This window comes from Pedobacter sp. PF22-3 (assembly GCF_026239555.1).
Classification (GTDB): Bacteria; Bacteroidota; Bacteroidia; order Sphingobacteriales; family Sphingobacteriaceae; genus Pedobacter.
Genome location: NZ_JAPIVP010000008.1, coordinates 1 through 230,686 on the forward strand (window position 1 = coordinate 1; position 230,686 = coordinate 230,686).

Genomic DNA, 230,686 nt, shown 5'->3' on the forward strand with positions numbered 1-230,686 from the left:
GCCTGTGATCCTCACGGACGGCCTTTATATATCTTCAAACTTCAGTTCATCCAGGTCTTCTTCGTCCCGGACATGTTTCCGTCTGTTTCAATCTTGTTTGTTAATCGCTGTAACATCCGTTACTTGATTTTTTTGTTTTCCCTTCGTTTCCGTTGGGGTTGCAAAGGTAAGGAACTTTTTCTAACTTCCAAATAAAATAAATTTTATTTTTCAAGCCTTATTTTTCTCTTTAACCTTATTTCAATATGCTAATGTTATTTAGCTTTCCGCTCTTCCGAGCCGGGCTGCAAAGGTAGCAATCTTTTTCTCTTTGGCAAGAATTATTTTAAAATAAATCTCACTTTCCGTATCCCTGCGCCATCTTTTCAGTTTATTGCCCTCTCCTCCGGAGCGGGATGCAAAAGTAGAAAAAAATATCTTTCCCAGCAAAGGGAATTTATTAAATACTGTACGGTTAAACGTAAGTCAATGGTTTTCAACAGGAAATATTTTTACCGTGCTTAAAACTTTTTGGAAGAAGGGTTGTTTAGGGCAGTTTTGCAAATCCTGCAGGGTTTAAAAACTAGGTAAATTTACGCAGTGAAAAAATCCTGAAACAAGTTCAGGATGACGGCTGCACCCGGGATTTTGCGGCAATTCTTAATTTTGCCCAGCCTTTCTCCGGCAACCAGCACATTGAAACTTCGGAAGACCGGCCCACCTAAACCCGATAACAGCGGAAAACCCGGAGGCGAGGAACGAGCCGAGGATTTGGAGCGAATAGCGGGAACATACTTATATAGTTGCACTGAACCTGCTTTGCTAGAAAAAAGTAAAGTTCAATATTCACCGGAACTTAATTAAATAATAATACGCCTTATAATCTAACAGAAACCCTGATAACAATAAACAAGACCGATACTTTGGGAACACATCGCAGAACAGCCCTAAATCGGCTATATACTTAACTATATATTATGCAGCCTTAAAACCGTAGTATTTCCTCATAATTTTTTTATAAATTAGTTTATGCTACAGGTTAAACAATGGTGCAATGACTTAATTGGTTTGCTATTTCCAAACCTCTGCAATGCCTGTGGTGTAGCATTATACCAAAGCGAGCACTTAATCTGTACGAAATGCCTTTATGATCTTCCTTTCACCGATTATCATCAATATGCAGAAAATAGGGTGGCCAAACAATTGTGGGGCCGCTTACCACTTCATGCCGCAATGGCCATGTTATACTTTAGAAAAGGAGCAAAGGTTCAAAACTTAATCCACAACTTAAAATATAATGGCAGAACAGATGTTGGGGTATTATTGGGCAATATGCTGGGAGAAAGGCTTAAATCCGCAAACCTTTACCAGGATATTGATTTGGTAATTCCGGTCCCATTACACCGCAAAAAATATAAAACAAGGGGCTATAACCAAAGTACGTTTATTGCAGAAGGGATTGCTGCGCAGCTGGAAATCGGCATTAGCGAAGATCACCTCATCCGAAATACTTCTACCGAGAGCCAGACCAAAAAAAGCCGGTATAACCGCTATGAAAATATGAAAGATGTGTTTCAGGTAAATTATCCGGAAGATATAATCGGCAAACATATTTTACTGGTTGACGATGTGATTACCACTGGCGCAACACTTGAAGCCTGTGCCATTACCCTCTTGGATATTGGGGCAGCAAAAGTGAGCATAGCCGCAATCGCTTTCGCAGAATAATTTTTGCAATGCAGTGCAAATACTATTGTATTAGCCAAACATTTTTTAAGTTTGATTTATGCGTTTAAATATTGGATCAGTGCTTTTCATCTTATTCATCGCTTCGGCTTGCCGCAAGGGGGAAAACATTAGCACAGATCAAAATGCTAAGCTGAGCATTTCCAGTACAGCGATATTATTTGATACCATTTTTACTTCGGCAGGTTCCACAACCAGAAGAATAAAGATCGTTAACCCAAATCATGATGCGGTTAAAGTATCGGAAATCAGATTATCAGGCGGGAATACTTCAGCTTTTACTATAAATATTAATGGAGCGCAAACGCTGCTTAAAAATGATCTTATTGTCAATGGTCATGATTCGATCAATCTTTTTGTCAAGGTTTCGATCAATCCAAATACAAACAACTTACCCTTTCTGGTAGAAGATTCTATCATCTTAAATACAAACGGGAATAAACAGGTGATTCAGCTTTTAGCTTATGGGCAAAATGCTGTATTTGTTAATGAAACTTCAATTAATACAAATACCATCTGGACAAAAACTTTACCCTATATTATTAATGGATCATTGACCGTAAAGCATGGCGCTGCATTAACCATCCAACCCGGCACTAAAATCTATTTCCATAAGGACGCCGGTTTAAACATTGAAGGAAACCTCACGGTTAATGGCAGCCTTACCGAACCGGTACTATTTTGTAGTGACAGGCTTGAAAAGGTATATAGTGATGAGCCTGGCCAATGGAAAGGAATCTTCTTAAAAAGAACGGGATACGGACTGATTAAAAATGCGATCATCAAAAATGCATCTGTTGGCATTACCTCCGATTCTTTATCTGTTAATAGCAATCCTAAATTAATTTTAAGCAATAGCATCATCAAAAATATGCAGGCGGCTGCCTACATTGGTTATCACTCAGAACTATTGGCCTTTAATAATGTAATGTATAATTGCGGCAATTATTTAATCTATGCTGTTGGTGGAGGAAATTATAACCTAAAACAGAATACCTTTGCAGGCTACAACTTAAACTTTCCGCGTAAAACTGCCTCATTGAGCTTTTCAGATTATTTATCCGTAAATGCTTACAATAAACTTCAGATCAATTTAACGAATAATATCATTTGGGGGAGCTTAACTAATGAACTGGATATCCAAAAGAAAACTGCTGCATCAGTGCAATTTAATTTATGGCATAATTTAATCCGGTCTACAAACAACACCCATAATAGTAATGGCAACATTTTGAACATTGATCCATACTTTAACAATCAGGAAATGGAAAATTTTCAGCTCTCGGCGAACAGTTCTGCCAGAAACAAAGGTGCTGATTTAAGTGCCGATCCTTATTTTACTGGTTATCTTGATAAAGATATAATTGGAAATGAAAGAATTTCTCCCTCAACCTTAGGCAGTTACGAGAAATAGTATATTTATTTATATTTTCTCAAAACCAAATAGCATAAAGTTGCGTTTATATATTCGAGAGCGTTAATTTAGATGGTAAGGGTCGATATTTCTTCTAAAGAATATCGGCCCTTTACTTTTTACTAAAATTTTAGGATTAGCATAAGCTGATTTTAATGAATATCTAATTCAAAATAATTATTTCTTCTACTCTTTCTACGTTTAATCGTCATGAAGAATTTATTTCAGCATCTTCTCCTTCCAGACCCTGAAATGAATTACCTTCGGTGAGCTCGCTAAGGCTCGGTTCAGGGTGACGGCTGTAATAAAAAAAAAGAGGCTGTCTCAGAAATGATTTCGGAGATTTTTTGCAGAATAATATTTTGAAAGGGCGTTATTCCCGTAAAAACGGGAATCTTAACGCGATAGAACGGCAACTAAATAAGTCCATACCAAAGCATTAAGATGCCCAGTCAAGCTGAGCATGACGACATCGCCAAATTGCTATTATTGAATCTGTTATTTTCAGTCAGGCTCTTTTTTTCTATTTGTTGTAAGTAAATTATTCTACAGTAACTGATTTAGCCAGGTTTCTTGGCTGATCTACATTACAGCCTCTCATCACCGCAATATGATAAGATAATAACTGAAGTGGAATAGTGGCTAAGAGCGGTAAGAAAGCCTCATTGGCATCAGGAATTTCGATGCAGTAATCGGCCATTTTTTTCACCTCAGTATCTCCTTCAGTCACAATGGCAATTACTTTTCCTTTTCTGGCTTTTACCTCCTGTATATTACTGATTACTTTTTCGTAAGATGAGTTTTGTGTGGCGATGAATACTACAGGCATTTCTTCATCAATTAAAGCGATCGGACCATGTTTCATTTCCGCAGCAGGATAACCTTCTGCATGAATGTAGGAGATTTCCTTCAGTTTTAAGGCACCTTCTAAGGCCACTGGGAAACCACTTCCTCTACCTAAAAACAAACAATTGGTCGAGTCTTTAATCTTTTCTGCAACTTCCTTAATCAGCTCGTTCGATTCTAGCGCCACCTGGATTTTTTCAGGAATATGATCAAGCTCCGTTAAAAGTTCGATTAGTTTTGAAGTAGTAATAGTTCCTTTTTGCTGGGCCATGTAAAAGGCCATTAAAGTTAAAACGGTTACCTGGGCCGTAAATGCTTTTGTAGAAGCCACTCCAATTTCAGGTCCGGCATGGGTATAAACACCCGCATGTGTTAAACGCGGAATGGATGCACCAGCAACGTTACAAATACCAAAGATAGTTGCACCACGTTCTTTAGCCATTTCAATGGCCGCCATAGTATCAGCCGTTTCTCCCGATTGCGAAATAGCAATCACCACATCTTTTTCGGTAATGATCGGATTTCTATACCTGAATTCTGAAGCGTATTCAACTTCAACAGGAATGCGGGCATATTCTTCAATCAGGTATTCGCCAACCAAACCTGCATGCCACGATGTTCCGCAGGCCACAATGATGATACGATCTATATTTTTTAATTTCTCCGCAAATTCTTTAATCCCACCAAGCTGTACCTTACCCTCTTCCGGATAGATGCGACCACGCATACAATCTTTAATAGAACGTGGTTGCTCATAAATTTCTTTTAACATAAAGTGATCGAAACCACCTTTCTCCAGCATTTCTAACTTTAACTGCAGTTCCTGGATTAATGGCGTTTGCACTACATTATCCAATCTTTTAACCAAAAGATCGTTTTTGGTGATCAATGCAATTTCATTATCATTAAGATAGATTACATTTTTAGTGTACTCAATAATCGGCGTGGCATCAGAAGCGATAAAGTATTCTCCCTGGCCCACACCAATTACCATTGGACTTCCCTTTCTAGCCGCAATCAACCGATCAGGATGATCCTGATCCATAATCACGATGGCGTAGGCGCCAATCACTTCCTTCAGCGCCAAACGAACAGCTTCTAAAAGATCTATTTTTTCTATTTCCTGAATTTCTTCGATCAGGTGAATTAACACCTCTGTATCGGTATCGCTTTTAAATTCATGTCCACGGCTAATTAGTTCTTCTTTTAGCGTAGCATAATTTTCGATAATTCCGTTATGGATAATGGAAAGTTTACCACTATTTGAGGTATGTGGGTGTGAATTGCGGTCAGAAGGAACACCATGTGTAGCCCAACGGGTATGGCCCATAGCAATCGTACCAGACTTATCCTGATCTTGAGCAAACTCTTCTAAAACAGCTACTTTACCAGCTTTTTTATAGATATGCTCCCCGCTTTCATTCATTACTGCGATACCAGCACTATCATAACCCCGGTATTCTAATCTTTTAAGGCCTTTTAATACAATTGGCCAGGCTTCTCTGTAGCCAATATAGCCTACTATTCCACACATAATTTTCTGTTATACATTAATTTTCCAAATATATATAAAACAAACGTTTGTTTTAAAGCATTAAGCGCTAAAGATCTTTTTGTTAAACAAAAAAGCAGCTACAAATTAATGTAACTGCCTTTACTATGATTAGTAAATCGAATTAGTTATGCCTACTTATAAAGTGGAAATGCACTCACCAATTTAATCACCTCTGCTTTTACTGTATTTAGGTTCGCTTCATCTTCCGGATTGGTTAAAACCCTATCAATTAATGCAACAATCTGTTCCATTTCAGCTTCTTTTAAGCCGCGGGTAGTAATGGCAGCAGTTCCCACACGGATACCAGAAGTTACAAACGGCGACTTATCATCAAAAGGAACCATGTTTTTATTTACTGTGATTTCTGCTTTTTCCAAAGCATTTTCAGCTACCTTACCCGTGATGTTTTTATTACGTAAGTCGATTAACATTAAGTGGTTATCGGTACCGCCTGAGATAATGCCATATCCTTTTGCTACAAATGCTTTAGCCATGGCCTGTGCATTAGCAGCTACCTGTTTAATGTATGTTCCGTATTCCTCGCTTAACGCTTCGCCAAAAGCAATTGCTTTAGCGGCAATAATATGCTCTAACGGACCACCTTGGGTACCTGGAAAAACCGCCATATCAAGCAAATTACTCATTAAACGGGTTTCGCCTTTAGGTGTTTTTAATCCCCATGGGTTTTCAAAATCCTGGCCCATCATAATCATACCGCCACGTGGTCCGCGTAAAGTCTTGTGGGTGGTAGTGGTTACTATATGGCAATGTGGAAGCGGGTTGGCTAACAATCCCTTTGCGATTAAACCTGCCGGGTGAGAAATATCAGCTAAAACCAAAGCACCAATTTTATCGGCTACCGAACGGATAAAAGCATAATCCCACTCACGAGAATAAGCAGATGCACCGCAAATGATCAATTTTGGTTTTTCAGCTAAAGCTACTTCTTCTAATTTTTTATAATCGATCAGTCCGGTTTCCTTTTCAACACCATAAAAGAATGGTTGATATAATTTACCTGAAAAGTTAACTGGCGAACCATGTGTTAAGTGACCTCCATGAGAAAGATCAAAACCTAATATTTTATCGCCAGGTTGCAAAATAGCAAGCATTACAGCTGCATTGGCCTGTGCACCAGAGTGTGGCTGAACATTTACCCACGCTGCTCCAAATAATTCTTTCGCCCTATCAATCGCAATCTGCTCTACTACATCGACCACCTGGCAACCGCCATAGTAACGTTTTCCCGGTAAGCCTTCAGCATATTTGTTGGTTAATACCGATCCTGCAGCTTCCATTACCTGCTTGCTTACAAAGTTTTCTGATGCAATAAGCTCTAAACCATGCTCCTGGCGGTTTAATTCTTTATCGATAAGTTCAAAAATTTGGTTGTCGCGTGTCATTGTATATTTAGGTTTGTATTTTTTTGGCAAAAGTAAGGATTTCAAATTTAATTTAGGCCGTATTAGGATAATGCTTTCACATTAAAGTTGTTAAAGCCGCTCCCAATGGTGATCTCAACGATTTGTTGTTGCAACATTTCTAAAATAGCCAGGAAATTATAAACGAAATGTACTTTATTCTCCGAGTTTTTAAGCACCAGTGCAAAATCGATCTGTTTGTTGATATCGAGCAGGTTCGCAATAAAATGTTTCTGTTGCTCTATGGTGTAGGGATATTGTACTACAGTATGCTTAACCTCTTCACTGCGCAGTTCATATTTCTGCATTGTGCGGTGGTAAACGGTTAAAAGTTTATAAAGGTCTAATGACAAAAGTTCATCCTGGTGAGAGGAAGACGCGGCAGCGAGGGTTAAATCGAAAGCGATGTTTCCGCGATGGTCCTGTTTTAAACGCTCCTCTTCAAAACCCTTCATCTCTTCTGCAGCAGATTTAAACTGTTTATAGGCAATAAGCCTCGCGATCAGGTCCTGTTCAGCATTGATTTCATTCCCGGCTTCATCAACCTCAATCCTAGGCAAAAGCATTTTAGATTTAATGCGCATCAAAGTTGCCGCGACCAAAATAAATTCGCTCGCCACCTCAACGTTTAGCGCAAGGAGTTGATGAATGTAGGCTAAAAAGTCGTTTGTAATCTTCGCGATCTCCACATCCTGAATACTCAGTTCATCGCGCTCTATAAAGAACAGCAACAAATCGAAGGGTCCTTCGAACACCGGAAGCTTTATTTCAAAATTCTCTGCCTGCATGTGAAAGGACAAACATAATGAAAATTTTCAGGTACTGACAGTAAACCCTAATCGAAAATACTATACGATTATCACTTACCACTATCCACTTAACTCAAACGCTAAACCTTTAACAGGCAACTCTAACCCGCTAAACACTAACCGCTTAACCATCAAGAATAAACCGCTATTTTTCTTTTCTATATTAAAACAAAAATACCTTACTTTGTATCTTGTTTTTTACCACAAATTTCGAATGCAAGTAAAAGCTGGCCCCCTATTATCTAAAATCAACTATCCTGCTGATTTAAAGCAATATAGTGAATCTGACTTAGAACAAATAAGCCAGGAATTACGACAGTATATTATTGATGTAGTAAGTGTTAACGGAGGCCATTTCGCTTCCAGTTTAGGTGTTGTTGAACTAACGGTAGCCTTGCATTACGCATTGAACACCCCCTACGACAAACTGGTGTGGGATGTAGGTCATCAGGCTTACGGCCATAAAATCTTGACCGGTCGCAGGGATTTGTTCCATACTAACCGTGTTTATAAAGGTATTAGTGGTTTCCCGAAAATCTCTGAAAGCGAATATGACACTTTTGGCGTTGGCCACTCTTCTACTTCCATTTCGGCTGCGCTTGGTATGGCTGTGGCTTCGCAGCTAAAAGGCGAAACAGACAGACAGCATGTTGCCATTATTGGTGATGGCGCCATGACTGCGGGTCTGGCCTTTGAAGGATTAAACCATGCCGGAATCGAAAACAGTAACGTGCTGGTTATCCTGAATGATAATTGCATGTCTATCGATCCAAATGTAGGTGCGCTCAAAGAATATTTAACCAGCATCACCATTTCTAAATCGTACAACCGTTTCCGTGATGATATTTCTCATGTACTGGCCGGGCTTTCTAAACTTGGCCCCAATGCGCATAAATACGTTAAGAAAATAGAGAAAAGCATTAAAGGAACATTACTTAAACAAAGTAATTTGTTTGAAGCCTTAAACTTTAGGTATTTCGGCCCTGTTGACGGGCACGATGTAAAGCGTTTGGCCCAAACGATAAAAGATTTATCTGCCATCCCAGGTCCAAAGCTTCTTCACTGCATTACGGTAAAAGGTAAAGGTTTTGCACTGGCAGAAAAAGATCAAACGATATGGCATTCGCCAGGACTTTTTGATAAGATTACCGGAGAGATCAAAAAAAGCATTTCAGATAAACCACAGCCACCAAAATACCAGGATGTTTTTGGGCATACCATGGTAGAACTGGCGGAGGCTAATGATAAAATTGTAGGTATTACGCCTGCGATGCCTTCAGGATCATCATTAAATATTATGATGAAAGCGATGCCAAAACGCGCCTTTGATGTGGGGATAGCCGAACAACATGCGGTAACGTTCTCGGCTGGTTTAGCTACGCAAGGATTAGTTCCTTTCTGCAACATCTACTCAAGCTTTATGCAAAGGGCTTATGATCAGGTGATTCATGATGTGGCCATACAAAAACTGAATGTAGTTTTTTGCTTAGATAGGGCAGGCCTGGCTGGTGCTGATGGCGCGACGCATCATGGTGCTTATGATATTGCTTATATGCGCTGTATTCCAAATTTAATTGTTTCTTCTCCGATGAATGAAGAAGAATTGCGTAACCTGATGTTTACTGCTCAACAAGAAAATGTGGGACCATTTGTAATCCGTTATCCTCGTGGTAATGGTGTAATGCCAGATTGGAAAAGACCTTTCAAAGCGTTAGAGATCGGCAAAGGACGTAAAATTTGTGATGGGGAAGATGTAGCTTTATTAACCATTGGTCACGTAGGTAATTTTGCAGTTGAAGCGCGTGCCGAATTAAATAGTGAAGGATTTTATCCGGCGCACTACGATCTACGTTTTGTTAAACCTCTAGACGAAGCTTTATTGCATGAAGTATTTGCTAAATACAAACATGTGATTACGGTAGAAGATGGTTCACTGCCAGGCGGGGTAGGTTCCGCAGTATTAGAGTTTATGGCCGATCATGGTTACAATGCAAATGTAGTCCGCTTAGGTATACCTGACCATTTTATCGAACATGGCGAACAGGCCGAACTTTGGGCAGAATGTGGTTATGATAAAAATGCAATTATTGAGGCGATAAGAAAGGTTGCTGTAAAAAGGACGACTGATAGTATGGCAGGGTAGAGCTTATAACGGAAAATGTAAGATGGATGATTTACTCAATCCAGCATTGATTTAAAAAATATAATATACGTTAAAAATAAAGCCTCAGTTAATAATGCAGTGCCCCCAAAAAGTTAGACACTTTATGGGGGCATTTTTATGAGTAGAAAAGTTAAGCATAGCTTAGAATTTAAATTGGCTATCGTCAATCAGATCTTAAGAGGAGATAAATCTCTGGCCACAATCTCAAGAGAAAATGGTCTTGAACGTCGCATGGTGCTTCAGTGGATGCAATTCTATAAACGTTTTGGTGAGGCCGGACTCAGACCGCAGTCAACGGTCTATTCTTTAGAAAATAAACTCGAAGTTATCCGTTACTTTACGGCCAATCAAGTATCTTTGAGGGAGACATGTCTCCAGTTTAACATCAGATCCGACAGGGTTCTATTCAACTGGCTGAAGATATATAGGGTTGGCGGAGCCGAGGGGCTGTCCGAGGAAACAAGAGGAAAAAAAACGTCTTATAAAGCCAAAGATTTCGAAAAAAGTACCAGAAAAAACCTTGACGGAGAATGAACAACTTTTGGAAGAAAACAAGCGTTTACGTGCGGAGGTCGCGTTTTTAAAAAAGTTACGAGCCTTAATCCAGAAAGAAGAATCAAAGAAAAACAAAAAGCTCTGATCGTTCATGGGTTAAGGAAGACGTTTGATCTATCAATACTTTTGAAGGTCGCCAATATTGCAAAAAGTTCATTTTATTACTATATTAAGCGTAATAAGGTGGTTGATAAGTACGAAGCGATTAGGACACGCATCATTGCACTTTCCAAGCAGCATAAGGGTAGGTATGGCTATAGGCGAATGCTATTTCAGCTAAAAAAGGAAGGACATAAGATCAATCATAAAACTGTATTGAGGCTAACTGGTGAGATGGATCTGAAAAGTATTATCAGGCTTAAGAAATATAGATCCTACAAAGGAGAAGAGGATAAGACTGCAGCCAACATACTCAAGAGGGAATTTAATGCGGACAGACCGTTTGAAAAATGGGCTACCGATGTAACTGAATTCAGTGTAGCTGGCAAAAAACTGTATCTCTCTCCAATAATCGATTTATTCAATGGAGAGATTATAAGCTATTCACAATCTCTCAGACCGAATTTCGAGCAAATTACTGACATGCTGGATGAGGTATTGAAAAAGGTGCCAAAGAATGCCAAGCCGATACTACACTCGGATCAGGGATGGCAATACAGGATGAAGGATTACTAAGGTATCCTGCGGAAGAATAGAATTATTTAAAGCATTTCAAGAAAGGGCAACTGCCTTGATAATGCTGTAATAGAAAACTTTTTTGGTACGCTGAAATCTGAGATGTTTTATCTCAAAAAATACTTGTCAGTAGAGGAGTTACAGAATGATATTGATGAGTACATCGATTACTATAACAAAAATAGGATTAGGTTGAATCTAAAAGGAATGAGCCCGGTTGAATACCGAGCTCACATCCTAAATAATTAATTATTAAGTTTGTCTAAACTTTTGGGGGCAGTCCATAAGATAACTGAGGCTTTATCATATTATAAGTTTTGCCTAAGGGTCCTGAACATAAATTCGTTAACGAACGACTTAGACCATTCACAAAACTTAAATTCTTCTACGCGATAAATTCAGATAAATACTATCCTGAAACATTATTATCTTTCTGAAACCTTTTAATCAGATTATTCCCATACCTTATCCCAATTTTCTCAAACCTGAATAAAAATGATGAAATTAAAAACGTAACTGAAACGATTAAAATATAAATTATACTATAATAAAAATCACCTGTATTCAGATTTAATGATTTAAAATAGTACACAAAAATATTTATCACGATGAAATGTGACAAATACATACTAAAACTATATTGACCAATTTTTAATAATAATTTGCTAAATATACCTTCAAATTTAAAATTTTTAATCCCTAGAATAAATAAACAAAAGATTATTGAAAAGGCATACTCCTCTTGAAAAAAATAATAAGGATACTCTAGTGAAAATTTGAATTGACTAAGTATGAAAAATAATAAAATTGAGAGAACCAAAAAAAAAGAACTTAATTTATTCCATTCACCAAATCTGGTAAATCCCTTATAAAGAAAAATCCCGAATGCAAATACCGGCAATTGGTTTGGGAGCCAAAAATATAGACTCCATGACCTTAAACTATTATAGTCATGGTTTGTAAACTTTTCGATAAGAAACTTATCAGCAAAATTAATTATGTTAGAAAGTAGTATGGTAATGAGCAAGAAGTAGAATGCTCCTTTGAAAGTTTTTATTAGTTTGAACAAAGTAGGTATCAATAAATAAAATAACATTTCGGTACCAATACTCCAGCCGCCCGGAGGTATATAATTAATTGCGGGAAGAATAATTCCGTTTAAGTAAATAATATTAACTATAACTTTCCAATAAGCAACAGAATGAAATCCATTAATACAAACTTCAACTAGAGTATAGAAAATAGCTGAAATAGTATAAAGAGGCGCAATTCTAAACACCCTTCTGATAAAAAAAAAAATATTCCGGCTTTCTCCATCAGAATCGAAGCGCTTTTCATAAGAATTAAATAAAGTAAACGCACTTAGGATGAAAAATAGCTGAACACCATTGGCACCTTTTACCGTTAAGTTTTTTAAAAAATCTGAATCAGCAAAGTGTTGGCCAGTATGAACCATTATAACTAATAGAATCGCAATGCATCTACCGAAATCAATCCATTGATACTTATGGACATTGTTTTGTTTTATCTCCAAGTTTTCAAATTTTAAAAGAGTATTAATATTTAGTTGCGAAGATAGAAATTACAAACAATTTAAAATAAACTAAAACAACTCTTATCTTTAACATTAATTAAATCAATTGATTTTTTAAATTAGATATCGCTTTTTTACAATACGTTTCTAACCACGTTAGCCTGTAACTACAAATAGCCAGCTTTTTTAGAAATCAGTATACAAATTCCTGAACGAACTGCGTAAACCGAAAGTAATTAAACCGGTATTATTTTTACCAAGGCTGTTGCTTTCGCGCCTCAATATACCGCCCAGTTCTAAGCGTAAATTATATTTTGGATTAATGACGTAAGCTACTCTTCCTTCTACATAAAAAAGATCGGAACGGATACCCTGGGTTGTATAATTTCCAGTTGCTTTTACTGCATCTGTATAAGGTTCAAAAATATTTTTACCGTAGTTCTGGCCAGCTTCATCCAAACCATATTTAGCATACATTAACTCCCCACTAAAATCAAAACGTTTGTAAGAATAATTTAATAGTCCAATTAATTCTCTAAAGTTAGCACCCATTGGGTGAGCTAAAGGCTCATTATAGTTTGCGTAATTGCCGATGCGTGTTCTTGAAGAAAATGTATATGGCTTAGCAGTATTATACTCTAACAAATAATTTAGTCCTTCAACCTTAAAAACATCTGCTCCTCTAAAACCCAACTGCCAGCCATATTTATTTCTAGAGCTTCCAGAGCTAGAAAAGAAATTTTTCGCTTCAAACTCATCTAAAGAAAACTGTCCATAAGCAACCAATTCTTTAGCAAATTTATATTTGGCCGTAAAGCCCAATAAAGCATTATCTGGTGAGCCACTCGAAGCTTCAACAGGTCTTAAAAAGATTATTGGGTTAGCATAGCCCCAATCAAAACCTCGTTTGTTACCAGTATCATCAGTTTGCGCCCATATAATTGAATCAAAGAATCCGACAGATAATCGATTATTTACGTTCCAATCCAAGTAATGAAAAACTCCGCCCTTTTTACGGTTACCGGCATCATAAGATAATTTATTTGCTCCTGGATCTTGCATTGAAGTCCACATGGCCATATATTGTACATTACCTAAATTCGCTGTTAATTTGAGGAGAGGGGCTGGAGACGAAAAATCAGACAATAATAAAGAGCGATAGCCATCACCAATAAAAGTTTTATCATAACCTGCAGTAATATTCAAATATTTTATGGGTGTATAAGATACTGTTGCGGTAACATAAGACCAGTCTAACGAAGTCTTACCAGCATTAAAGCCGTAAGCACGGTTATAAGATTGACCTGGAACAACTTTGCTTGTGTTTACGTAATTATTATAATATTGCGAGAATTGCCCCTGATTTTCGAAACCACTAGTATAAAAGGAGAACTTTTTGCCAACTGTTCCTCCCACCTGGTATCCTCTGGTATTTAACCAAACATTCTGTTTGCCTGAAAAGTCTCTACCAATTTGGAAATCCGGCAAAAAGTCGGCATATACCGTAAAGTCTTCTTTTTTAATATCCAGCAGGTGCTCGTTAAACAACTTTCGCGAAACCCAGGAATGCCTGGTCGAATCTAACCCAACACTTAATAACAAATTGCTTTTATCCCGTAACAAACTATCATCGATAAAAAATGGTTTTAAAGAGCTGTGTATTCTGTTATTGGGATTATAAACCTCACCGCTTAATTTTTGATAGAACTGAAAAGAATAGGGTTGATATACGGCCTGTGCCTTTAAGTCGTAAAAAGAGACTATTAAAAAGAGGAGGGATAAAAGTTTCTTCATTTGGTAAATTTTAATTCAAGGGGCAAAGAAAGTAATTATTTATTAATTTAACGATGCAGTGCCAAAGTTCATAAAAAAGAAAAGCCCTTTCGGGCCCTATATTTATTTATTAAAAGGCATTTTCTTCACCCTTAACCATATTAATCACCGTCATAAAAATAATCTTTACATCTAACATTGCGCTCCAGTTCTCCAAATACCAGATATCGTGTTCTACACGCTTAACCATTTTATAATCTTCCTTTGTTTCGCCACGATATCCATTTACCTGTGCCCAACCAGTAATGCCCGGTTTTAAAAAGTGACGAACCATAAATTGATCAACAATACCTTTATATTGTTCGGTATGGCTTAACATGTGAGGACGGGGCCCTACTACACTCATGTGCCCCATAAATACATTAAAAAATTGCGGGAGCTCATCCAAACTCGATTTTCTTAAAAATTTTCCTATAGAGGTGATTCGATCGTCATTTTTACTTGCCTGCCTTTTATCACTATCAGAATTCATACGCATGCTCCTAAATTTAAAACACCAAAAAGGTTCATCATCGCGTCCGCTTCTTAGTTGTTTAAACAACACAGGACCTCTACTTTGCATTTTGATTAATAATGCAATAATTGGATATAGCCAGCTTAAAATAAATAAAATAACCAGACCACTAAAAACGACATCAATAACCCGCTTTTTGAAACGGTTATGAATTTTCTCTAAAGGCTCGGAACGTAAAGAAATTACCGGAAATTCATTACCTAGATAACTCACTGTATAAGGCGATAATAATGCCCCACTGATATCCGGAATAAATTTTAACCGTACACATTGCCGCTCAGCTTCTTCGGTTAACAAAGCCATATCAGCCATTCGATCAGGAGCTATGGTAACATAAATATCTTTAATCCCCTTATCAACTGCCATCTTAAACTGTCTTCCCACCACATCAGAAATCTGACCGTTACGATCTAAATAATCGTCTGGTACATCGTTGATAAAACCATGAAATTCGATGTAACGTTGTTTTTCAAAATAATTAGCCAGTTGTAAGCCAGTTGCATTATTTCCCATAATGGCAACAGATTTAACTCCCCGCAAATGATTAAAAAGCAAGAACTGGAACGAAGTACCAATGAAACGGTTAACCAGGAACAAAATGGCCAACATGCCGTAGAATATTACTAGAAATGACCTTGAAAAATCATTTTGTTTAGAAAAGAAAAGGTAGATAGAAAACAAAACTGCGTGCAACACCACACTTTTCCAGGTTCCCCGGTAAATCCGTTCTATTCGGCGCGATCCATATTCACTATACAAGCCAAAGCTGGTAGTACTTACAATCCAGATCAGATTGCAAACCACTACATAATGCCATTGCAATTCCGAACTTACCGCCTTACCCATGTAAGCTGTAAATTCGTAGGCAAAAAAGTACACAATGTTGACCATAATAAGGTCAGTTATTGGCAGAATATATTTTAGTATAAATAAGTAACGTGTTTGCATAGGCCTAAAAATGGAAACTTAAACATTTATTCGGTGTTTTTGTTTTAAGTGAATTACAATGAACAAAATTAATGCCTAAATTCAGATCCAAAGTTAATTAATCATTACCAAATTAAAAACCGATTAACAGTTACGCAATGTAAGCTTAAAATAAATTCTAAAAAATGAGAGTATCTATATACTGATAATTAGTAGATTAATCCATTTAATCTGTAGATACCAAAATGTATTACAGCTGGGATAAGCATATCGGCCAATGATTAAGCATATTTTATCCCATGCTCATCAACCATATTTTTTGCAACCTGTTTAATCTCCTGCTCATCTGATTTTGGATAAATCAAGAGTATTTCACCATCATCCACCACGATATAATTATCGAGCCCCTTTATTACAGCAGCTTTTTCTTTTGGTAAATGAATAATACAATTGGTTGTATCCTTTAAATTAACTTTATTTAAATTAACCATGTTGTTTGATGTATCCTTTTCTCCAACGGCATGTAAAGATGCCCAGGTACCTAAATCAGACCAACCTATATCGGCCGGAATAGTGTACACATTATCAGCCTTCTCCAGAATAGCATAATCAATGGATATATTAGGGCTTGAAGGATAATGATCAGCGATAAACTTCGATTCGTCAGAGGTATTATAAAATGGCAGGCCGCTTTCAAACAATGCAGCGATCTCTGGAGCATGACTAACAAATGCTTTTTTTAACGAATTTGCCGACCAGATAAATATACCCGCATTCCAAACGTAATCCCCACTTTTTAGGTATTCTTCTGCTTTGGCTAAAATAGGCTTCTCCATAAATGCACTTACCTTTTTAACCCCATTTAACTCGTCATAACCTGTTACATCCGTTTTTTGATACCTGATGTACCCATAACCGGTATCAGGTCTTGTAGGGCTAATGCCTAAAGTTAATAGCGCATTGTTTTCAAAACTAAACTCCAGGGCCTGCAGCACTTTGGATATAAAAATATCTTCCTTTAAAATCAAATGATCTGAGGGAGCAACTATAATATTAGCATCTGGGTTTAACTTACTAATCTTGTAGGTTGCATAAGCTATACAAGGTGCTGTATTATTTCTGCTTGGCTCTAAAAGGATATTTTCCTTTAAAACTTCAGGTAATTGCTCAGCAACTAAATCTGCGTAAGTTTCGTTGGTTAAAATAAATATTTGCTCATTAGGGCAGATATTTAAAAACCGCTCGTAAGTTAGCTGCAGTAGGGATTTGCCTATTCCTAAGATATCTATAAACTGTTTTGGAAAAAGATTGCGGCTTTTTGGCCAAAAGCGGGAACCTACACCTCCAGCCATAATCAATACATAGTTATTAAATTTTGTCATTATAGCTTTATTATACGTTTTTATTCATCCTAACAATCTTAATAAATTGAAAACTATCGATGAAATACCTTTTAAAAAGTCTTTTAGGTTCCAATAAAAACCTAAAAAACCACTCTAACCCGATTTTTTGAAAAATCACCGGGGCTCTTTTTTTTATTCCTGCTTCAAATTCAAGACTCGCACCAATTAAGGCTAACACAGGAATATTCTTATACCCATTAGTTTTTAGTTTATCAAAAATACCTAAAGCTATTTTATCCTGCTTAGGGAAGCTTACTCCAATAAAAACATATTTTATATTATTATTATTAATAAGATTAACACTTTCATCAATAATTTTTTCAAATTCAATATTTTTTTCCGGATCAATATAAGGTAATGTCAGGATATGACCTGTGGGAAAATCTTGTTGATAGAAATTAGAAACGCTTTGACCAGAGGTTAGAAATAAAGATGCCGTTTGACGCTTTTTTATTAGCCGGTAAAGATGGCTAAAAAGGTCGCTACCTGCTAACCTAGTTATAATTCTACCTTTATAAAATTTGGAAGCCCATATAATTGGCTGCCCATCTGGCAAAATAAAAGCTGATTTTTTAAGTCTTTCTCTTATTTCATGAAACTTACTATTGTTAAGTTTAACGATATAATCAACATTTGGCGTGAAAATAATTGGCAATATATTGGTATTTATGTCATATTGATATTCCAAAATACTTAACGCCACTTGTTCAATACTTTCTGAAACTACAAAATTATAGTCTAAGAACTTTTCTTTATCTATCATTTTAAATAATCACTAAAGTGCGTACCAGTAAGAATAATCAATAGAATATTCCAATGTAGAATTTCTTTTGCGGAGAAATTTGGCAGGATTTCCACCAACTACCTCCATTTCACCAACTGATTTCGTCACAACTGATCCAGGTAAAATAACAGCACCTTCTCCTACTATAACTCCGGGCATTATTAAAACATTTGCAAAAATGCAAGCATTATCTTTAATTATAACTGGCTTACCTTGAGTGCAAAAATCTGAAGAATCTATGGCATGTCCTAAAGTATAAATTTTTGTATCATGAGAAATTGAAACATTATTACCAATGGTTATATTCCTTCTATTATCCAGATAACACCCAAAATTAATGACAGAATTATTTCCCAAAGACAAATTCCCAATATGAAAAAATTTAACTCCTCTATGAATACAGGATTTATGCCCAATCTTAATACCGACACATTGTAACAGAATTTTTTTTAGGGTAAAAAATGGTAAAAGTGAATACACGGTATTCAAAATTTGAACAAGTAAAAATTTTCCTTGAAGAAGAATAGCATTTTTCATTTATTTTTAATTGAAATCAGATTCGCAATCATATTGTTTTTAACATTATTGCTAGAAAATACTTTCGCAGTCTCCAAAGCATTTTTCTTCATATCCAAAACCTCCCCAGTGCTTAAATTAAAAAAATTCTCAAGCACGTTTGAAAGACTAAAGTAATCACCACATTTGAAAGTAAAGCCATTAACACCATCCTTAACATAGTCTGACATTCCACCCTGATTGGATGCAATTACTGGAACACCGCATGCCATAGATTCAAGTCCCACCAGTCCTAAGCTTTCTTTCATTTTAGTTGGAAATACAAAAACATCAAATGTATTAATTATTTCGGGAAGTTGTGTGTGCGACTTAAACCCTAAATACTCTACATGTGCCGATAAGTTTAAAGTATCAATTAATTCTAAAAACCTATTAACATCTGTTCCTCTTCCTACAAAACTTACTTTTAAGGATTTAAACTGATCAATAGTTACAAGTGTACTTAGTGCATGCAATAAAATGTCCCAACCCTTATCTGCATCAATTCTCGATACAAATCCGATTTTCATTCCCGTAATATTTACAGGTTGTTTTTCAAGAACTCTGAATATTGATAAATTAACCCCACCTGAAGGTGAAATAAATATTTTTTTAGAATTTAATTGATACAAACTTGTAATTAAACCAGCATAATATGAACTTGGAGCAATTATCTGATCAGCTCTCTTGATGAATGGAAGAGATAATTTTAGTAAAATACCATCAATCTTATGAGTGATCACCATATCTTCTCCATGTGGATTAATAATAATTTTAATTTTGGTGAATGCTCTTTTTAAAAGGACTGGATAAAGCGGTAAGATACTATGCGACACATTATGAACGTAGACAATATCATAACGAATGAATAGTGATTTGAAGAATATACTGATATAGAAGCCAATATATTTCATTAATTTTGACAAAAAAGATTTTCCACGACCTCTAATAAAAGAAGTAGATACAATTTCGATTTCTGGAGATTCAATCATCGAATTATAAAAATTCTTTACGAATACACCATAATATGCATCATCCTTTGAGGGATACATATTAGAAATAATATAAACTTTAATCAAAATAATTTTATTTAAATTTTATTCATTACTAATTAACGCTAATCATAAAAGAATATAATCTTCTCAAGGTTCAGCATCATAACTTTATGGCTTAGGTTTCTAAATAAAAACTCAATTTGATTACTTTTATTAAAGATCATACCATATAATCGAAAATGAAAACTGATAATTGTGGTGTAGCATACCCACACATCATTGTTTCAGCAAAGTTTAGATAGTTCGTATAGGTAATAATTTGTGCATTATAATACCGTTTAAAAACCATCGATTTATCTATTCCATCCTACAAAAGAATAATATGTAATAAATTATAATTCTCAATCAACGTGCTATTCATTAACAATTTTTAAAAAGGGTTTGCCTTAATGTATTTTTCCCATTCCCATGCCGAGCGCATCATCTCATTGATATCGAGACTGGCTTTCCAGCCCAGTTCATTGTTCGATTTCTGTACATCACCATATACCTTTACAACATCACCAGCCCTTCTTGGACCTATTTTATAATCAAGTTTTTCACCGTTTACCCTTTCAAAGGCAGCAATAATCTCTAAAACTGAAGAACCTTTACCGGTACCGATATTAAAAACATCGTAATTACCGTTAGGGTTTCCACCTTCTAATTTTTTGATTGCGGCAACGTGTGCTTTCGCCAGATCTACCACATGGATATAATCGCGGATGGCAGAACCATCAGGAGTATCGTAATCATCGCCATAAACCGTAATTGGACCGCGTTTACCAATGGCCGATTGGGTAATAAAAGGAACCAGGTTTGCAGGAACACCATTTGGCAATTCGCCGATCAGAGCGGTTTCGTGTGCACCAACCGGGTTAAAATAACGCAAAGCAATTACATTTAAATCAGGGGTTACAGCAGCGGTTTCTGCCAAAATTTCTTCGGCAATCTGTTTGGTGTTACCATAAGGCGATTCTGCTTTCTGCACTGGTGCCGCTTCAGTTACGGGCAAAGTTTCGGGCTGACCATAAATGGTACATGAAGAAGAAAAAACAAAATCAATTTTCCTGTTAAAAGATGTTAAAAGGTTAATTAAACCATAAAAATTGTTCCTGTAATATTTTAAGGGTTCTGCTACCGATTCGCCAACTGCCTTGTAAGCCGCAAAGTGGATAATCCCATCGATATCGGTATGGTTTTCTGCAAATTCCTGTACAGCCTGATCATCCTGCAGGTCGATTTCGTGAAAATCGAACCATTTGCCGGTGACGGCATGTAGCTGCGTTAGAATTTTGATGTTCGAGTTAGAAAGATTGTCGATAATTACAACTTCGTATCCTGCGTTGTATAATTCTACAGCGGTATGCGAACCGATGTAGCCTGTTCCACCAGTAACTAATATTTTTGCCATTTTAACGGTTAAATGTGGTAAAATCTTTATGTTCTATCTTTTCCAAAGCCTCTGCAGGCAACGATTTAAAATATTCGTATGTAATTTTTAATCCTTCCGCACGTCCAATTTTGGGTTCCCAGCTCAATAACGCTCTGGCTTTTGTAATGTCTGGCCGGCGCTGTTTCGGATCATCCTGTGGCAGCTCTTTGTATACAATTTTCTGCGTGGTGCCGGTAAGCTTGATAATTTCTTCGCAGAACTGTCTAATGGTGATCTCATCAGGGTTACCGATGTTTACCGGCTGAGCATAATCGCTCATCAATAAACGGTAAATCCCTTCAATCAGGTCGTCAACATAACAGAAAGAACGGGTTTGACTTCCGTCGCCAAATATAGTTAAATCTTCTCCCCTCAGGGCCTGTCCGATAAAAGCAGGTAAAACACGGCCGTCATTCAGGCGCATTCTCGGGCCATAGGTATTAAAAATCCTCACAATCCTTGTTTCTACCCCATGAAAGGTATGGTAAGCCATAGTGATTGCTTCCTGGAAACGTTTGGCCTCATCATAAACGCCACGCGGCCCAACCGGGTTTACATTACCCCAGTATTCTTCGGGCTGTGGATTTACGTTGGGATCCCCGTATACTTCAGAAGTAGAAGCAATCAGCATCCTGGCATTTTTACTGCGGGCCAAACCTAAAAGGTTGTGCGTGCCTAACGAGCCAACTTTAAGCGTCTGGATCGGGATTTTTAGGTAATCAATGGGACTTGCAGGTGAGGCAAAGTGTAAAATATAATGAAGCTCACCGGGAACATGTACAAATTTGGAAACATCGTGGTTGTAAAACTCAAAATTATCCAGTTTAAACAGGTGTTCGATATTTGCCATATCGCCGGTAATCAGGTTATCCATGCCGATAACATGGTAACCTTCTTTTATAAAGCGGTCGCAAAGATGTGAGCCCAAAAATCCGGCGGCACCTGTAATCAATATTCTTTTCTTCCCCATGTTAATCTATTAACTTTCTTCCAATACTGTTATAATAATAGCCCATATCAATCATTTTTTCCAGATCATAAAGATTACGTCCATCAAAAATAACTTTATTTAGCAGGATTTCATCAATCTTAGCAAAATCAGGGTTACGGAAAACCGACCATTCGGTTGCAATTAAAAGGGCATCGGCTCCTTCTAAAGCTTCGTACTGGTTTTTGGCATAATTTACCTGGTTGCCAATGATATTTTTAACATTTACCATTCCCTCCGGGTCGAATACGGTAACGCTTGCACCGCTTTTAAGCAATGCATCGATAATATATAAAGCCGGGGCTTCGCGGATATCGTCGGTTTCGGGTTTAAAAGCCAATCCCCATAATGCAAAATGCCTACCACTAATATCGCCTTTGTAATATTTAAGTACCTTATCAACCAAAATTGTTTTCTGCCTTTCGTTAACCTCCATTACCGATTTCAGGATCTGGAAATCATAGGCCGTTTCATCAGCAGCTTTAACCAATGCCTGAACATCTTTGGGGAAACATGAACCACCGTAACCTATACCCGGAAAAAGGAAACGTTTGCCAATACGGTCGTCGGAACCTACCCCCCGGCGTACTGCATCAACATCGGCACCTACCAGTTCGCAAAGGTTTGCCACCTCGTTCATAAAGGTAATTTTTGTAGCCAGAAAAGAGTTTGCAGCGTATTTAGTCAGTTCCGAAGAGCGTTCATCCATAAAAAGGATCGGGTTGCCCTGGCGAACGTAAGGAGCATACAGTTCGGCCATCAGTTTTATAGCTTTTTCGCTTTTAGTACCTAAAACCACACGGTCGGGTTTCATAAAATCATCGACAGCTACGCCTTCCCTTAAAAATTCGGGGTTCGAAACCACATCAACTTCTATTGAAGTATTTTCGGCAAAAACAGCTTTTACCTTATCAGCTGTACCTACCGGAACGGTTGATTTGTTTACGATAACCTTATATTCGGTAATCAGTTTTGAAATATCCTTGGCAGCACCTAAAATGTAAGAAAGATCGGCCGCACCATCACCGCCCGGAGGCGTTGGCAAAGCCATAAAAATAATCTGCGCTTCTTTTACGGCATCAGCCAGATTGGTGGTAAAGGTTAACCTAGCCTGCTCGATATTCCTGTGGAACAAAAGATCTAAACCAGGTTCGTAGATCGGCACTTCGCCATTCTGCATCTGCTTTACCTTTGCTTCATTAATATCAACACAAATTACATCATTTCCTGTTTCGGCTAAACAGGTCCCGGTAACCAAACCTACGTATCCGGTACCGATAACGGCTATCTTCATAGTTTAAATTTTAATTATTCATAAAAATTGATCAAAAACACAATTACCTATCGAATAGGGATCTGATTAGTAAGCTAATCTATTGTCTTCGTAAGCATACATAAAAATCATTGCAACATTTAAATATAAGCCATTAATAGCGCTGGCAAAAAAGTGCCCGACTAAAAATGAAAGTAAAAAAAAACTACAGGCAAAGAAAAACCGAAAATTCCTACGTTTAATATTTTTGAAGATGGTTTTGAAATAAAGTCTGAAGAGAAAAATATTCCCTATTATGCCAATAAATAAAAAAGAATCAAAAAAATCCATTTCTATATAAAATTTCAACTGATCGGTTCCTCCAAAAAAATAATTTGGAAGATTCCATAAATCTGTATTCTCCAAAAACCGGGTAATTACAAAAAAACTTCTGCCTGAAGTAATCGTAAAAAGTAAGCCTTCCTTTTCATACTGATAAATAAAAAAGTCATATAAATAGCTATACTTATCACTTAGTAAAAAGGGAATAAGAACAATTATTCCAAAAAAAAGAATACTTGAGAATACAACTTTTTGCCAATAATTTGCCTTGAATAAAATATGATAACCTAACAACAAAAATAAAAACAGGTACATTGCTTTTGCTCCCATCAATAATGAGGCACATATACAAATGCACAGTACAATAAGATCTTTCTTTTGTCGGATATAATTGAAATAAAACAAGGACAGTCCAATCATATAAAAAAGCGTTGCTTCGTTAATGGAGGGGATTAAGCCGTTATATCCATATCTATACTCTTGATTATAGTAAGATTTAAATAAATTTATATTTAAGAGTAGTCCAACAATTATCAAACAAGAATTGACTAAGTAAATCTTTTTAAATACTGCATAGATTTTGTCCAAAACATCGCCGTTATTAACTATATCTTTAATAGCATAAAAGATTATAAAAACAAAAATGTACTTATTAAATAAAGTTAAATGATAGCTTAAACTATAATTCGAATCATAATAGTTTAAAAGAAATAAGAGATTACCAACAATAAAAGAGCAAAAAAGAGCTCCAATCAGTATAAGGCCTTGTTTTCTTTCCTTATCAAAAAATCTTATAATAAGGTAGAGGAAAATCACCTCAAATGCTAACCGAAAAAAAATAGAAACGCTAAAAGAATCCTTAAAAATTTGACCATCAGCATTAATTTCAGACGATCTTACCTGAAAATACTTATTAGCAGCATCAGACAGATAGAATAAAACCAATGCAGACGAAATTATAAATCCTAAACTCTTACCATCCCTAGATATGACCATTAGCAGATTTGTTATTAAGAAATAAAATATTGATTATAGTCTTGCCTGCTTGTTTCAACCACATCTAGTAATTTTATGGAATTATCAACTTCCAATTTTTGTTCCGGAAAAATGGATTTTCCTTGACTCAGGCATTCTTTTATATATTCTTTATTATTATACACAGCATGTTCGGTATGGGTATAAGCCGCAATTTTCTCACTGATGTAGTTTTCATCTCCTAACCATGAATGATGAAAGCCAGCTATTTCAGGAATGCAATACACCTTATCCATAAGTCTAAAATTTTCACCAGCTTTTCTCAAGGTATCATAATCAGATTTCCATTGTTCTCTAAACACTTTTCCTTTTACAATAAAAACCCTGTAACTGTAATCCTTTGGTCCGCCCCACTCTTTACTGAATAAATTAAAATAAAAAGAAGTAAAGTGTAATTTAACAGTAACAATTCCTCTTTTATTTACCTCGCTAATAATCTCTTCGGCGAAACGCGAATCGATAATCTCATCGATATCTGAAAAAATCAGGATGTCATCATCGTTAAACGCCGGAACAAAGTTTTTCCTTTGCATACCTTCGTTATACCACGAAACATTTCTAAACAATTTTGGATGCCAATCGGGTTTATTTGTAAATTTGATATGTGGCACAAATTTTCTGGCCTTCAAGAAAATCTTATCAACATCCAATTTATGATACACCACTTTATTCATATCCTGATGTTCGAAATAAAATGGCTTATGTTGATATTGATGTGTCATATTACATTCCGTAATGTGCAATTCATCGACCCATTTTGCAGATTCTTTTGCATGAATCTCCGCAACTAGATTTTCCTTGAAAAAGGGGCAGCATTCAATTATTCTCATATTTTTTTTATATTTTTTCTTATGATAAGAAATGATTGTAAATAGGTTATTAAGGTTAATATAAAAAAGGCAGCTGCAGAAAGAATTGCAATCCCATTAAGCCCATACTTAAGACTTAAAATATTACCTAAATGAACGTAGGATAACGCAAAAACACCTGTCGCAATTGTTATAGTTAGGACCTTTCCTGTAGCACTTAAAAATGCAACTCCCATTGAATATAGGGCATAAAACATTGCCCACAAGCCAAGAGAAATAAATAGCCAAATATTACTAACATAACTTTTACCCGCAAGCACTTGTAGAAAAAAATTCCCCTTATATGCAAAAATAAAAATTGCAGTTAAAAAGAGTAGAGAGGTAAGCTGTAATGTTCTATTTAAAGTTTTTCGGCACCAAAGCCAGTCTAAACGGTTAATCGCATCTGCATAACCAGCCCATACAGGATTATAAAAACTTAGAAAAACTGTTATAATAAATGTGTAAAGTTTCTGAACAAGATTTAATTCGGCTCCATTAGATAAACTTAAATTCGCAGTTGCTATTAAAGTTGTAGCATTATAGATAAAAGCACCAGATATTTGCAGTATAGCAAATGTTAAACTAAGAAACAGTAGCTTTTTTACCTTTCTAAGAATTTCTAAAAATTTAAAGCTCATCATTCCCCACTTTCTCTTCTTAATAAATACCAAAGTACCGACACAATTAATAAGAAAAGTTATGATGAAAAATGTAAGTGCCGTAATTGTAATATCAGCATCAAAAAAAGCGAGTAAACTTACGATTATTAATGATAATATTCCATTTAGAATATTTTGAATTGCAACCCAAAAGGATTCCTGATAGGCAAAAAACATTGAAGCTCCAATTCCAAATGGAATTCCAAATAAAAATATGGTTTGAACACCTAGTAAAATATTTACTCCTTGATTTTTTAAACTTGTATTTGAAGTATTAAAAACACTGGAGTACCCAATCTGATCCTTAAAAAGAAAAAGTATAATTGATATTAAACAGGCTATAATGATAAAGAAGTATAGAACGGAAAAAAAAAAGGACCGACCTTCTTCATCGCCATAAGCCCCTTTTGGCCTAAGCTCTGCAAGCTTATTTCTCAAAGCATTACCAATCCCGAAATCAGATGTAGCCATTACAGCGGTTGCAGAAGTTATCGCAACCCAAATCCCAAACTCATCCTTTGTATATATTCTAGCTAAAATAGCAATCAACCCAACCCGAGTAAGCGTATTTACGAATGTTGACAGCACCATTAACCCAGATCCATAAATAACAGATTTAGTACGATCTCCAAATTTGTTAATCAAGTTCTTCCCACCACTCACCAGCAACTTTATAGCCATATCCTATTTATTTTGATTTTATTATTTTATCAGATTAAGAATTTGATTCGCAAAATGCTGATCAGTAAATTTTCCATACGACGGACTATTTAAAAATTTGGCAGCATTTTCTTGTAATTCTTTAATTTTTTCCGATGAAATTGACCTAATAAAATTATTTAAATCGCTAAAGTTGGTAAATTGACCGGCATCAATAAAACAATTACTGGGCACATAATTTTCAATATCAGGTGCCCCTAAATATATCGGAATTGTACCGGTAAAAAAGCAATCAAATATCTTCTCGGTAATGTATCCTGGAAATCTAAAATTTTCAAAACAGATTGAGAATTTCATCCTACTTAAAGTTTCAAACTTATCATCTATCTCTAAGGGATTGATTTTTTGTATTTGATTGAAAACTTCAGAATTCAAAGTATTTTTAGTATTCCATCCCCTTCCAAATAAAGCAAAATCATCATATTTAGAAAAATAAATAGCGGCTTCTAATCTGTTTTTATAGAGATCCAAATACTTTTTTTTGTTCAGTTTCTGATAATAACTAAACCATACTGTTTTTTTAAATAAATGCTCAATAAAACCTGGAATGAATTTAAACCGCCTATTAAACATTTGCTTGTTACTGGCAATCATTCCTAAAAATATATCTTTAGTTGGAGAATATTGTTTACTTAGAAAAGTTGAATTGGGCCAGAATAAAGAGATATCATTATTCGAATGGCCAAAAAAACCGAATGCTCCGGGAAACAGGTACGTATACTTAAATTTATATTTTGTTGTGTAGGTGCTATAAAAATATTTTGAAATATTTGGAGATTCTAAACTATATATAAGAAAAGGTATAGCACCTCTTTTTACCAGATCTTCCGTATTTTCAGTATACATCTCACTGATCATATATATTCCACCAACTGCTCTGGATTTGTCAATTTGCCCAGATAGTAATATTTTCACATGATTATTCTCTGCCCATTCATAAAAAATATTAATCCATGATGCTCCTGGCAGTCTCTCTAGATTTTTTTCACTTAGCGGTAGTGATATTATAGATTGATATTGAATATCTAATATTATTTCCATCTTTTTAATTCAGAAATCTTACATTGTTTTTAAGACTTAATAATGTTAATTTTATAAAAGATCGAAAATTATACTTGTATAATATTAAAAAACGCTTGCTAAAAAATGATTTAATAGTTAAATCATTAACAGACTTTAATTCATTGTAAATATTAGTTAATCTAAAAGAGAACAAACCAGAATCCATCCTGCTCATTTTCAACTCCTTAACAAAATACTGAATAAGTTTAATCTTCGCTAAAAAATCATTCTTAAAACTATCCTGTCCGGCATGTATATAATAATTCATTAATGGTGCGGCAATCATAACAACTTTACCTTTATTTGCAACGTCAACTAAAAAAGCTACGTCACAATACTTTCCGCCTTTTGATACGTCAAATTTTATACTTTTTGCTACAGATGCTTTATACATGTAAGAAGGGAAGGGGACAATTAAATTGGGGGATAAATACCTAAGGGCCATCTCCTTACCGTTATGTATAGTTTGATTATTTATTTCGTCTTTTAAAAACCAATGCTTTATTTTTCCACTATGATATATTGTATTTGCATTACAACCAACTGCTACAACATCTTTATCTCGCTTTAATTCAGAAAAAAGATGTTTTAACATACCGGATAACATAATATCATCATCATGAAATATCATGAAGTATTCTGATTTAACATCATTTAAAATCAAATTTAAATGAGATATTACATCTACAGAAGGCGTTCTTTTTATATATCTAACACTATTATTATAATTGCTGTTAATAATTTTTTCAGTTTTATCATCCGTAGAATTATCTGAAACTATAATTTCAAAATTAACTCCTTCTTGATTAAGAATAGAATCTATTGATTTAGTAATTAAATCCGGGCGATTATAACTTGAAATAAAAATTTGCAGCTCTAACATTTGAACTAACTAATATATTTTTTAATAACATCCAAAATATAGTCGTAATGACTTTCGTTTAATCCTGGCCAAACACCTAACCAAAAAGATTGGTTCATAATAGTGTCAGTATTTTTTAAATCTCCAATTTTACGATGCTCAATATTAGCATAAGCAGGTTGCCTTAAAAGGTTTCCAGCAAATAATAATCTGGTACCAATTTTTTTCTCTTCCAAATGTTGTACCAACATATGACGGTCGTTTGAATCCCCTTCTCTCAAAGTCATTAAAAATCCAAACCAAGATGGATCGGAGTTTTGAGTTGGTTCAGGCAGTATAAAGATTTCTTCGAGTTCTTTCATCCTTGAATATAGTGCTGCATAATTCTCTCGACGGCGTTGCACAAAATGATCTAATTTTTTTAATTGAGAAACACCAAATGCTGCTTGCATATCAGTAACCTTTAAATTGAATCCGATATGTGAATAAGTATACTTATGATCGTAACCGTACGGAAGCGTACCTAATTGTTGGCCAAAACGACATCCACATGTATCATCTTTTCCTGGTAAACAGTAACAATCTCTACCCCAATCCCTAAAGCTTTCGGCCAATTTAGCCAATTCTGGATTATTCACAATTACAGCACCACCTTCACCCATAGTAATATGGTGGGCGGGATAAAATGAAAAAGTAGAAATATCACCAAAAGTTCCAGTTTTTTTCCCTTTATATGTTGCTCCCAATGAATCGCAGTCATCCTCAACAACCCAAAGGTTATATTTTTTTGCAACACGCATAACTTCATCCAAATCAAAAGGATTACCCAAAGAGTGTGCTATCATAATAGCTTTAGTTTTAGGAGAAACGGCTTTCTCTAAGTCTTCTGCCAAAACATTGTGCGTAGCTATATCAACATCAACAAATACAGGGATTGCTCCAAACTGGACTATTGGGTTAACAGTAGTTGGAAAACCTGCTGCTACGGTAATTACCTCGTCGCCTGGTTTTATAGCCCGATCGCCTAATTTAGGTGAGGTTAAGGCATAAAATGCTACTAAATTTGCTGAAGAACCTGAATTAACCAATAGTGCTTTTGTTGCCCCAAAATATTGTGCAAATTCATGTTCAAATTGACTCGCAAACCTACCAGCAGTTAACCATCCATCTAACGTAGCATCAACACCTAACATAATATCTTCCTCATCTAAAACCTTCCCAGTTACTGGAATATAGTTTTGGCCAGGAACAATAATCTGTGTTGTTTTCTGCCTGGCAATTTCACGCAAGGCATTTTCTACATTTGAATCAGTAATATTTTTTAACATAATGTTTTGTATTGTGGAATATTATTATCTTTTTTTGAAATCTCATTAAGTACCTTCCATTTCAATTGGCTTTGCAAAGGGCTCCATTTCTGTAATGGGCTTTCCAAAAGCTATTTTTGGATAAGTATTAGTATGCGGATCAACCATTACCTGAACCAATTGCGGTTTATCCTTATTTTCATCCGCCCAAAGCCATGAAACTGCTGATGATATATCTTCCGAACTTTCAATGGTTATTGCATCAATTCCATACGCCATAGCTACCTTTGCAAAATCGGGCGCACTGTAACCCCAATAAGTAGATTGATATCTGGATTCGAAATAACTATCCTGGAATTGCCTGATCATCCCCAAAGTGCGGTTATTTAGGACAACAATTTTAACCTTTAAATTATTTCGGACAATGGTTTGCAATTCTTGGATATTGATTTGCATACAACCATCACCTATGATTACAACTACAGGCTGATTATTAAGTGCTATACATGCACCAATGCCGGCAGGTAATGAAAATCCCATTGCACCCATGCCCCCGGAGGTTAGAAAATGCTGACCTTTACTTAATTCCAGCGATTGTGCTGACCACATTTGATGACTACCTACATCAGCCAGATACACTTTGTTTTCTGCACTGCCCTTTGAAAGTGCATGCATAAATTTATTAGGGTTTATACCATCAGGTGTAAGTTCATTAATATCAGGCCATTCTGCCCTTAGTTCATTCACATGATTTAACCAATCTACTGGTAAATAAAACTCAGCTGATTGTGATGCTTTTTCAAACTGAGGGAAAAAATCGGTAAGATTGGCAACAATTCCTACACAACCGGTTACCCTGTTATTAATCTCGCCACTTTCGCAATCTATATGATAAATTTTTCTATTTTCAATAAATTTAGTGTCAGCTCCTGTTTGACGGATATCTAACCTGCTTCCTAAAACAATCAGTAAGTCACACTCGCCAAATGCAATATTAGCCCAACGGTTGCCATAACTACCTATAAAACCAATCCGCAGGTCGTCATCGTAAGAAATAGTGTCTAGCCCCAATAGGGTGGTTGTTACCGGTATTTGTGTTTTTTGTACAAATTGATCAAAAGCCGATTGGGTATTCGCGGCCTTAATGCCTCGTCCAGCCAAAATTAATGGTCGCTTTGCATTTTTAATATCTTTGATGAGCGCTTTTAAAGTATCCTCAGAGATGACAATAGACTTGTTATCGTGAATAAAATTTTCTCTTACTTCTATTTGTGCCCTTTGCACATTCATCGGGATATCAATTAAAACAGGTCCTGGCCTTCCTTCTATAGCTAAGGCAAATGCCTTTTCAAAAACCTCTTCAAGTTCTTCAGGATCATTAACTAAAAAACAAGCCTTGGTAATTGGCCTTGCCATGGCCACAATGTCTGTTTCCTGAAAGCCCAATTGTCTGATATCACGCTCACCTTTTTGCTCATGCGTATTCACCTGTCCGGTAATAAAAACTGCTGGAGTAGAATCAAAAAAACAGCTGCCTATACCCGTTAATAAATTCGTAGCACCTGGCCCGCTTGTAGCAAGCGCAACGCCTGGTAACCCGGTAATCCTTGCATAACCCTCAGCAGCAAAAGCAGCAGCCTGCTCGTGGTGCATGGTGATAATTTTTATATCTGTTGTTTGATTTAAAGAATCTAAGATATGCGTAATCATCCCCCCAGAAAGTTCGAAAACACTTTCAATTCCCTTTTTGCTTAAAAAGCTAGCTATAAAATCAGACGCTTTCATTATAATACTTATTTAGATAGGTAATAATTTAAGGTTTTTGACAAAGCTACGTTAAAATCAGTAAAATCGACCAAACCAATTTGATTAGTAAGTTTCGTAATATCCCCTTCAATATGCATAGATTGATTTTCACGATAAGGAATGGCACCAAAATTTAATGAAAAAGAAGGATTTATACTATCTCTTAGTTGTATCAATAACGTTTTTAGTTCTTGTGTTTGATTGGCAGAAATATTGTAAACACCTGAATCAATTTTATTCTTCACTATAGATAACAATATCCGAGCAAAATCGCCTGCATATAAATAGGCATACTTTTGTTCTCCTTTGGTAAAATCCATTGCCGATTTTTCTTGCATCGTTTTAATTACTGAAGGAATTAACCAATTATCAGCTTCGCGTTCACCAAATACAGAAAAAACCCTTAACCAGATCCAACTAATTTTATTTAAATCAGCATAGGTTTCCAAAATCTGTAAACAGCTTAATTTCATGCTGGCATAGGCGCTAACAGGATGAACAGCTTGATCTTCAAATACTTTACTGCTTATATTTCCATATTCTGCCTGCGAACCTAAAAAAATAAATTTGTCAATTTTTAGCGTTTGTGTAATTTCTAAAAGAGCAACGAGCAGTTCGATATTTTTAGATTGAAGTGACCAGTTGTTTCGATCTTGTGCCTCTACGCCAATCCATGCACAATGGATAATTACAGTTGGCTCTTTTTCAATTACCTGCTGTTTCCAATCATTTTGGCCATCCAAATCAATCCAATCTATTTTACCTTCAAATGCCTTACACCTCCAGGTATCCGAAGAAGATCTTTTCAAGCCAATAATATTAATATCGCTTTTACTTAAGCGCTCAGCAATGTGCGAACCTAAAAAACCGGTAGCTCCGGTAATTAATACATTATGCATTTAGATAATCTAAAATCTGTGTTGCGGTAATGTCATCAATATCTGATTTATTATACACAAATGATTTATACCAATTTATAGTTGTTTCAACCGCTGTACCAGCATTTAACTTTGGTTGCCATTTTAAGTCGGATATTGCTTTACTAATATCTAATTTTAACAAACCAGCCTCATGAGGCTGATCTGCTACCTGCTCTATTCTAAAACTGCCTGTTCCCCAACACTTGATTGCTAGCGAAAGCATTTCTTTTACAGGCAGAGCATCAGCAGAATATGGACCAAAATTATAAGCTTCTCCGAATTTTACCGGATCTGCATCTAAATTCATTCCTAATACCAGGTAAGCAATAACTGGTTCTAAAACATGTTGCCATGGCCGCACTGAATTTGGATTTCTAATTATAATTTCCTGACTTTTGGAAAGTGCCTTTGCAATGTCAGGTATCAAACGATCTTTTGACCAATCACCTCCTCCAATCACATTTCCAGCTCTACCAATGGCAATACCTTTTTTATGTATACTTAGTTTAGTCTTATTAAAAAAGGATTTTTTGTATGAATCTATTACCAATTCTGTGCAAGCTTTGCTTGCACTGTATGGATCATAGCCACCTAAGCGATCATTTTCACGATAAGGATATTCCCATTCGTTGTTGTGATATACCTTATCAGTTGTTATTAAAACAACTGAACATTTTTTTTCTAACAGTCGTACGCCATCTAACAAATTGGCAGTGCCAATCGCGTTTACCTCAAAAGTTTCAGAAGGAATTTCGTAAGATAGCCTAACGAGGGGCTGTGCCGCAAGGTGAAAGATGAAATCCGGTTGAAAATCCAAAATTGCCGTTTTAAGTATCTCACGATCACGTAGATCACTGATTATAGATTCGCATATTTGATCGCCATGTATCAAATAATATAAATCATTTTCATTTTGAGGCGCCAAAGCATATCCCTTAACTTTTGCTCCCAAAAGTTGAAGCGTTTTTAACATCCATGCCCCTTTAAAACCGGTATGTCCCGTTAAAAATATCTTCTTTCCTTCGTAAGTTTCTTTTAATCTATTCAACATGTTACCAGATTTTCCATTTAGCTTCTCCGCTACTCCAAAGCTGTTCCAATTCAATTCTATCTCTTAAAGCATCCATAGGTTTCCAAAAACCAGAATGTTTGAAAGCAGCCAATTGACCATCACTGGCAATTTCTTTCAGTGGAACATTTTCCCACTGAATGTTATCCATTTCGCCTTCAAGGTATTTAAATATACCAGGCTCTAATACAAAGAATCCACCGTTAATCCACATCCCGTCTCCTTGTGGTTTCTCTACAAAGTGATTAACTTTTCCATTCTCATCCATCTCGATATTACCGAAACGGCCAGGAGTTTGAATACTCGTTAACGTCGCTAATCTGCCATGATTTTTATGAAATTCGACTAATTTAGTAATATCAATGTCAGCTACGCCATCCCCATAAGTTAGCATAAAGGTTTCATCCTTAACATATTTCTGAATTTTCTTAATACGACCAGCTGTATTAGTGGTTAATCCAGTATCAACTAGGGTAACTTTAAATGATTCTGAATTAGAAAAATGTACGTCAACCTTGTTTTTCTCAATATCAATAGAAACATCAGAATTGTAGAGGTAGTAATTTAAGAAATACTCTTTAATACTTTGTGCTTTATAGCCCAGACACAATACAAAGTCGTTATAACCATAGGCCTCATAGATTTTCATGATATGCCATAAAATGGGTTTACCACCAATTTCAACCATCGGCTTTGGGCGAGCTTCAGTCTCTTCCATTAATCGGGTTCCCAAACCACCTGCTAAAATTACTACCTTCATGTTTTTTTAACTTAATATTTCTATGTGTACGTTTTCTGTTAAGGGATGTGAACAGCACAGCAAAAACTCATCACTTGCAAGATCATCTCTTTTTTTATTTAATCCAATCATCTTGGCATTACCACTAATCAATTTTCCTTTACAGGTGCTACAATTACCTGTTTGACAGGAGTATGGTAATTCAATATCAGCATTTAAAGCAGCCTCTAAAATACTTTTTCCTTTCACAACTTCCAGCTGATATGGTTTCCCATCAAAATTTAATTGTACCTTTTGGGTATGCACATCGATAAAATCTTTTGGATCCTTTACCAGTTCAAAATCTTCAGAAAATACATTTTCTAGCGAGCCGAATTTATATAGAATGGCACTTTTTACAGAATCTTTTAAGCCGGTAGGTCCACAAATATAATGCGCACATTTTTTTTCATCCAAACTTTCATCTAAGATCTGTAAAGCTTTAGCCTGATCAATTCTTCCCTGAATTAAATGCGGATTAGTCTCATCAATAAACAATTTGGTATGAAAATGACGTACAGTAAACCGATCCGGATATTTACTTTTCAATTGTTCAATCTGTTCTTTAAAAATTGTGCTTTCATGGTTTTTATTGCCATAATTCAAATGAACATTTACAGTTACTGTAACCGATAGGACATACTTGATTATTGAAATTAATGGAGTAATCCCGCTTCCTACTCCCCAAAAATAAATATCTTCAAAAGGCTGTTCCTTATCATAAACAAAATCTCCCATAGGAGGCATTACCTCAATAACATCACCAACCTTCACCATGTCGTTAATGTGGTTTGATACCAAGCCATTTTCTACACGCTTAATTGTAATTTCTAGAAAAGATTCGATACCAGGACAAGAGGAAAACGAATACGGACGAATATAACGGCGACCATTAATTCTCAAAATTATGGTAAGATATTGACCTGCCTCGTATTTAATTTTTTTCAACCCTGGTTGCCTAAAGCATAAGGTAACCGTATCTTCGGTTTCTTGTCTAATTTCCGCAACCTTTAAAGTATAATTCATTATATTAATGCTTTACTTTTAAAATCAGCATAAGCAATTTTCAATCCATCTTCGAGCTTTACCTTATATTTCCAGCCTAAATTGGATAACTTATTTACATCCATTAGTTTGCGAGGCGTTCCATCAGGTTTCGACAGATCAAATCTGATTTCACCGTCAAAACCAATCACATTTTTAACTGCTTTAGCCAAATTAGCGATGCTCAAATCTTCTCCACAACCTACATTAACCAACCCTTTTTCATTATAATTTTGCATTAAATAATAGCAAGCATCTGCCAGATCATCAGCGAATAAAAATTCGCGCTTTGGGGTACCAGTACCCCAAATAGTTACTGAAGATAAATTTTGATCTTTTGCTTCATGAAACCTTCTGATCAGAGCAGGTAATACATGAGAGTTTTCGGGGTGATAGTTATCATTTAAACCATAAAGATTAGTTGGCATAACCGAAATATAGTTACATCCGTACTGGTCCCTGTAGGCATCACACATTTTAATTCCGGCAATTTTTGCTATAGCATAGGGTTCATTTGTTGGTTCTAACTCGCCCGTTAATAAATATTCTTCTTTTAATGGCTGCGGAGCCAATTTTGGGTAAATACATGATGAGCCTAAAAACATTAACTTTTTAACATCATGTATTCTGGATGCTTCTATGATATTGCCTTGAATCATCAAATTATCATACAAGAATTCACCTCTATAGGTATTGTTGGCTACAATACCTCCCACTTTAGCTGCAGCTAAAAAGACATACTCAGGTTGGTTAGATTCAAACCAATTGAAAACAGATAACTGACTACGCAGATCTAATGTTTTAGAGTCTGCAACTAATATATTTTGAAAACCTTCTGCTTCTAATTTACGCTTGATTGCAGAACCTACCATACCGCGATGTCCAGCAATATAAATTGCAGATGATTTATCCCGAAGATACAAATCTGACATTATTCGTATTGATTTTTGATGGTGTAACCGTGCGATTTTAACAACGTTTCTTTTTTGAAGTGATCCACATCAGCCGCTACCATTTCCTTAACTAACGCCGCTAAATCATATTTTGGTACCCAACCTAATTTAGTTTTTGATTTAGTTGGATCACCAATCAATAAATCAACCTCAGTTGGTCGAAAATAAGCCGGATCTACTCCTACCACTTCGGTTCCGATAGCTACTTGAAATTCAGGTTTTGAACATGCGGTCACAATACCTTTTTCTTCAACACCTTCTCCAACAAAATCAATCGTAATTCCAACTTCGGCAAAAGCCAAACGCACAAATTCGCGCACTCTTGTTGTAACTCCGGTAGCAATTACAAAATCTTCCGCAACGTCCTGCTGTAAAATTCTCCACATGGCTTCAACATAGTCCTTAGCATGTCCCCAGTCGCGCTCCGCATCAAGATTTCCTAAAAACAATTTTGTCTGTAAGCCCTGAGCAATTTTAGCAACTGCTCGTGTAATTTTACGGGTTACGAAAGTCTCTCCCCTCAAAGGGCTTTCGTGATTAAATAAAATACCGTTACAAGCAAATATACCATAAGCTTCGCGATAGTTTACTGTAATCCAATAGGCATACATTTTGGCTACAGCGTACGGTGATCGTGGATAAAATGGAGTAGTTTCTGATTGTGGTACTGCTTGTACCAAACCATACAATTCTGAGGTACTTGCCTGATAAATTTTAGTTTTGTTTTCTAATCCTAAAATCCTCAATGCCTCCAATAAACGTAATGTGCCTATGCCATCAGCATTTGCCGTATATTCAGGAGTATCAAAACTTACTTTAACATGACTCATTGCCCCAAGGTTATAGATTTCGTCAGGCTGAACATCTTTAATGATCCTGATTAAATTGGTTGAATCAGATAGGTCTCCATAATGAAGCTTAAACCTTACATTTTCATCATGAGGATCTTGATACAAATGATCAATACGATCAGTATTAAAAAGAGAACTTCTTCTCTTAATACCATGAACCATATAACCTTTTTCTAGTAATAGTTCTGCAAGATATGTTCCATCTTGGCCAGTTATTCCTGTAATTAGTGCGACCTTCATTTATTTTGTTTAGCGAATTTTAAACTTATTTAATATTTTACCAAAAATGTTAGAATCATTTTCCTGTTGACCGTAAGTTCCATAACCATAACCGTAACCGTAATCCTTATTGATGATATCATTAACAACAATACCTAAGTTTTTCATTTTGTTACTTCTATAGAGCTCCTCAACAATCTTTAACTGATCTTTTTGCGTTACTTTTTGTCTTACCAGATACAATATTGCATCAGCATATACAGATAATAGCTGGGCATCTGTAATAATACCAACAGGAGGTGCATCCATTATGATATAATCAAACTCTTTTTTTAAGTCTTCAATCAACTGTGGTACCCGTTCGTTCATTAAGGTTTCTGCAGGATTAGGTGGTAAAGGACCAGAAGAGATGATAAACATATTCTTATTAATGCTTAAAGGTTGAATAATGTCATAAACCTTTACATCTGAATTTATTGTATAATTACTAAAGCCCATATTATTAGCTACTTCTAGTTTTGCTGATAATCCTGGTTTTCGTAAATCCAATTCCATGAGCAAAACTTTTTTACCGGTTAGGGCCAGAATATTACCTAGATTAATCGCAGTAAACGACTTTCCTTCACCACTCATGCTTGAGGTAAGCAAAATAATTTTTTCTTGTTTTGTTTTTAAATAAAAAGAGAGGTTGGTTCGCAATGCCCTAAACTGCTCTGATATGGCTGATCTTCCCTGATTAGCAACAATCAAATTGTCGGAACTTGAGTTATGGCTAATTTCGCCAATAACCGGTACCTGGGTTAATCCAACAATCTGATCTTTGGTTCTTATCGATGTATTTAACAGATCTTGGCCAAAAATTGCTATCATAGGTAAAAGTATACCAATAATCAATCCAATTAAGTATATGATACTTTTTCTTGGACTGATTGGCTTTACATTTGCTTTTGGAGGATCTATGGTTTTTGCAACCGAGATATTAGATGTTTTAGAAATAGCAGTTTCTTCTGCTTTCTGCATTAAAAAGATATAAAGTTCTTGTTTTATTTGCTGGTTACGCGCTAGTTTTAAATAGTTTTTTTCAATTTGAGGCACACCCGAAATTTGCCCCTCAGCAGAACTTAATTGGCTTTTTAGTTTATTTCTGGTCAGAATATATGAATTTTTTGTACTTTGTATATTCGACAGGATATCATTCCTAAGTCCTTGAATCTGTCTGTCTATATTCTGAATAAATGGACTTTCTTCAGTAACACTTAGTAATTGTCTTTCCCTTTCTACCAATAACGCATTATATTGACTCATGAGATTAGAAAAAACTAAATCTTGCGGCATAAGCGATGATGGGAAAACCCTTTTATTTTTCTCATAATCCTTTAAGTACTTCTCCAAATCATTGAGAACTGTCACTTGAGTTTCTGCCTTAGCTAATTCGGTAGAGAATTCTCCTGTATTTTTTACAAGTAGTCGCCCTTGTTCACTCATATCAGCTAATTGGTTTTGTTGCTTAAAGCTTTCCACTTTATTTTCAACATCACCAAGTTCAGAAGCAATTTTATTTAAGCGTTCCTTTATAAATTTATAAGTACTATCAGCAATCGCATTTTTATCACTTAAATTTGCTTCTGTATATTTATTTATCAAAGTATTTAAAATATCTTCGCCCTTATTAGGCAAAGAATACGACAAAACTAAATCAATGATACTAACTTGTTTGTTACTAACATTAACCGCTAATTGAGACATTAATTCGGCAACACGCGAATCAATTGATTTTACTACAACATAATACTCTGCATTGTCAAGTTTTTCAATCTGGTTTGCCTCAACCTGTATAATGCCGACCCCATTTACGCTTAAACTTTCACCTAAACTAATTTCCTTTTCAAAGTTTGGTGTACTAATTTTGATCTTATTGTTTGAAACTTTTTGAACTTCAAATAAAGTTGTTTTAATCGTATCAACCCCTTTTAAAATATTGAATTTAAACGGGGCATGATATAATTCACGACTAATTAAGTTACTTTTTTTCGTATAAATGATATTAAGTTGCATTTGCCTGACAACCTGCTCCATTAAAAAGCGAGTTTTCAATATTTCAACCTCATTATCTACAGAGTTTTTACTTCCCATTAAGCCACCCAAATCCATCAATGCTCCAGCTTGCTTAGCAATACTGCCACCCTTTTCATCATCATTCACTAATAATTTAGCATTAATTTGAAATGTTGGTGGGGTATATAATATATATGTAAAGGCAACAGCCAAACAAATAAATATACTAATTAGAAACCATGGCCATTTTTCAATAAGTTTGCCAAATATATCTTTTAGGTTTATACTCTCAACTTCCTCTACGTTTTTCACTGTATTTTTATCAGGTATATTATTCATTAAATGGTTAGATTATCTGAAGCTTGAAATAGCTAAAACAATTACAGAAACAACCGAAGCTATTACACCAATAGTTTGTACTTGCGCAGAATTAGAAGCGGATACTTTACGTTTATTTGGTTCAACATAAATTACGTCGTTTTGTCTTAAATAATAGAATGGACTATTAAAGATTTCACTAGAATTTAGATTTAATCGAGCAAATTCTTTCTTGCCATTATTATCCCTAACAATCAGCACATTATCACGTTTTCCATAGATAGTTAAATCACCGGCCAGGCTCAAAGCATCTAAAATACTTACTTTTTCATTTGGTAAAGTATAAGCTGAAGGAGCATTTACCTCTCCTAAAACACTTACTTTAAAATTCGAAAAGCGAAGTTGAACATTTGGTTCCTTATAAAACACGCTTGACTTATCGCGGATGAGTTCTCTTGCCTGAAAGGTTGTAAGCCCAGCTACCTTAATTTTTCCAATTAGAGAAAGTTCAATCTCTCCGTTCTTATCTACCAAAAAACCTGTATTTTGAGTTGTAAGACTATTATTCGTATTGCCCCCTAATGATGGTGTTGAGGCTGCCTGATTTATAATCGCACCACTCTGAGGATTTAAGGTGAATACATTAATACTCAATATATCATCAGATTGAATTATAGGTTCAGTAAACTTAATAGCATTATCAAGCTGCGCTTGGTTAACAGTTTGAATATCTTGAAAATAAGCAATCTTTTTATTACTAATACAAGAGGATGTAAAAATCATAACAAGAACTAAACCTGCTATTTTTATTAGAGAACTATTTTTATTCATAAGTATATATCTGTTGAAAATGAAATTGACCATTTTAAACAGCTTGCAAACTTAATCATTTAATTGTAATATCTAAAAGTCTTATCATTTAGAAATTATAATTAAGAGAAACCAAGTTTAAATAATTGAGTATTTCTATATAATTTCAAAAGTTACATTAAGCATAAACGGATCCAAAAATTTCTTGATTCTTAAAAGGATAATTTCCCAAAAAATCATATAATTTACCAGATTGTACTGCATCGATCAATGTACTTAAATGTTTATCATGATGAAGATCAGTTCCAGCAAAGTCATACATCTTTTCCTTTAGCAAAATCTCCGCCAACTGTTTCACATCTTTCCCATAATAACCCAAAATAGAGAGAAGATTCATTTGAAATAAACAGCCTTTTTCTTTAAACCGCTTTAACCTGCTTTTATCTTTAAAATAAAAAGTGTAGCGCTCCGGATGAGCTAAAATTGGTTTATAGCCTTTAATTTCTAAATCAAATATGGTTTGACTAATCCCTGGACTTTCATTTAAATAAGACATCTCAATCAACAAATGTTTCTGATCTAAAGTACATAACGGGCGATCCATTTTAAAATCCTGATCAACCATATACTCTGCACCGGCGCTTAGTTTCAAAGAAACATTAGCTTTATCCATCTCTTGTTGTAGTGAATCTTTTGCACTAAAGATTATTTCTTTTGTATTTGGATACAACTCTTGGTAGATATGAGGTGTAGCGATTAGCTGATCAAACCCCAGTTCCTGTAAAGATTTAACAAAACGCAAAGATGTAGATAAATCTGGGGAACCGTCATCTATGCCGGGTAGGATATGCGAATGAATATCAACACCTAACCAGGAAATATCAGTAATTTTATTTTTTTTACTAAAAAAGTTAAACATTATTATAAGGAAATATTAAATCAATTACTTGACTATAAGTTAACGAATCACCTCAATTCATTCGAAGACATCCATTAAACGAATTACTCTACAAAAAAGTCTATGAGATGAGGTAAATCTAACCTAATTCATTGGAATTATCAATAAGCAGTAGACTAAAACAGACAAAAAGTAGAAATAATGACGAAAAACAATTTATTATTCAAAGGATGAGTACTTATTATTTATTGTAGCCAACGCTTCCCAATTATCTTGATTCTAACGATCATCCTACAGTGAACCTCACACCTTCCGAACCCTTTGCTACCTTATTCACTAGTTTTTATTCATCTTTTCTTTACTATTCCTTTACCTTTTACGTAATAAAAAGGTAAAGAACAGGTAAGCCAGAGGTAACCATGGGGTTAACTTGGTGCCCAGAAAGGGTAAACAAAGGGTAAAGGATGGGTAAGCAAATATTAATATTAAATAGCCATATTATAACCTTGCATCAGCCAGCTCCCTGTTGATAAAAGATTTAGTATCGAAAATAATAGTACCCTGTTCTCTAAATCTTTGGTAATCAATATCCAGAAACTGATGATGAGCTACGGCTAAAATAACTACGTCATAATGTTTGAAATTGTTATTTTCCAGCATCTGGATATGATATTCAGCGTTCACGTCAATTGGGTTGGCCCAGGGATCGTACACATCTACCTGCATACTGAAAGATTTAAGTTCTTTATAGATATCAATTACCCTCGTATTCCGGGTATCCGGGCAATTTTCTTTAAAAGCGAAGCCCAGAATGAGTGCTCTCGCGCCATTAATCACCTTATCTTTTGCCACCAACATCTTGATTACCTTATTGGCAACAAACATGCCCATATTATCATTCACTCTTCTGCCAGACAGAATTACTTCAGGTTTGTAGCCCAAAGCTTCTGATTTATGGGCCAAATAGTAGGGATCAACTCCAATGCAATGCCCTCCAACCAAACCCGGTTTGTAATTTAAGAAATTCCATTTGGTAGCCGCTGCCGCCAATACATCAGCCGTATCGATTTCCATACGGTCGAAAATTAAAGCCAGTTCATTGACGAAGGAAATATTGACATCCCGTTGTGCATTTTCTATCGCTTTTGAGGCCTCGGCCACTTTAATGCTAGGTGCCAAATGTGTACCAGCAGTTATAATGGAAGCGTAAAGCAGATCGATCTCGGCCGCAATGGCAGGTGTAGAACCTGAAGTCACCTTTTTTATTTTGGTCAGGGTATTGATTTTATCTCCTGGATTGATCCTTTCCGGGGAATAGCCACAGAAGAAATCTATATTAAATTTGAGCCCAGACACTTTCTCCAAAACAGGAACACAATCTTCTTCTGTGCAGCCAGGATAAACGGTAGATTCATAAATCACAGTATCGCCTGGTTTCAAAACCGTGGCTAACATTTTACTAGCCGCAAGTAAAGGTTCCAGATCAGGACGTTTAAGATGATCGATAGGTGTAGGTACCGTAACGATATAAATCGTACACATGGCTAGATCAGACAGGTTAGCACTCAATGCCAATCCATTTTCTTCATCTGTTGGAGAACAGACCAACATCAGATCATCCAGATTTGCTTCGTGGGTACGATCTTCCAGACGTTTAAGTTCTTCTACACGGCTTTCACTGGTATCGAAACCAATAACCTTATACTTTTTTGCAAATTCGATAGCCAGCGGGAGCCCAACATAACCTAAACCTATAATCGCAATTTGCTTATTTGTATTCATTTTTACTTCGGTGATTGGGCAAAGATAAGATAAATCAGTAAAGCTTAATTCTTTTAACCACAGCGGACGCAAAGAGGATGCGCGAAGGACACAGCGTTGGATGGAGCGCAATGCTTAAATGAACTTACATTTCTTGCATGGTAAAAATGGCATATATGCATTTTAAACATCCATCGCTGCGCTAGCATTGACAGACTCTATACGAAAACCCGTCATTTGGAGCGAAGCACCGCGAAGTGGAGAGATCTACCTCGAGACAGATTTAGCTTTGCTGAGCACTACATGGTTCTCGACTACGTTGCACTTCGCTCGAAATGACGATACCTGGAGGAGAATTAAAATTACCCCTAAGTCGACAACCAAATAAAAATAGATCGCCAATAAACACTTTTGCATTTATCGGCGATTAATAAGTGTATATTTTAAACCAATTTATTTAATCTGCTTCAGCAAGTAACTGCCATAACCACTTTTAACCAGTGGAGTAGCAATGGCTTTTAATTGTTCTGCATTGATAAAACCCATACGATAAGCAATTTCTTCAATACAACCGATTTTTAAGCCTTGTCGCTCTTCAATAATCTGTACGAATTGACCTGCCTGCATTAAAGAAGCAAAAGTTCCGGTATCTAACCAGGCTGTTCCACGACTGAGTACACCCACCTTCAGTTTACCACGCTCCAGATACACACGGTTCACATCGGTAATTTCATATTCACCCCTAGGAGATGGCTTCACATTTTTGGCGATTTCCACTACTTCATTATCATAAAAGTATAAACCTGGAACAGCATAATCTGATTTTGGCTGAATCGGCTTTTCTTCAATAGATATAGCATTTTTATTGTTATCAAACTCAACTACACCATAACGTTCCGGATCTGAAACCTGGTAGGCAAATACGACTCCACCCTCCGGATCAGCGCTCTCCTGCAATAATCTGGACATACCATCTCCGTAGAAAATGTTATCGCCTAAAACCAAAGCGACTTTATCTGTTCCAATAAAATCGGCACCAATAACAAAGGCCTGAGCAAGTCCGTTAGGTTCTGCCTGTACCGCATAGCTGAATTTACAGCCCAGCGAAGCACCATCACCTAATAATTTCTCAAAATTAGGCAGATCATGCGGGGTAGAGATAATCAAAATTTCTTTTATCCCGGCTAACATTAAAGTTGATAAAGGATAATAAATCATCGGTTTATCGTAAACCGGCATCATTTGCTTGCTACAGGCAAGGGTTAAGGGATGCAAACGGGTACCGCTGCCACCAGCTAAGATTATACCTTTCATACTAGTATTAGATTTGAGATTTGAGACATTAGATTTGAGACGAAATGGCTCTATCTCAACATCTATATTACTTCTATTTATTAATTTGTTTTATACACTCCACTAAACTATCTCTCCAATAAGGGATTTCAATATTAAATGTATTTTTTATTTTAGACTTATCCATTACCGAAAATGCTGGTCGTGTGGCTTTGGTTGGGTAGGCAGATCCGGGAATTGGATTTACGCTGACATCAGTTTCGCTAATATCACAAATGGCTTTGGCAAAATCGAACCATGAAGTTACGCCTTCATTACTGTAATGATATATCCCATACGATTTCGATGAGGATACAATGATATCAAAAATAGTATTTGCCAAATCTATGGCATAAGTTGGCGTACCCACCTGATCGGCTATGATATTTAACTCATCACGTTCAGCACCGAGCTTTAGCATGGTTTTCACAAAGTTATTGGCATATTCAGAATATAACCAGCTGGTGCGGATAATAAAGTGAGTTGGTAATATTTCAGCCACGGCCTTTTCGCCATCCAGTTTAGTTACCCCATAAATATTAATCGGCTTAGCTTCATCTTCTTCTTTGAGCAATTTCACTTCATTCCCTTCGAAAACAAAATCGGTAGAAACGTGAACCAAAGTAATACTATTTGCCAAACAGGCAGCAGCCAGATTAGCTGCCCCGGTTTCATTAATGGCTTTAGCCAGATCAACCTCATCTTCTGCTTTATCAACAGCCGTATAAGCGGCACAGTTGATTACGTAAACGGGCTGTTCTTTAGCTAAAAGATTCTTTAAACCTTCTACATTTAAAATGTTGGCATCCTGTTCTGCCGGAAAAACGATTTCAGTAATTCCTCTACGTTCTGCCACGACCTTTAAACACTGGCCTAATTGTCCGCCAGCACCAATCACTAATATTTTAGCCATGTTGTAATTCAGCAAATGGTTTTAAAAGCATGTCTTTTTCAGAGATCGACTCCATTCCGGCTGGAATGAGCCAGTCAATATTCAGGTCGGTATCGTTATAGATCACACCCGTTTCTGAAGCTTTGTTATAAAAATTGTCGCACTTGTAAAGAAACTCTACCGTTTCGCTGAGTACCGAAAAGCCATGTACAAATCCACGTGGAATATACAATTGCAATTTATTTTCGGCACTTAAACGTACCGCAACATGTTGACCGTAAGTTGGAGAACCTGGGCGAACATCTACCGCTACATCCAGCACTTCGCCCTTGGTTACGCGCACCAATTTTGCTTGTGCAAAAGCACCGGTTTGCGCATGTAAACCACGGATTACGCCATATGATGAATACGATTGGTTGTCCTGTACAAATGCACCGGAAAGGCCGGTTTTATCTTCGAAAGTTTGCTGGTTGAAACTTTCGAAAAAGTAACCACGTGCATCATCAAAAACCCTTGGTTTTAAAATCAGGCAGTCTTTTATCCCTGTTTCTGTAATTTCCATTATTTAGTGCTGTACTGCTGCTCGTAATAAGATTGGTAATTGCCTGAAGTAACGTTGTTTAACCAGTCTTCATTTTGTAAATACCAATCAACCGTTTTAGCCAAACCTTCTTCAAATTGTAAACTTGGCACCCAGTCCAATTGATTTTGTAATTTACTTGAATCGATAGCATAACGTAAATCGTGTCCGGCCCGATCAGTTACATAGGTAATCAATTTGGCTGATTCACCTGCTTCGCGGCCCAATTTTTGATCCATAATGGTACAAAGCAAATTAATCAGATCGATATTTTTCCACTCGTTATGGCCACCAATGTTGTAAGTATCTCCTGTTTTCGAATTGTGAAAAATTACATCAATTGCTCTCGCGTGGTCTTCTACCCATAACCAATCGCGGACATTTTCACCTTTACCATAAACTGGAACAGGTTTATTATTTTTGATATTATTAATGGCTAAAGGAATCAGTTTCTCTGGAAAATGGTGCGAACCATAATTATTTGAGCAATTAGAGATCACGCAGTCCATACCATACGTATCATGATAAGCACGCACAAAATGATCTGAACTTGCTTTTGATGCCGAATAAGGGCTATGTGGATCATAAGCGGTAGTTTCAGTAAACATACCTTCTTCGCCTAACGCGCCATAAACCTCATCGGTACTTACATGGTAAAAACGTTTTTTGTCGTAATCACCTTTCCAAAATTCGCGGGCGGCATTTAATAAATTTACCGTACCAATTACATTGGTCATTACAAAAGCAGTTGGATCAGCAATAGACCGATCTACATGGCTTTCTGCTGCAAGGTGAATCACAGCGTCGAAATTTTCTGCTTTAAACAGATCATACATTGCTTTAGCATCTGTAATGTCTTGCTTTACAAATCTGTAGTTTGGCTTGTTTTCGATATCGGTTAAGTTGGCCAGATTACCCGCATAAGTCAATTTATCTAAATTGACAATCTCATATTGAGGATAGTTGTTAACAAAGCGACGGACTACATGGGAACCAATAAAGCCTGCTCCACCAGTGATTAAGATTTTTTTCACAAAAGATAGATTTATATAACGCTAAAATAAGTTAGATAAACTAAAAAATCACTCTTTTTGAATTAAAAAACAAAAATGAACAGATCAAATGCTCTTATATGTACTTTTAACAAAAAAAGGTTACATATTAACTTATATTACTTAATTTTTAGAAAAAAAATCAAATGATAACTTATTGGCTTAATCCAATCGCCTAAAAAGTTATTTCACTTACATACAAAGTAGGTTATTAAGGGTTTTAAATAGAAATGAACACAAATAATGAATTGGAATATTGAATTAATTTAAAAATACCCAAAATTACTGATAACTAAAAAGTAGTTAATTAATAAATAGAAATCAAGGTCTATTACATTGCCGCTACTGAACTTTCTAATTCCTTATACCACTCTTCTCCATACTTACGAATCAGTGGTCCCTTTAAAAAGCTATATACCGGAACCTTAAGCTCGCGGCCGAAGGTACAGGCATCATGGCAGATGTGCCAGCGGTCATAGTTCAGCACCTCGAATTCCGGATATTTGGTGATCCGGATAGGGTAAAGGTGGCAGGAAATCGGCTTCTGCCAATCTACAATCCCCTGCTCGTATGCTTTTTCAATAGCGCATTTGGTAATCCCGCCTTCAAACAACACATAAGCGCACTCTTTATTTTTATCGACACAAGGGGTGGTTAAATCGCCATCTTCATCCACTACATAAACCCCTTGCTCCTCAATAGCTTTAATACCCTTTTCGTTTAACAGGTGTTTGATTTTCGGATAAATCTCTTCCAGAACGGCTTTTTCGTCATGATCCAAAGGTGCGCCAGAATCGCCTTCCACACAGCAGATTCCTTTACATTTGCTTAAATTACAAACAAAATTCTCCTTCAATACATCTTCGTGCACCAGCACCTGTTCTACTTCTATCATCATTATTCTTTTGCTAAAGCATATTTCAGCCCACTGGCCGACTTTAATTCCATTGTAACCGCACCAACCAATATTTCAACCTGCGCCTTAACCGGCACCCGGTTACCATCATCAGTTACCCAAAGGTATAAACGGCTATCTTTTTTAAAGATCCGGCCAGGCTTAATCGATGGGCTAAATTTCAAACAGCGAATGTTACCTAATTTATTCTTAACCGTTTCTTTACCTACATATTCTACCTCAAGCGCTGAAATTTCATCGCCCAGGAAATAGTTCAATTTAAACTTATCCCCAACTTTGATTTTACTCATATCCAGGCTCCGCGCAAAATAATAAGCGGAAACCAGATCAAAAGTTTGATTAGTCGGTGTAGTAAAGGTCCCTCTATTGGAAACTACTTTCTTTCCATCCTGGTTAAAACGCGCCTTATCTTGCCTTTTATAACTGGCCTCACGGATATTCTCCTGGTAGAAATATGGTAAAAGATCAGTTTTATCAATGTAGGAATCGTAATGATCCCTTATTTTATAAAAAATATCAAAGGTACCCGAAGTCTGCGCGTCAACCGTAAGTTTGTATGTAGGCTTGTTATCAAACTTTAAATCAGAATTGGTTACTTTAATCGTGGCTTCTGCCGCGGTGATAAACCCATACCTTAATTTATACTGTAAAACTTCACCCTCCTGAAATACAGCTTCTTTCTTGAGAGGAAGTTGCTGAGCCATCGTAAAAAGACTACATAGACCAACCGTAACCGTTATCAATAATTTTTTCATTGCTTTTGTACTCATTTGTGTGTTATGAGGAAAAAACCATTTTTAAAAATGTAATTAAATTTTCCCTTTATGAAGATATACAAAAAGCCAACCAAAATTTAATCTTTCTTATATTCATGCTTAAGTACGAACCGAAGATCGGTTAATAATATTCCCTTTGAACCCTACTTCCGATATTTAAGTTAAAGTGCCACCGTGATCCCGAAGCCTCAGGATCACCGTCTATTTTTCGAAAGATGCTGAAATGAATTCAGCATGACGATCACTTAAGACAAGGAAGCTTAAAAATTTAATCTTTTCTTTTATAAACCGGTACAGTAGAGCAAGGCTCGCCAAACATAATGCTTTTAACAACTGGTGTGAGCAGATTGGTAACTTCTACATACGCAGCAACCGGCACCTCAATATCGCCGCATCCTTTCACCACCACACGCTCGTTCGCATAATCCTCTGGATTAATTTTAGCCAATGCCTTGGTAAATAAAACCGCTTCTAATGTATTTAAGTCGCCAAATACGACTTCATTAGCATAGGGTTTTAGCTTATTGGCCAAAAGCATATAAGCCCAGGTAGGCACAATGGCATCTGCAGAGCAGGTGATCGCTACATTCTTATCCTGATACTGTGCCCAATCGTGATCCTTTATAAATGCCCGAAAATCTTTTTCCCTCAGCATTAAACCGTGAAACAGATTATCTACAATATCATAGACTACCCTTTCTCCTTTATGATAAAAATCTTCAAGGTTCAAAGTAATTAAACCACTATTGGCAACTTTATTGATGATGTTTTCCTGAATTTCCATGACCTTAAATAAAAAAACCGTCCCAACTGAACGTCGGAACGGTTACAAAATTACGTATTTTCTAATTAATAGAATTTCACACGATTGTCTTTTATCTTGGCATTATCTTGCAAAGCCTGGAAAGCTGATCCTAATGAACGCTGACCTAAACTCAATAACATGCTTTCTTTTTGTTTAAACATGTTTGCAATTGGTGCAGGGTTTGTAAATCCATCAACAGTAAATACATATACACCACGCTCGCCTTGAACAGGAGCAGACAATTTGCCCGGCTGTGAACCAAATACACTACCTACTAATGCATTTTCTTGTGCAACACCTGGAATTACAGGATTAGCAAATACGACGTTCTGAACTGGATTAACCGGACGGGCAACTTTAGCCGCCACCTGATCAATACTTCCTTTGCCTGCATTGGCCAATTTCTCTTTCAATTGTTTTGCTTTAACCGCGTTGAGTACCATAGGTTCAATTTCTTTCTTCACATCAGCCAATGATAAAATACCTTTCGGGCTAATGTTGGTTAAGCGTGCTACCACGTAAGCATTGCTCATGGTATAAATTTCAGGTAAAACATCGCCTTTATCTGCTGCGTAAGCATCCTGGATCAGCTTACGTGGATTATCTAATCCAGCAGCAAATCCTTGTGTTGCGGCTACCTTATCAGCAACAGCTACTTTCAGTCCTTTTTGGGCTGCAAATTTATTGAAATCGTTACCTTTTACATCGGTTAAGAAACTGCTCGCCGCTTTATAAGCAGCAGCCTGAGTTTTGCTACTGGCTGCCAATGCTTTTTCTACATAAGCCAGTTTAGCTACTTTAGAAGAACCGATCTGTTTTTCGATTTTAATTACATGATAACCAAACTGAGATTTTACCACTTTAATATCTCCGGTTTTACCATCAAAAGCCGCATTTTCGAATTCAGGAACCATTGCACCACGTGCGAAAGTACCCAACTCGCCACCTTTATCTTTAGAACCATCTACACTATAGTTTTTAGCCAGTTCCGCAAAATTGCCACCTTTTAAAATTAAGCCTTTTAATGAATCAGCTAATTTAACTGCTTTATCTTCGCCACCAACTTTAGCCGGATCAATTAAGATATGACTTGCTTTTACTGAATCTGGAGAGATACGGGTTGAAACTACCTTTACAATTTTGTATGAGTTACCGCTTAATTTCGGACCATAAAAACTACCTGCAGGTAAAGAAAACACTGCCGAATCAACAGCTGGATCCAATTTACCTTTTGTAATATAAGTAAAAGGAACTTTTACGTCTGAATTGATCGCTGCGAAAAGTGAATCATTTTTAGCTACCTGGAAATCAGCAGCAATTTTATCTACCTGAGCTTTAATGGCCAATGAATCTGCCTTATTAGGGCTGATACTGAAAGTAACATACTCAAAAGCACGTGTTTCTTGCGGATTGTTAAAACGTGCTTTGTTCTGATCATAATATTCCGAATAATCAGCATCAGTTAATTTAACTGATTTATCAGGAACTGAAGCATAATCTAAACTTACATATTTAAAGTTGGCCAGTTTGTTACGGTTGTTATACTCATCTGTAGCCTCTAATGAAGTTACATAAACCGAGTTACGGATTAAGTTAGAATATTTGGTTTGTAATGCCTGGTTTTTAATTTCCTCCTGTAACATGTTAGATTGTTGCAAAGCCTGAGGTTCTTTCGATTTTAAAAAGTTCATCAAGGTTGCACGGTCTAACTGTCCGGTTTGTGGATTAGAAAAATATTGTTTGATCAATGGACTAGGGTTCTGACCTTGTAACAAATCCAACAATTCGTCTTCTGATACGCTTAAACCTAAACGATCATATTCTTTGGTTAACAAAACTTTTGCCAACTCTGCATTCCATGCCTGATCAACAGCCATAGCGGTCATCTGTGCATTGGCACTACCACCATATTGCTGTTTCATCTGGTTTACACCCTGATCAACCTTTGGTCCGAACTCATCGATATTGATATCGTTACCATCTATAGATCCTACCACTTTTTGATTTGCCGACCAAAAAGGTTTACCCACGTTAATTGCATCACCTACTAAAAATGCAACAATTGCAAAACCGATTGCAAAGACCAGAATATAGCCTGCACGGTTGCGCAAAAATGTCATTAATCCCATATTGTATTTTATAATTTATTTAGTTCTTTTTTAAGAGGGCGCAAGATACAAATTTGCCTTAAAAAAGAAAACACAAAATTTTATTTATCAAGCACCTAATTATTAAGGGGATGGAAGAGGTAAAAATGGATGAAGTAAGATGAAAAATGTAAGGTGGAGGAAAACAATTTAGCTTTGAATCTATAGATATTTCGATGGTTTTCGACTACCTCACCCATCTTACATCGCACATTTTACATTGCTTTAAGGTGCTACACCTTCTTTCATATTCAATTCACCATTGCCGCTATCCATTTCGTATGTACTAAAATCTTGTGGTGCTTTGAAATTTATTCCTTCACCCACGCTTCCGTCAATTCCTCTTACATAAACACGCTGGTTAGAATAGAAAATCTTTTTCGATTCATCCCAGATCAGTTCCTGAGAAGAAAAGGTATCACCTTTACTACTCTTCACCACTACATTTTTCCTGAATTCGGTTTTGAGTTCATTGTCACGCCTGATGGCATAATCGCAAACCAGGTTTCCATCAATGGTACCATTAGGATTATAAAAATCAATGTTAACCCCTTTAATCATCTCCTGATAAGCGCTTCCATTAGTGGGCGTAACCTTATCGAGTATCGGAGCAACACCTTTTGCTTTGATCCTTGCAGAATCGCTGTAAATAATATCTACACCTAAAGTACGCTCGCGGGAGAGGATGGCCTTATTTATTGAAACAGAATTTGCCTTTTTTAAATCGTCATCTCCACAGGAAGCCATAAATAAAGGCAATACCAGGAACAGACCATATAAAAATACTTTCAGTTTCATTAATCTACGCGGTACTTACGGAACCAGGTATCGTTCAAGGTAAAACCTAAGTGGAAATTAATATACTGCTCTTTAACCAGATTATTGTTTAATGTTCCTCTTTGTCCCAGCTCTGTTGTAAAATTAATTTTATAAAATGCAGTACCACCATTAGCAGTAGGTAACGGAAAACCAAAGCCTAAAGATGCGCCCATTTGTTTAATATCCTGATTACCGATTTTGATATAGGTCTTATCGTAATTAAAACCAATGCGGTAATCTATACGTTTCATGTAACTGTTATATGAAAATGCATCAGGTGTCCATTGACCTCCTAAAGAAGCTCCCCAACTATCCTGCAAGCCTTGATTTACATCATTGATACTGGTTTTAGACCATTTACCCATTCTAAAATCGGCACCGATCAGCCATTTATCATTTTGTTGAATAGCGATCCCAAAATTGTGTGTTAATGGTAAAGTAAGATTAGATTTTCCTTTGTTTACCGTATTTAATGTATCTGCTGCAGTACTTTCATTCCCGTCCTGATCTCTTGTGTATAGCGTAGCGTAAGAAGTTAGTGTGGAGTTCACTTTTCCAGAAGTACTTCCAGAGTAACCTAAGGTAACAATCGTTTTCTTGCCTAATGTAAAATCATACTGGATACCATAAGAATAACTTAAGCCTGCAACACTATTTTTGGTCTGAAGTTTTGCATTATAAGAACCTACACTATTAAACTCTGTAGCACGGCTGGTTTGAAGATTCCCAAAAATATATTCCAGGTTACCACCAATTCTCAAATGATCGCCAAAACGATAACCGTAGCCTAAATAAGCTTTCGATAAACCGCCTTCTCCTTCATAAAGCTGATTCAACGTTGTAGTGTCAACTTTCACCGTATTCCTGTAATTATAACCCAGATCAGAATAAGGTAAAATACCAAAACTCAATGCCGATCTTCTGTTAACCGGTGCTGCAAAAGCCAGGTGACTAAAAGTAGAATTAAAGCTGGATTCGCTTAAATTATTGCGTGTGAGGTTGGTTACACTAGCACTCATGCCAATATCGATCGTTGTTAACGAAATACCAGCGTATGATGCCGGATTCTGCATATTGATGTTATTAAAACCGGTAACTTTGCTCACTGCAGTAGAGATTCCGCCCATTGCCCTAAACTGGGGCAATAAAGATCCTTTTATATTTCCAAGCCCATATCTTGAATATGGTGAGGAAGTGGTAACCTGTGCCTGGGCACTTAAACCACAAACTAGAACGATTATGGCTGCAATATAATTTATTCTTTTGTACATTTTAATCTGCAATAGCTTCATTTAATCCTTTTAATACTAAGTAAGGATCTTTTATAATTTGAGGCGCAAAGATGCTGTTTTGTAATTGTTTATACAAAAAATTAGCATCGCCCCCCGTTATAATTACCTTCAGAGCACTTTCTTTTTTATTATTTAGGGCAATAAAGCCTTCAATTTCATTTATTATCCCCTGTAAAACACCGTTTTTAATTGCCGATTGGGTATCTATACCTTCTACTATATCTTCATTCGCATCCCACTCTACCAAAGGTAAACGGCCGGTAAATTCGTGTACTGCCCTAAACCGCATTTTAATCCCCGGACTTATACTACCGCCAAAATATTCTTTCGAGCTGTTTAAAACATCGTAAGTAATACAGGTACCCGCATCAACCACCAAACTTGCATTTGCCGGATGCAGGCCATTTGCGCCTAAAACTGCAGCCCACCTATCTAAACCCAAAGTAACCGGCGTTTTATATCTGTTTTGTACGCCATTTGTTAACATGGTCGAAAAACGGATATACTCGGTATGCTTTTTTAAAAATACTTCTAATGCCCCTATTTCCTGGTTAACACTGCTGATAATAGATTTTGCCGGCGAAAACTTCTCGATCAATTGAGCCAGGTCTAATATTCCAATCTTGTTGAAACGCTGATGGTGAACAATTTCTTTATTTACAAAGACACCAACCTTAACCGCAGAATTCCCAATATCAATGCTTAAGCTGCGCATTTAATCTCCTGCTGCAAATAATATATTCTTAGAAATTCCAATGACCTCATCTTTTATCCATCTTAATTAAAACTAAAAAGCTTTAACGCTAAAATCATCCACAAAGCTATCAATCTTTGTTAAGTTTCGTTCTAGTTATTTGTTAAAAAAGGTTAAACAAACAGAAAATACTGTATCGAAAGCACAAATAAAACGAACAATGTTTCGTAAAACCAGCGTTTTTTGGCATTGCTAAAATAGTAGGCCAACAGCACCGATCCCGGGGGCACGCAAAGCAAAAAATGCCAGGTCCTGAAATCGGGTTTAAGGTAAAAGCTAGCTGCAGAAATAATAAACATAAAAAATAACAGCTGAAAACTTTTCCTTGTACTGATAAAACTCCTGAAGAAATTTTCGCGGAGCTGCAGCGATGCCAATATGATAATAACCGTTACCGGGATGAGCACCAGATAATCATTATAATTGATTTTAAATACTGAAGGAAACTTATTACTTAATGGTCTCCAAATCTGATAAAATGAGCTTAAATTATCATTCCAGTAATAAAACACCGCTAAAAAAAAGAAAACCGTAATAAAACCAATTAAGCCCGCCACCCATTCGCGCCAATTAAATGATCTAAAAAGCAACAGCGCTAAAAAGATCATCATCAACATGGCCATAAACGGGAAGTAGATCAGTGTTCCAACCCCAATAATCATCCCGATATCAAAAATGGTGGTAATGGAATTCGCACTTTTGCCCAGTTTTAAAAATTTATCAATGATCCAGATCAATAGAAAGTTGCATAACAATGCCGGACTCAAGATCATAAATGGCATAAACAAACTTGTTCCCGTAATAAACATCAATCCTGGCAGGAAACTGGGTTTAGCCAATAAATTATGGTTGTTTACCACCCTGTTGAAAATTAAAGCCTGTATATAAACCAAAAGTGCTGCAATAAAAATATTGGTATACGGGGTAAAAGCATGATCTAAATCGATGTTGATCAGCAATCGGGCAAAGGGTTCCAAGAAATCAAAATTCAGCTGATCATGCGTTTCATGAAAAATAGCAATACGTAAAAAGAACGTGTACGCCAGCAAGAATACGAGGTTAATTGGATTTAGCTTTCTAAACTGATTAATCATGCCTTTTTAAAGAGTAGGCAAAGTAAAGAAAATAATTTAAGAGTAGGGGAAGAAAGATTAAAGCAGAAAGACTAAAGCGGAAAGCTAAAAGACCAAAGCTTAATGCGGAAAGCACTAAAGGGAGAATTTATAGTCAGGTAATTATAGATTTGTCAGTCTGAGCGGAGTCGAAGGCTGATTGATAGATAAAAAGCAAAAATGCTAAAAAAGCCGTCCTCTCGACCGGAGCAACGCGAAGTGGAGAGATCTATCCAGGCAGATTTTGTTTCGCTGAGCGCTACGTGGTTCTCAACTGGGTTACGCTCCGCTTGAGATGACAGTTTAATTTGGCTATTCAGATAATCAACTCCAGACCAAAACCCTAGATCCTTCGACTACGCTCAGGATGACAATGGAGGGTAAATTGACTTTAGACTCTGGACTACCGACTTAAGACTCCAAACTAAACCCTGGCGTATTTCTTCACCATATCATCAATAATCTGGGCGGTTTCATCCGGAAAATCGAACTCATGTTTTTGAGGATTTTCTACCCAGTTTTTAATAATTGGCAACCAGTTACGGGTACTTCCCCAAATTACCGGCAGGCCAAACTGTTTTAAAGCATAAGCATTACACTGCTGTTCGAACTGGAAACGCATTGGTGCAACCAGCAGCTTCTTCTTCAAATAAAGTGCTTCTGCCGGACCTTCGAAGCCTCCACCGGTAAATAAACCTTCGCAGGTAGCCAAGCTTTTATTAAATTTTTCGTTGTTAACGGGTTCTACAAAAACATTCTCATCCTGATAGGCCACTTTGCTGTGTTTGGAGAAAACCTGCCAGGTAACTTCAGGGAGTTGTTTAAAAAGCTTTACCAGGCGTTTATCATCAATGGCCGGGAGATAGACTGTATAATGTCCTAAATTTTCGCTTTTCAGGTTTCGGATTTCTGCCCTGATTACAGGAGTATGGATAAAGCTATCGTAACGGTCGAAATGGAAACCAATGTGGTATTTGGTGGGCGCATAACGGCTTAAAATAAGCTTGCCCCAATCTAAAGTTCTGGGACGGGGTACTTTTTTTGATTTAAATGCAGCCTGGTGACTTAATGACACACATTCTATGCCCTGCAATTTACAGGCCCATGCACTCACAGGTTCAAAATCGTTAACGATTAAATTATATTCTTTAAGCGGCAGTTGCTTCATATCTTTCCTAAAGCGGAAAAGATTCATGTTCAACCATGTTTTATAATGGTCTACCCCGCCTTTTTTACCAAAGATAAAACTGAAACCATGTAATTGGTATTTTACGGGCTGACTCAATTTTACATCGGCCTGGGTACCACTCACCAAAATATCCAGTTCGCCATATTTTTGAAGCAAAGGAATGATTTCCCTCGCTCTGCTGATATGACCGTTACCTGTTCCCTGTATTGCGTAAAGTATCTTCATTTTATGCCCGAATATCTAAAATTATTGGGCAATTTCATATTTTATATTCTGCAAAAGTATATTTATGTCCAGTTTGCTTTTTAAATCTTCTGCATCAGAAAGCATTCCTTCATCCAGCTGGTCCTTTGTAAAATGCTGGTGTTCATACTTAAACACGGTCCAGGTTTTATCCTGATATTCTAATGCGGTTAAACTTTCTACCCAATCGCCGCTATTCAGATAAATTACTTTTCCAGCTTCTGTGACAATTTCGCGTTGCTCGGCCTGGTGAATATGACCACACACGACATACTCATAGCCCTTTTCAATCGCCAGTTCTGCTGCAGTTTGTTCAAAACTGTTGATGAACTTAACGGCATCCTTAAACTTGGCCTTTATTTTTTTTGAGAAGCTCATTTTTTCCCTTCCAAATGCCGTAAGTACCCAATTTACGAAGCTGTTAATCAAGATCAGCGTATCATAACCAACCGCCCCCAATTTAGCCAGCCACTTGGAATGCTGCATGGTCACATCAAAAACGTCACCGTGAAAAAACCAGGCCTTTTTTCCGTCCAGTTCTAAAATCAGTTTATTCTGCAAATGAAAACTTCCCATTTCCATACCGTCGAATTTGCGGAGCATCTCATCATGGTTTCCTGTGAGATAATGTACCTGCACACCTTCTGAAACGAATTTCATCAGTTTACGGATCACTTTCATATGCGCTTCAGGCCAGTAACTTTTGCTGAACTGCCAGATATCGATGATATCACCATTTAAGATCAGTATCTTAGGTTTTATGCTCTTAAGATATTTCAGCAATTCTTTTGCATGGCAACCATAGGTACCTAAATGTACGTCGGAGATTACGACTACATCCACATTTCTTTTATCCATAAAAGGAAAATTTAGGGGGGAAGCATCTTGTTACCGCCCGGTTAAAGCAGTTCAGAGATAAATTAGTTGATTTACCACTCTTCTTCCTCATCGAGTTTTACCTCAAAGGGGCTAAAGAAATAAAGTACAACAATTAATAAACATACGGCAAAGAATGATTCTAACATATCATCTGATTTACATTACAAAGATAAGACGCTGTATATCAAACAAATGTTACGACATTGTTAAATTATTATTCCATTTGATAAAGATTGTTAAAATGACTTGCTGAAGGTTAATTGTAAAAACTGAGCTTAGAATTAAATTCAATTGGATTAATTAGTAAACGGGTAAAGATCCTTCGACTACGCTACCATTGACAGACTCCCAAAAAAGTCGTCATTGCGAGGAGGGACGACGAAGCAATCTTTCACGCTAATGATCCTTGCTATAAAGATTGCTTCGTCGGCTGAAAAAGCCTCCTCGCAATGACGGGGCCTTACAGCTTAAATACGATAAAAGCCCTTATGTCATTTATATTGACTTTTATACTATGAATTATCCCTCAGCATAACACTGGCATGAGGTAGGCTTTGGTTTGATTTCGATTTATAGATCCTGCAACAAGTTCAGGAGGACGAATCGCAGGGAAGACAAGCTAAATGATATTTCCGTGCCTTCCGTATTTCCGTGGCAAGAAATCACTACAAAAATCTGGTAACAAAAAAGCCCGCAAGATTGAATCCTGCGGGCTGTAAATCTATTTAAAGAAATATTAAGCTTTAACCGCTTTCTTTTTCTTCTTTTCTTCTGAGTAAAAGCCAAAACCTAATCCGGCCAACAACAAGATCGATCCTGCCAAAGAGATTTTCTCTCCCGTGTAATACGATGTTGGATGGAAAATAAACTCAAGTTTATGGTTACCTGCCTCTAACTGCGCTGCACGTAAAACATAATCGGCCCTGAAGTATGGCTTCTCAACTCCATCGATATACATTTTCCAGCCTTTATCATAATAGATCTCAGAAAACACGGCAATCACGTCTTTAGCGGTTGAATATTCGTAAGTTAAATGATCAGGATTGTAGTTCGTTAATTTAATAAAGCCTTCCTGACCGGTTCCTAAACGCTTTGTATCAATCAAATTTTTGAAGCTTTCATCAACAATAGCCTCTTTTTTTGCATCAAAACTGCTGATTGCCTTCATTTCTTCATCAGCATTTTTAGCAAACTGTACACTTTGTACAAACCAGGCATTACCCGCTGCTGTTGGGTTACGCTGCATTTTATACGATCCGTTTTGCTGATCTTGTGTAATGATGTACTTGGTATTTAACATATCAAGAACGTCCTGGTTTACACTTTTAGTAAACTGATGCTGAATGAGCTCATCAAAACGTTTCAGTTTAGCGGCATGATAACCACCAACTGTTTTATGAAAGTTCGAGGTGCTCGCATCGCTAAAAGTATTTATAGAAGCATCATATACCCTAAAATCAGGGTCTTTATCCGCCATAATAAAATTATCAACGTCTCTTGGCTTAAAGAAATCTGAAGCCGTTTTTTTGTATTCGAAGTTTTGGTTATTCAAATACCTACGGTCTACCTGCCACATATCTACCAAAACAGCCAATGCTAATAACCCTAAAGCCAGTTGCGTGTTCAGTTTTTTGGTAATAAATGCCCAAACTATTCCGAAACCGATCACTACAAAAAAGAATGAACGAAGCGCATCTGCACGACCTATCGCGATTCTATCTTCTACCAATCCATTTGCTATTTTTTGCGCAACGCTTGCATTATTCTGCAAAGTCTGCGTTAAAGCCTGCACAATTTGCATATGGTTTGAGGCTTTAAAACTGAAAAACAGTGTAGGTACAATGGCTACAAGTAAAGCAAAGCCACCGGTAATGGCCGCAGACCAGGTTAATTTTTTGATTAATATTTTTTGATCAATATTTCCATCCTGGATTTCCTTAATGGCTAAAATGGCCAATATCGGAACCATTAAGCCAACTACTGCCAAAATTGATTCAACCGCTCTAAACTTATTGTAAAGTGGAAAATAATCAAAGAACAAATCGCTCACAAATGGGAAGTGGCGGCCAAAAGAAAGCAGTATAAATAACACTGTCGTTGCTAATATCCACCATTTTAACCGGCTGCGGACAACAAATAATCCAAAAACAAATAAAAAGCAGATAATTGCACCAAAGTAATAACCACCTTGTGTAAATGGTTTCTCCCCCCAATACTGTTGCATATTTAATTGCCCCCCCAACTGCTGAATAGCTTGTGTTGTTTGAGTAGGATCACCTCCGGTAATTTCTGCCACAGCCTTATACATATTACCTTCAGGATTCACCAATTTATCAATACCAGAGGCACCTCCATATAAATCGGGGATTAAAAAAGTAAAGCTCTCACCAACGCCCTGGCTCCACTGATAAGCATATTCTTTCGACATGCCTGCACCTTTTTCTGTAGCCCCTGTTTCTGTAGCAGTTAAATTAGATTTGCCACGGTTTGTTTCTTTTGCATATTCTGCTGTAGACCATAATAAACTTGCATTAATCATTATAGCAATAGCTACCGAAAAAGCAAGAAAAGCGAACGATTTTAACAGGGCAGGTATGGTTTTATTTTTAAATGCCTGGTAAAATTCTACAATTACAAATATAAAAATAGCCAACATCAGATAATACGTCATCTGAACGTGGTTAGTCCTGATTTCGAGGGCCAAAAATAATGCGGTCAAACTCGCTCCATACCAATATCTGCCCCTCAGGGTTAACAATATACTCGCTATTATTGGCGCGAAAAAACCAATTGCCAATGCCTTACTACTATGTCCGCTTGCAATTAAAACAAAATTGTACATCGTAAATGTAAAGGCAATTGCACCTGCCGCAGCCAACCAGGGATTTACTTTTAATACAATAAACAGGAAATAAGCACCTAACAGCAATAACAGAACTGTACCTGTTGGATTAGGAAGGGCCTTTGTGATTAGCGCAATTCCATAAGTAGCTCCGTTATAGGCATAAGGCACCCAGATTTGATAAGCGGGCATACCGCCAAACATCTGGTTGGTCCAAAGTGGCGCCTTACCATCTTTTTCTTTAAAGTCCATAATTTCCTTTTGCATCGCTTGCGATTGGATCACATCGCTTTGCGCAGGAGCTTTGCCTACCAAAACAGGACTGAAGTAGGCAAAAGTGATGACTACAAAAAACGCAATAATGGCCAAGTGAATGCCATTTTTATTAAACCAGTTATTCATTAAGGTTTGTTTAAGTTTAAACGAATGTCAAAAATAAAAAATTGGGCGGTATAAAAAAGCAATAAATGAAATGCATGCTGAATAAAAAATTAAATTTGCGACAGAGCATAAAAATTCAACCTATTTATTATGAGAAAGTTTCTTGTTACAATTGCGCTTACTACCTTATCTTTTTCTTCGTTTGCGCAGCTAGTAAGTTTAAATAATGATGAAATTGAGAAGCTGAAAACGCAGATCAAAAATGATGGGCAAACCAAAAAACTATACCAGGGCTTTGAAAAATCCGCATTAAATTATCTAAATGAAGAACCCAACCCAATTGATACGATCCGAACGGAAGGTTTATTAAAAGGAAATCCTAAAAAAGAGAAAACCAGATTAGCCCTGGCAGATATGAATAAAATGTTTGCACTGGCCTTACAATACCGGATTACGGATGATCGAAAATATTTAAACAAATGTGCAGAATTTCTTGGTGCATGGGCTAAAATCAATAAGCCAAATGGGGATCCTATTGACGATACCAATCTGGATAAAGCCATTGAAGCTTACGACCTGATCAAAAAAGACATTTCAGCTACATATAAAAAAAAGGTTGACCAATGGCTAACTGAAACAGCATGGGCGGAGATTAACAGTAAGCGAATGAAAGCCGGAAGAGCTACCGCAATTAACAACTGGAACGCGCACCGTTTAAAAGAAGTTGGTGAAATTGGCTACACTTTAAATAATCAGGATTTTATTAAATGGACCATCGATAATTTAAAAAGCCACATCAATATCAATTTATATCCCGACGGCCCAAGTTTGGATTTTAAAGAGCGTGATGCTATGCACTACCATGTTTATGATCTGGAACCGATGTTAAAGCTGGCTATTATAATTGATAGGGCAAAGGGACCTAACTTCTACACTTTCGAATCGCCAAAAGGATCTTCAATCAAAAAATCTGTAGAATGGCTGATTCCATATATTAATGGCGAAAAAAAACATGAAGAATATGTAAATACGACCGTTAAATTCGATCGCGACCGGGCGAAGAACAACGAACCTGGTTTTGCACCGGGAAGCATGTTTAAACCGGAGTTGGCTTTGCCTGTTTTAAGGTTATCGGTTTATTTCGATCCTTCACAGAACAACCTGTTGCAAAAAGTAAGCGGAGGCCAAAATAACTGGCAAAGCGTATTGGAAGAATTAAAGCGCAAGCCATAAGTTTTTTCAAATTAAATAAAGTTTCAATAATTTTTGAAAGTTTAAAAATATAGCTATATTTGTGTATGGAATTAGCAGCAGCAAAGTTAAAATTTATCGAAGCCTGGGGCAAATTAGGCTCTGAATGGGGAATTAACCGCACCATGGCACAGGTACATGCATTATTGTTAGTTTCTCCTGAAGCCCTTACTACAGAAGAAATTATGGAGCAGCTCAGTATCTCCAGGGGAAATGCAAACATGACGCTCCGCGATTTAATTGGATGGGGCTTAATTGAAAAGCAACATAAAGCGGGAGAGCGCAAAGAATACTTTTTTGCGGATAAAGATGTTTGGAATATTGCACGCCAGGTAGCTAAAGAGCGCAAAAAAAGAGAACTGGAACCCGTTTTAAAAATTTTAAACGAACTATCTACCGTTAATGGCGATGAGAAAGATCCAGAGTTCGTTACTTTTAAAAAATCGATAAAAGACATTAATAAATTAGCCGGAAATGTAGATAAAACTTTAGAAACGATGCTTAAGGCAGAAGAAAGCTGGTTCTGGGGTTCGGTGTTGAAGGTGTTTAAGTAGATTTGAGAGGGGAGATTTGAGATACTAGACATGAGATTTGAGACAGGAGTATCAAATAGCAAGACAGATTTTCCTTATACCTTAAGCCTTAAACCCTCCACCATAAAAAAAGCCTTACCTATTGTTCGGCTTTATTTTTTAATCTAAACTTTCATATTTTACTGAAAATATTAAAATTTAAATAAAATGAAAACGCTTAAAAACCATGTGCTTTTATTTGACAATGAATGTCCGATGTGTTATGCCTATACTCAAGCCTTTGTAAAAACAGGTATGTTGGCTCAGGATGGCCGTGAGGCTTACCAGGAAATGCCCCGAAACATCTGCCCACTGGTAGACCAGCAAAGGGCTGCCAATGAAATTGCACTCGTTAATACCGAAACCGGCGAGGTTACTTACGGCATCCAAAGTTTATTCAAAATTATTGCACACGCCATGCCCATCTTTAGGCCTTTATTTGTGTTTAGTCCTTTTGTTTATCTGATGCGAAAGCTTTATGCATTTATTTCTTACAACCGCAAAGTAATTATACCAGTTGCAGTAAAAGGAAATAGCTTACAGCCAACTTTTAAACTTCATTACCGTATTGCCTTCCTGCTTTTAACCTGGCTTATTACTGCTTATATATTAACTGATTATGCGCATCTGCTCACCGGTTTTGTTCCGTTGGGCAGCAAATACCGCGAATATCTAATCTGTGGTGGACAGCTATTTTTTCAAGGTGTTATCATAAGCTTTTATAGAAAAGAAAAACTTTGGGATTATTTAGGAAACATGATGACCATTTCTTTCACAGGTTCACTTTTACTCTTGCCCATTATAATTATGGCAAAATACGTCAGCTTTCTGTCTTTATTTTTTCTGTTATATTTTTTAATGGTTGCAGGATTGATGTTTTTAGAACATATCCGTAGAAGTAAATTATTAAAGCTAGGTTGGTTAATGAGCATTACCTGGGCACTTTACCGCTTAATGGTTTTGGGTTTAATCTTAATTTTATAATTATCATGAAATACGGAAAAATTGTACTGGCAGGGGGAAATGGTTATTTAGGTGGCATATTAGCCAAATATTTTAGCAGCCTTGCTGACGAAGTGATTATTCTGGCCAGAAAGCCACAAGCCGGAACAGGCCATATTAAGACATTGTTGTGGGATGGCAAAACCATAGGAGATTGGGCCTACAGTTTGCAAGAGGCAGACCTCTTGGTAAACATTTGCGGTAAAAATGTAAACTGCAGGTATACGGAGAAAAACAAAAAAGAAATTTTTGATTCAAGATTAATTCCCACCCGTTTACTGGGCCAAGCGATTGAGGAAATGGAAAATCCACCAAAACTTTGGATCAATATTACTTCTGCCACCATTTACCGCCATGCCGAAGACCATCCACAAGATGAATTTACAGGCGAAATCGGTGAAGGTTTCTCTATTGAAGTTTGCAAAGCCTGGGAAAATAGCTTTTTTGAAACCAATACGCCCAATACCCGAAAAGTAGCCCTTAGAATGGGTATTGTTTTAGGCCTGAAAGACGGGGCATTTCCACGTTTACTTAACCTGGTTAAACTGGGTATGGGCGGAAAACAGGGCACCGGCGAACAGTATATGAGCTGGATCCATGAAGCAGATGCAGCAGCGAGTATAGAATGGTTGCTAAATCATCCGGAAATTAAAGGAACTGTAAACTGCACGGCACCAGAAGCAATTAAAAACCATGTTTTTATGCGTAGTATCAGAAAAGCTTTTGGTCGCAATTTTGGCTTGCCTGCCCCAGCCTGGTTATTAGCCATTGGCGCAAAAATTATTGGTACAGAAACGGAACTGATTTTAAAAAGCAGGTGGGTTAAACCAGCAGTGCTGCTAAATAGTGGATTTGATTTTAAATATGGAAAGATTGATGAAGCAATGACAGCACTGAGCCAAGCGCGATAAAAGTCATTGTAACTAAAACGGATTATATGCCTACAATTATCTTAAAAACATTAATTAATGCGCCGATTGGACACTGTTTTGACCTATCCAGAAATATTGATCTCCATCTACAATCCATGAAGTCTTCTAATGAAAAAGCGATAGCTGGAAAAATTAGTGGCCTGATTGGTCTGGGTGAATCTGTTACCTGGAGCGCCAGGCACTTTGGCATTTATTTCGAAATGACCAATAAGATTAGCGCGATGGAATATCCAAATTTCTTTATAGATGAGATGATTATAGGTCCATTCAAAAAACTCCATCACCAACACTTGTTTAAAATAATAGGTTCTCAAACAGAAATGACTGATGTTTTTGAATTTGAGGCTCCATTTGGCCTGTTTGGCAAGCTAGCGGAAAAAATATTCCTTAAAAATTATCTGCTGAAACTCATTGAGAAAAGAAATAAGGTGATCAAACTGCAGGCTGAATCGTAGCGTATGCTGTAAACGAATTGCATCTCGAATTTTAACAAAAAACCCCGAAACATTTCGGGGTTTAGTTTTATTTCACTTCCTCGTAGTCTACGAAATCGCCGAGTTTATCTGTTTTACTTTGATCGGGTTTTGGGGGCATGTAATCTATAGAAATAGAGCCTTCAGGTTTCGATCGCCGCTGTTGTTGCTGCCCTGTAGCCTGACTCTGCATTTTGCTAGCCAGGTTATTAAACAGCATGGGTAGAATTAACCTAATCAACATTCTGATCAGCCAAAGTACCAATATTGTAATAAAAATGAATTTTACTAATGCCATGCTTTAAATTACTGTTGTTACAAATATAGACGACGTAACATTTATTTTGTTACTTTTTAGGCCTTTAATTGCAATCCGATTACAAATATGATACGCAAATAAGGCTAGAAAGGTTTTAATATTGCCATTAATCTTCAACAATTTCAGCTACCCGGCCAACTTGGCCATCTTCAAGTCTAACCTTTATTCCTCTGGAATGAAAGGCGGATGAAGTAAGTAGATCTTTCACCACGCCGTAAGTAATATTTCCCGATCGCTGATCTTTTTTTAATATAATGCCGACTTCCAAGCCTGGATAAATGTCTTTTCTATTTTGCCCGTCCATGTGTGCTGTAATAAAATGATGATGAAAATTTCAAAATTCCGTAATTATTTTGAATTTAAGGCCATCTGTTACCATTTTGCGGTATAATTATTAAAAGGGCTAATATTCTTAATAGAAAATATCCCTACCAATTTCTCCCAAAAACTTATGTGATAGACTTTTCCGCTTTCAAATTATTACTTACCAAACTTTTCGTTAAACATTTTCTCTAGTGCAAACATTTCATCACGCAGCTTTGCAGCTTGTAAAAAGTCCATATCTTTTGCTGCTTTTTGCATATCCTTACGGGTGGTATCAATTGCCCTTTGGAGTTCGGCTTTGCCCATATACTGTACAATCGGATCTGCTGCAATACTGATTTCGGCATTTTCAACGTAAGCCCTGGCTTTATTATCGCTTGCTTTTTGCGAGAAATCGAGCACTGAGGTCTGTTCTAAAATTGCTTCTCTTGATTTGCCAACAGTTTTTGGTGTAATGCCATTTTCGAGATTGTAGGCTATCTGTATATCCCTACGTCTGTTCGTTTCTGAAATGGTTTTTTCCATACTTTCTGTAATGCCATCTGCATACATGATCACCCGGCCACGATCATTACGGGCGGCACGGCCTATGGTTTGAATGAGCGATTTTTCAGATCGTAAGAAACCTTCTTTATCTGCATCCAAAATTGCTACCAAAGTAACTTCTGGTAAATCCAAACCTTCTCTTAAAAGGTTAATGCCGACTAAAACATCAAATTCGCCCAAACGTAAACCACGCAGGATTTCTACCCGTTCTAAAGTTTTAATTTCGGAATGTATGTACCTGGTTTTGATATTTAAGCGATCAAGATATTTGGTTAACTCCTCAGCCATGCGTTTGGTTAAAGTCGTTACTAAAATACGTCCACCATCTTTTATCGTAATGTCTATTTCATCTAAAAGATCATCAACCTGGTTAATGGCAGGCCTGATTTCTATAACAGGATCCAATAATCCGGTTGGCCTGATTACCTGTTCTACTACCACACCTTCTGATTTTTCCAGTTCATACTCTGCAGGTGTTGCACTCACATAAATGGTTTGTGGTGCAAGGGCTTCGAATTCGTTAAAATTTAAAGGGCGGTTATCCAATGCGGCCGGTAAACGAAAGCCATATTCTACCAAAGATAATTTCCTCGATCGATCACCACCATACATGGCCCTGATCTGCGGAACAGTAACGTGGCTTTCGTCAATCACCATTAAATAATCATCAGGGAAATAATCCAGCAAACAGAAAGGACGCATACCGGGTTGCCTTCCATCAAAGAAACGGGAATAATTTTCGATTCCTGAACAATAGCCCAATTCCTTCATCATTTCGAGATCGAAATTGGTCCGCTCTTCTAGTCTTTTGGCTTCTAATAAATGTCGATCTGCAATCAACTGGTTTTTACGGATTTCCAATTCTTCCTGTATCCCCCAAATGGATTGATTGAAGCGGTCTTTTGGTGTAACAAAAAGGTTGGCCGGGTAAATGGCCATGTCTTCCAGTTTTTCGAGGGTTTTACCAGAAACTGGATCAATTGCTGAAAGTTCTTCAATATCATCGCCAAAAAAAGAAATGCGGTAGGCATGATCCAGGTAAGCTGGATAAACATCAACGGTATCGCCTTTAACCCTAAAAGTTCCCCTTTTAAATTCGGTTGTGGTACGCGAGTATAAAATCTCGACCAAACTATGCAAAAATGCATTTCTCGAAATCCGTAGCCCTACACCAAAGCGAAAAACCATTCTGGAAAAATCTTCTGGGTTACCCATACCATAAATGCATGATATGGAAGATACTACGATTATGTCTCGCCTGCCACTCATTAGCGATGAAGTAGTACGCAAACGCAATTTCTCGATCTCCTCGTTAATGCTCAGGTCTTTTTCGATATAGGTATTGCTAGAAGCAATAAAGGCTTCTGGCTGATAATAATCATAATAAGAAACAAAGTAATTTACCGAATTTTCGGGAAAGAAATTTTTAAACTCGCCGTAAAGCTGTGCAGCCAGGGTTTTATTGTGACTTAAAATCAAGGTTGGCTTTTGGGTCTGTTCAATTACATTGGCCACAGTGAACGTTTTTCCTGACCCGGTTACACCCAATAAGGTTTGATAATGTTCGTTAGCATTTACACCATCTACCAGCTGTTTTATTGCATTAGGCTGATCTCCGGTAGGCTGATATTCTGAAGTGATTTTAAATTTCATGAGTAAATCAAATATACGATTTAGGGACTAAACAGTAAAACAGGCGAAAGTCAGGAAAGTTGGAGATTGACTGGTTAATAATAGTTTTAAGATGATATAAACAATTTATGGTGAAAATTGAATATTATGTTTAGCGGGTTTAAAATAACATCAACCTAGTAAATCGAAAGTTTAACTTTTGACTTACTAGGTTAAAAATAAAACTCCCCGTTGAATGTTCAACGGGGAGTTTCAAAAAAGTTTTTTCACCCTAAAGATTTAAGATTCCCAATCAAGTTGGGAATGACGATCGGAGAAATAAGGATACATTATTTCCCAGCAGCGGCCTGCATAGGATTTTTACCAACCGATTGGCCCCTTACAGCTCCTCCAGCTTTTGCTTTATATACTTTAAACTTACTTTCTTTTGCTTTACCACCCCAACTATTGTTTGAGGTATCAATATCAGCGGTTTCGCGCAACGGGTCGACTAAAATTGAAGCCACTTCTTTATTTTTCACATAGAATTTAGAAGTTTTCAGCTCATTATGTCTCCAGATCTGTGCCGGGATACGGTCTATTTCTTTTGTTCCATCTTTATAGGTAAACTCCACAATGATAGGCATTACTAAACCGCCCTTATTGCTAAAACTCAGTTCGTATAAAAACTGGTTCGCATATTTACTTTGATCAGCTTCTGCAACCGCTTCTATAGGTGGTGTAACATCCATTTTCGTGACTACAGTGGTATCAACAGTTACCAAGCCTCTATCGTATTTATAATAAAAATCCTGAGCCCCTGTGTTTTTGTCTACGTAGAAGCTGATTTTTTTGTCTTCACGGTTTCTGATTTTAGAAATATCCTCAAAAGCATTTACGGCAGGCTTATCAATTTTAACCATTCTCGATCTGGCAGCAGGAACTTCTTTAGGAAAATCGGCTTTTGCAAATTTCACGCTATCTAAAGAGATATCACATGGATCGGTTCCGTAAAACCATCCTCTCCAAAACCAATCTAAATCTTCGCCACTGGCATCTTCCAGCGTACGGAAAAGATCAGCAGGTTGTGGATGTTTAAAGGCCCAACGTCTAGAATATTCCTTAAACGCATAATCGAAAAGTTCTCTGCCCATAATGGTTTCGCGGAGAATATTTAATCCTGTAGCGGGTTTTGAATAAGCATTTGGGCCGAAACGTGCGATATTTTCGGAGTTGGTCATGATTGGCTCCAGCTCATCTTTAGGCAGTTTCATGTAATCAACAATGGTATAGGCCGGTCCTTTTTTACTTGGAAATTTATTATCCCAAAGTTCTTCTGTTAAATACTCAACAAAAGAATTTAGCCCTTCATCCATCCAGGTCCACTGGCGCTCGTCACTATTTACAATCATTGGGAAAAAGTTATGCCCAACTTCATGAATAATAACCCCTAGCATGCCGTTTTTAGTGCTTTCGCTATAAGTCCCGTCTGCATCGGTACGGCCATAGTTGAAACAAATCATCGGATATTCCATTCCATTTGCTGCTTCGATACTTTGCGCAACCGGATAAGGATATGGAATGGTAAAATCTGAATAGGTTTTAATGGTATGGGCCACCGCGCGGGTAGAAAACTTGCTGTACAGATTGTAAGCTTCTTTTCCGTAAAAACTCATACACATTACGGTATTGTTATTGGCCTGAATTTTTTGAGGCATGGCATCCCAGATAAATTTGCGGGAAGAGGTCCAGGCAAAATCACGCACATTATTGGCATTAAAAACCCAGGTTTTTTTAGCGGCCGATTTTTTGGTTTCCGCCAGTTTAGCTTCAGCCAGGGTTTGGATTTCTACAGGTGCAGCAGCAGTTTTAGCAGCATTGTATCTGCTTAACTGTGTCGGACTCAAAACAGCGCTGTAATTAATACACTCTCCTGTTGAACCCACCAAATGATCTGCCGGAACAGTCATTTGCACTTTAAAATCGCCAAAGGTTAAGGCAAACTCACCTCTACCGGTGAACTGATGGTTCTGCCATCCCTGAAAATCGCTGTATACACATAAACGTGGGTACCACTGGGTCATGGTAAACAGGTAGTTTCCATCGCCTGGAAAAAACTCGTAGCCACCACGCCCGCCAACACTCATCCGGTCTGAAATTTTATAGTTCCAATTGATATTAAAGATGAATTTTTGTCCGGTTCTTAACGCTACCGGTAAATCAATCCTCATCATGGTTTTGTTAACCGTATAAGGTAAGCTTTTACCAGCAGCATCTGTTAACTTGGTAATATTGATGCCATAGCCATTGTTGCCTGTTGCACTTAACTGATCTAAATTTTTAGTGGTACCTACTGCGGGCATTTTAGTCGCATCCTGGTAATTGGCATTTCTATCTGTACTATGCTCGTTTTCATCAAGCTGCAGCCAGATATAAGTTAAAGGATCAGGAGAATTGTTGGTGTAGGTGATTGTTTCAGCTCCTGTTAACAATAGATTTTTTTCATCCAACTCACATTTGATATTGTAATCGGCCCGTTGCTGCCAATATTTAACACCAGGTGCCCCACTGGCTGTACGCTGTTCGTTTGGCGTGGGTAAAATGGTACCTAACTGCTCAAATTTATTCCCATGGTTACTGCCTGGGTTATTTTGAATATTTTGGGCCATAGCCAAACTTCCGGAGAAGAATAGCAGGCCGGTTAAAGTAAATAATTTATTCATTGTATATTTCATTAAAAAGGAATTCGTTCTAAAGCCATTTTTAAAGCCAGGCTAAATACGGCTGCTGATATAAATAAAACCCAACTCATTCGTTTTATGCGGGTATAATTGAAAATGAAAAAGGTAATCAATAAAATGATGATCACCAGAAAAATCTGCCCTGCCTCAAGCCCTACATTAAAGCCAAATAAGCCCCAGCCAATATTCTGGTCTTTGGCCAGCATGATTCTAATGGAGTTTGCAAAACCCATTCCGTGGATCAATCCAAAACCAAGCGCCAAAAAGTAATTGATCCTGATTGATTTTAAAGAGAAATTTTTTCTGAACAAATTGCTGATTGCCGTGATGACGATGGTACAGGGAATTAAAAATTCTACCCACTTGCTATCAAACCTGATAATATCCAGCACGCTTAAAAGTAAGGTAAATGAATGGCCAATGGTAAAGGCCGTAACCAATATGAGCACCTGCTTTAGATTAGCATAACTGTAAATAGCCACCAGCGCTAAAACAAATAGCTGGTGATCTAAAGCATCGGCACTGATAATGTGCTCCCAACCCAATTTAAAATAAAAGATAAAATCTTGTAAGGGCATGAATAATAATAAGCTAACTATTGGAAATAAAATAGTTTACAACAGTTAAAATTATATTTTTTAATTATAAAAACCCTAAATATCCAGCAAACAAAAGCATAAATCCTAAATTTGTTACTATTTTGTTATTTAAACCCATAATTTGGTTTAGTTTTAAGTCATAACTTTGTTCTTTTTCAATAAAAAACTGATGCATAAATTAAAATATATCCTACTGTTTTTTTGCTTTGCCTTTTTTTCCGTTAAAGCAGGAGTAAAACATCCGCTGCATGTAAGTACAGCCGAAATAAACTTTAATGCCAAGGATAAAATTTTAGAAATAAGCTGTAAAATCTTTTCAGACGATTTCGAGGCAATTTTGGCTAAATTATATAAACAAAAAACCGATCTGAGCAATCCGAATATGAAAAGTGCTATGGATGAACTGGTCAAAAAGTACTTGCTTACTCATTTACAGCTAAAAACCAATGGAAAAGCTGTTGCCATGAATTACATTGGATTTGAGATCGATCATGAAGCCACCAATATCTACCTGGAAGTTGAAAAAGTGGTAGCCTTAAAATCTATTGAAGTTAATGATAGTATTTTATACGATATGTTTGATGATCAGATGAGTATAATACATGTTGTGAAGGACGGCAAACGTAAAAGCACCAAAATCCTTTATCCCGAAAAGAAATTCACAGCAAACTTTTAACTGTATTTTTTGTATTAGATAATGATTCGGTGTTAAATTACCGTTAATTATGGTCAATATTTTTAGGTTAATATTAGGCTAAGATATATTTCTTGTAATCTTTTTTTAAATACCGCGTTGTTAAAATAAGTTATGCAGCTAATCATCTTCTCCAACATATTAACGCCACGGATTAAATATATCTTCAATTTCATTTTTAAAGATATTCTTAAAGCGGAAGTAGAATTTACGGGCAACAGCCAATATTTTTTGCAGAGCGAACACATTAAAATCAGTTACGGCGATGAGGCTTTGGGCGAAGAAATTTTCTTTAAAAGCACACCTTTGCTTTTCTCCAATAAATTAGAAGAGATCAAACCCAAAACGATTTCGTTTGGAGAATATCAGGTGCCTTTTCCGGTCGATCGGTCTGCTTTACCGTTTGATATTTTCGCAGCTTCCTTTTTTATGATCAGCAGATACGAAGAATACCTTCATCAGCGCAATATGGAAGGAGCGTTTAAAGCATCAAAAAGCTATCAGCATAAATGGCGGTTGCTACATAAGCCGATTATTGATGAGTGGGCATTGATCCTTAAAAGCATCATCAAGAAAAAACATCCTAACTTTAAATTTCAGGAAAAAAAATTTCAGCACCAGCCTACTATCCATTTCAGTATGTTAACCCATTTTCCTGAAGGTTTCTTAAACAGGGCCAAATTTATTTTCAGTGCTGCTTTTAAAAAGGAGAATAATTACATGAAAGCTAAATTTGACAGGGCAACGGGAGTTGGGATTAATAATGAAGAAGTACTCGAGCAGGTAGAAGAAATTTTTGCTTCCAAAAAAAGCAATCCCCTTTATTTTATCGATTTTCCCGATGTTCCTATGGATTACATCAGAACAGATCGTATTTCGAAAACCTTGAATAATCAATCAGTTGGTTTGTTGAGACCCTGCGCCAGTAACAAACAAAAGATGACTGAAATTAAAGAAGAATTAGTAAAGCTTAAAAAAATACATCCAAATCTGATCAAGTTAACCAGCCAACAGTTGGATACGCTAAAATTCCCAATATGCTATTTAAATATCCTTAACTCGGGCATTACTTCCGATTATTCTATGGGTTATGAAAATGTAATGGGGTTTCGTGCAGGAACATGTACGCCGTTTAACTGGTATGATCTCCAGCTGGAGAAAGTTACACCTCTGGTGGTTAATTCTTACTGCTTAACCGACCATATCCTGCAATTTTTAACGAGGGAAGAAGCAACAAAAGAAATACATCAATATATTGATGCCGTTAAAGTAGTAAATGGGACTTTTTACAGTAGCTGGAACCTAAAAAGCTTGTCAGATTACCCTAAATACAAAAAGTTAAAATCACTTTTCGAAGAAATGCTTCGGTATTCAGGGAATTAACTTAGTTAGCACTATTCAGTTGAGAATTGCTACATTTAAGACTTAAACAACATTTGCAGTAAATCTAATATCCCCAAAAACACCATGACGATTTTTGATATCAGCAAGACAAAATCTATTGCCAATACCTTTATTGCAGAACTTCGGGATGAGACCATCCAAAAAGATTCGATGCGTTTTCGTAAAAACATGGAGCGGCTTGGTGAGTTTTTCGCTTATGAGATCAGCAAATCATTAAAATACGTTAATAAGGAAATTGCAACCCCTTTAGGTGTATCAACCTGTGAGGTTTTAACCGAACAGCCTGTTCTGGCCACTATACTCCGGGCGGGGCTCCCACTTCAACAGGGCCTGCTTAACATCTTCGATAAAGCTGAATGCTGTTTTATTTCTGCTTATCGCAAAACAAATAAAGGAGGTGATTTTATTATTCAAATGGATTACATTTCTACTCCGGATTTAGCAGGAAAAGTTTTGATTATGGCTGATCCGATGTTGGCTACGGGACAAAGCATGGTGATGTGCTGTAAAGAGCTGATTAACCGCTACAAAATTGCGGAGCTTCATATTGTTGCTGCAATAGCGAGCGCCGAAGGTGTTGCCCACGTACGTGCCAACCTGCCTAAGGCAAAAATTTGGCTCGGGGCAATAGACCAGGAAATGACCAGTAAATCTTACATTGTGCCGGGTCTTGGCGATGCCGGGGATTTAGCTTATGGAGAAAAGGTTTAGCCTTAGTCTGAAGTCCTAAGTCTAGAGTCTTTAGTCCAGCGTCTTTAACGTTCAATATAAATGAATATCCTCTTTGTGTGCAGTAGAAATAAATGGCGAAGCGCAACTGCCGAAACCATGTATAAGAACCATTCCGATCATCAGGTAAGATCAGCCGGAACCGAGCCTTCTGCAAGGATTAAAATCAGTGCAAAACTGATTATCTGGGCAGATCTGATTTTTGCAATGGAGAAAAAACATAAACAAAGAATTACGGAACGTTTCCCTCAGGAAGTTTATGAAAAAGAAATAATTACTTTGGATATTCCAGATGATTATCAGTATATGGACGAGGAGCTTATCGAAGAAATTGATTCAAAAGTTACCCATTATCTATCCGAACGTGGGTGATTATCCTATCAGTTGGTGTCGCACCAACCGAAATAGAATTTGGAAATGAGCATGCAGTGGTCATTGGCAGCTTAAGCCCCGCTTTCGTTTATAGTCCTCGCTGCGCTCCGGGCTATTCCGCTTAATCGGGTTTAGGGACAAGGGCCCCTGCACCCAGTACCCCCGAAAATGAAATACAGGCGTAGCCAACTAGCCCTGGTTGCAGCGATACCCTGCAGTAACGAGGTACGAGGAAGCGAAGCGTATAAGCGGAAAACAGAAAGACGTTTAGTGTCTTGTACTGGCTCTGCGCTCCTTTTAATAAGAATATTTATACTATCTACTGGTGGCTAACCGACCGAAATAGAATTTGGAAATGAGCATGCAGTGGTCATTGGCCGCTTAAGCCCTGCTTTCGCTTATAGTCCTCGCTGCGCTCCGGGCTATTCCGCTTAATCGGGTTTAGGAACAAGGGCCCCTGCACCCAGTACCCCCGAAAATGAAATACAGGTATAGCCAACTAGCCCTGGTTGCAGCGATCCCCTGCAGCAACGAGGTACGAGGAAGCGAAGCGTATAAGCGGAAAACAGGAAGACGTTTAGTGTCTTGTACTGGCTCTGCGCTCCTTTTAATAAGAATATTTATACTATCTGCCAGTGTTTAACCGACCGAAATAGAATTAGCAAATGAGCATGCAATGGTCCTTGGCGGCTTAAGCCCCGCTTTCGCTTATAGTCCTCCCTGCGCTCCGGGCTATTCCGCTTAATCGGGTTTAGGAACAAGGGCTTCTGCACTTAGTATACCGAATACAAAACGGCAATAAATAATCGAACTCAGGTTATTTATAAATCAAAAATCATTAAGTTAACTTTGTGAAAATTTCTTACATGAAAAAACACATCTTCTTCGACCTTGACCACACGATTTGGGATTTTGACCGCAACGCTGAGGAAACACTAAACGAACTTTATCATACTTATAAGTTAGATACACTTGGCCTTAAATCTTGTGCCGATTTTATCAGTACTTACACCGAAAATAACCATCAGTTGTGGGCCGATTATCACCTGGGTAAAATCACCAAAGATTTTTTAAGATCGGAACGCTTTAGTAAAACTTTTATTCAAATGGGTATCCATCCTGATGTAGTGCCGCATCAGTTTGAAGAGGATTACGTCAATATTTCGCCTACCAAAACCAATTTATTCGAAGGCGCAGAAAATGTTTTGAGCTATCTACAGCAAAAATACACCCTGCATATCATCTCAAATGGTTTTAAGGAGACCACCTTAACCAAAATGAACCTTTCGAATCTAAACCCATATTTTGAGAACGTGATTATTTCGGAAGATGTTGGCGTAAACAAGCCCAATCCCATCATTTTTGAATATGCATTGGATAAAGCAAAGGCCGTTAAGGAAGAAAGCATCATGATTGGAGATAGTCTTGAAGCTGATATTTATGGTGCCTTAAATTTTGGTATGGAGGCGATCTTTTTTAATCCTTTACAAAAAGAAAAGCCTCAAGATGTTAAAAAGGAAATCTTTCATTTAGAAGAATTATTGAAACTTTTTTGATCATACTCCTTTTTGTTGGGTTTTGGCATTTGTTTGGCTTAACCTAAACACACACAAATGAAACCTTAATTAAAATGAAAACAACCATCTTTTTAGGACTGGCAATGTCATTTGCTACCCTAAGTTTCGCTCAAAACAACCGCAGATCTGCCGAAGTTTTCTTAGAAATCGTTAATCCAGGAAAGTACAACGTATATTTAGACGAAGAACTTGTTTCGTCTGCCCATGGTAGGTTCCGTTTTTACGATGTCTACAATTCTACACCAGTACTATCTATTATTCAGGGCAATACGGAAATCTTTAAACAACAGGTAAAGGTGATTCCGGAACAAAGGCTTGTTTTAAGCCTGGAAGGTAAAGAATTAATCACGTTGAAACAAATGAATATCTTTCGGAACAGGCAATATGCACTTGACGATTTTGATGGGTATACCGGAGACTATAATACGGGTATTGTTCCGCCAGTACTGCCAGATCCGAATTACCGTTTATTATCACCAGAGGCTTTTCAGGAATTTTATTCGAGTTATAAAAAATCCGTTTTCGATAGCGAAAGGGTAAGACTGATCAATGCAGTGAGTAAAAATGCTTCATTTTCCAGCAGTCAGAGTAAACTTATCCTTAAAACATTCACATTTGATGGTGAACGGTTGAAGATTGCCAAAAGCCTCTATCAAACCGTTGTAGATCCGCAAAATTATTTTACAGTTGCTGAAACATTTGAATTTCCCTACTATAAAGATGAATTTTTAAAATATTTGGAGAAGCCGTAATTCGGCTTATCTTTATTACATGACGGCTGCAAAAATAAAGGTATCCATACATCGAGTGGTTGATGCCTATAAATCGAAATTATCAAATTACCCTGATGATGTTTTTCAAATTACGCCTCCTATTTCTGGCTGGAGTTATAGCGAAGTATACTCACATATTTTCGATTCGAGCCTACTTTCTTTAATTGCCTTTGAACATGCTGCAAATGGCAAAGGCGAAAGCAAACCGACCCATTTTATGGTAAAGTTGATTCTATTACTGGGCACATTACCTCCTGCACAAAAATATAAGGTGCCGAAACGGCTGGAAGAGCGTATAAAAAAGATCAGCAAAACAGAAGCGCTCGAATTTATTTTAGCATTTGAAAAGGCTTTGGATGACAATTACCAGCTACTTGCACATGCAAAAGCCAATAGCAAAACGAAACATCCCAGGTTAGGCTATTTAAATGCGAAACAATGGCTTAGGTTTATAGAAATACATTTAAAGCACCACCTAAAACAGTTACAAAGAATAGAAAAGAGCTTTCAGACTTAAATTAATTTCGCCATATTTGGTTAACCCTAAATGCTGTGCTCATGAAATATGCATTTTATCTTTCCATACTTACTTTACTTTTTGCCTGCAATCCCAGCGAAAAGAAAGAAAGCGCTCAAACAGTTATTCCAACACCAACAGGGCTTCAGGGGCTGCAGAAAAGCAATGTTGCACAGCCGATAGCGCAGCAAACTAAAAGTAACCTGATTTTTAATCCGCCGCATGGCGAAGCCGGACATACCTGTGCGCTGGCTGTTGGGGCACCATTAAATCGAAATGCCGCAGCTCAACCTCAGCAGAAGCTTACTCCGCAATCCATACCAACTCAGTCAATGCCGGTTTCCAATGCTTCTGGCAAAAAACTGAATCCTAAACATGGAGCGCCTGGCCATAGATGTGATATTGCCGTTGGGGCACCACTGGATAGTAAACCTACACGGGTGGCTACTACTACTACACAGCCTGCAGTTACCCAGGTACCAGCAGTAAAAGTGGGCAAAGGTCTAAACCCACCTCACGGCCAGCCCAACCACAGGTGCGATCTTACCGTTGGTGCACCATTGAATAGTAAACCGGCCTCCATTGTAAACCCAACTCTAATTCCAGCGCCTGAAGCCAAAACTACCGAGACCAAAGTTTTGGAAACTAAAAGTGAGGGCTAGTCTCCAAACAGACAATAAAATATTTTGAATTTAGGGCACATTACTTAACGCACATTTTTTTACATCTTTGCGCTAATGAAATTACCCACCATAAAAGGTTTTGATGAGGAAGCATTTAACAAGTATTTAAAGAATACGGGATTGTTAATGCTTGGAAGAGTTGGCAGTTTAGCTATTAAAATGGCTGTTAGCATTATGGTGGCTAACTATTTGCTGGCCTTTAACAATGGTATTTTAACAAGCGCAATTGCATACACCTATCTTTTTGCGTCTATTGCCGGCCTTGGCCTGGATCAGTTCATTGTAAAAGAGCTTCATCAGTTCCCGGGCAATAGAGATACCATATTGGGAACTGCATTTTTGTTAAAAGCTATTGCCGGATTGATCTGTATCCCAGCTATCTTTCTCGCTTGGACTATCCGTCCGCTTTCTGATATTCCATACCACATTATACTCATATTATCCTTTACGGGCTTGTTCCAATCCCTAACTGTGATCGATTCTTATTTTCAATCCGAAGTTCAGTCGAAATATATTATGCAGGTGCAGATTGTTGGAAATTTTATATCAGCGCTTACCAAGGTTATGCTGATTATATTTTCGGCAAAATTGATCTATTTCGTGTATTCATTTCTTTTCGATACCGTTTTGTTATCAATGGGTTATTTTTATGTTTATCAGCGTAAAGGCAGAAATATTTTTAACTGGAATTTTAATAAAGAATTAGCCATCAAATTACTCCATTTTTCGTGGCCATTGATTATTTCGGGAATCATGGTTTCGGTTTACATGAAAATAGATCTACTGATGCTAAAAGAAATTCTGGGGGAGAATGGAACTGAAGAGGCTGGAGCCTATGCAACGGCAGTAAGCCTTAGTGAAGCCTTAAATTTTGTGCCGGTAGCTATTGTAACCTCACTTTTTCCTGCTATTTTAAATGCAAGAAGAGATAATCCGGAACGGTATCAAAAAAGACTTCAGAACCTATATGATCTTATGGCCTGGTTAAGCCTTGCATTTGCCCTGTTTGTAACCTTTGCCGCACCATATATCTACAAGTTGTTCAATCCAGAATTTGCATTTGCAGCACCGGCATTGGCCTTACATGTATGGGGAAGTATTTTTGTTTTTTTAGGTGTAGCCAGTGGCCAGTATCTGATTGCCGAAGGATTTAGCCGCCTTACTTTTATCCGTACGGGTTTTGGGGCAGCGGTTAATATTGTATTAAACTTAATCCTGATTCCAAAAATGGGAATGATTGGTACAGCTATAGCTACTGTAATTGCTTATTTTTGTTCCACTTTTTTAATTCTGCTGTTCAAAAGAACAAGGCAACAGGGTTACATGATGTTAAAATCACTCTTCCTTGTTACCGCCTTCCAAAAAATATTTAACCGATAATTATAACCGGTAAACGCAGGTACGTAAAGTTTTTGCAAAAAAGGTATAACCCTTTTCCTTTAAGAATTTGTATATCGGTGAATGATTAAGCTCATCAACATTAACATTTTCTTCAACCAAAATCACACCGGGTTTATATTTATCCCAGTTATTGGAAAGTAAAACCTGATAATCCAGGCCCTCAACATCAATACTCAAAAAATCGATAGTGGTATTGGCCGGCAGATATTGATCCAAGACATCACTTAAAGGCAATACATCAATATCAAGTTCTTTTATGATTTTATATTTACCAGATTCGGCATCGATTCTTTTCGAAACTTCTTCAGAAAAGCTATTCAACGCAGGCTCATTAAAACAATAGAATTTTAGTTGGGTTTTTTCAGGTCCGATGCCGATGTTTAAATTAATATCTCTTTTTCTGAATGTATTAAAAGCACCAATTGCAGATGGAGTAGGTTCGATGTTAATCCCTTTCCATCCCCGTTTATAAAAGTAATTGGTATTGGAATATCTTACAGGATGATGTGCCCCAACATCAACAAAGAAGCCCTTATATCCTTTTTTCTGCTCATAAATCGCTTTAAGTATCATATCCTCACCATCTTGTGAATATGATTTGCTGTATGCGAAATAATTAACAGGCAAATATTTTAACAGGACCTTCTTTATCGCTTTAATCATAAATTTTTTTTACTTAGTTTCGAATCTATCGACTTCAAAACTAAGTAAAAAGTGTGAATATTAGTTCATCAGGCCTAACTATCTTACTGATTTTAAATGGCTAGAAATCAGCAAAAAATACATAAGGCTTAATCAATCCCTTATTTTAATTAGTTGTAGATTTGTGTTAATTTTATTTTTCCCTTAAATCTAAAGAATCTGTTTCACGCTCGTATAATGCACAACAAAAACTTCCCGTTTTATAGGTTATTATATCTTTTGGTATTTTTTTTATTTTCTTTAAAAGGTTATGCGCAACAGCAGCCCATTCCAGATTGGGTAAAGGATATTGGTGGTTTTGGCGAAAGCAAGGTAAGCGGAGTGGCTGTTGATAAATTTGATAACGTTTACATTGCCGGAAATTTCAGAAGTACGGTAACCGTTGATTTATCTGGTATTTCTACTCCGGTTAATTTGACCTCGAATGGTGATTATGATGTTTTTATTGCTAAATATACGCCTGATGGAAAATTAATCTGGGCAAAAAGCATTGGCGGATCAGGGCTTGACCAAGTCAATAACTTAACAGTTGATGATGAATCAAATGTAATTTTTGGAGGTCAGTTTAACTCGCCTAGCATGGATTGCGATCCCGGATCGGGAACCTTTAGTCTTAACAATGCGGGCGGAAACGACGCTTTTATTGTAAAACTCGATTTAGACGGCAATTTTAAATGGGCAAAAAATGTTGGGGGTTCATATACAGAATACGGACATGTTGTTGCCGCTGATCGTTTGGGCAATATTATTTTTGTAGGCTCCTATTCGTCAAATATAAATTTGCCCGGCTTTAACCTGGCTCCTAAAGGAGATTTAGACGGCTTTATTGTTAAATATGACAGCAATGGTAATATTCAGTGGGCTTACGGTTTGGGATCATTTAGTACAGATGAGATCAGGCACGTGATAACCAATACCAATAATGAAATTATCATTATGGGTTATTTTTCGTCCAATATCGATTTAAATCCAAAAGGTCCGGCCAACCCTATTACAGGTACTTCACCAAATTACTTCATCGCAAAATACACAGCAAACGGTCAGCTCATATGGTCCAATAAAATAGATGGAGCCGCAGCCGTTGTATCATCTTTAGCATCAGGACCGAACAACGATATTTATTTAACTGGTGTTTATAGTGGTACGGTAAACTTAAGTTCTCCAGCAAACAATATTTCCTTAACATCAACAGGAGGAAAAAACCTATTCGTTGGAAAATACAGCTCTTCAGGCGTAACACTGTGGGGTAAAAATATAGGCGGTAATAGCCCAACGCCATACAGTTATTATATTACTGCTGATATAGAGGATAACGTATATATAGGAGGTTACTTCGACGGAACCCTGATTTTTGGTGATGCCAGTTTAAATAAAACATTAACATACCACGGTGCAAGAGACACATTTTTCGGAAAATATACAGGAACGGGCAGTTATGTATGGGCATTTAATTTTGGAAGTAGCTGCTTTAGTAACTATGGACATAAAATTGCTGTCGATTCGAAAAAAAATATTTTACTCGCGGGCTCATTTTGTAGCACTGTAGACTTTAACCCCGGAATATGCGACCTAAAGATTACGGCAAAAAACGGAATATCAGATGGCTACATTTCAAAATATAACCAGGTTAAATTTACCGGTGATGCCAACATTGCTTCTTTTGAGCTTGCCGAACAAACAGCACCTGCAATAATTAATACACAGGATAAAACGATAACCATCAAGGTGAATGCCGGAACTAATGTTACAGCACTTAAACCTACATTAACTACTGACATCGGTGTTGTATCGCCATTATCAGGCGTGGCCAATAATTTTACACAGCCACAGCAATATATCATTACATCTAACTGCCAGGATTATACCTGGCTGGTTACTGTACAGGTAGAAGCAACAAATGAAATAAAAATTTGCGCTGGGGATACACAGATCCTTGTAGGCGTTCCGGCCAATACCATACCATCAAATACATATCTATGGCAGATTAAGGATCCATCTGGCAATTGGATAGCCGCACCTAACACCAATGCAAGCATTGATTATGAATTGAAAGGGCTTACTAATTTTACCAACCAGGATATTACCTATCAGTTTAGGCGGAAGGTGTTTACCGCCAATACCGAACTTATCGAACCGGAAATCAATGTTATAATTCATCCTGCTACTACTAACAATTTAATCAGTACAGCACAAAACATACTATGTAATGGCACATCTAATGTAATAGTTACAGGTACATTGCCACAAGGAGCAGAAAATACTACAGCAATATATAAATGGCAGGAAAGCGACGACGAATTAACCTGGCGGGATATCAATAATGAAACAGGGAAAGACCTTTCTATTATCATTGCAAAAACTAAATATTTTAAACGCCTTACTTTCTCAGCAAATTGCATTAGCTACAGCAACACGTTAAAAATAGAAGTTCAGCCCCAGGTTAGCGCTTCAGTTGCCGGTAATAATATTGCCCTTTGTAATAATGCCACAGTTACACTAAATGCAAATGCACCTGCCCTAAACGAAACGGGTACCTGGCAGGTAGTTAGCCCTGCAAATTACAATCCTTTTAATGCAGCTAATGAACATAATCCTAACCTGCAGATTAATAATATACCAACTGATATTGATGTGGTTTTAAAATGGACGATCAATCATAATATCTGCCAAACGGCTTCATCATCAACCATTACAATCCATAACTATAGTGAGGCTATTTTAACTTTACCCAGCAATTTAACCATTACCGAAGGTCAATCTGTAAAGATTCCTGCTACCGTAACTCCAGCCGATCATAATTATACCTATACATGGAGTCCAGGTAGTGGCCTTGATCATGACGATATATTGGCGCCAATTGCAAAACCTGATCAGACAACGGTCTATCATCTTAAAATTACTTATGGAAATAATTGTATAATTGAAAAAGACATTCGAATTGGTGTTGATAAAATAAATAAGCTTACAATTTGCTCAGGCGAAAATGTGCAGCTTACCGGAGAAGCTTTTATTGGAACTAACCCGGGCATACAATGGCAGTTTTTTGATTCGGGAGCCTGGGTGAATATCCAGAATGCTAACAATGCAGATTTTTCTTTAAAAACCAATGAGCATTTTGAGAATACACCAATATTGGCCATGTATAGAAGAATGATTACCGCTGGTGGCACAACCTATTTTGACTCTAAATATGAGATAACCACGGCGCCACATACGCAAAACAACATGATTAGTACTGAAACCTTAAATTATTGCGGCAACATAACTGGACAGCTCAGCATTACCGGTTCAAACCCAATTGGTGCGGCAGAAATGGCCATAGATTATACATGGAAACAAAGTAATGATGGCATAAACTGGAATACAATCATTAACGAGAGAGCCAAAGATATTGTGTTAAGTAATCTATCAGCAACAGCTTATTTTAGAAGAACAACATTTAGTAATTCCTGTCCATCATTAAGTAATATATTAAAAATAGCCGTTAACCCATTACCAACCATTGCAAATGCAGGTGAAAACCTTGATCTGTGCGGAGAATCATCTGTTATTTTAAACGGAAATAAACCTGGGGACAACGAGGTCGGTACCTGGTCTGTTATTTCACCTGCAAACTTTAATCCATTTACGTCAACAAATATTCATGATCAAAATGCAGTAATCAATAATTTCCCAATTGGCCAACAAATTGTTCTTCAATGGGAAATTACAAACAACAATTGCAATACAACTACTAAGGATGAAGTAGAAATCATTTCATACCGTGACATTTTTGTAACTGCCCCCACTAAGCTTACCATAGATTATGGTAAAGTGGTTAATTTAAATGTATTTACAGATTTAGGGGATGAGTCTTATAATTTTGAATGGTTCCCTAAAACAGGGTTGAAAAATCCATCTAGTTTAAGTCCAGACGTCAGCCCCCTAGAAAATACAACATATACCTTAAAAATTAATTATGGACATAACTGTAGTAAAACGATCTCGATAGAAGTAATTGTTTTGAACACCATAGAAATCCCGAAAAGCTTTTCGCCAAACGGAGATGGCATTAATGATAATTGGAGCATTGGGAATATTTTAAACTATCCCGGATCTAAAATTGCAGTATATAACCGATACGGAACACTAATGTATCAAAATGCAGGTAATTTATCCGCATGGGATGGAACACATAAGGGCCAGCTGGTGCCGGTTGGCGTGTACTATTATGTTATTAAACTTAATGATAGGTATAATTCGGTTTATAATGGGAGTATTACTGTATTACGTTAGATTATCGCCACTTGTATCGAAACATTTCCCCTAAAAATATCTTTATAGGGGAAATGTAACTGAAGGCAATTAATTCATAAATTTTAAAGGAATATAATCATCTAAATTGTATGCGCCGTTTCCAACTGACATCTTATTATCTGAAAACCATACATAGAATTTACCTGATGAAGCTGCTATACCCACGTCCATAATATTGCTATATGTTTCAGAAGATGAGATAACATAATTTTGCAAACCTGCATAAGCTCCTAAATCAGTGGAATTACCTTCAGAAAAAGTTCCATCTCTATAAAAAGCAAAGCAATGATCATTAGATTTCAAAATGGCAATACCAGCTATATCTGCAGGGACCTTACCAGCGGGTAATACATAGTTTTTTGGCAAAATATAATCGCCGAAGTTACCTATACCTTGTCCTACTGACATGGTTCCATCTTTATACCAAACATATCCTCGCCCTGCATTCGATATTGCCATATCGATTACATCATTATAGTTTTTTCCTGATGGTAAATAATATTGCTGAGTTACTCCGCTTATAGATGTTGAATTGCCTTTAGTAACAAAGCCCGATAAACCCCAAAAATAAACCCCATCATCCGTACCTATATCGATACCCGCCATGGTTGCCAGTGTACCAGAAGGATTAGTTGTTACAACAGGATATAATGATGCTATTGCTTGTTTATCCATATTAGACAGATAAGCTGCGCCAGAACCACATTGTCCGCCATTCATTAACGAACCAGGGTCGGTACCTCCAACGTTCGGAACATCAATTGCACTTGCATAAGTGCCGATATCGTCGGTACCATTTTGAGGCTCACCATTTGCCTGCCAGTTCGTATGTCTAAAACCTACACAATGACCTATTTCATGTGTAATTGTACGTTGTCTTTGATCAAAGCTATTTCCTGAGATGTAAGTTTTATTAATTTTTATTAACCCGCCTGCATTTCCACTTGTAGGAAAACGGGCAACTCCACAATAGCCATTACCTAAATTCTCATCTTTAATCAGAATATCATAGCCACCGCTATAAACAATATTAAAATGAATGTTTGCATTTGGAACGCTATTCCATTGATTAACCGCAGAATTAATTTCCGACATCATACTTGACATCGATGCATCTACTGAAATCCTAATGTTGGTTCTGTTTGTAGTACTAACCAAACTGCCAGTATAGTACTGTTCTGTCTTTGGCCCTGTACCTGAAGGAATCTGCATATCTTTAGAAAATAAGATATCTTCTTCTACAATATAGTCGCTACCAATATCTTTAATTGATGAAGCTGGAAAGCCCAGGCTTTTTATATAATTAAAAACAGCGTCTTTTTTATTTACTTCAGGCTGGGTGACACTTTCCCCGTTCTTTTTACAGCCTAAGGAATAAATTGAGATTGCCGCAATCATAAGCAACCCTTTAATGGTTTGTTTAGTTTTCATAAATGAAGCTTAATTTAAATTGTTGTTTTTTAAAAAAGGTAACGTTTTCGTTTATTTAGTTTTAAATCTGGAAAACCAATCAGAACTGATATCGATATCTCGAATATATGGAATATATTTAATAATACATATTAAATTTTCATTCAAGTAGATTTTATAACACAAGGATTGTCACGCTATTAATATTGAAAATTTCATCCTGGAAGTTTATTCAAATTATATAATTCACAACAGTTATATTTGTATTAAATGACACAAATGTTAACTGCAGAAGTAAAAACAGCCTACGATAATTTTTATACCAATAGCGATGTGGCATGGAGAATGCTCGGAGCCAAATATAAGGCCCATAACATTGTTGATGTTTGCAAAGGGATAAAACCTAAAAAAGTACTTGAGGTGGGCGCAGGCGATGGCAGTATTTTACATTTTTTAAATGAATGGCATTTCGCGCCAGAACTTTATGCCTTAGAAATTGCACAAAGTGGTGTCGATCTGATAAAAGATCGTAATCTCTTCAGCTTAAAAGAAGCACAAACTTTTGATGGCTACAAAATCCCTTATGAAGACAATACATTTGACCTGGTTATCCTTGCGCATGTTTTAGAGCATGTAGAGCATGAAAGATTACTGATCAGGGAGTTAAAACGTGTAGCTAAATATATTGTAGTAGAAGTACCAAAAGATTACCGTTTTGATGTAGATAAACGCATGAAACACTTTTTGGATTACGGGCACATTAACATGTATACCCCAACTTCGCTCAGGTTTTTACTGCAAAGCGAGGGGCTGGAAATTTTAGCTGATAAAATTTCAATGACGGCAACTGAAACTGTAAAATTCAATGAATTTATCAATAGAAAGGCGCCTAAAACATTTTCTAAAAACCTAAAAATAGAGTTAGAATACAGGATAAAAAAAACATTGGGTAATTTATTTGGAAGAAAAAAACAGGAACAGTTTGCCAATGCATATACCGTGTTAACCAAAAAATCAGATCATAACCTGCAGATATTTTAGATGGTAAAAAGGTTCCACTCGCACGATTCGTCATTGCGATGAGGCTTTTTTCAGCTGAGGAAACAATCTACAACAATCGTTGCTGGCATGCGCATTAAGATTGCTTCGTTCCTCGCAATGACGATCCTTTTATAAAAAAACAATATGCAAAACCTTGCCCCAATAGCACTTTTCGTATACAACCGTCCGCAGCACACAGCGCGTACCTTACAATTTCTGCAACAAAATGAGTTTGCAGCGCAAAGCCATTTGTATATCTTTTCTGATGGTGCCAAAACCGATCTGGATAGAGAAAAAGTTGCGGAAGTAAGAAAAATCATTAAAAAAGTAGATGGCTTTAAGTCAGTTAAAGTAATTGAAAGTAAGATTAATGCAGGCTTAGCCAATGCGGTAATTGCAGGAGTTACCCAATTAATAGCAGAATATGATCAGGTAATTGTATTTGAAGATGATCTCATCACCTCTCCGCATACCCTGGCCTATTTCAATACCGCGCTAAACCACTACCGAGAAGAGGAAAAAGTAATGCATATTGGAGCTTATATGTATCCTTTAAAAGCAGATAACCTTCCTCAATCTTTTTTTTACAGGGCTGCCACTAGTTGGGGTTGGGCCACATGGGGCAGAGCATGGAAAAATTTCGAACCAAATATTGACGTTCTTCTTAAACAATTTGATAAAAAGAAAAAGACGGCATTTTCCATTGATAATAAAATGAATTTCTGGAAACAGATGCAGGAATTTAAAAGAGGCAAAAATAATAGCTGGGCCATAAGATGGTATGCCTCTATCTTTTTAAAAGGAGGCATTACACTTAACCCATCTCAATCACTCGTTAACAACATCGGCCACGATGGCACAGGCGTACACTCAGGAATCAACGATATTTATAACGTCGTTATCAACCCTAAACAAATTGTTGAATTTCCAACTGTAATAGCCGAAGACCCTATTGCATACAAAGCCATCAAAAGCTTTCTGATTAAGCGAAAAGGCAATATGGTAACAAGGGTTAGGCGTTTTGTAAAAGAAAAGCTGACACAATATTTTTCCAAAAAATAATGATGCCATCATATTCTCATCTAAATAACCAATATAGCTCAGCGTTGTAGGCAATTAAAAAAATGACAAACCTTTTTTAATTGCTCATGTTGCTTTTATAACATCGAAACTATAAAAATAAAGAACATGAAAACGACAACAGAAACAGCAGAAGTATTAAACGATTTAATTCAAATTAATAACGACCGTATTGAAGGTTACGAAAAAGCCCGTCAGGAATTAAAAGATGAAGATGCCGATTTGAAGACGTTATTTTTAAATATGATAGGCGAAAGTCAAAAATATAAAATGGCATTGGCAACTGAAGTATCAGCTTTAGGTGAAGATATTGAAACAGGAACTACAAATTCAGGCAAAATCTACAGGGCCTGGATGGATGTAAAAGCACTTTTTACCGGCCACGATCGTAAAACAGTTTTAAACAATTGTGAGTTTGGTGAAGACGCAGCACAAAATGCATATAAAATGGCTTTAGAGGGAGAGGATATCCCTGCAAATATCAGAGAATTAATTTCAGACCAAAAGGCATCTTTAAGAGTATCGCATGATGAAATCAAAAGGTTACGTGATGCCCAGGCTTAAATAAATTAAAACATAAAAATGAAAACCCTCCTTCGAGCAAATCGAAGGAGGTTTTTTTTATAATTGCTTCGTCATCTCGACTGGAGCAATGCGTAATGGAGAGATCTATCCAGAAGGATTTCTCCACTTCATTGCATTCCGCCCGAAAACGCCATCGATGGCAGAATAAATTAGTTACTTACGATTCCAATTCCCGATCTAAATGTTCAGTAACACGTTGAATGGTATTATCAATTGTATTACTTAAAATGGTTAAGTAAGAACCTTTTTTAGCAGTTTCAATCGCAACCTGTAAACAAGCTGTACTTTTATTGTTAATAATAATTTCCTTATTAGGATCAACTTCTTTTATCCCTTTAATCAGCAAATCAACCAATTCTTGTTGTTGTCTGCCACGGAGATATTTCTCCTGACAAATGTAGATCTTGTCAAACATCTGTGCAGAAATACGGGCGGTCTCCAAAATATCTTCGTCTCTTCTATCTCCTGTTGCCGAAATAATACCAACCTGCTCTGTAGCCTCAACTCCCTGCAAGAAACCTTTTACACCATTAAATCCATCAGGATTATGCGCAAAATCAACCAGTACTTTAAAATCTTTGAACCTGAAAATATTCATCCTTCCAGGCGTATGCGCCGCAGAAGGGATAAAGGTTTCTAACGATAAACGGATATCTTCAGGTTTATAACCCCATAAATAGGCTGCTAACGTCGCCGCCAGTACATTCTGAATCATAAAGTTTACAGAACCACCAAAGGTTAAAGGAATGTGGGTGGCTTTATCTACCCTTAATTTCCAATCGCCGGTTTTAATGGTGATGAACCCATTTTCATAAATGGCAGCAATTCCGCCTTTTCTACAATGCTCTTTTACTACAGGATTATTCTCATCCATACTGAAATAAGCAACATTGCAACGTGCATCTTTAGCAATGCGAACACAATAACCGTTATCGGCATTTAGCACAGCCCAACCTTTGCGGCGCACCGCACCAATCACCACAGCTTTAACCCGGGTTAAATCGTCAAGATTGTGAATGTCAGAAAGCCCCAGGTGATCTTCCTGGATATTGGTAACCACACCGATATCGCAGGCATTAAATCCTAAACCTGCCCTTAAAATTCCACCACGTGCTGTTTCCAAAACGGCAAACTCTACTGTTGGGTCTTTTAAAATAAATTCGGCACTTACCGGTCCGGTAGTATCGCCTTTCATCAACATGGTATTATGCACATACACACCATCACTGGTGGTAAAACCTACACGTTTACCATTGCTGCGGATAATGTGCGCAATTAAACGGGTCGTGGTAGTTTTTCCATTGGTTCCGGTAACCGCAATAATCGGGATCTGTGACAATTTTCCCTGCGGATAAAGCATATCAATTACTGGTGCCGCAACGTTACGTGGCAAACCTTCGCTAGGTGCCAGGTGCATTCTGAAACCAGGAGCAGCATTAACTTCTAATACTACACCGCCATTTTCAGTTAACGGTTGGGTAAGGTTCTGTGCCATGATATCGATACCGCAGATATCCAATCCGATTACCCTCGAAATCCTTTCGCAAATGAAAATATTCTGTGGGTGAACAATGTCTGTCACATCAATGGATGTTCCTCCCGTACTTAAATTGGCGGTCGATTTTAAATAAACTACCTCTCCTTTTTCCGGAATGGTTTCTAAGGTATATTCCTTTTTGGCTAATAAATCCAACGTATCACGATCAACAGCTATTTCCGTTAACACATTCTCATGGCCATAACCACGACGTGGATCTTCATTTTCCTGATCAATTAATTCCTGGATGGTATGGATCCCATTTCCTTTTACATGCGCCGGATCGCGTTGTGCAGCAGCAACCACTTTATGATCGATTACCAGCACGCGGAAGTCAAATCCGGTGATGTATTTTTCAATAATTACCCTTCGCGAATATGTTTTGGCATATTCAAAAGCTGCCAAAGCATCTTCCATTGTTTTTACATTAATGGTTGCACCTTTACCGTGGTTGCCATCAAGCGGTTTAAAAACTAAGGGAAATCCAACCTTTTTAACGGAAGCTTCCAGATCTTCAGGATTAGAAATAGTTACTCCTGCAGCTACCGGAATGGCAGCTTCGGTAAGCAAACGCTTCGTTTCTTCCTTATTACTGGCAAGATCTACAGCAATGCTGCTGGTTTTTTCAGTCATGGTGGCCCTAAAACGCACCTGATTTTTACCATAACCCAACTGCACCAACGAACTTTTGTTCAATCTTATCCATGGAATGCTTCTTTTTACTGCTTCCTCTACAATCGAACCTGTACTTGGGCCTAAGGCTTCCAGTTCACGTATCTCTTTCATTCTGCGGATATCGTGTTCTAAATCGTACTCTTCATTATTGATCAAAGCTTCTGCAATCCTAACTGCTGCTTCTGCGGAGTAAACCCCTACTTTTTCCTCCAGGTAACTGAAAACCACATTATAAATACCTTCGGTTTTGGTCATGCGTGTTCTGCCAAAGCCAGTTTCCATGCCAGCAAGCGTCTGAATTTCGAGCGCAATGTGCTCAATCACGTGCCCCATCCAGGTTCCTTCTTTCACACGGGTAAAAAAGCCACCTTCAACACCTTTTGAACACCGATGGGTAAACATGCTTGGCAACAGTTTCTCCATCCTTTCGCTAAATCCGTCTATTACATTTGTTGGTTTTTGCTCCAAATCTTCTAAATCCAGTCGCATCTGGATCAATTTCTTACGGCTAATAGACCATATGTTTGGTCCTCTTAATACTTGTATATTTAATATCTTCATGTAATGTTTTGTTCTTTTTTATGCTAAAGATAGATTTAGGAATCAATCTCTATACTCAATTTTAAGAATGAAATTGATGACTGTAAATTATGCATTTATTTTGAAAATAGACGTTTCAATTAGCTAAATCAATTTTAGGGCGTATTTGTTTTATTTTCAAGTACAATCCTATTAATTTTAGGCTATAATATTTTAACTTTTGTTAATAAATTGAATATTCTTTACAAAAAAAGTCGTGTTTTTTATCTTAAGCCTATATATTTGGGTTTTTTGATACAATTATAACACACACAGAATGGTTCCGAAAGGTAAACTCATCATCATTGGTGGCGCAATAAATACAGGTAGCTTCGCAGAAACGCAATTTGGACTGCCTGAAAATATGAATTTTTTCGAGCGTGGAATTTTAAAACGGATTACTACGGAATCATTAAGAGATACTCAATCTCGGTTCGAGATCATCACAACAGCATCATTAATGCCCGAAAAAGTTGGTGAAGAATATATCAAGGCTTACGCACAATTAGATGTGCATAATGTTGGTGTTCTTAATATTACCAACCGCGAAGAAGCCAATTCTGATGAAAATTACGAACGGATCAAGGCTGCAGAAGTAATTATCTTTACCGGTGGTGATCAGCTCCGTCTTTCTTCAATCTTTGGCGGGACAAAAACCCATCAGATTCTATTAGACAAATATAGAAACGAACCCGTAGTCATTGCAGGTACTTCGGCCGGAGCAGCTGCAAGTTCCAAAAACATGATTTACCAGGGGAGCAGTAAAGATGCTTTACTAAAAGGAGAGGTTAAAATTACCGGCGGATTAGGCTTTATAGATGATGTTATTGTAGACACACATTTTGTTCAACGCGGCAGAATTGGCCGCTTGTTGTATGCCGCAGCCAGTAATCCTGGTATTTTAGGGATCGGACTTGGAGAAGACACCGGTCTTTTTATTGCTGATGGACATAAAATGGAAGCCATTGGCTCTGGAATGGTAATTTTAGTAGATGGCCGCACGATGGCCGATACCAATTTAACCGATGTAGAAATGGGGCAGCCTGTTTCTATTAAAAACATGGTGGTGCATGTGATGTGCGACGGAGACGTTTATGATTTAACAGACCATAGTTTAGTAATTCATCACCCAAAGGTAATTCCGATAGCCTGATTCAGTAGCAGTTAACAGTGGACGATTTTGAGCTTGGATTTACCCAATCCTGATACCTGCTACTGAATACTACAATACTCAAAAAATGAAACTAATTATACATGGCGGTTTCTTCAGCGAATCGTCTACCAATCAGGAAACGAAAAAAGCTAAACAAGATGCTTTAGCTTCAATTGTTACGCGCGGACACGAATATTTAAAAACACATACTGCTTTTGAAACCGTTATCTATACTGTTGCATTGTTAGAAGATAACGAACTATTTAACGCAGGTATTGGTTCGCAGATCCAAAGCGATGGAAAAGTAAGGTTGAGTGCAGCCCTGATGGATGGCAAAACCGAGAAATTCAGTGGCGTAATTAATATAGAAGATGTTAAAAACCCTATCGAGATTGCACATAAACTGCTCACATACGATGACCGGGTGCTTAGTGGAGATGGTGCCCAGCAATTTGCCAGAACAAATGGTTTTGAATATTTCGATCCCATTACCAAACAGCGCCAATCAGAATACGAAGCTAAATTAAACCAAAAGAATAATAAAGGAACGGTAGGCTGTGTAGCACTTGATGCAGACGGAAATTTAGCCGCAGCAACCTCTACTGGTGGAAAAGGCTTTGAAATTCCTTGCCGGGTGAGTGATTCCGCAACGGTAGCAGGCAACTATGCCAATCAACATGCGGGTATTTCCTGTACCGGAGTAGGGGAAGATATTGTAAGCGGTGCCCTGGCTGCAAAAATTGTAACCCGCGTTACCGATGGTTTTTCTTTAAAAGAAGCAGCAGATAAATCTTTTGCTGAACTTAAAGCTTTTGATGGCTTTGCAGGCGTTGTAGGCATTTCTGCAGCAGGTGAAGTTTACCATTGCGACTCGCATCCTTACATGGTTTGGGCATCTTTTGATGTTAATTTACAGGTATTTAGCTGAAATTAGATTTAAAGTATTATTTTTGTTGCATGACCAAAATTGTATTGGCTTTAATTAGCCTTTTTGCATCATTACAACTACAAGCTCAAAATCTAGATAAATCTGAGATCCAAGAACCTAATGGTAGTGCAATAAGTATAGCAGTATCAAAATTTGAATTGGAAGATGGAAATTCTTTTTTTGAGGAGGCAGAAGATTTTGAGCGGAAAGGCGATTATAACGAAGCCCTCACTTTATTTGGAAAGGCCGCTTTTGAATATAATTCCGTAAAAAATTTCAATAGATACGGGCTGGCCGTTATCAAGATGAGTAATATGCATTATCAACTTGGCCGTTTCGCTGATGCTGAGCAAATTCTTTTAAATGTAGCCCTAAAAAATTATTCAAAAACCGGAAACAAAGCCGGAGTAATGAATACTTATAACCTTTTGGGCAAAGTTTATCTGGCCAATTCCAAGTATACACAATCAATGTGGTTCTACACCCAGCAAGGTATACTGGCGAAACAGTTAAAAAGCAATAATGCTTATATCGAATCTATTTTAGGCATTGTTCAGGTTAAAATCAAAAAGAAAGATTTTACGCTTGCACTGAGAGATCTTAAATCGGCCGAATGGCTGGCAAACTCCATCAAAACCAGTCAATATAAAATGCAGATTAAAGATGCCAGGGAAACAATTGCCAACAAAACCACCGGTAAAAAGGTAAACCCAAGCTAGCCTAAGGTCTCAATTCTGCTAAGCCTTCACCACATAAAGTACACTACGGAGTTCTAAAAGGTCTGTAATTGGTCAAATTTGCCTTTTCATTAAAACAAAAAATATCGCTCAACGTTCTACGTAAGAAATTGTTAAATAAAAAGCTTTTAGTTAGATTTGATAAAATTTTAACAAGAGACAGTAATAATGCTGTCTCTTTTTTGTTTTTTTTGCTAAAATGGTATCATATTGGCTAGATAGAATTGGAAATGGATTTTAAATCATTTAAAGAAATGTTAAAGAGAATATTTTTTGTAATTTTTACTGCAGCAGTGCTTGCTTGTCATGCTGCACCTAAAACTCAGCCAATGGTTGAGGGGATTACTAATGTGAAACCTGATGAGCAGCAGCAACTGGTTATAAAAGAGATTGTAAATTTGATCGAGAGTTATAATTACAAAAAAATTCAAATCAACGATTCTATTTCATCCATCGTTTTAGATAAGTATATCAAATCTCTAGATCCAGGTAAAAATTACTTTCTGGCATCAGATCTCAAGGAATTTGACAAATACAGATATACCTTAGATGATGATTTTAAAAACGGCGATCTGAGCGGTCCATTTTTCATTTACAACGTTTACGCCAAAAGACTTAACGAATATTTCAATTATTCTCTGGCGCAGATTAAAACAAAATTTGATTTTAATCAAAACGATACTTATGTATACGATAGAGAGAAACAGCCTTGGGCAACTTCTTCAACAACATTAAATGATAACTGGAAAAAACGTGTTAAATACGAATTAATCAACCTAAATTTAGCTGGTACTGCCGAAGCAAAGAATGTAGAAACGCTAACTAAACGTTATAAAAACCTACAGTCGCAAACGTCAAAAACCAATAACCAGGATGTTTTCCAAATATTGATGGATGCCTTTACCGAATCCATTGATCCACATACCAATTATTTTAACCCAACCAACGCGGCAGCATTCAATGAAGATATGTCTCGTTCTTTCGAAGGTATTGGTGCCCGTTTACAACTGGAAAATGAAGTAGTTAAAATTTCAGAAATCATTGCTGGTGGACCTGCCTTTAAAGGAAAACAGTTAAGCGCTGGCGATAGAATCATTGCTGTGGCACAGGGCGACGGCGAATTTGTTGATGTTGTAGGATGGAGACTGGATAATACCGTGTCTAAAATCAAAGGTCCTAAAGGAACTAAAGTGCGTTTAAAAGTAATTCCTGCAGGTAAAGAAATGTCATCTAAACCAGTAATTATAGAATTGGTTCGAGACAGAATTGTTTTGGAAGAAACAAGTGCCAAAAAGAAAGTTAAAACCATTAACAGTAATGGTAAAGATTATAAAATCGGGATTATTACCCTACCAGCATTTTATGCAGATTTTAAAGCTGCAAATGCAGGTGATAAAAATTACAAAAGTACCACCCGTGATGTTAAAAAATTAATTGACTCGTTAAAAACGTACGATAAGGTAAATGCAATTGTAATGGATTTACGTGGAAACGGCGGAGGATCATTGGTAGAAGCCATATCATTAACCGGGTTATTTATCGATAAAGGACCTGTTGTACAGGTAAAAGATTTGCGTGGAAAAATCGAAGTAGATCAGGATGAAAATAGTGGTGTGGCCTGGGATGGTCCGTTTGGTGTAATGGTTGACCGATTAAGCGCCTCGGCTTCAGAAATTTTTGCAGGCGCTATACAAGATTACGGACGTGGGATTATTATGGGTAGCCAAACTTATGGCAAAGGTACTGTTCAATCATCAATCGATTTAAATAAGCTGGTCAACCCAAATATGCTGCAAAGGTTAGCAGGATTAATCTCAAAAGATAAAACTGTAGGAACCTCGCCTAGCAGTGCCAACCCTGCCGACATTAATTTAGGCCAGATCAATTTAACGATGGCAAAATTTTACCGTGTTGCAGGTAGCAGTACACAACACAAAGGTGTAACTCCTGATGTTGTTTTCCCTTCTGTTTACCCAATGGATAAAATTGGAGAAGATACAGAACCATCTGCTTTGCCTTGGGATGTTATTCCCAGCTCGAACTTTAAAGCGGTTGCCAATTTAACTGCTGTTAAGGCACAATTGAATAAAAATAGCGAGCAACGTATTGCAAACTCTTTAGATTTCAAATATCTGAAACAAGATATTGCAGACCTTAAAAAACGTGATAGCGAAGTTTCCGTAACTTTAAATGAGGCAAAACTTAAAGCTGAACGCGATGCGCAGGAAGCTAAAACACTAGCCAGACAAAACGAATTAAGGGCATTAAGAGGATTGCCTGCGCTTAAAAAGGGAGATAAAGTGACCAAGCAGGATGCATTCGATTTTATTGAAGATGAATCGCTAAGAGTAATGGGCGATTTTATGCAACAATCTGGTAGTTATGTAATGAACTTAGGTATATAGTGTAAAAGAATAATTAATAGATTATTCTTTTAACTCGTAGTCGTCACCCTGACCTGTAGTGCAGCGGAAAGCTACGCAGTAAACCGAGCCTTAAGCGAGCTCACCGAAGGTAATTTATTTCAACAAGAAAGATGCTGAATAAGTTCAGCATGATGATTGGCTTACTAAAAGGCCGCTTTAGCAATACTAAAGCGGCCTTTTTGTTATTAAATTCAGAGTTGTTAACTTTCTAGCACATTGCTCATTAAAATTGACAACTCTTTTCCGTGGTGTCGGATATTACTCTCCGACACTAAAATTACCTATCCTTAATCTATTTACTGTTTGATGGTAACAGCCAACAGCACAACAGTATAGGGTGTAAAATACTTATTTCTTAGCAGTCGGCTCGTTTTGTTTACTCATCTGCATGGCCATCATTTCCTTCATGGTTTTGTTCATACCCTCGGTGCTTCCATCCAAAAAGATGACATTGCCATCCCCATTTTCAGCAAAGTGTTTGATGGATTCTGTCCACATCGTAAATAAGATCACTGAAATATCCAGATTAGCCTGTTCCATTTCCTGAGCAGCCTTGCTCATACCATGGGCAACTTCTGCACGGAACAACGCAATACCTTGTCCGCGTAATTGTGCAGCTTCACGCTCTGCTGTAGCCGCAATTTTAATTGCATTACCATCTGCTTCTGCAGCTTTGGTTTTGGTAATCAATAAAGCCTGTCCTTCATTTTCAGCCGCTGCCTTTAAGTTGTTTGATGCTACCACACGGCTCATTGAGCGCATAATTTCTTCGTCAAAAGTAATATCGTTTAACTGAAGATCCTGAAGATGGTAACCCCATCCATCCAATACCTGATCAATTTGCTCCTTAACATGAAGCACAATTTCATTTCGCTGGGCCAATACATTTGCCTGCTTTTGCGTAGCCACATATGCACGGATAGATCCTTCGATGGTCCTGATCAAAGCCTGCATCAGATTGCTCGCATCAACAAATTTAAATGCTACATTTTTGATGGTTTCTTCATCCTGGTTAATTACGGAATAAAGCAGCATGGCCTTGAAATAAACATTGGCCTGATCTTGCGTTACCGCCTGAAAAGAAAGTTCAACAGAGCGGTTTTGGATCGATATCCGTGAATAAATCTGTTCTATTAAAGGGATTTTGAAATTTAAACCTGGCCTTAAAAGCCTTTGGTACTTACCAAAAACGGTAACTACGGCAATGGTGCCCTGTTTAACGGTTACGAATGAACTTAGCAGTATAATAACTCCTATGACTACTAAAATGTAAACGGTGTATTGCATAATTAGATTTTTTTTATGAAGGTATAAAAATTCATACAAACTACATCAGGCATTTTGTAGCTTTATGTTTTACTAACTAACTTATATAAATGAAATCATCATGATTTTCCAAACAGCGCGGTGGAATGAAAATCTGATCACTTAAAAACGAATTTTTACACAGATGAAAATTAAATTATTTCTCCCAGCGGCAGGCATTTTACTATTTGCAGCATGCCAGAATAAAAACCATCAAGAAACTGATATCATAAATAAACGTACCGATTTTTTTGATAAGGCCGGTATGGATACGACTGTTAAACCTGGTGATAACTTTTTCCTGTATGCCAATGGAAAATGGATGAAAAATACCGAAATCCCTAAAACGGAAACAGGCTGGGGCTCTTTTTATACTTTATATAATGATAACCTGAAGAATCTGAAAGGCATTCTCGAAAACGCTTCAAAAGCTAAGGCGGCCAAAGGAAGTGCTGAACAGAAAGTTGGCGATTTTTACACCAGCGGTATGGATACCCTTACTATCGAAAAGCTGGGCATAGAACCTATAAAACCACTTTTAAGTAAAATTGATAAAATTAAAAATGATCAGGATTTAATCAATTTTATCGCCGAGGGCTATAAAAATGGTGAAGGCGATTTATTCGGATTTGGTGTTGAACCAGATGATAAGTTAAGCTCCAAAAATGCGCTGTCATTTACGCAGGCGGGCATTACCTTACCAGATCGCAGTTATTACCTAGACCAGGATGATAAAGCCAAAAAAATCAGAGCTGAGTACATCAAATACATTACAAAAATCTTTAACCTTTCGGGCGATTCTGCAAATGCAGCTAAATACGCCAATGATATTTTAAAACTGGAGACAGCAATTGCACAATCCCATTCAACACCTGTTCAACTGCGCGATCCACAAAAAAACTATCACAAAATGACAGTGGCTGATTTTCAAAAACAGACCCCAAACATTGATTGGAAATCCGTTCTAAGCAAACTGGGTGCAAGTACGGATACCGTTATTGTTAGGCAGCCAAAATATTATCAAACCTTGTCAGCCTTGATAAAAAGCCAGCCTATCGAAATCTGGAAAGAAAAATTAAAGTTTGATGCATTGAACAGCTCGGCTAATGCTTTCACCAAAAAATTCAGAGATGCTAAATTCGATTTTTTCTCTAAAACACTTTATGGTCAGCAGGCACCAACAGAAAGATGGAAAGCCATTGTAAATGCTACTGATGGTCATTTAGGAGAGCTTTTAGGTCAATTATATGCCGAAAAGTATTTCAAACCAGAAGCGAAAGAGCGCATGTTAACCCTGGTAAATAATTTGCAGAAGGTATATGCTGAAAGAATCCAGAAGGTAGATTGGATGACGCCGGATACTAAAAAGAAAGCTTTAGAAAAACTTAACGCATTTATCAAAAAAATCGGTTATCCTGATAAATGGAAAAAATATGACGATGTAGAGGTTTCGAAAAACACCTATTATGCAAACCTTCAATCGGCCAATAAACATGCCTATAAGGAAATGATGGGTAAACTTGGCAAAGACGTAGATAAAACAGAGTGGGGAATGACTCCTCCAACAGTTAATGCCTATTATAATCCATCTTTCAATGAAATTGTTTTCCCAGCGGGAATTTTACAGTTTCCTTTCTTTGATTTTAGCGCAGATGATGCCATTAACTATGGTGCAATAGGTGCGGTAATTGGTCACGAAATGACGCATGGTTTTGACGATCAGGGACGCCAGTATGATGCAACAGGTAATTTAAAAGAATGGTGGACAAAAGCCGATGCTGATAAATTTAAAGCCAAGGCTGGTAAAGTAGAAACATTTTACAACAACTTCTCGCTGTTGGATAATCAACATGTAAACGGTTCATTAACCTTGGGTGAAAACCTGGCTGATATTGGTGGATTAAACATTGCATATGATGCTTTTAAATTAACTGAACAAGGAAAAGGAGATAAAAAGATTGATGGTTTTACACCCGATCAACGTTTCTTCTTAAGCTTTGCCCAGGTTTGGAGAATCAAAACCCGCGACGAGAGCATGCGCGTACGATTAAAAACAGATCCACATAGCCCAGAGATGTTCCGCGTGAACGGTCCTGTATATAACATGGAAGCATTTTATAAAGCATTTAACATTCCTACGACTGCAAAAATGTATGTTGCGCCGTCAAACAGGTTAGGTGTTTGGTAAGTCAGGTTATTAAAACATTTAATAAAGAAGCCCATTTCGACTTACGAAATGGGCTTCTTTATTGGTTTAAAACAAAAGGTAAAATATTTTGTCTTACTCTTATTAAATAATAACCACATGAATGTAAAACGCACTTTTGGAACAATATTAACCATCCTAGGAATAATCGGTTTAATTTACGCTGGCTATGGATTTGTAAACCACAGTCAAAACACAAGGGGATTAATGGTATATGGCATCATTGGCCTGATCTTTTTTGTATCCGGAATTGGCTTGGTAAAAAACACAAAGGATGAAAGCTAAACCAGGCTTCTATCCTGAATAACGATATACCAAAATTTTAATTTTAGCTGTTCAGCATCCAGTACAATGATATCATTGCTTCTTTTTCTGTTTAATAATCTGGTACTGACTAAAAGCAACCAGGCAGCCAGCCAGGATAATAATCCCTGCAGATAATAGGTTTTTAGGATTTTGGTTGATATAGTAGGCTGCTGCCAATACTAAAATTGCAGCAGCAATACCTATAATATAATGAAGTATTAATCCTTTTTTCATCCGTAAAGTTGTTTTTAAAAGATTTGGGCCATTTATTCAGTCATTCCACGACTTAAAATATGACGGTTTCAGACCACAAATATTCTGAAATAAATTGAGATTGATGTCTCAGAAGATTAATCTTTTAAACTGATTCTGCGATCAGCGAATTTCAACTGGTGACCAATGAAATCAATATCTGTCAGCTCTTTAATCCGTTTAAAGGCACTATGGGTATCATCCAGGGTTAAACGGTTAATCTTATCTTGTTTAACCGACACAATATCGGCATAGAGAAAATCGCCCTTCGCATTTATTTTTAACTGAAGTAAGGGGGCAATACCGTTATTGCCTTTTAAGCTGAACATTCCATAGGTACAAAAATTCCCCAGACTGTAGGCGATGAATTTATTTTTATAAACTTCAACCGCCCGGGTTACATGCGGACCATGTCCCAGTACAACATCGGCACCAGCATCAATAACCGCATGTGCAAATGCGTAAACATTACCCCGGTTTTCTTTATAAAAAATCTCGTTCTTGCGCGGAACGTGTTCAAATCTTGCACCTTCACCTCCACCATGAAAAGAAACAATTACAATATCTGCCATTTTTTTTAAACGGCTAACCAAAGCTTTTGCGCTATCAATCTTATTAATCGATACCGTATTCTCATTTGGAGCAAAAGCGCAGAAGGCATACTTAACACTATCTTTTTCAAAAACTTCAAAAGGTTTGTTTACCTGTCCGGCATAGTGAATCTGTAGCGAATCTAAAATCCTGGCAGTGTTTTTCCTTCCCTTTGCATCAAAATCACCAACATGGTTATTGGCGATGCTCAAAACATTAAATCCTGCATCCTTGTATATCCCGGCGTAGCGCTCCGGCATTCTAAAAGCGTAACAGTTGTTCAGATTAATGCCATTACATTTGTTCGAATTACCCGAATTAAGAAAACAGCCTTCCAGGTTTCCAAATACGATATCGCCTTTTAATAAACCATCAACCGCCCGGAAGCTGTTAATGGCATCGTCAGGAGGGAGATTAGTTTTAGTAGGAAATGCAGAGCCGAGCATGATATCGCCTACTGCGGTAATGGATATGGTATCCTTTATTTTCCTGATTACGGTATCTTGACTGGCTACAGGTATTTTAACCTGTGCATTATTGCTGGTGCAGCTAATTGTGACAATAAGAAGAAAAGGAAGGACTATGGTGTTGATAAGCTTCATTGAGTGTTTATTGTAATGGTCATCTCGACTGTAGCGCAGCGAAATGAAGAGATCTGCATTAGATTTCTCAACTACGTTTCACTCCGCTCGAAATGACGGCATAGAGTTTTGTTAAAAAAAAATCCTCCGAAATTTCTTTAGGAGGATTCTATATATTTTTATTAACTGTTAACCGAAAATCGTCAACCGTTAATTGAACTATTCTACTGTAAATTCTTTTTTAAACGATTCTAAAACGCGGCCACCTTTGTAAAAGTAACGGCTGTAATAAGGTTCGTTAAGGTTACTGATGACCACACCACGAGAGCTTGATGCATGTGCAAACCTGTTATCACCCAGGTAAATACCTACATGCGAAATGCTTCTGCTTTTAATTTTGAAGAAAACCAAATCGCCTTCTTTTAAATCTTCCTTTGATAATGGATCTACCATGCTGAAAATATCGCGCGAATTTCTTCTGATGGTGGTGTTGAAAACTTTATCGTAAATGGCTTTGGTGAAAGCCGAACAATCGATCCCTCTTTTGGTGTTTCCACCGTAACTATATGGCGTTCCGATCCATTCGTAAATAAACTTGTATAGTTTTAAATTTGAAGTTGCATCTACCGCTACACCCATTACCTGCGAAAAATACTGTGATGCAAGGTTATCGGGATCATTTAATTCTTTACCAGATTCTTTTGTTTTTGTCTGCGCAAATGCGGCTGAGAGCGTACAGATAGCAATTAGAGTAGAAAACAAAAATTTTTTAATCATGTTATACAGTTATGTTTGGGTATTCACTTACACATTAACGTACACCACATGGGCTTATTGTTGGTTGTCAAAAGTATTAATTATACAAATGTTATCCAAATGTAATCTTAGAAAAAATGAAAGTTATTAACATTTTTGTTTTTTATCCACCAATATTCATTAGAATTTCTGCAGATAAAACATGTTTTACCAAAAGCGGTTTCTTTTTAATTTTCCGTTAATCATTAAAATGCTTTATTTTTAAAATTATGGAAATAAGCACTAATACAGAATTAAATTTTAGAATAAATTGATTCCATATTATGATAAAGGGCGTTGATTTAATTATAAGAAATCGCAGTTAAATCGATAATGATAAATAAGATTTATATTTAATTGTAAAACAACTGTTAAATCTGATTATACGCCTAATACTATGATGTTTTTACACTAAAAAGTGCCAAAAATTACAATAAAAAAATTAGATTTGCTGTCGCAAAAAACAAATATCCTAAAATGAGTGCAGTAGAAATAAATAAAGATACCTGGTTAAAGTGGTTTGAGTCGATGTTGCTGATGCGCAAATTCGAAGAAAAAACCGGCCAGTTATACGGACAACAAAAAATACGTGGCTTTTGTCATTTATACATTGGACAAGAAGCTGTAGTTGCAGGTGCAATATCTGCGATGCAAAAAGGCGATTCAATGATTACCACTTACCGTGATCACGCCCATGCCTTAGCTTTAGGAGTTAGTGCTGATAGTATTATGGCAGAAATGTACGGTAAGGCGACAGGTTGCTCTAAAGGTAAAGGTGGTTCAATGCACATGTTCAGCAAAGAGCATAACTTCTACGGTGGTCATGCAATTGTTGGCGGTCAGATTCCATTAGGTGCTGGCGTTGCTTTTGCAGAAAAATACAAAGGAACTGATAATGTTAACATTTGTTACATGGGCGATGGTGCTGTGCGCCAGGGTGCATTAAACGAAACTTTTAACATGGCCATGCTTTGGAAATTGCCTGTTATTTTTGTTTGCGAAAACAATGGTTATGCCATGGGTACTTCAGTACAACGTACTACCAACATGACCGATATTTATAAAATTGGTTTAGGTTTCGATATGCCATGTGCACCAGTTGATGGTATGGATCCGGTTGCTGTACACAATGCTATGGACGAAGCTATTCAACGTGCGCGTAAAGGTGAAGGACCAACTTTCTTAGAAATGAGAACTTACCGCTACCGTGGTCACTCCATGTCAGATCCGGCAAAATACCGTACCAAAGAAGAATTAGAAGATTATAAGGCAAAAGATCCGGTTGAGCATGCAAGAGAAACGATCCTTAAAGAGAAGTATGCAGATCAAGCCTGGATTGAAGAAATAGAAGCTAAAGTAAAAGGAATTGTAGATCAGGCAGTAAAATTTGCTGAAGAATCTCCTTGGCCAGATGCATCCGAACTATACAAAGATGTATATATGCAACAGGACTACCCTTACGTAATGGACTAATATTAATAAGATTTCAATTAATTAGATATAATGGCTGATGTAATTAAAATGCCCAAAATGAGCGATACCATGACCGAAGGGGTTTTGGCAAAGTGGCATAAAAAGGTGGGCGATAAAGTGAAAAGCGGCGATGTTTTGGCAGAAGTAGAAACTGACAAAGCAACAATGGATATGGAATCTTATTGGGATGGTGTCCTTTTATACGTTGGTATAGAAGAAGGAACAGCTGTTCCTGTTGATGCGATCATGGCCGTTATTGGTAAAGAAGGCGAAGATTATAAAGCAGCATTAGAAGCAGAAAAGTCAGGAAGTCAGGAGTCGGCAAGTCCGCAGGCTGAAAGCAAAGACGAGGCTCCTAAAGCTGAAGATAAAAAAGAAGAGGCGGCACCTGCACAAGGTGGTGGCTTAAGTGAAGAAGAATTAGCGGCAAAAGGTGTTACGGTTATCCGCATGCCTTTGTTAAGCGATACCATGACTGAAGGCGTAATTGCTGAATGGCACAAGAAAGTTGGTGATAAAGTAAAAGACGATGATGTTCTTGCTGACGTAGAAACCGATAAGGCTACTATGGAAGTAATGGGCTATGCAACCGGAACTTTATTACACATCGGCGTTGAAAAAGGTGCCGCGGCAAAAGTAAACGGAATTATCGCCATCGTTGGTCCGGAAGGAACTGATGTAAGCGGAATTTTAGCAGGCGGCTCAGCTCCGGCTCCTAAAGCTGAAACTGCTGAAGCACCTAAAGAAGAAAAACAAGCTGCAACTGCTGATGCTAGCGCATCTGCTCCAGTTGCGGAAAGCGCATCAGATAGCCGTGTTAAAGCCTCTCCTTTAGCTAAGAAAATTGCTAAAGATAAAGGAATCGATCTAGCACAGGTTGCAGGTAGTGCAGAAGGTGGACGTATCATTAAAAAAGATATCGAAAACTTTAAACCAGCTGCAGCGCCGGCAAAAGCAGAATCTGCATCAGCTCCGGCTGCTGAGAAAGCTGCTGCACCAGCACCGGTTATTCCGCAGTTTGTAGGTGAAGTTAAATTTACCGAGCAGCCAGTTTCGCAAATGCGTAAAGTAATTGCAAAACGCTTAGCTGAAAGTTTATTTACTGCTCCACATTTTTACCTAACAGTAAGTATTGATATGGACAATGCAATGGCTGCACGTACAGCAATCAATGCCGTTGCTCCTGTTAAGGTTTCTTTCAACGATATCGTAATTAAAGCGGTTGCCGTTGCATTGAAAAAACACCCGGCTGTTAATTCATCATGGGGTGGCGATAAAATCAGGTTTAACGAACATACCAACATTGGTGTAGCTATGGCTGTTGAAGATGGTTTATTGGTACCAGTAGTGCGTTTCGCTGATGGCAAATCTTTATCACACATTTCTGCAGAAGTAAAAGATTTTGGTGGTAAAGCAAAAGCTAAAAAATTACAACCGGCAGATTGGGAAGGTTCTACTTTCACCGTATCTAACTTAGGTATGTTTGGTATTGATGAGTTTACTTCAATTATCAACTCTCCTGATGGTGCAATTTTATCAGTAGGTGCCATTCAACAAGTTCCTGTTGTTAAAAACGGTGCTGTTGTTCCTGGTAACGTAATGAAATTGACTTTAGGTTGCGATCACCGTGTGGTTGATGGAGCAACCGGAGCACAGTTCTTACAAACCTTAAAAGGTTTATTAGAAGAACCGATCAGGTTATTAGCGTAATGCATTTGTCATCCTGAGCTTGTCGAAGGATCTCAAACATAAAATTTAAAGCCATCCTTCTAGGATGGCTTTTTTGCGTTTAAGGCTTTTCGTAAATGGCGACTTAATTTGCTATTTTTGACTGGAACCCTAACTCAAAATAAATGAAAAAAATATTTCTTTTTGCTGCCTGCATTACTGCAATGTTTGCCTGTAAGCAAAAAAACAGTTCTGATAATGGCGCAGAAAACAGAGCCTTTGCGGCCCTTTGCGAGCAATATTATCAGGATGGATTGAAAATAAACCCTTTAAGTGCTACTTACATCGGAGATGAACGTTATAACGATCTTTTGGCAAATGATGGGTCGCAAGCTTATTTAAAAGAGTTTAAAAGCTACAATCAGCGTTATCTGGATAGCCTGGGTAAATATGACCGCGAAAGTTTAAATGCAAACGATAAATTATCTTTCGATTACCTGAAAGATCAACTGGAAATTAATCTTGAAGGATTAAAATACCATTCTGAATACCTCCCATTTAACCAAATGTTTGCATTACCCTTAACCATTGGCCAATTGGGCTCTGGCACAGGGGCACAACCTTTTAAAACGGTAAAAAATTACGAAGATTGGTTAAAACGAGTTGATGCATTTTCGATTTGGGCCGATACAGCCATCGGAAATTTTAACAAAGGTGCGGCAGCAGGCATTGTATTGCCAAAAGCATTGGTGATAAAAATGATTCCTCAAATGCAAAGCATGGTGGCAGCCAAACCCGAAGAAAGTTTATTTTACGGACCAATAAAATTAATGCCAGCAAGTTTTTCTGCGTCAGATAAACAAAAATTGACAGAAGCGTACCGCACATCGATTACCAATGTAATTATCCCTACCTATAAAAAATTGGGCGACTACCTACAGAACGAATATCTGCCGAAAACAAGAACTACCTCTGGCTATTCGGCTATGCCTGGAGGATTGGCCTGGTATACTTATCTTGTAAAACAACAAACCACTACTAATAAAACACCGGAAGAAATCTATCAAACAGGCTTAAAAGAAGTGGCCCGGATTAAAGGCCAAATGGATAGCATCAAAAATTTAGTTGGCTTTAAGGGAGATTTGAAAGCTTTTTTCGAATACATGAAAACGGATAAAAAATTCATGCCTTATAAAACACCACAGGAGGTGCTAGCGGCTTTTGAAAATATCCACCAGCGCATGAAACCGAACCTGAAAAAGATGTTTGAGGTAGAGCCTAAAACACCTTTCGAAATCCGGCAAACGGAAGCCTTCAGGGCTGCTTCGGCTAGTGCTGAATATAATCAAGGTTCGGCAGATGGATCACGTCCAGGAATCTTTTATGTACCCATTTTAAATGCGAAAACATTTAACACCACTTCGGGTATGGAATCGCTGTTTCTTCATGAAGCCATTCCAGGCCACCATTACCAGATTTCTTTAACGCAGGAAAATAAATCACTTCCTAATTTCCGCCGTTTTGGTGGACATAATGCTTATGTAGAAGGTTGGGCTTTATACTGCGAATCGCTGGGTAAAGAACTAGGGCTTTATCAAGATCCATACCAACACATGGGTGCTTTGGGCGATGAGATGCACCGGGCCATCCGTTTGGTAGTTGACGTAGCCATCCATACCAAAAACATGAGCAGGGAAGAAGCTATAAAATACATGACAGACAATGAAGCAATTAGTACTGAAGGTGCCACCGCAGAAATTGAACGTTACATGGGTATCCCTGCACAAGCTTTAGGTTATAAAACAGGTGCAATGAAAATAAGAGAATTAAGAAGCAGATACGAGAAAGAATTAGGTCCGAAGTTTAAATTAGCAGCTTTTCATACGGCTGTTTTAAAAGATGGATCATTACCTTTATCTGTTTTTGAAACTAAAATGGATGCCTGGGCTGCAAGCCAGAAGTAAGATCTAATTGTCATAGTATATAATTGTCCAAAAAGTCGTCATTTCAAGCGAAGTGCAGCTCAGCCAAGAACTACGTAGTCCTCAGCGAAGCTAAATCTGTCTAGATAGATCTCTCCATTCCGCGATGCTCCAGTCGAGATGACGATCATTATTTACACCGCGGTTCGTGTCTGCACGAACCGCTATCATTCCAATTCATCAAATCTTTAAACCCTTTTCCAATTACTTTGTTAATGATTAAAACACCCTAAAATCATGGACAAAGAAAAATTGATACAAGAAGCTTATCTGGTTGCACATAAAATAGAGGAGAATGGCAATTTCCCGAACAATCCCAATTTGCCCTTAATGATCTATAAAGGCACCTTTAGGTTGCATCCTGATGATAATGAAGAGGTGATTAAAAAGGTTTTTGCACAAAATGGTTATACCAATTCCTGGGTAGATGGCATTTTTGATTATCACCATTATCATAGCAATACACACGAAGTAATGGGCGTATTTTGCGGCAAAGCCGATGTGCAGTTTGGTGGCGAGCATGGTGTTTGTATTGAGCTGGATAAAGGAGATGTGATTATCATTCCAGCAGGTGTAGCACATAAAAAACTAAATTCAACCGATGACTTCACGGTTATTGGGGCATATCCCAATGGCTCAGATTACGATATTAAATATGGCAAGGCTGAGGAGCGTCCCGAAGCAGATGAAACCATTGCTCAAGTGAAAAATCCAGACAGCGACCCTGTTTATGGGAGTAAAGGCCATTTATTTGAATGTTGGTATGGCCAAAATTGCGAAAATGTGTAAAACTCTTTTGTTGCAACCGTCTAAAATTCTTTAATTTTCGGGTTTTAAATACACTATCCCTAATATAAATGAATTTTCGATACATATGTTCAGCATTAGCCCTCTCAGCTACTTTACTAACCGCTTGCTCAAGTAAAAAAACTGAAGAGAAAAAGGCAGCTGAAAACAAAGTACGTACCAAAGAAGACGACAAGGCAGACAGCCTCTTATTGGTTTATAACCCGCAAAAAGGTGACAAATGGATTGCGGATTTTGTAGATAACCTCCATAAAAAATATGGCTTTAACGGGAATATGCTTGTGGCAAAAGATGGGAAAATTCTTTACGAAAAAGCGATCGGATGGGCAGATTATCTTCATCGCGATAGTTTAACCATCAATTCGGAGTTCGAACTGGCTTCCATTACCAAAACATTCACCGGTACAGCAATTATGCAACTGGTAGAAGCTGGAAAACTTTCGTTAAATGATAATGTAAAAAAGTTCTTCCCTAATTTCCCTTATGATGGCATTACGGTAAAACTGCTACTTTCTCACCGCAGCGGTATGATGAATTACGTATATTTTATCGATGATATCTGGCGTAAAGAAAAACGCAACATGAAAAAAGGCGTTACCAACCAGGAAGTAATGAATATTATTGCCGAGCGTAAACCTAATCCATACACCAAACCCGATAACCGATTCCATTATAACAACTCAAATTTTATGGTATTAGGTGCCATTATTGAGAAGGTAACAGGACAGCGTTACTCACAGTATATGATGGAACATGTATTTAAGCCAGCCGGATTAAAACATACTCACGTATATAGCACAACTGAGTATGAAAAAATTCCGGTTGACGTAGTTGGCCACGACCGCAATAGTTTTAGATACTCTGTTGCACAGAACTTTCTAGATGGCCCAGTTGGAGATAAAGGCATTTATAGCACGGTACACGATTTGGTGCTGTTTGATAAATATTTAAAAAATGGAAGATTATTAAGTAAAAAGAGCCTCGATTCTGCCTATACTGGACACAATAAGCCTATTAATGGCCATTTCAACTATGGTTATGGCTGGAGAATGTTTGATGGCGAAAAAATGGACAAAGTAGTGTACCATACAGGGTGGTGGCATGGTTTCCGCCATATTTATGTAAGAGATCTAAACAAAAACATTGTTATTGTGTTTTTAGGCAACCTCACCAATGGAAGTTTAATGCATCTCGATGATCTGTATAAACACTTCGACATGCCGATTATCCGTAAGGGGGCATACCATGGCAACGGCAGTTTGCCAGGTTCAGACGAAGATTAAATTTATGGCAAAAACAAAATGGATTATCGGACCGGGTACATTAACCATCTATCCCAAAAGAAATTTAAGGATAGTTGGGTTAATATTTTTTGTACTGATTGCAGCATTTATTTTCTATTTATCAAGATCAGTACAAGGCTATTCTGCCGGACTCACTCTTGGATATTATGGCTGCCTTTTATTAATTCCGTTATTGCTGATTTTTATTGCCGAAACAAAGGTAATTTTTGATGGAAGCAGCAGGATTTTATACAAAAAGATTGCATTTTTACCAATTGGATCAATCCCTTTTGATGATATTGCTTCTGTAGAACCGTATGAAATTTTAGGAAGCGGCTTTAATTATAAACTGTTCAGAAAAAGTAACAGGCATGGCAGAGGCTTACTGGTTTCTGCCGGATATAGTAAGGCTACTGATGCCAATCTCATTGCTTTTCAGCAGGAGGTATTACCAAAAATTGATGAACTTGTTTTCGCCAATGCACCTATAATTCATAAACAGGCCATTTACGACTTCAAATTCTTCAGAGAAGAAGGTGGTGTTTACCTATTGCGCGATAATAAGATAGGAAGTTTTATTTTTGGATTGATTTTTATCGGTGCTACCGTTGCCATATTGTTTAGTCCCGATTTTTTGACAAACGAGGGATCTATTCAAAAAATACTCCTCACCTATTTCCCGGCGGCGATAGGCTTGGCGCTTCTTTTCGCAGCAACCTCCAATATCCGTTTTGATAAAAGCCAAAGGAAAATTATCCGTTCTACTTTTGCTGGCCGGTTTAAAAAAGACTATCCTTTTGATGATCTGATCCGTTTTCAGGTGATCCGGAAAACTACCAATCTCATTTATTCGGGTACCGAGGTTAGGGCTGAGATTTTTTTGCCGGCCAAAAACAAAACAACCATTTTAAACCTTAAAAGCTTTATAGGCACTAAAAAGATTGAGCGCTTCCTTGATGAGGCCAATACGATTTTAGGCCGAATTTAGTTTCATTATAAAGAAAACAATTATGTTCGATAAATTATTTGCGGCGCAACAAAAAGCCGAAGAAATTAAAAAACGCCTGGATACGATCTCTGTATACGGTGAGGTTGAAAATGGTGCCATAAAAATTACTGCAACTGCAAACAAGGCCATTACGGGGGTTGCTATTGATGAAGAATTTTTAAAAGCTGCTGATAAAGAAGAGCTGGAAGAACTGTTGCTAACCGCTATTAACAAAGCAATGGCGAGTGCAGAGCAAGTAAGTGCCGCCGAAATGCAGGCATCGGCACAAGATATGCTAGGTGGATTAGGTGGCATGTTTGGACAATAACAAATCGTCAAAATCAATCTTGATACTTAAATCTCCATAATTGATACTAGAACTATGAAATATACTTATTACGGCCAATCATGTTTCTTGTTGGAAGCAGCTGGCAAAAAACTATTATTCGACCCATTTATATCACACAACCCAATAGCTAAAAACGTAGATATTACAGCGATAGAGGCTGATTATATTTTGGTGAGTCATGGCCATGCAGACCACGTAGCCGACTTGGTTACCTTGGCTAAACAAACGCAGGCTACAGTTATTGCGATGCCAGAGATTATTGATTGGGTCTCAAAACAGGGCATAGAAAAAGTACACGGAATGAATTTTGGTAAATTCACTTTTGATTGGGGAATTGTACGCATGGTACCCGCTACACATTCATCTAGTTTACCTGATGGAAGTTATGGCGGAAATCCTGCTGGTTTTGTGCTTGAAGTAGACAGCAAACAAATTTATTTTGCAGGTGATACAGGTTTAACTATTGAGATGAAAGTTCTGGCTGAGATTTACAATCTTGATTATGCCATCTTACCGATTGGTGGAAATTATACCATGGATGTTGATGATGCTTTGATAGCAACCAAATATTTCGATTGCGACAAGGTAATTGGTGTACATTATAATACTTTCCCTGTAATCGAAATTGATACCCAGACTGCTTTAGATAAATTTGCACGTGAAAAGAAAACCTTATTATTACCAGAAATTGGTGAGACAATAAGTTTATAGTTTCGGCGAACCGTCATTCCCAACTTGATTGGGAATCTTAATGCAGTAAGCTTTAAGATTCCCGCCTGTGCGGGAATGACGACCTTTTTCATGGACTAGTCTCTGATACTACTTTCAATCTGTTGCATTTAAAACAAAAAAGGGCCTTCAATTTTCATTGAAGACCCTTCAAATTATAAACCTGAACCTAGTTCTTTTTAGCAGCAGCTTTGTTTGCTTTGTAACGCATATCTGCTGTACCATCTTTTTTAGTTGGACCAGCAACTTTAGTTACTGCTTTTGCTTTATTTTCTTTAAAACGCATATCTGGCGTACCATCTGCTTTTACTTTAGTAGCCGTAGTAGTTGTTTTAGTTTCTACTTTTTTAGCCTCTTGTTTTGCGCCTGCCTTAACTGGCGCTGTTGTTGTTTTTACTTCTTTTTTTACAACTGTTTTAGCTTTAGCCGGAGCTGTTGTTGCCGGCGTTTGTGCAAATGCTGTTGTTAAACCAAATGCTGCGATTGCGATTAAACTCAATAACTTTTTCATATTTTTTAGATTTGTTTTTAATTGTTATGAAGCTTCTTCGTTTCACTCCGAGGTTTCATAATTTCTGATTTTTGTTTTACTCGTTTATTTTGTTGATATAAAATTCATAAATCGATATGAAGTTTTAATGAAGATAACGAATATTTTTATTTTTTAATGCGCAGCCAGCCAGTTTTCACCCTCTCCAATTTCTACCACAATCGGTACTGTTAATTTAATGGCATTAGCCATTTTATCCTGGATAATTGCTTTCATTGCTTCTTTTTCCGATTTCAACACATCAAAAACCAACTCATCATGTACCTGCATGGTCATGGTTGACTGCAATTTTTGTGCTTTCATTTCTTTATGGATGTTGATCATGGCAATTTTGATCATATCTGCGGCAGAGCCCTGTATAGGCGCGTTAATGGCATTTCGTTCAGCAAAACCCCTTACCGTTTGATTGGCCGAGTTAATATCTCTCAAATAACGTCTTCTCCCCATAATGGTTTCTACAAATCCATTTTCCCGCGCAAAATTCATGGTATCGCTCATGTAACGTTTGATACCAGGGTATTGTGCAAAGTACTGTTCAATTATCTCAGCTGCTTCTTTACGCGGAATACCTAAGTTCTGCGATAAACCAAAGGCAGATTGGCCGTAAATAATTCCGAAGTTAACCGCTTTGGCATTTCTGCGTTGCGTTCCATCTACTTCTTCGATACTTACACCATATACTTTAGCCGCTGTTGCCGTGTGGATATCGATCCCTTTGTTAAAAGCATCGAGCATGTTTTCTTCCTTGCTAATTTCGGCAATAATGCGCAATTCTATCTGCGAATAATCGGCCGATAACAAAATGTGATTTTCATCCCTTGCAATAAAGGCTTTACGCACTTCTCTTCCACGCTCCGTACGGATCGGGATATTCTGTAAATTCGGGTTATTAGAGCTTAATCTTCCAGTTGCTGCAACGGCCTGATTGTAGGATGTATGCACCCTCCCAGTTTTAGGGTTAACCATTAGTGGCAATGCATCAACATAAGTTGATTTAAGTTTTTGTAACTGGCGGAAATCTAAAATGTCCTGTACAATATCACTTTTGCTTGCTAAAGCCGTTAAAACGTCTTCTCCGGTCTGGTATTGACCTGTTTTGGTTTTTTTGGCTTTTGGATCGAGCTGAAGTTTATCAAATAACACCTCTCCCAATTGTTTTGGCGAGGCCAGGTTAAATTTAATTCCGGCTTTGTCGTACACATTCTGTTCAAATTTGATGATTTCCGTCTCCAGCTCTTTGGAATAGGCTTGTAAGGTTTCGATATCAATACGAACACCCTCCTTTTCTATGTCTGCCAATACGTAAACCAACGGATTTTCAATTTCTTCGGCAAGTTTGGCTGCGTTTAACTCTTTTAATTTGGGTTCAAAAATATGGGCCAATTGCAATGTTACATCAGCATCTTCAGCTGCATAATCTACAACATCAACCACCGGGACATCGCGCATCGTAATCTGGTTTTTACCTTTTGGCCCGATTAACTTGGTAATAGAAATTGGGGAATAACCAAGATAGTTCTCTGATAAAACATCCATTCCATGGCGGGTATCCGGATCGATTAAATAGTGCGCCAGCATGGTATCAAAAAGTTTTCCTTTTACCGCTACACCATACCATTTTAAAACCAGGATATCGTATTTGGTATTCTGGCCGATTTTCTCAATATTCTCATTTTCCAATACCGCCCTAAACTCATCAACAATTAACTGCGCTTCATCCCTTTCTGCAGGAACCGGAATATAATAACCTGTACCAGGCTTAATAGAGAATGATAAACCCACTAAATCGGCCATGTTTGCATCCGTACCTGTGGTTTCGGTATCGAAGGAGATCCGCTTCTCAGCAAGTAACAATTTAATCAGATCGGCACGCAGCTCAGCTGAGTCAACCAGCTGGTAATCATGTTCGGTATTTTCAATCGTTTTAGCCGGCAGTTTTTCTTCGGGCTCTTCTTGCAGCGTATTGGTATATTGGATGGCTTCTCCTGATTGATTGCCAAATAAATCTGTTTGTGTGCCCTCTTGAAAGCGTGCTGTGGTTACCGAAAATTCATCACCAAATACCCTGCGACCCAATGTCCTGAATTCTAATTCAGTAAACAATGGCTCTAATAAATCGCGGCTCGGATCGCAAAGTTCTAAACTGGCTTCATCCAGCTCAACCGGAACATCCAATAAAATGGTAGCCAGTTTTTTGGATATTAAACCTTGCTCTGCAAAATTCTCTACGTTTTCGCGCTGTTTTCCTTTTAGCTCATGGGCGTGCGCAATAATGTTCTCCATAGAGCCGTATTGTTTAATCAAGGCTTTTGCAGTTTTTTCGCCAATCCCTGGAATACCTGGAATATTATCTACGGCATCGCCCCATAAGCCCAGGATATCAATTACCTGTAATACATTTTCAATCTCCCATTTGGCCAATACTTCTTTTACACCCAATATTTCCATATCGTTACCCATGCGGGCAGGTTTGTAAATGAAGATATTTTCAGACACCAGTTGTGCAAAATCTTTATCAGGCGTCATACAATAAACCTGATAACCCTTTTGTTCTGCTTTTTTGGCCAGCGTACCAATAATATCATCGGCCTCATATCCGTCAGAAGTGATTACAGGAATATTAAAACCGGTAATCAATTTAAGTACATAAGGCATTGCTGCAGCCAGATCTTCGGGCATGGCCTGGCGGTGTGCCTTATAGGCTTCAAAAGAGGTATGCCTTTCAGTGGGTGCATCCGTATCGAAAACCACTGCAATATGTGTAGGTTTTTCTTTCTTCAAAACATCCAATAAGGTATTGGTAAAGCCCATCACTGCCGATGTATTGATGCCTGTTGAGGTAAAACGAGGGTTTTTACTGAGTGCAAAATGCGCCCTGTACATTAGCGCCATACCGTCGAGGAGAAAGAGTTTTTTATTCATGTGATTACACCGATTTTATGATTACACCGACAAATAGATTTATCAGATGATAAAAGTAACCAAAGTTAAAGGTTTAGAAAAGATAAACCCCCAATTTAAGAGAAAAAGACCGTTAATAATAACAGTATAAAATTAAAGAAGCCATGTAGTAACATTGAATAGCCTAAGCCATATTTGATGCGTATAAAACCAAGCGATATACCTGTAAATGTTTGGGAGATGACAAATAGGATGAAAGTGGGATTGCTTAGTGTTAAACCTTTAATATTGCCCAAGTGTGTTAAACCAAATATGATAGCAGAATAATAAAAGAGATAGCCAAACGATTTCTGTTGAAAAACCAGTCTTTTGCGAATGTCTATTCTTTTAAAATATCCATGAACAATTAATGCCACAAAAAGAAAAAAGATATAAACAGGCCACGTAAGAAAACTGCTCTTTATAAAGTAATTTGATATCAAGCCCAAGGTAAAACACACAAAATATATTGAAAGATATTTCTTTCTCAGGTGCCATCTAAATAAAAATTCTTCTAATACCGGAGCAAAAATACAGACCAGAAGTAAGGTCACAGTTAATCCGTACTTTTCCAGTATATCGATTTCCTGAACATATTCTTTAATAATTTTAAAATGCACCAGAATATAATAAATACCCATTATAATACCTGCAAATATTAAGTCAAGGAGGAGTAACCATAAGAGATCTCTCCAAAGAGATTTATTATCTTTACTGAGTTTTAGAAGTTTTGGCTTTTTTAAGAAATCCCAAAATGCAGAGAGCGTTTCAATCATTACTGTTTTTGGATATTATTTTTAAATAATTTACGTTGTATCCCGATATTACTAACTTATGAAGATTTTTAGCTTTTTTATTTTATTTTTTTCAATAACGTTCACCACCTATGCACAGGATTTTATTGTTAAAAATAACGACGATGTCATCCGCGGGACAATAAAGGGAACGGATTATTTTTCTGTTTTTATCAGTGCCAATGATGAAGCTGATGTGATTTTGCCAGCAAAAGAAGTTAAAAACTTCTTTTGGAATGGTGATAGCTTTGTGAGCAAAGGTTTTGCAAATGGGCGCAATTTCGAATATCGTTTTGTTAAAGTTATCGAAATGGGAACTGTTAATCTTTACGCTTTTGGTGGAGGCAACCTGGTTCCTCAGGTGAAAGAGAAAAAGGTAAAATTCAGACCTTCAATTGGGATTGGAACAGGAACCGGAGGTTTTGGTGGCATGGGTATGGGTGGGGGTATTAGCATCGGCGGCGGACGTAATGCCACACCAGAAAGACCTGCAGGCGCACCTGCTGTTCGCTACTTTATCGAAAAACCAGGCGCAGGGCCATTACAGGAAGTGCCGATGAAAGCAATAACCGACGATACCAAAAAAATGGAGGTTAAAAACATCCTGTTACAGAAAATAGGCGATCAACCCGCTTTAAAAGCTAAAGTTGAAGCTGGAACAGATTTTAATAGCAGAGAGGTTATTGAATGGGTAAAAGAATATAATGCGACAAAAAAATAAAGCCAGGATTAATGACGTTTTGGGATGGTAAAATCGTTCAAGTAATATCATTATCCTTAAGCTTTACATAGACTTCTAAACTGATAGACTCATCATTTTTAATTTCGTAATCCTTTAGCGTTTCCTGATAATCAAAACCAATTTTTCTTAGTACCTTTTTGCTGTTCTCATTTTCTATTTCAACCATGGCCTCGATTTTTCTTAAACCTAAATTCTCAAAGGCATAATTGCAGATGGGATTGGCTACCTCTTTAACGATTCCTTTTCCCCAATGTTCTGGCAACAGCCAGAAACCGATCTCAGCCTTTTGATCTGATTTATTTAGATAATTAAGTCCTATTCCGCCTAACAAAGTCGGTCCCTCCTTATCACATATTGCCCACCAAATGCCTGTTTCATTCTGTTGAATTTCATCAAACCATATAAGTTGATCTTTGGTGTGGGCAAGGCTCGTATAGCTTACCCCATAATAACGAATGACATCTGGATGGGATAATCCTTTAAAAACAAATGCCAGGTCGTTAGCGCAGAACTGCCTCAATAAAAATCTTTCCGTATATAGTGTAAAGGAGCCAAACATTATCTTGCACAGCAGTTTAATAAATGATCATTCACCATACCCGTTGCCTGCATAAACGCATAGCAGATGGTTGTTCCAAAAAACTTAAAGCCACGTTTTTTCATGTCTTTACTGATTTGGTCGGATAGTTCTGTTCTTGGCGGAACATCACTCATTTTCTCAATGTGATTTAAAATGGGCTTACCACCTGGAACAAAACGCCACATGTATTTAGAAAAGCTCCCAAATTCTTGCTGAAACTCCATAAACAGTTTGGCATTGGTAATGGCTCCATTCACCTTTAAACGGTTACGGATAATGCCTTCATCGTTCATTAATCTTTCTACATCTTTTTCGGTAAAAGCAGCCACCTTATTCACATCAAAATCGGCAAAAGCTTTACGGTAGTTTTCGCGTCTCCTGAGAATGGTAATCCAGCTTAAACCAGCTTGTGCACCTTCGAGGATTAAAAATTCAAATAAAATTTTATCATCATAAACAGGCTTTCCCCATTCTTCATCGTGGTATTTGATATAGAGGGGATCGGAAGTGGCCCAGGAGCAACGTATAGTTGAGTCTGGAGCTTGGGGTTGGCATTTTTGCATGGGGCATATTTTAAGTTATGTCTGTTTCAAAGTTTTTATACACTGCTCAATGAGAAATCTCCAATGAGGATCGTCACCCTGAATTTATTTCAGGGTCTTTTTCTGAAATAAATTTTTCACAAAAGATGCTGAAATAAATTCAGCATGACGTATACATCAAAAACCGCTAAACTCCCAACTCCGAACTCAATTCATCCCAATACTCTACAGCCCTCCGGTAATGAGGAATTACAATGCTACCACCAACCAAGTTGGCGATCATGAAAATTTCGTTCATTTCATCATGATTTACGCCGGCATCGAAACATTTGCCCAGGTGGTATTTAATGCAATCATCACAACGCAAAACCATAGAAGCTACAAGACCCAACATTTCTTTTGTTTTAACATCTAAGGCTCCATCGGCATAAGTGGTTGTATCAAGTGCAAAAAAACGCTTAATATTTGTATTTGCCGTTTCCATAATCCTATCGTTCATTTTTTCACGATAGCCGTTAAACTCTTCTACAAGCTTTCCCATATTTTAAAAATCTTTTTTTACTGTTATTTGTTAAGGCTATAAACATTTGATTATGAAAATAATATCTCCAAAATTTCATGCAGTTTTAGATTACCTGTTAATTATGCTCTTATTAGCATCACCCGATGTTTTTGGCCTTTCTAAAACGGCCTCAACCCTGGCTTATGCGCTAGGTATTGTTCATTTTTTATTAACGATTATGACTAACTTTAGTGGAGGTATTTTTAAATTTATCCACCTAAAACTTCACGGCCTTATCGAGTTTTTCATTAGTGCTATTCTTATTATTTTGGCATTCACGCTTTTTAAAGGAAATTTAGTAGACGAAATCTTCTTTGCCTGCTTTGGCCTATTGATTTTGATCATTTTTACCCTTACTGATTATAAACGAAGTTTACCCGTTATATTGTAATTTCTTCCAGCGGATTCCAGAATACTTTTTTAAAGTTTACCACCTTATCATTTTTCACTTCAACACCTTCTTTTTTTAGCAGTTCTTCCATTAATTCTGGTGGCTTGAAGTGAAACTTACCGGTAAGCAGGCCACTACTGTTTACTACCCGATGTGCCGGTACCTGTGGATGGGCTGTTCCGGCATACAGCATGGCATGCCCAACCATTCTTGATGATTTTGCCGCACCTAAACTTTTCGCGATAGCGCCATAAGAAGTAACCCTTCCTTTCGGAATTAACCGGGCAATCTCATAAACCTGTTCGTAAAAGTTGGCATCCATTATTCAAAAGAAAATTGAATATAATTAATATTTTTATCGTGTAACAAGTATTTTTTCTCGTAATAGGTTTTGATCGACAATACCTGATCAACCAGATCTGAAGTATACAGATGATCGGTATTTTTATGTACAGGCAAATTCAATTCTGCAACTTTTTCGCATGTATAAGCATACAACTGATCGTTATCTGTCTTCAAATTAACATATCCTCCCGGTTTTAACACCAGTTTATAACGGTTCAAAAATGCCGGAAAAGTTAAACGTTTTTTCTCACGGCTATCCTGTGGCTGTGGGTCGGGAAAGGTGATCCAGATTTCGTCTATTTCCCCTTCATTAAAGTAATCCAATAAGTTTTCAATCTGTATCCTTAAAAAAGCAACATTATCAATCCCATCTTCAATAGCGGTTTTGGCCCCGCGCCAGATGCGGTTACCTTTGTAATCAATACCAATGAAATTCTTATCCGGGAATAGCCTGGCCAGATTTACCGAATATTCGCCTTTTCCACATGCCAACTCCAGCACAATAGGGTTTGTATTTTTAAAATGTGCTAAAGCCCATTTCCCCTTTAAAGCTTTTCCTTGTTCTAATTGATATACGTTTGCGAATGTTTCTATTTCTGCAAAACGCCTAAGTTTATCTTTACCCAAAAGTTTTTTTTCTGCAAAAATACAATTAAATCAATAATTGAAGTTTCTTTTGCCTTAAAGATTAATGGCAATCTTACTTAGTAATCGTATTTTTGCAACCTATAAAAATTACAGTGAAAAAAAACTCAAAAATATATGTTGCAGGCCATCGTGGTATGGTAGGTTCGGCTATTTACCGCAAGCTGCAAAAAGAAGGTTATGAAAACATCATTACAAGAACGTCAGAGGAGCTTGATCTGCGCAACCAGCAGGCGGTTACCGATTTCTTTGCTGCAGAAAGGCCAGATTTTGTTTTTCTTGCAGCAGCAAAGGTAGGTGGCATTGAAGCCAACAACACCTACCGAGCGGATTTTCTTTATGAAAACTTAGCCATACAAAATAACGTAATCCACAATGCTTACGTAAATGGTGTTAAAAAGCTTATGTTTTTGGGTTCAAGCTGTATTTATCCTAAAATGGCTCCACAACCTTTAAAAGAAGATTATCTTTTAACTGGTACTTTAGAGCATACCAACGAACCTTATGCTATTGCCAAAATTGCAGGGATTAAAATGTGCGATGCCTATCGCGATCAGTATGGCTGTAATTTTATTTCTGTAATGCCAACAAATTTATATGGCTTTAATGATAACTATCATCCTCAAAACTCACACGTTTTACCTGCTTTGATCCGCAAGGTACATGAGGCCATGGTGAACGATGAAAAAGAAGTGGTAGTTTGGGGATCAGGCTCGCCAATGCGTGAATTTTTATTTGCCGACGATTTAGCAGATGCCTGTTATTTCTTAATGCAAAACTATAACGAACCACACCTGATTAATATTGGTACCGGGCACGATTTAACCATCAAAGACCTGGCTTTGTTGATCAAAGATGTTTTGGGTTTCGATGGCGAACTGGTATTTGATTCCACTAAACCAGATGGCACACCGCGTAAGCTGATGGATGTAAGCAAACTTCATCATTTAGGCTGGAAACATAAAATTGAACTTGAAGAAGGTATTGCCCTGGCTTATCAGGATTTTGAAAGCAGGTACTAAATACATTTGCATGCTGCGCAGATTAATATCCTGCGCATTTTTTATTATCCCTTATTTTTTAGCAGCAGGATCATAAATGGCTACTGCCACCCGGCTATCGGCACAGCCGTAGTATAAAAACCATTTCTTTTTGAAATACACCAACCCTTCGATAAAAACGGTTCCTGACGGATATTGGCCGCTTTTTTCAAAAGGTGCAGTAGGTACGAAAAAGGGTTGATCAAGTCGCGCTATCACTTTTGAGGGGTTTTTCAGATCGAACAATACCTGCCCGGCCGAATAGGTATTGGCTACATAATTAGTATCCCTTTCGGCATCACTTCTGTTTTTACCGTTGTATAAAACTAAAATACCTTTATTGGTAACAATTGCTGGTGGACCGCATTCGGTGAGGTCACTATCAAAATATTTTTTTCGGGGTTTCACAATTAAATCCAGATCACCTGCTGGGTTTAAAGCCGGTTCCCAATTGATGAGATCAACAGAAGTCGCAATATTCATGAAACGTTCGCCCCAATACATCATGTATTTACCGTTTATTTTGGCAATGATCTGTTTACCGTTTTCTAACTTGGTAACAATTGAACCAGATTTGCATTTGAGATCCTTGAATTTACCATGATAGGCTTTACTGAATACAGGGCCATGTTTAGTCCAGTGTTTCAAATCTTGTGAAGTAGCTACAGCCAAACGGAATATATTGCGGTTCCATTGGGTATACAACATTACATATAAACCCTCTGCAGTAACAGCAATGCGAGGGTCTTCGCAACCGCCCGGCCATTCGTTTACTTTCTGTCCATCCTCATCCGGATAGAGTACTGGCTCAGGACTACGTTTCATTTTAATACCATCACTGCTTTCCGCAATCCCTATTCTGGAAGTGCGCATTCCGATTCCAGTGCCAGAGCGATCTTCACTGCGATATAGTACATAAATCTTATTTTTGTATACTGCAGCGGCTGGATTAAACACATCGCCGGCCTCCCAGGCTATTTTTTGCTTAATTATAGGATCCATGAAAACACTTTCTATTTTTGGCGAAATAATAGGATTTACATTTTCTGGTCGGATAAACTGTCCTAATGCCCACTCAGGTAATAGACCCTGGGCATTCGTTGCAACGGCTATGGGAAGAAAAATTACAATTAAGAATAGGCGTAAAGTGGTTCTGTTCATAAAACTAAAATACTAATTAATCTGCTAAGGTGGTAATGTTATAAATACCCATTCACTCAGATAAAAAATTACAGTAAGTATTTAGTTATTCAAATACGAACATTCTTCATTATAGTTAAAATTGATATATTTGTTATCATCAATAAATTTCACCTATATGACCTTAGTTCAGCTCGAATATATTGTTGCCGTAGATACTTATAGAAGTTTCGTAACTGCTGCCGAAAAGTGTTTTGTAACCCAGCCGACCTTAAGTATGCAGGTGCAAAAATTGGAGGAATTAATTAGCGTTAAAATTTTCGACAGGAGCAAACAGCCTGTAAGTCCGACAGAAATTGGTGCGCAGATTATTGCGCAGGCCAGAATCATCTTACAAGAAAGCGGCAAAATTAAAGAGCTGATCAGCAGTCAGCAGCAGGATGTAATGGGCGAACTGAAAATTGGGGTGATCCCTACTATCGCACCATATTTACTACCCGAGGTGATTTCGGCCATGCTGGATAAATACCCGGAATTAAAACTTTTAATTTGGGAATATACCACCGAAGACATTATTCATCACCTCAAAACCGGTGTACTCGATTGCGGTATTTTAGCTACGCCACTTACCGACCCTAACATTACGGAGATCCCGTTATATTATGAAAACTTTGTAAGCTACATCAGCAAAAACAGTAAGCTTTATAAAAAGAAGGCCGTTGATGCTGAAGACCTGAACGACGAAAATATCTGGCTCTTAAATGAAGGTCATTGCATGCGCAATCAGGTATTGAACATTTGCCGTTCTACCAAAAATAATAGATTACAGGGATTAGAGTATAATACCGGTAGCGTAGAAACCCTGGTGCGTATGGTTGATTTAAACGGTGGTGCTACCTTATTGCCGGAACTGGCCATAGCTGAACTTAACGCTAAACAATCCAGCAAAATACGCCACTTCAAATCGCCTGAGCCTGTGCGCGAGATTAGTTTGGTTACACACAAAAACTTTATTAAAAAGCGGATGCTTAATGCTTTAAAAGATGAGATTTTAGCGATTATACCGAAAACAATGAAGCAGAAAAAGAAAAAAGATGTTGTGGGGATTTAGATTGTATGGCTAAGTCTAAAGGGGAATTGAGCAAGGCAGGCATTGGATGACTTTACCCACGCAATCGTCATGCTGAATTCATTTCAGCATCTATCACACTATAAGACCCTGAAATAAATTCAGTGTGACGCCTCAAGTAAAGATATGATCAATAATAGAGAATTTCAGGATCTCAGAAGCCTACCCTTTGTCTTTACTCACAAGATCTGCACGCGTAAGCCCTGTTTCAGCAAGATTTTTATCTGCTAAAAAGATCAGAATGATTAATAAAAAATACTACTGATTTTGTTTTTCTACCGGAGGTGCAGATAATAATCCTTTAATATCACTTTCCACTTCTTCTTCTTCGCCCTTTTTCTTTTTCTTGTTCTTAGATTTTAAGCCTTTGCCACTTAAACGCTCCTCAATAATTTTATCATATTCGGTTTGTTGCTCTGGCCTTAAAACATTGCGGATATTTTTTGAAGTTTCGTTCTGAAGTTTATAAAATTTATCTACGTCATCCTCGCGTGAGTTACCTGCCTGCTGCCTTTTAATTAAATCAGCCTGTTCTTTAGCCTGGTTATAAGTAAAGCTGTAGATGACACTTTTTTGTGTCCCGTTAAGTTTTAATCGCTTCTCCAGGTCATCTACATTCTTCTGTGCAATTTCTGCTGGGGTAGGTACTTTATTCTGTTGTGCACGCACTAATACATTTACACCAACAATAATTAAAAATAAGATTACAAGCCTTTTCATTCCGAATATTTTATATGCGAAGTTACTTAATTATCTTAAAACAAGAAAGTCCCGGTTTACACCGGGACTTCTCTTAAATTTTATAGAATGTTTAGCTTACAAAGCTTTTTTGTAAAGTTCTGCAACTGCATCCCAGTTAATTACATTCCAAATTGCCGCTAAATAATCAGGGCGTTTGTTTTGGTATTTTAAGTAATAAGCGTGTTCCCAAACATCGATACCTAAAATTGGTGTTCCTTTTACTTCAGCAACATCCATTAACGGATTATCTTGGTTTGGAGTAGAAGAAACCTGAAGTTTTTTATCAGCACCAACTGATAACCAAGCCCAGCCAGAACCAAAGCGGGTAGCACCAGCTTCCTGTAATTTAGTTTTAAGATCAGCAAACGAACCAAAAGTTTCATTAATTGCTTTAGCTAAATCGCCAGTTGGCTCACCACCTTTATTTGGACCTAAAATGTTCCAGAATAAAGAGTGATTATAGTGGCCACCACCATTATTTCTAACAGCAGCAGGAAATTTTGAAATGTGTTTTACAATTTCTTCAATGCTTGAATTTGCCTCTGGCTTACCTTCTAACGCTTTATTTAGGTTGGTAACATAAGCCTGGTGGTGTTTATCATGGTGAATCTCCATGGTAGTTTTATCAATATGCGGTTCTAATGCATCGGTTGCGTAGTGTAACGCAGGTAATTCAAAAGCCATAATGTTTTATGTTTTAAGATTTAAAAATGTTTCTTGTAGCAAATATAACATTAGAACGTTAAGATTTGTTCATGTTATTATCATCAAATCATTTTCCGGGTTAATGTTGTAATGTTAAAGGTTTTAATGTTGGAAGGTTTTAAGAAAAATTACCATCGTCCCGATTTGCAATCCGGGATGCATGAGAAAGGCGATTGTATCGCCATCTATATCTAAAACGCATACAAATACAAATCTCACTAAGAGGCTATCTCATAAAATTGTCGTTCACGTTAAGCCTGTCAAAACGGCCTTGTAAGACATTTAAAATAGGTCCTTTAATAAGCTACCATTGACATTATTTTGCAACTATTTATTAATGAACGACTTGTGAAACCTATGCAATTCCGCATAGCTAGGCCGTAGCACCGCATCTCCGTTCCGCTTAAATCCGGCCTAACAAATTTTTCGGGCTACACTGACAAAGCCATCCCACTAGCTTCGAAAGAAAAATTTTCAGCCGGTGTTTTTTGTTTCTTTTTGACATCAAAAAGAAAGAGCCCTTCGGCGGCGGCTAGCCGAGGCAAGGCTTCGCCCTGGGCAAAAAAAATAAATGAATAAGTCATTCATACTGATTTTTATCCAATAAATTATCCCTCAGGATGAAAATCTACATTTATGAGACAGCATCCTATTAGGCTATGAACTGCATACTATGAACCATCAACTCAATCTACCTCTTTTTCGCAAAGAATTCCTTCATGAGTACTCCGCATTCCTCCGCCATTACACCACCTTTTAGGATCGTTTTTGGATGAAGCAGGTTTGCATTTTTGGAGATAAATCCTCTTTTTTCTTCTCTGGCCCCATATACAATGCGGCCAATCTGTGTCCAATAACTCGCCCCCGCACACATTACGCAAGGCTCAATGGTCACATATAAAGTACAATCCCTTAGGTATTTGCCACCAATAGTTTGTGCAGCAGAAGTGAAAGCCTGCATTTCGGCATGTGCGGTTACATCATTAAAGCGTTCAGTTAAATTATAACCACGGCCAATAATCCTGTTTTTACTTACTACGATAGCACCTATCGGAATTTCATCTTCAGCTAAAGCTTTTTTTGCTTCTTCCAAAGCTAATTTCATATAATGAATATCTTCTTCCTCAGGGTCGGTATTTTCGAAATTGTAAAAACTCATGAGGCAAATATAGGGTAATAATGGCCAAAGACTTCTGACATTTAAACTGAAAATTTGGTTAAGTTTTGGAGCGCAATGTTACTGCTTATCGGCTGCTTCAGTCCTGCTTTCTGTTCTAAGTACTCACTCGTGCCTCGCTTGCGCGCTTTCCACTTCATCCGATGAATATCGGATCAGGGCTATTTGGCAAGACCTGAACGCAGACTTCCGAAGTTTTCAAGGTCGGGGACCAGCAAAACTTCGAAATTCTACACGCATCACACCAGTTTACTTCCGTTCGGCACTTTACGCTCTACGCTAGTTAATACGATATCGCCGTTTTCATCGGCAAAACCAGTCACTAAAAATTCGGACATAAATTTGCCAATCTGTTTTTTAGGGAAGTTTATCACGGCAACAATCTGTTTTCCGGGCAATTCTTCCAATGTATAATGTTTGGTAATCTGCGCGCTGCTCATTTTAATGCCAAATTCGCCAAAATCTACCTTTACTTTATATGCTGGTCTCCTGGCTTCAGGAAATTCGAAGGCCTCTAAAATAGTACCTACCCTTAATTCTACTTTTTCGAAATCACCCCATGTAATCTGTTCCATATATAATCGATGTATGTAGGACAAAAATATAAATTATCAGGCATTCCATACCGTCTTCGAAACAAAACATGGCAATTCAACCGTTTGCATTAATTTAACCCCTTTTTATAAAAAATTTGCGTTTTATATTTTTAGCACTATCTTTATGCAACCGTTTGCATAACCAAATATTAAAATAATATGAAAGCATGTATTTATTAGGCATTGATTTAGGTACCTCATCCATTAAGGTTGCCATTGTTGATGCAGCTACACAAAAAAATATAGCCTCCGCTCAATATCCGGAAACGGAAACAGCGATTAAATCTTTACAGTCGGGCTGGGCAGAACAATCGCCCGATGATTGGTGGCATAATGTTCAGCAGGCCATTCTCAAATTAAATTCGACAGGTCTTTTTGATCCAAAAGAAATTAAAGCCATTGGTATTGCGTACCAAATGCATGGATTGGTTGTGGTAGATCAAAACCAGCAGGTGCTCCGCGATAGTATCATCTGGTGCGATAGCAGGGCTGTTGAACTGGGCAATGGTGCTTTTGAGGCAATTGGTCACGAAAAATCCTTAAAATACCTGTTGAACTCTCCCGGCAACTTTACAGCATCCAAACTGGCCTGGGTAAAAACAAACGAACCAGACATCTATAACCGCATCGATAAAATTATGCTCCCTGGCGATTTTATCGCCATGAAGTTAACCGGAGAAATCACTACCAGCATTTCGGCACTATCTGAAGGTATTTTCTGGGATTTTGAAAACCACGAAATTTCTAAAGATGTAATGGACTATTATGGTATTTCGGGCAATCTGATCCCAACCGTTAAACCATTATTTTCGGAACATGGCTATTTAAAAACCGACATTGCCCATTTACTAAATCTACCTGCCGGTATTCCAGTAGCTTATAAGTCTGGCGATCAGCCGAACAATGCACTTTCCTTAAACGTATTAAAACCCGGGGAGGTTGCAGCCACAGCCGGAACATCAGGGGTTATTTATGGCGTAAGCGATGAGCTTACTTACGATAAACAATCGAGAGTAAATACCTTTGCGCATGTAACGTATTCAGCAGAGAAAAAGCACACGGGCGTTTTACTTTGTATTAATGGCACTGGCAGCATGTACCGTTGGGCAAAGCATACTTTTGCGCCACAGTCTACCTATGCAGAACTGAATATCCTGTCGTCAAAAGCACCAATAGGTAGTAATGGCTTAAAAGTACTTCCTTTCGGGAACGGTGCCGAAAGGATGTTAAATAACCAATATACAGGCGCAGCGTTATTAGGCATCGACTTAAATCTTCACAATCAATCAGATATTTTCAGAGCGGTACAAGAGGGCATTGCTTTTTCTTTCCGTTATGGATTAGATATTATGCGCAAAAACGGTATGGAGCCTAAAGTAATCCGCGCCGGAAGAGCCAACCTGTTTTTAAGTGATGTATTTGCACAAACGTTTGTAGATGTTACGGGCATCCCGGTAGAACTTTACGAAAACGACGGCAGTGTAGGCGCAGCCTTGGGTGCAGGTATAGGCGCCAGCATTTTTAATAGTGCAGAAGAAGCCTTTAGCAACCATGAAGTAATCAAAACTTTAATACCACAACATTCAGCTGTGTATGAGCCAATCTACCAGGATTGGAAAAAAATATTAGAAAAACAATTAGCAATTGGTTAAGGGTTGATCGTTTCATAGTGAGATCTACTATAAACCATTAACCAATAGACCATCAACCAAAAAACAAAAAACATGACAAAAGTAGTAACCGGAGCAACGGAATTTTTCAAAGGTATCGAGCAAATCAAATTTGAAGGCCTGGAAAGCGATAATCCACTAGCATTTAGATGGTATGACGCCAACAAAGTAGTAGCTGGCAAAACCATGAGCGAGCACTTTAAGTTTGCTTGTGCTTACTGGCATTCATTTAATGGTAATGGCGCAGATCCGTTCGGAGGCGCAACACACGTTTTCCCATGGGATGAGAAAAAGGATGCAGTAGAGCGGGCTAAAGATAAAATGGATGCAGCCTTTGAATTTATCACCAAAATGCAGATTCCATATTATTGTTTCCATGATGTGGATGTGGTAGATTATGGCGATGACGTTGCTGAAAACGAGCGCAGATTACAAGCCCTTGTTGAATATGCAAAACAGAAACAAGCAGATAGTGGTGTAAAATTGTTGTGGGGAACAGCCAACTTATTTAGCCACAAACGCTACATGAACGGTGCTTCTACAAATCCGGATTTCCACGTGCTGGCGCATGGCGCTGCCCAGGTTAAAGCAGCTTTAGATGCTACTATTGCCCTTGGTGGCGAAAATTATGTTTTCTGGGGCGGAAGAGAAGGCTATATGAGCTTATTGAATACCAACATGAAACGTGAGCAGGAACATTTGGCAAAATTCTTACATACCGCTAAAGATTATGCACGCAAGCAGGGTTTCAAAGGAACATTCTTTATTGAACCAAAACCATGTGAGCCTTCTAAACACCAATACGATTACGATGCAGCAACAGTAAAGGGCTTTTTACAACAATACGATCTGTTGGCAGACTTTAAGTTAAATTTAGAAGTAAACCACGCTACACTGGCTGGCCATACTTTCCAGCATGAATTACAGGTTGCAGTAGATAATGGCTTATTAGGCTCTATCGATGCAAACCGTGGCGATTACCAAAATGGCTGGGATACCGATCAGTTCCCGAACGACATTAACGAACTAACGGAAACCATGTTGATTATTTTAGAGGGTGGTGGCTTACAGGGTGGAGGTGTAAACTTCGACGCGAAAATCCGCCGTAATTCTACTGATCAGAAAGACTTATTCTATGCACACGTAGGTGGAATGGATATTTTTGCAAGGGCATTAGTTACTGCAGATGCCATTCTTCAAAAATCTGATTACAAAAAAGTAAGGGCCGACCGCTATGCTTCATTTGATAGCGGAAAGGGTGCCGAGTTTGAACAAGGAAAATTGAGTTTAGAAGACTTAAGAAATTACGCTGCAGAAAATGGCGAACCAGAGGTACGTAGCGGAAAGCAGGAATATCTTGAAAATCTGATTAACAGGTATATTTAATTTATTTTTATAAAATGAAATCTCCGTGGTCTGTGTCCTCACAGACCACTTGCGTTTGATTTAATTAGCATGGTCTGTGTCTCCACAGACCATGGATTAAATTAATAAACGTCACTTTAACATTTTTTAATTCAAAAAAAGCGGAGATTAATTTATGATTTTACTACATTTAGATTTCTAAACCAAATAACTTAAATGAAAGTCACAGATTACATTATTTTTCTAGCCTACTTTGCCATTGTAGCAATTTACGGTTTCTGGATCTACCATCGTAAAAAACAAAAGCAGATGAGCAGCAAGGATTATTTTCTTGCAGAAGGTTCACTCACCTGGTGGGCAATTGGTACATCTTTAATTGCCTCGAATATTAGTGCCGAGCAATTTGTAGCCATGAGCGGTGATGGATTTAAAATGGGATTAGCCATTTCTACTTACGAATGGATGGCAGCTGCAACATTGGTAATTGTTGCTACATTTTTTATCCCTGTATATCTTAAAAATAAGATCTACACCATGCCACAATTTTTAAGTCAACGTTACAATGGTACCGTAGCCATGATTATGGCTGTGTTTTGGTTGTTATTGTATGTTGTGGTAAACTTAACCTCTATCTTGTACCTGGGTGCACTGGCTGTAAGCAGTATTTCGGGTATTGGCTTTTGGTATTGTATGATCGGCCTGGCCATTTTTTCTGTAATTATAGCTTTAGGCGGAATGAAAGTAATTGGTTACACGGATGTAATCCAGGTGGCGTTTTTAATTTTTGGCGGTTTAGCAACTACTTATTTAGCACTTAATTTAGTAAGTGACCATTTCGGTGGTCATGGCGTACTAGATGGTTTATCGTTCTTAAGAGAAAAGGCGCCAGATCATTTTCACATGATTTTTAAGAAAGATAGTGCCAATTATGCCTCATTACCAGGCATGACGGTATTGCTTGGTGGGATGTGGATTGTAAACTTAAACTATTGGGGCTGTAACCAGTACATCACCCAGCGTGCCTTAGGTGCTGATCTTAAAACGGCCAGAGCAGGTATCTTATTTGCTGCCTTTTTAAAGCTTTTAATGCCGTTAATCGTGGTATTGCCAGGTATTGCAGTATATATGTTATATCAGGAAAAAACAGGTATTGATGTAAATTCAATGATGCCTGGCGGAGAACTTCGTCCGGATAGGGCTTACCCTACTTTATTAAGTATTTTACCAACAGGACTTAAAGGTTTGTCTTTTGCTGCCTTAACCGCAGCGATTGTTGCTTCATTAGCCGGTAAAATCAATAGTATCTCTACCATTTTTACCCTGGATATCTTCAAGAAACACATTAATGTAGAAGCCAGTGAGAAAAAACTGGTAAGTACCGGACGTGTGGTTGTAATTATTGCTATGGCGATTGCAATCGCCATTTCACCTTTCTTAGGTATCGATAAAAAAGGTGGTTTTGAATTTATCCAGGAATATACTGGCTTTGTAAGTCCGGGTATTTTCGCCATGTTTATATTGGGTTTCTTCTGGAAAAAAACCACTTCAAATGCAGCTTTATTTGCAACCATAGGTGGTTTTGGCTTATCCGTATTGCTAAAATTCTTGCCAGGAATGATGGATTTGTCTTTCCTACACGATTTTGGATTCTCGGTAGCCAATGCAGATGGAGTTTATGAAATACCTTTCTTGGATAGAATGGGAATTGTATTTGTAGTCTGCATCATCGTGATGTTTGCCATCAGTATGTTCGAAAATAGTAAAGGCGATAAATCTAATGGTTTAGAAGTAGATTCGAGCATGTTCAAAGTACATCCTTCGTTTGCCGTTGGATCACTGATTGTGTTCGGAATTTTAGTTGCACTTTATTCTACTTTCTGGTAAAATTAAAAACCAACAATATCAAAAGGGCTCGCGATGAAAATTGCGAGCCTTTTTTGTTTGTTTGCTCCCGTTTCCATGCAGAGAACTGATTAATTCGTATATCCGCTATGCTTAACTATACGGACAGGATAGATGTTCTGCCGATATTTTTAACTCAAAGTCGTCACCCTGAATTTATTTCAGGGTCTTAATAGCAGGAAAGATGCTGACCACGAAGTAGCTATTAGGCCTTTAAAACAATAAAAACTGCTAATAAAATAAATTCAGCATGACGATAGCTTTAGAAAGGAAGTTAAAACTAATCAAAATGCATAAATATTAATCGAACTAAAAGTTTATAAACATAAGAAGTACCATCGTTAAATAAAATTATGCTGATAAAAATAGGACCTCTTTGACTGGGAACATTGCATTTGAAATTCAATCTTATTTGCTAATCCGTAGAGACGCTGCGCTTAACTCTACGGACAGGATAGGCAGGGAATTATTGCGCACAAGGCCCGTCAGGAATTTCTTTGCTGATTTTAAGCACTTTCATGACCACTAAAGTCGAATCAAAATCACTGGAAACGATACTGGTATCAGATTTCGCAAAATAACCTTCCAACTCTACGTATACTGGTTCGTAAGGTTTTTCAAAGCCTAAATTGCTATAAGAAAGTTCTAAGTTTTTTACGCTGTCTTTAACCCAATACTCTCGCCCATCTTCGCATAACGTAAAAGATTTCACCTCAGGACCAAAACTATATAAACCTTTAACAGTTTTCAGGTTACTTTTTTCTCCTTCGGCTTTATCGTTCCTGTTACAAGCTGTAGCGGCTACGCCAAGGAGCACAACGAATACAATTGCTTGTTTAAATAACTTCATTTTATATAGTTTGATTAATTTGATCTATCTTTTTAACACTTAAATTGGATGACAAAGCAGATGCCAAAAATGAGAAGATACCTACTGTAACAAAAACTAAAACAAAATCTTTCCATTTTAATGCGATTGGATAAGAACTTACCAGTGTTTTGTTTACTTCATCGCCCATTTTAATAAAACCATAGGTATGCTGAAAATAATAAAATATAATTCCTATAATTAAACCCAGTACGCAGCCAGACATGGTGATCATCATGCCCTCAAATAAAAATATTCGTTTGATTAATTTTTTGCCCGCGCCTAAACTGCTTAGAATGGCAACATCCTTTACCTTATCAATTACCAACATGGTTAACGACCCTATAATGTTAAATATAGCAATAATGAGGATAAATGTAAGGATAATATATACTGCCCATTTTTCGGTGTTTAAAATGTGATAGAGCGATTTATTTTGCTCGGCCTGATTTCTGACTTCATAATCTTTACCAGCCTTTTCGATTATTTCGTTTTTAAAATCATCTACATCAACACCGGGCTGCAGATTGATCTCAATAGCAGACACATTTTTGTCTTCTCCAAGTAGTTCTCGGGCAAAATCTAGTGGAACAATGATCCCATTATCGAAATCTTGTTGTACCTCAAAAACACCACTTACCCTAATATTTTTTACAACAAAATCGTCGGCCGGATTTATTGTATTTACTGCGATATCCTTCTTTGGCGAATAAATTTCCAGCTCGGTGAAAGGATCCACAGTATTAACAGCCAAATAACTTTGCAGGGCCGAACCAATTACCGCATTGTCACCACTCTTATTATGCAGTATAAAACGGCCTTCTTTAATGGTACTGTCTAATTTGGCGTTCTTTAAATAATCTAAACTTACACCTTTAACCATCCCAACAGCTTGCTTGTTATTATATTTTAACAAGGCATTTTCTTGCAACACCTCGGTAAAAGCAGCAACATCCTTATTTTTTCTCAGCTGATTAAAGTAGCTTGTATTTGGATCAAAGGTTTTCCCCCTGGCTGGTGTAATCGCAATTTGCGGTGTAATGGTATCGAACATATTCAACACCACTGTTTCTAAACCGTTAAATACCGAAAGGATAATAATTAAAGCTGCGCTCCCTACCATTACCCCTACCATTGATATACCCGAAATCAGGTTAATGGCATTGGTTGATTTTTTGGCAAAAAGATACCTTTTGGCAATGTAAAACGATGTATTCACAGCAGTAAAGATAGTTAAAATGTAAGATGGCAGTAATGTAAGATGAAATAAGTAAGATGGAATATGTGAGATGGTTATTACATCATCCTTCATCCGTTTTACATTTTTACATCAAAAAAACGGGTTATGTTGTTTTTCAAAACCAATGCTTGTTGCTGGCCCATGACCAGGATAAACTTTGGTTTCATCAGGTAAGACAAAAAGCTTATCAGAAATGTTTTGGATTAATTGCTGATGGTTACCGCCTGGCAGATCTGTACGGCCGATACTACCGTAAAAAAGCACATCACCACCTATTAATATATGATCAGCAGCGCTATAAAAACATAAATGTGCCGGTGAATGTCCGGGCGCAAAAATTAAATCCAGTTTGCTATCGCCAAAAGAAATAGTTCCTGTTTCGGGCAAGAAGGTATCAGGCAAGGGGGATACCTCATAACGGGTAAAGCCCATGGATGGCGCATAACCGGGAACTGCATTTAAAATCGGTAATTCGCCCTGATGAAACTGCGGTTTTAAACCATAGGTTTCGGACACAAATTTATTGCCGAAAACATGATCGAGATGGCAATGTGTATTAAGCAATAAAACAGGTTTTAAACTTTCCTGTGTGATGAAAGCGGCTAATTCATTTTGCTCAAAACCCTCGTACATACCTGGATCGATGATGACACATTCTTTGGTTTCATCGTAAAGTACATAGGTATTTTCGCTGTAAGCGTTAAAAGTAAAAGTTTTTACTGTAATCATAAGTCTTAGAAAAAGCCTGTTTCCCGAAACAGGATAATAATTAATAAATTAATTTTTCCACCTGAAGGTAGAAATCAAGGTATCGATATCTTTTTTAATAAATTTAACAACGGGCTCAATAGAATCATATTGTGGGCGTTCATTAAAGTATAAAGCGCCTCTAAAATAATGTTTAGCACTGTCTGTTAAAAAAAACTGAACTGAAGAAGCCGTATTCCCTTCAATGGCGTAGTAAACGCCATAAACTTTACGGTCAGGGAAATTGATGATTTTCTGATCAATCGCACTTGCCTTTATGGTATGTTTGAAAGCCAGTTTACGTGCATCTTCAACCATCTCGTCGTATTCGCTTTTACCCGAAACATCGTAATAAGTTAAATGCAAAAAGCCATTAAACTGTTTAAAGTGCAAATTGTACCAGTTCTTTTGAGCATCACGGCTTTGATCTTGCTCTATTACCGAATAGGTAGGATATTTAAACGTAAAGGGAACAGGCTTGGTAAATGTTGTATAGACTTTTTTAGGAAATACGATCCTGAAATAAGCTTTTGGCTTGGGGCTGTAATCATGATCCTGACAAGCTGTTATGAACAAAAGCAGTACAAATGGAACACAGATCAGTTGTTTTAGTTTCATAGCATTTTATCAAGGATTTTTTCCGTGATCTTAGGGAGCAGGCTGTTGTTAATATCGCAGTTACAACAAGTTTATCATTATTTATTCCAGATTGCCCAAGCTTTTTCGGCCTGTTTGTAAAGCATTTCCAAACCATTTTTAACTGCCGCACCGCGTTCAGCGGCTTTAGCCAAAAATGTGGTCTCCAGCGGATTGTACACTAAATCGTAAGCCAAATGCCCTGATCCCACTAAACTGTAATCAATTTCCGGAAAGGTATCAATATTTGGGGACATCCCCAAGGGCGTGGTATTGATTAACAACTGGTGAGAAGTTAAAATTTCTGGTGTAATTTCTGAATATAGAAGAGCACCAGGAACAGCAGTTCTTACCACCACCTGGTATTGGATATTCAATTTTTCTAAAACATATTTTACAGCTTTAGCCGCGCCACCATCGCCTAAAACAAGTGCTTTGGTGTGGTGTGGACCTAACAACGGTTTTAGCGATTCTTCAAAACCATATGCATCGGTATTATAACCTTTTAAATAGGTTTCACCTTCAAATTTTTTGATCGAAATACAATTTACGGCACCAATTTTTTCTGCAGCTTCATCTACCTCATTTAAGTAGCACAGCACGTTAACTTTATGCGGAATAGTTACATTAAGGCCACATAGCGATGGGTTCTCACTCAGCAAGTCTGGCAGCGATTTGATATCGCCAATAGGAAAAAGCTCATATTGATGATCGGTAATGCCCTCATTCTGAAACTTCTCAGTGAAATATTTTTTCGAAAAGGAGTGAGAAAGCGGGTACCCGATTAGACCGTATGTTTTCATATTGATATAACAAGCAAACCTTACAGGTTTTTGAAACCTGTAAGGTTTATTTAACTATGCGCCTCGCAACGACGGATTTTGTCTTTATTTTACCTGGTTAAGGAAATAGTCGAAAGTATCTCCCCTTAATCCTAAGCGAATGGTTTCTAAAGGAATTACTTCTGCCGGGGCAATATTACCCAGGTTTACATTGCTACCAATCAACTTAATAAACCAAACCTGCTGTTCTTTCTGAGGAGCCTCCCAGATAATGGTTTCTTCAGGAATCTGTGTTAAAATTTCATCAACCAATCCTTCCCTTACTTCGCCGCTTCCACGGTAAATACCTACATTACCACCTTCTCGGGCTTCTGCAATCACTTTCCATGAGCCCGCCTCAAGTTCGGCCTGCATTAATTTAATCCACTTATATGGTGCAAATATTTTGGCTGCATCTTTACTACCAACTTCCGAAATTACAGTTACCTGCTTAGAGAGTTCGCTGATAAAACCACATTTCTTGTCGTGTTCAATTTCGATGGAACCGTCAGATACTTCTGCGTATTCCATTCCATATTGATCTAAAACACGCTGATAATCTGAAAACTGGTTACGGATGATAAAGGCTTCAAATAATGTACCTCCGAAATAGGTAGGAATGCCTGCACTTTTATATAAAGCTAATTTTTCTTTAAGGTTTGGTGTTACATGCGATGTTGCCCAACCTAATTTTACGATATCAGTATGTACGCCGGCAACTTCAATAAAATCTTCAACCTGGCGTAGGCTCAATCCCTTATCCATAACCATTGTTAAGCCTTTTTGGCGCGGTTTAGCTGGACGTTCGGGAACGTTTAATAATGGATAATTCATATGCGTACAAAAGTGAAAAAAATTTTGAGATTTATTTGTTAAATTTTTCTCACAAGCTCGTTACCTTATATATCTGTTTATAACATTCAGAATAGCACTATTATCCTGTAATTGCGGTAAATATTCAAATAAAATATAGTGTTTATCAGGGTCTGTTGTTAAAGCCGTTTCCAGATATCCGAGCGCATCGCCATAGTTCCCCAAGGCAAAAAGATAGGCCACCATCCTGTAATACAGTTCTGCAGCTTCCGGATTATTCTTAATGGCCTCTGCCATTGTTTCTGCTGCTTCCAATAATTTCCCCTGCTCGTAAAGTACGGTACTAAAATCCAGCCAGGCTTCAATATCCAAAGGATTAAACTCCAATACTTTTTCGTATGCTTCTATCGATTCATCAATCTGGCCTAATTTATAATAAGCATCAGCCATAGCAAACCAGAAATCAGCATTTTCAGCCTCCAAATCAATTGCCTTTTTATAAAAATGCAGCGATTCGAAATAACGTTCTTCGAAATTCAGTGTAACACCAATCCCAAACCAGGCATCAGCCATTTTAGGATCCATTTTTACTGATTTTTTATAATAAGAACGGGCTTCGTCCATTTTTTCCAGTTTCTCGTAACATTCGCCAATGGCACAATAAGTATCGGCATTAGGCTGTTCATATTCGAAAGTCTGTTTGTAAACCTCTATCGCCTCATCGTATTTATCGAGCTGTACAAGCGCATTTCCCTTATTAAAATAGGCTGAACTAAAATCTTCTTTAATCAGGATGGCATAATCGTAAGCGTCGATCGCTTTTTCGAAAAGGTTCAGCTTGTGGAAACTATTGCCCAAATTATACCAGGCCGCATAAGAATAGGGATCGGTATCAATGTATTGCTGATAAAACTTAATACTTTCTTCTTGTTTATCTAATACATCATAACAAAAAGCCAGCTCATACAAACCATCCTGGTTTTCCATATTTTGCTCTAAACTGAGTTTAATATAGGTAATGGCACTTTCATAATCGCCCATGCTCTGGTAAACATAAGCCATCTGCAATAAAATTTCATCAGTACTTTCGGCCAGTCCCAAAGCTTTTTCATAGTTTTCCAAAGCCTCATCAAAACGTTCGGTATTTTGAAAAATATTACCGCGGAGCAAATAAATATCTGGCTCAGACGACTCTAAAAGTTCGGCCTTTTGCAAAGCAATAAAAGCCTTTTCATTATTGTTGGTTAAGATGTAAAGGTGGGCCTGTTTAATTAAAAATACTGTTGCATAAGGATGTTGACTGATTGCAAAATCAACTACCTGCAAAGCTTTGACCGGATCATTTTTCTCAATGTAAAAATCTACAATGTATTCGAATGCACCTGCGTCGAAAAAATACTGATCCTGGTTCCGGAGCATTTCTTCGTAACGCTCTACCGAACGTTGTGCATCTTCGTTGGATTCAAAAAAGAATTCTTCTTCCATATATTATACTATTAAAGAACCGTGCCAATTAGCAGAAAAACACATTATAAGTTTAACGATTTTAATTATCCGTTTTTAAAATAATTATTAACATCAACAGATACAAACACTGTAAACAGCTGAATATAAAGCGTATTAACTGTGATTAAGATGTGTGGATAATCGATAGATTTTTTGCAACATCGCGGTTCCTTTTCCCTTCTTTTACAAAAATACTATAAATTTATGGTATATGCGTAATTAAGAAGTCAGGAAAGGATTAGTCGTTTTTGCTCTGTTTGCTACAAATACCTTTGCACAAAGATTGCCAGATTGTTTATATTCTTGATACAAGGAGAAAAGAGGGGTGCAACTAATGGTTGTTCAGGAATAAAAGATTTTATTGCAGGTCAGGCTATTATAGAATTCGTCATTGCGAGGAGGTACGACGACGCAATCTTACTACTATGGGCTATAGCGATCGTTGTAAGATTGCTTCGTCGGCTGAAAAAGCCTTCTCGCAATGACGAATTGTTGATATTATTTTTCTTTCTCTAAATCTGCTGCACCTTTTTTAAATAATTCGGCCTGTTTGCTCAATTTTGCTTTTGCTTCTCCGCTTGCAGCATCCGACTGTTTCGCTTTGCCCTGTGCAGTTGCAGTATAAGCACCAGCAAGTTGTTTATTTAAATAAGGCTGTAATTTTAATCTTTCAATAGCATTGCCAATGTTCGCTATGCCTTGCTCGGTAACTGCAGGATTAGTATTGGCTCTTAAATACTGAAAATACTGACCAACCACTCCAAATACTTTATCCCTATCCCCTGTAAGCATAATGTTATCATAAAATGCCTGATAATCATCTTTTGGATCGTTGATGTATAAGGATGCGATTGAAGGTGCAATATGCGCTCTCGTATCTTCATCTAAGGATGCTATGGCAGACATCGTTTCCTGTGGCGCCAGTTTGGCCAGGCCATCCACACCAGCAGCAATTACCTTGTAAGATCTATCTTTTAAACTTGCTAACACTAAAGCTTTATAGGTTTGGTCTCCCGTTTCGGCCAATTTTACAATGGCAGCCGATCTTGCATCGGTGTTTTTATCTGTTTTGGCAATCTGAAGTAAAATTGGTAAAGCTGCTGCTTTAATCTGGGCATCTTCTAAGTTAATGCCTGCAATACTTAAGGCGCGTAAATCTGCTGATTTATCTTTTAAGCCTTCCAATAGCACCATCTGACCGCTTTGGGCTTTGCTCTGCATAATAAATTGCAAGGCCTCAATTCTATTGGCATAACTTGGCGCATTTTTGTATTGAAAATAATAGTTCTCAGCCGTTTTATTATCATTGGTTTCGCCAACTAAAATTTTATCTACATCAAAATCGATTAAATCCGGTTTGGCACTCACCTCAAAACCAAAATTCTGCTCCCGGCTATTGATCAGAACTTCTTTCCTGATTTTTTTACCTCCGGCATAAATATCAAGTTTAATCGGCAACGTAAAGGTCTGTACACTGGCATCCTGTGTTTGTTTAACTTTAATGGTTGCTTTACCATTATCATAGCCATAATCAATGCTTAAAATCGGGTGACCACCATTGTAATACCACTGATTAAAATAAGGGCTCCAATCTTTTCCGGTAACATCTTCCATAGCTAAACGCAATTGGTGTGTTTCGCCATTTTTAAAGGCATTGGTGGTAAGGTAACGGTTAAGCGACTTGTAGAAAGCTTCATCGCCCATTTGGTTTTTTAAGGCGTATAGAATAACAGATCCTTTAGCATAACTGATATTATCGAACATATCTTCCTTATCGTTATAATAGAAGCGTGCCAAAACCGGACTTTCGCCTTTTTTAGTCGAACCGAGATAAGATTGTAATTTTTCGTAACGCGATTTATCTTCCGCGTCCTGGCCGGCATCACGCCCATGCCAGATGATCTCGCCAAAGGTGGCAAAAGATTCGTTCATGGTTAAGTTAGACCACGATTCGGCCGTTACATAATCGCCAAACCACTGGTGGAAAAGCTCGTGTGCAATGGTACCTTCTTCATTTCCATCCAACAGCTCGCGGTCTGTTTTCTGTACCTGCTCGCCATGTAAAGTAGCTGTAGTATTTTCCATCGCTCCAGAAACATAATCTCTGGCTACCACTTGCGCATATTTATTCCATGGATAATCTATGCCTAATAAATTACTATAAAACTGGATCATATCTGGCGTTTTACCAAAAATCTGTTTGGCGTAAGGTGCGTATTTAGGCTCCAGATAATAGCTTACTTCTTTACCTTTATAATTGTCTTTCGTGATTTTAAACTCACCTATGGCCATCATAAACAAGTATGGCGAATGTGGCAAATCCATTTTCCAGGTATCGGTTCTTGTACCATCGGCATTGTTTTTTTGGCTCACCATTTTCCCGTTTGACAGGGTAGTATATTTCGATTTTACCGTCATCGAAATTTCCTCGGTTGTTTTCTGATCGGGTTTATCGATGGTTGGAAACCAGGCAGATGAAGATTCTGTTTCGCCCTGGGTCCAGATCTGTGTAGGCTTATTTTTGTCAGTACCATCAGGGTTGATGAAATATAAACCTTTAGCATCGGTTATGGCCGCGCTCCCCTTTACTTTCAGTTCATCAGGCTTGGCCGTGTAAGCAATATATACAGTATATTTTTCGGCATTAGTGTACTTTTTATTTAAATTGATATATAACTTATTATCGTTATACGTGTACTTAAGTGGGGTATTCCCTTTGGTTCCAACCAAAGCAACCGTTTTAATGTCCATCCCCTGCGCATCAAGCGTTAGCGAATCGGTGGTGTAAAAATGAGGCTTTAATGTTATCCAGGCTTTACCATAAAGGTAGCGCTTGGCATAGTCAAATGAAACATCAAGTTTGGTATGTACCAGATCGTTAATTTTTGTTGAGGTTACGCGGTAAACGCTGAGCTTTGATTTTTCTGCAGCTTGCTCCTGCGCGAAAAGCGGATTGGCTGCAAAAACAGCGGCCAATAGTACGCCACAGGCAATATTTTTTTTATTCATTTTTTAAGATTTATAATTTTAATTTGGCCTGTAAAACCTGCATGGTATCTGCAAATTCCTTATTTGTAAAATGATGTGTGCCAAATAAATAGGATGGCTTCCTTAGTCCGTTTCCAGATACTTCCCAGAGCAGCGTATTGGTAGCCTTTTTAGTTTGTGCGTTAAGGCTGAGCCCAAAACCTAAAAGGGCGATGAATAATAGTTTAATGTTTTTCATTAAATAGTGGTGATGCGTAAAATTAGGGTAAGATATTAAGAATTGTGACAAAGTTAAGCTTCTCTAAGCCCATAGAAAAATCTAGCTCATAAAATATTGTTTTCGTAAATGCAAATCGTTATTTTGGTCAAATATGAAAAAGGCGCTTTTATTCCTCATTACAATCTGCATCACTACTCTGGTTTCTGCACAGCAATATGTTATTAATGCACAAATCACTGGTTTTGAAAGTGGAACTAAGTTTTACTTAAACGATCCGGAGCTTGATACCGACATTGATAGTGCCATAATTGAAAATAACGTTCTAAATTTCAAAGGCACGCTTAGGAAAACGCCTCAATCGCTATGGGTAAAAACAACTGTAGCAAATGACTTTTATTACTTTACCTTACTGATGGGAAATGAAAAAATTAATGTGAATGGAGACATTAAGGATTTTCCTTTTGATCTGAAGATAACGGGATCAAAAACGCAGGACATGCATAATAAAATGATAGACTTGACTAAAGCAGGAAATAAACAACGGAATAAATTAGTAGCAGAATATTTTGCCCTGACAGATGATAGTGCTAAATTAAAGGCTAAAGCAATATGGAAGGTTATTGGGAAGATAGATAGTACAGACCAGGTTACAAGAATGAATTTTGTAAGGCAGAATTTAAATAGTTTTGAAGCGCTTGATGCTCTTTTTTATCTTAAAAATGATTTTCCAAGAGATACAATCCGTAAATTTTATAATTCACTTCATTCAGATTTTAAGAATACGTTATATGCAAAAAGAATTGATACGTATTTAAAGGTTGGAGAGATTATCGATAAAGGAGATAGTTTTTACAATTTTAATGCTTTTGATAAAGATGGGAAGAAACATTCTTTATCTGAAGTATCGGGCAAATATATATTACTAGATTTTTCATCTACATTCTGTGGCCCTTGTATTGCTTCAATTCCGGAGCTAAAGGAGATCTCTCAAAAGCTCAGTGATAGTTTATCAGTAGTCTCCTTTTCATGCGATGCCGGGAAAGAAACCTGGCTGAAAGGTTTAAATAGAGACCAAACAAAATGGCTAAGCCTCTGGGACGGGAAAGGATTTTATGGTGAAACAATCATCAAATATGGTATATCAGGTTACCCTACTTTTGTACTCATCGATCCACATGGAAAAATCGTCTCCAAATGGTCAGGCTATGAAGACGGAACGCTATTTAATAAAGTTCTTGGACAGATCTCTACAAAATCCAATTAATATTTGTTTTGCTCTTAAGCCTAAACCCAATGTGGTGTATAAAAGAGAATCAAAAATAATTTGATCTTTCTACTAAGCAAAGGTTTTAAACAAATTGCGATAAGATAAGTGCTAAACATACCTGCTTTCCTTTATTTTTTTGTTTTTTTGTGTAAACCAAGAGAAATATGGCTACAGATATTCAATCTATTTTAAACAGATTAGGCATAAACGCAGACAATGCAGCCTATAGTACAGGAAGTAATTGGGGTGGGGCAACAAACGCCAAAAAATTAGAAAGTTATTCTCCTGTTGATGGCAGACTGATTGCTTCGGCTAAAGTTGCCAGCGCAGCTGATTATGATACTGTTGTAGCTAAAGCGCAGGAGGCATTTACGGCCTGGCGTTCGGTTCCAGCCCCAAAAAGAGGAGAAGTGGTGCGCCAGTTTGGTGATGCATTACGTGAAAATAAAGATGCCCTGGGCACTTTGGTTTCTTACGAAATGGGGAAAAGTTTGCAGGAAGGTTTAGGCGAAGTGCAGGAAATGATCGATATCTGTGATTTCGCAGTGGGTTTATCCAGGCAGCTTTATGGTTTAACCATGCACAGCGAACGCCCAAGCCACCGCATGTACGAACAATGGCACCCCTTAGGAATTGTGGGGATCATTTCTGCATTTAATTTTCCAGTGGCCGTGTGGAGCTGGAACGCAGCACTGGCTTTGGTTTGCGGCAATGTTTGCATCTGGAAACCATCAGAAAAAACACCTTTAACCGCCATAGCCTGCCAACATATTATCGCAAAGGTTTTTAAGGATAACGATATAGCCGAAGGAGTTTGCTGCCTGGTTTTAGGAGATCGGGAAATTGGCGAACTCATGACCAATGATGGAAGGATTCCATTAATTTCTGCTACCGGATCAACACGAATGGGTAAGGCAGTTGGCGCTGCAGTAGGCGCAAGGCTAGGAAAAAGCCTGTTGGAACTTGGTGGCAATAATGCCATTATTATTTCAGAACATGCTGATTTAGACATGAGTTTAATCGGAGCGGTATTTGGCGCAGTTGGCACAGCTGGCCAACGTTGCACTTCTACCAGAAGGTTAATTATTCAAGAAAGTGTATATGATGCTTTTACCGCAAAACTGGTTAAAGCTTACGAACAGTTGCGCATTGGCAATCCCTTAGATCAAAATAACCACGTGGGTCCGTTAATTGATACTGATGCCGTTGCAGCCTACCTAGATTCTATAGCTAAATGTAAGGCCGAAGGTGGTAATTTTGTGGTAGAAGGTGGCGTTTTAGCTGGCGATGACTATACCAGCGGATGTTATGTAAAGCCATGCATTGCTGAGGTGCAGAATGATTTCAAGATTGTTCAACACGAAACGTTTGCACCAATTTTATATCTGATTAAATATAAAACATTAGAGGAGGCTATCGCCTTACAAAACGCTGTTCCACAAGGCTTATCATCGGCTATTATGACCTTGAATTTAAGAGAGGCAGAGCATTTCTTATCAGCTAAGGGATCTGACTGTGGTATAGCTAATGTAAATATCGGCACTTCTGGTGCAGAAATTGGCGGTGCTTTTGGTGGCGAGAAAGAAACAGGTGGCGGCCGTGAAAGCGGATCGGATGCATGGAAAGCTTATATGCGCAGACAAACCAATACCATCAATTACTCGAATACGTTGCCGTTGGCACAGGGCATAAAATTTGACCTTTAATTAATCTGTTGGTCGGGATTTGAAATCCCGACCAACTCGTTTCTTATCTGCATTAAAAATGCAGCGCTCAACTATCCTCGTTACAAATAATGACCATCTTTTAAAACAAAAAAGCGCTAAATCTAAAATAGCGCTTTTAAAGTAAATATATGATAGAGTTAGAATAGTTTTTCTAATAAAGAAACCTGTATGTCATCATAACGAGACTTGTTATTTGCTAAAAGTGATTTTCCGGTTAATCTGATATTACTTTCCTGAGCTGTAAAACCAGCTACATCTATTTTGGATGCTATACCCCTTACAGCTTGGTGTAAATCGGTAGTCCCTTCTAATTTTAAGGATGCACCATCTTTAATGTTTGTTGATAAACTAACGGTATTGGTTTTAATATTTGCCGATGCCTCATCATTTAAAACGATACTTAGATTTAACAGGTTAAAATTTCCTGCTGTAATTACATTTGCAGTATTTGAAGCTTCAATAGCCGTCAAGTTATTTACATGGGCAATTACGGTTAATGTATTTTTATCAAAAGAGCTGATTCTGAGCTCTTCCCCCTGCTGTTGCACCAGGGCATTTTTGGTGTAATACTGATCATATACCTCAACACTTTCTTTGGCATCCTGAACAAGGATCAGTTTCACGTTTCCTGATACTACAATTTTGCTGATGTTTTTAACTTTTGTTAATGCAGTATAATAGGCATTATTTTCTGTTGCATTTGCTACAACTGTTACGCTGCTTAAAGTAACCATTACTAATGCTGCTGCGAATAAATTTTTGATAGAGTTTTTCATGATCTTTCTTATTTGTTTTTTAGTTGTCATGAAGCTTCCACAAGTGGAGGTTCATGATCTTAATATTTTATGTTTATAAATCTTTATTTTAAATCCCTAATTATTAGGCGGTTTTGTAATTAAGACTGCGGTATAGCAAAAACGTTTCAGCCAGTTATGGGCTATTATACCATGCACTTTTATTTATAGACCAACGCCGAATTAACCTATACGAAATCCAGCATATTTTGTAAGCATCGACGAACAAAAAAAGGCCGGATTAATTAAAACCCGACCTCCTGGAATAAAATTTAGCTTAAAGTTTTTTAATAAGCAGATAAGTAGTTGTCTCGTTCCAAAAATAATCGTCACGATTATCTTCGTAATAAGTACTTTCTAATGTGGTAAGCACAATGGTGTATTGGTACCCGTTAATATTTTTAGAAACAGTCATGAGCTTTGCCGGATAGAGGTACGCCTGTTTTTTATCAATAGCCTTTAATGCTCCTTTTTGGTAGTCTTTTACTGCCTGATCGAACAGCACTTTAAAATTGATATGTAATAACGACTGATTGTTAATTGATAGTGAGACGTTGAGGTTGTTTCTCTCTATTTTAAGATCTGCACCATTAAGGCGTATCACATTTTCGTTGGGGTATTTATCGATTGGGATGAGATAATCATAGCCCTTAACATTCAAAACCTGGTTTTCGTCGTTCAGAAGTTTAATATTTATACCCTCATCGTATTTTCTTTCATCCCTAACCTTAAAAATAGCTAAAGCAGTATCTACTTTTTTTTCTTTCATACTATAACGGTAAATATCAGAGGTATCGATTTTCTGCTCTATTTTGCTCAGGTCTCTTTTAGTAAAAGACTGTAAAGTTTTTAATCCATGGGTGTAAACCAGATACCTGATTACTGCTGGACGTTCTTTCATATCCTCTTTCTTCTGGCTTTTCATGATCCTTTTTAAACGGCTCAACTGTGAGAACTTAGAAACCGAAAATGCACTCTGCGGGCCATAAGTAGCTAAGAGCGCAATGATGCATAAACTTATTGGGATAACTTTTATATTCTGTTTTTTACTGAAGAGGAAATAAATGGTTATACCCGCCAGCCATAGTGCTAGCGCGGTTAAAATATACCTGCTTTCGGTAATACCGTAATGACCAACCCTTTTCCACACGGCCAATAATAAAAGCACGATTAGAGGAATAAGCATGACATAAAAGAATCTCGAAAATAATTTAATCCAACTATTACCTGCTGTTTCTTTAACCGGGTAAACCAACAGCAATGATAAAATGCCAAATACGGAATAGCCTAAAATCAAACTAGATACCAGTCCTTTAGGCAATTGCCATTGTATTGCGATTTTAAGTTCGTAAATCAGTAAGATTGCCAGGTAGATGGTTACAAGCGGAATTAGCACAAACTGTGCAAATATTTTAAGGCCTTTAGGGTAGCCTTGTTCTTCCTCCAAAAGTTTATAATCGATAGGGACTCCAGCCAAAAAAAATATCGTACTAAATCCGGCGCTGATGATGGCAAACAAGGTCATGTAAGTTGGCCACCTGATATCTGCATTAAACAGCCCGTTAATGGCAACCAAAGCAATTGCTAAACCTGCATATAACACGGCCGAATAGAGTGCAGAAGTGAGGAACCTTAAAAAAAGCGCTTTATTAAACTGCCAAAAACCATTCATTTTTTCATGGCCGATAAATGGGGCAAATGCCACAAGCAAATGAAAAGCAAAGGCGAATAGAAAAATTCGATAAAGATCCCCCGTATAGTTCACCGGATCAAGGCTGAAATACAGCACTGCACAAACCAGGATACCGCCCAAACGCAACAGCCATTTTCGTATCGGTAAATATTGGTTCCTTTCTGAAATTAAATCGAGTGCCAATACAAGCGTAAGTGCCAGGTTTAAAATAGCGATCGCTTTTATCAGTTGACTTTCAAGTTTTTCATTTTGTTGCGGATAAGATCGGTAATCTGAAATGTGGATGTAATAACACCAGCAAATAGTTGCAGCAACTGCAAACATAAACTGTAACGGAAAACGCTTTATTACGCTGGTAAAACCATAATAAAGCTGTTGAAGAGAAGGTAATTTCATCCGGTTTTTTTTAAATAAAGATAGATTTTTTTATACCCTGCGTAAAGAATAATTTTTTGTTAAAAAAGGTTAAACCCCATAAAAAACTAATTTATTAGTTTATATTCGGTAAGTAAAACCAAATCCTATCTATGAAACGCCTGTTACTCTCGCTATGCCTTTTCATTTTTATCTCCACATATTCCAAAGCACAGCATCTTCATACCATCAAGGGCAGAACAATTGATACTGCATCTACAACGCTTTTATCCGGAGCATCTATTGCCGTTTTAAATGCAAAAGATTCTACTTTGGTAAAATTTACCCGGGTAGCAGAAAATGGTTCATTCGAGCTTACCGGAATAAAAAACGGGAAATTTATCTTATTGGTTTGCTACCCCAAGTATGCCGATTTTGTAGATCATTTTATGCTCGATTCTACTACACAAGTTAAAGATTATGGTAAAATCAATCTTACCGGGATGGCCAAAATACTAGCCGATGTTATTATCAAGGGAGAAAAGGCAGCCATTAAAATTAAGGGCGACACTACAGAATTCAATGCTTCAAGTTATAACATCCAACCGAATGATAAGGTAGAAGACCTGTTAAAGAAACTACCCGGTATTCAGGTAGATAAAGATGGAAAGATAACCGCACAAGGTAAAACTGTACCAAAAGTACTGGTTGATGGTGAAGAGTTTTTTGGTGATGACCCCACCCTGGTTACCAAAAATTTAAGGGCAGATATGGTAGATAAGGTACAACTTTATGAAAAATCAAGTGATCAGGCCGCATTTACCGGGGTAGATGATGGACAGAAAACACAGACTATCAATATTAAACTAAAAGAAGATAAAAAAAGCGGTTATTTCGGTAAAGTTGATGCTGGTTATGGCAATCGCGATTTTTATAAGGGACAGGTATTGTTCAATCGCTTTAAAGTGAAACAGAAGTTTTCTGTTTATGGTACAGCTGGTAATAACGGTACAACAGGATTAAGTTGGCAGGACAATAACAAACTCGGTGCAGGTAATGATAATATGCAAATGGGTGATGATGGAAGCATGTGGTTTAGCTATGGCGGTGGGGACGATTTGGAAAGCGGCAGTTATTACGGGGAGGGTGTTCCCAGGGCCATAACGGGTGGTGCACATTATGATAATAAATGGAACAGCGACAAAGAAACCATTAACACCAATTACAAACTTGGAGCTTTAGGCATTAAAACGACTAAAAATACCATCAGCCAAAATAATTTGCCAGACGGGATTATCAATACCACTACCGACGAAAATTCTGACCGGAATGTATTTAGGCAAAAACTAGATGCTATTTATACCATTAAGTTAGATACCACAAGTAATTTAAAGGTATCGGTTGATGGAATGCTTAAAAACAGCGACAACACTTCTAGCTTAAAAAGTGAGGGTTTAAGAGGAGACGGCTCTAAGTTAAATAACAATGATCAGAAGAACAGCAATGATGGTAAAGAGCAAAATTTTAATATTTCTGCATTTTATACCAAAAAGCTTAAAAAACCGGGGCGCAATTTTTCAGTGAGCATTAGCCAAATGATCAATCAGATCAATAGCAAAGGCTTTTTATATTCGGATGTGCAGTACTTTAACGAAACAGGTGTAAAAAATGGAGGCGATTTAACCGATCAGTTTAAAACAAACAACACGCACAATTCCGTTTTAAATACCAATGTAACTTACAACGAGCCATTGAGCAAATCGTTGGCATTGGTTTTAAATTATGGATTTAGCCTTAACGACAGTCGTTCTGACCGTAAATCCTTCAATCAATCGGCACCAGGAAATTACGATGTATTAGATAAAGAATTTAGCAATGATTTTAAAGCTACACAATACATTAATCAGGCTGGAGCAATCCTTAATTATAAAAAACCTAAAACAACCCTTAGTTTTGGGAGTAAGGTAAGCGCTGTAAATTTCGATCAGCTGGAACAGCTTTCCGGTCAGCGTTATAAAAGAAGCTTTGTTAACTGGTTGCCACAGGCCAGCTACCTATATAAATTCTCTGCCCAAAAATCTTTACGTATTAGCTATAACGGAAACACCAATCAACCTACAGTGAACCAATTGCAACCTGTAAAAGTAAATGATAATCCACTGTATCAACCATTAGGTAACCCTGACCTTGCACCATCATTTAATAGCCGCTTTAGTGCAAGCTATAATTCTTATAAAGTGCTAAGTCAACGATCAATATATATAAGTGGTAATTTCGGCTTCGTAAATAAAGCTATTGTGAGCAACACAGAAACCGATACCTCAGGAAAAACAATTGCCAGGTCAGTTAATCTGTCAGATAAAACACCTATTAATTATAATATTTACAGTAGTATTAGTAAAAAACTGAAATTTTTGTTTGATACAGAAGTTGGCTTAAGTTTAAACGCAGGAGGTAATACCAGTTATAATTATGTAAAAAGTCAGTTCAGTAAAGGGGTAGAATTAAATCAGGTTATCAGTACCCGTTTTAGTCCCTCTTTGGATATTAGCAGATATAAAGATAAAAGTGAAATCTCTCTAAGTTTTGGTCCAAGTTACAATTCACAGGTAGCTTCTTTACAAAAAGACCGATCTAATAAAGGATGGGGCTTACAGGGCTGGGGAAGCATGAGTTTTAATCTGCCAAAGAAAATCAAACTCCAGGCCGATGGCGAATATACCTATACACCTAAATCGCAGGCATTCGATACCAGTTTTGAACAGGTAATCATCAATGCTTCGGTTACAAAATCTTTCTTTAAAAAAGAAGATTTAAAGTTCACCATCAGGGGAAATGATCTGTTTAACCAAAATCGCGGCTTCAGGCGATATGCTTATTCAAATATGATTACCCAAACCAATTACAACAATATCAGCAGATATTTTATGTTCTCTTTAGTTTGGGATTTTAACAAAATGGGTGGAGGAACACCTCAAAAATAATTTGCATAGCTATCAAAGAAACAGTATAAAACAGATCTTTTAGAAAATTTAAATGAAACTAAAACACGCTATACTCACGCTCATTTGCACTATAAATTACGCAATGGCACAAAATGCCCGGTTTGTACACCAGGGTATTGTTGAATTTGAAAAAAAAATAAATATATACGCGCTGCTTAAAGATCAGGTAAAGCGTTACCCTGACAATTTTTGGAGTGCACAAGCCCTAGAACAGTACCAAAAAAATAACCCACAGTTTAAAACTTTAAAAAGTGAGCTTATTTTTAAAAACGACCAAACTTTCTTTAATCCACTTGCTGATGAAAGCACGACTAACACTTGGGCCAGTAATTTTGCATCTGCTAAACAAAACAACATTATATTAACGAATTTAAAGTCGGGCACGAGCATCAATCAAAAATCAGTTTACGAAGAAACGTACCTGGTTAAAGATTCTATCCGGAAGATAAACTGGAAAATAACAGACGAATTTAGAACCATTGCTGGTTACGATTGCCGTAGGGCAAATGCTTTGATAATGGATTCAATCTATGTGGTCGCTTTTTATGCAGAAAGTATTCCCGTATCGGGCGGGCCAGAAACCTTTAATGGGTTGCCTGGCATGATATTGGGTGTGGCATTGCCCCGTGAACATATTACCTGGTTCGCCACTGCGGTAAAGGATGTAGAAATAGCTAATGAAAAGCTTAAAATACCAGCTAAAGGAAAGCCTGTTAATAAAAAACAGTTAAGCGATATTTTAAAAAGCGCTTTAAAAGACTGGGGCAATTATGCAAACGATATTTTAAAAGCCGCAGATATGTAAGCAACTTATAGCTTTTGCCTATACTTTTAAACTAGGCCCAAAAATTTCAGTTAAATCCTAATGCTTATCATTATTTTCGTCTGGTAAATAATCAGCAATGGGTAGCGCACTTTTTGAACACATTAATAAATTTATAGATTGGAGTACCGATGAACAGGAAATTCTTGCACCCTTTCTCCAATCTTTATCTGTTAAAAAGAAGGGCTTTTTACTGGAACAGGGGCAGACCTGCAGGGCAAATTATTTTGTAGTAAAAGGCTGCCTTAGGCTATATTTCATCGATATAAAAGGTGCCGAACAGACCACTCAATTTGCTATTGAAAACTGGTGGATTACCGATCTAACCAGCTTTCTTTTTCAGGAGCATTCTGAATTTTACATACAGGCGGCGGAGCCGACTGAAGTGATCGCGATTGAAAACCATCATTACGATGAAATGTTCTATAAATTGCCAAAGCTGGAACGGTATTTTAGATTGATTCTCCAAAAAAACCATCAGGCATCGCAAAGAAGGATAAAATTCCTCTATAGCCAAACAGCAGAAGAAAGATACCACCATTTTAATCAGTTATTTCCCGAGTTTGTACAACGCGTGCCCCAGTATATGCTGGCTTCTTATCTTGGCTTTACACCAGAATTTTTAAGTAAGATCAGGGCAAAGAAATAGTGGTTGTTAACCGCAAAGTCCGCAGAGAAAGAACCGCGAAGCACGCAGCGTTGGGCTTATTGATTTTCGTCATTTCGACTGGAGCGAAGCGGAATGGAGAAATCTGTAAGTTCTGTTATTAAATAAATTACCCATCGATTTCTCAACACCGCACGAAATGACGAATCGGATAAATTTTTCGAGTAAAATTAAATGGCGAACTAACAGGACTTTTAACCCTACTTAGTGCACTTTACGAAAGTCTCTGTGCCTTTACAGTTAGAAAATTCATTTCTTAAACTACATTAAGTTTTTTCAGGATCGGGATACTGAACTTTACATCGTAATCAAAAACAAATAAAATGGAAAGTAGAATTGATATCCCAAAAGTAGAACCTGCAGCTTACCAGGCCATGTATGGTTTAGAGAAATATTTATCAACCAGTAAACTAGATCCGATTCTTTTAGAATTGATTAAAATGCGTGCCTCACAAATTAACGGCTGTGCATTTTGTTTAAATATGCACGCAACTGATTCCCGTAAGATAGGCGAAACCGAACAACGTTTGTATTTATTAAATGCCTGGAGAGAAACAACCATGTTTACGGCACAAGAAGAAGCTGTTTTGGCTTTAACAGAAGAAGTAACCTTAATCAGTCACCATGTTTCTGATGCGACCTACCAAAAAGCGGCAAGCTTTTTTAACGAGCAGGAATTAGCGCAAATTATCATGGCAATAGTGACCATAAATGCCTGGAACAGGTTAGCCATTACCGCTAAAGTGATGGTTGGATAATTAGATTCCTCTTTCAGTTTATCACAAAGACACGATAACACCTGGTTAATGTTTAAAATAACCTGGTACTTTGTGTCTTTGTGGTTTAAAGTTGAACACTAAAGGGCCAAATTTACAGCACCCTTAATAACAATCCCTTTAAGTATTCTCCTTCAGGAAAAGAAATCCTTACCGGATGATCTTCCGGTTGGCAGAATTGTTTAATAATCTGGACTTCCTTACCGGCATCAAGCGCTGCCCAGGCAATAATCTGTTTAAAAGTTTCGATATCAACGGCACCAGAACAAGAGAAAGTTGCCAAAAGCCCACCTTTTTCCAGCAAAAGCATACCTAAACGGTTTAAATCTTTATAAGCCCTTGCTGCGCGATCTAATGCCGAACGAGACGGGGCATATTTAGGTGGATCAAGCACAATTACATCAAACAATTCACCAGCTTCTTTAAATGCCCTGAGTTGTTTGTTCACATCCGACTGGATGGCTGTTACTTTATTGCCATCAAATTGGTTCAAAATTACGTTTTGCTTCAAGGTTTCAACAGCTAAACCTGAACTATCTACACTGGTAACACTTGCAGCATCATTCGCTAAGCTATTCAAGCTAAAACCACCACTATAGCTAAAACAGTCCAAAACCTTTTTACCTTTTGTGTAACTGGCTAAAATACTTCGGTTATCGCGTTGGTCGCAGTAAAAACCTGATTTTTGTCCTTCTGCAATATTGATATGATATATAATCCCGTTCTCTTTTACCTCTAAAAATTCTGGTGGATTTTCTCCCCAAAGTAATCCATTCTCAATTGGTAAACCCTCGTGGGTACGCGCGGTAGCATCACTTTTATCGAATATTCCTTTTGGATTTAATTCAGTTTTTAAAATTTCTACAAGCTCTGCTTTTACTTTCTCTATTCCAGAGCTTAAAATCTGCAACGAAAGGAAATCGGCATATTGGTCAACAATTAAGCCTGGCAGAAAATCGGCTTCACTAAAAACCAAACGACAAGTATTGGTCTCTTCGTTTAAAATAAATTGACGCGAAGCAATGGCTTGTTTTAAACGGTTCTGGTACCAGCTACTATCAATGGCCTGCGTTTCGTCCCATTCTAACAAGCGAACGGCAACACGCGAATTGCTGTTGAAATATCCATAGGCCAGAAATTCATGATCGAAAGCAAAAACTTTTACAACATCACCATCTTCGGGTTTTCCTTTAATTTTTTCCAATGCTCCAGAAAATACCCATGGGTGTCTTTGTAATGCCGCTTTTTCTTTGCCCTTTTTTAATATGATTTCTACCATCCTGCAAAGGTAATTAAAAGAGGGATAATGTTAAATGTAATATGGACGATGTAAGATTTATGGGTGTAACGTTCGGCGCTTAGCGAAAGATAATAAGTTTGGAGTTGAGAGGAGGGATTTTGGAGTGCTGTAGACCAGCCCTGTACCGCAGAACGCTCTGCGCAGAATACTCAACGCTTTGCAAAAATTGCCAACCGCCTGGCGCTTACCGCTTATTCACCAGCTCCGTATCTAAAACCCTGGTTTCGAATTCGGTTATTGGCCTTTTAGCCTCAATCATTGAAATTAATAATTCGGTAGCTACCTGACCCATTTCAAATGCAGGCTGCTTCACTGAAGTTAGGGATGGCGAAAATAAATCGACCAGGTTGGAATTGGTAAAACCTGCAATTGCAAGTTTACGCGCCACCTCAGGATTGGTTTTCTTTAGTGCCATAATACAGCCTGTAGTTAAGCGGTCGCTTGAAATAAAAATCCCGTCAGGAGCAAGCGGTAAAAGTTCTTTCACCGCTTGCTCCAGTTCTGCGTTATGCATCCCGCCATGCTGGCAATATTTCACCAGTTCGGGTCTAAATTCGATATGATATTTAGCTAAAGCGGCTGTATAACCTGCCAATCTTTCTTTCGTTATGGAGAGGTTTTCAGAATTCGTTAAATGGGCGATAATTCTTTTTCCTGACAGTATAAGGTGTTCTGTGGCATCAAACGAGCCCTTAAAGTTATTGGCAATTACTTTATGGGTTTCAAAATCCACAGGCACGCGATCAAAAAATACTATGGGTAAACCTTTAGCATACAATTGCCTTAGATAATCAATATCCTGCGTTTCAGATGATAAAGCAATCAGCAAACCATCAATAGAACGCGATGCCAGGTGTTCTACGTTTAGTTTTTCCTGCTTGTATGATTCGTGACTTTGAGAAATAATCACATGATAATCTTTATCATAAGCGATTGATTCGATGCCATTGATCACCTGCGAAAAAAAGTTGTTGGCAATTTCGCTCACAATAATGCCGATAGAATAACTCCGGCGTTCTTTTAAGCTACGGGCAATAGGATTGGCGCGGTAATTAACCTTTTCGGCATAGGCCAAAACCAGTTTTTTAGTCTCTTCACTTATTTCGTAACGGTCTCTTAAAGCTCTGGAAACCGTAGATGTAGACAGTCCGAGTGCTTTAGCAATATCCTTAATGGTAGATGTTTCAAATCTCATGTTCGTATTGCGTACAAGTTACAAAAAATATCTCTTAAGGTGGATTTACACCACAACATTAATAAACGTTAATGTAACGTTTTTGGGAACGTTTGCACACTTTTTTAGTTAAATCTGATTTCAATTGCTTTTTAGTTTGTAAAATTGTTAACCCAATGTAACCAAATATAAAACAACTATAACATCTCGAAAAAGAATTATATTCTACATGCAAGCGATTGCAGCACCTTAAATAACCAAATAACTTCAAATAAATAAACTATGAGCAGAGTTCTACTCTTTTTAGCATTTTTCTCTTTTTTTGGATCTTCCATAGTACATGCACAAAGCAGGCAGGTTACCGGAACGGTAAAGGATAAAACTACAGGACAATCCTTGGTTGGCGTTAGCGTAACCGTTAAAGATTCGAAGATAGGAGCAAGCACAGATGCCAATGGTGTTTACAAAATAATGGTGCCTGCTAAAGATGCCATTTTGGTATTTACCTACATCGGTTATAAAACCCGTACCATTTCCGTTGGCAGCCAATCAAAGACAGATGTAATTTTAGAAGAAGATGCCAATACTTTGCAAGAAGTTACCGTAAATGTGGGTTATGGAACTGTACGCAAGAAAGACCTCACCGGAGCAGTTTCATCGGTAGGTGCTGATGTAATTGCCGCCGCTCCTGTTTCTTCTGCGCTTGAAGCCATACAAGGACGCGTAGCTGGTATTAATATTTCAACTTCAGAAGGTTCGCCAGATGCACAAATTAATGTGAGGGTAAGAGGAGGCGGATCTATTACGGGCGACAATTCGCCACTTTATATTGTTGATGGCTTTCCTGTAACTTCTATAGCGGACATTGCACCGCAAGATATCGAATCAATTGATGTATTAAAGGATGCGTCATCAACAGCCATTTACGGCTCAAGAGGAGCTAATGGTGTGATACTGGTTACCACTAAAAACAGTAAAGACGGAAAAACCAATATTACCTATAATGTTTTCGGGGGAACCAGAAAATTAGCTAGAAAACTGGATGTTTTATCTGCTTCTGATTATGTGCACTGGCAATACGAACGCGCATTATTAGATGGTTCATTAACAGATTACACGCAATATTTCGGGAATTACCAGGATATAGATTTATATGATAATATTGCTGAAAATAATTGGCAGGATTTGGTATTCGGACGTACCGGAGCAACCTTTAACCAGAATTTAAGCATTACCGGTGGAAGCGACAAAACCAAATACAGCCTAAGCCATAGCTTTGTTACCGATAAGGCCATTATGCAAATGTCTGATTTTAAGAGACAAAATATCAATTTCAAGCTGAATCATAAATTGTACGATGCTTTGACATTAGATTTTGGGTTTCGCTATGCTGATACTAAAACAAATGGCGGTGGTACCAATGAGCAAAATGAAAAGTCATCTGCAGATTCACGACTGAAGTATGCCATCTTATACCCATCGTTTCCGGTACCAGGGCTAACCGCATCAACAGATACCAATGATGAATTTAACCTATATAATCCTTTGGTAGCCATTTCTGATAACAACCAGTATGCGCACCGTAAAACCTATAATGTTAACGCAGCAGCAACTTACGAAATCATTGATAATTTAAAACTTCGGTCTGAAGTAGGTTACGATGGATTTAGGAATGATCAGGATCGCTTTTACGGTATTACAACGTACTATGTAAAAAACCTGGCTGATTATCCTAACCTGCCTACACTCAACTCCATGAATACCACCAGAAATAGTTTTAGGAATACGAATACACTTAATTATAGCTTTAGTAAAATCCTTGGCAAAAGCCATAACCTAAATGTTTTATTAGGACAGGAATTTCTAAAAACGGAGCAGAACACCTTAACTACTGAAGTGCATGGCTTTCCAAAAACATTTACATTCGACCAAACCAGGGTATTAACCACACAGGGTAAAGCTTCCATAATAGATAACAATTTTTTACCCGATGATAAATTATTCTCTTTTTTTGGTAGGGCCAATTATGATTATAAAGGTAAATACCTGTTAAGTGCAACATTTAGGGCCGATGGTTCTTCTAAATTCTCTGCCGTAAACCACTGGGGTTATTTTCCATCGGTTTCGGCCGGCTGGAGAATCTCTCAGGAAGACTTCATGAACGATACAAAATCCTGGTTAACGGATCTAAAGTTAAGGGGAAGTTATGGTGCCGCAGGTAACAACAATATCCCTCCGGGACAAATAACCCAATCATTCCAAAATTATAACACCACCTGGATAAATGGTTTCAACAACTACTGGGCGGCATCGAAAATCATGGCAAACCCCGATTTAAAGTGGGAAACAACGATTACGAGAAACATCGGTCTGGATTTTGCTTTATTTAACTCGAAAGTTACGGGTACAATCGATGCCTACTTAAATAAAACGAAAGACCTCTTGATCTTATTCCCTGTTGGAGGTACAGGCTATGATGCACAGTACCGTAACCTGGGCCAAACACAGAATAAAGGCTTGGAATTTTCATTGAACTGGAACGCGATAAAAGAAAAGAATTTCGACCTAACAGTCAATGCAAACATCAGCTTTAACCGCAACAAGGTGATTTCTTTAGGCTCGGTTAAAAACATCAACGGTACCTCGGGATGGGCTTCAACAGAAGTTGGCGTAGATTATCTGGTAGAAGAAGGAGCATCAATTGGCCGTATTTACGGATATAAAAGTGCCGGCAGGTACGAAGTATCTGATTTTACCGGCTATAATGCTACAAGTGGCAAATGGACATTAAAGCCAGGCGTAGTTGATGCGACTTCATTTGTTGGCACGGTACGCCCGGGCACAATGAAAATCGAAGACATTTCCGGAGATGGAAAAATTGACTTATCAGACCGGTCTATCATCGGTAATACCAACCCATTAAACACCGGTGGTTTCTCGCTTAATTCGAGAATTTACAATTTTGATATTGGTGCTTTCTTTAACTGGAGTTATGGTAACGACGTATATAATGCCAATAAAATCGAGTACACCTCTACCAGCAAATACGCTTCAAGAAACATGATTTCGGTTATGGAAAGCGGACAGCGCTGGACAAATTTAAGGGCAGATGGAACGATCAGTAACGATCCTGCCGAATTAACGGCCATGAATACAAACACCACTTTATGGTCGCCATATACCAAAACTTTTGTACTAAGCGATTGGGCTGTAGAAGATGGTTCATTTTTAAGGTTATCAACCCTTACGCTAGGTTATACCTTGCCTGAAAAAATATCGCGCAAGCTAAAAATGAAAAAATTAAGGTTTTATGCTTCTGCTTATAACGTGTGGCTATGGACCAATTATACCGGTTTCGATCCAGAGGTTTCGACCAGACGGAATACACCGCTTACACCGGGCGTTGATTACTCTGCTTATCCAAGAAGTAAATCTTACTTATTCGGACTAAACGTTAATTTTTAGAAGACCATTCAATTTCAAGAAAATGAAAAAAGTTATATATACGTTATTTGTAATTGCAGGAATAACATTTGTGAGTAGCTGTAAAAAAACGTTAGATGCACCAACAAAATCTTCATTAGATGAGTCTGTAATTTTCTCTACGCCAAGTTTAGCTGAAGGCTCCATAGCGGGAATACTTCAATCATTTGGAGAAACCAATTCTTACAGGGGCCGTTTTTTAGTATTCTACGGGCTTAATAATGATACTGAAGTATACAACACTTTGAAATCGGTTGATGATGACAAAGCAAAACTATCTAACTACAACTGTAATGTGAACAACAGCCAAATGAACACTACAGATAATGCATGGGCTAAATTTTATGAAGGTATTGAAAGGGCGAACCTGGCCATAAAGGGTATTAGAACCTATGGCAACATAGAAAGTAACCCCGCAATGGCGCAGATTCTTGGTGAAATTTTAACATTAAGAGCTGTTTTATACAACGACCTTATAAAAGGCTGGGGCGACGTGCCGGCACGCTTTGAACCTATTAGTAGCGCAACAGCTTACCTGCCAAGAAGCGACCGTGATGTAATTTACAAACAATTACTGGCTGATTTAAATGAAGCTGCAGGTTACCTGCCTTGGCCTGGCGAGAACACCACAACAGCGAAAGTAGAGCGGGTAAATAAGGCTTTTGCAAAAGGCTTAAGGGCACGTTTGGCATTAGCCGCAGGTGGTTACGCACAGCGCCTGGATGGAACAACAAAATTAAGTTCAGATCCGGAACTATCACACGATAAAATGTATGCCATTGCCAAAAAAGAGTGTATTGAGATTATTAACAGTGGCAAATTAAGGCTCCTTGGATTTGAAGAAGTTTTTAGAAAACTGAATGAGGAAGCCGGTGCGGCTGGTTTAGAGTCGATGTGGGAAATCCCATTTAGCGATGGCCGGGGCCGTGTAATTTTTGATTTGGGCATAAGACACATTAAAACAGACCAGTACACTGGTCAGAACAAAGGCGGAACCGATGGACCGAACCCAATTATGTTATACGAGTATGATAATGATGATGTTCGTAGAGACGTAACAGTAGTGCCTTATGAGTGGGACGGTGGTGATGGAACAAAAGGAGCAATACAGGTCCCTTCCTCGCTTGGTCGTTTATATTTTGGCAAATATCGGTACGAATGGATGAAAAGAAGGGTAACTGCAACCAATGATGATGGATTAAACTGGATGTATATGCGTTATGCCGATGTTGTATTGATGGCTGCAGAAGCCGTTAATGATCTTGATGGACCGGCAGCAGCTGCGCCATATTTAAAAATGATCAGAGACAGGGCCTTCCCTACAGCACCTGCTAAAGTTACGGCTTTTATGGCTACGGCGACCGCATCTAAATCGGCCTTTTTTGATGCAATTGTAAATGAAAGGGCACTGGAATTTACAGGAGAAATGTTAAGAAAAAGCGATCTGATCCGCTGGAATTTACTGGGAACAAAACTGGCAGAAGCCAAAACTAAATTACAGCAATTAGAAAACAGACAAGGCAAATATGCCGCCCTACCTGCCAAAATTTATTACCGGACAGCGACTAATGGAGAAACTGTAGAAATTTATGGACTAAAGTTTGGAGATACTGATGCGCAGGGCCTCGCTTTAGGCTACACTTCAAATAAAGCCTGGACCATGGTTACAACCGGAGAAACAGTATCTTACTGGAATGCGCTTTATACCAAAGATCCGAACCTGCAGCAATATTGGCCAATATGGCAGGTATTCTTAGATTCATCAAACGGAATGTTAAACAATAAGCCTTTAAACTTATAAACCAGAGGTTATGAAAAAGATTAATAGATATACATACACCTTCTTGCTCATGGCGACAGTTTGTTTATCGGCATGTAAAAAAAACAACTTAGAAGAAATTACTAAACTAGAGGTAGACAGGGTTTTTTCGAGCCCGGGTTTAACGGCAACCATAGTTAATAAAACCGGAGTTAAATTAACATGGAATGCTGTACCAAACGCCTCTTCTTATACCATTGAGGTATACGATAATCCTGATTTTACAGGTACGCCAGTTAAATCAATTGCCAGCATTACCGCAGCACAATTACCCTACACCATCACTGGATTAATAGGTGATACGCAATATGCGATTAGGGTAAAAGGTGTTGCACAGGGTGTTGCAGATTCTAAATGGGTAAGCACTTCTGCGAAAACAGATACTGAGCAAATTTTCCAAACGGTAAACCAAACCAAACTAACAGCAACTTCTGTTGTATTAAACTGGACACCAGGCGAAGCAGCAACAACAATTACCGTAATACCTGGAAATATTACGCATACCGTTACTGCTGCAGAAATTGCCGCCGGAGAAGCAACCATAACAGGCTTGACTGGAGAAACAGATTACTCCGCAAGATTACTGGCCGGTGCGAAAGTTAGGGGAACAGCAACTTTTACCACACTTTATAATTTTACAGGCGCAACACTGGTGAGCCCATCAGATAACCTGGCGGCACTGATTGCAAATGCTACTGCCGGAACTGTTTTTGGACTTGCACCAGGAAATTATACCGTTAATGCAGATGTTATCGCCTCAAAATCTATCACTTTAAGAGGCACAAAACCAACTGACAGGCCAATTATTAACGGCATGGTTCTTAGACTAAAAGCTAATGCAGGTTTAACGGTTAAAGATGTGATACTGGATGGTACCGGCTCATTAAATGGAAATCAAGCTTTTATCTACGATGAAGCATCTGATAATGCTTACGGCAATTTCGTGCTAGAAAACTCAATTGTAAAAAATTATACCAAAGGGCTTTTCTATGTAAACTTAAAAGCACTTATCGAATCGGTAACTTTTAAAGGAAATATAATTAACAACATTGAATGTAATGGTGGAGATTTTATCGATTTTAGATCTGGCTTGGCCAAAACATTAAATTTCACCAACAATACAGTTTATGCCTCTGTTTTAGCCAGGGATTTTATTAGGATGGACCCGGCAGGTTCAACCAATTTCCCTACCCTAACATCAGTTATTACTGTTGCTACCAACACCTTAAATGGAATTAGTAATGGCGCTTCGAACAGGTTATTTTATGTTCGACTGGCCAAACACGAGATTTACTTTTCAAAAAATATCGTGGCTAATTCTGGCGGCATTTTAACCAATCAGGTCTCTACAAACATTGTAGCGGCCAATTTTACAGCTAACAACTACTTCGCTGCCCCAACTTTTATTTCGGGTAGTGCAACTGCTGGTGCTAAATACGATGCCGGAACATTTACAACGCTTAATCCTGGTTTTACATCACCGTCTACAGGTAATTTTACCATCAGTCAGCAGGATTTAAAAACAAACGGAATTGGCGACCCAAGGTGGATAAACTAATAGACTTATTTTAAGGGCAGATAAATTATCTGCCTTTTTTGTTGAAATTTATGCAGGGTCGGTATTTAATAGTTTCCAAATGAAGGATCGTCATGTCGACCGGAGCATCGCGAAGTGGAGAGATCTGCTTCAATAGATTTCTAGGCTACGTTGCACTCACTCGAGATGACGACTCTTGGATAATGACAATTCAGGAGTTGTTAATTAACAATTAAATTTAGATCTTAACTGACCAAAATGAAAAGAATATTTTATTTTAAATTTATCACGTTCCTATTTTTTTATGCTCTTTCTGTTCTCTACCTCCACGCTCAAGGCACAAAATATCCTTCAGAAATAATAGTTGCTCAAGATGGAAATGGAAATTATAAAACCATACAGGAAGCCGTAAATTCAGTACGCGATTTAGGCGAGCAGGAAGTTAAAATTTATATCAAAAACGGCATTTATAAAGAAAAGTTAATTATTCCATCATGGAAAATCAAAATTACACTTATTGGCGAAAGTGCCGAAAATACCGTTATCACCAATGCTGATTACTCGGGTAAAGCCAATCCACTAGGAAAGGATGCTTTTGGCCATACTACATTCAGCACTTATACCTCTTTTACAGTATTGGTTCAGGGTAATGATAGCCATTTCGAAAATCTAAGTATCATCAATTCGGCAGGTCGCGTAGGCCAGGCTGTTGCCTTGCATGTAGAAGGCGATCGTTTTATAGCGAAACACTGTAGGTTTCTGGGTAACCAGGATACACTTTATGCTGCAATTGAAAATAGCCGCCAGTACTACTTAAACTGTTATATTGAAGGCACTACAGATTTTATTTTTGGTAAGGCTACAGTGGTCTTTCAAAATTGTACCATCAAAAGTTTAAGTGATTCTTACGTTACGGCAGCCTCCACTTCAGCACAGCAGAAATTTGGATTTGTTTTTCAAAATTGTAAGCTCATAGCAGATCCAGCTGTAACAAAAGCTTATTTGGGCAGACCATGGAGGCCTTATGCTAAAACGGTATTCATGACCTGCAATCTGGGAAAGCATATTTTGCCTGAAGGCTGGAATCCATGGAAAGGTGACGTGATGTTCCCGGATAAGGAATTAACTGTTTTTTACGCAGAGTATAAAAATAATGGTGATGGCGCCTCCCCTAAAACGAGGTTACCCTGGGCAAAACAACTCACGGCTAAAGAGGCAAAAAGTTACACTTTAGAAAACATTCTGGGCGGCATAGATCAATGGAATCCAATCAAAAATTAATAAAATGAGCACAAATTTTCTTAAGATTTTTACGGCTGGAGTTTTAGCCATTTTAGGCTCTTTTGCCCCGGTACAAAAGAAAACAAAGCTGTACATCATAGGCGATTCAACTGCTGCCAATAAAGAAGAAAAAGCATACCCCGAAACAGGCTGGGGAATGGCACTTCAGTCTTACTTTAAAACCGATATTGCGGTTGATAACCGGGCAATGAACGGCAGGAGTACCAAATCGTTCAGGGCCGAAAAACGCTGGGACCCGATATTAGCAAAGTTAAATCCCGGCGATTATGTTTTTATCGAATTTGGACATAACGATGAGAAAGTTGATAAACCAGCCGTTGGCGTTTCGTTGGCCGATTTCAAAATGAACTTGATTAACTACGTTATAGAAACCAGAAGCAAAAAAGCTTTGCCGGTTTTACTCACACCCATCTCCCGCAGAAGTTTCAAAAATGGCGTGTTAGTAGATTCACATGGCGATTATCCACGCATTACCCGTCAGGTGGCAGACTCACTTCAGGTTCCATTAATTGATATGCTGGCAAAAACCCAAAGTTTACTAACCCGCCTGGGAGATAAACCATCCATCAAATTATTCAATTATGTTGATTCGGGAAATATAAATTATCCAATGGGCAAAAAAGATGATACGCATTTAAGTCCAGAGGGCGCTAAACAGGTTGCAGGATTGGTTGTGAAAGGGATTAAGGAGTTGAAGTTGAGTTTAGCGAAACGTTTGAAGTAAAAAATATAGTCTGTCATCCTGAACGCAGTGAAAGATCTTTTTTTACCACCGAGTGCCCCGAGAAATTCACTGAGTACGCAGCGTTGGGCGTATAAACATGATCATCGTCCTCGTTTTAAACGAGGATGCATGAGAATGGCGATTTTATCGCCAATAGCATCATAATACCGCATTACAAATGCGCATCTCGCTAATCCTCGTTACAAAAGAAGACTATTAAACTCCAATAGAAAGGTCGTCCTCGACTGAAGCACAGCGGAACGGAGAGATCTGCCAGATATAGATTTCTCGCCTACGATGGCACTCCGCTAGAAATAACGAACTGAGTGCAAAACAAAAAGCCGCAAACCCACAGATTAACATCCATGTTTTTGCGGCTTGGTTTTATAAACTGATCTTTTAAAAAATATACTTTGTACTTAAAAAGTTCGAATCATCTCCTTTAACAATTTCGTTTAATAACTTTTTATTATCATCTGTAAATTTGGTTGCTACCAAAGAACGGATAGAGAACGAACGCAATGCATCTACTACAGAAAGTGTCCCTTCAGCGCTGTCTTTACGGCCTGTAAAAGGAAACGCATCCGGTCCACGTTGGCATTGGCAATTGATGTTTACCCTACTTACCTGATTAACCAAAGGATCGATCAACGAAGAAATTACCGCAGCATTGTTACTGAAAATACTGACCTGCTGGCCATGTGGCGAATCAATTAAATATTCAATAGGCTCTTCTAGGTCATCAAATGGAACAACCGGAACAATCGGGCCAAACTGTTCTTCCCGGTAGAGTTTCATATTTCCGTTTACCGGATAAACAATGGCCGGATAAACAAAAGTTTCTAACGTTTGTCCACCATTTTTATTAATCACTTTAGCACCATGTGAAACGGCATCATCAATACATTCTTTTAAATACTCAGGTTTGTTCAGCTCTGGCAGTGGTGTAAGGTTTACCCCTTTTTCCCAAGGCATGCCAAATTTTAGTTTTTCTACTTCTGCAGACAAACGTTTTAAGAATTCCTGAGCTAAACTGCGGTGCACATAAACAATTTTAATGGCAGTACAACGCTGTCCGTTAAAAGAAAGTGAGCCCAGTACAGTTTCAGAAACCGCCAGGTCAAGATCAGCATCTTTCGTGATGATCGCCGCATTTTTTGCATCCAAACCTAAAATTGCCCTTAAACGGTTTACTTTAGGGTGCAGTTTTTTCAGTTCGTTGGCCACCTTACTTGAACCAATTAAGGTAAGCACATTTATTTTTCCCGATTTCATCAATCCCGGAACGATGGTATTACCACGACCATAAATGGTATTCACCACACCCTTAGGAAAACTCGAACGGAAAGCCTCCAGTAAGGGATAATGCAATAAGGTACCGTGCTTAGGTGGTTTGAATAAAAGCGTATTGCCCATAATCAAAGCTGGGATAAGCGTAGTAAAAGTCTCGTTTAACGGATAGTTAAATGGCCCCATACAAAGTACTACCCCTAACGGAGAACGTCTCACCTGGGCCACGATTCCCTGCTCTATTTCAAAACGGGATGACTGCCTATCGATATCTTTCAACGCATCAATGGTGGCATAGATATATTCAACCGTACGGTCAAATTCTTTAACCGAATCGGCATAAGATTTTCCAATCTCCCACATAATCAGTTTGGCAACAATTTCCTTTTGCTCAACCATTTTATGGGTAAAATTTTCTACACAGGCAATGCGGTCGGCAACACTCATGGTTGGCCACTGCCCCCGACCATTATCATAAGCGGCCACGGCTGCATCTAAAGCTTCTGTCGACTCCTTCTCTGTACAAACAGGGAAACTACCAATACGCTTGCGCGTTAAGCCTTCAGGGGTTCTTATGCATACCGGAGAATACACTTCATTAAATGGTCCATTCCACGGTTTCATTTCTCCATTAGATAGAAACTCCTTTTGATTGATTTCTTCCTTGAGCCTAAATTCATCTGGAATCTGGCTTTCTTCAACGAAAATACTTTCGAGGTTTAGCGTTGTACTCAATTTTATTTGTTGTTAAGGTTAAATTAATGTTAAATCTATAGTTTAAGTATAGATTAATGTTTTATAAAAAGCATCAAAGATTTAGGCACAATAATATTGCCTAAATCTTTGGGAGTTGAATTATTTAACTGTTATTACTTTATATTTTGGAACGAGTGTTTTCATTACCGTCCAGCCAATGAGGTAAGCCACCGCACAGAAAGAGAAAACGATAAAATAACCTGCTTCTTTACCCTGAAAGCCCATAAAAGTCATTTGTGTATCTCCGGCATAGGTAAACAGCACGCCAGAACCTTTGTTGATAAAAAATGACCCTACGCCTCCAGCCATACCACCAATCCCGGTTACAGTAGCAATAGCCTGACGAGGGAACATATCACTCACGGTGGTGAATATATTGGCCGACCAGGCCTGGTGCGCAGCACCCGCAATACCAATAATAATTACCGGCAACCAGTAGGTATAGTGGCCTAAAGGTTGTGCGAATAATGCTAACAGCGGGAAAAATGCAAAAATCAACATGGATTTCATCCTGCCATCGTAAGGGTTCATATTTTTCTTGCCGATAAAATAAGACGGCAACCAACCCCCAATAATCGATAACAAGGTGATTACATACAATATAAATAATGGGAAAGCACTTTCGGTACCGCTCATTTTATAAATATCTTTCAGGTACGCTGGCGACCAAAACAGGTAAAACCACCAAACCCCATCGGTCATAAATTTACCAAAAGCAAAAGCCCAGGTTTGTTTAAACTTAAGGCAATCCGCAAACGATAGTTTTTTTACGGACGATGCTGCGGTAACCGTTTCGCTAATTTGCTCGTGCGCCACAATATCTTGCTGGATGTAGGCTAATTCTTCTTTATTTACACGCAAGTGATTTTCTGGTTTACCATAAAGTAGAATCCAGAATAACATCCAGATAAAACCTAAAGCACCGATAATAATAAACGACATTTCCCAGCCATATGCATCAGCAATATACGGAATGGTAACAGGGGCTGCCAAAGCACCAACTGTTGCGCCTGCATTAAAAATACTGGTGGCAAATGCACGGTCTTTTTTAGGAAAATACTCGGCTGTAGCTTTAATGGCTGCCGGAAAATTTCCTGCCTCGCCAAGGGCCAGTACAAAACGGGCAAAAATAAACAGCGAAAGACTGGTGGACAGGATTAATGTCGTATTACCAACTGTAGACAGCGCATCTTTTGCACCGGCAAAACTCATCACCCAGGAACCGGTAATGATGCCTGAAGTAGCAATACCGCAAAAAGCGTGGATACAAGCACCTACCGACCAAATTCCAATTGCCCAAAGGAAACCTTTTTTAGTGTCCATCCAATCAACAAACCGCCCTGCAACCAACATCGATCCGGCATAAAAAAGAGAGAATAAAGCTGTAATGGTTCCATAGTCACTATCTGTCCAATGAAATTCGGGCACAAAATAGTCTTTCCATGTAAGTGAAAGTACCTGTCGATCTAAATAGTTAATGGTGGTTGCAACAAATAACAGTGCACATATGGTCCATCTGTAATTGCTGATTTTTGGTTGGCTCATTTCGGTTGTTTGTGGTTAGGGGATTGAGGTTATTTACTTTGCTTAATGAGTTCAAGCGCCAGCTGTGTATTGTCGTGAAGCTCATCGTAAAGCCCCTTGCTCATCACATCCTTACTAATTAATTTGCTGCCCATACCTACAGCGCAAACCCCAGCTTTAAACCAGGTTTTTAAATTTTCGGCATTAATTTCTACACCGCCTGTAGGCATAAATAACTGCCCGGCGAAAAGATCTTTAATTGATGAAATAAATTCAGGGCCTAAAATATTTGCCGGAAAAATTTTGATCAACATAGCTTTGTGTTCTTGTGCCACGCTGATTTCGGTTGGTGTCATACAACCTGGTACCCAAAGCATGTTAATTTTGTTTGCAATTTCTGCAACTGCCGGATTTACGATCGGTGCCACGATAAAATCTGTTCCAGCTTCGATAAAAGCATTTGCATCTGCAGGAGTTTTAATGGTTCCAATACCCAGATAAAGATCTGGCATTTCTGCATCACGGATTTCTTTTAACTTTTTAAAGTTAGACAATGCCGATTTACCACGATTGGTATATTCGAAAACACGAACACCTGCTTTATACAAAGTGCGTAATATTTCTACACTACCCGATTCGCTATCCTGATAAAAAAGCGGTAACATGCCTTGCTCTAAGATGGCATCTAAAATTTTGTGCTTATTGCTAATCATCGTATTATTCTTTTTTCTATATCGGCTACAGTACTGGTTGTAGCATCACTTGGAATGTATAATTTATCGTATGCGGCAGCGGTGGCAAAATTTAACATTTCTTTTGCAGGCAGTTGGTTGTAAAAGCCATAAATCAGGCCTGCCATAAAACAATCTCCGCTGCCCACCTTATCCAAAATTTCTTCAGAAACATATTCTTCAGAAACCGTTAATTCATTGTCTGTATAAATGGCAGTATAATACCGTATGCCCTTTCCATGGTCGAACCTGAAAGTATTGGCAACCGCTTTACACGCCGGAAACAAACTTAATATTTCTTTAGAAGTATCAGCTGCCTGTTGCAGTAACGTTTCCTTTGCATAACCCTCTGTTGGTATTAAATCTTCATGAAGTGCGGTGCCCAACATTTTATTGGCTGCCCAAACATTACCCATAATCAGTGTACAATATTGAGCCAGTTCTGGCAAAATATCAATCGGTTCCTTTCCATATTTCCACAGCTTTGCACGATAGTTTAAATCAAGTGATATGGTAATATTTTTTGCACTTGCCGCTTTTAATGCTTCCAAACAAACGTCGGCAATATTTTGATTAATGGCCGGGCATATGGCACTGAAATGGAACCAGGCTACATCTTCAAAAACATCGTCCCAGTTAATCTGTCCAACTTTTAAATCGGCATACGCCGAATTGGCCCGGTCGTAAATTACCCCTGCATTTTTAAGGTCTTTCCCTTTAGGCAAATAGTACAAACCTAAACGTTCACCGTGGTAAACCATAGGTGTAGTATCGATATTGCGGACATTAAGGTAGTCAATAATTTCGCGGGTAACAGAATTATCTGGCACAGCCGAAAGGTAGGCCGAAGGTACATTCCACAAGGCTAAGGCCGTGGCTACATTAAGCTCGGCCCCACCTACATAAAATGGAAGTTTATTTTCATTTAACCATACACCATCCATATCCGGACAGATGCGCAAAAGTATTTCACCAAAGCTTAAAACTTTTTTTCCTTTTTCAGCTGAATCGAAGATTTGGGTTTTCATTTTAGTTCTGATTGGCGTATTTCATACTGTTTTCTGTATCCGAATGAAAATGAAAGGAAAACGATTGAAATGATTTGATTCCAATAAAATACCTTCCAAAAGCCTGATTTTAGTTAAAATTTAAAGTAGTTTTTTGCGTTAAAATACGAAATATCCTGAACAATTTTGCCCACCCATTCCAAATCGTTAGGCAATTCACCGTGCTCAATATCTTCCCCAAACAGGTTACAAACAATCCGCCTGAAATACTCGTGACGTGGGAAAGAAAGGAAACTGCGCGAATCGGTAAGCATACCCACCATGCGGCTTAAAAGACCCATGTTCGACAGCGCGTTTAACTGTTTGATCATCCCATCTTTTTGATCTAAAAACCACCAGGCCGAACCAAACTGTACTTTACCTGCAACGGAGCCGTCGTTAAAATTACCGATCATGGTGGCAATTAATTCATTATCGGCTGGATTAAGATTATAAATAATGGTTTTGGCCAGTTTATCCTGATTATCCAAGCGGTTTAAGAATTTAGAAAGCATACGTGCCTGGCTAAAATCGCCGATTGAATCCCAGCCGGTATCAGGTCCTAGCTGTCTTAACATACGGGCATTGTTATTACGCAAAGCACCAAGGTGGTATTGTTGTACCCAACCCTTTTCATGATCCCATTCTGCAAAATAAACCAGCATAGCCGATTTAAATTTCAGGTTTTCTTCATACGAAATATTTTGCTTACTGCGGATTTTATCAAAGATTGCTGCGATTTCAGCATCGGTATAATCTTCAGCATAAATCTGCTCTAAACCATGGTCAGAAACTGAACAGCCATTTGCCGCAAAGTAATCATGACGGCTTTTTAAAGCATCAATGTAATCCTGAAAACTGCTAATGCTTTTATTGGCAACACTTTCCAGTTTGTCGATATATTCATTTAAACCTTCAATATCATCACTATTCATGGCCTTATCGGGGCGGAAGGCAGGCAACATTTTTAGGTTCGCGCCTTCTCTGGCCAGTTGTTGATGAAAGTTCAGGCTATCTAAAGGATCGTCTGTAGTACAAACAGCCTCTACATTCATTTTTGCCAATAAACCACGAACTGAATATTCTGGAGTTTGTAGTTTAGCTGAACATTCGTCGAAAATTTTCTGTGCCGTTTTGCCTGATAACAGTTCTTCTATTCCGAAATAGCGCTGAAGCTCTAAATGTGTCCAATGATATAGTGGATTGCGTAAGGTATAGGGAACGGTTTCGGCCCATTTTTCAAATTTTTCAAAATCAGATCCTATTCCAGTGATGTATTTTTCATCCACACCATTGGCTCGCATTGCCCTCCACTTGTAATGATCGCCGGCAAGCCAAACCTGGCTGATATTGGCAAATTGCGTATTATTGGCAATCTGCTCAGGAATAAGGTGATTATGGTAATCGATAATTGGCAATGATTTTGCAAAATTGTGATACAGCTTTTCGGCAGCTTTACTTTGCAAAAGAAAATTTTCGTCTAAAAAAGATTTCATGCTATGTAATTTGAGATAAGAGATTTGAGATGATCAAAACACTTATCTATTCATATTTTATTTATGCTCGGCCTATATCCTCACAGACCGGAACTCAATTTGTATTTTATCGGTTTGTGGTCAGTGAGGACATAGACCACGGCAATTAAGTACTCATCTATTCATTTTTTATTTAGCCCCGGTTTGTGTCTCCACAGACCGGAACTTAATTTGTATTTATCTATCTGTGGTCAGTAGGCACACAGACCACGGCTATTGCAAGCTAAAGGCGATTGCAAGGTTAGCCGCATAAACCTCCGACCTCGGTCTTCCAACTTCGGACTAATGACTCTGGACTACAAACTAACGCCCCGTTTCCATGGGATAAAATCATCCTGATTAAGCAATACAGCTTTAGGAATTACTTCACCACTGGCCGCTTTAATACAATATTCCAGGATATCTTCGCCCATTTGTTCGATGGTTTTTTCCCCTTCTATCACCGGACCACAGTTGATATCGATGATATCGCTCATGCGTTTGGTTAGTGCATTATTGGTAGATACTTTAATGGTAGGGCAAACCGGATTTCCAGTAGGCGTTCCCAAACCGGTAGTGAACAAAATTAAAGTTGCACCTGATGCAGCCTTACCCGTAGTGGCCTCCACATCATTTCCTGGCGTACAAACCAAGTTTAAGCCTGGTTTTTTTGCTGGTTCGGTATAATCCAAAACATCTTCTACCGGCGATGTTCCACCTTTTTTGGCTGCTCCAGTACTTTTAATCGCATCGGTAATTAATCCATCTTTAATATTACCCGGTGATGGGTTCATGAAAAATCCAGAACCTACATTTTCTGCCGATTGATTGTAGGCTGTCATCAACTGGATGAACTTACGTGCGGCTGTTTCATCTTTGGTCCGGTCAATCAATTGTTGTTCTGCGCCACAAAGTTCAGGAAACTCAGCAAGGAGCACAGTACCGCCCAGGGCCACCAATAAATCGGAAGTATAACCTACAGCAGGGTTGGCACTGATTCCGCTAAAACCATCGCTACCACCACATTTCACCCCCAAAACCAATTTACTTAATGGTGCCGGCTGACGCTCGACTTTATTGATTTCAGTTAAACCGATAAAAGTTTTACGGATGGCTTCTTTTACCAGTTGCTCTTCGCTCTGCGATTGTTGCTGCTCAAAAACAAATAAAGGTTTATCGAAATTAGGGTTACGTTGTTTCAGGTCTTCCATAAAATCGTGCACCTGCAAATTCTGGCAGCCTAAGCTCAATACAGTTACACCAGCAACATTAGGATGATCGGCATAGGCAGCTAATAACTTGCTTAACACGGCAGCATCCTGACGGGTACCACCACAACCGCCCTGGTGATTTAAAAATTTAATGCCATCAACGTTTTTAAACACACGGCCAGCAGATGGATTAGCCAAACCGATGGAATCCGGATCAGCCTCACCTAAAATTTCACCGTTTTTATAAGCCTCAACCAGTTGGTGGGCGTATGATTTATATTTATCCGTTACTGCATAACCCAACTCGTTGTGTAAAGCCTCACGGATTACATCCAAGTTTCGGTTTTCGCAGAAAACGGTCGGTATAAACAGCCAATAATTTGCAGTACCCACGCGGCCATCGCTACGGATGTAACCATTAAAAGTTCTGCCTTCAAACTTAGCCACATCTGGTGCCTGCCACTCGTAATGGTAAGGACGGAATTCAAAAGGATCAGATGCATGTTTGGTATTTTCGGTGTCCATTAAGCCGCCTTTAAGGATAAAGTGCTGTGCTTTGCCTACCAATACGCCATACATCATAATGTGATCGCCCGGATTCATATCCTGCATAAAAAATTTATGCTTGGCCGGGATGTCATCCTGTAAAATATATTCCTGTCCATCGTAGATAACTGTTTCGCCTTTTGCCAGGTTTTGCAGCGCAACCAATACATTATCGTTAGGATGGATTTTTAAAATTCGAGTAACCATTTTAATTTGTTATTTCTGAATGCAAGTTACTTAAAGTTTCTTTTGCACCCTTGTTCTGTAATAAATCAAGGTAAGATTTTACGGCCGCGTTAAAGCCAGGGTAATCGTTCAGATTTTTGTCCCAAAGGCGTATGTCGCCTAGGGTATGATGTACAACAGTTTCAGGATCTTTCCAATATTCGTATAACACTTCCGCAAATTCATCCTGTATAGGGTAGGTTTTTCCATTTGCACTGGCAGTATAGGTTTCTCCATCTTTATTCACATTCATGAAAAGAATATAAGCGGCTACACCCATAGCAGTAAGTTGAGGCACTTCATTATTTAAAGCATAATATCTTCTGATCAGCGGCATATTACGCATTTGCATTTTTGAAGTGAAATTTAACGTAATGGCTTGCCATTGGTGTTCTAAAGATGGGTTGCTAAAGCGGTCGATAACGCTCTCTGCAAAGGCAATCGCTTCATTGTAGGTAATATCTTCATTCACCACAGCAGGGGCAATTTCATCTTTCATTAATTTTAATACATTGGCCGAGAAATCTTTATTCGCCATAGCTTCTTTTACCGTATTAAAGCCTGCTAAAATGGCCAAACCGCAGCTTATCGTATGTGTACCATTAAGCAGCCGGAGTTTTAGTTCTTTAAATTTATCAATGGAAGGAACAATGAAAATGCCTTTATCTGCTTTTGCGAAAGACAATACGTCCTTCACTTTTTCGCTTGATGATTCGATTGCCCAAAGCCTGAAAGGCTCGGCCATGATCATCAGTTCATCTTCGTAACCCAGTTCGCGTTCAATAGCTTTATGTGCTGCTTCAGGAAGTTTGCCTGGCACAATCCGATCAACTAAGGTTTTACAAAAATGATTGGCTGTTCTTAACCAGTTTTCGAAATCCCAGCCTAATTTATTCTGGATAGCCAGATCAAGCAAAATTTCTTTCAGTTTATCAGCATTATCACTGATGAGTTCTGTAGGAACGATCACCATTCCGCTTTCTTCTGATCCATTAAAGGCCGTATAGCGTTCGTGCAAAAAGGCCAGTAATTTGCCAGGGTAAGATTGTGGCGGGTTATCAGTGATCTTATCTTCGCTTTTTACAATACCTACTTCTGTGGTATTCGAAATTACGACTTGAAGTGCTGGCTGGTGTGCAGCTTTTAAAATTTCTGTCCAATCTTGCGAAGCCGATAAAACACGGCTTATCGAAGCGTTGATGGTGTTTTCTTCCACACTAACACTATCTTCAATGCCTTTTACACAAAGCGTGTATAAATTATCCTGCTTTGAAAATGCATCAGCACCGCCTTTTGACGTAGATTTAACAACAAGAACACGGCCGTTAAACATTCCTTTCTGGTTGGCCTTATCAATAAAATAATCGGGTAAGCCACGCAGTAAAACACCTGTACCAAACTGGATTACCTTCTCTGGTAAGGTTAAGATTTCGGCTGTAGGTTTTGTAACCTTTTCGCCATTAATGTTTTTTAAATTTTCTTTGTTTAAAATCATATTCTTGCGATTTCCGTCATTACCAGTAACAAAGTAGTATCATTCAGAATAAGATTACTTCGTGACGCACCATGACGATTTCTATTTTTTATTTCCCATTCGCGGTTAACCACTTCGGGTATTCTTTTTCAATTAATTTTTGCCCCCAGTTGCCATACCAGGCATATCCATTGCGCCTTTCAGGGCTTAATTCTTCTAATTTTGTTTTAATCGTATTGTCCCGATCGCCAAAAATCGGTGTATTTTTATCAAGGTCGTAAAAGCGCGCCCAGGCAATTGCAGTAGGGTCTGCAACCAAAGCCGAAGTTTTAACATTGGTTTCAGGGTTTTTCAATCTATCAAAACGGTAGCCTACAATTTTATAGGTATCGAACCATTTTACTGCTGCTGTAATTGCATTTTTTTCTGCAGCAGAAGGAGTTTTGATCCGCATTAAAAAGCGGATAATTCCGACTGACTCGCTCGTACTCAATGAGGCTGGTTCAAACGCCCTGGCCTTTGCGGGCAACATCGAATCTTTATTATACTGTGCGGCCCAAATACTTAAAACACCCTTTTGTTTTACCTGTGTATTTAAAATACAATCGATGCCCTTCGCAACTGCTTTTTCTGCCTTTTTGATGTAGGCTGGATTTACAACATCAAAATCGTTCGTTTGCGTGGCAATATCCTGTAAGATGTTCAGCACGTTGATCATGGCATCATCGTTATAAGTAATTTCTGAACGGTACGAAGATTGATCAGGATAATATTGTGGCCAGCCACCATTGGCATATTGTGCCGATAAAATATAGTCAAGGCCTTTTTCTGCAGCAGCCAAATAAGCTTTGTTCTTTGTTTTTTTATACACCTTTACCAGGTAAACCACTTCTCTACTGGTCGCTTTATTATCGAAAGTAGCATGTAAATCTTTAGTTGCCTTTATTTTGGCCAACAATTCAGGCGTTAAAACTGCGTCATAGTTAACCACGCTCTTATCCTCCAGCTGCTTTGGCCAGCCACCATTTCCCAATTGATAAACAAGCATTTTATCTGCCGTAGAATCGGTAGGCTGCTGGGCATAACACGATAGTAATAAAGTGCTGCAGATTAGGGTGAACAATATTTTTATTTTCATCATTTTGTTTGTTCCATGGTCCAGACCACTAATTTTCTTTTTGTTTCCTGTGCCATAGTTATTGTTTGCCACGGAGACACGGATTAACACGGAGTATTTTTCATCCAATATGTCACGTTGAGCTTGTCGAAATGCTGTTTGCAGTAATTTAACAAGTAATTCGACAGACTCAGGATGACAATCCTATTTAGTTATCTGTGTCCATCCTTTTCATCTGTGGTTAAATCCTACTTCTTCCCGGGCACCTGTCTAATCAACCAGTTTACCAAGTCATTTGTGGCTTTAAAATTTTCAAACTCAGCAGGTAATTTTCTACCATCGATATACTCATTATAAAACCATGGATCACCCACGGCGAAAACTGTTCCTTTACCATATTTTGCGGTGGCAATAATCACATCTCCTTTATCGGTTAAGGCAGAAACAGCCGGACTTTTAGCCACAATGGTCGATATTTCTTTGATATATACTTTTCTGGCTGTTTTAAAAACAGTATTTCCATCCGGAATTTTTATTGCCCCCTGTTCAAAATTCGTACCCTGAACTTTATTACGGCTATCTTCATTAAAATGGATTCCGAAGGTTTCAGGCAGCACATTAAATTTTGAGATTTCGCAATTGCCCACATCATTTAAAAGCAGCACCAAAACGCCACCAGCTTTTACCCATTCACTGATCTGTTTAGCATGTGCAGCATCCATAAAATTTGGGTTTGCCGTTTCTTTTTCAGTATCCGGATCTACAATAATGTAAATGTTACTGCCTTTTAAGTTAACAGTTGTTGGTGCAGCTTTAAGCGTATTGGTTTTTACGCCAGCATCGTTAAATACTTTTCCGAATAAAGAGAATCCATTGTTATCATCTTCTTCCCAAAGATAATGAAAAGGGATTTTATCTCCGGTAGGACCAACCATATATTCATTGTTAAAGAAATTATCAACGGTAACGGTTAAACCTTTACCTGGTTTTGGCAACTGATCTATTTCCATTTCAGAAGCAGCACAGATAAATGCGCCTACACCTTTTGGATCATTGGTGATTACCTTTTCACTGATGTAATAATCGAAGCTACCATCACGATATTTAGGCTTTCCCCCCAAACCAGATACGGAAACAGTTTTAGTAAGGTTTACCCTTTCATCGCCTGCTTTTTCTATAAATTCTTTCTTTAAACCGGCATAGCCCTTATTTGCAGCGCTCATAAAAGATGGGGCTAACCAGCCTTTATGCACTCCTTTGGCCAAGCCGTACACAAACATGCTAGAAGCCGAACTCTCCAGGTAATTTCCTTTACGGGTTGGCATATCCAAAATATCAAACCAAACTCCCGATTTAGGATCCTGGTATTTTACCGCTGCAGTTGCCGTACGGTTTAAAATGGCGATTAGCTCTTTTCGTTGCGGATGATTGGCCGGAAAATTATCCAGCACATCTACCAAAGCCATCATATACCAGCCCATTGCCCTGGCCCAAAAATTTGGTGAAAGTCCAGTTTTTTTATCGGCCCACTGCTCTGTTCTACTTTCATCGTAACCGTGATAAAGTAACCCTGTTTTAGCATTGCGGGCATTTTTCTCCATTAGGATAAATTGCTTTGCAATGTCGTCGAAAGCGGCATCCTTTTTCATCAGCTTGGCATACTCCGTATAAAATGGTTCGCCCATATACAAACCATCCAGCCACATCTGGTTTGGATAAATTTTCTTATGCCAAAAACCACCTTCTTTGGTACGCGGCTGTTTCTGCAGTTGATCATATAATTTATTTGCTGCCAACAGGTATTTCTGCTGACCGGTAACTTTATACAATAATAATAATGAGCGACCATTTTTAATGTTATCAATATTAAAATCATCTGGTTTATACGTCGCAATATTACCTTCTTTATCCAGGTAAGCATCCATCGAACTCTGGATGTACTTAAAATATTTACCGTTGCCGGTATTGAGCCAAACCATTGCGGCCCCTTCCAAAACAACCCCCATATCATAGGTCCATTTGGGGCCCTTAGCACCTTTTAACAGCATGGTATCCTGAAACAGTTTTTCCATCGCAGTTAAGGTTAACTGTTCAGATAATTTCTTTTGGGCAAATCCACTTTGTGTTAAAATAGAAAAACCAATAAGTGCAATTACTGTATATAAGATTGATTTCTTCATGACGCTCTTATTTTGAAATTTCCAGTGCTTTTTTATCTACTTCAGTCCCTAAAACGAAAGCTGTTTTGGCTTTGGAAACAGCTGTTCCGCTAATTTTTACAGCTTTTGTTTTTTCGCCTGAAACATCAAACAGCAACTTGCTGTCATCAGGGTATTGTAAGTTGCTGATATTAATTTTCGATCCATTCTGGATCATCACCACCGGATTGGTATTTTCTGCAATGATATTGATGTTTTTTAAAAAAATCCCGGCGGCCTCAATAATTTCAATACCTTTTTTTGCTTTGATGGTTACGTTTTCCAGGTGGATATCTTTAATGTTCATTTCTGGTAAGCCCCTAAAAAATATCGCCTTTTCGGCACCATTTGCCACTACATCTTTAATAAAAAAGTTTCTGAACTGTGGAGTAGCTTCGGTAACAGGAACGGTAACTGTTTTAATGGCCTCTCGTTTTTCGCCAGCCAAAGGAACCGGATCAACTGCGGCATAATACATATCGAACAAAATGGCCTCACCAGGAATATCGATCATGTTGATGTTGTTGATATAAATATTTTCTACCACGCCGCCACGACCGCGGGTGGTTTTAAAACGCAGACCAATATCGGTACCGATAAAAGAACAGTTGTACACCCAGATGTTTTTTGCACCACCGCTCATTTCGCTGCCGATTACAAAACCACCATGTGCATGATAAACGATATTATTTCTGACGATTACATTTTCAGTTGGTACACCACGTTTACGGCCAGCTTCATCGCGACCAGATTTAATGCAGATCCCATCATCACCCACATCAAAAGTGCTGCCTTCAATCAATACGTTTTTACAAGATTCTACATCAACACCATCGCCATTCTGTGCAAACCAAGGGTTTTTTACCTGTAAGTTTCTCAAGGTTAAATCTTCACAAAGCAAAGGATGTAAATTCCACGCTGGCGAATTTTGAAAGGTAACACCCTCTAAAAGTATTTTTTTACAGCCCGTTAAAACCAATAAATTAGGACGGAGAAAATCTTTGATATCATCATAGTCTGCTGCAGTTTTGCCCGCTTCAATTACACCAGCATTTTTGGTATTCGAACCTTTAAAGGTTTTTTCAGATGGATACCACACTTTTCCGTCAGCTTTAACAATGCCTCCGGATGCCACGAGTTTTTTCCACTGTGTTTCGGTGAGTTTATCTTTTTTAACCATCCGCCATGCACCTCCATTCCCATCGATGATCCCGGTTCCGGTAATGGCAATATTTTCGAGGTTTACACCTGAAATTGGACTCTGGTTCCGCCATGCAGGCTGACCTTCCCAATTTCCCTTTACGAGTTTGTATTGATTAAAATCAGCCGTAAACTGAAGGATGGCATCGCGTTTAAGGTGCAGATTTACATTGCTTTTTAATTCGACAGGACCGGTTAACCATAAACCAGAAGGGATTAATACCACACCTCCACCTTTTTGACTAACGCTGGCAATGGTTTTATTAATGCTTTCTGTATTTAAGGTAATGCCATCACCCTTTGCGCCAAAATTTACAATGCTCGTTGTATCTTTTTTAAATTTAACCTGCTGAATAATGGGTAAACTTTGCTTTTGTTGTGCCATGGCAGAACCTGCTGCAGATAAAACTAAGCATGTGAGGGCTACTTTAATATGGCATAAACGACCAGAAATATGTTTCATTATTTGCGCTGTTAAATTATACTTGGTTATTGTAATAACAAGTGTACGTTGTTTGCAGCTAAAACAGAAGAGAAATCTATGCAATCGTTGCCGGAAAAACTGGCAAAAAGACCAGTACGAGCACGCAGTTAAACACAGTATATCAAGCATTTATACTTTTATTTTGCTTCCGGATTCCATCCATGGAAAACGTTTTCTAAAATATAGGTGTTATATTCTTCATCTGTTAGTTGGTGCGACCATTTTACCCTGCTTTTAGGATCGGCACCTTTTCCAGTGCTTTTATATTCAGCATAATAAGCCGTTTTCTCATTGCTTTCTTTACTCCAGTTGTTCCAGCCTTCGGGGCGGATCAACTCAGGCAGTTCACAATTGAGATAGGCCACTTTTGCATAAGGCCTCCAGGGACGGCCTAAATAAAAACTATTGGCTGGCGCATCTCCTTTGATTTTACATTTGTTTAGAATATAACCAAACTTTGTGGTATCAGCAGTTGATGCAGCCGTAATATAACCTGCTTTTTTGCAAAAAATGGTGCAACTTTCGAACCATGCTGTCGAAGCCCCGAAAATGAAATCAACCGTACCTTCGATATAGCAGTTTTTATAGTACTGGCGGTTGCTCCCCCCATAAGTATAAAGGGTATCTTGGAAGCCCAAAAATCTACAATTGGTAAAAATTAATTTATCGCCACCCGCCCAAACGGCTACTGCCTGTCCCACGGGGCCTGATGAATTTTCGAAAGTAATGTTTTCAGCAGAAAAGCCTTCGCCATAAATATAAAAGCTTGATGAACCTGAAGTACCTTTTTCTTCGCCAAAAATATTCTTTTTCTGGGCATAGTCATCATAGGTCAAAATGGTTTCGTTTAAACTTTCGCCGATAAATTTCACATTCCTTTTAGAGGCAGCCAATATTAATTTTTCTTTATAAATGCCCTTTTTAATAAAAATTACGGTTGTTTTATTCCTGAAATCAGGCACCGCATGGATAGCTTCCTGTACGGTTTTAAAATTTCCGCTTCCATCTGCAGCTACGATAAAATCGGGTTTAACATTAGCGGCATTTGCAATGAATGAAAATACGACCAGAAAGAACAGGATAATTGCTTTCATATCAATTTGGTTAGGCTAAAATTAAAATCGGCCGCGTAAGAATGTAAACTTCACTACGCAGCCGCATTTTAAAAATATATGATGCACAATTTTAAACATTAAAATTTACCAGAATGAATTTTTTCCGAAATTAAACATTGCAAACGATGTCGGGAACGATTGCATAGTATTAATTTATTTTATAGATCTCTCCACTCCGCGTTGCTCCGGTCAAGACGACCAAGTCTAGTATATACAATCTGTTTAATAGTAGCGGAGAGCGAAAACTCTAAACAAATAAAAACTATAATTCTTCAGAACTTTCTGGCAAATTTTCGTACTCACCTTTCCATGCATAAAAGCCGAATATCATCAAGCCCAAACTAATGGGGAGAAAAACAAACAGGATAATTGCCCACTGCAATATGGTATTGGTACGTTCGATATCTGTATGGGTCAAACCTACCTTATCTATCGCCTGGATAAACAAAAAAGTCATTGTTAATGGCCCCAAAACCATCCAAAACAAGCCTAAAAATTTCTTTAACGTATTCATCTTATTTAGTCGTTAATTTTTTCATCTCTTTTATTTGATAAATAAATTGTGCCAATAACCAAACTTAGCGCTGCGATCCCTATCGGATACCAAAGGCCAGATAGTGGTGTAGCGCCAGAAAAGCTTGCAATTAGTGTGGCGATAAAGGGCACAAGTCCTCCAAAAACACCATTGCCGATATGGTAGGGCAGCGACATAGAAGTATACCTGATTTTAGTGGGGAATAACTCGACCAGAAAAGCCGCAATTGGCCCATAAACCATGGTGACCAGCAAAATCTGGAAGAAGATTAAACCAACGAATTTCCAGAACACCGGTGTGGGTAAAACTTTATCTTTTATTATTTCTTTGCCTAAAAGGATTCCTTTTGTTGCAGAAACGGTATCTATTTGTACTTTGTTAAAGGAAGCTCCATTTCTAAGCCTCACTTGAGTAGAAACTGTTCGTAAGCTATCGGTTGAGTTCTCCATTAAAACAGCAGTAACCGGAGCAGGTGTAGCAGATAAAATATCAGCCTGTTCAATTTTTGTATAATCGGTATCATCCAAAAAGATTTGATAAATTGGGCGATAAAAGAGAATGCCCAAAAGCATACCGCTTAACATGATCCACTTACGGCCAACCTTATCGCTCCAGGCACCAAAAACAACAAAAAAAGGCGTAGCAAAAGCGATTCCCCAGAGCAAAATATACCGTGAATCGTTAAAATCAAGCTTACAGGTATTTTCCAAAAATGATTGTGCATAAAACTGTCCTGTATACCAGATTACGCCTTGCCCCATGGTAGCGCCAAACAGCGCCAGAAGCACCATTTTAAAATTCGCCTTGTTGTTAAAACTCTCTTTTATTGGGTTTTTAGAGATATTTCCTTCGGCCTTTAGTTTAGAAAACAGGGGCGACTCGTGCATTTTCATGCGGATGTAAATCGAAACCACAACCAATACAATCGATAATAAGAAAGGGATTCTCCAACCCCAATCACCAAATTTTTCTGCACCTAAAATATTTTTCGTGATCACAATAATCCCTAACGAAAGGAACAAACCCAATGTGGCAGTGGTCTGGATCCAGCTGGTAAAAAAACCGCGTTTGTTTTTTGGTGCATGCTCTGCTACATAGGTAGCGGCACCACCATATTCGCCACCCAAAGCCAAACCCTGAATTAACCTTAATATTAAAACCAAAATTGGAGCGGCATAACCAATGCTTTTATAAGATGGGATTAAACCGATAAAAAATGTTGATCCACCCATTAGCACCAAAGTGAGCAGAAAAGTATATTTTCTGCCAATTAAATCGCCAAGCCTGCCAAAAACCAGGGCGCCAAATGGACGAACAATAAAACCAGCAGCAAAAATAGCCAAAGTATTGATTAAGGCTGAGGCACCTGCATCTTCTGGAAATAACTGATGACCAATGATAACCGCAAGGCTGCCAAAAATGTAAAAATCATACCATTCAATCAATGTGCCCAGAGAAGATGCACCGATTACTTTAAAGATATTGTTCTTGGGTAAATTGTCGCTCATAAATGATTCAGGAATATTTGGTTTACCAAGATAAACATTTGCACCATAAACGGCAACCTGTAATGTTTGTCGTTTAATTTGTTACAAGACCAAACATTTTGGCTTTAGTTTTGTAACTTCATCGGTAACCAATTCACTTTCCATTATATTATATGCTGTTAATACAAAATATCAGATTAAGTAGAATTTTAAGAAACACATGGCAAGTTGATCTGATCATGATTGCCTCTTGCACTGTAGCTTACTTCGTACGCGAATATTTAATCTCACATCATTTCTCCGTTCCATCTATTATCCCAACACTTTTAGGTACAGCAATTGCTTTTTTTATTGGTTTTAACAATAACCAGGCATACGATAGATGGTGGGAGGCGAGAAAAGTATGGGGCGCTTTGGTTAATGATTCACGCTCTTTTGCAAGGGCTTTACTCAATTATGTTGATGAAGATGAAGAAAGCGTAAAACGAATGATTTACAGACATATTGGTTTTTTATATGCTTTAAAGGCCAATTTGAGAGGAACGGTAGATGAGATTTATATCAAATATTTAACCGAGGCCGATTTAAAAGAAATAGAAAAACATAACAATAAGCATAATGCCCTTTTAAATATCCAATCGAGGGATTTGCAGAAATTATCAAAATCAAATGCGATTGATGGTTTCCGTTTTATTGAAATCAACGAAATGCTTACCAGGTTTTCCGATTCAATGGGCATGAGTGAGCGCATTAAAAACACTATTTTCCCTACCACTTACTCCTACCTTACTAAAGTTTTTATCTGGCTATTTGTAGTCACATTTACCTTGGTAATCAGTGAGGATGCAGGTCCTGCATCCATATTTCTGGGCTGGTTGATCGGTTTTGTATTTGTATCTACACAGATTAACGGAATGAGCCTGGTTAACCCTTTCGAAAACAATTCGGCAGGTGTTCCGCTAAACCAAATTACCAGGACTATAGAGATCAATCTTTTGCAAATGTTAGAAGAAGAAGAAATCCCAGAGCCTGTTAAACCTATAAATGAAGAGTACGTTCTTTAAGTTTCAGGTTTTCTTAGTCAGTATTAACAGTTACCTTTTAAGCTGAGTTCGATAATTAATCTTTCGTATAAGCTTTTTAGACTACTTGATTAAATTTTGTCGTCACCCTGAATTTATTTCAGGGTCTTTCATGCTAAAAAGATGCTGACCACGAAGTAGCTATTAGACCTTTAAAACAATAAAAACTACTAATAAAATAAATTCAGCATGACGCACCTATTTAGCTAGGACAATTCTAAAACAGCATTTTCATTAAATAATTATCGAGTTCAGATTTTTAAGCTAAAGTGCCATCAGTTAATTTTCCAGCGCAGCCTTTAATTTCTCTTCAAAAAGTATCGATTTAGCTTTAAACTGTGGATCAGAAAAAGAAATATTGGCTGTGGCATAAATAATCTTTCCATCCTTTCCAACCAATACATTAGAAGGAAAACCGTGATTAATATTTAGCTTTCTAAGCTCGTCTTGAGTTAACGCTACAATTTCGTATTTGTAGCCGCTCCGCTTTTGAAATTGTTTGGCACTAGCAGGACTATCATGGGTAATGCCAATAAACCGAACCGCTTTTTTACCATATTTAACCACTAAATTATTTAATTCTGGCATTTCGGCTATACAAGGAGGGCATTTTTCGAACCAGAAGTTAATCACCACTACCTGGTTTTTTAAATCGATATTGGAGAACGGTTTTTTATTGATGGTTACCCACTTAAAAGCAGGTAAATCTTTACCCCTTAAATCTTCAAAAAAAGTTTCCTGCGTAGCCCATTTAATTGGGGCATCTTGGGCCAATGCTACAAAAGAAAAAACAGAGAATAGAAGGATAAGGTAAATTTTCATCAGCGCTAAATATAAAAAAAGTCCAGCCATCACGGCAGGACTTCAAGATTTGTTTGGTTTAGAAAATCTTATTTAAAAGTAATGGAGCCATATTCAGATTTGATGGATACGTTTGCAGCACCGCCGCCACCGATTTTGCCAGTATATTTTTTAGTTTCATCATCTTTATTAACCAAACTTGAAGTTACGTTTGAACCGTATTTGAAGCCAGCATACGAAGTAGAAACATTGAAATTACCATTATAACGATCAGCAAAGCCCAATCCAACGTTTGCATATTCGCCACCGAAGGTGAAGTTTTTACAAGCGGCAGTAATTTCGTTCACATTTAAGCGGTTATAATCCATTTTAATAGTGGCATCGCCATTCAATGTACCTAAAGTAACGTTCGAGTATTCTGCATTAACTGCAATTTTACCTGCTGATGCAATATTTAAATCACCATAAGCTTGTTTTACTACCGCATTGCCTTTAACCGTATTGATGTTTACTTTAGCATAGTCTGCATTCAAAAGTAAGTTGCCGCCTATGGTGCCAATAGTTAAGCCTTTACCATATTCCACTTTAATATCTGCAGATCTTCTGATGGTATTGATATTTACAGCTACATATTCAGCAACAAGCTCTAAAGTCCCCACAGTACCAATGGTTACAGGCCCATTGTATTCGTGCTTAATTACAGCAGCATTTAAATCCTGGATATCACATTTACCATACTGAACATTAATATAGTTGTTGGTATTACTTAAGTTACCGGCTACAAGATTGCCATATTCCACTTTTAATGATGTTGGTCCTGCAAAATTGCCCATTTCAACATTACCATATTGCTGTTGCGCTGTTAAGGGATTTACTGCGGGCATAAATACCGTATAATTCACCTTCACTTCTCTTCGCCAGGTAGTAACACCATTTTTTATTCCACGTCCATAACGCCCGTTTCTATCGCCCATGTTGGTTTTGAAAGAAACCACATCGCCATTTTTAGTGGCATCGATACTCACGCCATCAATTAATTTCTGTACATCGCTGTCTGAATTGCTGTAAGCTTTAATATCTACATCAACACGTACCTCATTTTTATCCCAGGTTTTAATTACGATAGATCCGAATTGGTTATTTAAACTCACCTTATCATTTCTATCCACATTAAAGGTTTTGCTAAATGATTTTGAACGTTCAGCATCGCCACCTGTCTGCTTATATGCAGCAGTGTTAACCATGGCAATCATTGATGACTTTTCTGTATTATCTACAATTACTTTATCCGATGGACTATTTACCACCACTTCTTGCGCATTGGTTTTTACGGCAACTAAAGCCAAAAAGGCTAAAAATATTCTTATTGTTTTCATGTTGTTAAATATTAAACACCTATGTACTTACAACCTGCCGGCTGGTTGTAAGCTTTCGATGTAGTGAGCGTTCCCCTCTTAGTATCAAGTCGCATAAATCGGGTATCAAGACTGATTCTGCTATTAATATAATTCCACTTTTACTGTTTTCAGCTTAAATCTGATTGACTCTTTTGTAATCGTCAACCTGGTTAATGATTAATAATTGTTGCTTTAATAATTGCAATTGTATTTCGCGGTTTTTTACCATAGCCTTTACCACAAAAGTTTGGTTGGGCGAGGTTGGCAATTCTGCTTTTAATTTTTCGTAATCTTCGTCAAGTTTTCTTAAATCAGCTGTAAATTTTTTATAAAGTTCTGGATTTGCTGAAGCAAAAATGGCCAGACTATCTCTTTTTTCGGTAATTAAGCCTGCAAAATGAACTTCCTTTTTGGCATATGAAGCACTAACGTCCGCAATTTCTAAATCTTTGTTTTGTAATTTTCCTACGTACAACCAGGCTAAACTGAAAATAACCACTATAGCCGCTGCTGCACTCATCCATAAATACAGTTTTACCGGTTTTTTTTTCTTTTTTTTATCTAAACCTTGTTCAATCTTTGCCCAAAGTTCGGCCGATGGCTCCATGATATCGAAAGCTTTACGGTTTCCTTTTACAAAGGTTTCTAATCTATTATTCATCTCTCATCCCTTTCGTTTCTAAAATAATTTTTAACTTCTTTTTAGCCCTCATGTACTGTGTACGGCTGGTATTTTCACTTATTTTTAAAATGTGTGCAATCTCCTCATGGTCGTAACCTTCTAAAAGGTACAAACTTAATACCACCCTGTAACCATCTGGCAGTTGGGTAATGGCCTGCCTTATTTCTTCGGCCTGCAACCGCATTTCACTATCGTCAAAGCTATCTTCATCAGGCACTTCCGATATTTCATCTGTACTTACAAACTCCATCTTGCGCTTACGCAGGTAATTGATGGATTTGTTGATCACGATCTGCTTTAACCAAAGTCCGAAGGTCGTTTCCTGCCTAAAATCAACAATTCTGGTAAATGCATCTAAAAATGCTTCCTGTAAAACATCTTCCGCCTCTTCCTCATAATTTAAAATGCGCAGTGCCACATTATACATAGCCTTTGCATACAGCTTGTACAATTCAAACTGTGCTGCGCGGCTGCCCTGCATGCATTTTTTAACGAGTTCCAGGTTTTTATCGATGTATACGGCTTCCAAAATTTCGAATATTCTGATTATAAGACATCAGGGATTTTAAAACGTTGCATCAAGGTAGAAAAAATTTTAAAATATCTTAATTTCAGGTTAACACAGAGAACATGTCGAAAACAAGGCGTTGTTAATAATCCCGCTATTACTTGAAATACTGTATTTTCATTTTCAAAAAACGGCAGTGATTTAGAGGTATTAGGAAATGTAGGGTTCTCCACTTTTGGCAATTTCAGTCCCGCTTTTTGGTACGAGTTCCGATGAAGCATCGGAAGCTCTTCCCGGCAATCGGGTTTAGATACAAAGTTTTGTGCGCTGAAAAACAAAACCTTTGCTAAATAAACCCGACAGGAGCGAACACGTAGTGCAACGAAGTAAAGCGAATGGCGGGGCTACAGCACCTATGAAATACTAACCTTTCATTTCCTAAAAAGAAAAACATTTTATTATTAATGGGAAATGTAGGGTTCTGCACTTTTGGCATTTTCAGTCCCGCTTTTTGGTACGAGTTCCGATGAAAGATCGGAAGCTCTTCCCGGCAATCGGGTTTAGATACAAAGTTTTGCGCGCTGAAAAACAAAACCTTTGCTAAATAAACCCGACAGGAGCGGGCATCCCGATTTTTTCATCGGGATAAAGCGAATGGCGGGGCTACAGCACCTATAAAACGCTGCCCTTTCATTTCCAAAACCTAAAAATAATTATACTCAATACAAAACAAGCAGTTTCACATTCTAACATTTGTGGAAAATCAGTTACGAGATCATCATAAATTTGAAAACCCTGATCCAAACCATTAACTTCATGCCATGGAAACCGACTTAATCATATCAGTAATAAATGAAGTACATAAAAAAGCTAATCTGGCTTTAGAAAGTAAAGATATAGCGGCGTATACGGCTATGTTTGATGACAATCTAAGTTTTACACCCTTCGAAAAACCAACTATAAACAAACGTGATTTTACCATCGATTTAAAGAAATATTTCAGCGGGTCCAAAACAATAGAGACCAGCCATTATAGGATTAAATTTTCCATTGAAGATGATACTTTTATCGAAAAAATTGCCCGAAAATCGGTTATTTTAAAACCTAAAATGTTCATTTTCTCTAAAAAACAGACCATACAGACCGAAGAAATTTATCATTGGAAAAATATTAAAGGAGAATGGAAGGTGATTGCCCTCGAAGTTGTGCTGGAAGAAAAATATTAAACCTTCATTATGAATATCTTCAGAAAAAATTATTACTCGAATTCAGGTCTCTAAATTTTATTCCTGAAGAAACAATAAAACAGTTGTTTCAGGTTTACCATCTTGCTTAAATTGAGGCTTTCTTTCATTTTTTGACTTACATCAAAGGTTAAGTTTTTTAATACCCGCAACTTTGGCGTATTAAAAAAATACAATATGAAAAAAGAACATTTCAAACACATCAACACACTTTTTGTGGTTATCCCAATGACATTAATTATGGCATTTGTGGGTTTAATGCGAAACTATGGTTTTGGCGAGGATTGGTTCCTCAAATTCTTAAAAGCCTGGAGCGTGATGCTACCTGTAGCTTATTGCGCAGCCTTTATCATTATTCCCAACGCACGGAAACTGGCAGAAAAGGTCACTTCTAAAACCTAAACATTGTTACATTTGGTTAAGAATAAGTTTAATGCGCGAACGGCTTTCTAGTTATATCAGAGAAAAAATTATCATCAGTGATGAGGAGGTGGAACAGGTATTGTCTCTTTTCAAAGTGATGCAGGTAAAGAAAAACAAAATCCTGATCAGTCCTGGTGAAACATGTCAGCGTCTTTACTTTATTTATAAAGGTTGCTTACGAATTTTCTTCCTAACGGCCGGTGGTACAGAAGCCACAAGGCATTTTGCTTTCGAAAATCAGTTTGCAACAGCCTTGGTCAGTTTTATTACTAACGAAACTTCAAAGGAATTTGTGCAGGCCATAGAAGACACGATTCTATATTACATTTCGCAAAAAGATTTTTATCACCTGCTTCAAATTATCCCCCAGTGGGAGAAACTTTACCGTCATTACCTGGAGTATGCCTACGTTACTAATACCAACAGACTGATGTCTTTTATTACGCTTGATGCCACAGCGCGTTACCGCCAGTTACTTGCACAAAATCCGAGCATAGTGATGCGCTTGCCGAACAAAATGGTTGCCTCTTATCTGAATATTTCTCAAGAAACGTTGAGCAGATTAAAATCAAAAGCATAGATTTAGGATGTAATTTTAAATTATTATCATTAAAACATGAACGCTCAACAACGTAAGAATCAAACGGAAATAATCCTAAAAGAAAATAACATCCCAATAAATCAATATTTACCTCTAATAGAGGAAGAAAATGAAGTGGTAATCAGACCTGCAGCAGATATTGCTAAACGTATATTGATTCTTGCTTACTTATATACAATAATTCATAATGAGAAAGATAAACAGGATATAATCGCTTATCTTAAAGCAGAAAGTTTATGGGGTGATGTCTCTCAAAGAGAGCAGGCTCTTTTTAATAAAGAGACATTAAGTGAGAAAGAAGCCATGAATCTTTCTTGGTGTGTTGAATGTATCAAGGTTTTGCTATGGTCAATAAACAAAATAGATGATCTGGGCCTACCCATTGATGAAGCTTCTGAAATATTCAATTTGATCCCCGGATATATGGAGCCAAGCGAAGAGTTTGTAAATGGAGCGGTGATCAGGGATACTACCGAAATCCTTAATGCCTCTGATTTAATTTATAGAATACATTGGGCAATAAGACAGGCCGGCATAGATGATACAGAAGTTCCAAACATCAATCCGGATGTGGTTCCAGAATGGCACCAGGCAATTAATTGGATCACGTTTTATGAGGATAACTGGGATGATATTACAACAGATACCTAATTGTTGAGATTTCCAATTATTTTTCTTCATGATCTTTGCGTCTTTGTGGTCAAAGCAATAATAAAATCATTAACACAAAATTTCCTTAAATCTTCTATCCAAAACTTTAAAACAAAATCGGTATTTTTGCCGCTCAATTTAGATTATATATATGTTAAGAACAGTAACTTGTGGTGCATTAAACCTAAACAACTTAGGCGAAAGTGTTACGCTATGTGGTTGGGTACAAAAATCAAGAGATTTGGGCGGTATGACTTTTATCGACATCCGTGATCGTTATGGTATTACCCAGTTGGTTTTTAACATGGATGATAATCGTGAGCTTTGCGAAACTGCACGTACTTTAGGTCGCGAGTTTGTAATTAAAGCGGTTGGTACCGTTGTAGAAAGAAGCAACAAAAATCCAAAAATGGCTACTGGCGATGTAGAGATTAAAATTACGGCCTTAGAGATTTTAAATGCAGCAAAACTACCGCCTTTCATGATCGATGATGAAACGGATGGTGGTGACGAGTTGCGCATGAAATACCGTTATCTGGATTTACGCCGTAACCCAGTGCGCAATAACCTGGTTTTACGTCATAAAATGGCGCAATCGGTTCGCCGCTATTTAGATGCTTTAGATTTTATTGAGGTAGAAACGCCTGTATTAATTAAGTCAACCCCAGAAGGCGCAAGAGATTTTGTGGTACCTAGCCGCATGAATGAAGGTGAGTTTTATGCTTTGCCTCAATCGCCACAAACCTTTAAACAATTGTTGATGGTTTCGGGTTTTGACCGTTATTTCCAGATTGTAAAATGTTTCAGAGATGAAGATTTAAGGGCCGACCGTCAGCCGGAGTTTACACAGATCGATTGCGAAATGTCGTTTATTGAGCAAGAAGATATTCTAAATACTTTTGAAGGATTGATTCGTACTTTATTTAAAGAAGTGCGTAATTACGATTTACCGGAGGTGCCTCGTATGCAATATGCAGATGCGATGCGTTTATATGGTTCTGACAAACCAGATACCCGTTTTGCCATGCAGTTTGTGGAGCTTAACGATCTGGTAAAAGGAAAAGGTTTCCCTGTATTTGATAATGCTGAATTAGTTGTCGGTATCAATGCAAAAGGTGCAGCAAGCTATACGCGCAAGCAATTGGATGAATTAACAGATTTCATCAAGCGCCCACAAATTGGCGCTACAGGCTTAATTTATGCCCGTCACAATGATGATGGAACCATTAAGTCATCTGTTGATAAATTCTTCAATGAGGAAGATCTTAAACAATGGAGTGAGGCCTTCGCAACAGAAAAAGGCGATTTATTATTGATTTTAGCTGGTTCTACCGATAAAGTACGTAAACAGCTGAATGAGCTTCGCTTAGAAATGGGTAACCGTTTGGGCTTACGCGATAAAAATACATTCTCTGCCCTTTGGGTATTGGATTTCCCACTTTTAGAATGGGATGAAGAAACAGCGCGTTACCATGCCATGCACCATCCGTTCACTTCACCAAAACCTGAAGATATTGCTTTATTGGATACCAACCCAGGTGAAGTGCGCGCCAATGCATACGATTTGGTGATTAACGGAACGGAAGTTGGTGGCGGATCTATCCGTATCCACGACCGTGCATTGCAGGCCTTAATGTTTAAACATTTAGGTTTTAGTGCAGAAGAAGCACAAAAACAATTTGGTTTCTTAATGGATGCTTTCGAATTTGGGGCGCCTCCACATGGCGGTATTGCCTTTGGTTTCGACCGCTTAACCTCAATTTTTGCTGGTTTAGATTCTATCCGCGATGTAATTGCTTTCCCTAAAAACAATTCAGGTAGGGATGTAATGATTGATAGCCCAAGTACTATTGATGAGAAACAATTGAAAGAATTGAAGATTAAGACAGATTTATAAAACCTCGTTTTAAGCTGAGTAAATACATTTATCCTCCGGTGAATATGATAAAACAGCCATATTTACCAGAGGTCTTTTTATTTATGACCATAATTATAACGATATTGGTTTAGATAGGGAATATTATGGGCATAAATTTGCTAATTCCAATCATCAAACTACCAATCACAAATATATCATATCCAAAAAAATTAATTTGATCAGATACCCTCTCTGTTTCTAAAGGCCTCGAAAAAATTGCATCTTATTGTACTTACTTCCAGAATTTTATGCTAGTGCATGAAAGAATAATATAATTAAAAATATATTAAATTTTTGAGGCAATGGAATATCGTTTTAGTTGACCGTTTCAGTGCTGAAGTGTAAGTTTTACTCGTTTTCTATTTTTTTTATGATATATATAAATGATAAAAAAATTATATTTATAACAATTTTGTTATTGTAAATATCGTCTAACATTAAATCTCTACGCTAATGCGATTCCTTAACGCACTCACTATTGCTGTAGCCATTTTGGTTGCGCAAAAATCTTTTGCCCAATTACAGCCTCAATTTCCAATTAACATGCCAAGTGCTAATGCGGCGAACCTGGGTATGTATATGGAAGTACCGGTTTCAAAATATACTGGTATACCATCTATATCTATTCCGCTTTATACTATAGCTGACGGCAACTTAAAAATTCCGGTAGAGTTAAGCTATCATGCGGGTGGAGTTAAAGTAGATAATCATCCGGGATGGGTAGGTCTTGGTTGGTCCTTACGCGCTGGCGGATGTATTACCCGGATCGTAAAAGGCCTGGAAGATGAACTCCAATCAGACTTGGGTGGCTTTTACGATAATTATGCTTCAATAGCCGATGTAGATTGGTATACACCTGACAAGCTCAAGACAAAGGCGGACAATAATTCAGATGCTTCGCCAGATGAGTTCTCTTTTAGCGCAGGCGGAATTTCCGGAACCTTTTTATTAGACCATCAAGGAAACTGGCAAGTTAGATGTGATCGGGATGTAAAAGTAATTTTCAATAGTACTGATTTTATAGCACCGTTTGTAACTACAGCTCCGCCCAATACCAATGGAATTAGCAATTACCATAGGAATTTCGGCAAATTTACCCTGGTTACCGGAGATGGTACCAAATATATATTCGGCGGCACTAATGATGCTATAGATTATAGCCTCGATTTTTTTAGCCAGAATTCTACGCAGTGGACCGCAACTTCCTGGTATTTAACACAGGTAATCTCTGCAGATGCAAAACATAACATTAATCTGGTCTATGAAAGAGACCAATATACAAATGTATTGTATTGGAGCAAATTCCAGAACTATTCTAATATCCAGCTTACCAATAACCAGGTATGTACATCGGCAGCTATAACAGACCGGACATCTGCTTCACTTAGCGGTAATCTTATCGCCCCCGTCTACCTAAAATCTATAGAAACCACAAATGAGTACTTACAGTTTGAACGCTCTACCACAACAGAACTCCGGTATTCCAATTCTATTTATGGTTCTACTTATGCAGTTTATGATAAAGTGAGGTCAAATAGTGCTGCATCCCAACAACAAACATTTCAAACTGATGCTGAGAGGCAGGCAAGTATAGACACTACACTTTACAAGTTTATGCCTTACTTGAGACAAAATGGTTTGACGGCATATCCTGGTATTTTAAATAACCTGCAATGGAAAAAACTCGACAAGTTCACGTTAAAGGATAAATACAATAATCAGGTGATCAAACAATTCAGCTTCAATTATACCAACGACAATAACAAACGGCTTACTTTGCTTTCTTTAAAGGAAAGTAACCCTACTGCCACTATTGCAGATACACTTCCGCCCTACCGTTTTTATTATGAGGATACGTATCCACTCGGCAGTTATTTGAATAAGTATGTAGATGACTGGGGTTACCGTACAAGTCCTTCGTCTGTTTCAGATGACATCGGCTCACCGCGTCTTGTAGATCCCGCTTATTGTACAACGGCTACATTGAGGCGGATCGTTTATCCAACAGGCGGATATAAACTCTTCTTTTTCGAATCTAATAGCTACTCTTCAGCAGTTAATGATGCCAATAAATCGTTGCAAAACAAAAACAGAATTGGAGGCGGCCTGAGGGTCAAATCGATATTCGACTATGATCCCCTATCTAAAAAGGTAAAAGGTATCAAGTATTTTTACCTTAAAAACTTTACATCACCAAACCAATTGGTTAAACTATCTAGCGGTGTTATAAAAAATGAACCAGAACACTACAGGATTTTTACCGATACCTTACCCAGCGGTGAAATATTCACGTCATCTCTAAAATCACAGAACTCGGTTATTCCAATGAGCGAAAATGCTGAAGGAAGCCCGATTGGCTACTCGGAAGTTGCCGAAGTTTACGCCGATAACAGCTATGTGGTAAGCAAATACACCAACTATGATGACGGACATCTGGATGAAAATGTACTCGGTACACTTTTTTACCAAAAAAGCCTGACCAATAATTTTTCATCTCTGGCTCTGGAAAGAGGTAAATTGAAGTATTCAGCCTTGTTCAATAGTAACGGTACTAAATTGAAATCAACCACTATTACGTACCAGCCATTGCGAAATAACCGAACTTATGTAAGGCAAAGTGATTCAAAAAAATATCAGGTCTGCAATTATGGTGTTGCCAATGCCTCGCTTAGTGGCCCGTACGTTTACGAAGGTGGCTCCTATAAATTTTATACTTATCCCTATGTGCCGGTCACGGCGGTCGACAGTTTGTTTGATGGCCTTGCGCCGGTAGTAAAAACGGTTAATTATTATTACGATAATCCATTAAATAAGTTGCTTACCCGTACAGAGGTGATCAAAACAGATGGCAAAAAAACCACTGATCTCACTTTATATCCACAGGATTACTTGTCAGGAACAGGTTTTATTGACCAGATGTTGGTTAATTATATCATAGAGCAACCCATCGAGAATGTCAGGTATGTAACTGATCCTACTACAGGCGGCACCCGGATCATTTCCGGTAAAATACAAACATACGATTCAACCAATCCCTTGCTTAAAGTTGCAGATTTCCAAATGGAGAGCCTTACGGCTTTAGATCTCGCCAATTTTAAATTCTCCGGGAGTGCAGCAGGTTCATTGCCCTACAATACAGGAAAGGGGGCTTTTAATGTGGATCAGCATTATAAAAACATCGCTAACTACACGTACAACCTGACTTACGCCAATCTGATCCAAAGTGATTTAATAAATGGTACATCAAGCTCCGTTATTTGGGGATATAACAACCGGTTACCTATAGCTAAAGTAGTTAATGCCGCTGCTTCAGAAATTTATTTTAACAGTTTCGAGGAAGACCCATCAAATGTATCCAGTGATAGCAAAACAGGATTCAAGAGCAAATTGCTGAATGGTGCTTCCTATACATTGCCGGTTATGCCGAACCTAAGCGGTGGTAGAAAGTATCTTTTAAGCTTCTGGTATAAAAATGCTGGTGGAAGCTGGACTTATAGTGCAACATCTTATGCTACCCTTCCCTCATCAATCGGTGGTTACCAGCTGATAGACGAACTGAGGATTCATCCCGAAACTGCAAAAATGGTGACCACCTCTTATGTTTCTTCCCGTGGACAGCTATCTGCGGAGGCAGATGCAGCAAGCCGGTCTAAAAGCTATGAATATGATGCCATGTTAAGACTTAAAACCGTTCGTGATGATAAGAGAAACATCCTGGAACAATACAATTATAACTTTGCCCCGATAACAACCAATCCAGAGATTTTTTATTACAATGTAGTTAAAACAGGCAGTTACCAGAAAAATAATTGCGCCACAGGAACGGGAACCATAATTCCTTATGCAGTTGGTGCTGGCAGTTATGTATCTGCAACATCTCAATCAGATGCAGACAACCAGGCCCAGAATGAAGTTTCGGCCAACGGACAAGCCAACGCAAACCTGCTGGGCCAATGTGTGTATTATAATGTTGCCCAACAGGGTACCTTTTATAGATCAAACTGTGTTTCGCCACAGGTAGCTGCTCCTTTTGTAGTTTCGGTAGCAGCGGGGAAGTATAGTTCGGAGACTTCTCAGGCCGATGCCGATGCCCAGGCGGCCAGTTATATTAGTAGCCAGGGGGCAGCAGTTAATGCATTGGGAAGCTGTTTTCTACCTACCATCAGCGTAAATGTGGCCAACAACCAGAATACCACCAGTACGATCCTGGTGAAATTTACCAAAACAGGAAGCAGCACCAGTTATTCAACCACAGCTATAGCCAAGGGTACCTCGGGCAGCTTCAGTGTTCCTCCAGGTCAATATAATATTACGGTAACCACGACTGGGCCAATAGGCAGTATCAAGATATACCGTAACAACAGTTTCCAAAACTGCAACCCTTCCTCATGGGGAACGGTTACCGTTGGAAGTTCCGGAAACGAGTCATTTAATTTTACGATGTCTAACGATACCTGTTCCACTCCACCCCCACTAGACTAAGCCATGACCAGCAAGATCATCACCAATCCCTCTATCTGTTAACCTCTAATACCTCAGATCAGTCATGATTAACCTCCAACCCATCAAAATCATTCCAGGCGTTTTTTTAGCGCTTTGCTTACTTTATCATACCACATCAACAGCCCAGATTTTAGTGAATGCTCCGATGGACAGCCCTGCGGAACCCGGTGAATATTACAATCCTACAAACATCACGTTAAAGCCCGGCTTTAGCTTTACCTCGGCTGAGGGCCTTAGCCTGCGCTTGTATATCAGCTGTTTTTCGTTAAACACCGTCCCTTCTTCCAATCAGAATTATATCCTCAAAAGCATACCGAGGGTAGCCATCAATGATCCGCAGTTAATGAACAACCGTACAGCCTGCGATCTGATGCAAACGGTACAATACCTTGACGGATTGGGTAGGCCGGCACAAACCATTCAGGTGAAAGGGAGCCCTTCGGGCAGGGATATTGTACAGCCCATCGTCTATGACCAGTTTGGCAGGCAGTCGATGAAATACCTTCCTTATACCGCTGCGGCTGCAAATAGTGACGGCAGCTACAAAGTGGCAGCGCTGGCAGATCAGGCTTCTTTTTATGGTAGTTCATCTGGAAACACGACTGAAGGAAACCGCATTGGCGGCGTCATACAAACCCCCGTGCCCTACGCGCAAACGGTATTTGAAACTTCACCGCTCAGCAGGGTTGTGGAGCAAGGCAGTTATGGGCTGGCCTGGCAAACCACGGCCACACCTGATAACGACCATACCCTAAGGGCCTTATTTACCAGCAATGATCAAATGAGTACCTTCAATACATCCTCCAATATCAGCAATAACCCGGGAAGCCGGAAAGCTGCCTATTACCAGGCTGTTGTGAATGCTGATGGCAGTTACACCCTGTCAAGAACAGGTAATACCGCAACTTACGCACCTGGCCTGCTTACCGTAACTATCACCAAAAATGAAAACTGGAAACCCGGCGATGGTTGTTTTGGCACAACGGAAGAATACAAAGATAAGGAGGGGAATACCGTTTTAACCAGGACCTACAATATTAAAGGAAATACCGCTGAAATGCTGAGCACTTATTATGTTTACGATGAGCGTAACCAACTGGCTTTTGTATTGCCTCCCGGGCTTAATGCTGACGACCCTTCTCCGCTATCAGCAGCATCGCTTAACACAATGGCCTACCAATATCGTTATGATGCACGGGGCAGACTGACCCACAAGAAAGTGCCGGGGAAAGGCTGGCAGTATATGGTGTACAATAAACTTGACCAGTTGGTCGCGACGCAGGACTCGGTGCAACGGATGAAAAGCCCGCAACAATGGATGGTTACCAAATATGATGCCCTGGGAAGAACAGTGATAACCGGTATTTATGAATACGGTACCACTGCAGGTAATAATTACCTGAATGATATCGGGAATGAGGCTAATGCCTCAGGTGTCTTATGGGAAAGCCCTACAGCAACAGCTAACGGTTACAGCAATGATGCCTGGCCAACAGTAATGGCCAGTGTGCTTAAGGTGACCTATTACGATAGTTATTCTGGTATTCCGGGCTTACCTTCTGTATACGATGTCCAGAACAATAGCTTATACACCAAACAAACCAATGGTTTGGTGACGGCTACCAAAACACTGGTGCTTAATAGTTCAGATTATCTATGGACGGTACAGTATTATGATGATCAGGGCACTGTTGTCAGGACATTTGCACAACATTATCTAGGGGGTAGCTCTGCTTTGAGCACATTCAACTATGATGATGTTACGATTGAATATAATTTTCTGAAACAGCCGACCTGGATACGTAAAAAACATTATGTTTCAAACAATGGCAGTTCGGCCAGCCTGAAACTCACCACCAGCGATGTTTATAGTTACGATCATATGGGCCGCAAATTGAGTACACAGGATACCATCACCCATGAGGCAGCTGCCGCTCAGGCACCAGTGATGATCAGTAAGATCGATTACAACGAGATCGGGCAACCCATTAAAAAAGGATTACATTCTCTAAACGGATCTTCTTTTCTCCAAAATGTAGATTACCGCTACAATGCCAGGGGATGGATCACACACATCAATAATCCGGCACTTAATAACGACAATGGGCTAACCAATGCCGAAGGCAATGATCTTTTCGGGATGGAACTGAAATACGAAAATGCAGCCAATGCGCAGTATAATGGCAATATTGGTTCGGCAAATTTCAAAACAGCCCCTTATGCCGGTGTAGCTTATGATGCCTTGCTGTTCAATTACGCTTATGACAAGTTGAACAGGCTTACCTCTACAGTATCTTCGAGTGCCAACACCAATGATGGCCTTTATAACGAGAGCATGAGCTACGATAGGATGGGGAACATCCTCAGCTTAAAACGTTACGAAAAAAGCGGCTCCTCACCTGCAATTATTGATGATCTCACCTACACTTATACTGGCCAGCAGCACGACCGCATTGATGATGCGGCAACAATGGCGGGTGGCTTTACCGATGTGGTAAAACAGGCAGGCGAATATGCTTATGATGGAAATGGCAATGAGATCAAAGACCTGAATAAGGGGCTGAACAATATTGCATTTAATCTGCTGGATCTCCCGCAAACGGTAAACAAATCTAACGGAAATACGATTTCTTATGTTTATGATGCCGACGGAAATAAGCTCAGGAAGCTTTCGACAGGCAATGGTGTCACCACCATAAATGAATACATCAATGGTTTACAATACGAGTATACAGGCAGTACACCCTCCATCAGCTTTGTACAGACAGAAGAAGGCCGGGCAAGGAAATCTGGTGCTGTATATAAATACGAATACGACATTAAGGACCACCAGGGCAATACGCGTGTAACCTTTACCTGGGATCCTGCTGATGCCACCAATCAGCTGACCCCAATCATGCTGCAGCGAAATGATTATTATGCTTTTGGTTCTGCCATTGCAAGCCGCTCGGCTGTGAACAGTCCAAAAAATGAGTATCTTTATAATGGGAAAGAACTACAGGAAGAAACAGAATGGTATGATTACGGAGCAAGACATTATGACCCTGTAATCGGCAGGTGGACCGGCGTGGATGTACTAGGAGAAATTTCTTTAGAATGGTCGCCATATACTTACGGAAAAAATAACCCGGTAAGGTATATAGACCCAACTGGGATGGCCGATAAAGACTCAAAGGGTGGTGATGATGATATGGATGATGGTTTATTTGGCTCCGGTAAGGACATATTTGGGAGAGACAAATATGACAACAAATCTGGACAGTATATACCATCGTTTGAAAGAGGTGATATTGACTGGTCAAGTCTCTCGACAGCTTATGCTACACAGTACAGGCCACAGAGTAAGGAAGTAGATAAAAATGGCCCAAAGGGGGATCCGTTAGGATTGAAAGATTTCGTAGCAATCGCATCGGGTGAAGCAGCCGGAAACCGTCTTTCTGCTAGAGCAATAGGAAGTGTTTTACTGAATAGGCTGGATGCAGCAAAGTCAAATTTAAATGATCCTAATTGGATGGCAGCATCTATTCATAGTAAAGGTTTAGGAGGTACTGTTAAAGGTAACTACCAAATTCTTAGACATCCTAACCAATATGAATACAAAATGGTTATGAGTATGACTATGGATCAAATTAGGGCAAGTAAATTGCCCTATATAGTTGGCGCGTTAGAGGCTTACGACAATCGTGCGACAATGGATTATTCAAAAGGGGCTATTAGTTGGAGTGCAAGCCCTCCACCTGGCGTGCGTGGTACAGATTCCAATTTTCAACGAGTCTATCAAGGCATTTTTTATATAACTACGATAGCCGGTAATTCAACATTCTTTGGATTTAGATAACATACAACACATATGAAAATAATAACAATAAAAGTGATGATATTCATTTTCTTAACGACTATTTGTTTATTTAGCATAGTAAATGCACAGACCTTTCAACTGCAGTCCTTTGATGGAACTAAAGTTAAGGTTCGACTGGCTTATAATCCAGCGTTGGGAACATTGGCCATCGCTTGTGCTAAAGACACAATCTATTTAGTGGATTATATGGATTTAGATGATGTTAAAATACTTAATGATAGATTTTTGCAAGTTTCCTATGCTAAAAGAGCAGGATCGAATGAAGGATTAGCCAATACTTTATTATTATCCGTAGATCATAATAAACTAATTCAGGGAATACATATCAAATCTTTTTCCGAATACGATATGCGAAATTTTGATCATATACAGGGCAGTTTAAGCGAATATCAACTATTCATCGTAAAAACTCAATTAGTTGGACATGATAAGACCACTTACAAGTTAAATCTCAACATTCACGATGAAAGCAACTCTGAACGGACCCCTAAAACCAATCATAATTACAACACGCAACTTATCTTAAACTTTGACCCTAAAAAAAACATTTTTTATAGTACACATCAAACCATAGCCAAAACCTTTATGATTTATAATCCTAAAAATCAGCGAACAACTAAACAGTATTTGAATGGAAAAGTGCCTGTGATTACGATAGGCAAAAGTAGCTATTATTATATCAATGGCGAATGGTACGAAAAGGGGGACAACAATTACTTGTTAAAATCTGCATATAAATAGATTAACTAACAACCTGAGGCGGTGTTTAGTTATCCAGCAATGACAAAGGAAAACCATCGTTATCAATTTAGCAAACCTTTGTTCATAAACAATATTACTTTTTATTGGCCAAGATTATACCTATTAGGTCTAGAACACAATTCCATCCTATAAATGGTTTTTGTAGTACCTAAATTCTTAAATTTAGCTTTGTTTTTGGTAAATACTTCTTGTTCAAGAAAAATAAAAATATTCCCATGTCAAAAAAAGGAGTTTCAAAGCTGGATTTAGTAACAACAAATATCCGGTCCGAGAACCTAAAGGGTAAACCAAATTTAATTTTTAGTGATAGGTTTTGTACATTAATTGGAATGGATCTTTTGCCCCATTCATTGTTCGCGAATATCGGTTTCAGTTTCAAAGATTATCCATCGTCAATTCGCCTACAAATTTCTGAGTCTAAAGCAGTTTTGCTCCGGCCATATCATGCTTTTGACGATGAACAAAATTTAGGGGATATTATTCTGCAGGATTGGCTGAAGGTTTTAAAAAAAATTAAGATTCTTACCATCGAAGGTGGATTGATCGACAAAAAGAATATCCTTTTAAACCTGCCAATCAATACATTAGTTTTTGATCATTTACCAAAAGAAAATGGGCATGTTGTTCTGAAGACAGTTTTATCTATGAAGTTAAAATATTTAGTTTATAAAGAAATGGACGTTTCAGATATTACCTATTTGCGAAAACAGCTTCCGAAGACAGCTATTCTGCAAAAGGAAGAATATGAGCAAATGGTCAATCAAGGTTTAATTCCTTTTGAATGAGCTTTGCCTATAAAAACTGATTTCTTTTATACTTAAGTTGTACTTTTCATTGCTCTAGAAACCTCATATACTTACGGAAAAAACAACCCGGTAAGGTATATAGACCCAAGTGGTATGGCCGACAAGGACTCAAAAGGTGGTAATAAACCTGATGATGACATGGATGAGGGGATGTTTGGCTCCGGTCAGGACATGTTTGGGCGCGACAAATATGACAATAAGTCGGGTTTGTATATACCATCTTTTGAAAGGGGGGATATTGACTGGTCAAATTTAACCCGAGCCTATGCTTCACAATTTCGTCCACAAATGATGGAGGGGGGGTAAAAATGCCAATCAGGGGGGTGGCATATTAACACATGAGCAGGAATTTAAAAAGTATGGACAGATAACTAGTTTTATAAGTAGCGGCCTCTCAGGGTCATACTATGCCGGCGCTACCTATGAATACGGGACCGTTGAGACAGATAAAGGATGGCTACAAGATTATCAAACCATTCATAGCGTCGCTGGACTTGGGATTTCTGTTGGTTCTACGGGAGGACTCATAATAGCTAGGGGTAATCATAAGCCTACATTCTCAGATTGGCGAGGGTTAGTAACAGGAGGATCAGCTAGCTATATGTTCTTCGGAGCAACAGCTGGTCGAAGCGATACTTATTACGTAGTGGGAAGTAGTTTTGGGATCGGCTATGGAGTTAAAGGGAATTGGAATGGCACATTTTCATATGCGTATACATTTTTAGTTGGTGACCCTTATCGGCGACCAGAGGTTGATTTTACACGCTCTTATATAAACACACATACATATAATGGAGGGCAATAACATGAATATTAATAAATTAATTTTAAAATACGAGATTTCGAGACATACTAGTTTGAACTTAGATATTGTTCATAAAAAAACAATATCGGAACTGATAGAGGACAAGTATAGGATAACAGAACAAACTGATGCATGTATTAGATTTGATAACTCGGGGCCGCCCACATTTGAAATGCGCGGTGCGTCGGCGTCGAAACTACAATCTGGTTCTTTGGAGTTAACGGAGTCAAGTAGAAATAACGTAAAACTGACATACTTTGTTTCTTATAAATATATTCTCTTAGCACTTGCTGTGATATTGATACTCGCTTGTTTGTACAGCTTAATTTTACTTGTTCTTGGAGCATTTTTAATAATTACGTTTGGTATTGAGCTTTTTAGTCAAAATAGCAACGCAAAAGATCTCATTGCAAGAATATTAGAGTCAGAAAATAGCTAGATTTTTTTCAATTTTATAAGTGTTTATCCTTTAGAAAAGGGAATGCATTTTCGTATATCAATAAGCTTTTAAGAAATTAGTAAACATGAGGAATTAATTATAAAATAGAACGAGCATCAAAACTGGAAGGGAAGGCTTTTAAAAAAAAAGATACTTTTATGGTTAAATAAAGTTGATTATAATTAATTGCGCAAAATAACGAAAGCACTTCCTTTGATCTTAGAGGCTGGGGATCAAATGGTAAACAATTTGACAAGTAAATGGAGGAACGTTTTACCAAAAAAGCGCTTGACAACATTTGTTAAGCGCTTTTTAATATTCAATTCTACGTTGCGAACTAATATGTTTCACTATCTGGCGGAATGCCATAATCAATAAACTTCTTGTCTTTTTTTTCTTTCTTTTTACCAAACCAACCTTTAACAGAATTAAAAATTGCTGATAAATGTTCTGCGTCAAGTGATTTACCAACCTTGCCAGAAATTAGTCCTACGGCTGCCTTGGTTAAAAAACCAGCCCCTCTGAAAAGGGTTTTATTCATTACCATTGGTAAGAGCAATGACATGGCCGTACCACTGATATTTAATTTTTCGTCTGCCTTGAATAGATTATTAGGTGTGGCATATCGCTTAATTAGTGCACTAAGCGTAAACTGCTTAAAAAAGGTTTTGGTATCCGATTTAAGCATATTTTGCTTAAGGGTATACTCGACCTTTAGTTCTAATTTTCTAGCCTGCAGATCTTCTAAGTTCCGGATTTCTTTATAACTTCTCATCTTCCTCCTTATCTGCAAGTTTATCAAAGTATTTTCTAATGGCTACATTGATAATTGCTTTTTCAATGTATTTATCTTTAGTTAAATAAACAATTATGGCCAGTAAAATATAGAACAAGGAAACACAGCCGAAGCCTCCGGCATAACTACCCAAAAGATCTGATACGTATAGTGCCAAAGTTACCGAGCCAAATAAAAAGGCTAAAATGAAACAAACAATAACGGCAGTACTGGTTACCAGATCGGCAAAAATTTTCGATGCCTTTTCTACAATATAAAGCCTCGTATACTCCACCCTGGCTTCCAAAAAGCCTTTGGCATCATCTACCAGATCTTCAATGCTTTTATCTTTATTCTCTTGCATAAATTCAGATGAGATTTAGCCGGGTAAATACCCGGCTATGCAATATTTTATTTATTATGCGTGCTCTACGTCGTCGCTATATTCTTCTTCTACACTTCTCAATTTGGTTTTAATCGAGCTTACTACCTTATCTTTTAGGCTAGCCAGATTGTTAATCTCATCTGCTGCTTTATCTTTGATAGAATCGCCAAGATCTTTTAATGATTGGCTTAGTTTATCACGGGTTTCGTCACCTTTGTCTGGTGCGAATAAAATTCCTAAGGCTGCACCGGCAGCTAAACCTGCTAAAAGCGCAACTACAACTTTTGAGTTATCATTCATAATCAATTTATTTTAAGGGTTTAACAATTATGTACAATATAAAACTATTACATTATTTATTGTTAAGCTATATTATAACTCACTATGCTCATTATTTGTTTTAATTCTTTCCAATCTTTCTGATGCAAGTGTACTGGTTTCATAAATCTTAACAAGCAATATAAAATAAGATAATAGTAGCGGACCAAAAACAAGGCCCAGTATTCCGAATAAAGGGATACCAATAATTACGCCAATTACGGTTATTATAGGATGAATATTACCAACTTTTTTTGCAATCATAAATCTAAGCACATTATCGATATTGATAATCACTACAAAACCAAAAATAAGCATGGCCCAGCCTGCAAAATTATTTCCATTTGCGATCTGTAAAATCGCAGCGGGAACAAAAATAACGGGAGGCCCCAAAACAGGTACAAATGAAATAAATGTTGTAATTACGCCCCAAAACACAGGGTCTTTATAACCCAAAACGTAAAAAGAAAGGCTCACAAGTGAACCTTGAACAAGACAGATTAATCCTTGTCCCAATACATTCGCATATGTTGTATTCCTCATTTCATCGCCAAAGCGAAGCGCATTTTGCTCTCTAAACGGCGCATATTTAACAAGCGAAAATTCGAATCTTTCTCGTTCTATCAACATAAAGTAGAGTAAAAAGTACATGACTAACAAGCTTAATACAATATTTACCGCACTCGACAATAGAGAAGGAAAAAGATCGGTTGCCCAATTACCTAAACGGTTTAACCCTTCCTGAATAAGCTGCTGATTAATTTTAAACGGAATAAGGTGCTGTAATTTAATCAGCAGGTTCTTAAAAAAAACCTCATTATTCTTCAGCTCCGAAATTTTACTGATTACCATGCTGCTTAACGCATAAAATGGCATTACAATAAGTATGATAGAGATAGCGATGAGGAAAATGGCCGTTACTCTTCTGTTCCATCCCTTATTTTCAGCCAAATGGATATAGGCTGGCCGCATTATCGTATAAAGCACTAAAGTACTTAAAATAGCACTAAAAATACTCTGCAGGGAATATGCGATTAATACCCCAAGCGCAATAATAATAACCAGGTTAATGTTATTGCGCTGCTTATAAGAAAATACTGACATTCTGAGACAATAAGGTTATTCTGTAAATGCTAAAATGGCTGGTTTTGTTTTCCCTATTTTAAATTTATATTCCCTCACCAGCATCAATAAATTTAATTTTATTGTAAAGTGTTTTTCTGTCTATGTTTAAGATTTTCGCGGCCTTTGTTTTGTTAAAATTAACCGCTTTTAGTACTTCTAAAATTGTATTATATTCAGCTTCTTTAGCTGCATGACGCAAATTAAGTGATTTGTTATGATTTAATGCCGACGACAAAAGAGTAACCTTTTTTTCATTCGGTTTCTTCCGATAATCAGTCATACCGAATTCCAATGGCAAAACCTTGGGTTCTATCCAATCGCCATCAGTTAATAAGGCAATGCGTCTGATTACATTCTTCAACTCTCGTACATTACCTGGCCAACTGTAAGCCAATAAACATTTCTTCACTTCATCAGAAAAGCCTTTTATTTCTTTATTCAATTCTTGGTTTACGGTAGCCAAAAAGTGCTCGGCAAAAATTAGGATATCATGATCACGATCTTTCAATGCCGGAACGTGTATCGAAAATTCATTAAACCGGTGATATAAATCTTCCCTGAATGTACCCTTTTGAATCGCTTCCTCTAAATTTTCATTGGTGGCTACAATAAGCCGCACATCCAGATCAATCTCCTTTGTACTTCCAATCCGCTTGATTTTCCGCTCCTGCACCGCCCTGAGCAGAGTTGCCTGGATCTCGTACGATAAATTACCGATCTCATCAAGAAATAACGTGCCGCCATTAGCTTGCTCAAAGTGGCCTATCTTAGTGAAAGCTGCTCCGGTAAATGCGCCTTTCTCATGTCCAAAAAATTCACTGGCTGCCAGATCTTTAGTTAAAGAACCGCAATCCATCGCAATAAAAGGCTGTTCGCTGCGCGAGCTATTGTAGTGGATGGTTTTAGCAACACATTCTTTCCCAGTTCCGCTTTTCCCCGTTAGAATAACCGTATAACCTGTTGGCGCAATGAGCTGGATCTGTTTCAGCAACGATACCGAAGCATCGCTCTCCCCGTTTATGTACGCTGGAGCATTCAGCACATTAGAAATGGCATGGCAACCAGTATCTTCGAAATTTTTAGTAGATTTCTGTGCTCCCTGTGCTTCCAGGGCTTTATTGATGGTATTTAAAATTTCATCCGGGTAAAGTGGCTTCACAATATAATCGTAAGCACCAAGTTTTATCAATTCTACAGCAAGCTTAATATCCGAATAACCTGTAATAATAATCACACTGGTATTTGGGTAATTCTCCTTAATGTAGATTAAAATTTCTTTTCCGTCTGTATCATCTAACCGATAATCACATAATACCAAATCGAACCGCTCTTTTTCAAGCGCCTGCAAAACCCTTTTACCACTTGTTATATTCGAAACTTCAAATCCTTTTTTAGTTAAAAATTTGGAGAGCATTAAGCCGATGCTAATTTCATCGTCAACAATGAGTATCTTCTTTTTCATGAGTAGCGTTGTTATTCTAAAAACCCATTATGCATTCATAATACATTAGGTTAATAATTTAATAACATAATTACTCAAAAAAATTTGTATTGAAAAGACTTTGCAACATTTTTGTTATACAAAAGCCAACTTAATACTACAACCTTCTATTTTCCTACAAAATTCGGCTTTCTCTTTTCCACAAATGCAGCTGCGCCTTCCTTAAAATCGGCAGTTTCAAAACATTTGCCAAATTCTTCAATTTCGGTAAGGTAACCATTCTTATTATTTACAGCTGCATTTACCGCTTTTATTGCTGCCGAAACAGCTAATGGCGCGCGTTGCTTAACCAGATTCAGTATTTCTTCAGCCTTGCTAATCAGATCAGGCTGTGGAACAACATAATTTACAAGGCCTATTTTTTCTGCCAATGAAGCCGTAACCATATTTGCAGTGGTAATCATTTCTATTGCTTTACCTTTCCCAACCAACTGGGTGAGGCGCTGGGTACCCCCATAACCAGGAATTAACCCTAAAGTAACTTCTGGCAAACCCAACTTAGCGTGGTCTGATGCAACGCGCATGTGACAAGCCATAGCCAACTCCAGTCCTCCACCCAAAGCAAAGCCATTAATTGCAGCAACAAATGGCTTAGAGGAATTTTCAATGGCATTAAAAACCTGGTCGTGACCAAGTTTGGATAAATCCTCTCCCTGTTTACCACTATAATCAGAAAACTCTTTAATATCAGCCCCTGCAACAAAAGCCTTTTCGCCTGAACCGGTTAAAATAACACCTCTTACCTGATCCGTTTTACCCGCATAGGCAATTATATCTGCCAGTTCTGCCAAAGTATCTTTATTTAAGGCATTTAGCGCCTTTTCGCGATTGATGGTAACGTATAAAATGTTTTCCTTTAGTTCTGAGATTAAATTTTGATATGCCATAGCTTAAAAATTTCTATTTTCTGTTACCCAATTCTGAATATATTCTACAATGCTTGCCATCGTTGTACCTGGAGGAAATAGCTCCCCAACGCCCATATCTGCCAGTTTCAACCGATCTGCTTCGGGGATAATTCCCCCGCCGGTTAATAACACATCATCTAACTGTTTTTCTTTCATAAAATGAATAATTTTTGGAAAAACCGTCATGTGTGCGCCCGAAAGAATAGAAATCCCTATGGCATCAACATCCTCCTGAAGTGCTGTATTCACCACCATTTCTGGCGTTTGGCGCAGGCCAGTATAAATTACTTCCATGCCCGCATCCCGTAAGGAAGTTGCAATTACTTTAGCCCCTCTATCATGGCCATCTAATCCAACTTTAGCTACTAAAACGCGGATAGGCCGATTTAATACTTTGCTCATCATTCATATTAAGTTGATGTAAATGTATCGATTTTATTAGGTAATTGATAAATATGAAAAAGCAGATAATGCGAAGGCTCATTGTTTATAGTTGTGGTTTTCGATAGCAAATTAGCCTATTATACTAACATATTTGTTCTTTCATAGCAGTATAATGAAGTTCTGGGCTATCAACTATTAACTATGGGCTAATAAACCCATAATCATTGTATAAATCCGCTCAATCTTTTTACATTTGCATTCCTAATTTACAGGTTTTTATGAGTGAAGAAAAGTCATTGAACTTTATTGAAGAAATTATTGAGAACGACTTAAATAGTGGTAAGTATGAAACTTTGGTTACGCGTTTCCCGCCCGAACCTAATGGTTATCTACACATTGGCCACGCGAAAGCGATATGCTTAAATTTCGGACTAACACAAAAATACGGTGGTTATACCAATCTGCGTTTTGACGATACCAATCCGGTTACGGAAAAAACAGAATATGTAAATAGCCAGCAAGAAGATATCAGGTGGTTGGGTTTTAACTGGAAAAATGAATTATATGCCTCAGATTATTTTGATGAGTTGTATGGCTTTGCCGTTAAGCTGATCGAAAAAGGTTTGGCATATGTTGACGAGAGTTCTGCGGACGAAATTGCAGCCTTAAAAGGTACACCAACAGAACCAGGACAGGATAGCCCACATCGTAACCGCAGCATTGAAGAAAATTTAGACATTTTTACGAAAATGAAAAATGGTGAATTTGCAGACGGTGCTTATATTTTGAGAGCTAAAATCGATATGGCCAGCCCAAATATGTTAATGCGCGATCCGATTATCTATCGCATTAAACATGCAGAACATCACCGCACAGGCAACAAATGGTGCATTTACCCAATGTACGATTTTGCTCACGGACAAAGCGATAGTATCGAAAACATCACGCACTCTATTTGTACGTTGGAGTATGTTTCGCACCGTGAACTGTACGATTGGTTTATCGAAAAATTAGAGATTTTTCCTTCAAAACAATATGAATTTGCCCGTTTAAATCTAACCAGTACGGTAATGAGTAAACGTAAGCTTCTTCAACTGGTTAACGAAAACCTGGTAAATGGTTGGGACGATCCGCGCATGCCTACGATAAGTGGTTTGCGTAGGAGAGGTTTTACCCCAAAAAGTATTCGTGAGTTTTGCGAACGTATTGGTATTGCCAAACGCGAAAACTTAATTGAGCTCAGTTTATTGGAATTTTGCATCCGCGAAGATTTAAATAAAACGGCTAACCGGGTGATGGCAGTTTTAGACCCGATCAAACTGGTAATTACGAATTACGAGAAAGGAACGGAAGATTTAATCGGCGAGAATAATCCTGAGGCTGAAGATGGTGGAGGCACACGTGTGATCCCTTTTAGCAATGAGCTTTGGATAGAACGCGAAGATTTTATGGAAGTACCAGCAAAGAAATGGTTCCGTTTGGCCCCTGGCGCAATGGTACGCTTGAAATTTGCCTATATTGTTAAATGCGAAGATTTTGTGAAGGATGAAAACGGAAACGTTACTGAAATTCATTGTACCTACATTCCAGAATCTAAAAGCGGAAGCGACACGAGCGGGATTAATGTTAAAGGCACCATCCATTGGGTAAGTGCTCCCCATGCTAAAACAGCCGAAATCCGCTTGTATGATCGTTTATTTACTTCAGAAACACCTGATGCTGAAGAAGGTGATTTTAAAGACTATTTAAATCCTGAAAGTTTAACGGTATTGCCAAACGCTTATATTGAGCCAGCATTAGCCGATGCAGATTTGGATGGCCGCTATCAGTTTATCCGTAAGGGTTATTTCTGTTTAGATAAAGATTCTACCGCTGATAAATTGGTTTTCAATAGGACGGTAACACTAAAAGATACATTTAAGAAGCCAAACTAATTTTTAGCTACTTTTTTACTACAGATAGGCACAGATGAACACAGATTATTGTGGCTTGTCTGTGCTTTTTTTTATTCCGTAGTTCATTAGCCAATAGTCCATTGGTTGACTACCTCATGCAAATAATTCCTTCATCCGTTTTACATCTTGCATTGTTAACGGCAAAGAACGGAAAGTTTGTAAAGGGGCAAGTAAACTCTTCATAACCCCGGTCATCTGACTTTCGGACTTATTTACACTAACCGCCAAACGCTCCACCCTTAATACTTCATATAAACATTATAGAGCACCAAAATATCAACAGGCGTTAAAGTTTTTGTGATATCTGATTGTATAAAATGAATTTTGAATGCTTCAATAGCAGCCGGCAGATTAGCGGTATTGTAACCAATATATTTCAGGGCTTTTTCTGTATCAAAGTCGGCAGGTGGGTTTTTTAGAACATCATCGTACCAAAATCCAAAACCCTTATCTGCCAATTTCTTCCAGGGGAAATTTTTGGGGTCGTTTTTACGACCTGGTGCAATATCTGCATGGCCTATAAAATTTGCGGTAGGAATATTATATGCTTGTTTTAGCGTTGCCAGCAATTTTAACAAGCTGTTCATCTGAGCATCAGGCCATGGGTCAGTTAAACCATTATTATCCAGTTCAATACCAATAGATGAAGAGTTGAGGTCGGTATCTTTTCCCCATTTACTCACACCAGCATGGTTGGCACGTAAATAATCATTAACCATATGCACTACTTTACCATCACGACCAATTACGTAATGTGCACTGGTACCTGCTTTGGTAGAGAAAAATGTTTTTATCGTTTGTGCTAAACTATCCTGGGCGGTATGGTGAATCACCACAAAATTTGGTTTGCGTATCCCAAAATTTACAGAACCAATCCACTGCTGATTTGTTGGATTTAACGAATCGTACAATTGCCCGGCTGGAGGTACCGTTCCAATAATTTCTGCAAAACCTTTCGCCTTATCTTTATAGATTTTTTCTGTTGCCGCATACCTGCTGGTGGTGCATGAGGCTAAAACCATGATCAGAGAAAAAGCAGTTAATACATATGTTTTGTATAAATTAGAAAACAGCATGGGTATGTTGATTTTAAAAAAATGAAGGTACAAAGTTATGCTAAACTTCGTCCAATGCATCAAACTTTATACAAAGCTTTCAAAATTTACTAATTTAGCAGCCATATACTTTAACATGAAGAATTTATATAGATCAACCCTGCTTTTATCGGCAATAGCCATGTCGGTAGGTTCCTTATCGTCTTGTACTGGTAATAATAAACCTAATAATGATGAAGCTGTGGTAGTGCAAAAAGATAGTCTTACCAATTATGTTGCGCAACGGTTACCCATTTACGAAAGGGTAAAATTAACCACCAATATTAACGGGCTTAGTGTTAACGACCGTAAAATTTTGCCTTTGCTGATTCAGGCGGCTGAAATTATGGATCAACTTTATTGGAAACAAGCCTATCCGCAAAGAGATAGTCTTTTGGCCACTATTAAAGATGAAAAAACACGCGATTTTGTTAATATCAATTATGGCCCTTGGGACAGATTAAATAATGATAAACCTTTTGTTGAAGGTGTAGGCCCCAAACCAGAGGGCGCGTTCTTCTATCCATACGGAATTACAAAAGAAGCCATAGAGAAATCAGATCTTAAAGATAAATTTGGTGCCTATTCTGTTATTCAAAAAGACAGTACTGGCAAATTATCAACCGTACCCTATCACGTACTATTTGCTGCAGAATTACAAAAAGCAAGCTCACTATTAAAACAGGCCGCTTTGATTGCAGACGATGCTGGTTTAAAAAAATATTTAAACTTAAGGGCTGATGCTTTGGTAACCGATAATTTTACCGCAAGTGATTATGCCTGGCTGGATATGAAAACCAATGGTTTAGACATCATTATCGGCCCGATTGAAAATTATGAAGATAAACTCTTTAATGCACGTACCAGTTACGAAGCTTATGTTCTAATTAAGGATAAAGAGTGGAGCAAACGCCTGGCGAAGTATGTAAAAATGCTCCCGGAGTTACAGAAAAACCTGCCTGTAGCAGCAAAATATAAAACAGAAACACCTGGAACGGACTCTGAGCTAAACGCCTACGATGTAGTTTATTATGCAGGAGATTGTAACGCCGGATCGAAAACCATTGCCGTCAATCTCCCGAACGATGAAAAAATTCAACAGGAAAAAGGCACGCGCCGTTCGCAGCTGAAAAATGCGATGCAAGCGAAATTTGATAAAATCCTGGTACCAATATCCAAAGAATTAATTGAAGCAGACCAGCAACAGTATATTAAGTTTGATGCTTTTTTTGCAAATGTAATGTTTCACGAAGTAGCACATGGCTTAGGAATTAAAAAAACCATTACCGGAAAAGGTTTTGTACGTGCCGCATTAAAAGAACAATATAGTTGGTTAGAAGAAGGCAAAGCCGATATTTTAGGCTTATATATGGTAACTGGCCTGCTCAAAAAGGGGGAGTTAAAAGGTGATATAAAAGATTATTATACCACATTTATGGCCGGTATCTTACGCTCAGTTCGCTTTGGTGTTTCTGAAGCACACGGAAAAGCTAACATGCAATGCTTTAATTATTTCCAGGAAAAAGGCGCTTTTGAACGTACAGCTAAAGGTACTTATAAAGTAAACTTCGAAAAATTTGCAACGGCAATGAATGATTTAAGCGCATTTATTCTTACTCTTCAGGGTAACGGCGATAAAACTGCGGTAGAAAAAGCACAAAAAGAAAAAGCGATTATCCATACAGCACTACAAACAGACCTGGACCGGTTAACTAAAAAGAATATTCCGGTTGATGTGGTTTTTGAACAAGGTGTTGACGTACTAGGGGTAAAATAAAGATTCCTTTTACTCAGGGAATTTAAAGCCATAGATTTGCAGGCGTAAGCTTGTTTGTCTGTGGCTTTTTTATTTACTGGTTTATTTTTCCTGTAGCGTCGGGTAACGATGAACTGGCAATTCGTTAATTGTTCTAATTCGTTATTGACAACTGCAAACCAACAACTGATTAATGGTTCCTGATTTGCCGAGTTCCTTAAGTGCAAATCGTCATCCTGAACTTGTTTCAGGATCTACCAACAAGCGTAGTTCTTCTTTTGAAAATAGGAGATATCTTTCTCTCTTTAAAAGATTCTGAAACAAGTTCAGAATGACGTAACGAAATAAATTTTGCATTTACGTATCGCCATAGTTAGTTGAAACAAGTATAAACATTGATTTAAACGAAGCTGTATTGATTTTTCAATCTTTATACCTCAAATTTACAATAAGACGCTCAATTTTGGCCTTTTTTTTAAATCTCTGTAACCTTTTTAAAAAACGGTCGTCTTATCTATAACTAAACAATTGGAACCTTTCGCTTCCGGCTAAACTTTAAAATAAGCAGGTAATTAAACTGAAAGCGCATGCACATGCGGTACAGGAATTTTTTTGCCCATTTTTTAAAGAATAAATACCTAAACATGAAAACACTATACAAAATAACATTTACCCTTATACTTCTCTTTACTATTACAATAAGTTTTGGGCAAACAAATCCTAAACCGAACATCAGCGGAATAATTTTAGATGAAACTAAAAAACCTGCAGATTATGTTACCGTTGTACTCTTTAAAGCATCCGATTCGAGCGTGGTTAAAACGGCATTTACCGATCCAAACGGAACATTTTATTTTAATGTTACGGCCAAAGGAAGCTATTATTACAAGGCCAGTAACATGGGCTACAAAACCCTTAAAAGCAAAACCATCATTTTAACAGAAGACAATCAAAAAGTAGACTTCGGTACGGCACAGCTCACCGCAAGCACTCAAAACTTAAAAGAAGTGAATGTAGCCGTAACCAAACCGTTAATCGAAAGAAAAATGGATAAGATTGTGATGAATGTTTCCAATAGTGCGATTATGACGGGCTCTACTGCGCTCGAAGTTTTACAAAAAGCACCAGGCGTAACGGTAGATCCGAATGATAAGATTTCGATGATGGGCAAGCAGGGGGTACTCATTCAATTGGATGGCAAGCAAACTTATATGAGTAGTGCCGATGTGGCTAACCTGCTAAGAAATATGCAGAGTTCAGACATAGAAAGCATTGAGTTAATTACCAATCCATCTTCCAAATACGACGCTTCAGGAAACTCAGGAATTATAAATATCAAAACGAAGAAAAACAAAAATGGCGGAACAAATGGTAGTGTAAACGGATCTTTAGGATATGGTAAAAACCTAAGGGCAAATGCAGGTTTAAACCTGAACCACCGAACACAGAAACTTAATCTTTTTGGTAATTATAATTATGGCAAGTTTGAGCGCGATAACCTGATCGCTATCGACCGGATTTCGAACGGTAAACCCGATACTTACTTTACGCAAGTGGGTGAGAGTAACAGAAAACAATATAACAATAACCTGAAGGCGGGATTGGATTATTTCATCGACAAAAAAAACACCATTGGTATATTGGTAAATGGTTATTTTAACCATGGAACTGAAGCTTCTGCTAACAAAACCTTTATTGGTCCATCCTTCCAAAAAGCAGATTCGAGCCTGATAACCAATTCATTGCAGACAAACAAATACAATAACGTTTCTTATAATTTAAATTATAAATCTGTCCTGGATACGGCGGGTTCAGAAATCTCTGCAGATGTAGATTATTCCAGATATAAGGGAAATGATGGTTCTGATTATGCAAATGATTACCGGTTTGAAAATGGAAACAGTATCCGCCCAATCATCTATACCAGGAACAATACCCCTTCCATTATCGATATTAAAGCATTTAAAATTGATTATAATGTTTCGCTAACCAAAACGGTTAAACTTGAAGCTGGCGTTAAAAGCAGCTGGGTGAAGACCGATAACGATCTTCAGGCAGAAGCGTACGTAAATAATATATGGCGGAACGATATTAAAAGAAGTAATCAATTTGTATACGATGAAAATGTGAATGCAGCATATACCAACGTAAACAAACAATTTAAAAATACTAGTGTTCAAATTGGCCTGAGGGTTGAGCAAACCAATTCTAAAGGAAATTTGATTACTAAAAACACTGTTGTAGAACGAAATTACTGGGATTTCTTTCCAACTTTGTTTGTTCAACAAAAGCTTTCAAAAGATAATCAGTTAGGATTTTCTTACAGTAGAAGGATAGACCGTCCGAGTTATGACGCTTTAAATCCTTTTATTTATTATTTAGACGAATTTACCTATAGTAAAGGAAATCCATTTTTGAACCCACAGTATACACACAATTTTGAGTTAAGTTATACCCTGCTACAAAAATACATGTTATCAATAGGTTATAGCAGGATTAATGATGTAATTGCTGAAGTAATCCTGCCTGATGCTGCAAACCAATCTTTATATCAAACCAATGCAAACATTGCCACTAACATCAGCTACAATGCCAATTTAAACGTTCCTCTTCAGCTTACGAAATGGTGGCAAACCAATAATAATTTAAATGTTTTTTACCTTAGTTTTGAAGCACCTGATTTGGCCGGAAGTGCTTTAAAAACCGGAAAAACATCTTTCCAATTTAAATCACAGCAAACCTTTACCATTATGGATGGCTTTACTGCAGAGCTGAATGGCAGTTATGAATCGCCACTGGATTATGGAACGCTAAGTTTAAAAGCGCGTTACTACATCGACGCAGGCTTGAGCAAATCGCTGTTCAACAAAAAAGCAAGTTTGAAACTAGCTTTGTCAGATGTATTTAATATGTCTGAAAATAATTTATCAAGTGCTTACCCTGGCTTAACCTACTCTTTACATCAAAAAAATGAAACCCGCATTGGCCGGATCAGTTTTACCTATCGTTTTGGCAAAAATGAAATTAAACCTGCCCGTCGCCGCTCAACAGGCACTGAAGCAGAGCAGGGAAGGATGAAGAATTAGATGATGATCTTTTCGTCATCTCGACTGAAGCGCAGCGTAACGGAGAGATCTACTAACCTGAGTTCGATTAAAAATCCAGTTTTAAATGGCTCCTGTAAGATATTTTCAATTCAGAGTCGTCACACTGAATTCATTTCAGGGTCTTTCATGCTAAAAAGATGCTGAAATAAATTCAGCATGACGAATAGAGCGAAATCAATCGCCTTTAAAGCACTATTTTTAGCAAATAATTATCGAATTCAGGTTACTAAGATAGATTTAGCTTCGCTGAGCACTTCGTGGTTCTCGGCTGCGTTGCACTACGCTTGAAATGACGATAATTTGAGAAGATTTAAAACTTATATTCCATTACATAATCATCCATAAAATAGCCCTCACCAATATCAAGTTTTACCGATTCTTTAATGGTGAAACCTCCTTTCAAATAAAAATCTTTGGCTTTATTATGTTTATTTACATTCAATTGCAAAGCGCTTCCGCCTGCATTTTTTACCTGGTTAAAAACCTCATTAATTAAGATTTTTCCAACGCCTTTACCATGTGCAGATGGCAGCACATAAAGTTTATGCAGTTTGTAAACGCGTTCCTCATGACCAATGATAGAATATCCTGCAAAACCGAACTGATTTTCGCCTTCTTCTGCAATCAGGAAAATATGTCCCTCCATCAATTGCTTCATCAGCTCTCCTTTGCTATACATTTTATCCAACATATAATCAATCTGCGCCTGCCCGATAATATCCAGGTAGGTTGATGGCCAGGTTGCCGCAGCAATATCCCTGATCACTTCTATATCTTCTTCTTTTGCTTTTCTAAGGGTTATCATATGGGTTCGCTAATAAAAATCGGTTGTCCGGAAAAGGTAAATTCTACAAAGCCATCTTTAACTACAGTAAAAATTTCGTCTTCATTCTGCGCGAGGTTGGTTACTTCGAGATATCGGTTGCCGTGGATCAGAAATTCGCTTCCGGCAGGTTTCCAAACTGAGAATCCCGATTTTATGGGATAGTGCTTTGCCCTCTCCGTAAATACCACCAGATTAATTTTATCTTCAAATCCAGCAAATTTCTCCAGGTCGAATTTCCTCGTAATCACATTTACCGCAGGATATTTCTCTTCGTACAGATAATTAATGGCTACCATTAAAGCATCAACAGGTCCCTGAATAACTTTAGTATCTTCCTGCGCTTCCTGCCCATTCCCATTTACCAGTACATCTACTTTTAAACCCAAAGAAAAAATCTTATCGTAATTTTCTCCATTAACCAAAAGTGTAGGACTCCATTCAAGCAGTTGACCCAAAAATTCTTCGTTAAAATTTCCAAGCTCATCAATGTATAAAGCCGGTTCTTGTTTTTCTTTTACAATATGGTGTGAAGACATACTGCGAATATATAAATTTCGCTTTAAGTAAGGTAAAGGAAGAATCAGCCGGACGTCAAATGATTAACGATTATACGGATATTCACTGACCCAATGGAAGCCCCTGTTAATAAGTTTAAACTCCTTGAGATTTTTTCGTTTAAAAATTACCGATACAGAATCTTTTTCCATTAGGCCTGATAAAATCAGCTTATCGTTTCCAATAAGATTATAGTTTAAAACGTACTTTGTAGAGTCTTTATCGGTTGATTTGAGTACTACTTCTTTTTTCTTCTGATCAAAAACCGTAGTGAAATTAGCAGCGCTATCGTTCATCTTCTTTATCCGGGCAAAACCCGAATAATTAATAATCATTTGTCTCCATCTTGTGCTATCAGTAGTTAAAGGCGCCAAGGTTTTGCCCTTAACTTTCATGCTTTCAACATTATAAATACCATACATAAATGGCTTCGGCGCCGCGCTACCATAAGTTTTTCTTTGTTCAATTAATGAGGATATCAAAAATATTAGTGAAGCTGTAATATATAGATATTTTGCCCCATAAGCCATGAAGTATAGCCATCGCTTTTTAAAAGTTGGACGGTACATTTTCTCGAGCTGCTGACTTTCATAATTAATAAAGAAGCGATATAATTTTAAGAAATGAGGGGCCAAAATAAACAGACACATTACAACCAACGCGGTTGAGAGTAATTTTACAGGGACATCGAAAAAATAATTCATCGTCATTACATGTACTGTTGCAGCTAATGCTAGAAAGGCTCCTACAATGACCGTTCTACGGAACAAAAGCATGATGGCAGAAACTTCTATAATGCCCATAAAAATATTATACCCTTTTGAAAAGCCGAGGAAAGTCCATGCGAGGCCCATTGGCGATGCATTTCCAAAAGGCTGAAGCAACCTCATTAATGAAGGATCAGGGAACTGGAGTTTGATTACTTTTATAGCGCCGTATAATATCAAAGTAAAGGCTAAATAAAATATCACCAGTACCATAAGCCAGTAGTAAGCTGTATTGTAACTTTTGCGTTTGCGGTCTAAAACCGACCAAATGATGCTACCAATTACCGATACCAAAAATATAAAGAGTAACAATACCCAATCATAAGAGGTATCGCCACTACCATTGGTGTAAATTGTAAAATCGTAATTATAGTGGATAATGTGTTTAGAGAACCAGGGAATAAGATCGTGCAATACCAGGTTCGGCAACTGCAATACACCTGAAAGGAACGTAAAGGCTCCATTGTTATTCAGGATAATGAAAAGAGACAAGAGGAGAAAAAAGAACCTGAAAGAAATTTTTTTATAAATGTTCCAGGGAGCAGTATTTTGAAGAGCGTTTTCAGACATATTTTATTTGGTTTTACCCAAAGCTAAAAATTATCTTATCTGGTTCAAATTATAAAATGTTAATTAACAGCGCTTTCTTTAACAACTGTGTAAAAATCCTGATAAGTTTCAATAAAATCGTCGGCAAAATTAATGGCTCCGGAAACGGCTATACCATAAATTCCAGTCTGCATTAAAGCTTCCACATCGTATGTTTTAATCCCACCCACAGCCAATACCGGAATGCTGATGGCCTGGGTCTTCAATTCTTTTACTACATGCTGATAGCCCTCAATACCTAAAAGCGCATAATTGTTGGGTTTGGTTTCAGTTTCTGCAAATGGACCATAACCAGCATAATCGGCCCCTTCTTTGGCAAGCCTGATTAAATTGTCTACTGTATTCGCCGATCCTCCTAGTGTAATATCATGGCCAACCAGTTTGCGCAGTTTGATAAAATCGGCATCCATATCTTCGATATGAAAACCCTGGATATCGGCCTTTCCATTTAAATGAACATGATCCGTAACGATTAAAGTGGTGCCCCAGTCATCACAGATTTCTGCAATAGCATTAATATCCTGCAGGAGTTCTTCATCCGTTTTACTCAGGCAACGGTATTGGATCCATTTTGCACCAGCCTCGCAGGCCTGTTGTACCTGTTCGATGTGGCTTAAATGCGGGATATCGTGTGTGATGTAATGGAGCTTTTCGATGTATTTCATGCTGGATCAGGATGGTTAAAATTAAAGAATTTTAAGATCAGGAAGGCAAGATAAACAAAATCGCCATTGAGCGTTTATCTTGCAATGGCGATTTTAATGATTTTCAGCTTTTTGCTTTAGTCTTTCTTAAAACTTAACGTTCAAGCTTAACAAAAAGTTGGTGCCCGCTTGTGGGTAAAAAAAGTTTTCAGTTACTCTGCTCCCTCCCAATTGGTAGCCATAAGTATAACCGTTGCTTGCGTATTTTTTGTCTAAAATGTTATTGACTAACAAACCCAGGTTAATATTTTTAACGCCGGCAAATTTAAAATCGTAACCTAAACGTGCATTGCTTACCCAGTAACCATTAATGGTTCTATCGTTGTTCTGCGTGTTATCCAGATATTGTTTGCTCACATATTTACTTTGCAAAGCTACCGCAAAACCGTTAACCGGTTTGTAAACCAGCTCTCCGAAAAGAACCGCTCCTGGAGAATAAGAGATATCAGTTAATTCATAGTTTTTAATTACTTGTCCACCATTATCGTAATCATCGTAATACTCGGTAAAGTTTTTGATTTTGTTGCGGCTAAAAGCAGCGTTGGCATTTACAATAAACTGTTTGCTAATGGTATAAGAACCATCAAGCTCTATCCCTAAACGGTAACTCTTGTCCACATTCTGACGGAAGTTTCCGCCAACATCGTTTATTTTCCCGGTTACCACCAATTGGTTTGTATAGAACATTCCATAGGCATTGGCACCTATATTAAATTTGTCATTTTTAAAACGGTATCCCAATTCTACATCGTTCAAACGCTCCGGTTTAGGGGTAATGCCAACTGTTGCATCCGCATAATCATCGCGGTTTGGTTCTTTATTCGCCACACTGAACGAAGCATATACATTGCTCTGTGGATTGATAAAATAGGTTGCCCCAAATTTCGGATTAAAGAAATTTAAGGTTTGGTTAATGGCCAACGTATTTAACTTATTTTCTGTTCCGGCAATATCATAATATACACGGCGGTATTGCAGATCGGCAAATAAGCTCAAATCTTCAATAGGGCTATAATTTACTTTGCCATAAACATTAAAATCGGTTTTAAAACCATCATTATCATAATAATGCCTGTCAATGTTTCCGTTTGAAGCATATTGTGCCCAGATTACCTGCCCAAAGTGCGCGCCTTTATATTCATTATATGCACCACCCAAAGTAAAGTTTAAATTCTTTTGGGGTACATAGTTAAAGGCATAAGTAACACCGTAGAAATCGTTATCCAACCAACGGCGGCGGATTAAATCTGTTTTGGCAATAGGTGTACCACCAGCAACAGCAACGGGGTTCAAGCCGTAATGTTTCAGACTATCCTGTACTACATATTCTTCATAATAACCTTCGCCTTTAGTGTAATGTAAAGCGCCATTGAAAGACAACTGATCAGAAATCTGCCTGGCATAAATGAGCTGATAGTGGTTCTGTGTATAATTATCCGTCTGGTTATTATAAAGGAAACTATTATACCTCCTGCCCGAGTTTAGCAGGTTTGCCGCATCTTCAGCACTCAATCCATTTCTATCAATATAAGCTTGCATTCCAGGTAAATCATTTTCTAAACGCGATTGCGGGATTCCGTTCCACGATTGGTAGGTTTTCTCATTTCCAGAGAAAACATTTACACGCAATAAGTCTTTATCTCCATGATAAGCACCAGATAAAAAGTACGATTTTAATACAGAAGATCCACGATCTACATAACCATCAGAGCTGATTCTAGATAAACGCCCGTCAAAGCTAAAACGGTTGTTAATTAAACCTGTTCCCACCTTTACGGTATTTTTCCAAGTATTAAAACTGCCGTAAGTATTGTTCAATTCAGCATAGGGTTCTGTCTCGCTGGCAGTAGTTTGAATGTTCAAACTTGCGCCAAATGCGCCTGCGCCGTTGGTTGAGGTACCCACGCCACGCTGAATCTGCACATTATCTACTGATGAAGCAAAATCGGGCATATTTACATAAAAAGTTCCCTGGCTTTCGCTATCGTTGATAGGAATGCCGTTAACCGTGACGTTAATCCTGCTGTTATCGCTCCCGCGAATACGGATTCCGGTATAACCCACACCAGCACCAGCATCAGAATTAACCACAACGCCAGGCGTGTTCTGGAGGATAAAAGGCAAATCCTGTCCGAAATTATTCTGTTGGATTTCTTCTTTACCAATATTCTTGTATGTAGTTGCCGATTTATCTGTGGCACGGGTTGCACGCACAATTACCTCATCAGCCAGGAAATTTTGTGGCAATAGGCTAAAGTCTACTGTCGCATTCTGCTGAAGTTCTATCGTTTTTTCAATTGTTTTATAGCCTACATAGCTTACCACAATGTTATATTTTCCGTTAGATAGGTTTGTAATGGTGTAATTCCCGCTAGCATCGCTTACCACTGCTGTTTTTTGATTTCTTAATTTAACCGTAGCGCCAGGAAGCGGCTGCTGGTTTTGATCTGTTACTTTACCCGTAACCGAAATTTGTGCCGATACAAAGAATGGCAACATTGCAACAAGGGCTGCAAAAAGTAAATTTTTCAAGTTTATTGTTTTTAGTTAAACCCATCGGAAAAAGGGGCTTCCCCGATTTCAGTTAAACTTCCATAACTCCAATCCCTACGCCGGCATTACCCGGATCAGGTTCATTTAAGGTTGATGGCTGGAAGGGTTTAAGGTTGTTGGGATTACCCTCTACCTTTTACCTTCTACCTTTTACCTCAAAATGGGTATGATCTCAGCCTGTTTTTGTGTTGTATAAACAAGGCACCCCTAATGATGGGGCAAATGTAGAAAATATTTAGGAATTCGTACTATTCTAGCAAATTTCAATTCCAATTGATTAAAATCTACCGTTTATTCTATTACTTTATAAAGTTATTGGTTTTTATTTTAGAAAACTGGTGGTTCTGCGCGTATAGGATTTACAGTCCCGCTTTCCCTCCTGCCAATTTGAAGGAAATCGGCATCCGTTCCAATCGGGTTTAGGTGGCCAGGCAGGTACAACTATTCGCGATACATCACCAAACGTTCCTACGGAACGAAACCGCCAATTGTACAATTGGCTACCGATGAGCCGTCCCGACGGGACGAACATTTTTCATACGAACTAGAAAGGATGGGTAATAATTTATAGTCACATTTCGTCCCATCGGGACCAACGCTTGGAAGAAAAAAAAATGTTTATTTCTTTCGTTCCGAAGGAACGTTTCATGTTTTAGGCACCACGGTGGCAAACCCCTGTTCAATAAACCCGACCAACAGCGTTATCCCGATTTTAGTATTGTTTTATTTACGAGCTCATCTATCGGGATTAAGCAAAGGGCGGGACTGCTGGCAGCCAAAAGCTACTGACAATCATTTCCAAAAAAAAGAAAAACCCCAGACCTATTTATCTGCCCAAAAAAACATCAATGGCCTTAATGGCATTCTCAACCCTTTCATCCCCCAAGCCGCCAATAACTTTATAATTTGCTTGGAGCGCCTGCAATTCTTTATGCCAAACCCCCATAAAATATTCGCGTTTCTCCGGAAAATCGCGCAGTGGATCATCCTGCCAGGGCAAATCAATATCCATTAAAAGATACAGGTCGTATGGTTTTTTGGGTAGCGCATCCAATACAACCTCAGGCGTTTCACCAAGCACTTCATCGCTCCAGATTTTTACCGTAATAAAAGTGGTATCGCAAATAATGAAATCACTTTCGGTGGTAACCAGAATTGCATCCTCCAAAGCGATCTGTCCGTAGTACATATTCACTTCATCTTGCAGGGTATAATCGGTAACCAGATTTTCGCAGTAATAGCGGGCATACTCTGGCACCCAAGAAACTTTGTAGTATTTGGCCAGCAACTGAGATATAGTAGATTTCCCAGTACTTTCAGGGCCAACAACAGCAATCTTTTTAATATTTTTATTCACGATGTGTCTTCTGGATACAGTCAAATGTAAAAGAAAAAGCCTTAAAAGAAAAAATCCGGTTGAGGAGGGCTCCTCTAACCGGATAATAAACCAAACAAACTATTTATGAAGAAATCCTCATGGCGGGTAACTAATCCGCGGAGGAGGCTTTAGATCATTGTCTAAAGTATATACAAAACGTATATATGTTCTCGTTATTACAACATTATTGCCAATAATGAGATCATCACAACTTCGTGACTTAATTCTGACCAACAGTAACACATTAGTGAAATTGTTTTAACACTAATTAACATTTGAAAACAAATATATACATTTCTATTTTACATTCGTGTATAATTTATAGTACAATCCAAAAAATAGTGTTCATTATTTAAAACTTTTTGTACTAAATGCTGTTATATATTCAAGACAATAACTAACTAAAACGTTATACAATGAAAAAACTGTGTGTTGTATTCTCCCTATTGATTGTATTTGGCTTGGGCGCAATTGCCTTTACCAATAGTAAAACAGGTGGAATAATAGGGAAAATTACACCGATTGATGCCGCTTCATCTGTATCAATTGTAGTCGCTAAAGACACACTAAGCACACAGATTAATCAGGGCGTTTTTACCTTTACAAACCTTAAAGAAGGTGTTTATACAATAGTAGTAAAAGCCAACGCACCATATAAAGATGCTATAATAGAAAAGGTAGGCGTAAAAGATAGCGCGACTACTGATTTAGGCGAAATTAAATTACAACAGTAACTCATTTCTCAAAAGAAAAATCTAAAAAGAGCGCTCAAATAGCGCTCTTTTTTATTTTAAAAAAAACGCCTTAAAATCACATCTTATGATGTATCTTTGCATCCCGACAGAACAGTTGGGATTTTTCTTCTCGCAAGCATAAGACCTCTTGCTTCTTCACCTTCGGGTTCAAATACTTTAGAATTTTAATTATTGTTTAAGCCTTATCATGCCTAAAGACACTTCCATACGCTCAGTACTGATTATCGGATCTGGACCAATTATTATTGGCCAAGCCTGTGAATTTGATTACTCAGGTTCGCAAGCGGCGCTTTCTTTAAAAGAAGAAGGAATTACCGTTTCTATCATCAACTCCAATCCGGCCACCATTATGACGGATAAGGTTATCGGCGACCATGTTTACCTGCGCCCGCTAACTGTTGATTCAATAGAAGTTATTTTACAAGAGCATATAGACTCTGCAGATCTACCTAGAATTGATGCTGTACTTCCTACAATGGGAGGACAAACCGCACTCAACCTTTGTAAAGAGGCTGAAGAACGTGGTGTTTGGGAAAAATACGGTGTTAAAGTAGTTGGTGTAGATGTTGCAGCAATCGAAAAAACAGAGAACCGTGAAGCTTTCCGCCAGTTAATGGTTGATATTGGTGTAGGTGTTGCTCAATCGAAAATTGCCAACTCATTTTTAGAAGGCAAAGAAGCTGCACAGGAAATCGGCTACCCACTGGTAATCCGCCCATCATATACTTTAGGCGGTTCTGGTGGTGGTTTTGTCCACAAAAAAGAAGAATTCGACGCGGCGCTAAAACGTGGTTTAGAAGCTTCACCGACACACGAAGTACTGGTAGAGAAAGCAGTTTTAGGCTGGAAAGAATACGAGTTAGAGTTATTAAGAGATAGCAATGATAATGTAATCATTATCTGTTCGATCGAAAACTTCGATCCGATGGGGATTCACACGGGAGATTCAATCACGGTTGCTCCGGCAATGACTTTATCTGACCGTTGTTACCAGGATATGCGCAACCAGGCGATCAAAATGATGCGTGCAATCGGTAACTTTGCCGGCGGCTGTAATGTTCAGTTTTCGGTTAACCCGGTAAACGATGAAATTATCGCCATCGAAATCAACCCACGTGTATCGCGTTCATCTGCTTTAGCAAGTAAGGCAACTGGTTATCCAATCGCAAAAATTGCAGCTAAACTGGCTATCGGTTACAACCTGGATGAAATTGAAAATCAGATTACCAAAACAACTTCAGCCTATTTCGAACCTACTTTAGATTACGTAATTGTTAAAGTACCGCGTTGGAACTTTGATAAATTTAAAGGCGCTAACAAAGAACTTGGCTTACAGATGAAATCAGTAGGTGAAGTAATGGCCATTGGCCGTACTTTTATCGAAGCATTGCAAAAAGCTTGTCAGAGTTTAGAGATCAACCGTGCTGGTTTAGGCGCAGATGGCAGACAGGTTCGCAATATTGAAGAAATTATGGACGGTTTGGAGCACGCTTCATGGAACCGTTTATTCTTAATAAAAGACGCCATGACAATGGGTGTACCTTTGGAGTCTATCCGTAAGGTAACCAAAATTGATAAATGGTTCTTAAACCAGATTCAGGATCTTGTTCTTTTGGAAACTGAATTAAAAAGATATTCACTAAACAATATCCCTCAGGATTTCTTTGTAACACTTAAACAAAAAGGATTTTCTGATATCCAGATCGCGTGGTTGTTAGGCAATGTTACTGAAGACGAAGTTTACGATCGTCGTAAAGCTTTGGGTATAAACAGGGTTTATAAAATGGTTGATACTTGTGCTGCGGAGTTTCCGGCCAAAACACCATATTACTATTCTACTTTCGAAGAAGAGAATGAATCAAAACCTTCCGACAGGAAAAAAGTAATTGTTTTGGGTTCAGGTCCTAACCGTATTGGTCAGGGTATCGAATTCGATTATTCATGTGTACACGGTTTATTGGCTGCAAAAGAATCGGGTTTCGAAGCCATCATGGTTAATTGTAACCCTGAAACAGTTTCAACAGACTTTAACATGGCCGACAAGTTGTACTTCGAGCCGGTTTTCTGGGAACATGTTCGCGAAATTATAGATCTTGAAAAACCTGAAGGTGTAATTGTTCAGCTTGGCGGACAAACTGCGCTGAAAATGGCAGAAAAATTAACTGAAAAAGGCATCAAAATTATTGGAACATCTTTCGAGAACATGGATATTGCCGAAGATCGCGGCCGTTTCTCTGACCTTTTGAAAGAATTAAATATCCCTTATCCAAAGTATGGTGTTGCAGAAAATGCTGAAGAGGCAATTGTTGTGGCAAATGAGGTAGGTTATCCGGTACTGGTGCGTCCGAGCTATGTATTGGGTGGTCAGGGCATGAGCATTGTAATTAATGATGAAGACCTGGAAAAAGCAGTAGTTAAATTATTAGGTGATTTACCTGGCAACCGTGTATTGATCGATCACTTTTTAGATAGGGCAGAAGAAGCGGAATCCGATTCGATTTCTGACGGTGAAGATGTACACATTGTGGGTATGATGGAACACATTGAGCCTGCAGGTATCCACTCAGGAGATTCATTTGCGGTATTACCTACATTCAGCTTATCAGAAACGGTAACCAAAGCAATGGAAGAATACTCCATTAAAATTGCAAAAGCGTTAGATGTACGTGGGTTACTAAACATTCAGTTTGCCATTAAAGATGAGAAAGTTTATGTAATCGAGGCAAATCCCAGGGCATCACGTACGGTTCCTTTCATCGCAAAAGCTTACGATGTTCCGTACATCAACATTGCGGCTAAAATTATGCTAGGCGTAGCCAAACTGAAAGATTTTACAATCGTTCGCAAACTTAAAGGTTATGCCATTAAAGAGCCGGTTTTCTCTTACGAGAAATTCCCGGAGGTGACGAAGGAACTAGGCCCTGAAATGAAATCTACTGGTGAAGCCATCCGTTTTATCAAAGATTTAGAAGATCCTTACTTCCGCAAGCTTTACAAAGATAAATCGATGTATTTAAGTAAGTAATCTGCTTACGAAGATTATAAAATAGCAATGGCCAGTGAAAAAATCACTGGCCATTTTTTATTATTCAATTCGTACAAACATCGCGGGTTTAAATGCGATCGTCACCCTGAATTTATTTCAGGGTCTTAGTTGTATGATAGATGCTGAAATAAATTCAGCATGACGACATGGCTAAAAAAAACCTATCAAGTTCAAATGTTTTATTATTGCTTCAACTTCGGAATCCTGGTTGGGGTATCTGTTCCGTTTACAATGCTGGTTGCACTCTTGGCAATTGCTTTAATAGTTGAAAGAATATTTTCTACATCTAAAGAGCTGTATTCATCTTTCACACTATGGTACAATTTATCGATATCAATTTTATCGGTACTGATGGTATGTGCCGGAACGCCTAAAGCAGCTAAGGTTGCGTTATCGCTTCGATAGAATAAATTTTGGTCTGGATAGGGGTCCGGATGAAAGGTAAATTCAGTTCCTGCTAAGTTTTTCTGTAAAATTTTCCCGAAATCAGATCTTTCATAGCCGGTAATAAAGGCTGTGTTTTTACCAAATTTCGAATCCTTACCGATCATCTCAATATTGAACATGGCTACCACATCATCAGGATTTAATTTTTCTGAGAAATACCTTGCGCCAAAACCACCAATTTCTTCTGCTGTAAAAGCAACGAAGATCAAGGTACGTTCGTTATTTTTCTGTGCTTTATAATATTTCGCTAAAGCAATCATCGCTGTAGTACCTGATGCATCATCATCGGCTCCATTGGCAATACTATCGCCTTCTACCGGTTTTAAGAAACCCAAATGATCATAATGACCTGAGAAAATTACAATTTCTTTAGCTTTTGATTTACCTGGAATTACACCTGCAACATTGAACAAGGGCATTTGGGTTACCTTACTTTTAACTGTTGCTGAAAAATCTGTTGCTGCATCTTTACCTAAAACAAAAACCTGTACAGCGCCGTTGGTTGCTTTTACATCTTTTTCATCAACAGTAGTTGGTTTGCTGAAATGATCTTTATAACGTTTAAAAAAATCAACAAACTTATTGTCGACTAAAACGATCTGGTTTTTATCCGTGTTCAGCATGGTTCTGAACTGCGCTACAAATGGCTTTTCAGGATCCAATTTAACAACAGTGGTGTTGGATTTATCAAGCGTAACACTTTCTGTGGTAACGCCGGTAACCAATATATTTTCTCGTGCAATTTCCTGCCCGTCTATTTTAACGCTGGTACTTTGATTAGCAACCTGGTATTTGTTAAAAGTTTGGCGGAATGTTTTTTCACCTGATAAGGGCTGCAAACCTATTTTCTTAAATTCTGATTCAATAAAAGTAGCGGCTTTATCAATCCCTGGCGTAAATGTTTCTCTCCCTTGCATATCATCTGCACTTAAAGTTTTAATCAGGTGGTCCGTGTACTCACGTGTGATGATTTTATCAATGTTTTGCGCTTTAAGCTGCAAACTTGCCATCCCCAAAAGGGTAAAAAAGAATATTTTCTTCATATATTCATATTATAATTTATAGCGTGTTGAATTTAGGGAAAGTTAAGGTTTTTGTCTGATAGATCTATGATTTTTTGGCGGGTGATTTATTGGTCAGGTTCGATTGTTCATGGTTGAAGGTCATAACAGGCTCCTTCTTACATACCCCATCATACATCGTCCATCATACATCTTACATCATCCATCTTACCTCATTACCCGTCCCAATCGTATTTTTCGAGATCGCGGTATGCTTTTCCTTTTATTATTTCTTTCTTCTTTGACGACTCGGAATCGACCCTGGTTTCATGAATATTATCTGCTACCTCGAAATGAAAATCTTTATCTTTTTTAGAATGGTAAATTGATACCTCATCTCCATCTGCTATCGCATAGTCATATGGCCCGCGGGCACTCATTAGTTTTACAAACACCGGTAAACACTCAAAAAAGATAAACAGTAGCCCGATAAAAGTAACCGCAATTGCCGTATTGTTATCCCGCGTGCCATCTACATTGAATTTAAGTTGCCCCAATGCCCAGTTGCGATCGGCAAAACCAGCAATATCAGATAAACTGTCTAACTGTTTTTTGGTGTATAGCTTTTCGGTAAACAGTCCATCAAATTCTTTGCGTTTATCTACAAAGCCTTCCGATTTATTGATGCTGGCTTTTAGCGAATCCAATTCTGCCGTGCGTTGCGTTATTTCGGCTTCCTTACGTTTGGCATATGGTCCATAGCCCATTACACCTGATGTTTCGGTGGTTTTATTTCCGAAGATCTCGAAATTAAGCTTTTGCCTATCTGCTTTAATTCCTTTCTCAAGTGAATCCCGAGTGGCTTTCTGCTGGTTTAACCTACCAAATTCTACCTGATATTTTTTCTCAAAGGCTTTGTTTAGCGTATCGATTTTAGCTCGCTGACCATTTAAGTAACTCACTTTCAGGCGTTCTTTAATTTCTTTATCGAAAATTTTAAGCTCTATTGGCCTCGAAATAACCATACCAATCATAATGGCCAACAGAATACGTGGGGTAGCCTGTAGCAACTGTTTATTGGTGCTCGCACTTTTATTGATGCTGGAGACGATGTATCGGTCCATGTTAAAGATGGCTGCTCCCCATAAAAAACCGAAAACAATGGCAAAAATTACAGCCATATCGTCGCCTTTAAACACAAAATACATGGCATAGCCTCCAGAAA

Annotated in this window: 188 protein-coding genes, 1 pseudogene and 1 riboswitch (1 of these 190 cut by a window edge); of the genes and pseudogenes, 72 read left to right on the plus strand and 117 right to left on the minus strand. The window is 37.9% G+C overall.

Features of this window, described 5'->3' with window-relative positions; translation table 11 throughout:
- The first annotated feature begins 1,008 nt into the window (after positions 1-1,008).
- Together OQX63_RS11665 and OQX63_RS11670 are read left to right on the plus strand one after the other, a co-directional pair.
- Entirely contained in the window at positions 1,009-1,707 is a 699-nt protein-coding gene (locus OQX63_RS11665; protein ID WP_265851042.1) for a ComF family protein, read from the plus strand.
- 58 nt (positions 1,708-1,765) lie between these two features.
- Entirely contained in the window at positions 1,766-3,139 is a 1,374-nt protein-coding gene (locus OQX63_RS11670; RefSeq protein ID WP_265851043.1) for a hypothetical protein, read from the plus strand.
- 541 nt (positions 3,140-3,680) lie between these two features.
- On the opposite strand, the gene glmS is transcribed toward OQX63_RS11670, so the two are convergent.
- The 3 genes from glmS to OQX63_RS11685 form a co-directional block, all read right to left on the minus strand.
- Positions 3,681-5,519 carry a glutamine--fructose-6-phosphate transaminase (isomerizing) gene (gene glmS / locus OQX63_RS11675; RefSeq protein ID WP_265851044.1) on the minus strand — a complete coding sequence of 613 codons (1,839 nt, stop codon included), beginning with the start codon at positions 5,517-5,519 and terminating at the stop codon, positions 3,681-3,683.
- Positions 5,520-5,671: 152 nt separating this feature from the next.
- Positions 5,672-6,943 (minus strand): serine hydroxymethyltransferase, encoded by a 1,272-nt coding sequence (gene glyA / locus OQX63_RS11680; RefSeq protein WP_265851045.1) that lies wholly within the window; start codon positions 6,941-6,943, stop codon positions 5,672-5,674.
- Positions 6,944-7,005: 62 nt separating this feature from the next.
- Positions 7,006-7,749 (minus strand): segregation and condensation protein A, encoded by a 744-nt coding sequence (locus OQX63_RS11685; protein WP_265851047.1) that lies wholly within the window; start codon positions 7,747-7,749, stop codon positions 7,006-7,008.
- A gap of 235 nt (positions 7,750-7,984) precedes the next feature.
- Here OQX63_RS11685 and dxs point away from each other — a divergent pair, with 235 nt between their 5' ends.
- The 4 genes and pseudogenes from dxs (at position 7,985) to OQX63_RS23465 (ending at position 11,413) form a co-directional block, all read left to right on the plus strand.
- Positions 7,985-9,913 carry a 1-deoxy-D-xylulose-5-phosphate synthase gene (gene dxs, locus OQX63_RS11690; protein ID WP_265851048.1) on the plus strand — a complete coding sequence of 643 codons (1,929 nt, stop codon included), beginning with the start codon at positions 7,985-7,987 and terminating at the stop codon, positions 9,911-9,913.
- Between the two features lie 138 nt (positions 9,914-10,051).
- Complete coding sequence (locus tag OQX63_RS11695; RefSeq protein WP_265851050.1) at positions 10,052-10,468, plus strand: transposase; 417 nt, start codon at positions 10,052-10,054, stop codon at positions 10,466-10,468.
- Positions 10,469-10,525: 57 nt separating this feature from the next.
- Positions 10,526-11,164: pseudogene (locus tag OQX63_RS11700) on the plus strand (IS3 family transposase); the annotation flags it as partial.
- Between the two features lie 33 nt (positions 11,165-11,197).
- A complete protein-coding gene (locus OQX63_RS23465; protein ID WP_416276531.1) occupies positions 11,198-11,413 on the plus strand; it encodes a transposase in 216 nt (71 codons plus the stop codon).
- Between the two features lie 160 nt (positions 11,414-11,573).
- Here OQX63_RS23465 and OQX63_RS11705 read toward each other — a convergent pair whose 3' ends face one another.
- From OQX63_RS11705 to OQX63_RS11915, 42 genes are all read right to left on the minus strand, one after another.
- Positions 11,574-12,698 (minus strand): acyltransferase family protein, encoded by a 1,125-nt coding sequence (locus tag OQX63_RS11705; protein ID WP_265851052.1) that lies wholly within the window; start codon positions 12,696-12,698, stop codon positions 11,574-11,576.
- A 186-nt stretch (positions 12,699-12,884) separates the two neighbouring features.
- A complete protein-coding gene (locus OQX63_RS11710; RefSeq protein ID WP_265851053.1) occupies positions 12,885-14,492 on the minus strand; it encodes a gliding motility protein RemB in 1,608 nt (535 codons plus the stop codon).
- A gap of 109 nt (positions 14,493-14,601) precedes the next feature.
- A complete protein-coding gene (locus OQX63_RS11715; protein WP_265851054.1) occupies positions 14,602-15,936 on the minus strand; it encodes an undecaprenyl-phosphate glucose phosphotransferase in 1,335 nt (444 codons plus the stop codon).
- 317 nt (positions 15,937-16,253) lie between these two features.
- A complete protein-coding gene (locus tag OQX63_RS11720) occupies positions 16,254-17,354 on the minus strand; it encodes a mannose-1-phosphate guanylyltransferase (protein WP_265851055.1) in 1,101 nt (366 codons plus the stop codon).
- 10 nt (positions 17,355-17,364) lie between these two features.
- Positions 17,365-18,138, minus strand: coding sequence for a WecB/TagA/CpsF family glycosyltransferase (locus tag OQX63_RS11725; RefSeq protein WP_265851056.1), 774 nt, complete (start codon positions 18,136-18,138; stop codon positions 17,365-17,367).
- A 12-nt stretch (positions 18,139-18,150) separates the two neighbouring features.
- Positions 18,151-18,696: an acyltransferase gene (locus tag OQX63_RS11730; protein WP_265851058.1), complete on the minus strand. Its 546-nt coding sequence runs from the start codon at positions 18,694-18,696 to the stop codon at positions 18,151-18,153.
- Positions 18,693-19,793, minus strand: coding sequence for a glycosyltransferase family 4 protein (locus OQX63_RS11735; RefSeq protein WP_265851059.1), 1,101 nt, complete (start codon positions 19,791-19,793; stop codon positions 18,693-18,695). The genes OQX63_RS11730 and OQX63_RS11735 overlap by 4 nt, the downstream gene beginning before the upstream one ends.
- Positions 19,794-20,139: 346 nt before the next feature.
- Complete coding sequence (gene galE / locus OQX63_RS11740; protein ID WP_265851060.1) at positions 20,140-21,162, minus strand: UDP-glucose 4-epimerase GalE; 1,023 nt, start codon at positions 21,160-21,162, stop codon at positions 20,140-20,142.
- 1 nt (position 21,163) lies between these two features.
- Entirely contained in the window at positions 21,164-22,153 is a 990-nt protein-coding gene (locus tag OQX63_RS11745; protein ID WP_265851062.1) for a UDP-glucuronic acid decarboxylase family protein, read from the minus strand.
- A 1-nt stretch (position 22,154) separates the two neighbouring features.
- Positions 22,155-23,465, minus strand: coding sequence for a UDP-glucose dehydrogenase family protein (locus OQX63_RS11750; RefSeq protein WP_265851063.1), 1,311 nt, complete (start codon positions 23,463-23,465; stop codon positions 22,155-22,157).
- 66 nt (positions 23,466-23,531) lie between these two features.
- A complete protein-coding gene (locus OQX63_RS11755) occupies positions 23,532-24,761 on the minus strand; it encodes a hypothetical protein (RefSeq protein ID WP_265851064.1) in 1,230 nt (409 codons plus the stop codon).
- 14 nt (positions 24,762-24,775) lie between these two features.
- On the minus strand, positions 24,776-25,630 hold the full coding sequence (locus tag OQX63_RS11760; protein WP_265851066.1) for a hypothetical protein: 855 nt from the start codon (positions 25,628-25,630) through the stop codon (positions 24,776-24,778).
- Complete coding sequence (locus OQX63_RS11765; RefSeq protein ID WP_265851067.1) at positions 25,627-26,991, minus strand: lipopolysaccharide biosynthesis protein; 1,365 nt, start codon at positions 26,989-26,991, stop codon at positions 25,627-25,629. The genes OQX63_RS11760 and OQX63_RS11765 overlap by 4 nt, the downstream gene beginning before the upstream one ends.
- Positions 26,992-27,012: 21 nt before the next feature.
- A complete protein-coding gene (locus OQX63_RS11770) occupies positions 27,013-28,071 on the minus strand; it encodes a glycosyltransferase family 10 domain-containing protein (RefSeq protein ID WP_265851068.1) in 1,059 nt (352 codons plus the stop codon).
- Between the two features lie 4 nt (positions 28,072-28,075).
- On the minus strand, positions 28,076-28,975 hold the full coding sequence (locus OQX63_RS11775) for a glycosyltransferase family A protein (protein ID WP_265851069.1): 900 nt from the start codon (positions 28,973-28,975) through the stop codon (positions 28,076-28,078).
- 5 nt (positions 28,976-28,980) lie between these two features.
- The gene (gene rfbH, locus OQX63_RS11780) at positions 28,981-30,282 is read right to left on the minus strand and encodes a lipopolysaccharide biosynthesis protein RfbH (RefSeq protein ID WP_265851070.1); all 1,302 of its coding nucleotides are present in this window, start codon (positions 30,280-30,282) and stop codon (positions 28,981-28,983) included.
- 45 nt (positions 30,283-30,327) lie between these two features.
- Complete coding sequence (locus OQX63_RS11785) at positions 30,328-32,046, minus strand: thiamine pyrophosphate-binding protein (RefSeq protein WP_265851071.1); 1,719 nt, start codon at positions 32,044-32,046, stop codon at positions 30,328-30,330.
- An 8-nt stretch (positions 32,047-32,054) separates the two neighbouring features.
- Positions 32,055-32,966, minus strand: coding sequence for an NAD-dependent epimerase/dehydratase family protein (locus OQX63_RS11790; protein ID WP_265851072.1), 912 nt, complete (start codon positions 32,964-32,966; stop codon positions 32,055-32,057).
- Positions 32,959-34,038, minus strand: coding sequence for a CDP-glucose 4,6-dehydratase (gene rfbG / locus OQX63_RS11795; RefSeq protein ID WP_265851073.1), 1,080 nt, complete (start codon positions 34,036-34,038; stop codon positions 32,959-32,961). Before rfbG ends, OQX63_RS11790 begins: the two co-directional genes overlap by 8 nt.
- 1 nt (position 34,039) lies before the next feature.
- Entirely contained in the window at positions 34,040-34,816 is a 777-nt protein-coding gene (gene rfbF / locus OQX63_RS11800) for a glucose-1-phosphate cytidylyltransferase (protein WP_265851074.1), read from the minus strand.
- Between the two features lie 6 nt (positions 34,817-34,822).
- The gene (locus OQX63_RS23330) at positions 34,823-35,860 is read right to left on the minus strand and encodes a ferredoxin--NADP reductase (RefSeq protein WP_322974381.1); all 1,038 of its coding nucleotides are present in this window, start codon (positions 35,858-35,860) and stop codon (positions 34,823-34,825) included.
- Complete coding sequence (locus tag OQX63_RS11815) at positions 35,860-36,810, minus strand: GDP-L-fucose synthase family protein (RefSeq protein ID WP_265851075.1); 951 nt, start codon at positions 36,808-36,810, stop codon at positions 35,860-35,862. The genes OQX63_RS23330 and OQX63_RS11815 overlap by 1 nt, the downstream gene beginning before the upstream one ends.
- Complete coding sequence (gene gmd, locus OQX63_RS11820) at positions 36,810-37,922, minus strand: GDP-mannose 4,6-dehydratase (protein WP_265851076.1); 1,113 nt, start codon at positions 37,920-37,922, stop codon at positions 36,810-36,812. The genes OQX63_RS11815 and gmd overlap by 1 nt, the downstream gene beginning before the upstream one ends.
- 9 nt (positions 37,923-37,931) lie before the next feature.
- Positions 37,932-40,295, minus strand: a complete 2,364-nt coding sequence (locus OQX63_RS11825; RefSeq protein WP_265851077.1) for a GumC family protein — start codon at positions 40,293-40,295, stop codon at positions 37,932-37,934.
- A gap of 12 nt (positions 40,296-40,307) precedes the next feature.
- Positions 40,308-41,105 (minus strand): polysaccharide biosynthesis/export family protein, encoded by a 798-nt coding sequence (locus OQX63_RS11830; protein WP_265851078.1) that lies wholly within the window; start codon positions 41,103-41,105, stop codon positions 40,308-40,310.
- Between the two features lie 157 nt (positions 41,106-41,262).
- On the minus strand, positions 41,263-42,003 hold the full coding sequence (locus tag OQX63_RS11835) for a tyrosine-protein phosphatase (protein WP_265851079.1): 741 nt from the start codon (positions 42,001-42,003) through the stop codon (positions 41,263-41,265).
- 477 nt (positions 42,004-42,480) lie between these two features.
- Positions 42,481-43,764, minus strand: a complete 1,284-nt coding sequence (locus tag OQX63_RS11840) for a nucleotide sugar dehydrogenase (protein ID WP_265851080.1) — start codon at positions 43,762-43,764, stop codon at positions 42,481-42,483.
- Positions 43,765-44,196: 432 nt separating this feature from the next.
- The gene (gene rfbA, locus OQX63_RS11845) at positions 44,197-45,057 is read right to left on the minus strand and encodes a glucose-1-phosphate thymidylyltransferase RfbA (protein WP_265851081.1); all 861 of its coding nucleotides are present in this window, start codon (positions 45,055-45,057) and stop codon (positions 44,197-44,199) included.
- A 73-nt stretch (positions 45,058-45,130) separates the two neighbouring features.
- Positions 45,131-45,988, minus strand: a complete 858-nt coding sequence (gene rfbD, locus OQX63_RS11850) for a dTDP-4-dehydrorhamnose reductase (protein WP_265851082.1) — start codon at positions 45,986-45,988, stop codon at positions 45,131-45,133.
- Positions 45,981-46,529, minus strand: coding sequence for a dTDP-4-dehydrorhamnose 3,5-epimerase (gene rfbC, locus OQX63_RS11855; protein ID WP_090497942.1), 549 nt, complete (start codon positions 46,527-46,529; stop codon positions 45,981-45,983). Before rfbC ends, rfbD begins: the two co-directional genes overlap by 8 nt.
- Positions 46,529-47,581 carry a dTDP-glucose 4,6-dehydratase gene (rfbB, locus tag OQX63_RS11860; RefSeq protein WP_265851083.1) on the minus strand — a complete coding sequence of 351 codons (1,053 nt, stop codon included), beginning with the start codon at positions 47,579-47,581 and terminating at the stop codon, positions 46,529-46,531. The genes rfbC and rfbB overlap by 1 nt, the downstream gene beginning before the upstream one ends.
- Positions 47,582-47,930: 349 nt before the next feature.
- On the minus strand, positions 47,931-48,494 hold the full coding sequence (locus OQX63_RS11865; protein ID WP_132396046.1) for a DUF3109 family protein: 564 nt from the start codon (positions 48,492-48,494) through the stop codon (positions 47,931-47,933).
- A gap of 2 nt (positions 48,495-48,496) precedes the next feature.
- Complete coding sequence (locus tag OQX63_RS11870; protein ID WP_265851248.1) at positions 48,497-49,270, minus strand: DUF3108 domain-containing protein; 774 nt, start codon at positions 49,268-49,270, stop codon at positions 48,497-48,499.
- Between the two features lie 289 nt (positions 49,271-49,559).
- On the minus strand, positions 49,560-50,075 hold the full coding sequence (locus tag OQX63_RS11875; RefSeq protein ID WP_265851084.1) for a DUF2480 family protein: 516 nt from the start codon (positions 50,073-50,075) through the stop codon (positions 49,560-49,562).
- Positions 50,076-50,140: 65 nt separating this feature from the next.
- The gene (locus OQX63_RS11880; protein ID WP_265851085.1) at positions 50,141-52,225 is read right to left on the minus strand and encodes a peptidylprolyl isomerase; all 2,085 of its coding nucleotides are present in this window, start codon (positions 52,223-52,225) and stop codon (positions 50,141-50,143) included.
- A gap of 243 nt (positions 52,226-52,468) precedes the next feature.
- Positions 52,469-53,041: a hypothetical protein gene (locus tag OQX63_RS11885; protein ID WP_265851086.1), complete on the minus strand. Its 573-nt coding sequence runs from the start codon at positions 53,039-53,041 to the stop codon at positions 52,469-52,471.
- Entirely contained in the window at positions 53,041-54,354 is a 1,314-nt protein-coding gene (locus tag OQX63_RS11890) for an OmpP1/FadL family transporter (RefSeq protein WP_265851087.1), read from the minus strand. Before OQX63_RS11890 ends, OQX63_RS11885 begins: the two co-directional genes overlap by 1 nt.
- Entirely contained in the window at positions 54,335-55,069 is a 735-nt protein-coding gene (locus OQX63_RS11895; protein WP_265851088.1) for a type III pantothenate kinase, read from the minus strand. The genes OQX63_RS11890 and OQX63_RS11895 overlap by 20 nt, the downstream gene beginning before the upstream one ends.
- Before the next feature lie 152 nt (positions 55,070-55,221).
- Positions 55,222-56,202 carry a DUF6427 family protein gene (locus OQX63_RS11900; protein ID WP_265851089.1) on the minus strand — a complete coding sequence of 327 codons (981 nt, stop codon included), beginning with the start codon at positions 56,200-56,202 and terminating at the stop codon, positions 55,222-55,224.
- A 442-nt stretch (positions 56,203-56,644) separates the two neighbouring features.
- Positions 56,645-57,634: a glycosyltransferase family protein gene (locus OQX63_RS11905; protein ID WP_265851090.1), complete on the minus strand. Its 990-nt coding sequence runs from the start codon at positions 57,632-57,634 to the stop codon at positions 56,645-56,647.
- A 21-nt stretch (positions 57,635-57,655) separates the two neighbouring features.
- Positions 57,656-58,510, minus strand: a complete 855-nt coding sequence (locus OQX63_RS11910) for a UDP-2,3-diacylglucosamine diphosphatase (protein WP_265851091.1) — start codon at positions 58,508-58,510, stop codon at positions 57,656-57,658.
- Positions 58,511-59,267: 757 nt separating this feature from the next.
- Positions 59,268-61,775, minus strand: a complete 2,508-nt coding sequence (locus tag OQX63_RS11915; RefSeq protein WP_265851092.1) for a YfhO family protein — start codon at positions 61,773-61,775, stop codon at positions 59,268-59,270.
- Between the two features lie 129 nt (positions 61,776-61,904).
- Here OQX63_RS11915 and OQX63_RS11920 point away from each other — a divergent pair, with 129 nt between their 5' ends.
- From OQX63_RS11920 to OQX63_RS11940, 5 genes are all read left to right on the plus strand, one after another.
- Positions 61,905-62,987, plus strand: a complete 1,083-nt coding sequence (locus tag OQX63_RS11920; RefSeq protein ID WP_265851093.1) for an alginate lyase family protein — start codon at positions 61,905-61,907, stop codon at positions 62,985-62,987.
- Positions 62,988-63,052: 65 nt separating this feature from the next.
- Positions 63,053-63,559 carry a GbsR/MarR family transcriptional regulator gene (locus OQX63_RS11925; protein WP_265851094.1) on the plus strand — a complete coding sequence of 169 codons (507 nt, stop codon included), beginning with the start codon at positions 63,053-63,055 and terminating at the stop codon, positions 63,557-63,559.
- A gap of 186 nt (positions 63,560-63,745) precedes the next feature.
- Positions 63,746-64,561, plus strand: a complete 816-nt coding sequence (locus tag OQX63_RS11930; RefSeq protein ID WP_265851095.1) for a DUF393 domain-containing protein — start codon at positions 63,746-63,748, stop codon at positions 64,559-64,561.
- A gap of 5 nt (positions 64,562-64,566) precedes the next feature.
- Positions 64,567-65,490: a TIGR01777 family oxidoreductase gene (locus OQX63_RS11935; protein WP_265851096.1), complete on the plus strand. Its 924-nt coding sequence runs from the start codon at positions 64,567-64,569 to the stop codon at positions 65,488-65,490.
- Positions 65,491-65,516: 26 nt separating this feature from the next.
- Positions 65,517-65,966, plus strand: coding sequence for an SRPBCC family protein (locus tag OQX63_RS11940; protein WP_265851097.1), 450 nt, complete (start codon positions 65,517-65,519; stop codon positions 65,964-65,966).
- A 67-nt stretch (positions 65,967-66,033) separates the two neighbouring features.
- Here OQX63_RS11940 and OQX63_RS11945 read toward each other — a convergent pair whose 3' ends face one another.
- From OQX63_RS11945 to OQX63_RS11965, 5 genes are all read right to left on the minus strand, one after another.
- Positions 66,034-66,282: a DUF4834 family protein gene (locus tag OQX63_RS11945; RefSeq protein WP_029278588.1), complete on the minus strand. Its 249-nt coding sequence runs from the start codon at positions 66,280-66,282 to the stop codon at positions 66,034-66,036.
- Positions 66,283-66,409: 127 nt separating this feature from the next.
- A complete protein-coding gene (locus OQX63_RS11950; RefSeq protein ID WP_090497912.1) occupies positions 66,410-66,607 on the minus strand; it encodes a YwbE family protein in 198 nt (65 codons plus the stop codon).
- A 176-nt stretch (positions 66,608-66,783) separates the two neighbouring features.
- Positions 66,784-68,826 carry an excinuclease ABC subunit UvrB gene (uvrB, locus tag OQX63_RS11955; protein WP_265851098.1) on the minus strand — a complete coding sequence of 681 codons (2,043 nt, stop codon included), beginning with the start codon at positions 68,824-68,826 and terminating at the stop codon, positions 66,784-66,786.
- Between the two features lie 308 nt (positions 68,827-69,134).
- Positions 69,135-71,507, minus strand: a complete 2,373-nt coding sequence (locus OQX63_RS11960; RefSeq protein WP_265851099.1) for a M1 family metallopeptidase — start codon at positions 71,505-71,507, stop codon at positions 69,135-69,137.
- An 11-nt stretch (positions 71,508-71,518) separates the two neighbouring features.
- The gene (locus OQX63_RS11965) at positions 71,519-72,103 is read right to left on the minus strand and encodes a HupE/UreJ family protein (protein WP_265851100.1); all 585 of its coding nucleotides are present in this window, start codon (positions 72,101-72,103) and stop codon (positions 71,519-71,521) included.
- Between the two features lie 190 nt (positions 72,104-72,293).
- On the opposite strand from OQX63_RS11965, the gene OQX63_RS11970 reads away from it, so the two are divergent.
- From OQX63_RS11970 to OQX63_RS12010, 9 genes are all read left to right on the plus strand, one after another.
- Complete coding sequence (locus tag OQX63_RS11970) at positions 72,294-72,800, plus strand: DUF6702 family protein (RefSeq protein WP_265851101.1); 507 nt, start codon at positions 72,294-72,296, stop codon at positions 72,798-72,800.
- A 132-nt stretch (positions 72,801-72,932) separates the two neighbouring features.
- Positions 72,933-74,201, plus strand: a complete 1,269-nt coding sequence (locus tag OQX63_RS11975) for a DUF7033 domain-containing protein (RefSeq protein WP_265851102.1) — start codon at positions 72,933-72,935, stop codon at positions 74,199-74,201.
- 84 nt (positions 74,202-74,285) lie between these two features.
- A complete protein-coding gene (gene upp, locus OQX63_RS11980; RefSeq protein WP_265851103.1) occupies positions 74,286-74,933 on the plus strand; it encodes a uracil phosphoribosyltransferase in 648 nt (215 codons plus the stop codon).
- Positions 74,934-74,993: 60 nt separating this feature from the next.
- Positions 74,994-75,323 (plus strand): low molecular weight protein tyrosine phosphatase family protein, encoded by a 330-nt coding sequence (locus OQX63_RS11985; RefSeq protein WP_265851104.1) that lies wholly within the window; start codon positions 74,994-74,996, stop codon positions 75,321-75,323.
- Positions 75,324-76,189: 866 nt separating this feature from the next.
- Positions 76,190-76,879, plus strand: coding sequence for a YjjG family noncanonical pyrimidine nucleotidase (locus tag OQX63_RS11990; RefSeq protein ID WP_265851105.1), 690 nt, complete (start codon positions 76,190-76,192; stop codon positions 76,877-76,879).
- Positions 76,880-76,953: 74 nt separating this feature from the next.
- The gene (locus OQX63_RS11995; protein WP_265851106.1) at positions 76,954-77,652 is read left to right on the plus strand and encodes a DUF4476 domain-containing protein; all 699 of its coding nucleotides are present in this window, start codon (positions 76,954-76,956) and stop codon (positions 77,650-77,652) included.
- A 19-nt stretch (positions 77,653-77,671) separates the two neighbouring features.
- On the plus strand, positions 77,672-78,190 hold the full coding sequence (locus tag OQX63_RS12000; RefSeq protein WP_265851108.1) for a DinB family protein: 519 nt from the start codon (positions 77,672-77,674) through the stop codon (positions 78,188-78,190).
- 41 nt (positions 78,191-78,231) lie between these two features.
- The gene (locus OQX63_RS12005) at positions 78,232-78,852 is read left to right on the plus strand and encodes a hypothetical protein (protein WP_265851109.1); all 621 of its coding nucleotides are present in this window, start codon (positions 78,232-78,234) and stop codon (positions 78,850-78,852) included.
- Between the two features lie 75 nt (positions 78,853-78,927).
- Positions 78,928-80,253: a flippase gene (locus OQX63_RS12010; protein ID WP_265851111.1), complete on the plus strand. Its 1,326-nt coding sequence runs from the start codon at positions 78,928-78,930 to the stop codon at positions 80,251-80,253.
- On the opposite strand, the gene OQX63_RS12015 is transcribed toward OQX63_RS12010, so the two are convergent.
- Entirely contained in the window at positions 80,254-80,937 is a 684-nt protein-coding gene (locus OQX63_RS12015) for an FkbM family methyltransferase (protein WP_265851112.1), read from the minus strand.
- A gap of 216 nt (positions 80,938-81,153) precedes the next feature.
- Between OQX63_RS12015 and OQX63_RS12020 the strand changes: the two genes are divergently transcribed.
- A complete protein-coding gene (locus tag OQX63_RS12020) occupies positions 81,154-85,251 on the plus strand; it encodes a gliding motility-associated C-terminal domain-containing protein (protein WP_265851113.1) in 4,098 nt (1,365 codons plus the stop codon).
- A 69-nt stretch (positions 85,252-85,320) separates the two neighbouring features.
- Here OQX63_RS12020 and OQX63_RS12025 read toward each other — a convergent pair whose 3' ends face one another.
- Positions 85,321-86,703: a M57 family metalloprotease gene (locus OQX63_RS12025; RefSeq protein WP_265851114.1), complete on the minus strand. Its 1,383-nt coding sequence runs from the start codon at positions 86,701-86,703 to the stop codon at positions 85,321-85,323.
- A 249-nt stretch (positions 86,704-86,952) separates the two neighbouring features.
- Between OQX63_RS12025 and OQX63_RS12030 the strand changes: the two genes are divergently transcribed.
- The 3 genes from OQX63_RS12030 to OQX63_RS12040 all read left to right on the plus strand — a co-directional run bounded on the left by OQX63_RS12030 (position 86,953) and on the right by OQX63_RS12040 (position 89,367).
- On the plus strand, positions 86,953-87,723 hold the full coding sequence (locus OQX63_RS12030) for a class I SAM-dependent methyltransferase (protein WP_265851115.1): 771 nt from the start codon (positions 86,953-86,955) through the stop codon (positions 87,721-87,723).
- Positions 87,724-87,867: 144 nt separating this feature from the next.
- Complete coding sequence (locus OQX63_RS12035) at positions 87,868-88,785, plus strand: glycosyltransferase family 2 protein (protein ID WP_265851116.1); 918 nt, start codon at positions 87,868-87,870, stop codon at positions 88,783-88,785.
- A 126-nt stretch (positions 88,786-88,911) separates the two neighbouring features.
- Entirely contained in the window at positions 88,912-89,367 is a 456-nt protein-coding gene (locus OQX63_RS12040; protein WP_265851117.1) for a PA2169 family four-helix-bundle protein, read from the plus strand.
- A 178-nt stretch (positions 89,368-89,545) separates the two neighbouring features.
- Here the strand turns inward: OQX63_RS12040 and cphA are convergent, their stop codons facing one another.
- Positions 89,546-92,161, minus strand: coding sequence for a cyanophycin synthetase (cphA, locus tag OQX63_RS12045; RefSeq protein WP_265851118.1), 2,616 nt, complete (start codon positions 92,159-92,161; stop codon positions 89,546-89,548).
- 295 nt (positions 92,162-92,456) lie between these two features.
- Here cphA and OQX63_RS12050 point away from each other — a divergent pair, with 295 nt between their 5' ends.
- The 4 genes from OQX63_RS12050 to OQX63_RS12065 all read left to right on the plus strand — a co-directional run bounded on the left by OQX63_RS12050 (position 92,457) and on the right by OQX63_RS12065 (position 97,402).
- The gene (locus tag OQX63_RS12050) at positions 92,457-93,332 is read left to right on the plus strand and encodes a cyanophycinase (RefSeq protein WP_265851119.1); all 876 of its coding nucleotides are present in this window, start codon (positions 92,457-92,459) and stop codon (positions 93,330-93,332) included.
- A gap of 85 nt (positions 93,333-93,417) precedes the next feature.
- Positions 93,418-94,260, plus strand: coding sequence for an isoaspartyl peptidase/L-asparaginase (locus OQX63_RS12055; RefSeq protein ID WP_265851120.1), 843 nt, complete (start codon positions 93,418-93,420; stop codon positions 94,258-94,260).
- A 29-nt stretch (positions 94,261-94,289) separates the two neighbouring features.
- Complete coding sequence (locus OQX63_RS12060; RefSeq protein WP_265851121.1) at positions 94,290-94,979, plus strand: hypothetical protein; 690 nt, start codon at positions 94,290-94,292, stop codon at positions 94,977-94,979.
- A gap of 272 nt (positions 94,980-95,251) precedes the next feature.
- Positions 95,252-97,402, plus strand: coding sequence for a carboxy terminal-processing peptidase (locus OQX63_RS12065; RefSeq protein ID WP_265851122.1), 2,151 nt, complete (start codon positions 95,252-95,254; stop codon positions 97,400-97,402).
- Between the two features lie 369 nt (positions 97,403-97,771).
- Here the strand turns inward: OQX63_RS12065 and OQX63_RS12070 are convergent, their stop codons facing one another.
- The gene (locus tag OQX63_RS12070; protein ID WP_265851123.1) at positions 97,772-98,710 is read right to left on the minus strand and encodes an SPFH domain-containing protein; all 939 of its coding nucleotides are present in this window, start codon (positions 98,708-98,710) and stop codon (positions 97,772-97,774) included.
- Positions 98,711-98,873: 163 nt separating this feature from the next.
- Between OQX63_RS12070 and OQX63_RS12075 the strand changes: the two genes are divergently transcribed.
- Both OQX63_RS12075 and OQX63_RS12080 read left to right on the plus strand, forming a co-directional pair.
- The gene (locus OQX63_RS12075; protein ID WP_265851124.1) at positions 98,874-100,916 is read left to right on the plus strand and encodes a M13 family metallopeptidase; all 2,043 of its coding nucleotides are present in this window, start codon (positions 98,874-98,876) and stop codon (positions 100,914-100,916) included.
- A 117-nt stretch (positions 100,917-101,033) separates the two neighbouring features.
- Positions 101,034-101,219 carry a hypothetical protein gene (locus OQX63_RS12080; RefSeq protein ID WP_132395471.1) on the plus strand — a complete coding sequence of 62 codons (186 nt, stop codon included), beginning with the start codon at positions 101,034-101,036 and terminating at the stop codon, positions 101,217-101,219.
- Between the two features lie 72 nt (positions 101,220-101,291).
- On the opposite strand, the gene OQX63_RS12085 is transcribed toward OQX63_RS12080, so the two are convergent.
- The 3 genes from OQX63_RS12085 to OQX63_RS12095 all read right to left on the minus strand — a co-directional run bounded on the left by OQX63_RS12085 (position 101,292) and on the right by OQX63_RS12095 (position 103,441).
- Positions 101,292-101,474, minus strand: coding sequence for a hypothetical protein (locus OQX63_RS12085; protein ID WP_265851125.1), 183 nt, complete (start codon positions 101,472-101,474; stop codon positions 101,292-101,294).
- Positions 101,475-101,590: 116 nt separating this feature from the next.
- Positions 101,591-102,685 (minus strand): CapA family protein, encoded by a 1,095-nt coding sequence (locus OQX63_RS12090; protein WP_265851126.1) that lies wholly within the window; start codon positions 102,683-102,685, stop codon positions 101,591-101,593.
- A gap of 198 nt (positions 102,686-102,883) precedes the next feature.
- Positions 102,884-103,441: a C40 family peptidase gene (locus OQX63_RS12095; protein ID WP_029274974.1), complete on the minus strand. Its 558-nt coding sequence runs from the start codon at positions 103,439-103,441 to the stop codon at positions 102,884-102,886.
- Positions 103,442-103,936: 495 nt separating this feature from the next.
- On the opposite strand from OQX63_RS12095, the gene pdhA reads away from it, so the two are divergent.
- The 8 genes from pdhA (at position 103,937) to OQX63_RS12135 (ending at position 112,720) form a co-directional block, all read left to right on the plus strand.
- Positions 103,937-104,932, plus strand: a complete 996-nt coding sequence (pdhA, locus tag OQX63_RS12100; RefSeq protein ID WP_265851127.1) for a pyruvate dehydrogenase (acetyl-transferring) E1 component subunit alpha — start codon at positions 103,937-103,939, stop codon at positions 104,930-104,932.
- A gap of 30 nt (positions 104,933-104,962) precedes the next feature.
- Complete coding sequence (locus OQX63_RS12105; RefSeq protein ID WP_265851128.1) at positions 104,963-106,642, plus strand: pyruvate dehydrogenase complex dihydrolipoamide acetyltransferase; 1,680 nt, start codon at positions 104,963-104,965, stop codon at positions 106,640-106,642.
- 143 nt (positions 106,643-106,785) lie between these two features.
- The gene (locus tag OQX63_RS12110) at positions 106,786-108,564 is read left to right on the plus strand and encodes a DUF885 domain-containing protein (RefSeq protein WP_265851130.1); all 1,779 of its coding nucleotides are present in this window, start codon (positions 106,786-106,788) and stop codon (positions 108,562-108,564) included.
- A 255-nt stretch (positions 108,565-108,819) separates the two neighbouring features.
- A complete protein-coding gene (locus OQX63_RS12115; RefSeq protein WP_265851131.1) occupies positions 108,820-109,371 on the plus strand; it encodes a cupin domain-containing protein in 552 nt (183 codons plus the stop codon).
- A gap of 68 nt (positions 109,372-109,439) precedes the next feature.
- Positions 109,440-110,672 carry a serine hydrolase domain-containing protein gene (locus OQX63_RS12120; protein ID WP_265851132.1) on the plus strand — a complete coding sequence of 411 codons (1,233 nt, stop codon included), beginning with the start codon at positions 109,440-109,442 and terminating at the stop codon, positions 110,670-110,672.
- 4 nt (positions 110,673-110,676) lie between these two features.
- Positions 110,677-111,660 (plus strand): hypothetical protein, encoded by a 984-nt coding sequence (locus OQX63_RS12125; RefSeq protein WP_265851133.1) that lies wholly within the window; start codon positions 110,677-110,679, stop codon positions 111,658-111,660.
- A gap of 22 nt (positions 111,661-111,682) precedes the next feature.
- On the plus strand, positions 111,683-111,988 hold the full coding sequence (locus OQX63_RS12130) for a YbaB/EbfC family nucleoid-associated protein (protein WP_265851134.1): 306 nt from the start codon (positions 111,683-111,685) through the stop codon (positions 111,986-111,988).
- 54 nt (positions 111,989-112,042) lie between these two features.
- Positions 112,043-112,720, plus strand: coding sequence for a metal-dependent hydrolase (locus OQX63_RS12135; RefSeq protein WP_265851135.1), 678 nt, complete (start codon positions 112,043-112,045; stop codon positions 112,718-112,720).
- Positions 112,721-112,907: 187 nt separating this feature from the next.
- Here OQX63_RS12135 and OQX63_RS12140 read toward each other — a convergent pair whose 3' ends face one another.
- From OQX63_RS12140 to OQX63_RS12150, 3 genes are all read right to left on the minus strand, one after another.
- Positions 112,908-113,249, minus strand: coding sequence for a hypothetical protein (locus OQX63_RS12140; protein WP_265851136.1), 342 nt, complete (start codon positions 113,247-113,249; stop codon positions 112,908-112,910).
- 153 nt (positions 113,250-113,402) lie between these two features.
- Positions 113,403-116,210 (minus strand): DNA polymerase I, encoded by a 2,808-nt coding sequence (gene polA, locus OQX63_RS12145; RefSeq protein WP_265851137.1) that lies wholly within the window; start codon positions 116,208-116,210, stop codon positions 113,403-113,405.
- 95 nt (positions 116,211-116,305) lie between these two features.
- The gene (locus OQX63_RS12150) at positions 116,306-117,004 is read right to left on the minus strand and encodes a type II CAAX prenyl endopeptidase Rce1 family protein (RefSeq protein WP_265851138.1); all 699 of its coding nucleotides are present in this window, start codon (positions 117,002-117,004) and stop codon (positions 116,306-116,308) included.
- Between the two features lie 58 nt (positions 117,005-117,062).
- Between OQX63_RS12150 and OQX63_RS12155 the strand changes: the two genes are divergently transcribed.
- Positions 117,063-117,743, plus strand: coding sequence for a hypothetical protein (locus tag OQX63_RS12155; RefSeq protein WP_265851139.1), 681 nt, complete (start codon positions 117,063-117,065; stop codon positions 117,741-117,743).
- A gap of 37 nt (positions 117,744-117,780) precedes the next feature.
- Here OQX63_RS12155 and OQX63_RS12160 read toward each other — a convergent pair whose 3' ends face one another.
- The 3 genes from OQX63_RS12160 to OQX63_RS12170 form a co-directional block, all read right to left on the minus strand.
- The gene (locus OQX63_RS12160; RefSeq protein ID WP_265851140.1) at positions 117,781-118,323 is read right to left on the minus strand and encodes a GNAT family N-acetyltransferase; all 543 of its coding nucleotides are present in this window, start codon (positions 118,321-118,323) and stop codon (positions 117,781-117,783) included.
- Positions 118,323-118,907: a DNA-3-methyladenine glycosylase I gene (locus OQX63_RS12165; RefSeq protein ID WP_265851141.1), complete on the minus strand. Its 585-nt coding sequence runs from the start codon at positions 118,905-118,907 to the stop codon at positions 118,323-118,325. Before OQX63_RS12165 ends, OQX63_RS12160 begins: the two co-directional genes overlap by 1 nt.
- Positions 118,908-119,073: 166 nt before the next feature.
- Entirely contained in the window at positions 119,074-119,427 is a 354-nt protein-coding gene (locus OQX63_RS12170; protein ID WP_265851142.1) for a carboxymuconolactone decarboxylase family protein, read from the minus strand.
- A gap of 52 nt (positions 119,428-119,479) precedes the next feature.
- On the opposite strand from OQX63_RS12170, the gene OQX63_RS12175 reads away from it, so the two are divergent.
- Positions 119,480-119,839: a hypothetical protein gene (locus OQX63_RS12175; protein WP_265851143.1), complete on the plus strand. Its 360-nt coding sequence runs from the start codon at positions 119,480-119,482 to the stop codon at positions 119,837-119,839.
- Here OQX63_RS12175 and OQX63_RS12180 read toward each other — a convergent pair.
- Both OQX63_RS12180 and trmB read right to left on the minus strand, forming a co-directional pair.
- The gene (locus tag OQX63_RS12180; protein ID WP_265851144.1) at positions 119,829-120,161 is read right to left on the minus strand and encodes an MGMT family protein; all 333 of its coding nucleotides are present in this window, start codon (positions 120,159-120,161) and stop codon (positions 119,829-119,831) included. The two genes, OQX63_RS12175 and OQX63_RS12180, sit on opposite strands and share 11 nt — an antisense overlap.
- Complete coding sequence (gene trmB, locus OQX63_RS12185; RefSeq protein ID WP_265851145.1) at positions 120,161-120,811, minus strand: tRNA (guanosine(46)-N7)-methyltransferase TrmB; 651 nt, start codon at positions 120,809-120,811, stop codon at positions 120,161-120,163. The genes OQX63_RS12180 and trmB overlap by 1 nt, the downstream gene beginning before the upstream one ends.
- Before the next feature lie 113 nt (positions 120,812-120,924).
- Here trmB and fcl point away from each other — a divergent pair, with 113 nt between their 5' ends.
- Positions 120,925-121,851 (plus strand): GDP-L-fucose synthase, encoded by a 927-nt coding sequence (gene fcl / locus OQX63_RS12190; RefSeq protein ID WP_265851146.1) that lies wholly within the window; start codon positions 120,925-120,927, stop codon positions 121,849-121,851.
- Positions 121,852-121,902: 51 nt separating this feature from the next.
- Here fcl and OQX63_RS12195 read toward each other — a convergent pair whose 3' ends face one another.
- Complete coding sequence (locus tag OQX63_RS12195; protein ID WP_265851147.1) at positions 121,903-123,030, minus strand: glycoside hydrolase family 130 protein; 1,128 nt, start codon at positions 123,028-123,030, stop codon at positions 121,903-121,905.
- A 157-nt stretch (positions 123,031-123,187) separates the two neighbouring features.
- On the opposite strand from OQX63_RS12195, the gene OQX63_RS12200 reads away from it, so the two are divergent.
- Entirely contained in the window at positions 123,188-124,120 is a 933-nt protein-coding gene (locus OQX63_RS12200; protein ID WP_265851148.1) for a hydrogen peroxide-inducible genes activator, read from the plus strand.
- Positions 124,121-124,396: 276 nt separating this feature from the next.
- On the opposite strand, the gene OQX63_RS12205 is transcribed toward OQX63_RS12200, so the two are convergent.
- The 5 genes from OQX63_RS12205 to OQX63_RS12225 form a co-directional block, all read right to left on the minus strand.
- Positions 124,397-124,858 (minus strand): hypothetical protein, encoded by a 462-nt coding sequence (locus tag OQX63_RS12205; protein ID WP_265851149.1) that lies wholly within the window; start codon positions 124,856-124,858, stop codon positions 124,397-124,399.
- 96 nt (positions 124,859-124,954) lie between these two features.
- Complete coding sequence (locus tag OQX63_RS12210) at positions 124,955-125,563, minus strand: superoxide dismutase (protein WP_090497809.1); 609 nt, start codon at positions 125,561-125,563, stop codon at positions 124,955-124,957.
- Between the two features lie 452 nt (positions 125,564-126,015).
- Positions 126,016-126,168 (minus strand): hypothetical protein, encoded by a 153-nt coding sequence (locus tag OQX63_RS12215; RefSeq protein WP_265851150.1) that lies wholly within the window; start codon positions 126,166-126,168, stop codon positions 126,016-126,018.
- A 107-nt stretch (positions 126,169-126,275) separates the two neighbouring features.
- Entirely contained in the window at positions 126,276-126,743 is a 468-nt protein-coding gene (locus tag OQX63_RS12220; RefSeq protein WP_265851151.1) for a nucleoside deaminase, read from the minus strand.
- Between the two features lie 257 nt (positions 126,744-127,000).
- Entirely contained in the window at positions 127,001-127,336 is a 336-nt protein-coding gene (locus OQX63_RS12225; RefSeq protein ID WP_265851152.1) for a tRNA-binding protein, read from the minus strand.
- Positions 127,337-127,524: 188 nt separating this feature from the next.
- Here OQX63_RS12225 and OQX63_RS12230 point away from each other — a divergent pair, with 188 nt between their 5' ends.
- The 3 genes from OQX63_RS12230 to OQX63_RS12240 all read left to right on the plus strand — a co-directional run bounded on the left by OQX63_RS12230 (position 127,525) and on the right by OQX63_RS12240 (position 132,276).
- On the plus strand, positions 127,525-129,009 hold the full coding sequence (locus tag OQX63_RS12230; RefSeq protein ID WP_265851153.1) for a xylulokinase: 1,485 nt from the start codon (positions 127,525-127,527) through the stop codon (positions 129,007-129,009).
- A 72-nt stretch (positions 129,010-129,081) separates the two neighbouring features.
- On the plus strand, positions 129,082-130,413 hold the full coding sequence (xylA, locus tag OQX63_RS12235; protein WP_265851154.1) for a xylose isomerase: 1,332 nt from the start codon (positions 129,082-129,084) through the stop codon (positions 130,411-130,413).
- Positions 130,414-130,608: 195 nt separating this feature from the next.
- The gene (locus OQX63_RS12240; protein ID WP_265851155.1) at positions 130,609-132,276 is read left to right on the plus strand and encodes a sodium/sugar symporter; all 1,668 of its coding nucleotides are present in this window, start codon (positions 130,609-130,611) and stop codon (positions 132,274-132,276) included.
- Positions 132,277-132,760: 484 nt separating this feature from the next.
- On the opposite strand, the gene OQX63_RS12245 is transcribed toward OQX63_RS12240, so the two are convergent.
- From OQX63_RS12245 to OQX63_RS12285, 9 genes are all read right to left on the minus strand, one after another.
- Positions 132,761-133,144, minus strand: a complete 384-nt coding sequence (locus tag OQX63_RS12245) for a hypothetical protein (protein WP_265851156.1) — start codon at positions 133,142-133,144, stop codon at positions 132,761-132,763.
- Position 133,145: 1 nt separating this feature from the next.
- Positions 133,146-134,474: an ABC transporter permease gene (locus tag OQX63_RS12250; RefSeq protein WP_322974391.1), complete on the minus strand. Its 1,329-nt coding sequence runs from the start codon at positions 134,472-134,474 to the stop codon at positions 133,146-133,148.
- Positions 134,475-134,492: 18 nt separating this feature from the next.
- A complete protein-coding gene (locus OQX63_RS12255) occupies positions 134,493-135,131 on the minus strand; it encodes an MBL fold metallo-hydrolase (RefSeq protein ID WP_265851158.1) in 639 nt (212 codons plus the stop codon).
- Between the two features lie 48 nt (positions 135,132-135,179).
- Entirely contained in the window at positions 135,180-135,767 is a 588-nt protein-coding gene (locus OQX63_RS12260) for a gliding motility lipoprotein GldD (RefSeq protein ID WP_265851159.1), read from the minus strand.
- A 77-nt stretch (positions 135,768-135,844) separates the two neighbouring features.
- On the minus strand, positions 135,845-136,588 hold the full coding sequence (locus tag OQX63_RS12265) for a shikimate dehydrogenase family protein (protein ID WP_265851160.1): 744 nt from the start codon (positions 136,586-136,588) through the stop codon (positions 135,845-135,847).
- 84 nt (positions 136,589-136,672) lie between these two features.
- A complete protein-coding gene (locus OQX63_RS12270; protein ID WP_090497784.1) occupies positions 136,673-137,440 on the minus strand; it encodes a phosphosulfolactate synthase in 768 nt (255 codons plus the stop codon).
- A gap of 60 nt (positions 137,441-137,500) precedes the next feature.
- Complete coding sequence (locus tag OQX63_RS12275) at positions 137,501-138,904, minus strand: tetratricopeptide repeat protein (RefSeq protein WP_265851161.1); 1,404 nt, start codon at positions 138,902-138,904, stop codon at positions 137,501-137,503.
- A gap of 519 nt (positions 138,905-139,423) precedes the next feature.
- Positions 139,424-141,934: a M1 family metallopeptidase gene (locus OQX63_RS12280; RefSeq protein WP_265851162.1), complete on the minus strand. Its 2,511-nt coding sequence runs from the start codon at positions 141,932-141,934 to the stop codon at positions 139,424-139,426.
- A gap of 10 nt (positions 141,935-141,944) precedes the next feature.
- Complete coding sequence (locus OQX63_RS12285; RefSeq protein WP_265851163.1) at positions 141,945-142,151, minus strand: hypothetical protein; 207 nt, start codon at positions 142,149-142,151, stop codon at positions 141,945-141,947.
- Positions 142,152-142,284: 133 nt separating this feature from the next.
- On the opposite strand from OQX63_RS12285, the gene OQX63_RS12290 reads away from it, so the two are divergent.
- Both OQX63_RS12290 and OQX63_RS12295 read left to right on the plus strand, forming a co-directional pair.
- The gene (locus OQX63_RS12290; protein WP_265851164.1) at positions 142,285-143,397 is read left to right on the plus strand and encodes a TlpA disulfide reductase family protein; all 1,113 of its coding nucleotides are present in this window, start codon (positions 142,285-142,287) and stop codon (positions 143,395-143,397) included.
- Between the two features lie 167 nt (positions 143,398-143,564).
- Positions 143,565-145,106, plus strand: a complete 1,542-nt coding sequence (locus OQX63_RS12295; protein ID WP_265851165.1) for an aldehyde dehydrogenase family protein — start codon at positions 143,565-143,567, stop codon at positions 145,104-145,106.
- Between the two features lie 158 nt (positions 145,107-145,264).
- On the opposite strand, the gene OQX63_RS12300 is transcribed toward OQX63_RS12295, so the two are convergent.
- Both OQX63_RS12300 and OQX63_RS12305 read right to left on the minus strand, forming a co-directional pair.
- A complete protein-coding gene (locus tag OQX63_RS12300; RefSeq protein ID WP_265851166.1) occupies positions 145,265-145,903 on the minus strand; it encodes a GIN domain-containing protein in 639 nt (212 codons plus the stop codon).
- 295 nt (positions 145,904-146,198) lie between these two features.
- Positions 146,199-148,010, minus strand: coding sequence for a DUF4153 domain-containing protein (locus tag OQX63_RS12305; protein WP_265851167.1), 1,812 nt, complete (start codon positions 148,008-148,010; stop codon positions 146,199-146,201).
- Positions 148,011-148,141: 131 nt separating this feature from the next.
- Between OQX63_RS12305 and OQX63_RS12310 the strand changes: the two genes are divergently transcribed.
- The 4 genes from OQX63_RS12310 (at position 148,142) to OQX63_RS12325 (ending at position 153,221) form a co-directional block, all read left to right on the plus strand.
- Complete coding sequence (locus tag OQX63_RS12310) at positions 148,142-150,952, plus strand: outer membrane beta-barrel protein (protein WP_265851168.1); 2,811 nt, start codon at positions 148,142-148,144, stop codon at positions 150,950-150,952.
- Positions 150,953-151,004: 52 nt separating this feature from the next.
- Positions 151,005-151,778, plus strand: coding sequence for a GLPGLI family protein (locus OQX63_RS12315; RefSeq protein ID WP_265851169.1), 774 nt, complete (start codon positions 151,005-151,007; stop codon positions 151,776-151,778).
- A gap of 97 nt (positions 151,779-151,875) precedes the next feature.
- The gene (locus OQX63_RS12320) at positions 151,876-152,445 is read left to right on the plus strand and encodes a Crp/Fnr family transcriptional regulator (protein ID WP_265851170.1); all 570 of its coding nucleotides are present in this window, start codon (positions 151,876-151,878) and stop codon (positions 152,443-152,445) included.
- 341 nt (positions 152,446-152,786) lie between these two features.
- Positions 152,787-153,221, plus strand: a complete 435-nt coding sequence (locus tag OQX63_RS12325; protein ID WP_265851171.1) for a carboxymuconolactone decarboxylase family protein — start codon at positions 152,787-152,789, stop codon at positions 153,219-153,221.
- Positions 153,222-153,333: 112 nt separating this feature from the next.
- Here the strand turns inward: OQX63_RS12325 and OQX63_RS12330 are convergent, their stop codons facing one another.
- Positions 153,334-154,518: a class I SAM-dependent rRNA methyltransferase gene (locus tag OQX63_RS12330; RefSeq protein ID WP_265851172.1), complete on the minus strand. Its 1,185-nt coding sequence runs from the start codon at positions 154,516-154,518 to the stop codon at positions 153,334-153,336.
- Between the two features lie 205 nt (positions 154,519-154,723).
- Entirely contained in the window at positions 154,724-155,734 is a 1,011-nt protein-coding gene (locus OQX63_RS12335; protein WP_265851173.1) for a LacI family DNA-binding transcriptional regulator, read from the minus strand.
- A gap of 261 nt (positions 155,735-155,995) precedes the next feature.
- On the opposite strand from OQX63_RS12335, the gene OQX63_RS12340 reads away from it, so the two are divergent.
- The 5 genes from OQX63_RS12340 to OQX63_RS12360 all read left to right on the plus strand — a co-directional run bounded on the left by OQX63_RS12340 (position 155,996) and on the right by OQX63_RS12360 (position 164,578).
- Positions 155,996-159,178, plus strand: coding sequence for a SusC/RagA family TonB-linked outer membrane protein (locus tag OQX63_RS12340; protein ID WP_265851174.1), 3,183 nt, complete (start codon positions 155,996-155,998; stop codon positions 159,176-159,178).
- A gap of 22 nt (positions 159,179-159,200) precedes the next feature.
- Positions 159,201-160,997, plus strand: a complete 1,797-nt coding sequence (locus tag OQX63_RS12345; protein ID WP_265851175.1) for a RagB/SusD family nutrient uptake outer membrane protein — start codon at positions 159,201-159,203, stop codon at positions 160,995-160,997.
- Positions 160,998-161,007: 10 nt separating this feature from the next.
- On the plus strand, positions 161,008-162,573 hold the full coding sequence (locus OQX63_RS12350) for a DUF4957 domain-containing protein (protein ID WP_265851176.1): 1,566 nt from the start codon (positions 161,008-161,010) through the stop codon (positions 162,571-162,573).
- 237 nt (positions 162,574-162,810) lie between these two features.
- Positions 162,811-163,833 (plus strand): pectinesterase family protein, encoded by a 1,023-nt coding sequence (locus OQX63_RS12355; protein WP_265851177.1) that lies wholly within the window; start codon positions 162,811-162,813, stop codon positions 163,831-163,833.
- Positions 163,834-163,837: 4 nt separating this feature from the next.
- A complete protein-coding gene (locus OQX63_RS12360; RefSeq protein ID WP_265851178.1) occupies positions 163,838-164,578 on the plus strand; it encodes a rhamnogalacturonan acetylesterase in 741 nt (246 codons plus the stop codon).
- A gap of 399 nt (positions 164,579-164,977) precedes the next feature.
- On the opposite strand, the gene OQX63_RS12365 is transcribed toward OQX63_RS12360, so the two are convergent.
- The 13 genes from OQX63_RS12365 to OQX63_RS12425 all read right to left on the minus strand — a co-directional run bounded on the left by OQX63_RS12365 (position 164,978) and on the right by OQX63_RS12425 (position 183,052).
- A complete protein-coding gene (locus OQX63_RS12365; RefSeq protein ID WP_265851179.1) occupies positions 164,978-166,603 on the minus strand; it encodes an NADP-dependent glyceraldehyde-3-phosphate dehydrogenase in 1,626 nt (541 codons plus the stop codon).
- A gap of 120 nt (positions 166,604-166,723) precedes the next feature.
- Positions 166,724-168,169 (minus strand): MFS transporter, encoded by a 1,446-nt coding sequence (locus OQX63_RS12370; RefSeq protein ID WP_265851180.1) that lies wholly within the window; start codon positions 168,167-168,169, stop codon positions 166,724-166,726.
- A gap of 29 nt (positions 168,170-168,198) precedes the next feature.
- Entirely contained in the window at positions 168,199-168,861 is a 663-nt protein-coding gene (locus tag OQX63_RS12375; protein WP_265851181.1) for a bifunctional 4-hydroxy-2-oxoglutarate aldolase/2-dehydro-3-deoxy-phosphogluconate aldolase, read from the minus strand.
- Positions 168,858-169,907 carry a sugar kinase gene (locus OQX63_RS12380; protein WP_265851182.1) on the minus strand — a complete coding sequence of 350 codons (1,050 nt, stop codon included), beginning with the start codon at positions 169,905-169,907 and terminating at the stop codon, positions 168,858-168,860. Before OQX63_RS12380 ends, OQX63_RS12375 begins: the two co-directional genes overlap by 4 nt.
- A gap of 113 nt (positions 169,908-170,020) precedes the next feature.
- The gene (uxaC, locus tag OQX63_RS12385; protein ID WP_265851183.1) at positions 170,021-171,421 is read right to left on the minus strand and encodes a glucuronate isomerase; all 1,401 of its coding nucleotides are present in this window, start codon (positions 171,419-171,421) and stop codon (positions 170,021-170,023) included.
- A gap of 335 nt (positions 171,422-171,756) precedes the next feature.
- Entirely contained in the window at positions 171,757-173,403 is a 1,647-nt protein-coding gene (locus OQX63_RS12390) for a UxaA family hydrolase (RefSeq protein WP_265851184.1), read from the minus strand.
- A gap of 1 nt (position 173,404) precedes the next feature.
- Entirely contained in the window at positions 173,405-174,916 is a 1,512-nt protein-coding gene (locus tag OQX63_RS12395) for a tagaturonate reductase (protein WP_265851185.1), read from the minus strand.
- Positions 174,917-175,004: 88 nt separating this feature from the next.
- On the minus strand, positions 175,005-176,105 hold the full coding sequence (pelA, locus tag OQX63_RS12400) for a pectate lyase (RefSeq protein WP_265851186.1): 1,101 nt from the start codon (positions 176,103-176,105) through the stop codon (positions 175,005-175,007).
- Between the two features lie 155 nt (positions 176,106-176,260).
- Positions 176,261-178,192, minus strand: a complete 1,932-nt coding sequence (locus OQX63_RS12405; RefSeq protein WP_265851187.1) for a glycoside hydrolase family 88 protein — start codon at positions 178,190-178,192, stop codon at positions 176,261-176,263.
- 7 nt (positions 178,193-178,199) lie between these two features.
- Positions 178,200-179,873, minus strand: coding sequence for a glycoside hydrolase family 28 protein (locus OQX63_RS12410; RefSeq protein WP_265851188.1), 1,674 nt, complete (start codon positions 179,871-179,873; stop codon positions 178,200-178,202).
- Positions 179,874-180,031: 158 nt separating this feature from the next.
- Positions 180,032-180,988, minus strand: coding sequence for a pectinesterase family protein (locus OQX63_RS12415; protein ID WP_265851189.1), 957 nt, complete (start codon positions 180,986-180,988; stop codon positions 180,032-180,034).
- Positions 180,989-181,271: 283 nt separating this feature from the next.
- Entirely contained in the window at positions 181,272-181,523 is a 252-nt protein-coding gene (locus OQX63_RS12420; RefSeq protein WP_265851190.1) for a DUF6814 family protein, read from the minus strand.
- 5 nt (positions 181,524-181,528) lie between these two features.
- Positions 181,529-183,052, minus strand: coding sequence for an MFS transporter (locus tag OQX63_RS12425; protein WP_265851191.1), 1,524 nt, complete (start codon positions 183,050-183,052; stop codon positions 181,529-181,531).
- Positions 183,053-183,204: 152 nt separating this feature from the next.
- On the opposite strand from OQX63_RS12425, the gene OQX63_RS12430 reads away from it, so the two are divergent.
- Entirely contained in the window at positions 183,205-184,095 is an 891-nt protein-coding gene (locus OQX63_RS12430; RefSeq protein ID WP_265851192.1) for a bestrophin family protein, read from the plus strand.
- A 297-nt stretch (positions 184,096-184,392) separates the two neighbouring features.
- Here OQX63_RS12430 and OQX63_RS12435 read toward each other — a convergent pair whose 3' ends face one another.
- The 4 genes from OQX63_RS12435 to OQX63_RS12450 all read right to left on the minus strand — a co-directional run bounded on the left by OQX63_RS12435 (position 184,393) and on the right by OQX63_RS12450 (position 187,522).
- The gene (locus tag OQX63_RS12435; RefSeq protein WP_265851193.1) at positions 184,393-184,935 is read right to left on the minus strand and encodes a TlpA family protein disulfide reductase; all 543 of its coding nucleotides are present in this window, start codon (positions 184,933-184,935) and stop codon (positions 184,393-184,395) included.
- A gap of 68 nt (positions 184,936-185,003) precedes the next feature.
- Positions 185,004-186,290 carry a hypothetical protein gene (locus OQX63_RS12440; RefSeq protein WP_265851194.1) on the minus strand — a complete coding sequence of 429 codons (1,287 nt, stop codon included), beginning with the start codon at positions 186,288-186,290 and terminating at the stop codon, positions 185,004-185,006.
- Positions 186,291-186,444: 154 nt separating this feature from the next.
- The gene (locus OQX63_RS12445; protein WP_265851195.1) at positions 186,445-186,972 is read right to left on the minus strand and encodes a hypothetical protein; all 528 of its coding nucleotides are present in this window, start codon (positions 186,970-186,972) and stop codon (positions 186,445-186,447) included.
- Complete coding sequence (locus OQX63_RS12450) at positions 186,965-187,522, minus strand: RNA polymerase sigma factor (protein WP_265851196.1); 558 nt, start codon at positions 187,520-187,522, stop codon at positions 186,965-186,967. Before OQX63_RS12450 ends, OQX63_RS12445 begins: the two co-directional genes overlap by 8 nt.
- Positions 187,523-188,322: 800 nt before the next feature.
- Here OQX63_RS12450 and OQX63_RS12455 point away from each other — a divergent pair.
- The 10 genes from OQX63_RS12455 to OQX63_RS12500 all read left to right on the plus strand — a co-directional run bounded on the left by OQX63_RS12455 (position 188,323) and on the right by OQX63_RS12500 (position 202,574).
- On the plus strand, positions 188,323-188,727 hold the full coding sequence (locus OQX63_RS12455; RefSeq protein WP_265851197.1) for a hypothetical protein: 405 nt from the start codon (positions 188,323-188,325) through the stop codon (positions 188,725-188,727).
- A gap of 195 nt (positions 188,728-188,922) precedes the next feature.
- Entirely contained in the window at positions 188,923-189,147 is a 225-nt protein-coding gene (locus tag OQX63_RS12460) for a DUF2798 domain-containing protein (protein WP_265851198.1), read from the plus strand.
- Between the two features lie 31 nt (positions 189,148-189,178).
- A complete protein-coding gene (locus OQX63_RS12465; protein ID WP_265851199.1) occupies positions 189,179-189,748 on the plus strand; it encodes a Crp/Fnr family transcriptional regulator in 570 nt (189 codons plus the stop codon).
- 36 nt (positions 189,749-189,784) lie between these two features.
- Entirely contained in the window at positions 189,785-190,420 is a 636-nt protein-coding gene (locus OQX63_RS12470; protein WP_265851200.1) for a DUF4272 domain-containing protein, read from the plus strand.
- Positions 190,421-190,571: 151 nt separating this feature from the next.
- Positions 190,572-192,317: an aspartate--tRNA ligase gene (gene aspS, locus OQX63_RS12475; RefSeq protein WP_265851201.1), complete on the plus strand. Its 1,746-nt coding sequence runs from the start codon at positions 190,572-190,574 to the stop codon at positions 192,315-192,317.
- A 474-nt stretch (positions 192,318-192,791) separates the two neighbouring features.
- Entirely contained in the window at positions 192,792-196,820 is a 4,029-nt protein-coding gene (locus OQX63_RS12480; protein ID WP_265851202.1) for a DUF5977 domain-containing protein, read from the plus strand.
- Between the two features lie 64 nt (positions 196,821-196,884).
- On the plus strand, positions 196,885-200,679 hold the full coding sequence (locus OQX63_RS12485) for a DUF6443 domain-containing protein (RefSeq protein WP_265851203.1): 3,795 nt from the start codon (positions 196,885-196,887) through the stop codon (positions 200,677-200,679).
- Between the two features lie 12 nt (positions 200,680-200,691).
- A complete protein-coding gene (locus tag OQX63_RS12490; RefSeq protein ID WP_265851204.1) occupies positions 200,692-201,441 on the plus strand; it encodes a hypothetical protein in 750 nt (249 codons plus the stop codon).
- Between the two features lie 236 nt (positions 201,442-201,677).
- The gene (locus OQX63_RS12495; RefSeq protein WP_265851205.1) at positions 201,678-202,247 is read left to right on the plus strand and encodes a hypothetical protein; all 570 of its coding nucleotides are present in this window, start codon (positions 201,678-201,680) and stop codon (positions 202,245-202,247) included.
- Positions 202,248-202,361: 114 nt separating this feature from the next.
- Positions 202,362-202,574: a hypothetical protein gene (locus OQX63_RS12500; RefSeq protein WP_265851206.1), complete on the plus strand. Its 213-nt coding sequence runs from the start codon at positions 202,362-202,364 to the stop codon at positions 202,572-202,574.
- A 1,275-nt stretch (positions 202,575-203,849) separates the two neighbouring features.
- On the opposite strand, the gene OQX63_RS12505 is transcribed toward OQX63_RS12500, so the two are convergent.
- From OQX63_RS12505 to OQX63_RS12535, 7 genes are all read right to left on the minus strand, one after another.
- Positions 203,850-204,287: a hypothetical protein gene (locus OQX63_RS12505; RefSeq protein ID WP_265851207.1), complete on the minus strand. Its 438-nt coding sequence runs from the start codon at positions 204,285-204,287 to the stop codon at positions 203,850-203,852.
- Positions 204,274-204,651: a phage holin family protein gene (locus tag OQX63_RS12510; RefSeq protein WP_147230248.1), complete on the minus strand. Its 378-nt coding sequence runs from the start codon at positions 204,649-204,651 to the stop codon at positions 204,274-204,276. Before OQX63_RS12510 ends, OQX63_RS12505 begins: the two co-directional genes overlap by 14 nt.
- Positions 204,652-204,705: 54 nt before the next feature.
- Positions 204,706-204,972, minus strand: a complete 267-nt coding sequence (locus OQX63_RS12515; protein WP_025142262.1) for a YtxH domain-containing protein — start codon at positions 204,970-204,972, stop codon at positions 204,706-204,708.
- 72 nt (positions 204,973-205,044) lie between these two features.
- The gene (locus tag OQX63_RS12520; RefSeq protein ID WP_265851208.1) at positions 205,045-206,094 is read right to left on the minus strand and encodes an AI-2E family transporter; all 1,050 of its coding nucleotides are present in this window, start codon (positions 206,092-206,094) and stop codon (positions 205,045-205,047) included.
- A gap of 64 nt (positions 206,095-206,158) precedes the next feature.
- Positions 206,159-207,577, minus strand: a complete 1,419-nt coding sequence (locus tag OQX63_RS12525) for a sigma-54-dependent transcriptional regulator (protein ID WP_265851209.1) — start codon at positions 207,575-207,577, stop codon at positions 206,159-206,161.
- Between the two features lie 146 nt (positions 207,578-207,723).
- On the minus strand, positions 207,724-208,503 hold the full coding sequence (locus tag OQX63_RS12530) for an enoyl-CoA hydratase/isomerase family protein (RefSeq protein ID WP_265851210.1): 780 nt from the start codon (positions 208,501-208,503) through the stop codon (positions 207,724-207,726).
- Between the two features lie 3 nt (positions 208,504-208,506).
- Complete coding sequence (locus tag OQX63_RS12535) at positions 208,507-208,929, minus strand: cobalamin B12-binding domain-containing protein (protein WP_244215883.1); 423 nt, start codon at positions 208,927-208,929, stop codon at positions 208,507-208,509.
- 257 nt (positions 208,930-209,186) lie between these two features.
- Here OQX63_RS12535 and OQX63_RS12540 point away from each other — a divergent pair, with 257 nt between their 5' ends.
- Complete coding sequence (locus OQX63_RS12540) at positions 209,187-210,842, plus strand: glutamine--tRNA ligase/YqeY domain fusion protein (RefSeq protein WP_265851211.1); 1,656 nt, start codon at positions 209,187-209,189, stop codon at positions 210,840-210,842.
- Between the two features lie 260 nt (positions 210,843-211,102).
- Here OQX63_RS12540 and OQX63_RS12545 read toward each other — a convergent pair whose 3' ends face one another.
- Positions 211,103-211,939, minus strand: coding sequence for an N-acetylmuramoyl-L-alanine amidase (locus OQX63_RS12545; protein ID WP_265851212.1), 837 nt, complete (start codon positions 211,937-211,939; stop codon positions 211,103-211,105).
- 115 nt (positions 211,940-212,054) lie between these two features.
- Here OQX63_RS12545 and OQX63_RS12550 point away from each other — a divergent pair, with 115 nt between their 5' ends.
- Both OQX63_RS12550 and OQX63_RS12555 read left to right on the plus strand, forming a co-directional pair.
- Entirely contained in the window at positions 212,055-213,734 is a 1,680-nt protein-coding gene (locus OQX63_RS12550; protein ID WP_265851213.1) for a dipeptidyl-peptidase 3 family protein, read from the plus strand.
- Between the two features lie 623 nt (positions 213,735-214,357).
- Positions 214,358-216,799: a TonB-dependent receptor gene (locus OQX63_RS12555; protein WP_265851214.1), complete on the plus strand. Its 2,442-nt coding sequence runs from the start codon at positions 214,358-214,360 to the stop codon at positions 216,797-216,799.
- 331 nt (positions 216,800-217,130) lie between these two features.
- Here OQX63_RS12555 and OQX63_RS12560 read toward each other — a convergent pair whose 3' ends face one another.
- The 6 genes from OQX63_RS12560 to OQX63_RS12585 all read right to left on the minus strand — a co-directional run bounded on the left by OQX63_RS12560 (position 217,131) and on the right by OQX63_RS12585 (position 224,191).
- Positions 217,131-217,625 (minus strand): GNAT family N-acetyltransferase, encoded by a 495-nt coding sequence (locus OQX63_RS12560; RefSeq protein WP_265851215.1) that lies wholly within the window; start codon positions 217,623-217,625, stop codon positions 217,131-217,133.
- The gene (locus OQX63_RS12565; RefSeq protein WP_265851216.1) at positions 217,622-218,182 is read right to left on the minus strand and encodes a thiamine pyrophosphokinase; all 561 of its coding nucleotides are present in this window, start codon (positions 218,180-218,182) and stop codon (positions 217,622-217,624) included. Before OQX63_RS12565 ends, OQX63_RS12560 begins: the two co-directional genes overlap by 4 nt.
- A gap of 63 nt (positions 218,183-218,245) precedes the next feature.
- Positions 218,246-219,538, minus strand: coding sequence for a hypothetical protein (locus OQX63_RS12570; RefSeq protein ID WP_265851217.1), 1,293 nt, complete (start codon positions 219,536-219,538; stop codon positions 218,246-218,248).
- Positions 219,539-219,597: 59 nt separating this feature from the next.
- The gene (locus OQX63_RS12575; protein WP_265851218.1) at positions 219,598-220,242 is read right to left on the minus strand and encodes a thiamine phosphate synthase; all 645 of its coding nucleotides are present in this window, start codon (positions 220,240-220,242) and stop codon (positions 219,598-219,600) included.
- Between the two features lie 126 nt (positions 220,243-220,368).
- Positions 220,369-222,813, minus strand: a complete 2,445-nt coding sequence (locus OQX63_RS12580; RefSeq protein ID WP_322974393.1) for a TonB-dependent receptor — start codon at positions 222,811-222,813, stop codon at positions 220,369-220,371.
- Between the two features lie 55 nt (positions 222,814-222,868).
- A riboswitch (TPP riboswitch) is annotated at positions 222,869-223,053 on the minus strand.
- A 607-nt stretch (positions 223,054-223,660) separates the two neighbouring features.
- Complete coding sequence (locus OQX63_RS12585) at positions 223,661-224,191, minus strand: ATP-binding protein (protein ID WP_265851219.1); 531 nt, start codon at positions 224,189-224,191, stop codon at positions 223,661-223,663.
- A gap of 437 nt (positions 224,192-224,628) precedes the next feature.
- On the opposite strand from OQX63_RS12585, the gene OQX63_RS12590 reads away from it, so the two are divergent.
- Together OQX63_RS12590 and carB are read left to right on the plus strand one after the other, a co-directional pair.
- On the plus strand, positions 224,629-224,946 hold the full coding sequence (locus OQX63_RS12590; RefSeq protein WP_265851220.1) for a carboxypeptidase regulatory-like domain-containing protein: 318 nt from the start codon (positions 224,629-224,631) through the stop codon (positions 224,944-224,946).
- 208 nt (positions 224,947-225,154) lie between these two features.
- Entirely contained in the window at positions 225,155-227,992 is a 2,838-nt protein-coding gene (gene carB / locus OQX63_RS12595) for a carbamoyl-phosphate synthase large subunit (protein ID WP_265851221.1), read from the plus strand.
- 203 nt (positions 227,993-228,195) lie between these two features.
- On the opposite strand, the gene OQX63_RS12600 is transcribed toward carB, so the two are convergent.
- Together OQX63_RS12600 and OQX63_RS12605 are read right to left on the minus strand one after the other, a co-directional pair.
- Positions 228,196-229,503, minus strand: coding sequence for a M20/M25/M40 family metallo-hydrolase (locus tag OQX63_RS12600; protein ID WP_265851222.1), 1,308 nt, complete (start codon positions 229,501-229,503; stop codon positions 228,196-228,198).
- A 194-nt stretch (positions 229,504-229,697) separates the two neighbouring features.
- Positions 229,698-230,686: the 3' portion of a DUF4407 domain-containing protein gene (locus OQX63_RS12605; protein ID WP_265851223.1), read on the minus strand. It continues 133 nt past the right edge of the window; only the last 989 of its 1,122 coding nucleotides appear in the window; its start codon lies off the right edge, out of view; its stop codon occupies positions 229,698-229,700.

Excerpts from the sequence above, each read along its gene's own strand:
- OQX63_RS11665 (WP_265851042.1), top strand. The coding sequence starts at position 1,009 with ATGCTACAGGTTAAACAATGGTGCAATGACTTAATTGGTTTGCTATTT.
- OQX63_RS11670 (WP_265851043.1), top strand. The coding sequence starts at position 1,766 with ATGCGTTTAAATATTGGATCAGTGCTTTTCATCTTATTCATCGCTTCG.
- glmS (WP_265851044.1), bottom strand. The coding sequence starts at position 5,519 with ATGTGTGGAATAGTAGGCTATATTGGCTACAGAGAAGCCTGGCCAATT.
- glyA (WP_265851045.1), bottom strand. The coding sequence starts at position 6,943 with ATGACACGCGACAACCAAATTTTTGAACTTATCGATAAAGAATTAAAC.
- OQX63_RS11685 (WP_265851047.1), bottom strand. The coding sequence starts at position 7,749 with ATGCAGGCAGAGAATTTTGAAATAAAGCTTCCGGTGTTCGAAGGACCC.
- dxs (WP_265851048.1), top strand. The coding sequence starts at position 7,985 with ATGCAAGTAAAAGCTGGCCCCCTATTATCTAAAATCAACTATCCTGCT.
- OQX63_RS11695 (WP_265851050.1), top strand. The coding sequence starts at position 10,052 with ATGAGTAGAAAAGTTAAGCATAGCTTAGAATTTAAATTGGCTATCGTC.
- OQX63_RS11710 (WP_265851053.1), bottom strand. The coding sequence starts at position 14,492 with ATGAAGAAACTTTTATCCCTCCTCTTTTTAATAGTCTCTTTTTACGAC.
- OQX63_RS11715 (WP_265851054.1), bottom strand. The coding sequence starts at position 15,936 with ATGGTCAACATTGTGTACTTTTTTGCCTACGAATTTACAGCTTACATG.
- OQX63_RS11720 (WP_265851055.1), bottom strand. The coding sequence starts at position 17,354 with ATGACAAAATTTAATAACTATGTATTGATTATGGCTGGAGGTGTAGGT.
- OQX63_RS11725 (WP_265851056.1), bottom strand. The coding sequence starts at position 18,138 with ATGATAGATAAAGAAAAGTTCTTAGACTATAATTTTGTAGTTTCAGAA.
- OQX63_RS11730 (WP_265851058.1), bottom strand. The coding sequence starts at position 18,696 with ATGAAAAATGCTATTCTTCTTCAAGGAAAATTTTTACTTGTTCAAATT.
- galE (WP_265851060.1), bottom strand. The coding sequence starts at position 21,162 with ATGGCAAAAATATTAGTTACTGGTGGAACAGGCTACATCGGTTCGCAT.
- OQX63_RS11745 (WP_265851062.1), bottom strand. The coding sequence starts at position 22,153 with ATGGGGAAGAAAAGAATATTGATTACAGGTGCCGCCGGATTTTTGGGC.
- OQX63_RS11750 (WP_265851063.1), bottom strand. The coding sequence starts at position 23,465 with ATGAAGATAGCCGTTATCGGTACCGGATACGTAGGTTTGGTTACCGGG.
- OQX63_RS11755 (WP_265851064.1), bottom strand. The coding sequence starts at position 24,761 with ATGGTCATATCTAGGGATGGTAAGAGTTTAGGATTTATAATTTCGTCT.
- OQX63_RS11760 (WP_265851066.1), bottom strand. The coding sequence starts at position 25,630 with ATGAGAATAATTGAATGCTGCCCCTTTTTCAAGGAAAATCTAGTTGCG.
- OQX63_RS11765 (WP_265851067.1), bottom strand. The coding sequence starts at position 26,991 with ATGGCTATAAAGTTGCTGGTGAGTGGTGGGAAGAACTTGATTAACAAA.
- OQX63_RS11770 (WP_265851068.1), bottom strand. The coding sequence starts at position 28,071 with ATGGAAATAATATTAGATATTCAATATCAATCTATAATATCACTACCG.
- OQX63_RS11775 (WP_265851069.1), bottom strand. The coding sequence starts at position 28,975 with ATGTTAGAGCTGCAAATTTTTATTTCAAGTTATAATCGCCCGGATTTA.
- rfbH (WP_265851070.1), bottom strand. The coding sequence starts at position 30,282 with ATGTTAAAAAATATTACTGATTCAAATGTAGAAAATGCCTTGCGTGAA.
- OQX63_RS11785 (WP_265851071.1), bottom strand. The coding sequence starts at position 32,046 with ATGAAAGCGTCTGATTTTATAGCTAGCTTTTTAAGCAAAAAGGGAATT.
- OQX63_RS11790 (WP_265851072.1), bottom strand. The coding sequence starts at position 32,966 with ATGCATAATGTATTAATTACCGGAGCTACCGGTTTTTTAGGTTCGCAC.
- rfbG (WP_265851073.1), bottom strand. The coding sequence starts at position 34,038 with ATGTTGAATAGATTAAAAGAAACTTACGAAGGAAAGAAGATATTTTTA.
- rfbF (WP_265851074.1), bottom strand. The coding sequence starts at position 34,816 with ATGAAGGTAGTAATTTTAGCAGGTGGTTTGGGAACCCGATTAATGGAA.
- OQX63_RS23330 (WP_322974381.1), bottom strand. The coding sequence starts at position 35,860 with ATGAATTATACTTTAAAGGTTGCGGAAATTAGACAAGAAACCGAAGAT.
- OQX63_RS11815 (WP_265851075.1), bottom strand. The coding sequence starts at position 36,810 with ATGTCAGATTTGTATCTTCGGGATAAATCATCTGCAATTTATATTGCT.
- gmd (WP_265851076.1), bottom strand. The coding sequence starts at position 37,922 with ATGAAGGTCGCACTAATTACAGGAATAACTGGCCAAGATGGAACATAT.
- OQX63_RS11825 (WP_265851077.1), bottom strand. The coding sequence starts at position 40,295 with ATGAATAATATACCTGATAAAAATACAGTGAAAAACGTAGAGGAAGTT.
- OQX63_RS11830 (WP_265851078.1), bottom strand. The coding sequence starts at position 41,105 with ATGAATAAAAATAGTTCTCTAATAAAAATAGCAGGTTTAGTTCTTGTT.
- OQX63_RS11835 (WP_265851079.1), bottom strand. The coding sequence starts at position 42,003 with ATGTTTAACTTTTTTAGTAAAAAAAATAAAATTACTGATATTTCCTGG.
- OQX63_RS11840 (WP_265851080.1), bottom strand. The coding sequence starts at position 43,764 with ATGAATACAAATAAGCAAATTGCGATTATAGGTTTAGGTTATGTTGGG.
- rfbA (WP_265851081.1), bottom strand. The coding sequence starts at position 45,057 with ATGAAAGGTATAATCTTAGCTGGTGGCAGCGGTACCCGTTTGCATCCC.
- rfbD (WP_265851082.1), bottom strand. The coding sequence starts at position 45,988 with ATGGCTAAAATATTAGTGATTGGTGCTGGCGGACAATTAGGCCAGTGT.
- rfbC (WP_090497942.1), bottom strand. The coding sequence starts at position 46,529 with ATGGAAATTACAGAAACAGGGATAAAAGACTGCCTGATTTTAAAACCA.
- OQX63_RS11865 (WP_132396046.1), bottom strand. The coding sequence starts at position 48,494 with ATGATAGAAGTAGAACAGGTGCTGGTGCACGAAGATGTATTGAAGGAG.
- OQX63_RS11870 (WP_265851248.1), bottom strand. The coding sequence starts at position 49,270 with ATGAAAAAATTATTGATAACGGTTACGGTTGGTCTATGTAGTCTTTTT.
- OQX63_RS11875 (WP_265851084.1), bottom strand. The coding sequence starts at position 50,075 with ATGGAAATTCAGGAAAACATCATCAATAAAGTTGCCAATAGTGGTTTA.
- OQX63_RS11880 (WP_265851085.1), bottom strand. The coding sequence starts at position 52,225 with ATGGGATTAATGACATTTTTGCGCAACCGTGCAGGCTATATTCTGGTC.
- OQX63_RS11885 (WP_265851086.1), bottom strand. The coding sequence starts at position 53,041 with ATGAAACTGAAAGTATTTTTATATGGTCTGTTCCTGGTATTGCCTTTA.
- OQX63_RS11890 (WP_265851087.1), bottom strand. The coding sequence starts at position 54,354 with ATGAAGCTATTGCAGATTAAAATGTACAAAAGAATAAATTATATTGCA.
- OQX63_RS11895 (WP_265851088.1), bottom strand. The coding sequence starts at position 55,069 with ATGCGCAGCTTAAGCATTGATATTGGGAATTCTGCGGTTAAGGTTGGT.
- OQX63_RS11900 (WP_265851089.1), bottom strand. The coding sequence starts at position 56,202 with ATGATTAATCAGTTTAGAAAGCTAAATCCAATTAACCTCGTATTCTTG.
- OQX63_RS11905 (WP_265851090.1), bottom strand. The coding sequence starts at position 57,634 with ATGAAGATACTTTACGCAATACAGGGAACAGGTAACGGTCATATCAGC.
- OQX63_RS11910 (WP_265851091.1), bottom strand. The coding sequence starts at position 58,510 with ATGGATAAAAGAAATGTGGATGTAGTCGTAATCTCCGACGTACATTTA.
- OQX63_RS11915 (WP_265851092.1), bottom strand. The coding sequence starts at position 61,775 with ATGAATAACTGGTTTAATAAAAATGGCATTCACTTGGCCATTATTGCG.
- OQX63_RS11920 (WP_265851093.1), top strand. The coding sequence starts at position 61,905 with ATGAGAAAGTTTCTTGTTACAATTGCGCTTACTACCTTATCTTTTTCT.
- OQX63_RS11925 (WP_265851094.1), top strand. The coding sequence starts at position 63,053 with ATGGAATTAGCAGCAGCAAAGTTAAAATTTATCGAAGCCTGGGGCAAA.
- OQX63_RS11930 (WP_265851095.1), top strand. The coding sequence starts at position 63,746 with ATGAAAACGCTTAAAAACCATGTGCTTTTATTTGACAATGAATGTCCG.
- OQX63_RS11935 (WP_265851096.1), top strand. The coding sequence starts at position 64,567 with ATGAAATACGGAAAAATTGTACTGGCAGGGGGAAATGGTTATTTAGGT.
- OQX63_RS11940 (WP_265851097.1), top strand. The coding sequence starts at position 65,517 with ATGCCTACAATTATCTTAAAAACATTAATTAATGCGCCGATTGGACAC.
- OQX63_RS11945 (WP_029278588.1), bottom strand. The coding sequence starts at position 66,282 with ATGGCATTAGTAAAATTCATTTTTATTACAATATTGGTACTTTGGCTG.
- OQX63_RS11950 (WP_090497912.1), bottom strand. The coding sequence starts at position 66,607 with ATGGACGGGCAAAATAGAAAAGACATTTATCCAGGCTTGGAAGTCGGC.
- uvrB (WP_265851098.1), bottom strand. The coding sequence starts at position 68,826 with ATGAAATTTAAAATCACTTCAGAATATCAGCCTACCGGAGATCAGCCT.
- OQX63_RS11960 (WP_265851099.1), bottom strand. The coding sequence starts at position 71,507 with ATGAATAAATTATTTACTTTAACCGGCCTGCTATTCTTCTCCGGAAGT.
- OQX63_RS11965 (WP_265851100.1), bottom strand. The coding sequence starts at position 72,103 with ATGCCCTTACAAGATTTTATCTTTTATTTTAAATTGGGTTGGGAGCAC.
- OQX63_RS11970 (WP_265851101.1), top strand. The coding sequence starts at position 72,294 with ATGCATAAATTAAAATATATCCTACTGTTTTTTTGCTTTGCCTTTTTT.
- OQX63_RS11975 (WP_265851102.1), top strand. The coding sequence starts at position 72,933 with ATGCAGCTAATCATCTTCTCCAACATATTAACGCCACGGATTAAATAT.
- upp (WP_265851103.1), top strand. The coding sequence starts at position 74,286 with ATGACGATTTTTGATATCAGCAAGACAAAATCTATTGCCAATACCTTT.
- OQX63_RS11985 (WP_265851104.1), top strand. The coding sequence starts at position 74,994 with ATGAATATCCTCTTTGTGTGCAGTAGAAATAAATGGCGAAGCGCAACT.
- OQX63_RS11990 (WP_265851105.1), top strand. The coding sequence starts at position 76,190 with ATGAAAAAACACATCTTCTTCGACCTTGACCACACGATTTGGGATTTT.
- OQX63_RS11995 (WP_265851106.1), top strand. The coding sequence starts at position 76,954 with ATGAAAACAACCATCTTTTTAGGACTGGCAATGTCATTTGCTACCCTA.
- OQX63_RS12000 (WP_265851108.1), top strand. The coding sequence starts at position 77,672 with ATGACGGCTGCAAAAATAAAGGTATCCATACATCGAGTGGTTGATGCC.
- OQX63_RS12005 (WP_265851109.1), top strand. The coding sequence starts at position 78,232 with ATGAAATATGCATTTTATCTTTCCATACTTACTTTACTTTTTGCCTGC.
- OQX63_RS12010 (WP_265851111.1), top strand. The coding sequence starts at position 78,928 with ATGAAATTACCCACCATAAAAGGTTTTGATGAGGAAGCATTTAACAAG.
- OQX63_RS12015 (WP_265851112.1), bottom strand. The coding sequence starts at position 80,937 with ATGATTAAAGCGATAAAGAAGGTCCTGTTAAAATATTTGCCTGTTAAT.
- OQX63_RS12020 (WP_265851113.1), top strand. The coding sequence starts at position 81,154 with ATGCACAACAAAAACTTCCCGTTTTATAGGTTATTATATCTTTTGGTA.
- OQX63_RS12025 (WP_265851114.1), bottom strand. The coding sequence starts at position 86,703 with ATGAAAACTAAACAAACCATTAAAGGGTTGCTTATGATTGCGGCAATC.
- OQX63_RS12030 (WP_265851115.1), top strand. The coding sequence starts at position 86,953 with ATGACACAAATGTTAACTGCAGAAGTAAAAACAGCCTACGATAATTTT.
- OQX63_RS12035 (WP_265851116.1), top strand. The coding sequence starts at position 87,868 with ATGCAAAACCTTGCCCCAATAGCACTTTTCGTATACAACCGTCCGCAG.
- OQX63_RS12040 (WP_265851117.1), top strand. The coding sequence starts at position 88,912 with ATGAAAACGACAACAGAAACAGCAGAAGTATTAAACGATTTAATTCAA.
- cphA (WP_265851118.1), bottom strand. The coding sequence starts at position 92,161 with ATGAAGATATTAAATATACAAGTATTAAGAGGACCAAACATATGGTCT.
- OQX63_RS12050 (WP_265851119.1), top strand. The coding sequence starts at position 92,457 with ATGGTTCCGAAAGGTAAACTCATCATCATTGGTGGCGCAATAAATACA.
- OQX63_RS12055 (WP_265851120.1), top strand. The coding sequence starts at position 93,418 with ATGAAACTAATTATACATGGCGGTTTCTTCAGCGAATCGTCTACCAAT.
- OQX63_RS12060 (WP_265851121.1), top strand. The coding sequence starts at position 94,290 with ATGACCAAAATTGTATTGGCTTTAATTAGCCTTTTTGCATCATTACAA.
- OQX63_RS12065 (WP_265851122.1), top strand. The coding sequence starts at position 95,252 with ATGTTAAAGAGAATATTTTTTGTAATTTTTACTGCAGCAGTGCTTGCT.
- OQX63_RS12070 (WP_265851123.1), bottom strand. The coding sequence starts at position 98,710 with ATGCAATACACCGTTTACATTTTAGTAGTCATAGGAGTTATTATACTG.
- OQX63_RS12075 (WP_265851124.1), top strand. The coding sequence starts at position 98,874 with ATGAAAATTAAATTATTTCTCCCAGCGGCAGGCATTTTACTATTTGCA.
- OQX63_RS12080 (WP_132395471.1), top strand. The coding sequence starts at position 101,034 with ATGAATGTAAAACGCACTTTTGGAACAATATTAACCATCCTAGGAATA.
- OQX63_RS12085 (WP_265851125.1), bottom strand. The coding sequence starts at position 101,474 with ATGAAAAAAGGATTAATACTTCATTATATTATAGGTATTGCTGCTGCA.
- OQX63_RS12090 (WP_265851126.1), bottom strand. The coding sequence starts at position 102,685 with ATGAAGCTTATCAACACCATAGTCCTTCCTTTTCTTCTTATTGTCACA.
- OQX63_RS12095 (WP_029274974.1), bottom strand. The coding sequence starts at position 103,441 with ATGATTAAAAAATTTTTGTTTTCTACTCTAATTGCTATCTGTACGCTC.
- pdhA (WP_265851127.1), top strand. The coding sequence starts at position 103,937 with ATGAGTGCAGTAGAAATAAATAAAGATACCTGGTTAAAGTGGTTTGAG.
- OQX63_RS12105 (WP_265851128.1), top strand. The coding sequence starts at position 104,963 with ATGGCTGATGTAATTAAAATGCCCAAAATGAGCGATACCATGACCGAA.
- OQX63_RS12110 (WP_265851130.1), top strand. The coding sequence starts at position 106,786 with ATGAAAAAAATATTTCTTTTTGCTGCCTGCATTACTGCAATGTTTGCC.
- OQX63_RS12115 (WP_265851131.1), top strand. The coding sequence starts at position 108,820 with ATGGACAAAGAAAAATTGATACAAGAAGCTTATCTGGTTGCACATAAA.
- OQX63_RS12120 (WP_265851132.1), top strand. The coding sequence starts at position 109,440 with ATGAATTTTCGATACATATGTTCAGCATTAGCCCTCTCAGCTACTTTA.
- OQX63_RS12125 (WP_265851133.1), top strand. The coding sequence starts at position 110,677 with ATGGCAAAAACAAAATGGATTATCGGACCGGGTACATTAACCATCTAT.
- OQX63_RS12130 (WP_265851134.1), top strand. The coding sequence starts at position 111,683 with ATGTTCGATAAATTATTTGCGGCGCAACAAAAAGCCGAAGAAATTAAA.
- OQX63_RS12135 (WP_265851135.1), top strand. The coding sequence starts at position 112,043 with ATGAAATATACTTATTACGGCCAATCATGTTTCTTGTTGGAAGCAGCT.
- OQX63_RS12140 (WP_265851136.1), bottom strand. The coding sequence starts at position 113,249 with ATGAAAAAGTTATTGAGTTTAATCGCAATCGCAGCATTTGGTTTAACA.
- polA (WP_265851137.1), bottom strand. The coding sequence starts at position 116,210 with ATGAATAAAAAACTCTTTCTCCTCGACGGTATGGCGCTAATGTACAGG.
- OQX63_RS12150 (WP_265851138.1), bottom strand. The coding sequence starts at position 117,004 with ATGATTGAAACGCTCTCTGCATTTTGGGATTTCTTAAAAAAGCCAAAA.
- OQX63_RS12155 (WP_265851139.1), top strand. The coding sequence starts at position 117,063 with ATGAAGATTTTTAGCTTTTTTATTTTATTTTTTTCAATAACGTTCACC.
- OQX63_RS12160 (WP_265851140.1), bottom strand. The coding sequence starts at position 118,323 with ATGTTTGGCTCCTTTACACTATATACGGAAAGATTTTTATTGAGGCAG.
- OQX63_RS12165 (WP_265851141.1), bottom strand. The coding sequence starts at position 118,907 with ATGCAAAAATGCCAACCCCAAGCTCCAGACTCAACTATACGTTGCTCC.
- OQX63_RS12170 (WP_265851142.1), bottom strand. The coding sequence starts at position 119,427 with ATGGGAAAGCTTGTAGAAGAGTTTAACGGCTATCGTGAAAAAATGAAC.
- OQX63_RS12175 (WP_265851143.1), top strand. The coding sequence starts at position 119,480 with ATGAAAATAATATCTCCAAAATTTCATGCAGTTTTAGATTACCTGTTA.
- OQX63_RS12180 (WP_265851144.1), bottom strand. The coding sequence starts at position 120,161 with ATGGATGCCAACTTTTACGAACAGGTTTATGAGATTGCCCGGTTAATT.
- OQX63_RS12195 (WP_265851147.1), bottom strand. The coding sequence starts at position 123,030 with ATGAACAGAACCACTTTACGCCTATTCTTAATTGTAATTTTTCTTCCC.
- OQX63_RS12200 (WP_265851148.1), top strand. The coding sequence starts at position 123,188 with ATGACCTTAGTTCAGCTCGAATATATTGTTGCCGTAGATACTTATAGA.
- OQX63_RS12205 (WP_265851149.1), bottom strand. The coding sequence starts at position 124,858 with ATGAAAAGGCTTGTAATCTTATTTTTAATTATTGTTGGTGTAAATGTA.
- OQX63_RS12210 (WP_090497809.1), bottom strand. The coding sequence starts at position 125,563 with ATGGCTTTTGAATTACCTGCGTTACACTACGCAACCGATGCATTAGAA.
- OQX63_RS12215 (WP_265851150.1), bottom strand. The coding sequence starts at position 126,168 with ATGACTTATTCATTTATTTTTTTTGCCCAGGGCGAAGCCTTGCCTCGG.
- OQX63_RS12220 (WP_265851151.1), bottom strand. The coding sequence starts at position 126,743 with ATGAGTTTTTACAATTTCGAAAATACCGACCCTGAGGAAGAAGATATT.
- OQX63_RS12225 (WP_265851152.1), bottom strand. The coding sequence starts at position 127,336 with ATGGAACAGATTACATGGGGTGATTTCGAAAAAGTAGAATTAAGGGTA.
- OQX63_RS12230 (WP_265851153.1), top strand. The coding sequence starts at position 127,525 with ATGTATTTATTAGGCATTGATTTAGGTACCTCATCCATTAAGGTTGCC.
- xylA (WP_265851154.1), top strand. The coding sequence starts at position 129,082 with ATGACAAAAGTAGTAACCGGAGCAACGGAATTTTTCAAAGGTATCGAG.
- OQX63_RS12240 (WP_265851155.1), top strand. The coding sequence starts at position 130,609 with ATGAAAGTCACAGATTACATTATTTTTCTAGCCTACTTTGCCATTGTA.
- OQX63_RS12245 (WP_265851156.1), bottom strand. The coding sequence starts at position 133,144 with ATGAAGTTATTTAAACAAGCAATTGTATTCGTTGTGCTCCTTGGCGTA.
- OQX63_RS12250 (WP_322974391.1), bottom strand. The coding sequence starts at position 134,474 with ATGAAGGATGATGTAATAACCATCTCACATATTCCATCTTACTTATTT.
- OQX63_RS12255 (WP_265851158.1), bottom strand. The coding sequence starts at position 135,131 with ATGATTACAGTAAAAACTTTTACTTTTAACGCTTACAGCGAAAATACC.
- OQX63_RS12260 (WP_265851159.1), bottom strand. The coding sequence starts at position 135,767 with ATGAAACTAAAACAACTGATCTGTGTTCCATTTGTACTGCTTTTGTTC.
- OQX63_RS12265 (WP_265851160.1), bottom strand. The coding sequence starts at position 136,588 with ATGAAAACATACGGTCTAATCGGGTACCCGCTTTCTCACTCCTTTTCG.
- OQX63_RS12270 (WP_090497784.1), bottom strand. The coding sequence starts at position 137,440 with ATGAATTATCCATTATTAAACGTTCCCGAACGTCCAGCTAAACCGCGC.
- OQX63_RS12275 (WP_265851161.1), bottom strand. The coding sequence starts at position 138,904 with ATGGAAGAAGAATTCTTTTTTGAATCCAACGAAGATGCACAACGTTCG.
- OQX63_RS12280 (WP_265851162.1), bottom strand. The coding sequence starts at position 141,934 with ATGAATAAAAAAAATATTGCCTGTGGCGTACTATTGGCCGCTGTTTTT.
- OQX63_RS12285 (WP_265851163.1), bottom strand. The coding sequence starts at position 142,151 with ATGAAAAACATTAAACTATTATTCATCGCCCTTTTAGGTTTTGGGCTC.
- OQX63_RS12290 (WP_265851164.1), top strand. The coding sequence starts at position 142,285 with ATGAAAAAGGCGCTTTTATTCCTCATTACAATCTGCATCACTACTCTG.
- OQX63_RS12295 (WP_265851165.1), top strand. The coding sequence starts at position 143,565 with ATGGCTACAGATATTCAATCTATTTTAAACAGATTAGGCATAAACGCA.
- OQX63_RS12300 (WP_265851166.1), bottom strand. The coding sequence starts at position 145,903 with ATGAAAAACTCTATCAAAAATTTATTCGCAGCAGCATTAGTAATGGTT.
- OQX63_RS12305 (WP_265851167.1), bottom strand. The coding sequence starts at position 148,010 with ATGAAATTACCTTCTCTTCAACAGCTTTATTATGGTTTTACCAGCGTA.
- OQX63_RS12310 (WP_265851168.1), top strand. The coding sequence starts at position 148,142 with ATGAAACGCCTGTTACTCTCGCTATGCCTTTTCATTTTTATCTCCACA.
- OQX63_RS12315 (WP_265851169.1), top strand. The coding sequence starts at position 151,005 with ATGAAACTAAAACACGCTATACTCACGCTCATTTGCACTATAAATTAC.
- OQX63_RS12320 (WP_265851170.1), top strand. The coding sequence starts at position 151,876 with ATGGGTAGCGCACTTTTTGAACACATTAATAAATTTATAGATTGGAGT.
- OQX63_RS12325 (WP_265851171.1), top strand. The coding sequence starts at position 152,787 with ATGGAAAGTAGAATTGATATCCCAAAAGTAGAACCTGCAGCTTACCAG.
- OQX63_RS12330 (WP_265851172.1), bottom strand. The coding sequence starts at position 154,518 with ATGGTAGAAATCATATTAAAAAAGGGCAAAGAAAAAGCGGCATTACAA.
- OQX63_RS12335 (WP_265851173.1), bottom strand. The coding sequence starts at position 155,734 with ATGAGATTTGAAACATCTACCATTAAGGATATTGCTAAAGCACTCGGA.
- OQX63_RS12340 (WP_265851174.1), top strand. The coding sequence starts at position 155,996 with ATGAGCAGAGTTCTACTCTTTTTAGCATTTTTCTCTTTTTTTGGATCT.
- OQX63_RS12345 (WP_265851175.1), top strand. The coding sequence starts at position 159,201 with ATGAAAAAAGTTATATATACGTTATTTGTAATTGCAGGAATAACATTT.
- OQX63_RS12350 (WP_265851176.1), top strand. The coding sequence starts at position 161,008 with ATGAAAAAGATTAATAGATATACATACACCTTCTTGCTCATGGCGACA.
- OQX63_RS12355 (WP_265851177.1), top strand. The coding sequence starts at position 162,811 with ATGAAAAGAATATTTTATTTTAAATTTATCACGTTCCTATTTTTTTAT.
- OQX63_RS12360 (WP_265851178.1), top strand. The coding sequence starts at position 163,838 with ATGAGCACAAATTTTCTTAAGATTTTTACGGCTGGAGTTTTAGCCATT.
- OQX63_RS12370 (WP_265851180.1), bottom strand. The coding sequence starts at position 168,169 with ATGAGCCAACCAAAAATCAGCAATTACAGATGGACCATATGTGCACTG.
- OQX63_RS12375 (WP_265851181.1), bottom strand. The coding sequence starts at position 168,861 with ATGATTAGCAATAAGCACAAAATTTTAGATGCCATCTTAGAGCAAGGC.
- OQX63_RS12380 (WP_265851182.1), bottom strand. The coding sequence starts at position 169,907 with ATGAAAACCCAAATCTTCGATTCAGCTGAAAAAGGAAAAAAAGTTTTA.
- uxaC (WP_265851183.1), bottom strand. The coding sequence starts at position 171,421 with ATGAAATCTTTTTTAGACGAAAATTTTCTTTTGCAAAGTAAAGCTGCC.
- OQX63_RS12390 (WP_265851184.1), bottom strand. The coding sequence starts at position 173,403 with ATGGTTACTCGAATTTTAAAAATCCATCCTAACGATAATGTATTGGTT.
- OQX63_RS12395 (WP_265851185.1), bottom strand. The coding sequence starts at position 174,916 with ATGATTTTAAACAAAGAAAATTTAAAAAACATTAATGGCGAAAAGGTT.
- OQX63_RS12405 (WP_265851187.1), bottom strand. The coding sequence starts at position 178,192 with ATGAAGAAATCAATCTTATATACAGTAATTGCACTTATTGGTTTTTCT.
- OQX63_RS12410 (WP_265851188.1), bottom strand. The coding sequence starts at position 179,873 with ATGAAACATATTTCTGGTCGTTTATGCCATATTAAAGTAGCCCTCACA.
- OQX63_RS12415 (WP_265851189.1), bottom strand. The coding sequence starts at position 180,988 with ATGAAAGCAATTATCCTGTTCTTTCTGGTCGTATTTTCATTCATTGCA.
- OQX63_RS12420 (WP_265851190.1), bottom strand. The coding sequence starts at position 181,523 with ATGAATACGTTAAAGAAATTTTTAGGCTTGTTTTGGATGGTTTTGGGG.
- OQX63_RS12425 (WP_265851191.1), bottom strand. The coding sequence starts at position 183,052 with ATGAGCGACAATTTACCCAAGAACAATATCTTTAAAGTAATCGGTGCA.
- OQX63_RS12430 (WP_265851192.1), top strand. The coding sequence starts at position 183,205 with ATGCTGTTAATACAAAATATCAGATTAAGTAGAATTTTAAGAAACACA.
- OQX63_RS12435 (WP_265851193.1), bottom strand. The coding sequence starts at position 184,935 with ATGAAAATTTACCTTATCCTTCTATTCTCTGTTTTTTCTTTTGTAGCA.
- OQX63_RS12440 (WP_265851194.1), bottom strand. The coding sequence starts at position 186,290 with ATGAAAACAATAAGAATATTTTTAGCCTTTTTGGCTTTAGTTGCCGTA.
- OQX63_RS12445 (WP_265851195.1), bottom strand. The coding sequence starts at position 186,972 with ATGAATAATAGATTAGAAACCTTTGTAAAAGGAAACCGTAAAGCTTTC.
- OQX63_RS12455 (WP_265851197.1), top strand. The coding sequence starts at position 188,323 with ATGGAAACCGACTTAATCATATCAGTAATAAATGAAGTACATAAAAAA.
- OQX63_RS12460 (WP_265851198.1), top strand. The coding sequence starts at position 188,923 with ATGAAAAAAGAACATTTCAAACACATCAACACACTTTTTGTGGTTATC.
- OQX63_RS12465 (WP_265851199.1), top strand. The coding sequence starts at position 189,179 with ATGCGCGAACGGCTTTCTAGTTATATCAGAGAAAAAATTATCATCAGT.
- OQX63_RS12470 (WP_265851200.1), top strand. The coding sequence starts at position 189,785 with ATGAACGCTCAACAACGTAAGAATCAAACGGAAATAATCCTAAAAGAA.
- aspS (WP_265851201.1), top strand. The coding sequence starts at position 190,572 with ATGTTAAGAACAGTAACTTGTGGTGCATTAAACCTAAACAACTTAGGC.
- OQX63_RS12480 (WP_265851202.1), top strand. The coding sequence starts at position 192,792 with ATGCGATTCCTTAACGCACTCACTATTGCTGTAGCCATTTTGGTTGCG.
- OQX63_RS12485 (WP_265851203.1), top strand. The coding sequence starts at position 196,885 with ATGATTAACCTCCAACCCATCAAAATCATTCCAGGCGTTTTTTTAGCG.
- OQX63_RS12490 (WP_265851204.1), top strand. The coding sequence starts at position 200,692 with ATGAAAATAATAACAATAAAAGTGATGATATTCATTTTCTTAACGACT.
- OQX63_RS12495 (WP_265851205.1), top strand. The coding sequence starts at position 201,678 with ATGTCAAAAAAAGGAGTTTCAAAGCTGGATTTAGTAACAACAAATATC.
- OQX63_RS12500 (WP_265851206.1), top strand. The coding sequence starts at position 202,362 with ATGGCCGACAAGGACTCAAAAGGTGGTAATAAACCTGATGATGACATG.
- OQX63_RS12505 (WP_265851207.1), bottom strand. The coding sequence starts at position 204,287 with ATGAGAAGTTATAAAGAAATCCGGAACTTAGAAGATCTGCAGGCTAGA.
- OQX63_RS12510 (WP_147230248.1), bottom strand. The coding sequence starts at position 204,651 with ATGCAAGAGAATAAAGATAAAAGCATTGAAGATCTGGTAGATGATGCC.
- OQX63_RS12515 (WP_025142262.1), bottom strand. The coding sequence starts at position 204,972 with ATGAATGATAACTCAAAAGTTGTAGTTGCGCTTTTAGCAGGTTTAGCT.
- OQX63_RS12520 (WP_265851208.1), bottom strand. The coding sequence starts at position 206,094 with ATGTCAGTATTTTCTTATAAGCAGCGCAATAACATTAACCTGGTTATT.
- OQX63_RS12525 (WP_265851209.1), bottom strand. The coding sequence starts at position 207,577 with ATGAAAAAGAAGATACTCATTGTTGACGATGAAATTAGCATCGGCTTA.
- OQX63_RS12530 (WP_265851210.1), bottom strand. The coding sequence starts at position 208,503 with ATGGCATATCAAAATTTAATCTCAGAACTAAAGGAAAACATTTTATAC.
- OQX63_RS12535 (WP_244215883.1), bottom strand. The coding sequence starts at position 208,929 with ATGATGAGCAAAGTATTAAATCGGCCTATCCGCGTTTTAGTAGCTAAA.
- OQX63_RS12540 (WP_265851211.1), top strand. The coding sequence starts at position 209,187 with ATGAGTGAAGAAAAGTCATTGAACTTTATTGAAGAAATTATTGAGAAC.
- OQX63_RS12545 (WP_265851212.1), bottom strand. The coding sequence starts at position 211,939 with ATGCTGTTTTCTAATTTATACAAAACATATGTATTAACTGCTTTTTCT.
- OQX63_RS12550 (WP_265851213.1), top strand. The coding sequence starts at position 212,055 with ATGAAGAATTTATATAGATCAACCCTGCTTTTATCGGCAATAGCCATG.
- OQX63_RS12555 (WP_265851214.1), top strand. The coding sequence starts at position 214,358 with ATGAAAACACTATACAAAATAACATTTACCCTTATACTTCTCTTTACT.
- OQX63_RS12560 (WP_265851215.1), bottom strand. The coding sequence starts at position 217,625 with ATGATAACCCTTAGAAAAGCAAAAGAAGAAGATATAGAAGTGATCAGG.
- OQX63_RS12565 (WP_265851216.1), bottom strand. The coding sequence starts at position 218,182 with ATGTCTTCACACCATATTGTAAAAGAAAAACAAGAACCGGCTTTATAC.
- OQX63_RS12570 (WP_265851217.1), bottom strand. The coding sequence starts at position 219,538 with ATGTCTGAAAACGCTCTTCAAAATACTGCTCCCTGGAACATTTATAAA.
- OQX63_RS12575 (WP_265851218.1), bottom strand. The coding sequence starts at position 220,242 with ATGAAATACATCGAAAAGCTCCATTACATCACACACGATATCCCGCAT.
- OQX63_RS12590 (WP_265851220.1), top strand. The coding sequence starts at position 224,629 with ATGAAAAAACTGTGTGTTGTATTCTCCCTATTGATTGTATTTGGCTTG.
- carB (WP_265851221.1), top strand. The coding sequence starts at position 225,155 with ATGCCTAAAGACACTTCCATACGCTCAGTACTGATTATCGGATCTGGA.
- OQX63_RS12600 (WP_265851222.1), bottom strand. The coding sequence starts at position 229,503 with ATGAAGAAAATATTCTTTTTTACCCTTTTGGGGATGGCAAGTTTGCAG.